The sequence below is a fragment of the Streptomyces sp. NBC_00203 genome, assembly GCF_045206325.1.
Taxonomy (GTDB): domain Bacteria; phylum Actinomycetota; class Actinomycetes; order Streptomycetales; family Streptomycetaceae; genus Streptomyces; species Streptomyces lutosisoli.
Genome location: NZ_CP108126.1, coordinates 2,167,451 through 2,393,912 on the forward strand (window position 1 = coordinate 2,167,451; position 226,462 = coordinate 2,393,912).

The following is a 226,462-nucleotide window of genomic DNA, read 5'->3' on the forward strand; positions in this document are numbered from 1 at the left end:
GACCCGAGGATCCACCCCCATGAACCACTGGCCGAGGTGCTGCGCAGGCTGATCGCCGCGCTGGAGCGGGAGCCGGGCTCGGTCTGCCCGGTGTGCTCCGGGGAGCGCCTCATCTGGAAGTACGACCTGGCCCATGAACCGTCTTCGGGTCCGGTGTGCACGAGCTGCGGAATTGTTGTCCCGCGGCCCGTTCTGACGCCCGAAGCGCTGGCGGAGTCCAGGCGCGGCCGGCTGCTTCTTGCCTCTGCGTGAGCGCTCCGCTGGGTTGAGCGGTGCCGGGTGCTGGGCGGTGCTGGGTGCTGGGTGCTGAGCGGCGCTGAGTGCGGGAACTGCGGGTGAGTCGTCCGCTGCGGGTTGTTCGTGGCTGGGCGCGCAGTTCCCCGCGCCCCTTACGGGGCGCTGTCTGAGGCCGGGTTATTGGTGGCTGGGCGCGCCCACCCGGCGGAGCCGGAAAATGTCACAGCCCCGCGCCCCTTACGGGGCGCTGTCAGTGGCGGCTGGCAGTATCCAGGCATGGTGCAGGTGTGTTTGAACGGGAGCCGGGGAGCCGGTGACGGTGCTGTCGTGCCGATGTCGCCCGGGGCGATGGCGCAGTCCGCGGCCGAGGCTGTCGCGGCCGGGGCCTCGGACATTCATGTCCATCCCAGAACCCCCTGTGGGCAGGACACGTTGTCGCCGAAGGCGGTCGCGGCGACGCTCGAAGCGATACGGGCACGGGTCGGCGTTCCGATCGGCGTGACCACCGGCGCGTGGGCCGAGCCGGACCCCGCCGCCCGGGTCGCGTACGTCCGTTCCTGGACCGTCCTGCCCGATCACGCCTCGGTCAACTGGCATGAGCCGGGAGCGGAAGAGGTCGCCACCGCGCTCCTCGACCGCGGGATCGGCGTGGAGGCGGGTATCTGGTCCGGCACGGACGGCGCCGCCCGGTTCGCGGCATCGCCGCTCGGGCCGCGGGTGCTGCGGGTCCTGGCGGAGGTCACGGACACCTCCCCCGAGACGGCCGAGCAGTCGGCCCGCGCCCTGCTCACCGACCTCGGCACCACCTACGGCCGCCCTGTTCTGCTGCACGGCGAAGAGGGCGGCGCCTGGCCGGTGTTGAGACTCGCGGGACGGCTGGGGCTCGCCATACGTATCGGCCTGGAGGACACGCTCGTACTCCCGGACGGGGAACGGGCACTGTCCAACGGTCAACTGGTGGCGGAGGGGTTGGTCCAGTACGGGTGGGCCCAGCGCTCGTCGTAGGGGAGGGCGAGAAGTTCGGCGCGAAAGGCGAGGTCGGGCTCGCCCTGGGCGCGGAGGCGGTCGGCGGCATGGCGGGACAGCCAGTCCTTGAGCTCGGCGACGGCCTCGTCCTCTCCGTCGGGCCCCCACCAGGAGAAGGGTGAGCAGTCGCTGATCAGGTCGTAGATCCAGTCGTCCGCGCACTGCACAAGGTGGGTCTCGGCCGACGGCTGCCGGTGCCATGCGGCGAGGAAGGGGGTCACGGTCCCGGCGATCGCGATGCAGGTCTCGAAGACGTTCTTGACGGGGTACGGCGGTCGCGGCATCGAGAGGACGTCCTGCCACCAGGCATGGAGGAAAGTGTCGATGGCCCGGGCCTGATCGGCGGGCCAGGAGCGCCAGTTCACCCAGATGAGCCCGTGGGCTCCGCGGGAGGGTCCGCCGAGACTCCCGTCGGCCATCGCCCGCGCCGCCTGCGGCAGGAGCCGGCGCATTGCCGCGGCGTGGTCGTCGAAGTGGTCGGAGACCTTGTACACGAACCGGTCCAGCACGTCCAACGGCATGCGTATGTCCGGAGTGCGCAGGAACGCGGTCTCCTCGGGCAGGTGACAGCGCTCGCAACCGACCTCGTCCGGGCTGGCGAAGCCGTGGAAGACCGTGTCGATGTCCGCGAGGGCGGCCTCAAGGGCGGCTGAGGTCATGGGAGTCGGTCCCGTCAGGACTCCGTGCCGCGCGTCGTCGCCGCGGGCCGAAGATCCCGACGCTACCAGCCACTAATCCGCTCGCTCCACCCCATTCCCGTCAGGACAGTTGGGGGCGATGAAACCCAGCTGAGGAACCCGAGGAGTGCCGATGTCGACGCTGCGCGTCACCGCCGAAGTGCTGACCGTCCACGAGCATCCGAACGCCGACGCGCTCGAACTGGCCCAGGTGGGCCTGTACCGGGCCGTCGTCGCCAAGGGCGCCTACCGCACCGGCGAGCGGGCCGTCTACATCCCGGAGCAGTCCGTGCTCCCGGCCGGGCTGATCGAGGAGCTGGGTCTGACCGGGCGGCTCGCGGGTAGCAAGTCGGACCGGGTCAGGGCCGTACGGCTGCGCGGTGAGCTGTCTCAGGGGATCGTGTGCCGCCCGAAGGCTCTGGCGGACGTCGATCTGGCGCAGGCCGCCGAGGACGGCACGGACTTCGCCGAAGTGCTCGGCATCGTCAAGTGGGTGCCGCCGATCCCGCCCACGATGAGCGGCGAGGTCGAGTCCGCCCCCGATCTGCTGCCCTGGGTCGACATCGAGAACATCCAGCGCTACCCGGACATCTTCACCCCCGGCGAGCCCGTCGTCCTGACCGAGAAGCTGCACGGCTCGGCCTGTCTGCTGACGTACGTCGCCGGCGAGGGCGGCCGCGTACACGTCTCGTCGAAGGGCTTCGGCGCCAAGTCCCTCGCGCTGAAGGAGGACCCGCGCAATCTGTACTGGCGGGCCGTCCACGGCCACGGGGTCGCGAAGGCCGCGGCGCGGATCGCCGAGCGGCTGGGCGCCCGCCGGGTCGGGATCTTCGGCGAGGTGTACGGAGCGGGCGTGCAGGACCTGTCGTACGGCGCCGACGGCCGCCGCCAGACGCTCGGTTACGCCGTGTTCGACGTGTCCGCGGAGATCGACGGCGAGGTCCGATGGCTGGACCCGGCAGCATTGCTGGAGGGCGAACTCCCGCTGGTGCCACGGCTGTACGAGGGCCCGTACGACATCGAGCGCGTCCTGGAGGTCGCCTCGGGCCGGGAGACCGTCTCCGGCCGCGAGCTGCATCTGCGCGAGGGCGTCGTCATCCGCCCGGCAACCGAGCGGTACAGCCCGGTGACGGGCGGCCGGGCGATAGCCAAGGCGGTCAGCCCGGCCTATCTGACGCGGAAGGGCGGCACGGAGTTCGAGTAGTGGGGCATACGGAGCCCGGGGCGCCGTTCAGCGGCAGTCCTCGGGCTCCTTCTGGCCGGCGGCGGGAGCGGCGGTGTCGCTCCTGGCCGCGCTGCCGGTGGCGCGCGCGCGTTCCACCATGAGCCGGGAGCCGGTCAGGCGTTCGCCGAAGGCGTCGTCCGGGTTGGACAGGACACAGTTCTCCAGGGACAGACACCCGCAGCCGATGCAGTCGGTCAGGTGATCCCGCAGCCTGCCCAACTGCTTGATGCGCTCGTCGAGTTCGGAACGCCAGGCCTCCGAGAGTCGGGCCCAGTCCTCGCGCGTCGGGGTGCGCTCCTCGGGAAGCTCGGCGAGGGCCTCGCGGATGGTCGCGAGCGGGATGCCGACGCGTTGCGCGGCACGGACGAAGGCGACCCGGCGCAGTGCGTCGCGGTGGTAGCGGCGCTGGTTTCCCGTGGTGCGGCGGCTGCTGATGAGGCCCTTGGACTCGTAGAAGTGCAGGGCGGAGACGGCGGCGCCGCTGCGGGCCGACAGCTGGCCGACGGTCAGCTCGTGGATCTTCTCAGGGATCTGGGGCACCCCTCCAACCCTACCTACTTCGTCACACGCCCGGTCCGTTGACATGCGCTCCGCGTCCGACCATGCTAAGCAGTCGCTTAGGCATGGAGATATGGGAGGCCAGGACATGGCAGAGCCGAGGACGTTCGCGACGGTCGACGAGCTGCGCAGCGCCGTGGGCGAGCAGTTGGGGTACACCGACTGGGTCGAGATCGAGCAGAAGCGGATCGACCTCTTCGCCGAGGCGACCGGCGATCACCAGTGGATCCACGTGGACCCCGAGAAGGCCGCGGCGGGCCCCTTCGGCACGACGATCGCGCACGGCTATCTCACCCTGTCGCTGCTCCCGCTCTTCGGCCCGCAGCTGATCAAGGTCGAGGGCGTGAAGATGGGCGTCAACTACGGGACGAACAAGGTCCGCTTCCCCGCCCCCGTGCCGGTCGGCTCGCGGCTGCGCGCCACCGCGCAGATCACGGGCGTCGACGACGTTCCCGGTGGCGTACAGGTGTCCGTGGCCTTCAGCGTGGAGCGCGAGGGCGGCGACAAGCCGGTGTGCGTCGCGGAGTCGGTGTCGCGGTACTACCTCTGATCGAGGCCCGGCCCGGGCCCCCGCTCGGACCCGGTCGGGACTACTGCTTGGCCCCGACCATCCGCAACACGAGGTCGGCGTAGAGCGCGCCGACCTCGTCGGGGGTGCGAGGGCCCTCGACGTTGAACCAGCGGGCCACGTCGATGCACAGCGACAGCACGGCGAGGGTGGTGCCCGGTACGTCCGGCACGTCGAAGTCGCCCGCCGCCACGCCGTCCTGGATGATCCCGCGTACCTCGGCGTCGACCTGGCGGCGCAGGGCGAGGATCTCGGCGCGGGCGTCCGGGCCGAGCGAGTCCAGTTCGTACTGCACGACCCGTGCGGTGGTGCGCCCGCCGGCGTGCCAGCGGACGAAGGAGCTCACGGCGTCGGCAAGGCGTTCGGTCGGGCTGCCGTCCCTCTGGGCGGCCGTCTGCAGGATTTCCAGTGCCTTTTCGTGGCCGATCCTGCTGATCCGGTGAAGCAGCTCTTCCTTGGTCTTGTAGTGGATGTAGAGCGCGGCCGGGCTCATGCCCGCCCGGCCTGCGATGTCCCGGGTCGTCGTCGCGTGGTATCCGCGCTCGGCGAAGGCCTCCACGGCGGCGACGAGCAGCCGCCGGGCCGCGTCCGGGGTGACCTCGGCCCACGGCTGCATATCGCCGCCGGCCGTCTCCTCCGCCGTACTCATCGCTGTTCGCCCCTTCTCCACTGCCAGGGTGAACACCATACCCCCGAACCTGAGCGGGCGCTTAGAGTGCCCGCTCAGCACGGCTCGAAACTCGCTCAGAGCTTCTCGAAGGGGTCGTACACCCGCCCGCCGGGCCGGCCCGCGTCCTGACGGTCGCGGATCACCTTGGCCAGCGTGAAGGACGAGGTCACCAAGTAGAGGACGGCGATGGCCAGAAAGGCTCGTACCCAGGCGTCCGCCTGAAGTTTGAAGATGCCGAGGGCGGTCGCGGCCATGGCGACCGAGAAAGAGGCCACGGCCTGACCGTAGAAGGCGGCCGTGTTCTGCTGCTTGACCGGTGTCTCACTCATGGGACAAGGATCGGCGGATGTGGCAGCGGCCACATCCGCCGAAATACTCAGGCACGTACTCAGTCACCGAGCCACCCAGTCACCCAGTCACCCAGCGACTCGGCACGAGGTCCCTCAGAACGCCGAAACCCCCGTCAGCGCCCGCCCTATGACCAGCTTCTGGATCTGGCTGGTGCCCTCGTAGAGGGTCATCACGCGGGCGTCGCGCAGCAGCTTCCCCGCCGGGTACTCGTCGATGTAGCCGTAGCCGCCGAAGACCTGGAGGGCGTTGTTCGCGGCGCGCACGGCGGCCTCGGAGGCGAAGAGCTTGGCCTTCGAGGACTCCGTGGTGAACGGCAGCCCCCGGTCGATGAGATCGGCGACCCGCCAGGTCAGCAGCCGCGCCGCGTCCACATCGACGGCGATGTCGCTGATCAGCTCCTGTACGAGCTGGTGGTGCGCGATGGTCTTCCCGAACTGCTCGCGCTGGGTCGCGTACGCCACCGCCGCGTCCAGTGCCGCCTGGGCGATGCCGACACAGCCCGCGGCCACGGACATCCGCCCCTTGGCGAGCGCGGACATGGCCACGGCGAACCCCTTGCCCTCGGGCGCCATCATGGCGCTCGCGGGCACCCGTACGTCCTCGAAGACCAGCTCGGCGGTGGCCTGTCCGCGCAGACCGAGCTTGCCGTGGATGGTGCGGCGGGACAGCCCCGGGGTGTCCGTCGGAACGAGGAAGGCGGAGACGCCCTTGTGGCCCGGCGCGTCGGTCGACCGGGCAAAGAGCAGCACGACATCGGCCCAGGTGCCGTTCGTGATGAACATCTTGGTGCCGTTGATGACGTAGTCGTCGTCGTCGCGCACGGCCTTGGTCGACAGTTGGCCCGCGTCCGAGCCGGTGCCGGGTTCGGTGAGCCCGAAGCAGCCGACGTGCTCGCCGGAGGTCAGCCCCGGCAGCCACCGGCGCTTCTGCTCCTCGCTCCCCCAGTACGCGATCGACTTGGCGACCAGCCCCAGCGAGACGGAGACGATCCCGCGTACGGAGGAGTCGCCACGGCCCAGTTCCTCCGTGACCAGGCAGTAGGCGAGGTGGTCGCCGCCACTGCCGCCGTACTCCTCGTCGACGGTGAGCCCGAGGAAGCCGACCTCTCCGAGCTTCTTCACGATGGACCGGTCGACTTCCTCGGCGCGGTCCCACTCGATGACGTGGGGGGCGATCTCGCGGGCCACGAAGTCCTTGGCGAGCTGCCGGACGGCGGTCTGCTCCTCGCTGAGCTCCAGGTTCATGCCGAGTCACCCCACAGATAGACGGACTGTGGCTTTCGAAGCCGTACAGGGAAGGGCCGTACAGGGAAAGCCGTACAAGGAAAGCTGTACATTTAAATTAGCACTGCTAGTTTCTGTATGCAGCCCTACTATGTGCGCCATGGCCCGACCGCGCAAGCCCCTCCTCAGCACCGACCGCATCGTCGAGGCAGCACGGGCGCTGGTGGACGCCGAGGGCCTGCCGGCCGTCTCGACGCGTCGGCTCGCGGCCGAGCTGGGGGTGAGCGGGCCGTCCCTCTACAACCACTTCCGCACCAAGGACCAGATCCTGGAGGCGGTGGCGGACTCGGTCAGCGCGCAGGTCGATCTGTCGATGTTCGAGGACGGCCGGGAGTGGCGTACCGCCCTGCACGACTGGGCCGTCTCCTACCGGGCGGCCCTGCGCGACCACCCGAACATCGTCCCCGTCCTCGCCCGCGGGCCCGGGCGGCGGCCGGCCGGGCTCCGGCTCGCCGACGCGGTGTTCGGGGCGATGGTCGATGCGGGGTGGCCGGCGGCCCAGGCCACGTCGATCGGTGCGCTGATGCGGTACTTCATCATGGGCTCGGCGCTCGGTTCGTTCGCCGGGGGGTTCGTGGACGACGAGAGCGCGTACGATCCGGCCGACTATCCCCACCTCGGGCAGGCCCATCTCCTTGCCGAGCAGCAGGAGAAGATCGACGAGCGGGCGTTTGAGACGGGGCTCAGTGCGTTGCTGGACGGGTTGGCCGTGCAGTACGCGCAGGTGACTCGGGGGGACTGAGGGCTTCTTTCGCCCCCGCCGCCCCTACCCGTCCCATCCCGTTTCTGGGGGCTGCGCCCCCAGACCCCCGCTAAAAGATTGCGCAGTTCCCCGCGCCCCTAAAAGGGGCGCGGGGAACTGCGCAATCTTTTAGGCGCGCCCCCACCCACCCGCAGCCGAAACACAACCGAACGGGGTCGAAGGGGCGGAGCCCCTGGGGATGGGACGGGTAGGGGCGGCGGGGGCGAGAACCGTTCGGTGTGTGCCGAAGCGTTCGTGTCGCATGCTGAGGACATGACGAGGCCGAAGGATCCGGTGGGACCAGGACTGGCGGCATTGGCCGGGCTGATGGCGGACGAGACGCGGGCCGGGTTTCTGCTGGTTTTGCTCGACGGGCGGGCCTGGACCGCCGGGGAACTCGCCCGGCACGCCGGAGTCGCACCGTCCACCACAAGCGAACACCTCGGCAAACTCGTCGCAGGCGGACTGCTCAGCGAGGAACGGCAAGGACGCCACCGCTACGTACGCCTCGCGAACGCCCGCGTCGCCCAGCTCGTCGAAGACCTCGCCGCCCACGTCGGACCGAACACGACCGAACCCCCGCGCACCCTCCGGGAGTCCAGCGCCGGATCCGCGATGGCCCGTGGCCGCACCTGTTACGACCACCTCGCCGGACGCCTCGGCATCGCCCTCACCGACGCCCTGACCGACCGGGGCCTGCTCCGCCAGGACACCGGATTCGCCCTCACGGACGCCGGACTGAGGTGGTTCGACACCGCGGGAATCGGCCTCGACCGTACCGGCCGCCGCCCCCTCACCCGCGCCTGCCTCGACTGGACCGAACGCCGCCCCCACCTCGCGGGCACCGCCGGCGCGGCGCTGTGCCGGCACGCCCTGGACGCGCACTGGTGCGTACGCATCGGCTCGGAGCGGGCGGTCAAGGTCACCCCCGAGGGCGAACGCGCCTTCGCGGAACTGCTCGGCATCGAGGCGACGGCACTGCGCTGATCGCCTGACCGTCTGATCGACCCGGACTTCGGCTCCCCGCCCACCACCACCACCACCACCACGGCGTCCGAAATCCGCTAGTGCCTGCCCCCGCGCCCCACCTAGCCTCAGGAGCATGATGAACACGCCCCGCCCCACGTCACCCACCCGTCGAGCGCAGCTGCTCGCCGCGGGCGCGGCGACCGTCACCGTCGTGCTGTGGGCCTCCGCCTTCGTATCGATCCGGAGCGCGGGTGCCGCGTACTCGCCGGGTGCGCTGGCACTGGGGCGGCTGCTGGCGGGAGCCGTAGCGCTCGGGGCCGTGTGCCTCGTACGGAGAGAGGGGTGGCCGCCGCGCGCGGCCTGGCGCGGGATCGCCATATCCGGGCTGCTGTGGTTCGGCTTCTACATGGTCGTCCTCAACTGGGGCGAGCAGCAGGTGGACGCCGGCACGGCGGCGCTGGTGGTGAACACCGGTCCGATCCTCATCGCCCTGCTCGGCTCCCGACTGCTCGGTGACGCGATGCCGCCGCGGCTACTGGCGGGCATGGCGGTGTCGTTCGCCGGGGCCGTCGCCGTGGGTCTTTCGATGTCCGGCGACGGCGGCTCCTCGGTCCTCGGGGTCGTGCTGTGCCTGCTCGCCGCCGTGGGCTACGCGGCCGGAGTCGTCGCGCAGAAGCCGGCGCTCGGCCGGGCGAGCGCGCTCCAGGTGACGACGTTCGGCTGTCTGGTCGGGGCGGTCGTGTGTCTGCCCTTCGCCGGGCATCTCGTCCAGGACGCGGCCGACGCGCCCGTCTCCGCCACCCTCAACATGCTCTACCTCGGTGTCTTCCCGACCGCGCTGGCGTTCACGACCTGGGCCTACGCCCTGGCCCGCACCACCGCGAGCCGCATGGGCGCGACCACGTACGCGGTGCCCGCCCTGGTGGTGCTGATGTCCTGGCTGTTCCTCGACGAGGTGCCGGGGCTGCTCACCCTGGCGGGCGGGGTGCTGTGCCTGGCGGGTGTGGCGGTGTCCCGCTCGCGTCCCCGCGCCGGCACGGGTTCCGGCAACGGGAAGGCTGCGGCCCCGGAGCGCACTCCGGAGCCGCGGCCCGAGCCCGAGCGCGAACAGGCCTGACGCGGACTAGAAGACGACCAGGGCGCGCCCGCCCTTGCCCGCGATCATGTTCTCGAAGGCCGCCGGGATGCCGTCGAGGGCGATCCGGTCGGTGACCAGGCCGCCGAGGTCGAGGCGGCCGGCGCGGATGTGCTCGGCCAGCACCGGAAGGTCCCGCGCCGGGTCGGAGTTGCCGTACACGCAGCCCGAGAGCGTCCGCCCCCAGTGGAAGATCTCCAGCGCGTTGAAGGTGACCTGCTGGTCCTTGCCGCCGATGCCGACGACCGTGGTGCGGCCGCCGCGCCGGGTGGAGTCCCAGGCGGTGCGGATGGTCACGGCGCGGCCCACGCACTCGACGGCGACGTCGACGCCCTGCTTGCCGGTGAGGGCGCGGATCTCGCGTGCGGTGGTGTCGGAGGCGACGACGTAGTCGGTCGCGCCGGCGCCGCGCGCGAGCGATTCCTTCTCGGGTGAGACGTCGACCGCGACGATCTTCGACGCACCCGCGATCCGGGCGGCCTGGAGGGCGGCGAGTCCGACCCCGCCGACTCCGAACACCGCTACGGTCTCGCCGGGTTGGAGCTTCGCCGAGTGATGGACCGCGCCGTATCCGGTCAGGACCGCGCAGCCGAGCAGCGCGGCGTCGGCGAGGGGTACGCCGTCCGGTACGGGGAGGACGCATCCGGCGGCCACGACGGTCTCCTCGGCGAACGCGGCGACGTTCAGGCCGGGGTGGAGGTCGCTCCCGTCGGAGGCGCGGTGTGCGTACACGTTCGCCGCGCCGGTCAGCGCGTTGGCGCACAGCCAGACCTCGCCTAGCGAGCAGGCATGGCAACTGCCACATGAGGGCGCCCAGTTGAGGATGACTCCGTCGCCGGACGCGACATGCGTGACGCCCTCGCCGACGGCGACGACGGTGCCGGCGCCCTCGTGTCCCAGGACGGCGGGAACGGGCACCCGCATGGTGCCGTCGGAGAGGGAAAGGTCGGAGTGGCAGACGCCCGCGGCGGCCAGTCGGACCCGGACCTGGCCGGGGCCGGGCTCCGGCAGGTCGATCTCGGCGATCTCCAACGGAGCGCCCACGGCGGGAAGTACTGCGGCGCGAACCACGTGCATGCTCCTAGGCTCTAGAACTGGAGGGACTTGGTCTGGAGGTACTCGGACAGCCCGTGCGAACCCAGCTCGCGCCCCACACCCGACTGCTTGTAACCCCCGAACGGGGCAAGGGGGTTGAAGCGTCCGCCGTTGATGTCGACCTGCCCGGTGTCGAGCCGCCGCGCGAAGGCGACCGCCTCGGCCTCGTCGCCCGCCCACACGGCGCCCGCGAGCCCGTACACCGTGCCGTTGGCGATCCGCAGGGCGTCCGCCTCGTCCTCGTACCGGATGATCGACAGCACCGGCCCGAAGATCTCCTCCTGAGCGATCGTCATCTCCGGCGTGACGTCGGCGAAGACGGTCGGGCTGACGAAGTACCCCTGCTCGCGCGGTGATTCGGGGCCGCCGGCGACGAGCCGGGCGCCCTCCGTGACGCCCTTGTCGATATAACTCCGCACCCGGGCCTGCTGCTTGGCGCTGACGACCGGGCCGATGCGATCGCCGTACTTCTCCGCGGCGGCCGCGGCCAGCTCGACCGCCTCGTCGTACCGCGCGCTGTGCACCAGCATGCGTGTCCAGGCGCTGCACGTCTGGCCGGAGTTGGACATCACGTTGGCGACGCCGACGCCCACGGCCTTGGCGAGGTCGGCGCTCGGCAGGATGACGTTGGCGGACTTGCCGCCGAGTTCCAGGGCGACCCGCTTGACCGCGGCGCCCGCGGTCGCGCCGATGCGCTTGCCCACCGCCGTGGAGCCGGTGAAGGAGACCAGGTCCACGTCCGGGTGTTCGGCGAGGGCCTGGCCGGCGACCGGGCCGAGGCCGGTGACGAGGTTGAAGACACCGGCCGGAATGCCCGCCTCGGCCACCGTCTCGGCGAAGAGCTGGGCGGTGAGCGGGGTGTCCTCGGCGGGCTTCAGCACCACCGTGCAGCCCGCCGCGAGCGCCGGGGCGACCTTGGCGACGATCTGGTGCAGCGGGTAGTTCCAGGGCGTGATCGCGCCGACAACCCCGACGGGCTCCTGGTAGACGGTCGAGTTGCCGACCCTCTCCTCGAAGGCGTACGTCGCCGCCAGTTCGGCGTACGAGCCGGCGACCGCGATCGGCACGCCCGCGTGCACCGCCTGCGAGAACGGCAGCGGGGAGCCGAGTTCGGCGGTGACGGTCTCTGCGATCTCGTCCTTGCGGGCCACGAGGATGTCCCGGAGGGCGGCCAGGCGCGCGGCCCGTTCGGCCGGCGTGGTCGCGGCCCAGGCCGGGAAGGCGGCACGTGCGGCCCGTACGGCGGCGTCGACGTCCTCCGCGGTGCCGGCCGGAACCCGGCCGATCACCTGCTCGTCGACCGGGTTCACGACCTCGATCGTGTCCGTGCCGGCGGCGGGGCGCCAGGCTCCGTCGATGTACATGCCGTCATGTGCCTTCATCGTGTTCCTCCCGGGCGGGGCCGCGTCGTCCGCACCCTAAACTAGCGATGATAGTTTTCAGGCGCCAGAGGGACCCGGCCGGATCGGACCGGATCGGATCAGACCGGACCGAGCCGGAACAGGCCGGGCTCGGCCCCCAGGGCATCCTCGGCCCGTGCGGCTCAGAAGTCGACCCTCGTCCGGTCGTCCACCCTGGCCACGGACTCCTGGGCGAACTCCTTCTCGAAAGCGGTCCGGATCTCCTCGATCTTCCGGTCGCTCGCGCCCGCCCGGGCCACCGGATACAGCAGGATCAGCTCGTACGACCGCTCGCGCTCGATCGCGCCGTGCGCGTCCCGCCACTGCCCGCGCCCGTTCTGCACGGTGAGCCCGTCGGGGAAGTCCGGCGTCACCTCCTTGTCGATGAACGCCATGAACTGCCGGTCGGTGACGGCCGGGCCACCGTCGGGCCGTTCGGTGCCGAAGAAGAGCCGGCTCTCGATGTACGGCTCGCCGCGGAGCGCCGTCCGCGGCTTGGAGTCGTGCTGGGGATCGTGCTGGGGGCCGTCGAACAGGGCGTACGCGGTCGGGGCGCCGGCGGCGAGCAGGGCCGTGGCGGTGGCGGCGAGCAGACGGACGCGGGTGCTGCTGTGCAGGGTCATGAGCGCCTGCCTAGCGGAACTCACTCCTCCAGATCCGGCAGCCGCGCCGGAGCCGGGCAGATGCGTTCACCGTGCTGGTCGAAGACGAACAGATGGGCGAGGTCCACGAGGAGGGGGACCTGCATGCCGTGGCGGAGTTCGATGTCGGGGGTGGTGCGGACGACGAGGTCACCGGGCAGGCGGCCCTCCGGCGGCGCCGGTTCGGGGTGGTCGGGTTCCGCGTCCGCCGGGTGTTCCAGGACCACGACCGGCCCGGCCCGCAGAGCTCCGGTGCGCTCCCGCAGCCGGTCCAGGACGTTGCCCTCGCGGCGCCGTCGCCGGGTCGGACGCGTCGGGCGCGGGGCCTCCAGATCCGGTACGACGGCGGGCTGCGAACCCGTGTTGAAGTGGACGAGGACCTCGTGCCCCTGGAACTCCACATGCTCGACGAGGCCGCTGATCGCCACCTCGCCCGGCCGGGCGGCGGACGGCTTGGCGAGCCGGACGGCCTCCGAGCGCAGCCCGACGATGACCTCGCGGCCCTGCTGGACCCGCAGCAACTGGTGGTCCAGGGAAAGGGGTTCGGGCAGCCGCAGATACTGCCTGCCGAGGCTGATCGACATGGCTCCGTCGAGCGGCGCCCGGACCAGGCCGCGCAGCAGGTTGATCCGCGGGGTACCGATGAAGGCGGCGACGAAGACGTTCGCGGGCAGCGCGTAGACCGTGCGGGGCGTGCCCAGTTGCTGGAGGACTCCGCCGCGCAGGACCGCGACGCGGTCGCCGAGCGACATCGCCTCGGCCTGGTCGTGCGTGACGTACACCGTTGTCGCGCCCAACTCCCTGGTGAGCCGGGATATTTCGGCGCGCAGATGGTTGCGGAGCTTGGCGTCGAGGTTGGACAGCGGCTCGTCCATCAGGAAGGCCGAGGGGTGGCGCGCGATCGCCCGGCCCATGGCGACCCGCTGGCGTTCACCGCCGGAGAGCTGGTGGGGGAAGCGGCCGAGGAGATCCTGGATGCCGAGCATGCGGGCGGTGGCGTCCACGCGCGGGCGGGGGTCCTCGCGGGGCGTCTCGATGCGCAGCGGGAAGCCGATGTTGTCGCGGCTGGTCATGCTCGGATAGAGGGCGAAGTTCTGGAAGACCATCGCCATGTCCCGCCCGGACGGCGGCAGATCGTTGGCGTACTCGCCGTCGAGGCGCACCTCGCCCTCGGTGACCTCTTCGAGCCCGGCGATCATTCTCAGCACGGTCGACTTGCCGCAGCCGGAGGGCCCGAGCAGCACGAGGAACTCGCCGGGCCGGATGTCGAGCGACAGCCGCTCCACCACGCGGACGCCACGGGTGTACGACTTGCTGACCTGGTGAAGAGAGATGGCGCGTGTCATGAGGGGTGCCCCCAGGGGCCTTCCGGGCGCTGGTGCTCCGCGGTCGAACGTCCCGTGCGGGTCGTACGGGACCTATGAGTCACGGAAGTTAACGGACCGCGCACGCCCTGGGGAAGACATGCGGCGGGATCGGACGGTCCGGTTCGACACGGGAGAAAAGCGGACTCTCGCGTTCAGTGCGACAGGAATCCCGATTCTGTCGCCCTTGCGCCCGCTCACGTCGCGCGGGGCCGCCCCCGGGTCTGCGTGAGGTGGGCGAAGACGACGACGTTTCCGGCGTAGCCCGTCTTCGGGTCGTACGCGCCGCCGCACGTGATCAGACGCAGCTCGGGGCGCCCTCTGTCGCCGTACACCTCCTTGTTGGGGAAGTGCGCCTTCTGGTACATCCTCACGGCGTCCACGGTGTAGACGGCGGTCATGCCGTCGGCGCGCAGGACCTCGACGAGCCTGCCGGGCCGGAGTTGGCTGAGTGGGGCGAAGACGGCGGGTCCCGTGGTGGTGTCGAGGTGGCCGACGGCGACAGCCGTGCCGGACTCGCCCGGCGTCGGCCCGTCCGCGTACCAGCCGACCAGCTTGGGATCGTCGACGGGAGGGGTGGTGAGCCGCTGCTCACGGTCGAGCTTGAGGCCGACGACCGGTGCTTCCAGGCTGAAGTACGGGATGCGGAGCGAGGTCGCCGGGGAGCGCGGGAGCGGCTTGGGCGGGGGCGTGGGCCGGGGCGGCCGTGCGGGCGCGACGCGGTGGGGCTTCGGACCCCGCGCGTCACCGCCCGCGCGGTGGGGCTTCGCGTCGCGCCCGCCGCCGTCCGCACGGTGGGGCTTCGCGTCGGGCCCGCCGCCGTCCGCCCCGGCGGGGCCGGAGGACGCCGTGGCGCCTCCGTGCCCCGCGGCCTCGGCGGCGAGCGGCCCGGCGGGCTCGTCGCTGCCCGCGCACCGGACGCCGCCCACCACCAGCGTCACCGCGATGACGAAGGTCCGCGTCAGGCGGTAGGAGCGCGTCCGGTGCCAGGGCCTGCCGGAGGGGCTACGCAGCACCGTCGGGGCGGCGGCGCAGCCGCAGGTAAACGACTCCCCCGGCCATCACGACGCCCGCGGCCGCCGCGCCGAGGACCGGCGAGAAGTCCTGGATGCGGGCGAGACCACCGCCGCCCGCGTGGGGCCCGCCGTGCGGCCCGCCCGGACCACCACCCGGGCCGCCTGGGCCACCCCCGGGCACGCTGGGCGTCGTTGTCGGCGTCGACGACGGCGACGACGTCGGGCCCCCGGGCGGGCAGTCGACCTTGAAGACCTTCTGCTTGCCCGCGCCGTTCTCGCCCTCGAAGTTCCAGATGAGCTTGTACTGACCGTTGGGCAGCGAGTAGAGGCCCTCGGTCCGGCCATCGCCGGACGCGGGGATGACGAGGCCACCCGCGAGCGTGGCACCGCCGTCCACATGCGGCTGGGTCTCGATGGACCAGGTGATGTCCTGCGCCCCGTCGAAGTTGAACCCGGCGAGGTAGAACCGGCAGACCTTCGGATCGTTTCTCTGATCGTCGTCCGGCGTGGCCGAGTCATGGATCTTCACGTCGCCGTTGTCGCCGGGAGCAGCGACGGCGGCAGGGGCCCCGAGCAGGGTGGTCCCCGCGACGGCGAGGGCTACGAGGGCGGTAGCGCCCCGGCGGGTGCCGGGCCGGCACGGAAGGGACGAGGTGGACATGAGGATTCCTCCGAATCAGATGATTTTCATACAAATCACACTTTCATCTGACTCTCTTTCACATCCGCCCCGGCAAAGGCGGCAACAGCGCCCCGCGCCCCCTCAGATATCGCTCTTCCGGCGCAACCGCACCCGAGGCCGCACGTCCTCCTCCGGCACCCGGGCAGGCCTCCCCGGAGAGCGCAGCGCCGTCGCCGACGAGACCAGCAGCAGCGCGCCGAGCATCACGAACGGCGCCGCCACACCGGCGACTCCGGCGACCAGACCCGCGGTGGCGGGGGCGGCGACCTGGCCGAGCCGGTTGCCGGTCAGACGCAGGGCGAGGGCCGTGGAGCGGGCGCCGTCGGGAGCTGCCTGGACGACCGTCGTCATGGACAGCGGCTGACCGACCCCGAGACAGAAGCCAAGGACGAGGAGCATCAGGGCCAGCGCCCACACCGGTACCGGCAGTGCGATACACGCACACAGCACCGCCCCCACCAGGCACGTCACGGTGAGCAGCGCGGTCCGGCCGAGCCGGCGCAGCAGGGGCGTCAGCACCAGCCGGCAGGCGATGCTCGCCGCCGCGCGCGCACTGAGCAGCAGACCGACCACCGACGGCGCGATGTCCCGGTGTTCGCCGACCACCGGCAGATACGCGGTGAGAACGTCCGTCGCGGACAGCACGGCGAGACTGATGAAGATGCCCGCGGGCACGCCCCGGGCGCGCAGGATCCGCCCGACGGGAACGCGTTCGCCTTGTGCGGTACGGGACTTCACGGCCGTACGGTCCTCGATGCGCCACAGCGAGGTGAACGAGACCGCGGCGACCGCGCTCGCCACCAGCAGCGCGAGCGCGCTGCTGCCCGCCATGTCGGGACCGCCGATCAGGAGGCCCGCGGCGATCGGGCCGATCAGCTGACCGAGCGAGACGCCGATGGTGAAGTGGCCGAAATTACGGTCCTGTTCGTGCGGGGCGGACTGGCGGGCGACGAGCGACTGCCCGCCGATCACGAAGCAGAGGTGGCCGAGCCCCATCACTCCGCTCCAGGCGGCCATCGCCGCCAACGAGTCCGCCCTGCCGCTCATCGCGCAGCCGCCGGCGATGAGCACGACACCGGCGGGCAGCAGGGGCGCGCAGCGGCCGTGGTCGGTGCGGCGGCCCAGCGGCACGGCGGCGAACAGGGGCAGCAGCGCGTACGCCGCCGCGATCACACCGACCGCGCGCTCGTCCGCGCCCAGCGCGAGGGCCCGGTAGGAGACGGCGGGCCGGGCCATCGACACCGCCCCCTGCGTGAAGGTGAAGGCGATGACGAGGCGCAGCAGCCAGCCGCGGTTCCTACCGGGCCCCACAGTGACAACCCCCATGCGATGACGGACTACGGATGGCGGATGACAGCGACCGGTATCGGAAGCTGTCATCCGACAGCGGCTCTCAGATGATGCCGAACAGGATCCCGGCCCCGAGCACCACCAGCGAAGTCAGCGCCGCCCACTTCACCACGAACCTGGTGTGGTCGCCGAACTCCACCTTGGCCATGCCGACCAGGACGTATACGGCCGGGACGAGCGGGCTCGACATGTGCAGCGGCTGGCCGATGAGCGAGGCGCGGGCGATCTCCAGGGACGAGACGCCGTGCGCCTGGCCTGCCTCGGCGAGGACGGGGAGGATGCCGAAGTAGAAGCCGTCGTTCGACATGAAGTACGTGAGCGGGATGCTCAGCACGCCGGTGACGAAGGCCATGTGCGGGCCCATGCCGTCGGGGATGTTGGAGACCAGCCACTTGGCCATGTGGTCGACCATGCCGGTGCCCGTCAGGACGCCGGTGAAGACGGCGGCGGCGAAGACCATGCCGGAGACGTTGAGGACGTTCTCGGCGTGGGCGCCGAGGCGGGCCTTCTGGTCGGGCATGTGCGGGAAGTTGACGGTGAGCGCGAGCGCGGCGCCGAGCAGGAAGAGGACCGGGATCGGCAGCCACTCCATGATCATCGCGGTGAGCAGGGTGACCGTGAGGAGCGCGTTGAACCAGTAGAGCTTGGGACGCAGGGTGGCGCGGTTCGGGTCGAGGCCCTGGAACCCGTCGTCCTCGGGGGCGTCCGCGTCCGTGCCGGAGCCCGAACCGCCCATGCGCGGGGCCTTCTTGTCCGAACCGCTCCCCGAGCCGCCCGCGCCGACCAGGACCGTCTCCGCCTCCTGCGGCTCCAGCACCTCGTCCAGCGTCAGCACGCCGAGCCGCTTGCGCTCGCGGCGGCCGAGGACGTACGCGAGGGCGAACACACCGAGCAGACCGACGGCGAGGGCCGGGATCATCGGCACGAAGATGTCGCTGGCGTCGAGCTTCAGCGCGGTCGCGGCGCGGGCGGTCGGGCCGCCCCACGGCAGGGTGTTCATCACGCCGTTGGCCATCGCGGCGACACCGGTCATGACGACCAGGCTCATCTTCAGGCGCTTGTACAGCGGGTACATCGCCGAGACCGTGATCATGAAGGTGGTCGAGCCGTCGCCGTCGAGGGAGACGATCGCGGCGAGGACCGCCGTGCCGACCACGATCCGCAGCGGATCGGCCTTGCAGAACTTGAGGATCCCACGGACGATCGGGTCGAAGAGACCGACGTCGATCATCACACCGAAGTAGACGATCGCGAACATCAGCATCGCCGCTGTGGGCGCGAGACTGGTGACGCCGTCGATGACGTAGTCACCGAGCTTGGCGCCCTTTCCGACGAAGACACAGAAGAGTGCCGGAATCAGCACGAGCGCCGCGATCGGCGACATCTTCTTCAGCATGATCAGGACCAGGAAGGTCGCGATCATGGTGAAGCCGAGGATGGTCAGCATGAGTGGATTGCCTAACGTTCGCCCTTGAACTGCCACCAGGGCCGGTGGTGCGATGACGTTAGGTCGGGCTCGCAAGCGTTAACAAGATGTTGACACGAGAGCAATAAGCGCAAAACTCCAGGTCACAGCCTTGTCTCGGTGAGCGATAGCCCTCTAGGGGCATGCCGCCAGCTCCACGGGCACGCCATTGAGGACCGCCGTGCCCGACAGCGGATCGAGCAGCGAGCCGTCCAGGAGCTGGTTGACGTTGACCCCCGGATCCAGGGCGGCGTGGCTCATGCGGGTGCCGGGGCGGTTGTGTCCCCAGCCGTGCGGGAGGCTCACCACCCCACTGCGTACGGCGTCCGTGACCTCCACGGGGGCGGTCACCTCTCCCCCGGCTCCCTTGACGCGTACGGCGGCCCCGTCGGTGAGGCCGAGGCGTGCGGCGTCGTCGGGGTGGATGTGCAGGGTGCAGCGGTTGGTGCCGCCGGTGAGCGCGGGCACGTTGTGCATCCAGCTGTTGTTGGAGCGCAGATGGCGGCGGCCGACGAGGACGAGTGCCGCCGGGCGCTCGCGCAGCGCGTCCCGCAGACGCGGCAGATCGTCGACAATCGGTGCCGGCAGCAGCTCGATCCTCCCGCTGGGCGTCTTCAGCGGCTGCGGCAGGCGGGGCCGCAGCGGTCCGAGGTCGATGCCGTGCGGATGGGTGAGCAGCTTCGCCAGGCTCAGCCCGTCGGGCCGGGCGCCGAAGCCGTCGCCGTACGGGCCGAGGCGCAGCATCATGTCGAGTCGCCGCTCGGCGCCGTTCTCGCCGGTGAGGAGGCCGGCGAGTTCCTTGGGGTCGCGGCCGTGCACCGGTGAGTGTGCGTCGGTGACGGACTTGCCCAGGGTGGTGTCGATGACCATGGCGTCCACGGCGGACGGGTCGGCACCGTGCATGCCGGTCGCGGCGAGGACGAGCCGGGCGAGGATCTCGGTCTCCGCCATGCGGCCCGGCTCCAGCGGGACCGCCGGGCGGTTGTAGCGGACCTGGTTGCGTACGGCGAGGGTGTTGAAGGCGAAGTCGTGGTGGGCGCTCTGCGAGGGCGGGGGCGGCGGCAGGACGACGTCCGCGTGGCGGGAGGTCTCGTTCAGGTAGGGGTCGACGCTGACCATGAAGTCCAGCGAGTCGAGCGCCTTGTCGAGGCGGTCGCCGTCGGGGGCGGAGAGTACGGGGTTGGCTGCGACGGCGATGAGGGCGCGGACCGGGCTGCCCTCCGGCGTGGCGGTGTCGATCTCCTCCGCGAGGGCGGACAGGGGCAGTTCGCCCTTGGCCTCGGGGTGGCGGCTCACCCTGCTGTGCCAGCGGCCGAGCGCGAAGCCGTGGCCGGGGCCGGCGGGGCGGGGTGTCCTGTCGGTGGCCGCCAGGGGGAAGAGGGCGCCGCCGGGCCGGTCGAGGTTGCCGGTGAGGATGTTGAGGGCGTCGACGAGCCAGCTGGCGAGGGTGCCGTGCGGGACGGTGCAGCTGCCGATACGGCCGTAGACGGCGGCGGTGGGCGCGGCGGCGAGTTCGCGGGCCAGCGCCCGGATGATATCGGCGTCCACGTCGCAGGCCTCGCTCGCGGCCTCGGGTGTGAAGTCCCGTACGGCGTCGGCGAGTTCCTCGACGCCTTGGACGTGCGGGGTGAGGGCGCCGAGGTCGACGAGCTTCTCCTCGAAGAGGACGTACGTCATCGCCGCGAGGAGCAGGGCGTCGGTGCCGGGGCGGATCGCGACGTGGCGGTCGGCGAGCTTGGCCGTGCGGGTGCGGCGCGGGTCGATGACCGTCAGGGTGCCGCCGCGCGCCCGCAGGGCCTTGAGCTTGCCGGGGAAGTCGGGGGCGGTGCACAGACTCCCGTTGGATTCCAGGGGGTTGGCGCCGATGAGCAGGAGGTGGTCGGTGTGGTCGAGGTCCGGTACCGGGATCGCGTTGGCGTCGCCGTAGAGCAGTCCGCTCGACACGTGCTTGGGCATCTGGTCGACCGTGGAGGCGGTGAAGAGGCTGTGGGTGCGCAGGGCGGTGAGCAGGACGGGCGGGTAGAGGGCGCCGGCCATGGTGTGCACGTTCGGGTTGCCGAGGACGATGCCGACGGCGTGCGGCCCGTACTGCTCGACGACCGGCCGCAGGCCCGCGGCCACCGCGTCGAAGGCCTCTTCCCAGGTGGCTTCGCGCAGCTCGCCGGCTTCGCGTATGAGGGGTGTGCGCAGCCGGTCGGGGTCGCCGTCGACGGCCCCGAAGGAGGCGCCCTTCGGGCAGATGAACCCCTTGCTGAACACATCGTCGCGGTCGCCGCGGGCGCCGGTCACCCGGGTGCCCTCGATGGTGAGCGTGAGCCCGCAGGTCGCCTCGCAGAGGGGGCAGACGCGCAGGGCGGTGCGGGACTCGGGGGTGGTGCCGGAGGTGCGGGACACGGGTCCTCCCGGAGGGCGGTGGCGGCGGTGGCACACGGACTGGGGCCGAGCATACCGACCGGTAGGCATGGCGGGGAGGGCCTTCCGGGGGTGAGGTCGGAAATTCGCGAGGGGTTCATTCCCCGCGCAATCGGCCCGTGCGGCTCACCCCCGCTCGGACGGTTCAGTCGAGAACCCTGGCCAGATAGGCGCGCAGCAGTTCGCGCGTCTCCCCGATGATCCGCTCGTCTCCTTCCGGGGCGACCCGGAAGGCCAGGTGGACCAGGGTGTCGGCGGTTTCCACGGCGATCAGGAAGGTACGGCGGAGATCCTCGTCGGGGGTGCGGTCGAGGTAGCCGGAGAGCAGTTCGGTGAGGCGGTCGGCGACGCGGGTGTTGGGCTCGGAATAGCGGGAGCCGACCGGGATCTGGTTGCCGAAGTCGACGAGGGAGAAGCCGGGCGCGGTGCGTTTCATCGCGAGGTATTCGTCGAGCACGGCGTCCATGGCCGCGCGCCAGCCACCGCCCTCCGTCTCCTGGAGGCGCTGGGTGACGCGCTCGGCATAGCGCTCCAGGTTGCGCTGGGCGAGCGCGTCGGCCATCGCGCGCTTGTTGCCGAAGAAGCGGTAGACGGAGCCGATGGGCACGCCGGCCCGCTGGGCCACGGCACGGGTGCTCAGGTCGTCGTAGCCGACCTCGTCGAGGAGGTCGGCGCAGGCGTCGAGGATTCTGGTCAGTCGTTCGGCACTGCGCCGTTGTACGGGCGCTCTGCGCAGCGAGGTCGCATGGGGCACGGGCTTCATGATGCCTTTCCGCCGGGGTCCGGTGAACCTCCCGTATCAGTACGGGCCCCATTGACGGTCGCACTCATCGTCACCGTCGGTGTCGCCGACGGCGTCGCGCTCACCCCGGCCCGTGACGCGGTGATGTCCGCGGTGCTCTCGACGGGCTTGCCGTGGACGGCCCACACGGTGCCGTCGTCCGCGTACAGCCGCGCGGTGACGTGGTGGGTGCCGCGCGGGACGAGGTCGCCCGCGAGGTGGTACTCGGCGGTGCGGAGCCGGGCGATGGTCCGGCCGTCCAGATAGAGGTGGGCGATGCCCCGTCCGGCCGTCGGCACGGATCGCGTGCCGGCGGGCGAGAAGCGGAAGTGGTGGACGGTCAGCGTGACGTCCCAGCTGTCGTCGGAGTCGGGCTGAATCTCGATCGCGACCTCCGGCGCACCCTTCTTGTCCACCTCACGGTAAAGCCGCCCTTCCTCGTCCATCTCGTCCAGCAGCTTGCCCACGGGCGAGGCCGACGCTGCGTCCCTCCGCTCGTGCGCATCACTGGTGCCGCAGCCCACCGATCCGCCGAGCAGGGCGCAGACCGCGAGGGCGGCGAGCAGTCCACGCGTCCACCACATGCCGGGGAGCGTAGAACAAACGCTCTGACAGCCGGATCCCCCTGAAGTCGGGTTCTTGGGCCGTACAGCGGTCCTTGGGTAGTAGTACGCCGGGTACGTCGGGTACGCCGGGTACGTCGTACCCGCCGGGCGGCGTTTTCGGCCCGTCCCTGGTGGTGGGCCGTGGCCGATCCCGTGCGGTGTCCTCGGCCGACCCCTTGCGCGGGGAAAAGCTGAATCCTACGGTGATGCATAGGAATCAGGCGCGAGGGAGCGATCATGAGCGGGGACGCGAGGAAGACGGCCGAGGGGCTGACCTACCTCTCCGGTTTCGGCAACGAACACAGCTCGGAGGCGGTCCCGGGGGCGCTGCCGCACGGCCGCAACTCGCCGCAGCGCGCGCCGCTCGGGCTGTACGCGGAGCAGCTGAGCGGTACGGCGTTCACCGAGCCGAGGGCGCACAACCGGCGTTCGTGGCTGTACCGGATCCGCCCGTCGGCCGCGCACCCCGCGTTCACCCGCATCGAGAACGGCGCCCTGCGTACGGCCCCCTTCACGGAGACCGTGCCCGACCCGAACCGGCTGCGCTGGAACCCGCTGCCCGAGCCCCCGGCGGGGACGGACTTCCTCGGCGGTCTGTGGACCCTCGGCGGCAACGGGGACGCGACCCAGCGCACCGGTATGGCGGTGCACCTGTATCACGCCAATTCCTCCATGGACCGTGTGTTCAGCGACGCCGACGGCGAGCTGCTGATCGTGCCGGAGCGCGGCGGGCTGCTGCTGCGCACCGAGTTCGGGCTGCTGCATGTGGAGCCCGGCCAGGTCGCGCTGATTCCTCGTGGTGTCCGCTTCCGTGTGGAGCTCCTCGACACCGTGTCCGATCGCGGGCAGAGCCCGGCCGCGCGCGGCTATGTGTGCGAGAACTATGGGGCGCCCTTCCAGCTGCCCGACCTCGGTCCGATCGGCGCCAACGGCCTCGCCAACGCCCGCGACTTCCTCGCGCCGGTCGCCGCGTACGAGGACGTCGAGGGCCCGGTCGAGGTGGTGAACAAGTTCTGCGGCAACCTCTGGCGGGCGACGTACGGCCATTCGCCGCTGGACGTGGTCGCCTGGCACGGCAACCATGTGCCGTACGTCTATGACCTGCGCCGTTTCAATGTGATCGGCACCATCAGCTACGACCACCCGGACCCGTCGATCTTCACGGTGCTGACGTCCCCGTCGGACACCCCGGGCCTGGCCGGCGTCGACTTCGTCGTCTTCGCTCCGCGCTGGCTGGTGGGTGAGGACACGTTCCGGCCGCCGTATTTCCACCGGAATGTGATGAGCGAGTACATGGGTCTCATCGAGGGCGCGTACGACGCGAAGGCGGAGGGCTTCGTTCCGGGCGGTGGTTCGCTGCACAACATGATGTCGGCGCACGGTCCGGACCGGGAGACCTTCGACCGGGCGAGCGCCGCGGAGCTGCGTCCGCAGAAGATCGACGACGGGCTCGCCTTCATGTTCGAGACGCGCTGGCCGGTGACCGCGACGGCTCAGGCGGCCCGGGCGGAGCATCTGCAGCAGGCGTACGACGACGTGTGGCAGGGCCTCCAGCGGCACTTCCGCCCGCTGGACTGAGATTCACTGCCCGTTGCATTCAAGGCCCGCGACCGGTACGGATACCCTCGTGACCTCCTTCGCCCCGGATTCGATCGTCCTGAACCGCAAGCTGCCGCTCTGGTATCAGGTCTCGCAGTCCCTGCGTGCCTCGATACTCGGCCGCTCGCCCCAGGACCCGCTGCGCCTGCCCACCGAGGAGCAGCTCGCCGGGCACTACGGGGTGAGTGTGCTGACCATGCGGCAGGCGCTCAAGGAGCTGGAGGACGAGGGGCTCATCACGCGCCATCGCCGGCGGGGCACGTTCATCGAGCCGAGCGCGCAGCGCGGCGCTCCCGTGCGGCTGCTCGGCTCGGTGGACGCGATCGTGGCCCAGCAGTCGGGTATGACGACCGAGCTGCTGGACCACGGCACGGTTCCGGTGTCCGCGGAACTCGCCGAGTTCTTCCCGGATCTGGCCGAGGTGGGGACGTACCACCGGCTGCGCAGCGACGAGAAGACGGGCGAGCCGACGAACCACGCGCGCAACTACGTGCGTCCCGAACTGGCGGCGCTGATCGACCCGGAGGACCTGGTGCGCTGGCCCATGACCAAGGTGCTGCGGGATGTGGTGGGCGTCCGCATCAGCCGGATCACCGACACGGTGGAGGCCCGGCTCGCGGACCCGGAGACCGCGCGGCTGCTCCAAGTCCCGCTGCTCAGCCCGATCCTGCACTACACGGGCATCGTGCACGGCGAGGACGGCCGCGCCCTGGACGTGGCCCGCATCCACTACCGCGGTGACCGCTTCTCCTTCACGGTCACCCTCGACGCCCACTGACGATGCCGCACGAGGACAGCGGTCACCCGACGATGCCGTACGAGGACGGCGGGCACCGCCCTCGTCGTACGATGCCGAGCGTGACGCACGACGACGCTCCGCTGCTCGCGGACCTCATGCCGTGGTCCGTCGCACCGCCGAGGCTGGGCCGGGGGTGGCCGACGGCTCCCGACGCCGCGTCCCTGAAGGCGCGCTGGGACGCCCTGGTCAAGGCCGAAGGGCCGGACCGCGAGGCGCTGTTCGGCCCGACGCGCTCGCGCACTACCCACTCGGCCGTCGGCCAACTGCCGGGGCAGTCCAGCGGAACGGCCCGTCTGGCGCGCGAGTCGGGTCACTGTCCGGAGCCGGTACGCGTCCTGCACGGCCCCTTCGACGAGCAGTGGCTGATTCCCGACCACCGGCTGATCGACGCGGCGCGCCCCGAGTTGTGGCGGGTGGCCGACGAGCGTCAGGTGTTCGCGGTCGAGCAGACGGTGGTGCCCGACGCGTCGGGGCCGGTGCTGCTGGTCGCCTCCGCCCTGCCGCTGAGCGCCGGTCGCGGCGGCCGGATCCGCCCCCTCTACCGGCGCCCCGGCGGCCTCGAACCGAACCTGGCGCCCGGCCTGCTGGACCACCTCGGCACGCGCCTCGGGCACTCCCCCGAACCGGTCGACGTCCTCGCCTGGACGGTGGCCGCAGCGCGGCCGGGACGGGACGGATGCACCGTGCCGCTCACCGCCGACCCCGACGTGTGGGCGTACGGCGTCGAGTTGGGCCGCCGGATGCTGTGGCTGATGCGCCGCGACGGCGAGCGCCCCAAGCTCCCCGGCGGCCGCCGCCCCTACGTCCGCGCCCCGCTGCCCGCCCGGCCCCTCGCCCCGCACTACGACCGCGACGAGGAGGCCCTCCACCTCGACGAGGGCCGCATCTCGCCGGTACCGCCCCAGGCCTGGGACTTCGAGGTGGGCGGAGTGCGCGTACTGGAGCAGTGGTTCGCGGCCAGGACGGAACTGCCGCCCGAGGCGGGCACCCTGGAGACGATCCGGCCCGCGACCTGGCCGCAGGCGTGGACGTCCGAGCTACTGGAACTCGTCACCGTGCTGACGCTGCTCGCAGAACTGCGGCCCCAACAGGCCGAGTTGACGATCGGGTCTCCGATCACACGGGGCGAGCTGCACAAGACGGGCGTACTCCCGGTACCTGATGCGGCACGTCGCCCGGCCTCCGTTCTCGACCACCATGAAGAGGGTCCCGAAGGCCAGTTCGCGCTCCTCTAGCCCCTGCCTAGCCCCTCGGTTCGAACCCGTCGAGGACCCGCCCCAGGGCCCGCTCGAACACCGCCTCCAGATCGATCGGCCCGGCGTTCTCCATGAAGGCCGCCGCCATGCGCGGATACGCGCCGGTCGCCACCTGGCCGCCGAGGTAGGCGATCCGCATCGCGTTCTCCTGCTCCTCCGACCAGGGCAGGGAGCGGACGCGTTCGGCGGTGGCCAGCTCGTTGCCGACGTACGTCGTGACGACCCCGTTGAGCATCGCGATGAGCTCGAACTTCGTGCCGTACGGCGCGTCGAGCGGGTCGAGGCAGGTCAGGCAGTGCTCCAGGTAGCGCAGGGCATTGGGGCTGAAGCCGTAGACCGGGGACATCAGGCGCGGCAGCCAGGGGTGGCGGTGCATGAGGGCGCGGGTCTGCTGGGCGACCCGGAGCATGTCGGCGCGCCAGTCGCCCGAGGGCTCCCAGGGTTCATGCTCGCCGCTGATGGCGTCGACCATCAGCTCGGACAGGTCCTCCTTGCGCGGCACGTAGTTGTAGAGCGACATCGTGCCGCAGCCCAGCTCGGCGGCCACGCGCCGCATCGAGGCCGCGTCGAGTCCCTCCGCGTCCGCGATCCGCACGGCGGCGGCCGCGATGTCCGCGCGGCTGTAGGCCGGCCGCGGACCACGGCCCGCGCGTTCGGGACGGGCCCAGATCACTTCGGGTACGGCGTTGCGCCCTGCCATTGGTCGATCACCTCGCGACCATCCTAGTTACGTACAGCGTACGTAATGCGCTATGGTCACCCCATGACTACTACGTACGCTGTACTTAGTGAGGGTCTGGAGAAACACTTCGGGGATGTCCATGCCCTGCGCGGCCTCGACCTGGCCGTGGCGCAGGGCACGGTCTGCGGGTTGCTCGGGCCGAATGGCGCGGGCAAGACCACGGCCGTACGGCTGCTCACCACCCTGCTGCGGCCCGACGCGGGGTCCGCGCGTGTCGCCGGGCACGATCTCGTGCGGGAGGCGGCAGCGGTCCGTCGGAGCATCGGGGTCGCCGGGCAGTACGCCTCGGTCGACGGCGATCTGACCGGGCGCGAGAACCTGCGACTGTTCGCAAGGCTGCACCGGATGCGGGACGCCGGCGCACGGGCCGCCGAGCTCCTCGACCGCTTCGGGCTGACCGAGGCCGGCGACCGGCCGGCGTCAAGCTACTCGGGCGGTATGCGGCGCCGCCTCGACCTGGCGGCGAGTCTGATCCGCCGCCCCGCCGTGCTCTTCCTGGACGAGCCCACCGCTGGGCTCGACCCGGCGAGCCGCAACCAGATCTGGGAGGCCGTGCGCGCGCTCAAGGACGAGGGCACGACCGTGCTGCTGACCACGCAGTACCTGGAGGAGGCCGACCAGCTGGCCGACGACATCGCGCTCATGGACCGCGGCAGGGTCGCCCACACCGGCTCGCCCGCCGAACTCAAGTCGCTCATCGGTTCGTACGCGGAGGTGGTCGTCGCCCACGCGGACGCGCTGCCCGGCGCGGCCGCCGTCCTGGACCAACTCACCGGCAGCGAGCCCACGTTCGACCGTGAACGGCACGCGGTGGGCGCCGTCACCGCCGATCCGACACTGACGCTCCCCCGGCTCGTGCGTGAACTCGACGCCGCGGGCGTGCCGTTGCTCGACGCGAGCCTGCGTCCGCCGACCCTCGACGACGTCTTCCTGCGCCTGACCGAGAACCGCACCGACCACAAGGAGCTGGTGACATGAGCACGTTGGCGTACGACGGCGGGGCGATGCTGGGCCGTCAGCTGCGGCGGATCCGGCACAACCCGGGCCTGCTGATCCTCACCCAGACCATGCCGGTCACCATGCTGCTGTTCTTCGGCTATGTGTTCGGCAGCGCGCTGGCGATGCCCGGCGAGGAGTACCGGGCCTTCCTCGTACCGGGGCTGCTGGTGGCGACCGCCGCCAACGGGATCATGACCGGGATGTTCCAGGCCGCCCAGGACTCGCACCGGGGCGTGATGGACCGCTTCCGTACGCTGCCGATGAGCCGGGCGGCCGTGCCGCTGGGGCAGGCGGTCGCGGATCTGGTCGTCACGGCGGCGGGGACGGTTCCGTTCCTGCTCGTCGGACTCGCGGTGGGATGGCGGATCGAGGGGTCGGCGCCGCGGGCGGCGGCAGCGGTCGGGCTGTTGTTGCTGTTCCGGTTCGCGACCACCTGGGTCGGGATCTTCCTCGGCCTCCTCTCCCGGAGCGAGGAGGCGGCCGGACAGCTGGGCAGTGCGACGTTCATGCTGCCGCTGCTGTCCAACGCCTACATCCCCACCGGCAATCTGCCCGGCTGGCTGCGCACGATCGCCGAGTGGAACCCGATCAGCGCGGTGACCACGGCCCTGCGGGACCTGTTCGGGAACGCACCCGTGCCCCAGGGAGCCGCCTGGCCGGTGGCACACCCCGTCGCCGGATCCCTGGCGTGGTGCGCCGCGCTGATCGCGGTCTTCCTGCCGCTCGCGGTCCGCCGCTACGCGACGGGCGGACGGTGACCGGCCTGTCCAACGCCGGAATCCGACTCCCTCAAGATCGCCCCGTCAACATCCATGCATGACAAACGTGTTATGCACAGGCCATGATCCACGGCATGCAGCCACGCCCGCGGACCCAGCCGCTGCCCCTGGAGGGCATCACCGTCGTCGCCGTCGAACAGGCCGTCGCCGCGCCCTTCGCCACCCGGCAGCTCGCCGATCTCGGCGCCCGGGTCATCAAGGTCGAGCGGATCGACGGCGGGGACTTCGCCCGCGGCTACGACACCGCGGCCGCCGGACTGGCCTCGCACTTCGTGTGGTGCAACCGGGGCAAGGAGTCCATCGCCCTCGACCTGAAGGACCCGCGCGGGCTCGACGTCGTGCGCCGTCTCGTCGCGGACGCGGACGTGTTCGTGCAGAACCTCGCCCAGGGTGCCGCGGCCCGGCTGGGGCTGGACGCGGCGACGCTGTGCGGCGACCATCCGCGGCTGATCGCCGTGGACATCTCGGGGTACGGGGCGTCGGGACCGTACGCCGCCAAACGCGCGTACGACATGCTCGTGCAGTGCGAGGCGGGGCTGGTGTCGGTGACGGGGACGCCGGAACAGCCGGTGAAGGCGGGGATTCCGGCGGCGGACATCGCGGCGGCCATGTACGCCTTCTCCGGGGTGCTCGCGGCGCTGGTGCGGCGCGGTACGACCGGGCGCGGGGGCCCGGTGGAGGTGTCGATGCTGGACGCGCTCGCCGAGTGGATGGGGCATCCCCTGCACCATGCGATGCACGGCGGAACACCCCCGGCGCGCACGGCTCTCGCGCACGCCGTCATCGTGCCGTACGACGCCTATCCGACGGCGGACGGCGGGCGGGTACTGCTGTCGGTGCAGAACGACCGGGAGTGGCGCCGGCTCGCCCAACAGGTGCTGGGTCAGCCGGAGTTGGCGGACGATCCGGCGTACGCGACGAACGCGGCGCGGGTCGGGAACCGGGAGCGCGTCGATGCCGTGGTGGCGAAGACCCTTGCCGCGCTCGGCGCCGACGAGGCAGTGGCCCGACTGGAGGGGGCGGGCATCGCGTGCGCGCGGCTGAGGGACGTACGGGAGGTGGCGGAGCATCCGCAGCTGGCGGCCAGGGACCGGTGGCGGGAGGTGGGGTCACCGGTGGGGCCACTGCGGGCGCTGCTGCCGCCGATCACGCTGCCGGGTGGGGAGGAGGCGCGGATGGGGGCTGTCCCGAGGCTCGGGGAGCACACCGGGGTGGTGTTGCGGGCGCTGGGGATGACGGACGCGGAGATCGCGGGGTTGCTGCGGGACGGGGTGGCCCGCTGAGCACGGGGTGGACCGTTGGGCGCGGTGGGGACCACCAGGCGTGAGGGGTGACCGCCGAGCGTGCACGGACCGTGAGCCGTGATGGGGAGCATGACGACCCGCGCTCCGGCGGGGGCCCGCCGGGCACCGCTGCCTGCCGTGGGGGATGACGGACGCGGAAGTGCAGCGCTGCGCCGGATCGGTGGGGCCGCCGGAGCGCGGGTCGTGGAAAGCCGGTGCCGACCGCTGCTCAGCGGCCGCCGAACAGCGAGCGGCGCAGCCGCTTCAGCGGTGCGAAGAGCGAGACCCGCCTCACCCGTGCGCCCCTGCCGCTGCTCTCGTGCGCGGTGTCACGCGCGGTGAGCTCACGCATCAGCGACGTCGCCTCGGCCGTTTCGCGCTGCGGGATGGCAGGGCCGCCCAGCACCGCGAGATGGCGGTCGAGGCGCGAACTGGTCGCGCTGCTCCCGCAAGTGATCGCAGGGACACGTGCCCTGCTGCGCACCGTTATCTGTTCCATGTCACTCCCCACCCGTACGAGTCCACCCGGCCCGGGCAGGCTAACCCTATCGCTCCCTCGTGGCACTCGTGTATCGCGGGCGCAGGATTCACCTTCCCTGTAAGGGTGTTGACGATTACTCTCCGAATCCAACCGATTCCAGGGCGAGTTGGACAACTGGCGTGGTGGTGGGCTGTACTGAGCCACCGTGAGGCTCGACGGTGACAGCGAGTGACGTCGCGTTCGTATTCAGTCCGCTCGCGACCAAGGGCGTGTCGCCGTCGAAGAGACCCAGGGAACGCGGATTCTCGTTGGGGCGCATGAGCCACAGCTGATGCACGCGCCCTCCGGAGGGGGTGCCGAGTCCGCTCACCGTCACGACGGCGCGCCGCTCCGATGCGGAGGCGACAACTCCGATTCCACGGCCCTGCGCGTCCCGTTCACCGGTGGCGCGCGCGTCGGGCGCCGCGAGAACGTGGGCGATCTCACGTGCCTGGGCGCGCTCCTGGTCCAGCTTGTCCTGTGTGTGCGTCGCCTGTACGGCGAACAGGGAGGCGACGACGAGGGCCGCGGCGGCCGTGGTGGTGGCCAGCGGCGCGAGAAGGGGGCGGAAACGGGGGGCACGCGCGCGTGAGGGCTGCCGGTCTCCCCGCGCACGTACAGGCGGGTGGCCCGCGTGCGCCCGGGGCGCCTCCTGCGCGGGCGTCTCCTGCGGAGTTGTCCGTACGGCGCTCAGCACCCGGTCGCGCAGCGCGGCCGGCGCCGGAGCCGCCGTCGACCACGCGAGGCGCAGGGCGTCCTCGGCGAGAGCGCGCACCTCGGCGGTGCAGCGCGGGCAGCCCCGCAGATGCCGTTCGAAGCGGCGGCGCTCGTCGGGTTCGAGGGCGTCGAGCGCGTAAGGGGCGGCGAGCGAGTGCAGATCGCGGCGGAGCAGGCGGTCGAGGGCGCTCATGCGGCACCTCCCAGGCACTCGCGCAGGCGGGTCAGGCCGTCGCGCATACGGGTTTTGACGGTGCCGAGGGGCAGGGAGAGCCGTTCGGCGACTTCACGGTACGTGTAGCCGTCGTAGTAGGCGAGGGTGACGGACTGGCGTTGCAGGGCGGTGAGCCGGTCGAGACAGCGGCGCACCCACTCGCGTTCGAGTCCGGCCTCGACCTCCTCGGCGACCTGGTCGAAGGCGGGGTGATGGGCCCGCCGCCCCTCGCGCTGCTCGCGTTCGGTGGCCGCGCGGGCGCTGCGGACCCGGTCGACGGCGCGGCGGTGCGCGAGGGTGAGGACCCAGGACAGGGCGCTGCCGCGCCCGGGGTCGAACCGCGCCGCGGAACGCCAGAGTTCGAGCAGCACTTCCTGGGCCACCTCCTCCGTCTGTGCCGGGTCCCGGACCACACGGCGCACCAGTCCGAACACCGGCCCGGACACCAGTCCGTACAGCTCCTCGAATGCCTTCTGGTCGCCTCCGGCCACGAGCACCAGAAGTTCGTCCGCCTCCACCCGTCCCCCTCTCCGGCCGCGCACGGCCCGTCCTTTCACTGACGTGTTCGCAGCGAGCGTGCCCACGGATGGGGTTACGGATCAGCGAACCGAAAACGCGGGTCCGGCACCGACGAAACGTGAGGCCGTCGTCGAACAAACGCGCTCGTCGATGAAACAAGCGGGGCGGCCCGCCGTAAAGACGTTTGGGATTCGACCAATCCACCCCGGCGACCGCTCCGAATGGCGTGCGTCAGGCAATTGGACGTGAGGACGGACGGCATGACACCTATCTCCAGGAGTGGCGCGGGACGCAGGAGTCTCGCGACCCTCGTCTGTGGTGCGCTGGCCGCCGGGGGGCTCGCAGCCGCCGGCGTGACCGCGCTGGAACCGGGGGCGGCCTCCGCCTCCAGCCACCGGGAAGCCCCGCTCATCTCGGGGCAGCCCCAGTACGACAACACGGACGTGTACGCGTTCGTGAGCCCCGACAAGCCCAACACGACGACGATCGTGGCGAACTGGATCCCCTTCGAGGAACCCGCCGGCGGCCCGAACTTCTACACGTTCGCCGACGACGCCCAGTACGACATCCACATCGACAACAACGGTGACGCGCAAGGCGAGTTGGTCTACCGCTACACCTTCAAGACGCACCGCAAGAACGGCGACACCTTCCTCTACAACACGGGTGCGGTCACCAGCCTCGACGACCCCGACCTGAACATCACGCAGACGTACGACATCGATCTGCTGCGGCTGCACAACCAGAAGCTGGTGTCGCGGACCAAGGTCGCGGACGACATCCCGGTGGCCCCGTCCAACGTCGGCAAGGCGTCGATGCCGGACTACGGCAAGCTGCGCGACCAGGCCGTGTACAAGCTCGCGGGCGGCTCGACCACGTTCGCGGGGCAGGCTGACGACCCGTTCTTCCTGGACCTGCGCGTCTTCGACCTGCTGTACGGCGGGAACCTGACCGAGGTCGGGCGGGACACCCTCAAGGGCTACAACGTCAACTCGATAGCCCTCCAGGTACCCAACGACATGATCCGTGAGTCGGCCGGACAGCCGGTCGTCGGCATCTGGTCCACCACCCAGCGCAAGGACGCGCACGGCGACTGGACCCAGGTCTCCCGGCTCGGCATGCCGCTGGTCAACGAGGTCGTCAACCCGCAGAAGGACAAGGACAAGTTCAACGCGTCCGCGCCCTGGAACGACGCCCAGTTCCTGAAGAACGTGACCAACCCGGAGCTGCCGAAGCTCATCGAGGCGATCTACAAGATCAAGGCGCCGGCGGAGCCCCGGAACGACCTGGTCGACGTGTTCCTCAAGGGCGTCAAGGGCCTCAACCAGCCGCCCAACGTCCGCCCGGCCGAGGAGCTGCGGCTCAACACCTCGATCAAGCCCAGCATGCATCCCAAGCGGCTCGGTGTGCTCGACGGCGACAACGCGGGCTTCCCGAACGGACGTCGGCTCACCGATGACGTGATCGACGCCTCGCTCCAGGTCGTCGAGGGTGAACTGGTCGGTTCCAAGAACGACTTGGGCGACGCGGTCGACAAGAACGACAAGAAGTTCGAGAAGTACTTCCCGTACGTGGCCGAGCCGACCTCGGGTTCGCGCGGAGCGCTCGCCAAGGGCACGACCAGCGGGACCGACGTGCGCAACCAGCTCGGTGACGCGCTGAAGCCCGCGGGTTCCACCGGCGGCGGCACCGACACCACGCTGATCGCGGCCTCCGCGGCGGCGGGCGCGGCCGGGTTCCTGCTGATCTCCACCGGCCTGCTGTGGTGGCGCCGGCGGATGCACAACCGGGCCTACTGACCCGGCTCATGACTGGCGCGGCCCGCACTTATCCATCCCCCACGGCGCGGGCCGCGCCGCCCCACCCCCCACAACGACCGTTTCCGCCAAGGACTTTGAGGAGAGGGCATGTCCCCGCGTACGAACGAGAGCGCGCCGGAGAGTGAACGCGGCGAGCCGTCGGTCGCCACGCCCGAGGCGGACGCCGTGGACACCACGAGCGCACCCGGCGACTCCGAGGGGGCCATGGCGGTGCCCGGCGAATCCACGGAAGCCACGGAGGTGCCGGGCGATTCCGCGGAAGCCACGGAGGTGCCCGGCGACTCGGCGCGAGTCACGGAGGTGTCCGACGACGAGCGCGTCGCCGCCGTCCGCCGGCTGTCCACGTCCGGGCGTCGTTGGCACAGCGTTCAACTCGTCCTCTGCGCCGCCGCGTTGGCGGTCGCCATGACGGCGGGTGCCGTCGTGCTCGGGGCCGCCCGGGACGGCGGCAACGGCGGTACCTCCACCGTCGCCTCCGCTTCCAGCGGCATATCGCCGCAGTTGCTCGCCAGTGGGGATCTGGACGCGAGCATCACCGCCTTGCAGGCGCATCTGCGGGCCCAGCCCAAGGACTTCGGCGGCTGGGCGACGCTTGGACTCGCCTACGTGGAGCAGGCCCGCACGAAGGGCGACCCCTCCCGCTATCCGCAGGCGCAGCAGGCGCTCGACCGTTCCCTGGAGCTGCGCCCCGGCAACGAATCCGCGCTCGCGGGACGCGCCGCCCTCGCCGCGGCGCGGCACGACTTCACCGGCGCCCTCAAATACGCGGACCAGGTCCTCAAGGAAAACCCCTACAGCGAGCGCGCCCTCTCCTCGCGCATCGACGCACTCGTCGAACTCGGGCGCTACGACGACGCGTCGAAGGCCGCCGACGTGGCCGACTCGCGCCGCCCGGGCGTGCCCGTCTTCACGCGGTACGCCTATGTGCACGAACTGCGCGGCGATGTGAAGACCGCCCGCCGGGTCCTTCAGCTGGCGCTCAGCACGGCGAGCACGCGCGGCGACGTCTCGTACGTGGCGACCGCGCTCGGCCAGCTCGCCTGGAACCAGGGCGACTACGACACCGCCCTCACGTACTACGCGCGCGCCCTCGGCGCCGACGACACCTATCTTCCCGCGCTCGAAGGCCGCGCCCGCGCCCAGGCGGCACAGGGCGACCGCGCGGCGGCGATCCGCGGCATGGAGCAGATCGTGGACCGCTATCCGCTGCCCCAGCCCCTCGTCGAACTGGGCGAGTTGTACGAGGCGCGCGGCAAGGCAGGCGACGCCCAGAAGGCCCGCGAGCAGTACTCCCTGGTCAACGCCTGGGTCTCGATCGCCCGCGCCAACGGTGTCAACGCCGATCTCGACACCGCCCTGGCCGCCGCCGACCACGGTGACCGCAAGGCCGCGCTCAAGGCGGCCCGCGCCGAGTGGGCCCGCCGCCACACCGTGCACACCGCGGACGCCCTCGCCTGGGCGCTGCACGTGAACGGCCGCGACGCGCAGGCCCTGCCGTACGCCCGTAAGGCCACGGCCACCGGCTACCGCAACGCGTCCTTCCTCTACCACCGCGGCGTGATCGAGCGCGCCACCGGCCACACGAAGGAGGCCCGCGCCTCACTGAAGTCGGCCCTCGACCTCAACCCGGGCTTCTCACCGCTGGGCGCCCGTGAGGCCCGTAAGGCTCTGGAGGCCGTCAAGTGACCCGTAGCACTGGAGGCCGCGCGGTGCGGGCCCGTCGGCTGTTCGCCTCGTGCGCGGCCGTCTTCTCCGCCGCCTGCGCGCTCGTGCTCGTCCCCACCGGGCACGCGAGCGCGCATCCGCTGGGGAACTTCACCGTCAACCGGTACGACGGGCTCGTCGCCGCCCCCGGGCAGCTGCGGGTCGACCATGTCGAGGACCTCGCGGAGATCCCGGCCACGCAGGCCAAGCCCGGCATCGAGAAGCTCGGTATGACCGAGTGGGCCCGGCAGCGCTGCGCGTCGGCCGCGAACGGCAGCAAGGTCACTGTCGGAGGACGCGAGGTGCCGCTCACGGTCGGCGCGAGCCATGCGCGCGTGCGGCCCGGGCAGGCGGGGCTCAACACCCTGCGCGTGGAGTGCCGGTTGACGGCGTCGCTGCCGAAGAAGGGCACCCTTGCCGTGGGCTTCCACAGCGCCGGGGCGGACCGGGGGCCCGGCTGGCGCGAGATCACCGCGCGCGGCGACCGGATGACGCTCACCTCGTCGAACGTACCGAAGAAGTCGGTGTCCCAGGAGCTGACCACCTACCCGAAGGCGCTGCTCTCCTCACCGGCCGACACCGCGACCGCGTCCCTGCGGATCCGCCCCGGCGGCCCCGCCCTCGTCGAGGAGCGGCGGGAAGCGCCGGCCGCCTCCGTACTGCCGCGCGGCGCCGACCGCTGGACCGAGGCCCTGAACAACCTGGTGGCCCGCCACGACCTCACCTTCGGCTTCGCCGCGCTGGCCCTGGTCATCGCTGTCGCCCTGGGCGCGCTGCACGCGCTCGCGCCGGGCCACGGCAAGACCCTGATGGCCGCGACCGCCGCGGCCCGGGGCGGCCGGGCAGGCCTGCGCGACGTCCTGCCGCTGGCCGCGTCGGTGACGGTCACCCACACCCTGGGCGTGGTCGCGCTCGGCCTCCTGGTCACGGCCGGTTCGGCCGCGGCGCCCTCCGTGATCGCCTGGCTCGGGATGGCGAGCGGCGTCCTGGTGACGATCGCGGGCGCGACGCTGGTACGCCGGGTCTGGCGCAACCGTACGCACGGGCACAGCCACGGGCCGGACCACACGCACGCGCACGGCGAAGGCCACGACCACGGACACGATCACGGCCACACGCACGACCACGGACACGATCACGGCCACACACACGAGCACGACCACGCGCACGACCACGAGCACGGGGACCAGTCGCACCAGCACGCCGAACAGCACGAACGCCCCCTGGTGCTGGCGCACGCCCACGCCTCCACGGAGACGACTGTTCACAGCACTCCCCACACCCCCACCCCCCACACCCACTCCCCCACCCTCGAACACACCCACGGCGGCTTCACCCACACCCACGACATAGCCCCCACCCTCCGCGGCACGATCCTCCTCGGCTTCGCCGGTGGACTCGTGCCCAGCCCGTCGGCCGTCGTCGTGCTCGTCGGCGCGGCGGCGCTGGGACAGGCCTGGTTCGGATTCCTGCTCGTCCTCGCGTACGGCGTCGGGCTCGCCCTCACGCTCACGGCGGCCGGCTTCGCCGTCGTCAAGCTGGGGGGCGGGATGACCCGGGCCCTAGCCAAGCGCCCTCAGTGGGCCAACGGGCCGGTCGCGGCGCTCATGCGCCGGACCGCACCGCTGGGTTCAGCATGCGTCGTCGTGGCCCTTGGTGCCGGATTGGTACTCAAGGGGGCGACATCCGCGCTCGGCTGAGCTACTTTTTTGACATCCTCCCTCACCCTGGGGACGAGGGATTCCAGCCCTTCGGGCTGAGGTTCACGGGCACTCGACCGCTGGCGCGGTGTCGCCCCTCCGGCGTGTCCCGCCGCGACATGGGCAGTATACGAGTCGGCTGCGAATGGGGGCCCCGTGTCCGAAGATCCGGGCAGTGAACGTGTGATCGCGGGGCGCTACCGCCTTCTGTCGCCCTTGGGCGAGGGTGGCATGGGCACGGTGTGGCGCGCCCGCGACGAGGTGTTGCAGCGCGAGGTCGCGGTGAAGGAGGTCCGCGCCCCGGCCGGGCTTCCGGCGTACGAGGTCGAGCGGATGTACGCGCGGCTGGAGCGGGAGGCGTGGGCGGCCGCCCGGATCTCGAACCGCAATGTGGTGACGGTGTACGACGTGGCCGCCGAGGACGGCCGCCCGTGGATCGTGATGGAGCTGGTCCGCGGGCTCGCCCTCTCCGATCTGCTGGACGCCGAGGGCCCGTTGCCGCCGCGGCGTGCCGCGCACATCGGTGCCGAGGTGCTCGCCGCGCTGCGTTCCGCGCACGAGGCGGGTGTCCTGCACCGCGATGTGAAACCGGGCAATGTCCTGATCGCGAACGACGGGCGGATCGTCCTCACGGACTTCGGTATCGCGATGGTCGAGGGCAGTTCCGCGCTGACCATGACCGGCGAGGTCATCGGTTCGCCCGAATTCCTCGCTCCCGAGCGGGCGTTGGGCCGCACACCAGGACCCGAGTCGGACCTGTGGTCCCTCGGAGTGCTCCTTTACGCGGCGGTCGAGGGCAACTCGCCCTTCCGTCAGAACACTCCGCTGAGCACGCTGCGGGCCATCGTCGACGAGCCGCTGCCGACACCGCGCCGTGCGGGGCCTCTCGCCCCGGTCATCGAGGGGCTGCTCGCCAAGGATCCGGCCGAGCGGACGAGTGCCGAGCAGGCTGAGCGCGATCTGCGGCTCGTGGCCGCGGGCGGCACCACACCGACCACGCCCCTGGGCCCGGTGCCCCCGACCCCCGACGCACCGACGCTCGCCGCGTTCGGCCAGCCTCGGACGGGACCATCGGGACCGCCGGTGCCCACGGGTCCCCACGGACCGTACGATCCGACGGCCAGGACTCCGTCGTCGGCCACGCCGCCCGAGCCCGCCCGCAACCGCCGCGCCGCCGGCGTCCTGATCGCGGGCCTGGTCGCGCTCGCGCTCGCCCTCGCCGGGCTGACGTACGCGCTGCTGAACCGCGACAACGGAGACGGCGGTCAGGGCAACAACACGAGCAGCAGCAGCGGCTCCAACAACGGTGCGGTCGGCGGGGGTTCGAGCACGGGACACAGCGACAGCGGGACCGGCAGCGCCGGCGCGAGCGGCGGAAGTCCGTCCACCAGCGCTCCCGGTGGCGGCCAGACGACCACCACTCCGCCCGCGCAGTCGGTGAGCGTGACGGTCACGGGTCAGCGCACCGACTACTCCGGTGCCTGCCCGCCGCCCGCCGCCCAGGCGCCTTCCTTCACCGCGACGTTCACGGTGGGCCGCGTGCCGGTGGACGTCGAGTACCGCTGGGTGACGAAGACGGGTGACGTGACCGATCCGGGCTGGAAGACGCTCTCGTTCCCGGCGAACGGCGGCAAGACGCAGCAGAAGACGGTCGTGGCGACGACGTACGACACGAGTGGGACCTTCCAGAACGAGATCAGTGTCGAGGTCCGGTCCCCGGTGCACTCGACGTCCAACTCCGTGCCGTTCTCGATCACTTGCGCGACGGAGACCCCGACGGACGGGGCCTCCGCTTCCACATCACCGTAGAGAGGTGATCAGGCCACGCCGGTGAAGACGGGCAGATAGCCGCCGGAGTGGCCGGACGCGGTCGGGTGGTACGACTCGCCGATGTTCAGCCAGTTGAGGCTGTGCAGCCAGGCGTCGCCCGAGCAGATCTCGTGACCGGTGAAGGTGCCCCTCACGTCGCCGAAGGTGAATCCGTGGTCGGCGGCGCGCTTGGCGATCGCGCTGTCCAGGTAGTCGGCCGCGCCGTTGATCGCGGCCCGCTTGGTGTCGGAGAGGCCTGCCACGCAGGAGCCGCTCAGCTTGTAGAACAAGGGGTAGCCCAGCACGACCACATGGGCGGCCGGGGCCTTCGCGCTGATCGCCGAGTAGACGGTGTCGAGTTGGCCGGGGAGCGTCGAGTCGACGTATGCCTTCGCGGTGGCGATCCGTGCGAGGCAGGTGCTCTCGGACTGGAGCACACACGTCGTCATGACGTCGGAGAAGCCCGCGTCGTTGCCGCCGATGCTGATGGACACCAGGCCGGTGGAGGAGCTGAGCGGGCCCAGTTGGTTCGCCGTGACATCACCCGTACGAGCGCCCGAGCATGCGGTGAAGTTGAACGACGAGGGTGAATGCGCGGCCGCCCAGAGGTAGGGGTAGGCCTTTGCGCTGCGCTTGCAGTCGCCGCTGGAGCTGATGTAACTGCCCGCGCCGACACCGGAGGAGTAGGAGTCGCCGAGGGCCACATAGCCGGTGGCCGCGGCGGCCCCGGACGCCTGCGCCGTCGCTGCCCCGGTGAGGGCGAAGCCGACGGCGAGGAGGAGTGAGGTCACGTATGCCGTAATTCGGGAACGTCTCATGGAACCTCCCTTTAGCAGGATCTCTGCCACAACTGTCGTAGCAGCTACGCGTGTTGACTGGAAGTGTCCATGCCAAGACTTTTCGGCACTTACCGGAGTCGACCCTGTGGGTTACCCGTGGGTTTGATTGCGTGTCCATGACAGGTCTGTGACAAGGCGTCAACTCCCTTGAGCAACACCCGTTCATGACCGACTCTTTACTCGGCCCTGGGGGGAACGCAACGCTCCGGGGCCGTGCGCACGACCCTTCGCGCACCCCCACAGCGCGCGCCACTCACGCGTGCGCCGCCTTGAGGAGGACTCCCTCGTAATGGCACAGCTGCGTAGCAAGAAGATCCGGATCGCCGCGATCACCTCCGTGGCGACCGCCGCCCTTCTGGGCGGATTCACCGCACTTCCCGCCCAGGCCGCCCCGGCCGAGGGCAAGGTGCTCGCCGCCAACTCCCCCACAGCGATCAAGGGCAGCTACATCGTCACGCTCAAGAAGGGCGCCGGCTTCAAGGCCGCGTCGAGCGCGGGCAAGGGCCTGATCAACGAGTACGGCGGCACGGTGAAGAAGACGTTCGGTACCGCGCTGAACGGCTACACGGCCAACCTCTCGGCCACCGAGGCCAAGAGACTCGCCGCCGACCCGGCGGTGGCCTCCGTCGAGCAGAACCAGACGGTGCACCTGACCGACACCACACAGTCCAGCGCCCCCTGGGGCCTGGACCGCATCGACCAGGCGGCGCTGCCGCTGTCCGGCACGTACACCTACCCGGACACGGCGGGCAGCGGTGTGACGGCGTACGTCATCGACACCGGCGTCCGCATCACGCACTCGCAGATCAGCGGCCGGGCCTCGTACGGCTATGACGCCGTGGACGGCGACACCACCGCCTCGGACGGCAACGGTCACGGCACCCATGTGGCCACCACCATCGCGGGCACGACCTACGGTGTCGCCAAGAAGGCGAGCATCGTGGCCGTGCGGGTGCTCGACAACAGCGGCTCCGGCACCACCGCGGGCGTCATCGCCGGAATCGACTGGGTGACCGCGAACCACACCACCCCGGCGGTCGCCAACATGTCACTCGGCGGCTCCGCCTCCACCTCGCTGGACACCGCCGTGGCGAACTCCATCGCCAGCGGCGTCACCTACGCGATCGCGGCGGGCAACAGCGGGGCCAACGCCTCCTCGTACTCCCCCGCCCGGGTCTCCACCGCGATCACGGTCGGCGCCACCAGCAGCACGGACGCGAAGGCGAGCTGGTCCAACTACGGCTCGGTGCTCGACATCTTCGCCCCGGGCGTCTCGATCCTGGCGGGCTACAACACCAGCGACACCGCCACCGCGACGCTCTCCGGTACGTCGATGGCCACCCCGCACGTCGCGGGCGCGGCCGCCGTCTACCTCGCGGGCCACACCTCGGCCACCCCGGCCCAGGTCGCCACGGCCCTGGTGAACGGCGCGACCTCGGGCGTGGTCACCAGCGCGGGTACCGGTTCGCCGAACAAGCTCCTCAAGATCGTCTCGTAACACGTCAACCCGCTCGATCTGAACAGCAGTTCCCCGGAGGCAGCCGGCGCCTCCGGGGAACGCGTGTTTGAAGTCCCCCAAGAGCTGTTATGACCGGCTTCCGCGTCTTGACGGCCCCCGGCCCGCTGCGCGACATTGAGGCCCGGCATCCGGCGCGCTGGGGGGCAAAGTCGCCAATGCGGACCATACATATCAAGACACCTTCATCAGACAGCCCGGAGCGGCCAGGACAGGAGCCCGGGAGGGATCTGCTGCCGCTGCTCGCGGGTGCCGCGACCGTGGTCGCGGTGGTCGGCGCGATCCTCGCGCTCGCCGACGTGGACTCACCGCTGCGCGGCCCGTTCACGTTGTTCTTCCTGCTCGCGGCGCCGTCGGCCGCCATCGCGGCCGCGCTGCGCGGGCTGGAACCCTTCGGCCGTGTCCTGGCGTCGGTCGCGGGCGCGGTCGCGGTCGACATGCTGGTGGCCCAGGGCATGCTCGCCGTGCACAGGTGGTCGGTCGGCGGCGGCGTCACGGCCGTGACCGTGATCAGTTGCCTCATTCTGCTGCTGGTGGGGGGACGGCGGCTGCGCGGCCGGAACGCTTCGAGTCCGCCGGCAAATTCCTCAAACGGATGAGGATAATCCGTTCGAGTCATTAGGTAACGGCCAAACCAACAAAAACGTGAGGGCTCGTTCCAGGTCTTGCCATACAGTCTCATTCATCAATACCGTCGTACATCTCACCCGCATCGGTCCATCATGCAAATGCGATCTAGGGGAGGGCTCAAGATCGCGATGGAGGCCCGGCGCGGGGCGCGGTAGGGGGGTGCCGTGCTCGGTGACCACAACTGTGCCGAGTCGTGCCGCGCGACCGGTTTCCGCTTTTCCGAAAGCCGGCCAGATTTGCCAGCTCACCCGGCAGGCACGGAGATCTATTTCGTCATGCCGTAAGTGAGAACCCCCCTTTCGAACCGGACAAAGATCCGGACTGCCCAGGGGCGGGCGGTCCACCGGACGAGAGGGACCAGACTCATGAGTTCCGTCCTGCGCCCAGCCGTTTCGGGCGAAGATCCGTTAATGGCCGGCAAGTACCGGCCGATCTCCTCTCACTTGGCCATTGCACCGCCGGTGAGCGTCGTGATTCCCGCCATGAATGAGGCCGAGAATCTTCCGTACGTCTTCAAGACCCTTCCCGGCTGGATACACGAAGTGGTTCTTGTGGACGGCAATTCCACCGACAACACCGTCGAAGTCGCCCGCGAACTGTGGCCCGACGTCAAGGTCGTCAAGCAGCGCGGAAAGGGCAAAGGCGATGCCCTGATCACCGGATTCGAAGCGTGCACCGGCGACATCATCGTGATGGTCGACGCGGACGGCTCGGCCGACGGGCACGAGATCGTGTCGTATGTCTCCGCACTGGTGTCCGGGGCGGACTTCGCCAAGGGCTCCCGCTTCGCCAACGGTGGCGGCACGTCCGACATGACGCCGATCCGCAAGCTCGGCAACCGGGTGCTGTGCGCGGCAGTCAACGCCAAGTTCGGCGCCCGCTACACCGACCTCTGCTACGGATACAACGCGTTCTGGCGGCACTGCCTCGACAAGATCGACCTCGACTGCACCGGCTTCGAGGTCGAGACCCTGATGAACATCCGGGTCGTCAAGGCAGGCCTCAAGGTGCAGGAGATACCCAGCCACGAGTATCTCCGCATCCACGGCACGAGCAATCTGCGCGCCGTCCGGGACGGGTTCCGGGTGCTCAAGGTGATCCTCAAGGAGCGCTCCAACCGGCGCGCGCTGCGCCGCAGGCCGCACGCCGCCCAGCTCAACTCGGGCCAGGGAGAGGTGTCTTGAGCGAGCCGGACATCGCGAGCATCTCGGTGGTCGTCTGCGTCTACACCGAGGACCGCTGGGAGGACATCCTCGCGGCGGTCTCCTCGGTGCGGACGCAGTCCCTGCCCGCTCTGGAGACGCTCCTGGTCGTGGACCACAACGCCACGCTCCTGGAGCGGCTGACCAGGGAGTACAAGGAGACCGACGCGGTGCGGGTGCTCGCCAACGCGGGCCCCCGCGGTCTGTCCGCGGGCCGCAACACCGGGATCGCCGTCTCGCGCGGCGAGATCATCGCGTTCCTCGACGACGACGCCGTGGCCGAGCGGGACTGGCTGCGGCACTTCGCCGCGGGGTACGCGGACCCGCGGGTCATGGCCGTCGGCGGCCGTACGATGCCGATCTGGGCGTCGGGCCGGCGCCCGGCCTGGTTCCCCGAGGAGTTCGACTGGGTGGTGGGCTGCACGTACAAAGGGCTGCCGCCGGGCCGGGTCCAGGTCCGCAACGTCCTCGGCGGAAACGCCTCTTTCCGTCGTACGGCGTTCGACGCGGCGGGCGGCTTCGCGACCGGCATCGGCCGCGACGGCGACAAGCGCCCGCTGGGCTGCGAGGAGACGGAGCTGTGCATCCGCCTCACCCGCGCCCGGCCGGACGCGATCCTGCTGATCGACGACCGGGCGGTCATCCACCACCGGGTGCCCGAGGCGCGCGAGCACTTCGGGTACTTCCGCACGCGCGCGTACGCCGAGGGTCTGTCCAAGGCGCTCGTCGCCCGAAGCGTCGGCTCCGACAAGGGACTCGAGTCGGAGCGCCGCTACACGACCCGTGTCCTGCCCGCCGGGATCCTGCGCGGACTGCGGGACGCGGCACTGGCCCGCCCGGGCGGCGCGGGCCGTGCGGGCGCCATCGTCGCCGGGGTTCTGACGGCGGCGGGCGGGTACGTACTCGGGAGCGTCCGGGCACGCGGGGGTGGGGCCACATTCTCCGTGGTGGAGATCGAGGGGGTCCGGGGCGACGAGGGGGCGGCAGCATGAGCGAACCCGTGCCGATCTTGATGTACCACTCGATCGCACGCTCGCCCAATGACGCGACGAGGGCACTGTCCGTCGCGCCGGAGGCGTTCGCCGAGCAGATGGCGCTGCTGGACGACCGGGGGTTCACCCCGGTCGACACGGCGCGGCTGGCGACGAGTTGGCGCTCGGGCGGCCCGCTGCCCGCCCGCCCCGTCCTCATCACCTTCGACGACGGCTACGAGGGAGTGCACCGGCACGGGCTGTCCGCGCTCGCCAAGCACGGCTTCGCCTCCACGCTGTTCGTCTCGACAGGGTGGATCAAGGGCGCGTACGACACCGGGGCCGGCCTCGACACGATGCTGGACTGGGACCAGGTGCGCGAGCTCGCCGAGGCCCAGGTGGAGATCGGCGGGCACAGCCACACCCACCCGCAGCTGGATCAGCTCTCCGACGACACGCTCTGGTTCGAGCTGCTGCGCTGCAAGGAGATCATCGCCGCCGAACTGGGCGCCCGCCCCGTGTCGTTCGCGTACCCGTACGGCTACTCCAGCCGCCGGGTGCGCCGTACGGTGCGCGAGGCGGGGTTCGCCCAGTCGCTCGCCGTCGGCAACGGCCTGGCACGGCGCCGGCAGGGACCGTACGCCCTGCAACGCGTCACCGTGCGCCGCAGCACCGGTATCGAGGAGTTCGAGCGGCTGGTCGAAGGCCGCGCGATCGCCCGCAACTTCGCCCGGGACCGCGCCCTCACCAAGGGCTATGCCATGGTCCGAAGAGCACGACAGGTCCGCCGGAAGGCCATCCGTTCCCGTGTCTGACACGACGACCACAACGCAGGCTTCCACGCCCACGACCGAGGCACCCGGGCAGCAGCCGGGCCGCCGTCTCCGGCTGCCCGGCAGGGGCCGCAAGGGGGCCGGAGGGGGCAACCAGCTGTTCCGCAACGCCTACGCCCTGATGCTCAACACCGGGATCTCCGCGGTGCTCGGGCTCGGGTACTGGCTGATCGCCGCCCGCTACTACTCCGAGTCCGCGGTCGGTCAGGGCTCCGCCGCGATCGCCGCGATGAAGCTCCTCGCGGGTCTCACCGCGGTGACACTGACGGGCGCCCTGGCCCGCTTCATCCCCGTCGCCGGGCGCGCCACCGGACGCCTCATCTTCCGTACGTACGCGGGCAGTTCGGTGATCGTGGCGTGCGCCGCCGTGCTGTTCCTGCTCACCCTGAACCTGTGGGGACCCTCGTACCGCTTCCTGCACGGACCGCTCAACGGCCTCGGGTTCATCCTCGCGGTCGTCGCCTGGTCGGTGCTGACGCTCCAGGACGGGGTGCTGACCGGGCTGCGCAGCGCGCTGTGGGTGCCGGTGGGCAACACGGTGTTCTCCGCGGTGAAGCTGGTGCTGCTGATCAGCCTCGCCGCCGCGATCCCCACGACGGGCGTCTTCGTCTCCTGGATCGCCGCGATCGCCCTGTCGGTGGTGCCGCTCGGACTGCTGGTCTTCCGGCGCCTGGTCCCCCGGCACATCAAGGCGACCGAGGGCCACGCGAAACCGCCCTCGCTCAAGGAGATCGGACGCTTCCTCGCCGGCGACTACACCGGGTCCCTCTTCTCGCTCGCCGTGGTCTACCTCGTCCCGGTGATCGTCGCCTCGCAGGTCAGCTCCACCGACAACGCGTACTTCTACATCACCACCACCATCGGCGGCACGGTCAACCTGCTCGCCATCAACATGGGCGCCTCGCTGACCGTCGAGGGCTCGCACGACCCGGCACGCCTGGCCGCCAACACGCGGGCCGCGCTCAAGCGGATGGCGCGGATCATGCTGCCGGTGTGCGGGCTGCTGTTCCTCGGCGCCCCGTTCATCCTGCACGTCTTCGGCGACGGCTACGCGCACGCGGCGACCCCGCTGCTGCGCTGGTTCGCCGTCGGCGCGCTGCTGCGGGTCGTCATGGAGACGTACTTCGCGGTGCTGCGCGCCCAGAGCCGCACCTCCGGACTCGCCTATCTGCAAGGCCTGTTGTGCGTCCTCGTACTCGGCCTGACGGTGATCCTGCTGCCCCGCATGGGCCTGACCGGCGCGGGCGTCGCCGAGATCTCCAGCCTCGCGGTGATCGTGACGATCGCCGCGCCCAGGCTGTACAAGATCGTGCGCACCGCACCGCCCGCCGAGGTCCCCGAGGACGCGGCACCGGACGGCGACCTCGCCGACCTGGGAGCACGCGAGAAGCCCACGGCGAAGACCGGCCCCACCTGGGCGAAGAAGCTCGACGCCGACACCCTCGCGCTCGGCATCCACGTCGACTTCGACCACCTGGAACGCAGGCCGGACGTCCGCCCGGGCCCGGGCACACCCCCGGCGGGAACCCCGGCGGTACGACGCCCGACCTGGGCACAGAAGCAACCGCCAGTGGGCCTCCCGGTAGAGGCACGGGAACCGGGCTCAGAAGCATCACTGGGCCCGTCGGAGGCCCCGGAGGTAGACGCCCCCTTTGAAACAGGCGTCCAGGAGAGCGCCCCTCCAGGGGCGCGGGGCGTGACATCAGGCGGCTCCGCCGCCGGGGCGCGCCCAGCCACAACGGACCCGCAGCCGACACACAACCCATCGCTCCGAGACCGTCTCCGTCACCCCTCCAAACCAGGCGTGGTCCTCGCCTGCCTCCTGATCTCGGCGCTACTCCTCTACTGGGTCCCAGCCATGGGCCTCAACGACGGCTCCCTCGCCCGCATGGGCGGACTAGGACTCATCTCCATACTCCCGCTGCCCACCCTGCTCGGCGCAGCCCTACTCGTCACGGTCTTCGCCTCACTCCTCTGGATGAACAGCGAGCACAAGGGCCTCCTGCTCTTCACCCTGCTCGCCACCGTGGTCTCCCTGCACGCACTCCCCGCGGTGATCGAAACAGAGCCACGGTTCGCCACGGCCTGGCAGCACCTCGGCTTCCTGGACTACATCGACCGCACAGGATCCGCGGTCCCCGACCTCGACGCCCGCTGGAGCTGGCCCGGCTTCTTCGCCGCCGCCGCCTTCGTCGCGAAGGCCTGCGGAGTCACCGACCTCAGCGAGGTCATCCGCTGGTGGCCGCTGACGATCCAGCTCCTCTACCTGGCACCGATGTTCCTCCTGGTCCGCTCGATGCGGGCGAGCTGGCGGGCCAAGTGGACCGGCATCTGGATCTTCACGCTGAGCGGCTGGGTCGGCCAGGACTACTTCTCGCCGCAGGGCTTCACGTATCTGCTCTATCTGGCCTTCGTGGCGATCCTGCTCGTGTGGTTCCGGGCGCCGCGCGTGCTGTGGGCGAAGGCGCGCCCCGGCGAGGCGGAGGTCGAGCCGACGGACCGCCGCCAGCGGGCCGTACTCCTCGTGATCCTGATAGGGCTGTTCGCGGCCACCGTCCCGGCACACCAGCTCACGCCGTTCGTGATGCTGGGCGTCCTCGCGGTCCTCGTCCTCATCGGCCGCTCCGAACTGCGCGGCCTGCCCATCCTGTTCGCCGTGCTGGTCTCCGTCTGGATCAGCTTCATGGCGGAGCCGTACTGGTCAGGGCATTTCAACGAACTGTTCGGCGGGGTCGGCGGCGTGGGCAGCAATGTGTCGACGTCCGTCTCCGGCCGTATCCAGGGCGGCAGTTCCACGCACAAGCTCGTGCTCTACACGCGCGTGCTGCTCGCCGGCGGCATCATGGCCTTCGCCTGCTGGGGCTGGTGGCGGCGGCGCGACCACAAGTACCGCGAGCGCTCGCTGCTCGTCCTCACCTTCGTGCCGTTCCTGGGCTTCGGCATGCAGTCGTACGGCGGCGAAATGGCCCTGCGGGTCTTCATGTTCGCCCTCCCGGGCGCGGCCCTGCTGGCCGGACTCGCCCTGTTCCCGCGCACCGGCGTCACCGCGAAGGAACGTGAGAAGGACCGGGTGAGCCTCGCCCCGCTCGCGGCTCTCATGGCGGGCCTGCTCCTCATGGGCGGCTTCCTGGTGGCCCGTTGGGGCAACGAGGCCTTCGAGCGGATCAGGCCGGGCGAGGTCGCGGCCATGAACTACGTGTACGAGCACGACGATCCGACCGTACGGCTGCTGTGGATGAGCAACGACACGGTGAACAACGTCACGCCCGCGATGCCGTGGGGCGCCAAGGACATGGAGAAGGTGCAGTACGTGCCCACGCTGGCGCCCGCCGACCCGGTCCTGGTGTCCGGGCTCGTCAAGGCGCTCAAGGACGCGGGCCCGAACTCGTATCTGATGATCAACCGCAGTCAGGTCGTCTATCTGGAGATGGACGTGGGTTATTCGGCGACCTGGGAGTCGAGGCTGATCACCAACCTCGACGACCGGCCGGAGCTGAAGAAGGTCCTCGTCAACGACGACGCGACGATGTACGTGCTGCGCAAGCAGCCCGCGGGCAAGGTCCCGAAGGCCGAACCCGGCCCGATCGGGCCCCAGGTCACCTGGACGCCGTGGTCGGTGGTCGGCGGTCTGGCGGCGATCGCGCTGATCCTGCTGCTGACGGCACGGGAGGTCGTACGGGTCGCGGTACGGCCGAGCGTGCGTCAACTGCGCTGGTTGCAGAGCAGCTTCTGGTTCTCGCTGCCGCTGCTGGCGGTGCTGCTGGCCTCGATCGTGCAGCGGTTCCTGACCATGAAGTAGCGCGGGCGATTCAGTGCGAGCGGTGTGGTTCGGGTAGTTCGGATGGTTCGGGTGAAGTGGCTTGCGCGGTCTATCGCGTGAGCCACTTCACCTCGTACGCCCCCATCTCGAACCGCTTCCCGTCCACCTTCGCGCTGATCGACCGGTCGAGGGTGTTGATCACGAGGACGGTCTTGTCGGTGGCCAGGACGCGGACGTTGGGCACGTCGTCCGCGGCGACCGACACCGTCCGGTACGTGGTGCCGGGCGGGAACTCCTTGCTGAACCGGGAGACCAGCCCGTACATGGGGAGTTCCTTCCCCCCGCCGGCGCTGTCGGTCGGTGTCCACAGGCAGCCCGCGCAGTCGGTGCCCTTCTCCTCCTCCGGGTTCCAGTAGAAGCCGGAGGAGGCGCCGCCCTTGACCATCGCGATCATTCCGGCGGCCTGGACGGCGGCGCGGTGGGTCTCGGACCAGCCCTTGCGGTCGTCGTTGCCGTCGGCCGGCTCCACGTAGTACTCGGCCCACCACAGCGGCAGGTCGTGCGTCTGCTCGCGCACCCACTTGCCGACGGCCGTGAGCTTGTCGGTGGCCGCGAACTCATTGGGCAGCATGTCGTCGTCGTTCGTGTAGCTGGAGCCGTCCACGACGACGAAGTCGGCGCCCGCCTTGTTCTTGTTCCAGTAGTCGAAGGCGTCGAGGACACGCTGGTCCATGGCGCCCCAGGTGCCCTTCAGGGTCGTGGACGCGTTCTCCGTCTGTCGCGGGTCGAAGCTGTCCATGACCAGGTAGGGACCGCCCACCATGATGTCCTTGTCGACCTTCTTCAGCGCCTTGTACACCAGGTTGTAGAACTCGGTGTAGCCCTCGTAGTCCCAGCGGGCCTCGCTGTCGTTCCAGAAGCCCTTGAACTCGTTCCAGACGATGAAGTGCCGTACGTCCGGATAGCGTTTGGCGACGGTCGCGGCAAGCGCGGCGAAGTCCTTGTAGTGGGCGCGGTCCGGGGCGGTCTCCAGGGCGGACTGACTCCAGTCGGTGTTGCCGGACTTGCCGCCCTTCATCCAGTCCGGGGAGCAGCACAGGGTGACGACCGGGGTGCCGCCGGACTTGCGGATGAAGTCGATACGGCGGTCCATCTCGGAGAAGTCGTAACGCCCCTTGGACGGCTCGGGGTTGCCGGCACCCCAGCCCATGATGTGCTGGTTCTGCGGCAGCGACTGCTTCTCCAGCAGCCCCTCGGCGCGCTCGACGGCGGCGTCGCTGCCCTCGTCGGCGCTGAACTGGGTGTGTGTGAAGCCCCAGCCCACCGCCGGCTGCGGCGTGTCGGGCGGGGTGACCGGTGTGCCGTGCACCTTGTCCCCGTCGCGGGTCGTGCCCGCGGTGCTCCCACCGTCGCCCGGCAGAGTGTTGAGCAGGGTCACCACCAGGGCCAGAGCGGCCGCACCGACTCCGAGCAGCGCGGTGAGCCGCCACCGCCGTGCCCCCGAATTCCACCCATGACGTCCCATCATGGGCAACAGTAACGGCGGGCATCGGCCGTGGGACAGGTCTCGTCACACCACAGCCCTGTAACAGGACGGAGGGGATACACCGGAAGCGTCGGACGACGGCCGACACACAGGACGCACTGCGGAAACCGGGTGCACGGGGCGCCCGCGTGACGGATCATGGCGACATGTCTGCGAACCCACACGACGCTCTGCCGATCCGGCTCAACGTCGACGACAGCGACTCACCGTCGGACGTCGTCGACGCGCTGTTCCTCGGCCGCTTCGCGACGGGCGAGCAGCCGCACTCGCACGCGGCGAACATCGACCGCGTCCGGTCCGGGGCGACGCTGCTCCCGCCGGGCGCCCGCGTGCTGCGCTCCGCGCGCGACGACGACCGCAGCGCGACGCTCGCCGAGGGCGACGGCTGGACCCTCCTGGTGTCCCGCTGGAACCGCGGCGCCGATGTCACGGTGACCGCGACCAGCGAGGAGCTGGCCGAGAAGGTGCTGAACCAGGCGACGGACGGCGCGGCCGACGAGCCCGAGCCGCAGCCGGAGAACGTGACGATGGGGTTCTGGTACGTGTCCCCGCGCCGGGGCCCGCACCGTACGACACGCCAGATCTCGGCGGGTACGTGGGAGGAGGTCCGCCCCAACTACACGGCGCCGGTGGCGGACGCGATGGACCACCTGATGAAGACGACGCCGGAGGGCATCGCCGGCCGGCTGCTGCTGTTGCACGGACCGCCGGGCACGGGCAAGACATCGGCCCTGCGCACTCTGGCCCGTTCCTGGCGCGACTGGTGCCAGGTCGACTGCGTCCTGGATCCGGAGCGGCTCTTCTCGGACGTCGGCTATCTGATGGACATCGCGATCGGCGAGGAGGACGGCACGGGCAAGGGGCGTTGGCGGCTGCTCCTCCTTGAGGACTGCGACGAGCTGATCCGCGGCGAGGCCAAGCACACGGCGGGCCAGGCGCTCTCCCGGCTGCTCAACCTCACGGACGGACTGCTGGGCCAGGGCCGCAACGTCCTCGTGGGCGTCACCACGAACGAGGACCTGGAGCGTCTCCACCCCGCCGTCGTCCGCCCCGGCCGCTGTCTCGCCCGTATCGAGGTCGGCCCGCTGACCCGCCCCGAGGCGGTCAACTGGCTCGGCACGGAGGAAGGCGTCTCCCGCGAGGGCGCGACCCTGGCGGAGCTGTACGCGCTGCGCCGGGGGACGACTCCGACGTCCGTACCGGACCAGCGGGAGGGCGCGGACGCGGGGCTGTATCTGTAGGTCCCCGGGCACGCGAGATCTGTAGCTCCTCAGCTCCTCGGGCACGCGCGAGCGGTGCTTTGATGGAGGTATGACCCTGTACGTCGGCACGTCGGGGTGGCAGTACAAGGACTGGCGCGGGGTCCTGTACCCCGACGGGCTGCCCCTGCGGCTCTGGCTGGAGGAGTACGCGGCGCGGTTCGCCACGGTCGAGATCAACAACGCCTTCTACCGGCTGCCGTCGCGGGAGACCTTCGCGGCCTGGCGGGGGCGCACTCCGCCGGACTTCGTCGTCGCCGTCAAGGCGAGCCGCTATCTGACCCACATCAAGCGGCTGCGGGACCCGGCGGAGCCGGTGCACCGCCTGATGACGCACGCCGCGGGCCTGGGCGACCGTCTGGGCCCGGTCCTGCTCCAGCTCCCGCCCACCCTGCACGGCGACCCCGGTCTCCTCGACGACTGCCTCGCCCGGTTCCCCTCCGGCACACGGATCGCGGTCGAACCGCGCCACGACTCCTGGTGGACGCCGGAGGTGCGCACCGTGCTGGAGTCACGGGGCGCCGCCCTCTGCTGGGCCGACGTGCTGGCCCGCCCGGTCACCCCACTGTGGCGGACCACCGACTGGGGCTACCTCCGCTTCCACGAGGGTCGCGCCCGGCAATGGCCGCGCTACGGCCGGCAGTCCCTGACGACCTGGGCCCACCGCATCGCCGACACCTGGCCCGACGACGACGAGGTGTACGCGTACTTCAACAACGACGTGTACGCGGCAGCGGTCCACGACGCGATGGCCTTCGCCCGTGCGGCAACGGCAACGGGCCTGACGGTGACGCGCACGCCGGGCCGCGTGCCGACGTCTTGAGCGCCCCCCTTGTCCCCTAGTCCCCGTAAGCCGCCCGCAGGGCATCCCGTACGGCGTCGAGCGCGGCCTTCTCGGTGAGGCCGAGGCGGTGCGCCCTGTCGGCATAGGCCTGCGCGGCACTCGCGGCCTCGCGCTCGGCGGCCGAGCCCGCGGCAGCCACGAACGTTCCGTTGCGACCCCGTGTCTCGATCACCCCGTCCGTCTCCAGGGCCCGGTACGCCTTGGCGACGGTGTTGGCCGCGAGGCCGAGCGACTCGGCGAGGCCGCGCACCGTGGGCAGCTTGTATCCGACCGGCAGCGCGCCGGACCGGGCCTGCTCGGAAATCTGGGCGCGCACCTGCTCGTACGGCGCGGCCCCCTCATCGATGTGGATCTTCAGGGTCACGCAGCGATTGTCCCGTACCCACCGGAAAATGAGAGGCATCCGCACACAACCCACGCGTAGCGTGCGACTCCATGACAGTGATCGTTCGCGAGCTGCGCCGCGGAAGCCAGGCAGACGCCGAGGGCTTCGCCCGCATCCGTCACTTGGCCCTCCCCTTCATGCTCCACACCCCCGAGTCCATCGCCTACGACGTGGAGCACGCCCACCCCGACTCCCACTACCAGCCGCTGCTGGCCGAGGAGGACGGCGAGTTCATCGGCACGGCACAGGTGGGCGTCATCTACGACAGCCCGGAGCCCGGCCAGGCGTACGTCAACGTCTATGTGCACCCGAAGCGGACGGGACGCGGCGCGGGCGCGCTGCTGGTGCGCGCCGCCGAGGAGCGCCTTGCCGCCCTCGGCGCGACCAGGCTGCACGCCTGGGTCCTGGACGAGCCCGGGAACCGGGCCTTCGCGGAGAGGCACGGCTACCGCGCCAGCCGCTCCGCGCACTTCCTCCGCCTCGACCTGGCGAACGGCACCCTGCCGCCGCTCCAGTCCCCGCCGCCCGGTGTGGAGCTGCGCACCGCCGCGGACTTCGCCGACGATCCGCGCCCGCTGTTCCGCCTGGACGCGGAGACGCTGCTAGACGAACCGAGCGACGTCGACCGCGAGTTCACGGACTACGACGCCTGGCTGACGGAAACCTGGCACCACCCCCTCTTCAGCGCCGAGCTGACCTCGGTCGCCGTGGTCGACGGCCACCCCGCCGCGTTCAGCGCTGCCCGCACCGACGGCGGCACCCGCTACGGCACCGTGATGACGGGCACCGCCCGCGCCTTCCGGGGCCGCGGCCTCGCCAAGCTCGCCAAGAACGACTCGCTGCACCGCGCCCGCGCCGCCGGCTTCACGGAGGCGTTCACGGGCAACGATTCCGGCAACGGGCCGATGCTGGCGATCAACAAGTGGTTCGGTTACGAGATCTGCGCCACGGAGGTGAAGTATGTCCGCGAACTCGGCTGACGCCCCGGGCATGTTGGAGGTCGTCCTCGTCAAGGCGGGCCGCACGAAGATCCGTTACCCCGCCGAGCTGCTCGACGACGACGGCACCCGTGTCACCGTGCGCGCGCCATGGGCGGGCGAGGGCGTCCGGGACTTCGGCTTCGTACGGTTCGAGCAGGGCGATGTCTTCACCGAGTACTACTGGCGGGACCGCTGGTACGCGGTGAAGGAGGTCCGTGACGCCGAGGGCGTACTGAAGGGCTGGTACTGCGACATCACCCGTCCGGCCACCGTCTCCGGCGGCGAGCTGGTCGTCGAGGATCTGGACCTGGACCTGTGGCGCTCTGCCGACGGCAGGACCGTACTGCGGCTGGACGAGGACGAGTTCGCGGAGAGCGGCCTGGCGACCACCGATCCGCGTGCCGCGACCGCCGCCGAGAACGCCCTGGACGAACTCGAACGCCTGGCCCGCGAGGGCGACTTCGAGGCGTTGCTTGCCTAGGGGTGTCGTGCGGGACTTTCACGCCATCCCTGGATCCCCGTCATGTCACTTCAGGGTGGCCACCACCGCGTACCGCTCGTCCTCGACCTCCCGACCCCACAGCCGCGCGTCGCCCGACAGCGGCTCCACGTGGATGCCGGCCGTGTCCGTCACGAGGGGCTTCAGCAGGGCGGTCAGCCGGCCGGCGGACATGCCGACCGGGCTCACGGTCCCCCACACGCCCTCGACGAGGACGATCCGACCTCCCGGGCGCAGCAGGCCGCGCCAGTTCCGAAGGACGCGCTCGGGGTCGGGCAGCGCCCACAGCACATGGCGGCAGAGCAGCACGTCGAACCGCTGCTCACCGACGGGTGGTGCCGCCGCGTCACCGATGAGGAACACCGCGTCACGGCCCGCCAGCTTCGCGCGGGCGAGGTCGACCATGCGCGGCGAGCGGTCGACCCCGGTGACACGATGCCCCCACTCGGACGCGAGCAGTGACAGGCTGCCGGTGCCGCAGCCCAGGTCGAGGATGTCGGCAGCGCGCTCCGGCAGCCACGTCCGCAGCCGGGCCGCCCAGGCCTCCCTTACGAGAGGGTCACGCAGGCCGTGATCGGGCTCGTCGTCGAAGGTGACGGACTCCGCGTCCCAGTCGACGTCCGTCCCCGGATTCATGCCACTGTTACTCGTCATGCGCCCCAGGGTGACACCCACCACTGACAGTCGATTCGTGACAGCCGCCACAGACAGATCCCGACCGATGAGGAACTCTCCCGGAAAGGGTCTACCTCCGTACCCCAGCGGAACCCGGTAGACACAAGGAGGCAGCCATGCGCCGTGTGACCGTGCAGAAGCCCCTGAGGAAGTCGGACTCCCGCCGCGTGCGGGAAGAGGCCGACGAGCGTCCGGCCGAGCGCCCGGAGGTCCGAAAGGACATCGCACGAACGTGGTGGCCGGACGGCTGAGCCGCCACGACCACCGCCAGGACCCACAACCGTCAGACCAGCCGCTTGCGGTAGTACACGCGGTCGTACGGGCCGTCCGCACGACGCTCCACGACCTCGTAGCCGTACCGCGGGTAAATCTTCTGGTTCTCCCACATCAGCGCGTTCGTGAGAAGCCTGACCTCGGGCAGTCCGAGCGCACGCGCGTGTGCGTCCACGAAATGCAGCAGCCGTCGCCCGATGCCCTTGCCGTGGGCATCGGGCCGGACGGCGATGGTGTCGAGGTACAGATGGTCCTCGCGCTCCTCGACCACCACGAGCCCTGCCACCGGCTCCCCGGTGACGAACACCCGCCCCGCGGCCACGTTCGCCGCGTGGTCCGCCTCCATGGGCACGGGAACCAGCCCGATGCGCTCGATGTACGGGTGGAACGCCGCGTCGATGACGGCCTTCACCGCGGGCACGTCGGAAGCGACGGCCTGCCGGATCCCGCACTCTTCAGGCGTGTCTGTCATGCCGCGCACGCTACCTACCTGAGCGCAGTCTCAGCACTCCCTTAACGGCGCCATAAGGATCTCCATCACCCGCCTCCAGCAGGCGATTCCACGGTTTCTTGGGGCTAGTTTGCTGATCGCCCCCACGGGTTCCGCCCAAGCCTGATGGACCGTTTCGAGGAGTTCCCCCATGCCTGCTCGCCCGAGCGCTCGCCGCAAGGCCGCCGCGATCGCCGTCGTCGGTGCCGCCCCGCTCGCCCTGACCGCGCTCGCCGCCGCGCCGGCGGCCGCGCACGGCACGATGGGTGACCCGGTCAGCCGGGTGTCCCAGTGCTACGCGGAGAATCCCGAGAGCCCCACGTCGGACGCCTGCAAGGCGGCCGTCGCGGCGGGTGGCACCCAGGCGCTCTACGACTGGAACGGCATCCGGATCGGCGACGCGAACGGGCAGCACCAGGCGCTGATACCGGACGGCAAGCTGTGCAGCGCGAACAACGACGAGTTCAAGGGGCTCGACCTGGCGCGCGCCGACTGGCCCGCGACCGGCGTGAGCAGCGGCTCGTACACCTTCAAGTACCGTGTGACCGCCCCGCACAAGGGCACCTTCAAGGTGTACATCACGAAGGCGGGATACGACCCGTCCCAGCCGCTCGCCTGGGACGACCTGGATCTTGAGCACCCGGTCGCGACGGCCACCGACCCGGTCGCCTCGGGCGGCTTCTACACGTTCTCCGGCACTCTCCCGGAGCGCTCCGGCAAGCAGCTCTTGTATGCGATCTGGCAGCGCTCGGACAGCCCGGAGGCGTTCTACTCCTGCTCGGACGTGGCCTTCGGCGGAAGCGCGAGCGGCAGCGGCAGCGGAAACGGCAGCACCGGAAGCGGCAGTGGGGGTGCGGGGAGCAGCTCCTCGCCCGCCCCTACCGCCTCCGCGCCCTCCGAGGAGCAGATCGAGGACGGTGCCGACAAGTCGACCGTCGAGCACCACGGTCACGGTGACGACGACGCCAGTACGTCGGCGGAGCCCAGCACAGCCGCCCCGGCCTCGGACACCGACGCCGACACCGGCGCCAACCAGCCGGACGCCGCCGGTTCCTCGGAGAACCTCGCCGAGACCGGTGGCGACGGCAGCACCCCGTACATCGCGGTCGGTGGTGCCGCCGCCCTGGCACTCGGCGCGGCGGCCCTGTTCGCCTCGGTCCGCCGCCGCGCGGTGAACGGCGGTCGGCACGGCCGCTAGAACGAAAAACTCCGGGGTCTGTCCGGCGGCTCAGGTCGGACAGACCCCGGCGGGGTGCTCAGCCGAAGCAGCCGAATCGGCTGGATCGGCTGGATCGGCTGGATCAGTGGGACCAGTTGGATCAGCTGAACACGGACGCGCAGGTGGTGGCGGTGGCGTGCGCCGGATCAAGGGCGTTCGCCACCTCGTGGTACGCGATCCGGTCGAAGAGGCCGATCGCCACATGCTCGGAGAGGTCGACCGGACACAGGTCCTGGAGCAGGACGTTGTGGACGTCGGAGCCGGTGAGGAACCCCGAGGTGTACGGCGTGACCACCTCGTCGTGCTCGGTGGCGATGACCGTGTAGTGGACGCCCGCGACGGTGTCGCCGCCGGCGTTGAGCTTGGTCATGAAAGCGGACCCGGCCATCTGGTCCGCGAGCCCCGGGGTGGACGCCTTCAGCAGGTCCTCGGCACCCGGGAAGTACGGCAGCAGGTTGGTGAGACCGCTGAGGGTGGTGCCGTGGTTGTCGGGCGCGATACCGACGAGCGCGTTCACCTTGGCGGCTCCGCCGAGGAACTTGAGGTAGTAGCGGGGCATCATGCCGCCCTGCGAGTGGCCGACGAGGTCGGCCTTGGCGGCGCCGGTCGCGGCGAGCACCTTGTCGACGTACACCTGGAGCTGTTCGGCCGACTTGTCGATGGGGCCAAGGCCGTTGAAGAGCGGGACGCCGGGCAGTTGCCCGTAGTCGAGGGAGTAGACGCAGTACCCGCGGTCCACCAGGTAGGGCGCGAGGGCCAGCCAGTTGTCGACGGAGTTCCCGAAGGTGCCGTGGACGAGGACGACGGGGCGGGGGTGGGCGGCGGACGGCTTGCAGGAGTAGTTGTTCCAACCTCCCCCACTCTCGGCTTCGCTCGAGCGGGGGGACCCCCAGCTGGGGGCGGAATCGGCTCGGGCGGCGGCAGCGGGGACGACCGTGACCGCGGCGGTCAGGAGCAGCGCGGTCAGGGGTCTGAGCACTCGCTTCCAGGGCAGCATCGTGTGATCTCCTTGCGGCTCAAGGGAGTTGCGACGGCGTACGCCCTGTGATCCGGATCACGAGGATGCTGTTCACTCGTCAAGTTACGGGTGAGTAGCCCAGGTGTGAAGTTACGCGTCAGTAAAAACTTCCAGTGGTAACCAGAGGCGGTGGTTGCAGCCGATGAACCGTCACCAGGCGGGCCTGATGGGGCCGTAGGGCGCGATGCGCACCAAACGGTCGCACAACGCGCGCATTTCACCCTCGCCGAGCAGTTCGCCCCACGCCCGCACGGCATCGGCGGCCGCCTCCTCCGCCGCGCGAGTGCAGGCCCAGCCGAGCTCGGTCAGCACGATCAGCCGGGCGCGCGCGTCGTCGGGATACGGGCGCCGCTCGACGTATCCCTTGCGGACGAGTTCCTCGACGAGCTGGCTGGCGGCCTGCTTGGTGACCCCCAGATGACCGGCGAGGTCGGTGACCGTCGCCCCGTCCGGGGCCAGCCGCGTGAAGGCGAAGCCGTGCGCGGGCCGCACCCCCTCGAACCCCCGGGCGACCACGCCGTCATGGATACGTTGCGTCAGCTCACCGGCGACGGCGAGCAGGGCGGCGGACAGGGCCATGGCCTCGGAGTTCTGCACGGAAGCATTGAAACACCCTGGGCATGTTGGTCAAGCAGCTTGACGTATCGGTCAAGCTCCTTGACCATATTGAGGTGCGGTCAAGCAGCTTGACCATTCCCACTTCCCGAACGTCCACGTCCATGGAGGTCCGCCGTGCCCGTAGTCCGTTCATCCGAAGCCGTCACCCACGAGATCCACGGCGCCCGTTTCATTTCGTACGCCACTCCCCTGAGCGGCAGCAAGGAGCTGTGCGCCTGGCGCGGCGAGATACCCGCGGGGACCAAGGCCCCGCTGCACACCGTCAACCGCGAGGAGATCTTCCACCTCCTCGCCGGCGAACTGCTGATCACCCTCGACGGCCGCACCGAGCGGATCACCGCGGGCGACACGGTGATCATCAACCCGGGCGCGACGCTCGGCGTCGAGAACCCGACCCAGGAGACCGCGGTGTCGTGGGTCACCACGTCCATCGGCCTTCAGGCGAAGCTCGCCGACGGCTCCGTGATCACTCCGCCGTGGGCCAACTGACCCTGAACGTCAGCGGAGTTGGGCTTCGTCCAGTTCGGAACGCCAGTGGCCCCGAGCCTGGTCGTAGTGCAGCGGGCCGAGGCGGTACTGGGTGAGGTCGATGGTCAGCAGTTGCCGGTAGCCCTCGTCGGGCAGGTCGTGTTCCAGGATGACGCGCAGGCCGGTGGCCGGGTCCTGGAGTACGACCGGCGGGGGCGCGGTCGCGGGCGTCGGCACGGGTGTGGGTGCCAGGGCCGGGGCCGGGCGCCGGATGGCGCGGATGGCCTTCTGGAGCAGGCCGTAGCCGTCCTCGGCGGCCTTCTCGCCCAACGTCGTGAGGAATGCCTGTAGGGGAAGGGCGATCAGGATGAGCCAGGTCAGCGGCTCGACCGCACGACGCGGCGGCAGGACACGGACGCTCGGCGAGTAACCGAGCGCGGTGAGGGCGTCGGTCAGCGGTTGTTCCTGCTCGGGGGTGACATGACGGTCGAGGAGGAGATCCGCGACAAGGGGTTCAGGGTCAGTCATCGTCGCCTCCGGTCAGGCTCCACAGTTTTACGGTCTTGTCCTTGCCGGCGGTGGCCAGACGGCGGCCGTCCGAACTGAACGCCACGTCATTCACCGCTTTGGTGTGGGTGATCTTGAGCAGTTCGGCACCGGTGCCGGCGTCCCACACCCGCGCGGTGTTGTCCTCACTGGCGGTGGCCAAGCACAGGCCGTCCGGACTGAACGCCACCCTGCGCACAGTGTCGTCGTGGGTGACTTTGAGAAGTTCCGCGCCAGTGTTGGCGTCCCACACCCGCGCGGTCTTGTCCCCACTGGCGGTGGCCAAACGCAGGCCGTCCGAACTGAACGCCACGCCATACACAATTTTGGTGTGGTCGATTTTGAGTAGTTCGGCACCGGTGCCGGCGTCCCACAGCCGGGCGGTGTGGTCGCCACTGGCGGTGGCCAAGCGCAGGCCGTCTGGACTGAACGCTGCCCCCCATGCAACTCCCGTGTGGGCGATCTTGAGCAGTTGGGCACCCGTGGCAATGTCCCACACCCGCACGGCGCTGTCGTTACAGGCGGTGGCCAAGCGCGCGCCGTCGGGATGCAGTGCCACCTCGTATACAGGGACTCGCGGGGCGACGCTGAACAGTTCGGCGCCGGTGTCGGCGTCCCATGTCTGCACCGTGCCGATACCGGCGGTGGTGAAGCGAAACCCGTCGGAGCTGAAAGCCACACTCCACGCGACGTCGAACATGCCGTGCCGGAGACGGACGAGTTCCGTACCTCGTTCGTCAATGACCAGTGTCGTCCGCTTGCTGCAACCGACTGCCAGGCGGGTGCCGTCGGGGCTCAAGGCGACCGCGTGGACACTACCCGGTGCCCGGAAGCTGAGGAGAAGGACCGCCTCGGAGATCCCCGCGGAGGTACGGCCGATCTCCTGGCGGGCGCGGGCCGCAAGCTGGGTGGCGTCACGATAGTCGGGGTCGACGGCTCTGACGTGCGCCAGCGATTCCACAGCACTCTGCCAGCGCCCTGCATCGAGATGCTCCAGAGCCTCGCGATAGTGGCCCGCAAGAGTTTGGTCACGCGCGGCGGTCTCCAGCGCTTCCCGGGCGCCGTCCACCATCGCCACCAACTCCGCGACGGCGTCAACATCCTGCGGACGCTGCCCCAGGCGTTCGGCGACGACCAGCACGGCCTCCCAATGGCCGGCTCGGTACAAGGTGACCGTCTCGTCGCGCAGTTGAGCGGTCACCTGTTCGCGGCGCGCCTGCTCCAGGAGCTGCTGGGCGTCGCGGTGGCTTGGATCTGCCGTGACGATCGTCTCGAGGTTCTCGACCGCCTGCTCCCAGTCGCGCGCGGCCACGGCGTCGGTGGCTGCGGCGTACAACGCGGCAAGGCGCTGGCCGTGGCGCGCCTTGGTGAGTTTGGCCTGGCTGTCGCGGTAGTCGCGGTCGTGGGCGATGACCGTACGGAACGCCTCGACCGCCTGGTCCCACCGGTCGGTGTACAGGGCGCCGAGCCCTTCGGCGTACAGCTCGTCCAGGTCGGCCCGCTGCTTTGCCGAGGGACTCTTCCGAAGGCCGAAGCCGGGGCCGGGGCCGGGGCCGAGGTCGAGGTCAGGGGCGGGGGGGAGGTCAGGAGCAAGGCCGGGACCTGCATCATCGGCAAGGTCGAAAAGATGCCCGTTGCCGTCGAGGGAGCGCATGTACAGCACCGGCGTGCCCCATTCCAGGGTCTGCGGCCGGGAGATGGACATGGCCTGGCGGGCCTCCATGACCGCCACGTCGATCGGGAGCTGTCGGGCGAGGGCCTCGTAGAAGGTGCGCGCGCACTCCAGGGCGGCCTCGTCGCTCACCTCGTACTGCATGGCGAGCACGGCGGGCATGCCCTTGCGCATCAGCGCGCCCGCCACGCTGGAGAACGGGTTGAGCGCGTCCGCGCGCCCGCTCTCGCAGGCGTTGAGCACCGCAAGGCGCAGTGAGGGATGGCCGGCCAGCAGCATCGCCAGCTCCCCGGCGCCCAGGAAGTGCGTGCCGCCCTGCTCGCCGGCCAGTGCCAGGGTGCCCTCCTGTGCCCGGGCGTCGAACCCGCCGTGCCCGATGAAGTGCAGCACGTGCCAGCCGCCCTGGCCCGGCTGCTGTCCGCCCGGAGCGGGGGTACGGGCGTCACGGCGGACGGCGTCGCGCAGGTCACGCCAGGTCTGCCCGGCCACCCAGCCCAGCTCCACCCGGCCCTCGGCCACCAGATCGGCCAGCGCCTCGCGCAGCCGCTGCTGCTCGGCGTGTGCCGCCAACGGTTCCTGGTCGTCGGGACGGGCGACCATCCCCAGGATCCGCAGCGGTGGCACCACCCGTAACGCGGCCACCGGCCGTGCGACCTGCGGATGGCGCACCAGCGGGAGATCCAGTCCCAGGTAGCCGTCCTCGCCGGTGTCGTACATGAACTCCCACGGCAGCCTGGCCAGTTCGGGGGGCTGGACACGCAGCACCAGCCGCACCTGTCCGCCCTGCTGGGCGGCACGGTTGCGCGCGGCCATCAGCAGGGCCGACCCGGTCCCGGCGAGCAGGGCGTCGAACAGGATCCGCCCCAGCTCCCGGACCGGCGCCTCGTCCCCGACCGCGGCACGGCGTACCCGGGCCGAGGACGCCACCACCGCGTCCGGCACCCGCGCCGCCAGTGCTTCCAGGTCCCGCAGGGGCGGCAGCCGCATCACCCCGGGCGCCTCCTCGCCGCCGGCCGCGCGGAACACCACGGGGTAGCCGCCCTCGCCACGAGGTCCCACTTCCACCTGGAAATCGACATCCACCCGCAAGTCCCCCCGCACCGTGCCCGACTGGCATCAGACAGTGTGGCGCAGCCACCCCGGGCGATTCCACGGAATGTGCCCGATCGCGGCCTGAACTCCGGCCTCCCGGCATACGGACACGGAGGACTCGCGCACCGTCCTGCACCCGGCGGAGCCAGGAGTCGGAAGTTGGGAGCCGGGAGCCGGGAGCCGGGAGCCGGGCCACGTTCGCACGAACGTCACGCGGCCAGCGTCCCCGGCCCGATCACATGCGGCCCGAACTTCGCCCGCGCTCTGTCCGCGACCTCCTCGATACGGCGGACCTTCTCGTCCACCGGGTCGAAGGTCAGCTGGTGGGAGGCCTGTTCGGCGGGGGTGAGGCCCTCGGCGCGGAGGGCGATCGCACGGACTCGGGCACGCTGGAGACCGAGCGCCTCGTACATGCGGTACGCCGTGTCCGTGAGCGTCGACGAGTGGGCGGTCGGCTCCTTGAGCGTGCGGCTGCGGGTGGTCGTGGAGCGGTCGGCGTAGCGGACGGTGAGGGTCAGCGTGCGGCAGACCTTCTCCAGGGCGCGCAGCCGGGTGCCCAGTTCCTCGGTGGCGGAGAGCAGGGCGCGGCGGTGCCGGGACGGGTCCAACTCGTCGCGGGAGAAGGGGCGTTCGGTGGCGAGGGAGCGGGAGGTGGCGTTCGGGACGACCCGGCCGCGGTCGATGCCGGACGCCTTCTCGTGCAGCTCGCGGCCGGTGCGGGCGCTGGTGAGGCGTTGCAGCGTGGACAGGGGTGCGGCGGCGACCTTGCCGATGGTGTCGAGGCCGTACTCGCACAGGGTGCGGGCGGTGGCGCCGCCGACTCCGGGCAGCGCGGCGACCGGCCGCCCGGCGAGGAACTCCGCGACGGCGTCCGGGTCTTCGGGCACCACGCGGGTCGCTCCGGGCGCGGCGTCCCGCAGGGCCATGCGGGCGAGCATCGGCCCGGGCCCGGCGCCGATCACACAGTCGATCCCGTACAGGGCGAGCGCCCGCACCCGGATCAGTGAGGCGAACTCCACGGCACCGCGCCCGAAGTACCGTTCGGCGCCCCGCAGATCCAACAGCGCGCCGTCGGGCGGCAACGCCTCGATGACGGGGGTGAACTCCTCCAGCAACCCGAGGAGTCGGGGCAGGGCGGCCTCGTACATCGGAGGCAGCTGGAAACGTACGCAGAGGATGGTCATCCCGCACTCCCCGGACTCTGGTGCCACAACTTCTTTCCCCCCGCGGGCCCTTCGCCCGCGGGACGCAGATCGGCCCAGGGGTGCATCTCGTACCCCGTGGACATGCGGATCGTCCGGCTCTTCTTCGCGCCCTCCCCCTCCGGGAGGGGCTCCGGTACGGGTTCCGGTACGGGCTCCGCCAGCCGCGCCGCCACCACGTCGAGGCCGCCCTCGGCGCGCAGTTCGGTCAGTTCGGCGAGGTTCCAGGCCGCCGCGCCCACCACGCTGAGGCTGCGCGGACCCCGGCGCTGCACCACCCCGCGCACCAGCAGCAGCCAGGAGTGGAAGACCGTGTGGGCGCAGGCGTCGTGGGAGTCGTCGAAGAAGGCGAGGTCGACCAGGCCCGTGCCGTCGTCCAGGGTGGTGAAGATGACGCGCTTGCCGGAGCGGATCGGCGGGGTCTGGGTGGCCGCCTTGGCACCCGCGACCAGAACCGTCTCGCCGTGTCGCGCCTCCCGCAGACGGCGCGCCGTGACCACGCCCAGCTCCCCCAGGAACTCCCGGTGGTCGTCCATCAGATTGCGCGAGGCGTCCATCGACAACACGCCCAGCTCAGCGCTGAGCCTCTCGGCCGAGGAGAGGTCGGGCAGCCCGGCGGAGGCAGTCTTCCGTCCGCCGGACAGCGGGAGTTGCCCGCCGCCCGCGCCGCGCGCGCCCCGGTGGAGCTCGGTCAGGTGCAGTTGCAGATCACGCCGGTTGGCGCCGAAGGCGTCCAGTGCGCCGACCTGCGCGAGCCGCTGCGCCAGTGGCCGGCTCGGCCGGGCCCGCTCCCAGAAGTCGAGCAGCGAGGCGTACGGCTGCCCGTCCGCGATCCGCGCGGCCTCGGCCTCGCTGATGCCGTGCACGTCGGAGAGGGCCAGCCGAACACCCCAGCGACCGGCGGAGCCAGCTGATTCAGACACCAGTTCGATACGGTGGGCGACCGCAGACCGGTTCACGTCCAACGGCAGGATCGGCACCCCCCGCCGCCGCGCGTCCGCCAGCAGCAGCCGCTTCGGATACATCCCGGGGTCATGGGTGAGCAACCCGGCGTAGAACGCGGCCGGGTGATGGGCCTTCAGCCACGCCGACTGATACGTCGGCACGGCGAAGGCGACCGCGTGCGCCTTGCAGAAGCCGTACGACCCGAAGGCCTCGACGATCTCCCAGGTCCGCGCGATGGTCTCGGCGTCGTACCCCTTGGCCGCCGCGTTCTGCGCGAACCAGAACCGGATCCGCCCCTGCGATTCGGGGTCGGAGAGTCCGCGCCGCACCCGGTCCGCCTCGTCGCGCCCGCAGCCGGTCATGATGTCGACGATGTCGATGATCTGCTCATGGAAGACGACGACTCCGTACGTCTCCTTCAGCGGCCCTTCCAGGTCGGGGTGCGGATAGCGGATCGGCGCCCGCCCGTGCCGCGCCTCGATGAACGGCCGCACCATGTCGGCGGCGACCGGGCCGGGCCGGAAGAGCGAGATGTCGACGACGAGGTCGTGGAAGGTCGCGGGCTGCAGGCGTCCGACCAGGTCGCGCTGGCCCGGCGACTCGATCTGGAAGCAGCCCAACGTCTCGGTGGACTGGACGAGTCGGTACGTCGCCGGGTCTCCCGGCGGTACCGCGTCGATGTCCAGCCGGTCCCCCGTCGCCCGCTCCACCTCGGCCACCGCGTGCGCCATCGCGGACTGCATCCGCACGCCCAGCACATCGAGTTTGAGCAGCCCGAGATCCTCGACGTCCTCCTTGTCGAACTGCGACATGGGGAAGCCTTCGCCGCTGGTCGGCATGACCGGCGTACGAGCGAGGAGGGAAGCGTCGGAGAGAAGGACACCGCACGGGTGCATGGCGATGCCGCGCGGAAGGGCGTCGAGGGACTCGACCAGCTCCCACAGCCTGCCGTATTTCTCTCCTTCCCGCCGAAACTCCCCCGCCAGTTCGCGCAGTTCGGGCAGTTCGTCCATGGCCGCGCGGGCGTCGCGGGCGCGGATGTGCGGGAAGGACTTGGCGATCCGGTCGATGTCGGCGGGGTCCATGGAGAGGGCGGCGCCCACATCGCGGATGGCGTGCCGGACCCGGTAGGTCTCGGGCATCGAGACGGTCGCGACCCGCTCGGTGCCGAACCGGCCGATGATCGTGCGGTAGACCTCCAGGCGGCGCGCGGACTCCACGTCGATGTCGATGTCGGGCAGCACGGAGCGGCGCTTGGACAGGAAGCGTTCCATCAGCAGACCGTGCTCGACGGGGTCGGCGTGGGCGATGCCGAGGAGATGGTTGACGAGGGAGCCCGCGCCGGAGCCGCGCGCGGCGACCCGGATACCCATCTTCCGTACGTCGTCCACGACTTGAGCGACCGTCAGGAAGTAGGAGGCGAAGCCGTGGTGGGCGATGATGTCCAGCTCACGGTGCATCCGCTCCCAGTAGGTCCGCTTGCGGTCATAGCCGCGCAGCACCATGCCCGCCGCCGCCCGGGAGGCCAGGACGCGCTGGGCGGTGCGGCGGCCCGCGCCGACGAGGTGCGGTTCGGGGAAGTGGACGGTGCCGATGCCGAGGTCGTCCTCGGGGTCGACGAGGCACTCGGCGGCCGTGGCCCGGGTCTGTTCGAGCAGGCGGTACGCGGTGTCGCGGCGGTAGCCCGCGGACTCGACGATCCGTTCGGCGGCGCTCAGCATGGCGGCCTCGTCCTTGAGCCAGGCCTCACCGGAGTCCAGCTCGCGCCGCGGGTCGACGGGGACGAGCCGGCGGGCGGCGTCCAGCACGTCGGCGACCGGGCCGAGGCCTGGGTCGGCGTACCGGACGGCGTTGCTCAGCACCGGCCGCACCCGTTGCTCGGCGGCGAAGCCGACGGTACGGGCGGCAAGGCGCAGCGAGCCGGGGCCTGTGCCCTTGCGGCCGTGCCAGACGGCTTCGAGGCGCAGGGCGTCGCCGTAGATCTCCCGCCAGGGCGCGAGCAGCTTCGCGGCCCGGTCGGGGCGCCCGGCGGCGAGCGCGCGGCCGACGTCGGAGGCGGGGCCGAGCAGCACGGTCAGGCCTTCGGCGTGGTTGTCCGTCCAGGGCAGCAGGGGCTGGCCCGCGCCGGCGCCGGGACCGCCGTCCGCATGCACCGCCGTAACGATTCTGCAGAGGTCGGCCCAGCCGGCCGCGCCGTCCCGGGCGAGGAAGGTCACGCGTGGTGTCGACTCGTCGATGAAGGCACCGCCACGGACCGGCGCGCGACGCCGCTCCCCCCGTACGGGCTCTCCGACCGCGAGCTCCGCGCCGAACAGCGGACGGATGCCCGCCTTCGCACAGGCCTTGGCGAACCGGACCGTGCCCGCGAGGGTGTCCCGGTCGGTGAGGGCGAGGGCGTCCATGCCCCGCTCGGAGGCGCGCTCGGCCAGCCGCTCCGGGTGCGAGGCCCCGTACCTCTGGGAGAACCCGGAAACGGTGTGCAGATGCGTGAACCCTGGCACACGCACCTCCCGCACTCGTGAGCCCTATCCGGGCTCTCGAACATTAGTTCCCAACCACCTCACCCCCACCATAGACCAATTTCCGAACAACTGTGCGACATGAGCTCAGGCCCGTCCCACCTGCGCAAACACCGGACGGCCCGGACCGCGGGGACATGACACAGACAGCCGACGACGACGCCCCGCGCACGTCCTGCGACGCCCCCCAGGGGCAGACCCCCAGGGGGCAGAACGCCACGCGAAAGCCCCGCCCCCGCACAAGCGGCGGGAACGGGGCTCCAGCACATGCCTCGGCTGTCAGCCGATCTCGGCACCGAACGTCGAGAGCGCCTCGGTGACCGGCTGGAAGAAGGTCTCGCCGCCCGAGGTGCAGTCGCCACTGCCGCCGGAGGTGAGGCCGATCGCGGTGTCGCCGTCGAACAGCGAGCCGCCGCTGTCACCGGGCTCGGCGCAGACGTCGGTCTGGATGAGCCCGTTGACGATGTCGCCGTTTCCGTAGTTCACGGTGGCGTCCAGGCCGGTGACCGTGCCGCTGTGCACCTGGGTCGTCGAACCGCTGCGGGTCACCTTCTCACCGACGGTCGCGTCGCCCGCCTTGGTGATGGGCTGCGAGGAGCCGTTGTAGAGGTCGACCTCGCTCGGGTGGTCGACGTTCGCGGTGTACTTGACCAGGCCGAAGTCGTTGTCCGGGAAGCTGGACTGCTCGTTCGTGCCGATCTGGCTGCCGCTGGAGTCCGACCAGGTGGAGATCGCCTCGGTGCAGTGCCCGGCGGTGATGAAGTACGGCTGCCCGTCCTTGACCACGTTGAAGCCGAGCGAGCAGCGCCCGCCGGAGCCGGTGATGGCGTCGCCGCCCGCGACGAAGGGCTTGAACTCCCCCTTCGTACGCTGGAGTTCGGCCGTGGAGCCGAGCGCGTCGACGACCTTGGTCAGCTTGGCCCACTCGGCCGGGGAGACCGTACGGTCGGCGGTGACGACGACCTTGTTGGTCCCCGGGTCGGTCGCCCAGGACGTGCCGGGGATGGTCGCGTCCTTCTTGAGCGTCGTACGGGCGCTCTTCAGCTCGGCGAGGGAGTTCTCGACGATTCTGGCCCTGGCGCCGGCCGCCGCGACGGTCTTGGCCGCGGCCTCGTCGAGCACGTTGACCACGAGGTTCCGGGTCTTCGCGTCGTAATACGTTCCCGCCGCGTCGGCGCCGAGGTCCTCGCCGAGGGTCGAGGCGAGCTTTCCGGCCGCCGCGATCGAGAGCGTGTGGGGCGCCGGGGTCTTCGGGGCCTCGCTCGCGTTCGCAGTCTGGAAGGTGACTCCGGCGGCGACGAGTGCGGCGATGCCCGCACCCGCCATCACGGCACGCCGCTTGGGTATGCGTCGGTGCTTCAACTCACGTCCTCCTGTGGGGGGTCGGTCGGGGTGGCAATGGGGACCTCCCCGACCGGAAGGCGTACGGACATGAACCCGGCGCACGACAAAAAGCGGCGTCAGACCGCGCCAAAGGCAGCATCAGAGCGCACCAAAAGCGGCTTCGGACCGCGTCGTGCCGCGTCCATGCCAGTTGTTCGCGGCCCACTATTCCGAGGCGCACAGGGGGCACACAAGGTCGACTTCTGGACGCCCGTGCGCCAACAGGCGTGCGCCCCCGGCGCCTTGACCGTGCGTGGTCACACCACGTGGGTTCCCTGTGCAAACACTCCGCGCGTGTGGTCGCTATGCAGCCTGTGAGGACTAGTCCTGTCTGGTTTTCGACCCTTCGGCGCCCTGATCCAAGGGGGCTTCCATGGGCGGCAGTTGCTCCTGCACCGGTTGCTGGACCGCCGGCGGTGACTGCTCGGGTGCCGGAGGGGCCGACGGTTGCGCCCGCTCCAGGAACCGCAGCAGCTCCACCGGGAAGGGCAGTACGAGCGTCGAGTTCTTCTCGGCCGCGACCGCCACCACGGTTTGCAGCAGTCGCAGTTGGAGCGCGGCGGGCTGCTCCGACATCACTTCGGCGGCCTGTGCGAGCTTCTTCGACGCCTGGAGCTCCGCGTCCGCGTTGATGACCCGGGCCCGCCGCTCACGGTCGGCCTCGGCCTGCCGGGCCATCGACCGCTTCATCGTCTCGGGCAGGGATACGTCCTTGATCTCGACGCGGTCGATCTGCACACCCCAGCCGATCGCCGGGCTGTCGATCATCAGCTCCAGCCCCTGGTTGAGCTTCTCGCGATTGGACAGGAGGTCGTCGAGGTCGCTCTTGCCGATGATGGACCGCAGCGAGGTCTGCGCCATCTGCGAGACCGCGAAACGGTAGTCCTCGACCTGGATGACCGCGTCCGGGGCGTTGACCACCTTGAAGTAGACGACCGCGTCGACCCGGACGGTGACGTTGTCCCGCGTGATGCCCTCCTGGGCCGGCACGGGCATCGTCACGATCTGCATGTTGACCTTACGAAGCCGGTCGACGAAGGGCACGACCATCGTGAACCCGGGACCGCGCACTTCCGAGCGCAGCCTGCCGAGCCGCAGCACCACGCCCCGTTCGTACTGTTTGACCACACGGGCCCCGGCCATCACATAGACCAGCCCCACGGATGCGACGGAGACTCCCGCCGCCACCAGTTCACCGACCATTACGGCCCCCCAGGGTCCGAAGTGGCGCATCAGGCGTGTACAGCGTGCATGGATCAGACGTGTACAGCGTGTACTTCGACGGTAACTCCGTCACCTGACCAAGGGCGAGCCCCCGCACGTCAGTTGCGTGCGGGGGCTCGCCTGCTGCCGGCTGCAGGTCTGGCCGTGCGGAAGCCGTATGTGGGGGGTGGCGGCCAGTCAGCCGGCCTGTCGGTCAGTCGACCGGTCGGTCAGCCGACGCTCACGCCGTAGTAGCTCAGCGCCTCGGTGACCGGCTGGAAGAAGGTCGTACCGCCGGAGGTGCAGTTGCCGCTGCCGCCGGAGGTCAGACCGTAGGCGACGGTACCCGCGTAGAGCGGACCGCCACTGTCGCCGCCCTCGGCGCACACAGTGGTCTGGATCATCTGGTAGACCACGTCGCCGCTGCCGTAGTTGACCGTGGCGTTCAGGGCGGTGACCCGGCCGCTGTGCGTGCCGGTGGTCGAGCCACGACGGTAGACGGTGGTGCCCACGCTGGGCGTGGCCGCGCTGCTGATGGTCTGGCTGCCGACCGCGCTCGGGTGGGCGATCGAGGTGTTGGTGTACCTCACCAGCGCGAAGTCGTTGGTCGGGAAGCTGTAGCTGACGTTCGTGCCCAGCGTCGTGGTGTGACCGGAGTTGGAGTACCAGGTGGAGGCGACCTCACCGCAGTGGCCGGCGGTCAGGAAGTAGTAGGTGCTCCCGCTGTGCACGTTGAAGCCGAGCGAACAGCGGTAGGCACCGCCGTAGATGGCGTCGCCGCCGGTGATCAGCTTCTTGAACTTGCCCGGGGTGTGCTTGATGGTGAGGGCGGCGGCGTTGCCGCCCGCGTCCTTCTTGATCTTCGCGATCTCCGCCTTCGAGACCGTGCTGTCGACGGTGACGACGACGCGGTTCGTCTTGCTGTCGACGGCCCAGGCCGTGCCGGCGATGTCGGACTTGAGCACCGACTTGTTCACCGAACTCAGCTGGGTGGCGCTGAAGGTGTGCACGTCGGCCGCGTTCGCGCTGGGGATCGCGAACGATGCGGCGGCCACGAGGCCAGTGGTGACGGCGATCAGCCGGGTCCGTCTCGCTATGCCGCTGCGGGGGGTGGTGCGCTTGATCCTCACGTTTCGTTCCTCCGAAGGGAAGTCGGGGGCCCCTCGTGTCGTGGGGTGGGGGGCCCGTGAGGCGCAGCCGGGGGCCGCCCATCCGGATTCCGGACAAGCCGTGCCCCTGACAAGCGCTGTGGGGGAGTATTCGGCGGCACGGCCGACCGGCGCAAGGGCGCCTTTCGGCCGTGCAGCGTTCAACTTGCGTATGCCCCACGGAGGTTGATCGCCAGCCCTCGACAACACCTCGGAGTCTCACAAGCCTTCGGAAGTCCCGGAAGCCTCAGCGCAGGTGGCGCTCCCCCGCCGCGACGGCCGCGCCCAGCGTATTCCCGGGCGGCGGGAAGGGGCAGATGAAGTGGTCGGCGAATGCGCACGGCGGGAGCACGGCCCGGTTGAAGTCCACCGTCGTACGCCCCTCGGCATCGGGCGCGGCGGGGCGCAGGAACCGGAAGCGGTAACTGCTGTCCCCGCTGGTGGCGTCGGCGAAGACGGCCCACAGCGAGCCGTCGTTCTCGACCGACACCTGGAGCGTGAGGTCCTGTCCGTCCAAGGTGAAGGCGAGAACACCGCCGAGCCCGAGGCCGCGCGCGACTCCGTCCGCGTTCTCGACGCGTACGGTGCGGTCCTCGCCGTATGGCGTGAAGTGCCCCGGCACCGACCAAAGCGGATCGTACGAGGTAGCCTCGATGCCCTGGAAGGCCCCCCGCGCGGGGGCGGCGGGATCGTAGTCGCGTACGCCCCAGATCCCTTCGCGCACGAGGACGACGAACCGTCGCTCGCCGCGTGCGACGCGGGCCCCGGCCGCCGGTCCGAGGTCGGCGTCGAGGACGACCTCGCCGGTGAAGGGCTCCCCGTCGACGGTGAGCCCGTCCTCGGCCGTCGCCGTCAGGACGACCGCGTCGTCCTTGACGGCCCACAGCCCGGGGATGTCCGGAAGTCGCCCGTCCGGATAGCCCTCGATCCAGTGCGTGCCCGTGAGCGCCAGCGGTCCGTAGGGCGCGGACACCGTCTCGGTGCGGTGCTCGTGCCAGTGCTTCCAGTCCTCGGATGCATCCGTCGTCATGTGATCAACCCTTCCATACGGACTCCGCCAACCCGAGGTGTGAGCGCAGCGTCGTGCCCGTGTATTCCGTGCGGAACGCGCCGCGCTCCTGGAGCAGCGGCACCACCCGGTCCACGAACTCGTCGAGTCCGCCGGGTGTCAGATGCGGTACGAGGATGAAGCCGTCGGCGGCGTCGCCGCGCACGAACTCGTCGAGCTCGGCCGCGACCGCGTCCGGGGTGCCGATGAACGACTGCCGCCCGGAGACCTCGATGACGGTCTGCCGGATGGACAGGCCCTTCTCGCGCGACAGGGTCCGCCACTGCTCGGCGACCGCACAGCGATCGGCGACGCGCACCCGGCCCTGTGCCAGGGTCGACTCCGGTTCCGGGTCGATGTCGGGAAGGGGGCCGTCGGGGTCGTACGAGGAGAGGTCGACGCCCCAGATCTGCTCCAGGGTGAGGATCGCGTTCTGCGGCGAGATCTGCTGCCGCCTGATCTCGGCGGCCCGCTCCTGCGCCTCGGCGGCCGTGTCGCCGAGCGCGAAGGTGACCCCGGGCATGATCTTCAGGTCCTCGGGCGCCCGTCCGTACCGTGCGAGCCGCCCCTTCACATCGGCGTAGAACGCGCGGCCCGTCTCCAGCGTGCCGTGCCGCGTGAAGACGACATCGGCGGCGGACGCGGCGAACTCGCGGCCCTCCGCCGAGTCCCCGGCCTGGATGACGACGGGGTGCCCCTGCGGCGGGCGCGGCACGGTGAACTCACCCGCGACATCGAAGTGCCGGCCCCGGTGCGCGAAGGGCCGGGGCAGACCGTCGGGCGTCCAGGAGTCCCACAACTGCCTTGCGGTCTCGACGAATTCAGCGGCGCGGGTGTACCGGTCGGCCGGGTCCAGATAGCCCCCGCGCCGGAAGTTCTCCCCGGTGAACGCGTCCGACGACGTCACCACGTTCCAGGCAGCCCGGCCCCCGCTGAGATGGTCCAGCGTGGCGAGTCTGCGGGCGAGTTCGTACGGCTCGTTGAAGGTCGCGTTGACCGTGGCGGCGAGCCCGAGCCGCTCGGTCACGGCGGCCAGCGCATTCAGCACGGTGAGCGACTCCGGCCGTCCCACGACATCGAGATCGTGGATACGTCCCTTGTGCTCGCGCAGCCGCAGCCCCTCGGCGAGGAAGAAGAAGTCGAAGAGGCCGCGTTCGGCGGTGCGCGCGAGGTGCTCGAACGAGGCGAACTCGATCTGAGACTTCGAGCGCGGATCGGTCCAGACGGTGGTGTTGTTGACGCCGGGGATGGGGGTCCCCCCGCTCGAGCGAAGCCGAGAGTGGGGGAAGGCGGCGAGGTGGACCTGTTTCCGTACGGTCATGACGTTCCCCCTGCCACGGCGTACCGGTTGGCGGGCCGGGCGAGGCCCAGGTGCTCCCTGAGCGTGCTGCCCGGATAGAAGGTGCGGAACAGACCGCGGTGCTGGAGCAGCGCGACCGTTCCGTTGACGAGCCGCTCCAGGTCACGGTGCGGCTCGACGGGCGTGAGGTGGAAGCCGTCGGCGGCGTCGGCCTGGTGCCAGGCGGCGATCAGCTCGGCGAGGTCGACGGGGCCGCCGCGGTACAGCGGGCCCTGCGCGGTCTGCCGGGGACCGCCGCCGCCGTGGCCCGGCTCGGCCGCGCGCTCGCCGTCACCGAGGTCGACGGTGAGCCCGGCGAGGACACGCAGGTCGTCGGGGTTCCTTCCGAACTCGGCAGCGCTGTCCCGTAGTTCGGCCCGTACGGCACGCGCCTGTGCCGGGCCGGCGACCCGCACGAGCGCCACGTCCGCGTACCGGGCCGCCGTCCGCCGGGCGGGCCCCTCGGTCGCGTCGACGACCCGTACGGGGTGGCCCTGCGGGGGCCGCGGCACGATCGAGGGGCCCTTCACGGAGAAGCCGGCGCCCTCGAAGTCGACGTGGTGCAGCTTGTCCCGGTCGATGAAACGGCCCGTGGCCTCGTCGCGTATCTCGGCGTGGTCCTCCCAGCTGTCCCAGAGCCGGGCGGCCACGTCGGCGACCTCCCCGGCCTCCTGCCACAGCGCGTCGGCTGGCGCGGCATGGCGCCGGCCGAACAGCCGGGCCTCGCCCTCGGTCGTCGACACGTCGATGCGCCAGCCGGCGCGGCCCCGGCTGACCCAGTCGAGGGTCGCGACGGCCGCCTGGACGTGAAAAGGCTCGGTGTGCGTGGTGGTGACGGTCGGCACCAGACCGATCCGGCCGGTGACGGGCGCGAGGCGGGAAAGCACCGAGAGCGCGTCGAGTCCGGGCCGCGCGAAGGTGTCGCCGAGCGTCACGAAGTCGAGCGCGCCACGCTCCGCGAGCCGCGCCAGCTCGACATGGGAACCGGCGTCGTACGCCGACTCCTGATCGACGGCAGCGGCCAGGTGCAGCAGCCCCCGGCCGGGCGATGACGTCATACGGATGAACCCTCCTGTAAACACTGGTCACTTGAGCCGAAGCGCTCGGTCATGCCTCACAGCACCTTCGACAGAAACGCCCGCGTCCGTTCGTGCCGCGGCTGTTCGAGTACGTCGCCGGGGGCGCCCCGCTCGACGATGCGGCCGTCGTCCATGAAGACCACGGTGTCGGCGACCTCGCGGGCGAACCCGATCTCGTGGGTGACGACGATCATCGTGGTGCCCTGGTGGGCCAAGTCCTTGATGACGTCGAGGACTTCACCGACCAGCTCGGGGTCGAGCGCCGAGGTCGGCTCGTCGAAGAGCAGCAGCCTCGGTTCCAGGGCGAGCGCGCGGGCGATGGCGACCCGCTGCTGCTGGCCGCCCGACAGCTGCTTCGGGTAGGCGTCGGCCTTGTCGGCGAGCCCGACCCGGTCGAGCAGCCTCCGCGCGGTCTCGACGACGTCCTTGCGGGGCCGCTTCAGGGCGGAGACCGGTGCCTCGACGATGTTCTCCAGCACCGTGAGGTGCGGGAAGAGGTTGAAGTTCTGGAAGACGAAGCCGATCCGGGTGCGCTGCTTGAGGATCTCGCGCTCGGGCAGCTCGTACAGCTTGTCGCCGGAGCGCCGGTAGCCGACGAGCGTGCCGTCGACGCTGATCCAGCCCCGGTCGGCCTTCTCCAGGTGGTTGATGGTGCGCAGCAGGGTCGACTTGCCGGAGCCGGAGGGGCCGAGGATCACGGTGACCTCGCCGGCCCGCACTTCGAGGTCGACGCCCTTGAGCACCTCCAGCGAGCCGAAGCGCTTGTGGACGGACCTGATGTCGACCATGGCGGTGGAGACCGGCTGGTCCTTGGCGAGCGGCGGGCTCATCGGGGGTCCCTTCAGGGAGTGTCGTTCACGTCGGATTCAAGTGGGCGGCGGACGCGGAGCGTTCAGGCGGCGGCGCGACAGGACAGGTCGCGCAGGAACGCCAGCGCGGCACGCGCGGTCGCGTCGTTCTGCCGGAAGGCCGGGCCACCGGTACGCGGCCGGGTGAACGCGCCGGATCCCCGGGCATCGGTGTGCGGACCGAGCGCGAAGCGCCGGGGGTGCGGGGTGCCGGAACGGTCCAGGACCCGCCCGTCGGAGGGGTCGACGGCGAGCAGACCCTCGGGGGTCGCGGCGGCCCCGTCGGCGTACAGCTCCCGCAGCAGCGCGTCCCGGGTGCGCGCGACCGTGGGGTGCGGCAGCCGTGCCTCGACGAGCGCGCGGGCCTCGGTCGTCACGCCGGGCACGGTGGCGCTGCCCGCCCGGAAGACCCCGTCCTCGGCGGTGACGGTCATGTCGGCGCCGGCGAACTTCAGGATCCCGGCCCGCGACAGCGCGAGCATCTGCCGCAGCCGCGGTCCGGGCGGCCCGGATGCCAGAGAGCTGAAGAAGCCGTGCCACCACGAACCGATGTCACCGAGCCGGACCAGCTGGCCGTAGACAGAGAGCAGTCCGAGGAAGACGGCCAAGTCCGGGCTGAATGAGGACTGGTGACGCCGACTCAGATCATTCTCGATGTACGCGCGCAACCCGGTCTGGAGTTCCTCGTACGAGGTGTGCCGCACCCCGTCCAGCGGGCGGTCGAGGGCGGCCAGGTCGAGCCGGTCGGCGAGGTCGGGCACGGCGGACGCCACCAGCGCGTGGATCTCGGCGCCGTCGCCGGCCGCGTACTTCTCCTCGAAGTCCGTCCAGGCGGTCCGGGTGCGCTCGGGGTGCGCGGTGAACAGCCGGTGGTAGTGCGCGAACCCCAGCTCCTTCTCGACCAGCGGCCACACGTCCCGCCGGAAGTCGAAGCCTCCGGGACGCGCGAGGAGTTCGTCGATCTCGGCGGGCCCGAAGAACCGTGGCAGCGGGGGACGTTCGCCCTCCCAGCCGTAGCCGATCTTGGAGTGGTAGGGGACGCCTCGCCGGGAGCCGACATGCAGGATCGGCTCCCGCCCGGACGGGTGGTAGACCCCGTCCTCGTACCGCCCGCCGCGCCCCTCCGTGAGCAGCACCATCAGATCGACGAAGGCGAGCCCGAAGCCGCGGACGAGGACGGGTTCGCCCGGTTTCAGGGCGGACAGGTCGCTGTCGGCGGTGAAGTCCGGCGGCAGATGGACGAGCCCGTGCTCGCGCGCGTACGCGGCCAACTCGCGCTGCTCGTCGTCGAGTTCGGCGTCGAGGTGGCCGAGGGTCAGGACGACGAGATCGGCGAGCAGCGGTCGCGGCAGGCCTTCCAGCCACACCTGCTGGCGCCCCTCGCGGGGCCCGCCCACGCGCAGGGCGCGGCGAGGGTGGTGATGGACCCGGACGCCCGGCGGCAGGGCGGCCACGGCGCGCTCGTACACCCAGCGCATGTACGCGCCCTGCCGCGGCCGGTCCGCGAAGGTGCGCCCGTCGAGGCGCGCCCATTCGTGCAGGGTGGGTCCTTCGAACACCGGCCCGGCCATGTCCACCGTCTCGTCGGTGAACATCGTGACGTCCTGGGCCTCGGAGTTCATCCACAGCAGCGGTGACTGCTGTTCGCGCCAGACGCGTCCGGCGCCCGGCGGATAGGGGTCGACGAGATGGATGTCGAACCCTTCCAGGCCTTGTGTGCCCCAATCGCCGTACAGGTCGGGCGCGTTGGCGGCGATCCGCTCCAGGAGACCGGTCCCCCGCGGTCCGGCCCCCACGATCACCAGCGAGGGTCGTCCTGTGCTCATCGGCCGCGCCCCGAACCGCGCGCGTAGTGCCGCTCGACGTAGTACTGCCCGACGCTCAGCACCGAGGTGATGACGACGTACCAGAGTGTGGCCACCATCAGGAGTGGCATGACCTGGTAGGTGCGGTGGTACACGAGCTGCACGGAGTACAGCAGGTCCTGCACGGCGATGACGCTGACGATGGAGGTGCCCTTGAGGGTGCCGATCAGCATGTTCCCGGCGGGCGGCACGATGGAGCGCATCGCCTGCGGCAGCACGATCCTCCACCAGCGGCGCCACCGGCTCAGGCCCAGCGCCTGCGCGGCCTCGATCTGGCCGCGGTCGACGGAGAGGATGCCGCCGCGCACCACCTCGGCGGCGTACGCGGCCTCGTGCAGGGTGAGTCCGACGACGGCGACGGTGACCGGGCCGAGCAGGTTCACCGTCTTCACGCCGAGGATCTGCGGGTACAGCACCCCGATGTTGAACCAGAACAACAGCTGCACCAGGATCGGCATCGACCGGAACAGCCAGACGTATCCCCAACTCACCGCCCTCAGAACGGGGTTGGTGGACAGCCGGAACGCGGCGAGCAGCGTGCCGAGGGCGAAGCCGAGCGCCATCACGACCGCGGTCAGCCAGAGGGTGAGCCAGAGGCCGCGCAGTACGGAGGCCGAGGTGAAGTAGTCGCCGACGACGTCCCACTGGAACGCGTCATTGCGCACGACGGAGTTGAGGGCCAGCCCGAGCAGCACCAGCACGACGACGGCGGTGGTCCACAGGCCGGGACGGCGGCGCGGGACGATGCGCAGGGGCGCGGCGTCTTCCGGGTCTTCAGGTTCGGCCGAGGCGGCCTTGGTCAGGGTGTCGGAGGACATGCGAAGGCTCCGTGATGCGTCAGGGATTGAACGCGGCTGATGCCTTCACACGGAGCGCCAGGGGGCGCATACGGCCGAGCCCCTCAGCAGGACCGTCCACCGAGAGTACGGGGGCGTTTCCCCTCACTGTCAAGGCTGTCCATACTGTGAGCGTTACGTCTCAGCGCAGTTGACGCGGAAACGGATGCCTGTTCCACTTGGGCCATGAATCGGCAGCAGTGGCTGGTCACGCGCTCCCACATCGACTTCGGTCGAGTGTGGTCCTCGTCCTGTTGAGCTGACCCCCTGCGCGCCCGCTCCTGACGGGCGCCTTCGCGTTCTCCCCCGCCTTCACACGCGCACCCCTCCCCTCGCGCTTTCCCTCCCGCCTTCTGCTTCCAGGAGACGCACACCATGCGTACGCCCACGCGTGCCCGCAATCGATATTTTGCGCCCTTTGCCCTGATTACTTCGGCTACCCTGCTGCTCACCGCGTGCGGTTCCGGCTCGGACGACTCCACCGGTGGCACCGCACAGGCCGCGGCCAAGACGGACAAGATCCCCACCACGGACGTCGTCTCCGCCGTCAAGAAGGACGAGGCCGCCGCCCAGCTGCTGCCCTCCGGAGTACACAGCCTCACCCTCGCGGTCAGCGTCGGCGGTACGCCGCCCGGCACCACGTATCTGAACGACGGCAAGACCCTGACCGGCCAGGACGTCGACTTCGCGAACGCCGTCGCCAAGGCGCTCGGCATCGAACTCAAGACGGAGCAGGCCTCGTTCGAGGCGATCCTGCCTGCCCTCGACAGCGGCAAGTACGACGTCGGGGCCAGCAACTTCGGCGTGACCGACGAGCGCCGCAAGGTGATCGACTTCGTCACCTACATCAACGACGGCCAGGGCTTCGCCACCCGCACGGACAGCAAGCTGACGAAGATCACCGACCTGAAGCAGCTGTGCGGCCTGAACGTCGCGACGGGCGCGGGCACCACCTTCGAAGCGACACTGGAGGAGAACAAGAAGGTCTGCACCGACGCCGGCAAGAAGGCGTACAAGGTGCAGACCTACAGCGAGCAGGGCGCGATCTGGTCCTCGCTCCAACAGGGCCGCAGCGACATCCTGATGAGCACCATCAACGGCCTCCGCTACGCCGTCGCCCACCAGCAGGGCGTCAAGTTCCTCAACGAGTTCCACCGCCTCGACGTCGGCTTCGCCTTCAAGAAGGGCACCGAGCTGGCACCCGCCTTCCAGGCCGCGGTGAACGACCTGATCGCGAACGGAACGTACGAGAAGATCCTGAAGAAGTGGGGCACGACGGGTTCGGCGATAGCGAAGTCCGAGATCTCACCGCCGGAACTGAAGGGCTGAGGCATACGGTGCTTTCCCCGCGCCCTTGACTGGAGCGCCCCTGTAAGGGGCGCGGGGAACTGCGCGACCAGCCCCCACCGTCCCGCAGCTAACGAACAACCAAGGCAGCCGCACGCCGCCGAGGAGCCGTACGACTCCCGATCACCCGGTCCATCAACGCGGCCAACACATCCCGCACCGACCCCCGATCCCGCGCATCACACTCCAACACCGGCACGTCGTCCCCGAGTTCAAGAGCCTCCCGCACCTCATCAATCGCAAACCGCTGCGATCCGTCGAACCGGTTGACCGCCAGCACGAACGGAGCCCGATGCGCCTCGAAGTAGTCGAGCGCCGGGAAACAGTCCTCGATCCGCCGGGTGTCGACCAGCACGACCGTCCCGAGGGCACCCTCCACCAGGTCGTCCCACAGGAAGGAGAACCGGTCCTGCCCGGGCGTCCCGAACAGATACAACGCGATGGACGGATCGAGAGTGATCCGTCCGAAGTCGAGCGCGACGGTCGTGGTCGTCTTGGACTCGACCCCCTCCAAAGAGTCGACCCCGAGCGACACCTGAGTGATCGCCGCCTCCGTGTCGAGCGGTTCGATCTCCGAGATGGCACCGATGAAGGTCGTCTTGCCGACCCCGAGCCCGCCGCTGACCACGATCTTCACGGCCAACGGCACGATCTTGTCAGAGCGCGCGGACATGGTCCCTGATCCTTTCGAGCGTGTGGAGCGGCAGCTCCGCGGGTTGTTGACAGGCAAGCCGCCCGGCCACGACGAGGTCGGAGATCAGCACCTTGGCGACCCCCAACGGCACCCCCACGGCGTCGGCGATCTCGGCGACGGTCGTGGGCCGCTCGCACAGCGCGACGATCTGCTGCCGTTCGAGGGCCAGCGGTTCGCCGGACACGCCGATGGCGACGACGAGCGTCTCCAGGCGAAGATCGGCCTGCGCGGGCTCGGACCGGCCGCCGGTGATGATGAACGGCCGTACGAACGTCGCGTCCTCCGCGCCCTCTTCGGGATGTCCGCCGCTCACCGTGGCAACACCTGGCGCAGATCGGCGATGAGCGCCGGGGTGAGCAGATCACCCGCCCGCTCCGCGAGCACCGCCATCTCGTAGCCGACCAGGCCGAGTTCACCGCTGCTGTCGGCGAGGACGCCGAGGCAACTCCCGTCCCGGATCGCCGAGACGAGCAGAAAGCCGCGCCCCATCTCGATCATGATCAGCTTGACCCCGTCGAAGCTGTACCGCTTGGACGCGCTGCGCGCCAGGCTGCTCAGCCCGGACACGATCGCCGCGAGATGGTCGGCCTCGGTCCGCCCGAGCCCGTCCGACACCGCGATCAGCAGCCCGTCCGACGAGACCGCGACGGCATCGCGCACCCCGTCGGTGTTCCGGACGAAGTTCGCGAGCAGCCAGTTGAAGGTCTGCGAGTCGTTGTGCGTGTCGAGGGTGGTCACTTGCCCTCACCCTTCTCGATGGACTTCGCGACGGACTTCTCGCCGGACTTTTCGCCGGACTTCTCGGCCGCTTCCGGCGCGGTCGTCTCCTTGTCGCGCTGCCTCCCCTGCTCCTTCTCCCGCTCCCTCTCCTTTTCCTTCTCCACGCTGATCCCGCCCCGCATGTGCGCGCTGCGCAGGTTCGCGAGCATCCCGGAGATCTCCTCGGGGCTGCGGTCGGGGGTCGGATCGACGGGTGCCGGACGGCTGGGGCGGTCGGTCTCGCTGACGGCCTCCGAGATCGCGCTGCGGCGGGGGCGTTTGACGAGTCCGTTGCGGGTACGGGCGGCGGAGGCGCCGCGTGCGGGCTCCCCCCGCTGAGCGTGCGGGTCCGCCGTACGGTGGACGGGACCGTCGGGCGTACGTGCGGCGGAGCCGTCGTGCGCCTCCTTGTCCGCGCCGACGGGCTGCCCCGCCACCGAGACGAGCTGTCCGGCACGCGCCTCGGGCACCGCGGAGGACGCGTCGGACGCGCGGCGCGGCGCCGGGAGCTGTGCCTTCTCCTTCGGCGCCGCCACCGCCGGGGCGGCCTCCGTGAGCAGCGCGGTGGGGATCAGGACACGTGCGACGACACCCGCGGCGGGCGCCTCGCCCAGCCGCACCTCGATCCCGCACTTGCGGGCCAGCGCGCCGACCACGAAGTGGCCCAGGAAACGGGTGGGTTCGGCCATGAAGCTGGCGGTGCCGGAGAGCCGTACGTTCGCCTCGGCGAGCGCCTGGGTGTCCATGCCGAGCCCGTGGTCGACGATCGCGACCAGATAGCCGGCGCTGGTGCGCCGCCCCTCGATCTCCACGTCGGAGTCCGGCGGCGAGAAGCTCAGCGCGTTCTCCACCAACTCGGCGAGCAGATGGGCGATTTCGGCGACGACGGAGCCGTTGACGTGCGCGGGCTCGATCCGGCGCAGTGTGACGCGCCGGTACTCCTCCACCTCGGAGAGCGAGGCGCGCAGCACATCGGTGATGGACAGCGGCGTGGACCAGGGGCGGGGGCTGGACTCCCCCGCGAGCACGAGGAGGCTCTCGGCGTTGCGGCGCATACGGGTGGCGAGGTGGTCGAGTTCGAAGAGGTTGGCGAGGGTGGCCGGGTCGGCGTCCTCGTGCTCCAGCTTGTTGATGAAGCTGATCTGACGGCGTACCAGGTTCTGATTGCGGCGGCCGAGGCTGACCAGCGAGTCGGTGGCGTTGCGGCGCAGCACGGCCTGCTCGGTGGCGAGGTCGAAGGCGGCGCGCTGCACCCGGTCGAAGGCCTCGGCGACCTCCCGCACCTCGGCCCCGGCCTTGTCCGTCAGGGCGAGCGGAGCGGGCGGCTCGGGGCTCTCCCCCGAGGAGGCGGCCTGCACCCGGGCCACGGCCTTCGGCAGCCGCTTGCCCGCGACCTCGCGGGCCTGCTGGGCGAGGTCGGTGAGGGGTGTGGACACGGACCGTACACAGTCCAGCGCAAGGCCGCCGAGCGCGACGATCGTGCCGAACGCCAGCAGCACGAACAGCAGCAGATCGCGCTGGGCGGCGCTCTCCAGCCCGGCGGCCCGGTTCTCGACATCCGCGCCGAGCGAGATCTGCACGTCCCGCAGCCCGTTGATGGTCGAGGTCATGCTGTCCCACCAGGCCATCGGCGGGATACCGCGCCAACTGAGCTGCCCGCCGCCCCGCACGGCGACGCTCTCGTACGACAGCGCGCGCTCGGCGTCCGGTGTGGTCATCGCCGCGTCCAGACGCCGCACCTGCGCGTCGGAGGCGGCGTGCGGGAACGCGTCGAGCGCGGCGAGCCGTCCGGCGCGGATCTCCATGAACCGGCTGTAGTCGTCACCGCGGAACCGCCCGGCACGCACCGAGCCGAGCACGATGGCGCGTTCCTCGCCGGTGAACTCCTTGGCGTTGCCGAGGATCTGGAGCGTCTGGTAGGCGTCGCGCAGCGTGCTGTCGTGGACGTCGTCGAGGCCGAGCCCGAGCCGGTCGAGGACGGTGATCGTGGTGGTGAAGTAGTCGAAGGTGTCCTTCACCACGCCGGTGCCGTCGTCGGCGTGCGCGCGGATCCCGGCCAGGCCCTTCAGCCGGCCGAGGGACTCGCGTACGGAGTCGGCGGCGGCGTCACCGCGGCCGGCGAGCACCCGGTCGAGCTCCGCCCGAGCCGTGTCCGTGGCCTTGCGCTGCGCGGGCAGCTTGGCGCTGAACTGCCCTACGCCGCCCACGAATCCAGTGGTGAGGCCGCGCTCCTTCTGCAACTCGTGGACAAGGCCCTGGAGGGTGATCTCCAGGCGCGCGTTGTCGGCGGTGGCGGAGGCGTTGCGGTAGGCCATGATCTGCTCGACCGCCGAGGTGCCGAGCAGCGCGAGCAGCACGGCGAGGGCGAGGATCAGGATTCTGAGGAGCCGGGTGCGGATGGTGCGGGGAGCCGTACGGCCCGTCCCGCCGCGGGGGCCGGGCACGCGCCCGGTCGTCGCTTTCGGTGTGACGTCCACTGAAGTGCCTTATGGGGAGGACGGGTTGCTGGCAGGGCAGAAATGGTTCTGCGCCGGACCAACGACCCTCACGGGACCCCGGTCACCCGATCATGTTTTTGTTTTACCCTCCCGAAACACAGCCCCTGCCGACCCGCAGGTCAGCCCCGCGCGACGGCACGGCGGCGTCCGCACTCGTATACGCCGACCGCTACGACCGTCACAGTCCGCAGTCGCAGCACGAGCAGCACTCACAGCATTCGCAGCACTCACAGGCCTCGCAGCAGTTGCAGTCACAGTCGCAGTTGCTGAGACACCCCTCGCGCTTCTTGCGTGACCACGGCCCCTCGAATTCGTCGGCGCAGCACACTTTGCAGGTGCAGCACAGCCCGATCGCGGCCGCGCACCCGGCCCAGAAGCCCCGCTTGCCCGGCCCCGGCGGCTGGAAGGAGGGCCCGCCGCCGAAGGGGTTGCCACCGCCGGCGTACGGATTCCGCGGATCGTACGGGCCCTGGGGGCTCTGCGGGCTGTACGGTCCGCCCTGCTGCGGCGGACCGAAGGAGCCCTCGGGTGAGCCTTCGGACGAGCCCCCGGGTGAGCTTTCATGGGAGTGACCGCATCCCGACGTCCCGAACGCCCGGTCCACCGACCGCCCCAGCTCATGCGCGAGCAGCAGATGCGCGAGCTTGCCATCCGTGAACTCGACCTCGCGGAGCGCGAGCCGTATCCCGTGCAAGGCGTCATCGGCGAGCCGCCGGGCCTCGGCCGGCGGCGTCCCCGTGGCCGTCAGCGGGTTCCAGGCCCCCGACGCGGCGTCAGTTTCCTTGTCCTCCACGGCGTCCAGGAGATGCGCGAGCCGTCCGAAGAGCCGTCCGGCCTCGGCGAGCGGCTCGGCGTTGCCCGGGCGCCCGGCCAGTACGGCGGTGTGCGCGAAGGCCGCGGCGGTGGCGGTCTCGGTCGGTTCGGTGACCGTCAGCAGCGGGGTGCCGATCCCTGCCAGCGCCTCGATGCCGAGCTGCCGGTCCACGGCGTCGACGAGTACGGCGGTGTCGAAGCCGACGTCGGAGCCGGTCCGCGCACCCGCCTTGCCCCAGCTCGCGGCGACCCGACGCGCGGCGAGCGCCACGGGCTTGCGAGCCAACAGCCCGTCCCCGTCGGCGACGTGGTCGCGCACCTTCGCCGAGGCGAGCACCAGCGAGACCGCAGCGGCGAGCCGTGCGCCCTCGCCTTGAGCGACGGACGCGGTCCGCATGCCGCGCAACGGGCACGGTCCCGCCGTACGCCGCCACCCGGTGGCGCGCTCGGCCTGAGCCTCCGTCAAAACCGATATCAGCAGCCCGTCATAGTTGGTGACAATCCGAGCGAACTGACCGTGATCCCCGCGCAGCGCGAGGCACAGCCCGCACAAATGCGCCATCCACTGCGTCTTGAGCCCTTCACCGAGGCGGTGACTGCATGGCCTGACGATCCCGAACACGACACTCCCCCGTGATGCGTACGACGTTGAGCTGCGGCATCGTATCGACCACCCCGTTCACCCGTACGCCCCACCCATCACCCGAACGCCGTCGAGAATCATATTTCACTCTCAGTCAGCAGCCGTACACAGCAACACCCTTGGGGCACGCGGGCTCTCGACGTATTCGCTGTGCACCAGTACCGTCACGAAACCCCCGCGCGGCGTCTATCCACTTGGCGCGACATCCGCATCATGGACGACCATGGGGATGCGGAAAGCAAGAAAGACCGCTGTGAGAGGAGGCGTCCATGGGATCGGTGCGCAAGGCGAGTGCCTGGCTTGGCCTCGTCGACGACAACGATGACGAGCGTTACTACGACGACGACTACGCCGAGGGTCAGGAATCCGGCGATGCCTGGGTCACCGACCCGCGCGTGAAGGTCGCGTCCGAGACGGCGGAGGAAAAGGGCCGCCGGATCGGCACGGTCACCCCGGACAGTTTCCGGGACGCACGCGGTATCGGCGAACTCTTCCGGGACGGTGTCCCGGTCATCATCAACCTCACGTCCATGGAGGCCGCCGACGCCAAGCGCGTGGTGGACTTCGCGGCCGGCCTGACCTTCGGTCTGCGCGGCACGATCGAGCGGGTCGCCACCCGTGTCTTCCTGCTGACCCCTGCCAACACGGAGATCGTCAGCGGCGAGGCCGCGGGCCGTCAGACGGACGGTTTCTTCAACCAGAGCTGAGGCAGGGCCGCTCACCGGCCCTGCCCCGCCGGGCCTTCGACCGGGTCTAGCGGAAGGCATCCAGTCCGGTGAGCGCCTTGCCCAGCACGAGTTGATGCATTTCGACGGTGCCCTCGTACGTGAGCACCGACTCCAGGTTCGTGGCGTGCCGCATCACGGGGTATTCGAGGGAAATCCCGTTGGCGCCGAGGATGGTACGGGCGGTCCGGCAGATCTCGATCGCCTCTCGTACGTTGTTGAGCTTGCCGAAGCTGACCTGTTCGGGACGGAGCCGTCCCGCGTCCATGCGCCGCCCCAGGTGATGGGCGAGCAGAATCCCCTTGTGCAGCTCGACCGCCATGTCGGCGAGCTTGGCCTGGGTGAGCTGGAAACCGCCGATGGGCCGCCCGAACTGCTCGCGCGTCTTCGCGTACTCCACGGCGGTCTCGAAGCTGGACCGCGCGGCACCCATGGCACCCCATACGATCCCGTACCGCGCGTGCGAGAGACAGCTGAGCGGCCCCTTCAACCCGGTCACGTCCGGCAGCACGGCGTCGGCGGGCAGCCGTACGTCATCGAGGACGAGCTCGCTGGTGACGCTGGCGCGCAGGGACCACTTGTGCTTGATCTCGGGGGCGGAGAACCCGGGCAGGTCGGTGGGCACGACGAACCCGCGGATCCCGTCGTCGGTCTGAGCCCAGACGACGGCGACACCGGCCACGGACCCATTGGTGATCCACATCTTCCGCCCGTTGAGGACCCAGTCACCGCCGTCGCGCTTGGCGTACGTCCGCATGGCGCCGGGGTCGGAACCGTGGTCGGGTTCGGTGAGCCCGAAGCACCCGATGACATCGCCGGAGGCCATGGAGGGCAGCCACCGCTGCTTCTGCTCTTCGCTGCCGAACCGGTGAATGGCGTACATGGCGAGCGAGCCCTGCACTGAGACGAGCGAGCGAATCCCGGAGTCGGCGGCCTCGAGCTCCAGACAGGCCAGCCCGTACTGCACCGCGCTCGCTCCCGCGCACCCATAGCCCTGGAGCGACATCCCGAGCGCCCCGATCCCGCCCAGCTCCCGCGCCAGCTCCCGGATCCCGGGCAGTTCGCCCTTCTCGTACCACTCGGCGACGTAGGGCAGTACCCGGTCCGCGGCCCACGTCCGCACGGTGTCGCGGATGGCCAGGTCCTCCGCGTCCAGAAGATCGTCGATACCCAGCGGATCAGCGGGGTCGAAGGGCGGGAGCTTCGATGACGCGGACATACGACAACCTCCGGCACACTAAAAACTAGCACCGCTAGTTACGGTTTCGCCCCGACGTTACGACGCAGTGTCCCGCACGTCCAGTACCCCTTCCCGCAGGGGTGACCCGCCGTCTCCCACCCACGCACCACCCGATCGGCCCGCTCGAAGGGTGCGGGTCTCCTGTGGGGGTGGCCCACCGTCGGCGCCCGCGCGCCCGCCGTCGCGGCCGGCAGAAGCCCCACACACCACCCCCCACCCGAACCGGCAGCCGCCTATGGCGGGCCACCCCCACGGGAGACCCGCACGTCTCAGCGGGCTGGAAACGGGTGGTGCGTGGGTGGGAGAGCGGTGACGCGCGGACGCCGACGGTGGGCCACCCCCACAGGAGGGGCCCACCCTTCAAGCAGGCCGATCGGGCGGTGCGTGGGTGGGAGAGGACTACGCCGACACGCGGGACTCTGCGACATCCCTGGGCGCAGGAATGGCCGGGCCCGCCGCAGGCGCCCCGCACTCCATGACCCGGGGCAACCGCAACGCCATCACCGCGCCCAGCAGCAACAACCCCGCACTGACCAGCAGCGTCACATGCAGCCCGTGCACAAAGGAGTCCCGAGCCGCATGCCGCAGGGCATCCCCACGAGACCCGCCAAGCCGCGCAGCGACGTCGTACGCCTCCCCCAGCGAGTGCCCCGCGGCAGCGGAATCCCCCGCCGAGACCCCGGGTACGGACGTCAGCCCGGGCGCGTACGCCCTGTTCATCACGCTCCCCAGCAGCGCGATACCGATCCCCGCCCCCAGCTGGTACGAGGTCTCACCGATCGCCGCGGCCCCACCCGCCTGAGCCGGCGGCGCCTCGCTCAGCATCGACTCGTACGCCCCGAAGAGCGTCGTCTCCAGCCCGAACCCCAGCAGGATGAACCCGAAGAGCAGCAGCCCGGTGTTGTCGTCCCCGCCCATCGCCGTGAGCGTCACCACCGCGGCCGCGGTGAGACAGAACCCGAAGCAGACCATCGCCCGCGGCCCGAACCGCCGCAGCATCTTCGCCCCGGCGAGCCCGGAGGCCATCGCCGCGACGGTGAGCGGCAGCAACCGCAGCCCGGTCTCCAGCGGCGACAGTCCGAGCACGAGCTGCAAGTACTGCGCGGCGATCAGCTCCAGCCCGACCAGGGCGAGCATGGCGAGGACGATGCACCCCACCGACGTACTGAACGCGGGCCGCGAGAACATCCGCAGATCGACCAGCGGCTGCGCACGCCGCCGCTGCCGCCGTACGAACCCGGCCATCAGCGCACCGCCCACGAGCAGCGGCACCAGCGTGAAGGGGCCGAACGGCGCCTCACCGCCACCGAGCCGCTTCACGCCGAGGACGATTCCGAAGAGTCCGGCGGCGGCCATCAGGGCACCCACCACATCCCAGGGACCGTTGCGGTCGCCCCGCGACTCGGGCAGCAGCAGCCGCCCGATCGGCAGGCTGATCAGCATCAGCGGAATGTTGATGAGGAAGACCGACCCCCACCAGAAGTGCTCCAGGAGGAAGCCTCCGAGCAGCGGCCCCACGGCCGCGCCCACCGCGGCGACCGCGCTCCAGATGCCGATCGCGAGCGCCCGCTCCCGCCGGTCGGGAAAGACCTGGCGCAGGATGGACAGCGTCGCGGGCATGATCATGGCGCCGCCGACACCGAGCAGGGCGCGGGCGCCGATGAGGACCTGGGCGTTGTCGGCGAGCGCGGCGATCCCCGAAGCGACGCCGAAAAGCCCGTATCCGAGAAGAAGAACCCGTCTGCGGCCGACGCGGTCACCCAGCGTGCCGAAGAGGATCAGCAGCGAGGCGCAGACGAGCGGGTAGACGTCGACGATCCAGAGCAGTTCTATCGCGCCGGGCTTGAGGTCCTCGGTGACGGCGGGCACCGCCACATGCAGCACGGTGGCGTCGAGGGCGACCAGCAACAGGCTGACGCACAGAACGACGAGGACGACCCAGCGGTTGGCACCGGCCCCGGTCTCCCGACGGCATCGCGCAGCGGCCGTGGTCGTCCCGGACATGTACGTACCTCCAGAGGTTCCCTCGCGTTCGGCGGACCGCAGGGTGGGGACTCCCTGGGGCTGCGGCCTGGAGAGCGGAATCCCGGGCCCACGCAACAAAGGCGAGTGAGCCGTCAGCGTACGCGAGTTCCCGCCAATGACGCGTGGCAGACCTCTCATGTTCTCCTGGCCGAACGTGTGGTGTGCGCCACGCTCCCCCTGGTGCACCACGCCCCGCGGGGCCTGTCGGTTCCGGTTCCCATCGATGCCGGCTCCGGGTGCCATCGATGGCGACTTCGGGTGCCGTCGATAATCGAGCCCGTGACCGATCTTGAGACGCCTGTCGCGACACCGCCCCGCACGGGCGCCCTGCGCCGGGCCGCGCCCGCCCTGCTGGGGTACGCGGCCGTCCGCGCCCTGGGCCTCGTCGCGCTCGCTCTGTGGAGCGCGGCGAACGGCAAGAGCGCCCACACGCTGCTGACGGCCCGCTGGGACGCGCTCTGGTACACCCGCGTCGCCGAGCTCGGCTATGGCTACGAGGTGCGTCTCCCGAACGGCGACGTCCACTCGAACCTCGCGTTCTTCCCGCTGCTGCCGTGGCTGGAGCGGCTCGTCGCGGCGGTCACACCGTTGTCGTACGCGGACGCGGGCCTGCTGGTCAGCACGCTCGCCTCGGTGGCGGCGGCCTGGGGGATCTTCGCGGTCGCGGACCATGTGTACGGGCGCCGGGCCGGGATCTGCGCCGTACTCGTGTGGGCGGTGCTGCCCGTCGGCATCGTGCAGTCGATGGCGTACAGCGAGTCCCTCTTCACCGCGCTCGCCGCCTGGTCGCTCTACGCGGTGCTGACCGGCCGCTGGCTGACCGCGGGCCTGCTCGCCTCGCTCGCCGGGCTGACCCGCCCGGTGGGCATCGCGGTGGTCGCGGCCCTGTGGGTGGCGGCGATTACCTCGTTCGCGGGAGATTCCGTACGGGACCGGAGCGCGCCCCGGCCGTGGGGCGCACCGGTATGGCGGCGCGCCCTCGGCGTGCTCCTCGCGCCCCTTGGCGCCGCCGGCTACGTGCTGTGGGTCGGCCACCGCACGGGCAAGGGCCCGCTCGGCTATCTCGACGTCCAGGCGGGCTGGCGCAACGGCTTCGACGGCGGTTACGCCTTCGCCCGCTTCGTCGGCGACAAGTTCACGTCGTTCCCGTCGGCCCTGGCCGGTGTGGGGCTGATCGTCGGGGTCGCGCTGATCGTCTGGCTGTACGTGACGTGCGTACGGCAAGGTCAACCCCTGCCGCTGCTGGTGTACGCGGGGGTCGTCACCGCGCTCGCCCTGTGCGCGTCGAGCTACTTCGGCTCGAAGCCGCGCCTCCTGCTGCCCGCCTTCCCCCTGCTGCTCCCCCTCGCCCTGTCCCTGGCCCGGCTGCGTACGTCCAGGTCAGCGCTGGTGCTCGGCGGGGTGGCGGTGGCCTCGGCGGTCTACGGGGCCTTCTGGCTGAACGGCTCCGGTCCCCCGTGAGAATTCCGTCCCAGGATTCGGTGAACGAATATATAAGCGCCATAAAGCCACGCTGTGCGCGATCAATGGAATTGAAGAGTCCGCTCACTGATGATTAAGGGATTCATTGGAAATAAACATGGTTCTGAGAGGAATCCCACATCACATCGTCATCACAAAGCGAGTGAACCGACCTGGAACACAGCTCACTCGCTGTAACGTCGATTGAGTGCGTACCGAACGAAACCTCACCCGTCTGGACCGGGTCTTCGCCCGGCTGGACCGTGAGCCGGAACGACCGGCCAACATCGATGTGCCGAAGATGAGCCGGCACAGGGTTGTGCTCTTCGGAGCCACCCTGGCCTTCTACGTGGCCATTGTGTGGGCCGTGGCGATCACGTCGTGGCTGGTCCGGTTCGACTGGCAGGTCATGTTCTTCCGGCCCTATCAGCAGTGGCCGGAGATCCACGCGTTCCTCGACTACTACGTGGTGCTCGGCCAGCGCGGCCCCACCGCCGTGATGGTCGCCGCCTGGCTGGGCTGGCGCTCCTGGCGGCAGCACACCCTGCGCCCGCTGCTCACCCTGGGCGCCTCGCTGCTGCTGCTCAACATCACGGTCGGCGCCGCCAAGCTCGGCATGGGCCGTCTCGGCCCGCACTACGCCATCACGATCGGCTCGAACGAGATGGGACTCGGCGGCGATATATTCCCGTCGGGCCACACCGCCAATGCCGTCGTGACCTGGGGAATCCTGGCCTATCTGGCCTCGACCCCGAGGGCCAGACGCTGGCTGTCCGCGCTATCCGCCGTGACCTCGCTCGGCGTCGGCCTCACCACCGTGTACCTCGGTACGCACTGGCTGAGCGATGTGCTCCTGGGCTGGGCCGCGGGTCTGCTGATCCTGCTGGCACTGCCGTGGGTCGAGCCGCTGATCGCCCGCGCCGAAGCCGGGCTCTTCGCGCTCCGGGACACCTGGCGCTCCCGTCGCGGCCGTACGGCGCCTGCTCCGGCCCCCTCGCCGGTCGGCGCGCCCGTCATGGTCACGCAGCCCACCGGCGCGGACGAGGAGATGCCGGCCCGCGAGACGGTCGGCACCTCCCGCCCGCCCCGGGCGCCCGTCTACCTGGCCCCCGGGCCGCACCTGGCCCGCTCCGAGCGCACCCCGGTGACCCCGGTCGGCAGCCGCCGCCCGCCGCACGCGGACCGCGTGCCGCGCGCGACCACGACGACCCCGGCCCGCCCCCTGGCCGGCGGCTGAGGGCGACAACTCCACAGGCCGATCAAGACCGCGGGGCCGGTACGCACAACCTCTCCCCGCACCACGAAGGCCCCGGGCTCCTCATGAGCCGGGGGCCTTCGCGCATTCCGGGGTGGTGCCACTTCCGTGGGCTTCCGTGGGCTTCCGCGGGCTTCCGCGGGCTTCCGCGGGCTTCCGTGGGCTTCCCTGAGCGGTGCCGTCTCCGTGAGCGGCGCCGTCAGCCCTTCCAGCAGCGGGTCACCCTGCCGTCGGTGACCTCGAAGTTCAGTCGGCCGAAGCGGTATTCCATGGTGATGATCGCGCCGGGCGGCAGCGAGCGCACCGAGGACCAGCCGTGCTCCCGGGCACGGTGTTCGGCGCTCCTCGCCTCCAGCCCGACATAGCTCTCCGGACTGTCCTGGGGCTCCGCGGGAGGGGTTATGGGTGCCATGACCGCCACGTTAGGCGGCGCACCCCGGCCGGGGAAGCCCGGGCCCACGACGAAGCGTCACCTATCCCCCTCCGGTCACGCTTCTGTCACAGGATCACGACACGCGTTTCGGCCGAACTCCGTCACACGTACGAGGGGTTCCGTACGTGTTCCGCACGCCTTCGAACGTAATTCGGAGCTACCGTGACGCAGTCCCGAATAGCCCAATGGAATGTGCGGATCCAGTCGTACGGCGAAGCCTTTCCATTCCGCTTCCGGGGCGTGTCCGGGAAGCTGACGCCGCATAAGAAATACACGGTTCCAGCACACAACCCCCGCACGCCCTCTGTCGGAGCACAGGGCGACGCGAGCATCATGGCGTGAGCTTCAGCAGGCCCAGTACGCGCGACGGCGAAGGGGCGAGCGATGGGGACGGACACCGCGCAGGCGGCGGCGCGACCCGTACCGCAGAAGCGGCGGCCGGGGCGGCTGGTCGTGGACTGGCTGACCACCACGGACCACAAGAAGATCGGCCACCTCTACCTGATCACGTCGTTCGCCTTCTTCCTGATCGGCGGCCTGATGGCGCTGGCCATGCGCGCCGAACTCGCCCGGCCAGGCCTGCAGATCATGGACAACAACCAGTTCAACCAGCTGTTCACCCTGCACGGCACGATCATGCTGCTGCTCTTCGCCACCCCGACCTTCGCCGGGTTCGCCAACGAGATCATGCCGCTGCAGATCGGCTCCCCCGACGTCGCGTTCCCGCGGCTGAACATGCTGTCGTACTGGTTCTTCCTCTTCGGCGCCCTGATCGTGCTCGGCTCGCTCGCGGTGCCCGACGGACCCGCCGCCTTCGGCTGGTTCGCCTACGCCCCGCTCAACAGCCTGGAGCGCTCGCCGGGCATCGGCGCCGACATGTGGATCATGGGGCTCGCGCTGGCCGGCTTCGGCACGATCCTCGGCGCGGTGAACTTCATTACGACCATCGTCGGGATGCGCGCCCCCGGCATGACGATGTTCCGGCTGCCGATCTTCACCTGGAACACCCTCTTCACCTCGATCCTCATCCTCTTCGCGTTCCCGGTGCTCGCGGCGGCGCTGCTGGTCCTGGAGGCGGACCGGCGGTTCGGATCGGTGGTGTTCGACGCGGCCAACGGCGGCGCGCTGCTGTGGCAGCACCTGTTCTGGTTCTTCGGGCATCCCGAGGTCTACATCATCGCGCTGCCGTTCTTCGGGATCATCACGGAGATCCTGCCGGTCTTCAGCCGCAAGCCGATCTTCGGCTATCTGACCCTCGTGGCCGCGACGATGGCGATCACGGGTCTCTCGATCGTCGTATGGGCGCACCACATGTTCGCCACCGGCGCGGTGTTGCTGCCGTACTTCTCCTTCATGTCGTTCCTGATCGCCGTTCCGACGGGTGTGAAGTTCTTCAACTGGACCGGCACGATGCTCAAGGGGTCCCTGTCCTTCGAGACACCCATGCTGTGGGCGACGGGCTTCCTGGTGACGTTCCTGTTCGGCGGCCTGACCGGGGTGATCCTGGCATCGCCGCCATTGGACTTCCACGTCACCGACTCGTACTTCGTGGTCGCCCACTTCCACTACGTCGTCTTCGGAACGGTCGTCTTCGCGACGTTCGGCGGCTTCTACTTCTGGTGGCCCAAGTTCACCGGCAAGATGCTCGACGAACGGCTCGGCAAGATCCAGTTCTGGACGCTGTTCGTCGGCTTCCAGACCACGTTCCTGGTGCAGCACTGGCTGGGCGCCGAGGGCATGCCCCGCCGGTACGCGGACTATCTGGCCGCCGACGGCTTCACGACACTCAACACCATCTCGACGATCGGCGCCTTCCTGCTGGGCTTCTCGACGCTGCCGTTCCTCTACAACGTCTGGAAGACCGCCAAGTACGGCACGAAGGTCGAGGTCGACGACCCGTGGGGCTTCGGCCGCTCCCTGGAGTGGGCCACCTCGTGTCCGCCGCCCCGGCACAACTTCGTCACGCTGCCCCGGATCCGCTCCGAGTCCCCGGCGTTCGACCTGCACCATCCGGAGTACGCGGCGCTGGAGCCGAAGCCCGCTCCAGCGCCCGGGACAGCCGGTCCCGCGCCGTCCTGACCGCCTCGGTGAACTCGGCGGGTTCGATGATCTCGAACTCGAAGCCCATCAGCATCACGTGAATGACCATCACGTCGAGGCTCGTGGCTCCGGTGCGCAGTACGCAGCTGTCCTTCCCCTCGGCCTCCAGCGTCCCGTCGGAAGGCGAGATCCGCTCGGCCGCCTCCTCCAAGGGCACGAACAGCCGGACGACCGCGTGTGAGGCGTACGCGCGCGTGGAGACGCCTTTGGAGACGTACGCCGCCAGGTCCTCGGCCGGTGGCGTACGGGGCTGGAAGCGCGGTCCGTGCGGCGGCTTGGGCGTGATGCGGTCCACCCGGAACGTACGCCAGTCGTCGCGGTCGACATCCCAGGCGACCAGGTACCAGCGGCGCTCGGTGCACACCAGGCGGTGCGGTTCGACGGTGCGGCGGGTGGCGGCACCCCCGTGGTCGCGGTACTCGAAGCGCAGCCGCTCAAAGTCGCGGCAGGCGTTGGCCAGCTCGGTGAGAACGCCCGGGTCGACGGCCGACGGCCGCGGGCCGCGCAGCATCGGCACGGTGAACGCGTTCAGGGCGCCCACGCGGCGGCGCAGCCGGTGCGGCAGCACCTGTTCGAGCTTGGCGAGGGCGCGTACGGAGGTCTCGCCGATGCCCTCGATGCCCTGCCCGGCAGCCGTGCGCAGCCCGACCGCCACGGCCACCGCCTCGTCGTCGTCCAGCAGCAACGGCGGCAACTCCGCACCCGCGCCCAGCTGGTAGCCACCGCCGGTGCCGGGGCTGGCGTTGACGGGATACCCCAGCTCGCGCAACCGGTCCACATCCCTGCGGACGGTCCTGGGCGTGACCCCGAGCCGGTCCGCCAGGTCGGCCCCGGACCATTCACGGTGGGCCTGCAACAGCGAGAGCAGCCGCAGCAGTCGTGCCGATGTCTCCAACATGGCCCAAAGTCTGCCAGCCATTGCGGACAGGGCTTGTCCGCAAGAGTCCGTGGGTGTGCGGGACATTGGGTGTTCGTTTGCCTGCGGGTGGGTGGGGGCTGGTCCAAAAGATTGCGCAGTTCCCCGCGCCCCTTTTAGGGGCGCGGGGAACTGCGCAATCTTTTAGGGGGGTCTGGGGGCGCAGCCCCCAGGGATGGGACGGGTAGGGGCGGCGGGGGCGAAAGAACCCACCGTCACGGCCGATACGACAGCTGTGGCACGTCGAAGCAGTTGGTGTTCATGTTGCCTTGCGAGACCCAGCCCCGGCCGTCCTGCCAGCGGGCCACCGACAGACAGGCCCGGCGGCTCTTCGGCGGCTCGGCCAGTCGCTCGTAGGGAACGGGAATCAGCAACCCGCCGGCGGCATACGGCTCGCCATGGTTCATGAAGCCGTCGACGCACGCCCGCGTGACCCCCGCGCGCCCACACGACTTGGCAGCGTCGGAGAACCACATCGCAGCCGCCCACCCCTCCAACTGCCACTGGGAGTGCTCCTTCAGCCCCTTGGTCCCGTCACGGAACTCCCGTACAGCCGCATCGGACGTGTCCTCGTAGTTACGACTGGCCCCGGTAGCCCACAGGACGTTCCGGCACCGCGGCGAGTCCTTGTAGTCGGTGGGAACGGTGGACGTCCAGTTCTGCACATTGGTCACCTTGGCGATGACCTTGGCACCGACGTCGTCCATGGCCTTGCACAGTTGCGCGTTCCCATGCGTGTCGATGGCATCGAACACAAGATCGGCACCCTGCTCCTTCAAGTCGGCCGCCGCGGCACGGAAGTTGGGCAGCGCGAAGTCGACCTGTTCGGTGACCACCTTGTAGCCCTCGGCCTTCAGCCCCTGGGTGACGAGCCGGGCGTAGGCGGCCGACGCGGACTGGTTGTAGGAGACGACGGCGGCGGTACGGGCGCCCTGCTCACGCTTGAAGTAGCGGTAGACCTCGGTACCGCCGTACAACTTCCCGCCCCAGCCCACCTCGCCGTCGCGGGGCGCGAGGCTGCCGTAGATCCCGTAGAGGTGCGGATACGTGTCGTACGCCGGACCGATGGGCTGCCCCCCGATGTCGGGCACGCGCGCGTGGGACACTCGGGAGGCGCCCGCGTAGTCGAGGGCGGTGGTGGCGACGAGGGCGACGACCTGGTCCTCGTCGACGAGTTTGTGCACGCACTCGTTGTTGCCGACCCCGCTGCCGCCGTCGTCACACAGCCGCAACTCGACCCGCCGCCCGTCGATCCCACCACGGGAGTTGAGCCGGTCGAAGTAGGCCTTCGCCCCGTCACGCGGCCCGGTGAACGTCGAACCGCCGATGGGACTGGTGGCGCTGGTGATGATGCCGACGCGGATCGGGGCGGTGCCTCCTTGTCCCGTGGGAGTGGAGCGGTTCTCGAAGTCGCTCTCGGGGAGGCGGCTGCCGCAGGCCGTGCCGAGAAGGAGCAGCACGGCCAGGGCGGCCGACTCAACAGCCGGGGCCGGGCGACTCATTGCCGCTCAGCTGGACCAGCGCGCAGAGCGTCTTGACGGAGACCTTCCAGGTGCCGCCCTGCTCGACGGCCGTCCCGGAGGCGCCCGGCAGGGCGGTCGCGCCCTTGAGGGTCAGCGAGTAGGTGACGTTCGCGTCGGTCGGCGAGGTGAACTCGACCTTCTCGACCTTCGCCTGCACCTGCTGGCCGCGCTTGTCGCCGTTGAAGCCCTGGAGGACCTTCGTCATCTGGTCGCCGTTCTCCAGGACGGCCTGCTTGTCCTTCTGGGAGACGGCCGGGTCGAAGAACTTCTCCCAGTTCTGCTTGACCTCCTTCTCGGCCGCCGCCGGATCGGACGGTGCCGTGGGGCTGGGCTCGGCGCTGCTGGACTGCCGCACGGAGGGCGTGGGCGGAGGGGCGCTGCTGCCGCCTCCGCTGTCGTCGCTGCACGCCGTGAGGGCGGCGAGGACGAGCACCGCCACCGCTGCCACGCCCCGGCTGTTGCCCCGCCTGAGGTCGCTCCCGAGAACCATCTGGCTCACCACCGGGTGTCGGTCCGGGCCAAGTGCGCCCGGAGCTTTCAGGGTCAGCTTCCAGAGGGCATAGTGCAAGCCATTGGCTGACATGGACAGTCAATGGACAAACACACGACGTGTGGGAGCCCCGGATGCGGACAGCTCGACTGCGGACTGTGCACCCCGTCCTGTGGGCCGGCTGGGCCGCGCTCGCCGCGGGAGCGGTGTTGTGCGTCATCGGCTGGTACGGGATATCCGGCGAGCGCTACGCAGAGCGCCAACTGCCGTACCTCGCCTCCTGCACGGTCCCCGGAGCCGCGCTGATCATCGCGGGCGCGGTCCTGCTCACGCACGGCCGGAACGCCCTGGCGGCGGCACGCGTCGAGGAGTTGTACAGGCTGTTGGTGGCGGCCGAGCCCGCCGACGCCGACGAGTCCGGGCAGATGGCGGCCGCGCCCCTGGCCACCAGCGGCGAGCTGCTGATGGTGCCCGGCGGCACGCTGTGGCACCGCGCGGACTGCCCGCTGGTCGCCGGGAAGCCGCAGGCCGTACCGGTGGACTCGCGGGTCATGATGATCGGGGACCTGGGGCCGTGCCCGATCTGTGAACCGTCCGCCGACAACAGACCGTCAGCCTCCTACAAACCGTCAGCCGCCAGCAACCCGTGCGCCACCGATGGACCGTCCGCGACCGATGAATCATCCGCCGCCGATCCGGGTGACTGATGTCGTCGCTGACGTACGACCTCACCCTCGCCGGTCTCTCGGTGGGCAGCGCCGCCGCGCTCACCGGGATCGGACTGATCGTCACCCACCGGGCGACCGGCGTGCTCAACTTCGCGCACGGCGCGATCGCGATGGTGTGCGTGTATCTGCTGCGCCAGTTCACGGTCGAGTGGGGCTGGCCGCTCCCGCTCGGCGCCGCGGTGACGCTGCTGCTGGTGGCTCCGGCGATCGGCATGGCCCTGGAACGCTTCGTCTTCCGCCCGCTGTCCGTCCTGGGCAGTGACCCGGCGCAGACCCTCGTCGCGTCCATCGGCGTCTTCGTGCTGCTGGTCGGCGGGGCCGCGCTGGTGTGGGGCACGGGGGCGCGCGCGGACGCGCCGACACTGGTGTCGGCGGATCCGTGGGGGCAGCTGGCGGTGGCCGTCGCGCTGGCCGTCGGTGTGGGGGCCGTGACGCACTGGACCCGTTTCGGCACGGAGCTGCGAGCCGTCGTCGACGACCGCTCGCTGGCGGTGCTGGGTGGCATCGACGCGGACCGGGTGGCCGCGGCGGGCTGGGCCTTCGGCTCGTTCACGGCGGGCCTCACTGGCGTGCTCCTCGCCCCTTACGTGCGCCTCGACCCGTACGGCATGCCACTGCTCGTCATGGAGGTGATGGCGGTGGCGGTGGCCGCCCGGATGCGCAGCCTCCCGGTCGCCGTCGTGGTGGCCCTCGGCATCGGGGTCGCGCAGAGCCAGCTGACGCGGCTGCACCCCTCGGGCTGGGCGGAACCGCTGCTCCAGGCGGTCGGCGCGAACCTGTTCGTGGTCGCGCTGCTGATCGCGGCGCTCGTCCTGCCCGGCATCGGCACCCGCGACGCGCTCCCGCGCACGGCAACGGCCCGTATGGCGACGCCACCGGGGGCCTGGATCGTGGCGGTCGTCCTGTTCCTGCTGCCCTTGGGGTTCGCGGGCTCCGACCTGCATACGTCGGTGCAGGTGCCCGCGCTCGGTGTCGTCCTTCTGTCCCTGGTCGTCGTGACGGGCCGCGGCGGCCAGATCTCGCTCGGGCAGGCGGCGTACGCGGGTCTGGGTGCCCTCTTCACGGCCCTGCTGGCGGCGGGCCGCTTCCCCGGCCTGCCGCGCCTGCCCGAACTGGCAGCGCTCGCGGTGGCCGTGCTCCTGGTCGCCCCGCTCGGTGTCCTGACCGGCTGGCCTGCCATCAGCCGCCACGGCCTGGCCCTCGCGCTGGCCACCTTCGCGGTCGGCGTGGGCGTCAGCCGCTTCGTCTTCGCCCAGCCGTACGCCACATCGGGGCTGGCCCTCGACCGCCCGACGGGCTTCGACGGGGACCGCGCGTACTACGTACTCGAACTCGCCCTCCTCGCCGCCGCGTTGCTGGCCGCGAACGCCCTGCGCCGAGGCCGTACCGGCCGGTCCCTGGCCGCGATGCGCGACCACGAGCCGGGCGCCTCGGCGGCGGGCGTCCGCGTCCCGGCCCTGAAACTCACCGCGTTCGTCGCGGGCGCCGCCCTGGCCGCGCTCGGCGGCGGCATGCTCGGCATGGGGCTGCGCGCCTTCGACGCCACGGCGTACGACCCCGTGCGCGGGCTGCTCTGGTTCGCGGCCGTCGTCGTCCTCGGCGCCGACAGCGTCCTCGGCGCGCTGGCCGCCGCCGCCCTCCTCGTGGGCCTCGATGCGGGCGCGCGCGGCGGGGTGGCGGCGGCCCTGATCGGCGTACTGGCCGTCCTCGTCGGCCGCTTCCCCGGAGGCCCGTACGAAGCACTCCGTACGGCGGCCTCCCGACTGCGACTGCGCCGCCGGGCGGCACTGACCCCGTTGGGGGCACGCGTACGACGGCGACTGCGACCGGCGGAGCCAAGAAGTACGCCGAGCCGCACCGTTCCCGCCCAGCGGTCGGGCGAGCCGCCGAGCCGACCGGACGACACCGCGCCACCAGGCCGCACCACGCCCCGCCCCTCAGGCCCCCGGCTGGAGTCCACCACCCCCCAGTCCCTGAGCGCCCGCCAACTCCATGTCACCTACGGCGGCTTCACCGCCCTCGACGGAGTCTCCCTCGACATCCGGCCCGGACGCGTGACCGCCGTCGTGGGACCCAACGGCGCCGGGAAGAGCACCCTCTTCCACTGTCTCGCCGGGACGCTGCGTCCTTCGCGCGGGAAGGTGCTGCTTGGGGGGCACGACATCACCCGGACGGCCGCGCACGCACGGACCCGGTCGGGTGTCGCGCGGACCTTTCAGCAGCTGGCGGTTTTCCCCTCGTTGACCGTGGCCGAAAATGTCCAAGTGGGCGCCGAGCAGGGACGGATCGCCGATCCGGGGGCCGTGGAGCGGGCGTTGCGGCTGCTCGGGCTCGACGGGCCGGTGCGGGCGCTGCCCGCGGCGGGGCTGCCGACCGGGACCCTCCGGCGGGTCGAGCTGGCGCGGGCGCTCGCCGGGAGTCCACGGGTGCTGCTGCTCGACGAACCGGCGGCCGGACTCGACACCGCCGAAGTGACCGCGCTGACCCGCGTGTTGCGGGCCCTCGCCGCGGACGGCATGGCTCTCCTCGTCGTGGAGCACGACCTCGACCTGGTCGCCGACCTGGCCCATACGGTCCATGTCATGGCGGCGGGGCGGATCGTCACCTCCGGTCCCGCCGACCGCGTACTGGAGACGAGGTCCGGCGGATGAGCATCGCCCTGCGCCACGCGCGCGTGCGCTACGGCCCCCTGGAGGCCCTGCACGGCGTGACCCTCGTCGCCCCGGGCCCCGGCCTCACCGTGCTGCTGGGCCGCAACGGCTCCGGCCGTACGACCGCGCTGCGCGCCCTCGCGGGAACCGTGCCGCTGTCCGGCGGCGCCGTCGTCTGGGACGGCGCCGACGTGACCCGCATGCCCGCGTACGAACGCGCCCGGCGCGGACTGTGCCTCGTCCCGGAGCGCAGGGCCGTCTTCGGCTCGCTCACGGTCCGCGAGAACCTGGAGCTCGCCGCGGCCGGCTTCGCCGCCGCCCTCGACGCCTACCCGCAGCTGGAACCTCTCCTCCCCCGCCGCGCCGGCACCCTCTCCGGCGGCGAACAGCGCATGCTCGCCCTCTCCCGCGCCCTGCTGGCACGCGCGCGCGTGGTGCTCGTCGACGAGCCCGCGCAGGGCATGTCGCCGACGGTCGCGGCACGGACGTACGAGCTGCTCGGCGGCCTCGACGCATGCGTGGTGGTCGCGGAACAGCGGCTGCCGCCCGGCCTGCGCGAGAGGTCCGGGCGGACGACGTACGTCCATGAACTGCGCCGCGGCGCGGTCGTGTTCAGCGGAGAGGCGGCCGAGGTCGCCCGGGCGACGACGGGAGCGACGGGGCCAGGGGCGGGCCGAACAGGACGAGGTCCGAGTGGCGGGCGCCGGCCGAACCCTTCGGGATGACGAGCAGTGTGCCCACGTTCAGCCTGTCCGGGCGGCTGCCGATGATCTGCTTGTTGGCCTCGTACAGCGCCTGCCAGCCGCCCTTGACCTGATACTTGCGGGAGATCGAGTAGAGCGTCTCGCCGGCCTTCACCACATGCATACGGCCCTGCAGTTTGTACCTCTTGGAACAGACGGGCCAGGCCTCCCATCCCTGGGCGGCCAGCACCTCCTCGGCGACCGCGATCTGCTCCTCGCGCGTTGCGAGATCGGCGCGCGGGGCGTACCCGAGCCCGCCGAACTCCTCCCAGGTGGGCTGCCAGAACTGGAGCCCTCCGTAGAAGCCGTTCCCGGTGTTCGCGTCCCAGCGGCCGCTGCTCTCGCACTCGGCGATGCAGGCCCAGGGCCACTGGTCCTTCGCGCAGTCGTACGGCACCCGTACCGACTGGGGGCCGGGGAGCGGGGGCGGGGGCGCGGCGGTGGCCGCCCCCGGTGGAACGAGGACGGCCAGGACGGCGGCGACCACGGCCGCGTACCGAACGCGCTTGATCGACGGGGTCGGCATGGTCCGTGTGATCCGCGTGGTCCGCATGAGGTACATCGGTCCACGCTATGCAGCGCGCCCCGCCCGCCCGTTGAGCCGCGCCCGGGGCGGCCATGGCCCCACCCGGTCGGAGGACCGGGCGGGGCCCCGTGCCAGGACGGGGGGAGCGGGACTCAGAGGTCGAGCCGCTGCCCGGGCACGATCAGGTCGGGATCACCGCCGATGACGGCCCGGTTGGCGGCGTAGATCTTCCGCCAGGTGGTCCCGTGCCGCGCTGCGATACCGCTCAGCGTGTCGCCGCCGCGGACGGTGTAGTCGCCGCGGGAGGCGTCACGGTTGGTGTGGCCCGACGGTCGTGCCGGCGCCTTCGGCGGCTTCGACTTCGACGGGGCCGACTTGGGCGTCGACTTCGTGACGGCCGTTCCTCCGGCCGTCGCGGCGCCCGAGGACGCGGGCGCGTTTCCGTACGCTCCGGCGCGCGCCGAACAGGTGGGCCACGCGCCCCATCCCTGTGCGCGCTGGACCTTGGTGGCGACGGCGATCTGCGCGGCCCTGGAGGCCTTGTCGGCGGTCGACGCGTAGGAGGTGCCGCCGTACGCGCGCCAGGTGCCGGCGGAGAACTGGAGTCCTCCGTAGTAGCCGTTGCCGGTGTTGATGTGCCAGTTCCCGCCGCTCTCGCACTTCGCGATGCGGTCCCACACTCCACTGTCGGCCGCGGCGGCGTCGCCGGTCGCGGCGAGCAGTCCGAGCGGGGCGAGCAGTGCCGCCCCGGCGAGGACCGCCGTCGTACGAGCCTTGGTCGTCGTACGAGCCTTATGCGTGTTCTGAGTGTTCTCGGCACATGCGGACATGTAGTTCCCTCTCGGAACACCCGGGGTCCCCCAAGGCGGGGCGCGCTTCCCTGCGTGTAGGACGCGGTCGTCGCGCTCCGCCCCGTCCGCCGGAGGCTGTGCTGCGAGCTGGCTTGGTTCGGCCGGCGGACGTACCCGAGCGGTGCTCGTTGCACACGGTCGAGGAATCTAGGGACCTTGTCGCCCCGATATCAACCAACTCCTTGTCATTCGAGGCCAGTTCGCCGTTACCGCGAGTATCGTCGATTTTCGGCCACCCACTTCATTGGGTGATTTCCGGATTTGTCGACCTGTCACCCTGGTGATCTGTGACTCACCTCACCGACTCAACTTCCTTGGAATTCCTAGAAGTTGACTTGGAGTGACAGATTCCGCAGGTTGCCTCACCCTGCGCGTCGGATGGTTCGATTCCGTTCGCTCCCGGGCGTGACTCCGGCCACAGATCGCCCGTTGTCATCTTCATGAGCCGGGGACCCCCGGTTCATGGGCCGGGAGCCACCCGGCCTCACCCCGCACCGCATCCCGAGGAGCCACCGTGCCGCGCATGCTCGACGTCAGCGACGACGTACGCGCCGAGATCGGCAACGAAGAAGCCGACCGCCTGCTCGCCGGAGAGAACGCCCCGGGCAGTTACGACTGCACGTCCTGCCGCACCCCGGGCGACTCGGAACAGGAGCGCACCAGCACCGTCCTGTTCATCGGCGACGAGACCGCCGTCCTCGCCTTCGCCCACGCCACCTGTCTGCCCTCACAGGTCGTGCAGGTCACCGAGGAGCAACTGCAGGGCGCCGTCCGCTCGATCAACCCCGACGGCGGCGTACCCGCCCAGGCCGCGCCCGAACAGGCCGTGCTCGGCGTCACCAGCGGACTCGTCCTGATCAGCGGCGAGTTGCACCCGGCGCTCGTCGTCGAGCCGACCGGGCCGATCGTGCGCCCCGGCTCGACCGACATCGGCGACGACTTCCTGCCCCTCCTCATCGAGCAGGGCTTCATGCCGGTGACCGAGCTGAGCTCGGTGCCGCCCGTGCTGCACGGCTGGTCCGTGCTGCTCGCCGCGGGACAGCTGCACGCCGTGCTCCAGCCGGGCACCGGGGGCGGCTCGCCCGTCGCCTGGTGGCAGGCGCACCAGGCGCTCCAGGTCGCCGAGAGCTGGCGGGCCGCCGCCAACAAGCATCAGCAGGTGCTGCTGTTCGCGGCGCCGGTCGGGTCGATCGGCCGCCAGCCCCGCGAGGACCTGCTGCGCGACGCGCTGGACAAGGCGGCGGCCAACGGGAAGCTGGTGGCCAGCGCGATGCCGCTCGCCGGCACGTGATCGCTCCGCTGGGTTGGGCGGGGAACTGCGGGTGCGTTGTCGGGTGCGGGTGAGTCGTGGCTGGTCGCGCAGTTCCTCGCGCCCCTGTCGGGGCACTGCGCGTGCGTTGTCGGCTGCAGGACGTCTGTGGCTGGTCGCGCAGTTCCCCGCGCCCCTTTAGGGCGCTGCGCGCTCCCGGTGACCTGCGAAAGCGTTCTGCTGGCCGCATCCGTTGGGCGGCGGGGTCGTTGGCACGTACGTGCACACCTATGACGTCCCCCGCCGCCGGCCCTTCCAGCCGGTCCCTCCCGCCAGCTCTCCACTCCGTTCGAGCAGGGAAGTACCCACGTCGCGGCCGGCTCAGGATCCTCCGGGCGGCCCGTCGGCCACGCCGATCTACGACGCGCTCTATGCCGAGTGGGTCAGATCCTTCAGGGCCCTGCCCGGCGACCGGCACGGCGAAGAGGATCTGGGCTTCACGGCGTTCGGGAGCCTGCCGCACGGGACGAGTTCCTTCGGCTCGTACAACTCGTTCAACTCGTACAGCGCGGGTGCGCACTCCGCCCGCCAGAGCGCCGCGCAGCAGGGGCACACCGCGACGACGACCGCCGTCTGGCAGCCGAGCGGGCGGCAGCACAGCACGGGAATGCACCACATCCCGGCCGCGCTGCCGCCCGCACCGCGCAGGGGACTCTGAAACAAGAAACAACAACGGGTAAGGGGCGGCTCCCCCAGGAGCCGCCCCTTACCCGTTGCCGCTACTGCCTACTTCTTCTTGGCGCCGCGCTTCTCGCGCACCCGCACCGAGATGTGGATCGGCGTGCCCTCGAAGCTGAACTCCTCACGCAGCCGGCGCTCGATGAAGCGGCGGTAGCCGTGCTCGATGAAGCCGGAGGCGAAGAGGACGAAGCGCGGGGGCTTGGTGCCCGCCTGCGTACCGAAGAGGATGCGGGGCTGCTTGCCGCCGCGGACCGGGTGCGGGTGGGCGGCGACCAGCTCGCCGAGGAACGCGTTCAGCCGGCCGGTCGGGACGCGGGTCTCCCAGCCGTCCAAGGCCGCCTCGATCGCCGGGACGAGCTTCTCCATGTGCCGGCCGGTGCGCGCCGAGACATTGACGCGGGGCGCCCACGCCACCTGGAGGAGCTCGGTCTCGATCTCCCGCTCCAGGTAGTAGCGGCGCTCCTCGTCGAGGGTGTCCCACTTGTTGAAGGCGAGGACGATCGCGCGGCCCGCCTCGACGGCCATCGTGACGATGCGCTGGTCCTGGACCGAGATGTTCTCGGAGGCGTCGATCAGGATGACCGCGACCTCCGCCTTCTCGACGGCGGCGGCGGTACGCAGCGAGGCGTAGTAGTCGGCGCCCTGCTGGAGGTGGACGCGCTTGCGGATGCCCGCCGTGTCGACGAACTTCCAGGTGATCCCGCCGAGTTCGATGAGCTCGTCGACCGGGTCACGGGTGGTGCCCGCGATCTCGTTGACGACCACACGCTCCTCGTTGGCCACCTTGTTCAGCAGCGAGGACTTGCCGACGTTCGGGCGACCGATGAGGGCGATACGGCGGGGGCCGCCCACCGCGGTGCCGAAGGTCTGCGCCGGGGCCTCGGGCAGCGCCTCCAGGACGGCGTCCAGCATGTCTCCGGTGCCACGGCCGTGCAGCGCGGAGACGGGGTGCGGCTCGCCGAGACCGAGGGACCAGAGGTACGAGGCGTCGGCCTCGCCGCTCGGGCCGTCGACCTTGTTGGCGCACAGGACGACGGGCTTGCCGGCCTTGCGCAGGAGCCGTACGACCGCCTCGTCGGTGTCGGTCGCGCCGACCTTGGCGTCCACGACGAAGACGACCGCGTCGGCCGCCTCGATCGCGTACTCGGCCTGCGCGGCCACGGACGCGTCGATGCCGAGGACGTCCTGCTCCCAGCCGCCGGTGTCGACGAGCTTGAAGCGGCGGCCCGCCCACTCGGCCTCGTAGGTGACGCGGTCACGGGTGACGCCGGGCTTGTCCTCGACGACGGCCTCGCGGCGGCCGATGATGCGGTTCACCAGGGTCGACTTGCCGACGTTCGGACGGCCGACGACGGCGAGGACGGGCAGCGGGCCGTGGCCCGCCTCCTCGATCGCGCCCTCGACGTCCTCGATGTCGAAGCCCTCTTCCGCGGCGAGCTCCATGAACTCCGCGTACTCGGCATCGCCAAGCGCCCCGTGCTCGTGCTCGGCCGGGCCGGCCGAGCCGTCGGGCTGGATGTGGTCGTTCATGAAGTCCGTACCTCGTCGTTTTCGTGGTGATCGGTGGACCGCCCGTATATCGGGTGATCCACTACACAAGTGTCGCCTAGTGCCCGGCGGGGCGCCCGGCGTTTTCCGGGCGTCCGGTCAGACGCCTGGCGTGGTCCAGGTGGGCGCTCAGCTGCTTCTGGATGCGGACGGTCGCCTCGTCCAGCGCCTTGCGCGTACGCCGTCCGCTGCCGTCGCCCGCCTCGAAGGGGTCGCCGAAGACGACGTCGACCCGGCTGCGCAGCGGGGGCAGCCCCTTTATCAACCGGCTGCTCTTCTCGGAACTTCCCATGACCGCCACCGGGACGATCGGGGCCCCGCTGCGTACGGCGAAGTAGGCGAGCCCGGCACGCAGTGAGGCGAAGTCGCCCTCGCCCCGGGTGCCCTCCGGGAAGATCCCGAGGACGCCGCCGCCCGACAGGACACCGAGCGCCTGGGTGATCGCCGTACGGTCGGTGGTCTCGCGGTCCACCTTCACCTGGCCGATGCCGAGCAGGAAGGGGTCGAGTGGGCCGATGAACGCTTCCTTCTTGATCAGGAAGTGCGTGGGCCGGGGCGCCACGCCCATGACCATCGGACCGTCGATGGCGTGCGAGTGGTTCACGGCCAGGATCGCCGGGCCGGTCGCGGGGACCTTCCAGGCGCCGAGCACGCGCGGCTTCCACAGCCCGTACATCAGGCCGACGCCGATGCGGCGCCCGACCTCGGCGCCCCGCTCCGAGGGTGCGGTCACTTGGCGGCCCGCTTCTCCTCGACGAGGGTGACGACGCACTCGATGACCTGCTGGAGCGTGAGGTCGGAGGTGTCCACCTCGACCGCGTCGTCCGCCTTGGCGAGGGGGGAGGTCTTGCGGCTGGAGTCGGCCGCGTCGCGCTTGAGCAGGGCCTCGCGGGTGGTGTGTATGTCCGCGCCCTTCAGCTCACCGCTGCGGCGGGCGGCGCGGGCCTCCGGAGAGGCGGTGAGGAAGACCTTCAGGTCGGCGTCCGGCAGCACGGTGGTGCCGATGTCGCGCCCCTCGACGACGATCCCGTTCTCCGTGGACGCGGCGAGCGAGCGCTGCAGCTCCGTGATCCGGGCGCGCACCTCGGGCACCGCGCTGACCGCACTCACCTTGGAGGTGACCTCCTGCGTGCGGATCGGGCCCGCGACGTCGGTCCCGTCGACCGTGATGGTCGGCTCGGCCGGGTCGGTCCCGGAGATGATCTCCGGCTTGCCGGCCACGGCGGCGATCGCGGTCGGGTCCGTGATGTCGATGCCGTTGCTGACCATCCACCACGTGATCGCCCGGTACTGGGCCCCCGTGTCCAGGTAGCTCAGCCCGAGCTGCGCGGCGACGGCCTTCGAGGTGCTCGACTTGCCCGTGCCGGAGGGGCCGTCGATGGCGACAATCACAGCCGGGGCGGTCCGGGCGGCGCCGTTTTCCACGGTGGGAACACCTTCCTGGTGCGGGGTGGAGGTCTGTACGGGACACGATGGCGCCCCGCACAAGGTTACTGGCTCCCTGGACCCCGTATTACTGGCCCTTCCCGGGCCCCACGGCAAGGGCCCGCCGCCGCGGCCGGCGAGCGGCCCTCTGCCGCAGTCGGCCAGTGGTCTACTGCCGCAGTGCCCAGCCCCGCTCCCGCAGCGCCGCGCTCAGCACCGGCACCGTCTTCGGTTCCACCATCAGCTGGACCAGGCCGGCCTGCTGGCCGGTCGCGTGCTCGATGCGTACGTCCTCGATGTTGACCCCGGCCACCCCCGCGTCGGCGAAGATGCGGGCCAGCTGGCCCGGCTGGTCGTCGATGAGGACGGCCACGACCTCGTACGCCCGCGGAGCGGAACCGTGCTTGCCGGGGACGCGGACCTGGCCGGCGTTGCCGCGCCGCAGGACGTCCTCGATGCCGCCGGCGCCCACGCGGCGCTTGGCCTCGTCGGAGGACTGGAGGGCGCGCAGGGCCTGCACCGTCTCGTCGAGGTCGGCGGAGACGTCCGCGAGGAGGTCGGCGACCGGCCCCGGGTTCGCGGAGAGGATGTCGATCCACATCCGGGGGTCGGAGGCCGCGATGCGGGTCACGTCACGGATGCCCTGGCCACAGAGTCGTACCGCCGCCTCCTCCGCGTGCTCCAGGCGCGCGGCGACCATGCTGGACACCAGGTGCGGCATGTGCGAGACGAGCGCGACGGCCCGGTCATGGGCGTCCGCGTCCATGACGACGGGCACGGCACGGCAGTGCGACACCAGCTCCAGGGCGAGGTTCAGGACCTCGGTGTCCGTGTCACGGGTGGGGGTGAGCACCCAGGGACGGCCCTCGAAGAGGTCGCCGGTCGCGGCCAGCGGGCCGGACTTCTCGCGGCCCGACATGGGGTGCGAGCCGATGTACGAGGAGAGGTCGAGGCCGAGCGCCTCCAGCTCGCGGCGCGGACCGCCCTTGACGCTGGCGACATCGAGGTAGCCGCGGGCGACCCCGCGCCGCATGGCGTCGGCGAGCGTCGCGGCCACGTGCGCGGGCGGCGCCGCCACGATCGCGAGGTCGACGGGCCCCTCGGGCGCCTCGTCCGTGCCGGCGCCGAGCGCGGCGGCCGTACGGGCCTGCTCCGGGTCGTGGTCGGCGAGGTGGACGACGACACCGCGCGCGGCCAGCGCGAGGGCCGCCGACGTACCGATCAGGCCGGTTCCGATGACGAGTGCGGTCCTCACTGGGCGATGTCCTTGCGGAGTGCGCCCGCGGCACCCAGGTAGACGTGCACGATGTCGGCGCGCGGCTTGTCCGACTCGATGTGCGCGAGGACCCGTACGACACGGGGCATCGCACCCTCGATGTCCAGCTCCTGCGCGCAGATCAGCGGTACGTCGACGATGCCGAGCTTGCGGGCCGCGGCCGCCGGGAAATCGCTGTGCAGATCGGGCGTCGCCGTGAACCAGATGCTGATCAGGTCGTCCGTGGTGAGCGCGTTCCGCTCCAGGATGGCGGTGAGCAGCTCGCTGACCTGCTCGTCCATGTGCCCGGCCTCGTCCCGCTCCAGTTGGACGGCGCCCCGGACCGCTCGTACCGCCACGGTGATACTCCTCGCTGATCTACGTACTCGTCTTGTCACACCAGCGTAGTCAGCCCGCAAAGCGCGGGTGCGCGGCGCCCGCCTGACGAGACGGCCGCCGCGCACCGGGCACGGCTCAGAGCGACTGCTGCTTGATGAGGTCCTCCAGCGAGGTACCGGCCTGCGGGAGCTGGCCGGCCGGCGTCAGCTTGTCGACCGCCTGGGGCAGGCTCTGCGCGATCTGGTCCGCGGCCTCCTGGGGGCTGACGCCGGCCTGGTCGGCGACCTTCTGGAGCGTCTCGCCGGGCAGCGCCTGGGTGATCTGGTCGCCGCTCACGGGCTTGTTCTCGCCGGTGCCGACCCATGACTGCGCCTGGTCCACCAGGCCGGACTTGGTGAGCATCTCCAGCAGCCCGCCCAGAGGGTTGCCGCCGTTGCCGCTCGAACCGCCACCGCCCAGGGCGCCGAGCAGCGCGCCCAGGATGTTGCCCGCGCCGGCACCGCCCGAGGTACTGCCCTGGCCGCCTCCGCCGAGGAGACTGCCCAGCAAGCTGCCGAGATCGTTACCCGCCATGGTCACGCCTTTCGAGAGTGCGGCCGGGGGTAGGTGACCGCCCGGCCTCAGACCCTGTCAATGTCACTCGAATTGCCCTATCCCGCCACTTGTAGTGAGAACACACCCGTGCGCCTCTGGACGCGGGGGCGCGGGTCCGCTCTCATGGCAGGAGACTCGCCTCGGGGGAGGCCCGCATGAAGCGTCCAGGACCCCTTCTCACCCTTCTCGCGGGGCTGCTGCTCGGCGTGTTCATGTTGTCGCTCAACGCGACGACAGGGACGAAGAGCGCGTCGTCGTACCGGGAGGAGTCGCCCAGCCCCAAGGCGTCGGCGAGCCCGGCGCCCAGTTCGTCGCCCACGACGGCCGCCCCGTCCCCCAGCCCTTCGAAGAGCGCGATTCCCAACGCCGACTACGCGGGCCGTACCGACGACGACTCCTCGGCGGTCGCGGTCTCCCTGCGCGACGGCAAGGCGATCGCGTACTTCTGCGACGGGCGGGACAAGGAGTCGTGGCTGAAGGGCGACGTCAAGGACGACGGCACCATGAAGCTCACCGGCAAGAACGGCGCCGAGCTGAACGGCACGCTCAAGGACGGCAAGAGCATCCGCGGCACCGTCGACCTGGGCGGGCAGCGCTATGGCTTCACCGCCGACAAGGCGGTCAGGCCGTCCGGGCTGTACCGGGCGACGGCCACCGTGCGGGGCGCGAAGATCGACGGCGGCTGGATCGTGCTGCCCGGCGGCAAACAGGTCGGCATCCTCGACCGCGACGGCAAGCCCTCGGCGGCACCCGAGATCGACCCGGAGACCGGTGCCGTGACGATCGACGGCCAGACCCTGACCGCACGCCCCGTCACTCCCTGACGCCGCATGCCTCACCGCCGGGCCCGCACCCCGACCCGGCCTCCTCGTCCGACCCCCTCCTCCGCAGGGAGCCGATCATGACCGTGGACCCGAACGCCGCCACCCAGGGCTTCCCGTCTCCCCAGCCCGCCCACCGCCGCCCCGGCGCGGCCCGCTATCTCGTCCCGGCCCTGGTCGCCGCGGCGGTCGCGGTCGGGCTCGGCGCGTACGGCAAGGTGCACGACCCGACGGGGACCGCCTTCAACCTCGCCGGCTTCAGCAGCACGGGCGCCGTGAAGTCATGGCTGGCGACGACGGCGTTCTTCTTCGCGCTCGTCCAGCTCGTCTCGGCGTTCATGGTGTACGGGAAGCTGCCGGGGCCCAGCTGGGCGCCGGTGCTGCACCGCTGGTCGGGGCGGATCGCGTTCCTGGTGGCGGTACCGGTCGCGGTGCACTGTCTGTACGCGTTGGGCTATCAGACGTACGAACCGCGCGTTTTGTGGCACTCGGTCCTAGGTTGCTTCTTCTTCGGCGCTTTCAGTGCCAAGATGCTGCTGCTCCGCTCGGAGCGACTTCCCGGCTGGCTGCTGCCGATCGTCGGCGGTCTCGTCTTCGCCGTCCTGACGGCCATCTGGCTGACGTCCGCCCTCTGGTTCTTCCGTACGTTCGGAGTGACGACATGACCAACCGTTCGACGCGACGCACGGTTCTTCTCGCGACAGGGACTTCCGCGCTGCTCGCGGGGTGCAGCAACTACGGCGACAGCAACGACTCGTCGACATCGTCGCCGTCCGCGGCGGCCGCCCCCAGCGGTCAGGAGCTGGCCGCGACGAGCGACATCCCGGTCGGCGGGGGCAAGATCTTCAAGGAACAGAAGGTCGTGGTCACCCAGCCGACGAAGGACGAGTTCAAGGCCTTCTCGGCGATCTGCACACACCTGGGCTGCACGGTGACCTCCGTCTCGGGCGGCACCATCAACTGCCCCTGCCACGGCAGCAAGTACAGCATCGAGAACGCGGCGGTGGAGGCGGGTCCGGCGCCGCGTCCGCTGCCCGCGGCGAAGATCACGGTGGACGGAAATTCGATCCGCCTGGCGTGAGGCGGCACGTACGCTCCGGGACATGCATTCCGAGTCCCCGGGGCCCCTGGTGTCCCCGACGCCCATAGTGTCCACGGTGTCCCTGGTGCGCGACCACACGATCTACTCCTGCGTGATGGGGTCGCGCGCCTTCGGGCTGGCCACGGATGACAGCGACACGGACCGTCGGGGCGTGTTCCTCGCCCCGACGCCGCTCTTCTGGCGCTTCGAGAAGCCGCCGACGCATGTCGAGGGTCCGGCGGAGGAGCAGTTCAGCTGGGAGCTGGAGCGCTTCTGCGCCCTCGCGCTGCGCGCCAACCCGAACATCCTGGAGTGCCTGCACTCCCCTCTCGTCGAGTACGCCGACGACACGGGCCGCGAACTCCTCGCCCTCCGCGAGGCGTTCCTCTCCCGCCAGGCGCACGACACGTTCGCCCGCTATGCGCTGGGCCAGCACAAGAAGCTGGAAGCGGACGTACGCCGGCACGGCGCGCCCCGCTGGAAGCACGCCATGCACCTCCTGCGCCTCCTGCTGAGCTCCCGCGACCTGCTGCGCACCGGCGCCCTGACGATCGACGTCGGCGACCAGCGCGAGCCGCTGCTCGCGGTGAAGCGGGGCGAAATCCCCTGGCCGGAGTTCGAGACCCGGATGTCCCGCCTGGCGGCGGAGGCGGACGAGGCGGCTTCGAAAAGCCCCCTGCCACCCGAGCCCGACCAGGCCCGCGTCGAGGACTTCCTGATCCGCGTGCGCCGGGCCTCAGCCCTCCAGACCGCCCCGGAAGCCCTCCAGGCGGACCCTGACGACGAACGCGTGCAGGGCGTCGTACGCGGAGGGGGCGTCCGGCAGCGCTGAGGCGTCCTGCGCCTCGTCCAGCAGGGTGTGCAGCCGCTCCACGTCGTCCTGCACGCGCGCGTGGGCGACGTCCGCGGCCCCGTGCTCCTGCTCGGCCTTCGCGGCGATCAGGTCGGGCAGATACGCGGGAGCGTCGATCTGCCTGAGCAGCGTGGGCAGATCGGCCTGCACCTCGCCGCTGCGCATCAGGTGAATGCCCGTGAGCAGCACACGGAACGTGTAGAGCAGCGGCTTGAGTTCGCCGGTCTTCTCGAAGAGCCGCCACTGCGTCGTCGCGAACCCCCGGTAGTGGTGGGCGTGGTGGCTGGTGAGGACACCGGGGGCGAGGCCGGCCAGCTCGCGGTGCTCGTCGGTGGTGTGCACGACGAGCGGCGACAGCAGCTGCTCCAGCACATAGCCGTTGCGCCGAAGCATCAGCCGTACGAACTTGCGCAGGTCGTGGGTGACGAGGTCCATCTCGACGCCGTCCCGGTCCCACATCCGCGACCGGGTCTCCTCGGGCTCGCGCAGCCCGACCAGTTCGGCCGTCGGCAACAGGTGGACGCCCCGCAGGTCGACGTCGGAGTCACGCGAGGGGAAGCCGTAGAGGTGCGCCCCGGAGACGGTGGCGAACAGCACCGGGTCGGGCTGTTCGGCCACCACGGCCGCGAGGTCGATGTCCAGGACGTCGTCAGTCATCCCTCAAGCGTCCCAGAGCGCCCCCAGCGACATGAGATCGCCCTGGTACTCGATGCGGTCGGCCCACTCCGTCGGCCAGGCGTCCGAGCCGTGGTGGGCGCCCGCGAAGGCGCCGGTCAGGCAGGCGATCGAGTCGGAGTCGCCGGAGGTGCAGGCGGCCCGGCGCAGCGCGGTGAGGGGTTCGTCGACGAAGAGCAGGAAGCAGAGGAGGCCGGTGGCGAGCGCCTCCTCCGCGATCCAGCCCCCGCCGGTGGCGAGACAGGGGTCGGTCTCGGGCGAGACGGTGCGCACGGCGTGCCGGAGGTCGTCCAGCGCGGTCAGGCACTCGTCCCAGCCGTGCGCGATATAGCTCTCGGCCGTGGGGTGTTCGCTGAAGGTCCACAGGTCGCCGAGCCAGCGCGCGTGGTACCGGTGGCGGTTCTCGTACGCGTACGACCGCAGCATCCCGACGAGTCCCATCGGTTCGGCGCCCTGACTGAGGAGCCAGATCGCGTGCGCGGTGAGGTCGGAGGCGGCGAGCGCCGTGGGGTGTCCATGGGTGAGCGCGGCCTGGAACTGCGCGGCGCCCGCCCGCTGTTCGTCGCTCAGCCCTCGTACGAGCCCGACGGGTGCCACACGCATGTTGGCGCCGCAGCCCTTGGAGCCGATCTGGCTGGCCTCCTGCCAGCGGCGCTGCTCGTTCTTGAGGAGGTTGCAGGCGACCAGGCAGGTGCGGCCGGGCGCGCGGTTGTTGTCGGGCGACTGGTACCAGTCCACGAACTCCTCGCGCACCGGCCGTTCCATCCGCAGCGGGCCGAGCAGGCCGCGGTCCATGGCCGTGCGCAGCCCCCGCGCCAGCGCCAGCGTCATCTGGGTGTCGTCGGTGACCGTGGCGGGCTTGGGCAGCCGCATCTGCCGCCAGGGCCCGCACTTGGCGAGGATCGCCGGCACGGAGTTGAACTCGGTGGGGAACCCGAGCGCGTCGCCCAGCGCGAGTCCGAGCAGAGAGCCGGTGGCGGCGCGCTTGGCGAGCGTCGTGGTGGTCATGAGGGCCGTCCTTCCGAGGTGGGACGCAGCAGGGGTGGGTACAGGGCCTTGGCGCCGCCCGCCCGGTAGAGCGCGGCGGGTTTGCCGCGGCCTCCGGTGAGGCGCGCGGCACCGGGGACCTGTTCGACGAAGCCCGGCGTGGCGAGGACCTTGCGCCGGAAGTTGGGCCGGTCGAGGGCGGTGCCCCACACGGTCTCGTAGACCTGCTGCAGCTCTCCGAGGGTGAACTCGGGCGGACAGAAGGACGTGGCGAGACAGGTGTACTCGAGCTTGGCGCCGACGCGTTCGTGGGCGTCGGCGAGGATCCGGTCGTGGTCGAAGGCGAGCGGACCGAGAGCGTTGTACCGCAGCCACTGGGCCTGTGCCGCGTCACCGCCGCCGCGCGGCTCGGGAGGGTCCGGGAGCAGCGCGGCGTACGCGACGGAGACGACCCGCATCCTGGGGTCGCGCTCGGGTTCCGTATACGTCCGCAGCTGTTCCAGGTGGAGTCCGGAGGTGTCCGACAGGCCTGTCTCCTCGGCGAGTTCGCGCCGGGCCGCGGTCTCCGCGGACTCGTCCGGCAGCACGAAACCGCCGGGCAGTGCCCAGCGGCCCGCGTACGGCTCCTGCCCGCGCTCGACGAGCAGCACCTGGAGCGCGCCCGCCCGGACCGTGAGGACGGCCAGGTCGACGGTGACGGCGAAGGGCTCGAACGCGTACTTGTCGTAGCCCTCGGGTGCGTTGCCCCCGGGTGCGCGGCCTTCCCGTGCGAGCACGCCCACCCACCCCCTATTAATAGTCAGATCGACTAATAGTCATTACGACTATAAAGAGGTGAGCGGGCGTCTACAAGCCCCTGTGAGCGGGTATTTGACGGTCTTCGAGCACCGAGGAGCGAGAATTGTCGGCCTCTGAGGCCGGGGCGACAGAAGGTGTCAACTTCCAGGCCGACAGGGTCTAGGCCCGGACGCGGGAAACCTCCTGCTGCTGAGCCGGGGCGTACGACGCGTCCGGCTTCCGGGCCTCAGCGCGCGACGGCGCGAACGCCGCCACCAGTGCGCCCACCGCCGCCGCCCCCGCCGAGACCCACAGCGCGGGCCCGCAGCCGTCGACGAAGCTCGCGGCCGAGCCGTAGCCCCCGTACCGCGTGAACACGGCCGCGGCGACCGCGACTCCGAAGACCCCGCCCAGCTCGCGCAGCGCGTTGTTGACGCCGGCCGCGACTCCCGCGTCGCCCGGCGGCACCGACGAGGTCACGGCGTTCGCGACCGTGGGGAAGACCATCGAGATGCCGATGCCGGCGACGATCAGCGGCAGGACCAGACTCCCGTAACTGACACCCGGCTCGATCTGCCGGGCCAGCAGCCCGAGTCCGACCGCCTGGAGGACCAGGCCGCCCAGCATGAAGGGCCGGTTCCCGAACCGGTCGGCGAGCGCGCCCGCGACCGGCGCGACGGCCAGCGGCATGCCGGTCCACACGAGGATCCGGACGCCCGCCTCCAACGGGGAGTTGCCCAGGCCGAGTTGGAAGAGCTGCGAGATCATGAACAGGGAGCCGAGCAGCGACATGAACATCAGGAAGACCGCGCCGTTGGCGGTGGAGAAGCCGCGCCTCCTGAAGTACGCGAGGGGCAGCATCGGGTAGCGCGCCCGCGACCGCTCCCAGCCGAGGAAGGCCGCCACGAAGACGATGCCGACAGCCAGCGCGCCCAGCACTTCGGCGCTCCCCCAGCCCGCCTCCGGCGCCCGCACCGGCGCCCAGGCGAGACCGGTCAGACCCACGGCCGCGAGGACAAGTCCCACGACGTCGAGCTGGGGACGGGGACCGTGGCTCTCCCGGAGCTTGAGGGCCGCCAGCGGCAGCATCGCGAGCCCCGTCGGCACGTTCAGCCAGAAGATCCACTGCCAGGACAGGCCCTCGGTGACGGCGCCGCCGAGCACCGGCCCGGCGGCCACACCGAGCCCGGTCACCCCGCCCCACAGGCCGATCGCGACGCCCCGCTTCTCGGCCGGGAACGCCTCGCTGATCAGGGTCAGCGTGAGCGGCAGCAGGACGGCCGCGCCGGCGCCCTGGACCACCCGCGCGGCGATGAGCTGCCCCGGACCGCCCGCGAGCGCCGCCAGCGCCGACGCCAGCGTGAAGACGGCGAGCCCGACGACGTACATGCGGCGCCGCCCGAAGCGGTCGCCGAGCGCGGCGCCGGTCAGGGTGAGGCAGGCGAAGACCAAGTTGTACGCGTTGATCGTCCACTCCAGGTCGGACAGGCTCGCCCCGAAGTCGGCCTGCAGGGCGGGCAGCGCGGTGGAGACGACGACCACGTCGAGGGAGCAGAGCAGCGCCCCGAGTCCGGCCAGTACGACGGTCCACGCGCGGCGTGGCGGCGCGGCACCGGCGACTGGTTCACGGCCCGGGGCACGCAGGGTGTCAGCCATGACAGTTCCTTTCGTGAGGTCAAGGGATCACTCACGGAAGGCAGACCGGGCCGGGTCCGAAAAGGAATCGCGACGCCCCAGGAAGGCGAGGAGCCGGTCGCCGGGCCGCGCGCACGCGGGCACGTCGAAGGGCGCCGCGAAGCGCACGCCCCGGTCGGCGTCCGCGACGACACAGCGCGCCACGGGGAGCAGTTCGGCGGCGAGCGCGGCCGGGATCGGACCCGGCCTCCCGCAGGCCTGTGCCACGTCCCACCCGTGCACGGCGATCTCCACGGCCCCGACGGCGGTCATCACCCTGACGTCCAGCGGCTTGTCGCCGATCACGACGGAGTCCACGGGACCCGCGGCCCAGGCACCGAGCACCGCACACGCCCGCCCGCGGAAGCCGCAGGCGGGATCGGAATCCCCCGTCGGGACGAGACCGATCCGCCCTCCGGTCAGCCCCTCGTACAGCGCGTCGAGCGAGTCGTTGAGGTGGTCGAGCAGCGCCCCCAGGTCCCACTGGGCACACGGTGTGGCCCGCTCCAGGCTCCCCGGCCGCACGCTCGTGACGCGTCCCAGGGTGTACGCGAGCGAGCGTTCCAACAGCTCACCGGAGTTCACGAGAGCACCTGGGGCAGACCGAAGCGCCCGAACAACTCCGGATCGAGGAAGGCGGTGATCCGCGCGATGCGCACCTCATGCACGCCGGGCGTGTGCGAGGAGTGCACGCCGCGTACGCCGAGCGCGTGTGGGGCGTTCGCGAGATGCGCGCGCGGGGCGTGCACGTCGTGCGCGCGCGGGGCGTGCAGGAGGCGCACATGGAGCACCTGAAGCGAGTGCGCCCGGTGCACGCCGTCCGCGCCCCGCTCGTACGCCCCCACCGCGCGCTGCCCGTTGGCCCGCGTGGGCACCATCCGCACGCGCCCCGGTTCGCCGACGCGCGCCCCCAGGAAGCGCAGCACGTCCTTCGTGCCGGTGAACCACTCCAAGTAGGGAGGCATCTCCAGCTCGACACCGTCCTGGAGGAGCCCCAGCAGCGCGTCCATGTCGGCGTGTTCGAAGGCCGCCATGTAGCGGTCGAGCAGCTCGCGGTCCTCGGGGCCGTCCGGCTCGGTCACCAGGTCCTCGTCGGGCGCCACCTCGTCGAGCCGGGCACGCGCGCGCTGGAGGGTGCTTTTGACGGCCGCCGTGGAGGTGCCGAGCAGGGCGGCGACCTCGGGCGCCCGCCAGGCCAGCACGTCGCGCAGGATGAGCACGGCCCGCTGCCGGGCCGGCAGATTCTGAAGCGCGGCGACGAGCGCGAGCCGCAGGCTGCCCCGCGCCGCCACGACGGTCGCCGGGTCGACGAGCGCGTCGGGCAGCGGCTGCAGCCACGGGACGTCCGTCGCACGGGCCCTCAGAGGCTCCTCAGGCGCGTCTGAGGGCTCCCCGAGCCCCGAGGGCAGCGGACGCCGCACCCGGCCCTCCAGAGCCGTCAGACACGTATTCGTGGCGATCCGGTGCAGCCAGGTCCGCAAGGACGCCCGGCCCTCGTAGCCGTCGTACGACCGCCAGGCCCGCAGATACGTCTCCTGGACCAGGTCCTCGGCGTCGTCGACCGACCCGAGCATGCGGTAGCAGTGGGCGAGCAGCTCCCGCCGGTACGGATCGGTCAGCCGTACGAATTCGTCGCGGTCCGTCGTCGCAGCCATCCCCGCTCCCTTCGTTCGCCGGCACAGACCGGCGGATCGTTCACCGGTACAGACCGGCGGAGCGGCGAAAACGAATCGGCCGGCCCCGGAGAAGTTCCGGGACCGGCCGTCGTACGTACGAAACCGTGGGGCCTAGAGGCCGACCTCGGCCATGAGCATGCCGACCTCGGTGTTCGACAGGCGGCGCAGCCAGCCCGACTTCTGGTCGCCCAGGGTGATCGGCCCGAAGGAGACGCGCACGAGCTTGTCGACCGGGAAGCCGGCCTCGGCGAGCATGCGGCGCACGATGTGCTTGCGGCCCTCGTGGAGGGTCACCTCGACCAGGTAGTTCTTGCCGGTCTGCTCGACGACCCGGAAGTGGTCCGCCTTCGCGTACCCGTCCTCCAGCTGGATGCCGTCCTTGAGCCGCTTGCCCAGGTCGCGCGGGATCGGGCCCACGATGTGCGCGAGGTAGACCTTCTTCACGCCGTACTTGGGGTGGGTCAGCCGGTGCGCCAGCTCACCGTGGTTGGTGAGCAGGATGACGCCCTCGGTCTCGGTGTCGAGCCGCCCGACGTGGAAGAGCCGCGTCTCGCGGTTCGTCACGTAGTCGCCGAGGCACTGACGGCCCTCGTTGTCCTCCATGGTGGAGACGACACCGGCGGGCTTGTTCAGCGAGAAGAACTGGTACGACTGCGTCGCGACCGTCAGTCCGTCGACCTTGATCTCGTCGTTCTCCGGGTCGACGCGCAGACCCTGCTCCAGGACGATCTCGCCGTTGACCTCGACCCGGGCCTGCTCGACCAGCTCCTCGCAGGCACGCCGCGAACCGTAGCCAGCGCGCGCGAGCACCTTCTGCAGCCGCTCGCCCTCCTGCTCGGCGCCCGGGAAGGTCTTGGGCGTCTTGATCTCCGGCTTGCCCGCGTACCGGTCCCGGTTGCGCTCCTCGGCCCGCGTCTCGTACTCGCGGGAGCGCGAGGGCTCCGTACGGCCGCCGCGCTGCTGGCCCTGCCTGGGGCCGCCCTTCGCGCCGCCGCGCGCGGACGCGCCGCGCCCGGACTTCGGGCCGTCCTTGGAGGCGCCGGGGCCCACGTCGTAGCGGCGCTCCTCGGGGCGGGGCTTGCTCTCGCGCTTCGGCTTGTCGTCGCGCCCTGCCTCACTCCTCGGCTGGGAGCCGCGTCCGCCCCCGCTCCTCGGCTGGGAGCCGCGTCCACCGGTCCCTCGGGCGCCGCCGCCCCCACCGGTCCCCCGGGGGTTGCCGCGCCCGCTGTTCCTGCCACTGCCACTGCTTCGCATCAAAGTTCCGTCGTCGTCGTGTCGTCTGCATCTGCATCCGGTGCATCCGGATCGAACGACGGGACCCCTTCCAGCGTCTCTGCCTCGATCGCGTCCGCCTCCGGAAGGAAGGGCGCGAGCTCCGGGAGCTCGTCCAGGCCGCGCAGGCCCATTCGCTCCAGGAAGTAGTTCGTCGTCGTGTACAGGATCGCACCTGTTTCGGGTTCCGTGCCCGCCTCCTCGACCAGACCCCGCTGCAACAGGGTGCGCATCACACCGTCACAGTTCACTCCGCGGACCGCCGAGACCCTGGATCGGCTGACCGGCTGGCGGTACGCGACGACCGCCAGCGTCTCCAGGGCCGCCTGGGTGAGGCGGGCCTGCTGCCCGTCCAGGACGAAGCGTTCGACGGCCGCCGCGTACTCGGGCCGGCTGTAGAAACGCCACCCGCCCGCGATGAGCCGCAGCTCGAAGCCACGGTCCTGGACCGTGTACTCGTCGGCCAGCTCACGCAGCGCGTCCGCGACCTGCCTCCTGGGCCGCTCCAGGATCTTCGCGAGGTGCTCCTCGGTCGCGGGCTCGTCCACGACCATGAGAACGGCCTCCAGGGCAGGCTTGAGATCGAGGTCGGCGACGGTGCGCAGCCCTGTCGGGATCTCGGTGGTGTCCTCGCTCACGCCTTCTCCTTCTTGGCGTCTTTCTTGGCCTCGTCCTTGGCTTCCTCGGGCGGCCGGTCGAACTCGTCCGTCACCGTCGGCTGCTCGTCCCCGTCCCCGCCCGTCCAGCGCACCATCAGGTCCCCCAGCGCCTCTTCCTGGTCGAGCGCGACGGCCTTCTCCCGGTAGAGCTCCAGAAGGGCCAGGAACCGGGCCACGACGGTGAGGGTGTCGTCGGTGTCCTCGACGAGCGCGCGGAAACTGGCCTCCCCGAGCTCCCGCAGCCGCGCCACCACGATCCCGGCCTGCTCCTGCACGCTGACCAGCGGCGCGTGGATGTGATCGACGTACACCTGCGGCTTGGGCCTGGGCTGCATCGCCTTCACGGCGAGCTTCGCGAACCCCTCCGCCCCGATGCTGATGACCACCTCGGGCAGCAGCTCGGCGTGATGGGCTTCGAGCCCGACGGTACGGGGGTAGCGGCGGGCCTCTTCCTCCAGCCGCGCGTTGAAGATGTCCGCGATCTGCTTGTACGCGCGGTACTGGAGCAGCCGCGCGAAGAGCAGGTCCCGCGCTTCGAGGAGGGCCAGGTCACCTTCGTCCTCCACCTCGGCGGAGGGCAGCAGCCGGGCGGCCTTGAGGTCGAGCAGCGTGGCCGCGACGACCAGGAACTCGGTCGTCTGGTCGAGGTCCCAGTCCGGTCCCATGGCCCTGATGTGCGCCATGAACTCGTCGGTGACCTTGGACAGCGCCACTTCGGTGACATCCAGCTTGTGCTTCGAGATCAGCTGAAGCAGCAGGTCGAAGGGCCCCTCGAAGTTCGAGAGCCGCACCTTGAAGACACCGTCACCGGCTTCGGCGGAAGCTTCGGGTTCCACAGAAGCTTTGGGCCCGGCGGGACCTTCGGGTTCCACGAAGGCTTTTGGCTCGTCGGAAGCTTCTGGCTCGGCAGGAGCGCTGGGCTCGGCGGAAGCTTCTGGCTCGGCAGGAGCGCCGGTCTCGGCAGGAGCTTCGGTCCTAGCAGCGGCAGGCGCTTCCTCGACAGCTCCGCCGGCGTTGTGGGCAGTCGTCCCGCTGGGCGGGACGGGTGGGCGCAACGCCCCACGGTCCGCAGACGAAGTGCCGTCCTCGACCACAGGCTCGCCCTCAGCCGCAGGCGGCTCGGGCTCCGCCGAAGGCGGCAGAACCTCGGCCGGAGCCTCAGCCGGGGGCGCCGCCCCGGGCCCCCGCCCCAGCGCACGCCGACGACCGGCGGAGCCACCGGCGGGGACAGGCACGTCGTTCGAGGTCATAGCCGTCGCAGGCTACCGCTACCGCCCGCGGAGCCGTCGTACGAGGATGCTCGCGTCCCCGCGGGATTCCAGATCGGCGAGCACCACGGCGACCGCCTCGCGGACGATCCGTCCACGGTCGACCGCGAGCCCGTGCTCCCCGCGGAGCACCAGGCGGGCGTGCTCGAGGTCCATGAGCTCCTCGGCCGACACGTACACCGTGATCTTCTCGTCGTGCCGCTCCCGCCCGCTGGGCCGGCGGTTGGCGGCACGAGAACGCTTACCGCGGGACGAGGACGACTGCCCGGCGGCAGAACCTTCCTGCGCCGTCTGACGTCGCCCGGAGCGCTCCGGAGCCGCGCCCCGGCTGCGGGACTCTCCGTCGGACTCGGAGTCGGCGGCGACATGTTCGTCGCCCTCGCCGTCACCGCCCTGGACGGGCACCGACTGCGGCGCGTCCTCCCCGGCGGCGGCCGCGTCGCTCTCACCGGCCGGAGCCGGTACCCGGGCCTCGCCGTTGGTCCGGCGTGAGGGTGTGGACGCCTGGAGCGCCATTCCCCCGGTGGTACGGAACAGTTCGTCGGCCCCCGGCAGACTCACTCGGCGTGACACCGGGCGAGCACCTCCCTGGCGAGCTGGCGATAAGCGGCGGCCCCGACGGAGTTGGAGGCGTACGTGGTGATCGGCTCACCGGCGACGGTGGTCTCCGGGAAGCGGACGGTCCGGCCGATCACCGTGTGGTAGACGTGATCGTCGAAGGCCTCCACCACGCGCGCGAGCACCTCACGGCTGTGCACCGTGCGGGAGTCGTACATCGTGGCGAGGATGCCGTCGAGCTCCAGCTCCGGGTTGAGCCGCTCCTGGACCTTCTCGATGGTCTCGGTGAGCAGTGCGACACCGCGGAGGGCGAAGAACTCGCATTCCAGGGGCACGATCACCTTGTGAGCCGCCGTCAGGGCGTTGACGGTGAGCAGGCCGAGCGAGGGCTGACAGTCGATCACGATGTAGTCGTAGTCGGCCATCAGCGGCTTCAGGGCGCGCTGCAGCGTGGACTCGCGGGCGACCTCGCTCACCAACTGCACTTCGGCGGCGGACAGGTCGATGTTGCTGGGCAGCAGGTCCATGTTCGGGACCGCCGTCTTCAGGAGCACCTCGTCGGCCGCCATGCCCCGCTCCATGAGCAGGTTGTAGACGGTGAGGTCGAGCTCCATGGGGTTGACGCCGAGGCCGACCGAGAGCGCGCCCTGCGGGTCGAAGTCGACGAGCAGGACCCGGCGTCCGTACTCCGCGAGCGCGGCACCCAGGTTGATGGTCGACGTCGTCTTGCCGACGCCGCCCTTCTGGTTGCACATCGCGATGATCTTCGCGGGGCCGTGGTCGGTCAGCGGGCCCGGGATCGGGAAGTACGGCAGCGGGCGGCCGGTCGGACCGACGCGCTCACGGCGCTGACGGGCAGCGTCGGGCGCGAGCGTGGCCGCGTACTCGGGATCGGGCTCGTACTCGGCGTCGGGGTCGTAGAAGTGCCCCTCGGGCAGGTCGTCGTAGTCGGCGAAGTGGGTGCGGTTCTCGCCACTTCCGTTGCCGGCCATGGCGTTCACGTGATGGCCATCCATGCTCTGGTGTGCTGTCTGAGTCATCCGGGGACTCTTTTGGGCTGCGAAGGTGCGGACAGCGACGGAGCCGACAGCCTCGAGCCCCGTGGGGCTCTGGCCCCGCGCCGGCATTCCTGGTTGACCACCCCCGGGAGTAAATGTCGACTCATTCACAAGTCGTCTTACCTCCTTGGTGACCAGGAAACTTCTAGATAGGTCAGCGTGGCACCATGCCGACGGTTGGCGACTCTATGGCGTGTCACCGGTCCGCAGCAACACAATCCGCCGGACCCGACCCGATGTGTCGGCAACCGAACACCCCTCTGTCAAGGGCGTAAGGCCGTCGCACAGCAGGTTTCACCGGTGTGCGAATCGGTTAAAGAGTTACCTTCGTGGCGAGTTGAACGAGTGTCGCAAAGTGACCCGAGACACATCCGGCCGGACCTTGTCGGGCAAGGTCCGGCCGGGTGCGCGGTGTTGACGATCTATGTTGACGTATCGCCTTTTACCCGTTGATGACTTAACCGAGCAGGCTCTCCAGCTCGACGTGCTCCAGGCCGAGCGCCTCGGCGACCTCGCGGTAAACCACCTTGCCGTCATGGGTGTTGAGACCCTTGGCGAGCGCGGCGTCACGGCGCAGCGCCTCGACCCAGCCGTTGTCGGCCAGCGACACGATGTAGGGAAGCGTGGCGTTGGTGAGGGCGTTGGTGGAGGTGTTCGGCACGGCGCCCGGCATGTTGGCGACGCAGTAGAAGACCGAGTTGTGCACCTTGAAGGTCGGCTCGGCGTGGGTGGTGGGACGCGAGTCCTCGAAGCAGCCGCCCTGGTCGATCGCGATGTCGACAAGGACACTTCCCGGCTTCATGCGGGACACAAGCTCGTTGGTGACCAGCTTCGGAGCCTTGGCACCGGGGATGAGCACGGCACCGATGACGAGGTCGGCCTCCAGGCAGGCCTTCTCCAGCTCGAAGGAGTTGGACATGACCGCCTTGATCTTGGTGCCGAAGATCTTGTCGGCCTCACGCAGCTTGTTGATGTCGCGGTCGAGCAGGGTCACATCGAAGCCCATGCCGATGGCGATCTGCGCGGCGTTCCAGCCGGAGACTCCACCGCCGATGACGACGGCCTTCGCCGGGGTCACACCCGGGACACCGCCCGGCAGGACGCCACGGCCGCCGGCCGCGCGCATCAGGTGGTAGGCGCCGACCTGCGGGGCGAGGCGGCCCGCGACCTCGGACATCGGGGCGAGCAGCGGCAGCGCGCGGCTGGGCAGCTCGACGGTCTCGTACGCGATCGCCGTGGTGCCGGACTCCAGGAGCGCGTCCGTGCACTCCTTGGAAGCGGCCAGGTGCAGGTAGGTGAAGAGCGTCTGGTCCTTGCGGAGGCGGTGGTACTCCTCCGCGATGGGCTCCTTGACCTTCAGCAGCAGGTCGGCGGTGGCCCAGACCTCGTCGGCGGTGCCGAGGATCTGCGCGCCGGCGGACACGTACTCGCCGTCCGTGATCGAGGAGCCGACACCGGCGTTCTGCTCGATGAAGACCTGGTGGCCGTGGCGCACCAGCTCGTGCACGCCGGCGGGGGTGATGGCCACCCGGAACTCGTTGTTCTTGACCTCGCGGGGGATGCCGACCTTCACGTCGATCACGGTCCTTGACTCAGAGGGTTCTGGGGCTATGCATGGCCGGGGCGATGCAAGCCGGGGCAATGCATGTCATACCCGGATACACGGGGGCGCACCGGGAGACACCACGAAAGAACGCAGCGGAGCCAGTTTAATGAAGGGATTCCCTCTGTCTAGCCTTTCAATGCATCAATCTTCGGCGGATGCACTACGGATTTCGTAGGCGTTAGCGCCCTGTTCCATGGCCATCACGCCCTCCGGGAGCTCGTCACCGAGCATTCGCTCGGCCGCCCCGCGGTGCAGCCGGGCGGCGGCGGGGTCCCCGAGCCGGTCCAGGGTGTCGGCCAGCCGGAGCTGCAGCGCGGCCTGCAGCCGGACGTCGTCGGCGCGGCGCGCCCACTCGACCGCCTCCTGGCAGGTGCGCAGTGACTCCTCGGGGCGCCCGGCGTACTCCTGGACGCGCGCCAGCTCGCTCAACGCCCGCGCCTGGGCAGCCACATCGTCGTTCCTGCGGTGCCCGGTGACGGCGGCGCGCCAGTTGCGCAACGCCTCGCCGTAGCGGCCCGCGTAGGTGTGCGCGGTGGCGATACGGCCGTACAGCCGGGCCGCGTCCACGCGCTCGTCGCGCGCCAGCCGCTCGGCGAGCGCCCTGCCGTACCAGTCGGCGGCCCGGTCGTAGTCCCCCAGCTCCTGATGGGCGCCGCCTACGGATTCCATCGCGCGGCCGGTCGCGTACGGGTCATTTGCTTCGCGTCCGGCGTCCAGCGCGGCCCGGTAGCGGGCGAGGGCCTCGGCCGTCCGGCCGGTCTGCGCGTCCAGGTCGGCCAGGTTCAGCAGGGCCGCGGCCTTCTCGCGGGGCAGGTTCCGGCGCTCGGCGACGTCCAGGACGAGCCGGTGGATGCCGTACAGCTCGGGCGCGGCCGCCCGCGTACCGACGTGCGCGACCATCGCCCTCACCAGCGCGGCCATGAGGCGGCGGGCCAGCGTGTCCAGCTCGCCGTCGGCGACCGCCAGCCGAGCCGAGGCGAGCAGCGCGGGCTGCCGGATGCGCAGCCAGTCGGCGGCCGCCCGGGGGTTCGGGAAGCGCAGGGCGCGGGGCATCCCGGCGAGCTTCTCGCGGGCGGGCGAGCTGTCGGTCTCGGTGATCGCGCGGCAGGACACCAGCAGCCGTACGGTCCGCTCCAGCATCCTGGCGCGGGCCAGCTGCAGCTCGGCCGGGCGGTCGTGGGTGTCGGTGAGGGCGCGCAGCAGCGGCAGCAGACAGCCGGGCACCTCGTACTGCGGCAGCGGCGACTCGACAGGCCGCACGAGCCCGAGGCCGGCGAAGTCGTCCAGGGTGGCGCGGGCGGCGCCCACCGAGCAGCCGGCGAGCGCGGACGCGGTGTGCGGGTCGACGAGGCCCGCGGGGGCCAGGGAGAGCAGTCGCAGTATCCGCGCGGCGGTGGTCGGCAGCGAGGCGTAGGTGAGCCGGAAGACGCGGGCCAGCGGCGAGCCCTCCTCGCCGTCGGTGCGCAGCTGCTTGGCGAGGTCGGCGACGGCCGACTGCGGGCGGGCCGCGAGCCAGCCGCCGGCGAGCACCAGGGCGGCGGGCTGGCCCGCGCACAGTTCGACCAGCCCCTCGGCGGCGAGCGGGTCGACGGTGATGCGCACCGAGCCGGTGAAGCGGTCGAGGAGTTCCAGGGCGGACTTGGTGTCCAGGCCGCCCAGAGTGCAGGGGCGGACGTCCGCGATGCCGGTCAGCGGCCCGCCGGAGACGGCGACGACCAGGCACTCCGGGGTGTCCGGCAGCAGCGCGTCGACCTGTCCGGCGTCGGCCGCGTCGTCGAGCAGGAGCAGCGCGCGGCGGGTGGCGAGGGCCTCGCGCACCGCCTCGCTCAGGTCGTCGGCGGCGGCCCCGGGCGGCGTGGGCCGGTCCAGGGCGGTGAGCAGTTCCCGCGCGGTGCGTTCGGTGGGTACCGGAGTGCCGTCGGGCTCGGTGAGCCGGGCGCGCAGCACCCCGTCGGGGTAACTCTCGGCGACCTGCCCTGCGAGCTCTTCGGCGAGCGCGGTGCGGCCCGATCCGGGCTTGCCCGCGATGAGCAGCACGCGCGCGCGTGGCGCCTTGCGACCGGAGAGGGTGTCGAGGCCCGCGCGCGCGATGTCGGCCCGGAGTTCCTTCAACTCTCTTGTACGGCCCAGGAACTGACCCTCCGTGGGAGCGGACCCGGCAGCCGGGCGCTGCCCCTTGGCCGACACTTTCGTGCCGCCGATGTCCACCGCCTGATCCGTCACGGGCCACACTCCCGTCCCACTGCACGCTGGGGCCCGCCGGGACTCCGGTTCGGGCGTTTCCAGAGCCTAGTTCACGCTCTGCGACGATCTGGGAGGAGCGCGGCGGACACGTCCCCCGATCGGATCAGGCGATCGTAGGACTGACGGCATCGGGGTGACGTCAGAGGTGGATCAGACCTCGAAGGGACGCGCGGGCCACGGCGCCTCCGCCGGGCGCAGCGCTTCGAGGCCGTCGCCATGACGCGCGGCCACCAGCGCAAGGACGCCGACGACCAGGCAGTTGTTGTGCAGATCACCGGCGAGCACCCCGCGCACGAGCTCGTCGACGGAGACCCTGGCCAGCTCCATGTCGGCCTCTTCGTCCTCGACCTCGAAGCGCCGGCCCTCGGCCTCGGAGATATTGCGGGCGAGGAAGATGCGGACGGCCTCGTCGCAGCCGCCGGGCGTGGTGAAGACGTCGGTCAGCACGCGCCAGTCCTCGGCCTTGACGTGCGCCTCTTCGTACAGCTCGCGCTGGGCGGCGTGCAGCGGGTTCTCGCCCGGGATGTCGAGCAGGCCCGCCGGGATCTCCCAGAGCTTGTGGCGCACGGGGTGGCGGTACTGGCGGATGACGAGTACGCGGTCCTCGTCGTCGAGGGCGAGGACGGCCACGGAGCCGGGGTGTACCTGGTAGTCGCGGCGGGCGACCGATCCGTCGGGCATGACCACGTCGTCGGTGCGCACCGAGGTCTTGTTGCCCTTGAAGGGGGTCTCGGTCGCCCGGACCTCCCACTCCTCGGTGGTGTCCTTGATCGTCATGGCCTGCCCTTCCCACACGTACAAAAGGAAACCGGTCACGGCCGAAAGGAATCGGCCACAGCGAGGCTGCAACGGAAACCGGGGCGCGCACCTCGAAAGACGCGCACCCCGGCCACCGTACAACCCTTGTGCTACTTACCCGTCTTGCGCTCCACGGCGGCCTTGACCAGGCCGGCGAAGAGCGGGTGCGGGCGGGTCGGACGGGAGCGCAGCTCGGGGTGCGCCTGCGTCCCGACCAGGTACGGGTGGACGTCGCGCGGGTACTCGACGTACTCGACCAGCTTGCCGTCCGGGGAGGTGCCGGAGAACTGCAGACCGGCCTTCTTCTCCAGCTCGGCGCGGTAGGCGTTGTTCACCTCGTAGCGGTGGCGGTGGCGCTCCTCGACGTACTCCTTGCCGTCGTACACCTCGCGCACGATGGAGCCCTCGGCGAGCTTGGCCGGATACATACCCAGGCGCATCGTGCCGCCCATGTCGCCCTCGCCCGCCACGATGTCGAGCTGCTCGGCCATGGTGGAGATCACCGGGTGGGCGGTCGCGGAGTCGAACTCGGTGGAGTTGGCGTCCGCGATGTCGGCCAGGTTGCGCGCGGCCTCGATCACGATGCACTGCAGGCCCAGACACAGGCCGAGCAGCGGGATCTTGTTCTCGCGGGCGTACTGGATGGCGCCGACCTTGCCGGAGACACCGCGGTCGCCGAAGCCGCCGGGAATGCAGATCGCGTCGACGTCGCCGAGCTGCTGCGCGGCGCCCGCCGGGGTCCTGCAGTCGTCCGAGGTGACCCACTTGATCTTCACGCGGGCCTTGTTGGCGAAGCCGCCCGCGCGCAGGGCCTCGGTGACCGAGAGGTAGGCGTCGGGCAGGTCGATGTACTTGCCGACGAGCGCCAGGTTGATCTCGTGGAGCGGGTTGTGGACGCGGTCGAGCAGGTCGTCCCAGGTCGTCCAGTCCACGTCGCGGAAGGGCAGGTCGAGCTTGCGTACGACGTACGCGTCCAGGCCCTCGGTGTGCAGGACCTTCGGGATGTCGTAGATCGACTTGGCGTCGATGGCCGCGACGACGGCCGCCTCGTCGACGTCGCACATCAGCGAGATCTTGCGCTTGATCGCGGTCGGCACGTCGCGGTCGGCGCGCAGCACGATCGCGTCCGGCTGAATACCGATGTTGCGCAGCGCCGCAACCGAGTGCTGCGTCGGCTTCGTCTTCAGCTCCCCGGACGGGCCGATGTACGGGAGGAGCGAGATGTGCACGACGAACACGTTGTCGCGGCCGACCTCGTGACGGACCTGGCGGACCGTCTCCAGGAACGGCAGGGACTCGATGTCGCCGACCGTGCCGCCGACCTCCGTGATGACGACGTCGACGTCGTCGGTGGCCATGCGGCGGATGCGGTGCTTGATCTCGTTGGTGATGTGCGGAATGACCTGAACCGTGTCGCCCAGGTACTCGCCGCGCCGCTCCTTGGCGATGACCGTCGAGTACACCTGGCCGGTGGTGACGTTGGCCGAGCCGTCCAGGTCCACGTCGAGGAAGCGCTCGTAGTGACCGATGTCCAGGTCGGTCTCGGCGCCGTCGTTGGTGACGAACACCTCGCCGTGCTGGAACGGGTTCATGGTGCCCGGGTCGACGTTCAGGTACGGGTCGAGCTTCTGCATCGTGACCCGCAGACCCCGCGCCTTGAGCAGCGCGCCCAGGCTGGAGGCGGTCAGACCCTTGCCGAGGGAGGAGGCGACACCCCCGGTGACGAAGATGTGCTTGGTCGTCGAGGCTGTGCTGTTTCGAAAAGCAGCGGGCGGCATGGCCAAGAGGGGGCTCCCGTGGTCTCGGTCTGGGGTGCGTGCGGCGTGGGGTCCGGAGATTTCCGGAGGTGCCGTCGCTGCGGTTCGGGGGTTTCTTGCCCACCGGTCCACGGGCTACCAGGGTATCAGCGACAGAACGAGACCGCTTCCGGCCACGCTCCGCGCACACGTCGGCACAGACCCCGCACAGCACCCACTCGACACTCGCTCGCCGCTCACTCGATCGGACGAGTCGGGTTACCGGGAGCGGCACGCGGATCTTCCAGGTGCGTCGTATCCTGCTCGGACACTCGCTGCCGAGCCCGGCCCGACACACGGCACCATCCCCGCCCGTATCCCGGAACAACGAGAGCTCGTCAGTGCGTTTCGAAACGACAATCGCACCGCCCACCGCACCGACAATTGACGTTTCGCAGCGACGCATGATCAACGTTCCGCACACTACTGACGTTCCTTAGTACCGACGTTTCGCATTACCAACGTTCCCTGACCGCAGAGCGACCGCCCCTCGGGGGGCGACGTGGCCGTTCGACTGGAGATGCACGTGGCCGGGCGCATCGAGGACTACGCACTCATCGGAGACATGCAGACAGCGGCGCTGGTCTGCAGGGACGGCACAGTCGACTGGCTGTGCCTGCCCCGCTTCGACTCCCATGCCGTCTTCGCAGGACTGCTCGGCACGGAGGAACACGGATTCTGGCGGCTGGGCCCGGCGCACGCGGCCGACGCCGAACCCCCGACGGCGGCGCGCCGCAGATACCGCGGCGACTCGCTGATCCTCGAATCCGAGTGGGACACCCCGCGCGGCACGGTCCGCGTGACCGATTTCATGCCCCCGCGCGACGGCGCGCCGCAGCTGATCCGGATCGTCGAGGGCGTCACGGGCCGGGTGCCGATGCGCTCCGCGCTGCGGATGCGTTTCAGCTACGGCCGCGTGGTGCCCTGGGTGCACAAGCACGAGGGGCGCACGGTCGCCGTCGCCGGGCCCGACTCGGTGTGGTTCGACACCGCCTGCGAGACCTACGGCAAGGCACTGACCACCTACGCGGACTTCACGGTGGCGCCCGGCGACCGGATCGCGTTCACCATCTCGTGGGAACCCTCGCACAAGCAGCCCCCCGCGCTGCCCGAGCCCGAGCAGTCGCTGGAGGCCACCGAGGACTTCTGGCGCGACTGGGTCGAGCAGTGCACGTACCACGGCCCCTACCGTGAGGCCGTCGTCCGCTCGCTGATCACGCTGAAGGCCCTGACCTACGCGCCCACGGGCGGCATCGTCGCCGCGCCCACCACCTCCCTCCCGGAGGAGATCGGCGGCGTACGCAACTGGGACTACCGCTACACCTGGCTCCGCGACGCCGCCATCACCCTCTCCTCGCTGCTGCGCACCGGCTATCGCGAGGAAGCCCGCGCCTGGCGCGAGTGGCTGCTGCGCGCCGTCGCCGGCGACCCGGAGAACCTGCAGATCATGTACGGCATCGCGGGCGAACGGGAGTTGGGCGAGGCGGAGCTCGACTGGCTTCCCGGATACGAGAATTCGACGCCCGTACGGGTCGGGAACGGCGCCGCGCACCAGCTCCAGCTCGATGTGTACGGCGAGGTCACCGAGGCCCTGCACCTGGCCCACATGACGGGCCTGTCCCGCAACGACTACGCCTCGCTGCTCCAGCTGAAGCTGATCCGCTACCTGGAGAACCACTGGGACCAGCCGGACGAGGGCATCTGGGAAGTCCGAGGTCCACGACGGCACTTCGTTCACTCCAAGGTGATGGCCTGGGTCGCCGTCGACCGCACCATCAAGCTCATCGAGTCCGGCGACGCGGACGGCCCGCTGGAGAAGTGGCGCGAACTGCGCGACGACATCCACCGGGACGTGTGCGAGAAGGGCTACGACAAGGAGCGCAACACGTTCACGCAGTCGTACGGCTCCAAGGAGCTGGACGCCTCGCTGCTTCTCATCCCGCAGATGGGCTTCCTGCCCCCGGACGACAAGCGCGTGATCGGCACCATCGAGGCGATCCAGCGCGAGCTGTCCACCCCGGACGGCTTCATCCTGCGCTACCCGACCACCGGTGAGGACGCCGGCGTGGACGGCCTGGAGGGAGACGAGGGCGCCTTCCTCGCCTGCTCGTTCTGGATGGCGGACGACCTGGCGATGATCGGCCGCGTCGACGAGGCCCGCAAGCTCTTCGAGAGGCTGCTGGCGCTCAGGAACGACCTCGGTCTGCTCGCCGAGGAGTGGGACCCGCGGCTCCAGCGGCAGGTGGGCAACTTCCCGCAGGCGTTCAGTCACGTTCCGCTGATCGACACGGCGCTAAGGCTGACGGCCTCGGGGGCGTACGGCGGCTGAACAGGACCGATCCGCCGTGCCCGCCTAGCCTGGACATAGTCCTGTCCCCTGCTGGAAGGGGGCGGCTGCCATGGCTCCCCTCGGGAAGGCGGGCGCGGCGCTCGCCGCGCTCCGCGCGGACCTGACCGGTGAGGTGTTCGCCCCGGACGACCCCGGGTACGACGACGCCCGGACGATCTTCAACGCGATGATCGACAAACGCCCCGCCGTGATCGCGCGATGCGAGAGCGAGGCCGAGGTAGCCCGTTCGGTGCGCTTCGCGCGGGACCTGGACCTGCCGATCGCGGTGCGCGGCGGCGGCCACAGCGTGTCGGGCATGTCGCTCAACGACGGCGGCCTGGTCATCGACCTGCGCCGGATGCGGACGGTGACGGTCCATCCGGGTTCCGAGACGGTACGGGTGGAGGGCGGCGCCATCATGAGCGACCTCGACCTGGCCACCCAGCCGTACGGCCTGGCGACGACCGGCGGCCGCGTCTCGACCACCGGCGTCGGCGGCTTCGTACTCGGCGGCGGGAACGGCTGGCTCGACCGGTCGTTCGGCCTCGCCGCCGACAATCTGCTCGGCATAGAACTGGTGACGGCCGACGGGACGTCGGTCCGGGCCACCGACCACGAGAACGCGGAACTCTTCTGGGCCCTGCACGGCGGCGGCGGGAACTTCGGCGTCGCCACCGCGCTCACCCTGAAGCTGCACCCGCTGCCGGAATTGTCCATCGCCCTGCTGATGTCCCAGCCGGACGCCGGCCCGGACCTGATCCGCGTCTACCGCGAGGTCATCGAGAACGGCCCGTCGGAAGCGGGCGGCGCCGTCATGTATACGACGGGCCCGCCCGAGGAGTTCGTCCCCGAGCACATGGTCGGCAAGCTGCTGTGCGCCGTTCTCCTCACGTACGTCGGCGGCGAGGAAGATCTGCGCAAGCTCGCCCAGCCGCTGCTGGCGCTGCCGCACGAGGCCGAGATGCTCACCGCCATCCCCTACCCCGACCTCCAGTGCATGCTCGACGACCCGCCCGGCCTGCGGAACTACTGGTCGGCGGAGTATCTGACAGGTCTGCCCGACGAACTCGTGGACGTGTTCTGCGCCCTCGGCGAGTCCGTGCCCGTGCCCACGGGAACCCAGCATGTGCTGTTCCCGCAGGGCGGCGCCATCGCCTCGGGCCCGGCCCGCTTCCCGGTCCCCTACCGGGACGCACCCTGGGGCGTGCACCCCTTCGGAATCTGGGAGGACCCGGCCGACGACGAGCGCTGCGTCCAGTGGGTCGGGGAGGTCCGCGCGGGCGTCCGGCCGTGGAGCACCGGCGCGGTCTACCTCAACTTCATCGGGAACGAGGGCGCGGACCGGGTCGTGGCCGGCCTCGGCACCGGGAACCTCCGGCGGCTGGCCGCGGTGAAAGCGGAATACGACCCCGACAACGTCTTCCGCTTCAACCACAACATCGCGCCGGTGCCTAGCTGACGGCGGCGATCACCTCCTGGGCGGCACGCTCGCCTTCGGTCGCGCCGCCCTCCATGAAGCCTTGGAAGTCGTACGAACAGTGCTCGCCGCCGATGTGGATGTTGCCCTGGGCGACCCCCTCGTAGCCCGCGTACCGGTGGAGATAGCCCACGGGCCAGTACGAGTAGGCGCCCAGGGAGTACGGGTTGAGGTGCCAGGCGGAGAGCTGGGCCTTGCCGGTCCAGGCCGCCGACGTACCGGGGAAGAAGGCGTCGATGCCGGCGAGGTACTTCTTCGCGAGGCCGGTGACGTACGGATCGTTCTCGTACGAGAACGGGCTCGCGGGCGCCAGCGACTTGGCGAGGCTGCCGCCGCCGTACTGGATGAGGATGCCGCCCGTGCCCGGCTGGACCTTGGTGGCGTCCCAGGTCTGCTGGACCTCGGTGTCGGTGAAGCACTCGCCGGCGGACACGCCGGGCCAGGCGCCCGTGCCGCGCCAGGGACGGCTGGAGAACTGCATATTGAGCTTGGTGCAGTAGCCCATGCGGGCGTCGCGCAGCAGGTTCGTCATCCGGGTGTCGAAGGCGGCCTGGGTGAGGTCGAGCCGCTGGAGGACCGGCAGCGGCACGCACAGGACGGTGTGGTCGGCGGTGACGGTGCGGGTGGCACCGGACTCGGTGAACGTCAGCGTCTGCGTGCCGTCGCTGTTGGCCTTCACCGCGTCGAGAGACCAGCCCTGGAGGATCGTGTCGTCGGGCAGGTAGTCGGCGATGGCGTGCGGGAGTTGGTCGTTGCCGCCGGTGATGTGGTAGCGCTCGTTGGACAGGCCCCAGATGTTGAAGTTGCCGGGATTGGTCTGGTAGCCCATCAGCAGGACGAGGGCGAGCGCGGACTGGTCGGTGGTGTCGGCGCCGTACTCGACGTTGTACGCGACGTCGAAGAGACGTCCGAGGGGCGAGTCGTGACCGCCCGGCACACGGGACTCGATCCAGTCGTACAGCGACATGTTGTCGAGGGCGGTGCCCGCCGCCGTGGTCTGGTTCCAGAAGACCTCGCCGGAGTTCTGCAGGTCCTGGTGGAGGGCCTGGTAGACGGCCTTGAAGTCCTCGTCGGCCTGGTCACGCGAGTAGTACCCGCCGTCGAACCAGAGGACTTCCTCGGCTCCGTTGGGCCCGCCGCCGAGGAAGTCCTCGGTCGGCAGCCCGAAGCGGCGGCACAGCTCCAGCATCTTCTTGTGGCTGGTGTCGATCAGCTCGCCGCCGATCTCGGAGGTCTGGCCGTACGCCCAGTGGTCGCGCTGCGAGTACATGCGGCCGCCTACGCGGTCCGGGTTGGCCTCGTAGAGCGTGCAGGCGAGGCCCGCGTCGTTCAGGGTGAGGGCGGCGGTGAGCCCGGCGATTCCGGCGCCCACGACGGCGATACGGGGAGCGGACGCGGCCGCGGTGGTCTGGGCGGCGGTGGCTCCGGGTGCCGCCGCGAGACCCGTCGCGGTGGCGAGTCCGACGGCTCCGGCTCCCTTCAGGACGGCGCGGCGGCTCAGCCGCTGCCCCCGCAACTCGGCGACGGGGATGCCCAGTCGGCGTGCGGCGGCGTGGTCGGCGGCCAGGCTGCGCAGGACGTGCATCGTGTTCGTACGGGACACAGTGCTGCTCCTCAGACGGTGGCAGAGGCTTGCTGGACGTCGTCCGTGCGCTCGGCCGCGTCCTCCAGGACGATCCGGCCGATGACGGCGTAGCGCTCGGGCTGTCTGACCTTGAGGTAGAACCCGAGGCCGAGGCCGCCGAAGAAGACCAGGCCGACGATCCACGGGATGGCCTTGAAGAAGAGCGAGTCCGCCGCCGTACCCGCGGCGGTGTCCAGGTTCAGCACCAGCAGCACGACCACGGCGATCATGCCGATCCCGCCGATCAGGGGCGCGGTGAAGGTCCTGAACCAGTGCCGGTCCTCGGGGTGGTTCGTTCGGAAGTAGCCGATGACCGCGAACGAGCACAGCGTCTGCACGATGAGGATCGCCATCGTGCCGAGGATCGCGAGCAGCGTGTAGAGGTGGATGTACGGGTCCTGCCCGGTCAGCCAGAAGGCGGCCACGAGCGCGACGGCGATGACGGACTGGACGAACGAGGCGATGTACGGGGAGCCGTGCCGCGCGTGCGTACGGCCCAGGGCCGGGTGCAGGAAGCCCTCGCGCCCGATCGCGTACAAGTAGCGTGCCGCGCACTGGTGGAAGGCCATGCCGCAGGCGAACGAGCCGGTGATCAGCAGCCACTGGAAGGCGTCGACCGCCCAGGCGCCGATGAAGGCGTGCGCCGGGTCGAAGAACAGGTCGAGGGGGCTCGTGCCGGAGGAGATCTTGACCGAGCCCTTCAGGCCGTTGCCGGCGATCGTCATCCAGGAGACGTAGATGTAGAACAGTCCGACGCCGACGACCGAGATCAGCGTGGCGCGCGGGATGACCCGCTTCGGGTCGCGGGACTCCTCGCCGTACATCGCCGTCGACTCGAACCCGACCCACGACCAGAAGGCGAAGAACAGACCGAGCCCGGCCGAGGTCCCGGTGAAGGCGTTCTTCGGATTGATGGGCTCTACAGGGATGCCGTCCGGGCCGCCGCCGTGGACGAGCACAGCGGTGGCCACCGCGAACAGCACGGCGATCTCGGCGATCAGCATCACGCCGAGGGCCTTCGCGGTGAGGTTGATGTCGAAGTACGACAGGACGGCTGTGACGGCGAGCATGGCGGCCGCGTAGAGGATCCACGGCAGGTCGACACCCAGCTGGTCGTCGACCGTGGTCTTCGCGAAGTACGAGAAGACGCCGACGATGGACGCCTCGAAGACGATGTACGCCATCACGGCGAGCATTCCGGAGGCCATCCCGGCGATCCGGCCCAGACCGTGCGAGATGTAGCCGTAGAAGGCTCCCGCGGCAGTGATCCGCTTGGCCATGGCGACGTATCCGACGGAGAAGACCGTCAGCACGACCGTGGCGAAGAGATAGCCCGCGGGCGCGCCCGTGCCGTTGCCGAACCCGACCGCGATGGGGAGGTTGCCCGTCATCGCGGTGATCGGCGCGGCGGTGGCGACCGCCATGAACACGACGCCCACCAGACCTACGGAATTCGCTTTGAGGCGATGCACCTCTCGCGTGGGTGTTTCTACCATTCCCGCCCCTCCCAGTATGTCAGCTCAACGAAATCCGAAGATCATTCGTCGATTTCTTGCGGATGCGACAGTTTGGCGACATGGTGACGCACGCCACAACAGACACGAGGTCGCGTATTTCCGGCAGGGGAGCGACGCATTGTCGCGCACATGACCTCCGCGACGTCGCCCGTAACGGGTCGGAGATGTGCCCGGAACGTCTGCGCAGGTAGCGTCCGCTGCATGGACAGCCGTTACGACACGCAAGGCGCCGGAATCACCGTGCAGCGGGCACTGGAACTGCCCGGGCTGCGCAGCGGGCTGCCGGAGATCCTCGCGGGGGCCGACCGGCTGCAGCGCACCGTGCGCTGGGTGCACGCGGGCGAGGTCCCGAACATCGCCTCGCTCCTCAAGGGCGGCGAACTGCTCCTGACCACGGGCTACGGCCTCGGCACCCGCCCGGCCGACCAGCGCGCCTTCGTCCGCACCCTCGCCGAACGCGGCATCGCGGCGCTCGTCGTGGAGCTCGGACCGCGCTTCACCCGGCTGCCCGCGGCCCTCGTGGAGACGGCGCGCACCGCCGGACTCCCCCTGGTCCAGCTGCACCGTGAGGTGCCGTTCGTGACGGTCACGGAGGAGATCCACACCGAGATCGTCAACGGCCACTACGCACTGCTCCAGCAGGCCGAGGAGGTGCACCGGCGATGTACCGAGGCGCTCCTCGGCGGCGGCGGTGTCCCCCAAGTCCTCTCCATCCTGGCCGACTTCAGCGGCAATCCCGTCTTCCTGGAGACGGCCGACGGCCAGCTCCTGTACGCCGCCGGGGCCGGGACCGGGTCTTCGGGCGCCGATCCGCTCCAGGTGTGGGAGGGGCTGCGCGGCCAGCACAAAGAGGAGCCGCCCGCCGGGACGATCCTCGTGGACGTGCCGGGCGGCGGCCCCGGCACCGGCTCGGTACGGGCCCGGCTGGTCCTCCTGCCCGTCAGCTCCCCTGTCGCCCCGGTGCACCGGATCGCAGCGGAGCGTGCCGCGGGCATCCTGGCCGTCGTCCTGATGCAGGCCCGCCAGGAGGAGGAGCTCGCCGCGCGCGGTCGCGGCGACTTCCTCACCGACCTCGCGGAGGGCCGCATCGCGGCCGAGGACGCGCCCGCGCAGGCCCGCGTGCTCGGATTCAAGCCCGGCGCGAGCCCGCTCCTGCCCGTCGTGATGCGACTCGCCGACGGCCTGTCGCCCGGCGGCGGCTGGGCCGTCCTGGCCCGCGCGGTCGCCGAGGAGCTGGCCTCCGTGGGCGTCCCGGTCCTGCTGGGCGTACGCCCGGTCGAGGGCCGCGTCCCGCTCCTGCTGGGCCTGCGCTCGGAGTCCGAACGCGCGGCCGTGGCGGACCGGGTCGCGGCGGCGCTGCGGGCAGGCGTGGAGCGCGCGGGCATGCAGCGCCCCGGGGCGCAGCCACCGGTGGTGGTCGTCGGCGTCGCGGGCGGCTGGGCGGCGGCCTCGGCGGGCCTGCGGCACGCGGCGGAGACGGCGACGGCGGCGCAGGGCCTGTCGGACCGCCCCTGGTACGACGCCCGCCGCCTGGACATCGACCTGCTCCTGTGGCGGCTGCGCGACCACCCGGACCTGGCGGCCTTCGTGGACCGCGCGATCGGCCCCCTCCGCGACCACGACAACCGCTCCAAGCCACCGCTCCTGCCCACCCTGGAGACGTACTTGGCCCACGCGGGCCGCAAGGCGGAGACGGCCCGCGAACTGCACCTCAACCGGCAGACCCTCTACAACCGGCTCGCCCGGATCGGTGAGTTGCTGGGCACGGACCTGGACGACCCGCAGACGGTACTGGCGTTGAGCCTGGCGCTGCGGGCCCGGAGGCATGTGCCGTAGCCGGCCCAGACACCGGTACCGCGTCACGCGGTCAGCCCAAAGGCCGGTGCTGCGTCAACTCGTCGTAGACGCTCAGCACTTGGGCGACCGTCTCGTCCTCGGTCGGCCAGGTGGCGGCCTGTCGGGCGCCCTTCTCCTGGAGAACCTCTCGGCGAGCGGGATCACCGAGCAGGCGTACGACGGCTTCGGCGAGCGCCTCCGCATCGCCGTACGGAACGAGTTCGGCCGCGTCGCCGACCAGTTCGGGGACGCCCCCGACCGCGGTCGCGACGAGCGGCACGCGCGCGTGGAGGGCCTCTTGCGCGAGGACGGAGCGGGATTCCCAACTGCTGGGCAGCAGCGCGATCTCGGCGGCCGCGAGGAGCTCCGTGATGTCGTCACGCCGCCCGATCAGCCGGACGGGCAGTCCTTCGTCCTCGATACGGCGCTGCAGAACAGTCCGGAGCGGCCCCTCCCCCGCGATCACGAGCAGCGGCGCGGGATCGAGGTGACGCCAGGCTCGCGCGGCGTCCAGCAGGGTGTCGTAACCGCGATGCCGGTCGAGGGAGCCGACCGCCATGAGCAACGGGCGGTCGATGGCGCCGAGTTCGGCCCGCGCCTTGTGCCGCAGCCGGTCGGGGTCACCCAGCTCGACCGGGGTGCGCGGCACCGGGAAGGCGACGGCGGCGAGCCGCGCGTCCCGCGCTCCCCTGCTGCGCGCCCGGTCCACGAGGTCGGAGGAGGTACCGAGGACGACAGCGGCGGCCTTCGCCACCCGCCGCTCAAGGAGCCGCAGCAGATGGGCCCGTGCCCCCTCCGCGTGCGAGCGCGTGTGCCAGGTGACGACGAGCGGCACGCGCCGCCCACTGAGCGCGAGCGCGGCCCTGAGCGCCGCGTGCAGCCCGTGCGCGTGCACGAGGTCGGCGTCCGCGCAGGCCGTCCGCAGCGCGGCCACGGAGGCGGGGTCACTGCTGCGCGGCACGGGAACGTGCTGTGCGCCCACGCCGGTGAACCCGTACGCGTGATCGGCCTCGGCGGGGGCGCACACGGTGACCCGCACGCCCCGGGCGACGAGCCCCGAAGCCAGCGACCGCACATGCGCACTGCTGCCCGCGCTCCCGCCGCCGAGCACCTGCACGGTGCGCAGCGGCGACTGGCCGTGCGGTGAGTGGCTGCTCACGTGGCTCACGTGGCCGGGGCTCCTGGTTCGGCGTCGGACGGTCACGAAGAAACGTACAGAAGGATCGTGCAGAGGGGGGGTGTACCGCACGTCGTGCTCCGCGTACTACGCCAAGGATGCCAGGCCGCACGGGCGTTCCGGGACCACCACCGGACGACGGTCGCGACGGCATGGGCAACTCGCCGGGCGCGCGGTCACTCACACGAGTGAGAAGTAGCGGGGTTTTGGGCGGGCTTGGGGGCGGGACGGGGAGCAGGGGTCCAGTTCTTGCGCTCGCGCTCCCCGTGGGCGGTGACACCGGGCGCGTTGGAGCGCAGGGTGGTGAGGGCGGCGCGGGGTGAGGTCCAGGGCGGTACCGAATCCAACACCCGAGGGGCCCGCGGAGCGGGCCTGATACGGGGAACGCGGAGCGGTCGAAAACAGGCGGGCGGTTGGGAAACCGCCGCGGAGCGGCGAAGCTTGGACCGCGGAGCGGTCAAGGCGACGCCGCGGAGCGGCGGGGAAGCCCCCGCTACCCGTCGGCGCGCGCCGTCGCCAGCAACTCCTCCGCATGCGCCCGAGCCGTCTCCGAGTCCTCCTGCCCCGCAAGCATCCGGGACAGCTCCCGAATCCGCTCCTCGCCCTCCAGGACCTTCACCCCGGACCGAGTCACCGACCCGTCGTTCGTCTTCTCGACCAGCAACTGCCGATCGGCGAAGGCGGCCACCTGCGGCAGATGCGTCACCACGACCACCTGCGCGGTCTTGGCGAGCCGGGCCAGCCGTCGCCCGATCTCGACCGCGGCCTTGCCGCCCACACCGGCGTCGACCTCGTCGAACAGATACGTCGGCACAGGATCCGTACCCGCGAAGACGACCTCGACCGCGAGCATCACCCGCGACAGCTCACCGCCCGACGCCCCCTTGGCGATGGGCCGCGGCGGCGCCCCGGGGTGCGGGGCGAGCAACAGCTCGACCTCGTCGACGCCCGCGGGACCGTACGCGACCGTGCGCCCGCCGAGTTCCACGCCCTCCGGGTCGTCGGTCTGCCGGATCTCGAAGGACACGCGCGCGTGCGGCATGGCGAGCGAGGCCAGCTCGGCGGTCACCGCGGCGGCGAACCGCTCGGCGGCCTCCGTACGGGCGTCCGTCAGCGCCTGGGCGAGCCCGCCCAGTTCGGTCCGCAGGGCGTCCCGTTCGCCGGTCAGCTCGTCGATCCGCTCGTCGTCGCCTTCGAGTTCGAGGAGGCGCGCGGAACCCTGCTCGGACCACGCGAGCACGGCGTCGATGTCCTCGCCGTACTTCCGGGTCAGCTGGGTGAGCGCGGCCCGCCGCTCCTCGACCGCCGCGAGCCGCAGCGGGTCGGCGTCGAGGTCATCGGCGTACCCGGCAAGGTCGCCCGCCACATCGCGCAGCAGGATCCCGACCTCCCCGATCCGCCCGGACAGCGCGGCGAGGGCGGAGTCGTGGGACCGTACGGCCTCCAGAGCCCGGTGCGCGCCCGCGACGAGCGTGGCGGCGTCGATGCCCTCCGGGTCCTCGGGATTGCCCGCGAGCGCGGCGTGGGCGGCCGTGGCGGCCGATGCGAGCGCCTCCGCGTGGCCGAGCCGCTCGGCCTCGGCGGCCAGCTCGACGTCCTCGCCGGCGCGCGGCTCGACCGCTTCGATCTCGTCGAGCCCGAAGCGCAGCATGTCGGCTTCCTGGGCCCGTTCCCGCGCGCGCGTGGTGATCTCGTCCACCTCGGCCGAGATCGCCCGCAGCCGTCGGTACGCGCCCGCGTACTTGGCGAGCGGCACGGCGACGGCGTCGCCCGCGTACCGGTCGAGCGCCTGCCGCTGCCGGGACAGCTTGAGCAGCCCCTGCTGGTCGGTCTGCCCGTGCACGGCGACGAGCTCGTCCGCGAGCTCGGCGAGCACTCCCACCGGCACGGAGCGCCCGCCCAGGTGGGCCCGCGAGCGCCCCTCGGCCGAAACGGTACGGCTGATCAGCAGCGCCCCGTCGTCGAGTTCGGCCCCGGCCTCCTCGGCCCGTACGACGGCCGTCCCGCCCGGAGGTACGGCGATGCGCCCCTCCACGACGGCGTTCTTGGCGCCGATCCGCACAAGGGCGGGATCAGCGCGCCCGCCCAGCAGCAGCCCGAGGCTGGTGACCACCATCGTCTTGCCCGCACCGGTTTCACCCGTCACGGCGGTGAAGCCGGGCGACAGCTCGACGACAGCGTCGTCGATGACTCCGAGCGACCGTATCCGCATCTCCTCCAACACGGACACGACCTTACGAGGTCGGGGCCCGGCTGTGCGACGCCCCCCGCCCCGCTGCCACGAAGCCCCAGGTGACAAGCACCTACAAACGGCACCTTGTCACCCCGGGGAGTGGACGCGCCCCATAGGGGCGCGGGGAACTGCGCGACCAGCCACAGACGGCCCGCAGCCGCGCATACGCCCCCAGCCCCTCCCCCGGAGCGTCAGTGCGGCGCCCCCCGCCACCCAGAAACCGGCAACGCGAACTTGGCCACCAGCCGATCAGTGAACGAAGCATGGTGCAGCCGAGCCAACCGCACCGGCACAGCCCCCCGCCGAACCTCCACCCGAGCCCCCGGAGGCAACTCCACCGTCCGCCGCCCGTCACACCACAAAACCCCCGGCGGGATGTGCGGCAACACCTCCACCGCGAGCACCGAGTCCGGCGAGGTCACCAACGGCTTCGCGAACAGCGCATGCGCACTGATCGGCACCATCAGCAGCGCCTCGACCTCCGGCCACACCACAGGCCCGCCCGCGGAGAAGGCATACGCGGTCGACCCGGTAGGCGTCGCGCACACGATCCCGTCGCAGCCGAACCCCGTCACCGGCCGCCCGTCGATCTCCAGCACCACCTCAAGGAGCTTCTCGGCGCCGGCCTTCTGCACGGCCGCCTCGTTCAGCGCCCAGTCGGTGTGCACGATGTCGCCGTTGCTGTGCACGACGACATCGACGGTCATCCGCTCCTCGACCTCGTACGCCTTGGTGACGACCCGGTCGACCACCTTGTCGAGGTCGTCGCGCTCGGCCTCCGCGAGGAAGCCGACGCGCCCGAGGTTGACGCCGAGCATCGGCACCCCGGAGGCGCGGGCGAACTCGGCGCCGCGCAGCAGCGTGCCGTCACCGCCGAGCACGATCAGCAGCTCGGCGCCGTCGAGGCACTGCGGAGTCGCCTCCTTGACCAGCTCCACCTCGTCCGGCAGCGGCAGATCGGCCGCCTCCGCCTCCAGGACCCGTACGCCGATCCCGGAGCGCAACAGCCCCTGGACGACCAACTCGGCGCTGCGGATGGCTGCCGGCCGCCCGGTGTGGGCCAGCAGGAAAACAGTACGAGCTCGGGTCTGAGTCAACGCGGCCCCTCCGCCACTGCACGGTCAACGTCGGCCGGGTCGAGTTCGGGTGCCCCGGCCCGCAGCCACAGAAAGTACTCGACATTGCCCGAGGGTCCGGGCAATGGGCTTGCGGTCACACCCTTCACTCCGAGCCCCAGTTGACGGGCTCGCTCGGCCACTCCGCGCACGGCCTCCGCGCGCAGTTCGGGGCTGCGTACGACACCGCCGCTCCCCAGCCGTTCCTTCCCCACTTCGAACTGCGGTTTCACCATCATCACCAGGTCGGCATCCGGCGCCGCGCACCCCACCAGGGCGGGCAGCACCAGTCCGAGCGGGATGAAGGACAGATCCCCGACGACAAGATCCACGGGCTCCCCATCGATCGCCTCCAACGTCAACTCGCGTACGTTCGTACGGTCCTTGACGGTGACGCGTTCATCGCTCTGAAGAGACCAGGCGAGTTGTCCGTAACCGACGTCGACGGCGACGACATGGGCGGCGCCCGCGCGCAGCAGTACGTCGGTGAAGCCACCGGTGGACGCTCCGGCGTCCAGCGCCCGCCGGCCCTCGACCTTCAGCCCCTGCGGTACGAAGGCCGCCAGGGCGCCCGCGAGCTTGTGTCCGCCGCGCGAGACGTAGTCGGGGTCGCTGTCGTCCTGGGTGACCACGATCGCGGCCGCGGTCTCCACCTGTGTGGCGGGCTTGGTCGCGAGGGTCTTGCCGACGCTGACCCGCCCCGCGGCGATCAGCTGGCTGGCGTGCTCGCGCGAGCGCGCCAGTTTCCGGCGGACCAGCTCGGCGTCGAGACGGCGGCGTGCCACTCCTGCCACGTTCGGTTCAGCTCCTGCGGTCGTACGGTGCGGGGGGCGCCGGAGGTCCCGGGCGTGCGTCGAGCGCGGTGAGCGCGTCGCGCAGCCCCCCGTGTACATCCTCGTACACCTCAAGGTGTCCGTCCGTGGCGAGGTGGTCGGCGTCGGCCAGCCGGTCGAGCTGGGCGTCGACCTCGGCGTTGCCGGTGGGGACGCGGGGCACCCCCACCGGGGCCGGGGCGGGGGGATCGTACGCGGGTTCGACCGCGGGCTCGGCATCCCGCTCACCGTCCGGCTCGGGTCCGACCGCGAGCCCGGCGCCCGGCTCGACGCCCGGTCCGACGGCTGTCCCGGGCTCCGGTGCCCTCGCATCCTGCCGGACCTCGGTCTCCGGCCATGAGTCGCTCATGCCCCGACGCTACCGCGAAGCGCTGCGGTACCGTCGATCACGATGGCGACGATTGAGGAGTGCCGCACCGCACTCGACAAGCTCTCGGACAACATGGCGGGCGCGGAAGGCGACGTACGCAGCGCGGCGGCGCTCGACCGCTCGCTGAGCTGCCGTATCACCGACCTCGACATCACCTTCGTGGGCCGTCTCAAGGACGGCCGGATCGAGGTGCTCGACACGCTCCAGGGCCCGCCCCCCGACAGGGCGCAGATCCGGCTCACCATGAAGGGCGACGACCTGGTCTCCATGGTGAACGGCGACCTGAACTTCGCGAAGGCCTGGGGCTCGGGCAGAGTGAAGCTGGAGGCGGGCCTGCGCGACCTGTTCCGGCTCAGGACCCTTCTGTAGCCGCCGCCACGACCGCCTGCCCGGACGTGGCCGTACGCGCCTTGCGCGCCGCCGGCACCACCAGCGGCGTACCCGTCTCCGGATCGTCGATGACCTGGCAGCGCAGCCCGAAGACCCGCTCGACCAGCTCGGCCGTGACGATGTCGCTCGGCGCGCCCTCGGCGATGACCTGGCCGTCGCGCAGGGCGATGAGGTGGGTGGCGTACCGGGCCGCGTGGTTGAGGTCGTGCAGCACGGCGACCAGCGTGCGGCCCTGCTCCTCGTGGAGCTCCGCGCACAGGTCGAGCACGTCGATCTGGTGCTGGATGTCGAGGTAGGTGGTCGGCTCGTCGAGGAGCAGCAGCGGGGTCTGCTGCGCGAGCGCCATCGCGATCCACACGCGCTGCCGCTGGCCACCCGACAATTCGTCGACATAGCGATCGGCCAGCTCGGCGACCCCGGTCGAGGCCATCGACTCCTGCACGACCCGCTCGTCCTCCACCGACCACTGGCGCAGCAGCCCCTGGTGCGGATAGCGGCCCCGGCCGACCAGGTCACCGACGGTGATCCCGTCCGGCGCGATCGACGACTGCGGCAGCAGCCCCAGCGTCCTGGCCACCTTCTTCGCCGGCATCGACTGGATGACCTGCCCGTCGAGGAGCACCCGGCCCTCGGAGGGCTTGAGCATCCGCGAAAGGGCGCGCAGCAGCGTGGACTTGCCGCAGGCGTTCGGGCCGACGATCACGGTGAAGGAGTTGTCGGGGATCTCCACCGACAGCTTCTCCGCGATGACGCGCTGGTCGTAGCCGAGGGTGACGTTGTCGGCGGACAGGCGGTTCACAGTGCTCCTTTGATTGTTCGGCCCGCTGTTGTCGGCGTTGTCGGCGCTCATATCCGGCCCGCCTTGCGCTCGGTGACGAGCAGCCACAGCAGATAGACGCCGCCGAGGACACCGGTCACAACGCCGACGGGCAGCTGATCGGCGCCGAAGGCCCGCTGCGAGGCCCAGTCCGCGACGATCAGCAGGGTCGCGCCCATGCACATCGACGGCACCAGGTTCGGTCCGGGCGACCGGGTCAGCCGCCGGGCGAGCTGCGGCGCGGTGAGCGCCACGAAACCGACCGGGCCCGCGGCCGCGGTGGCGCCCGCGGTCAGCAGTACGGCGGACAGCATCAGCAGCAGTCGTACGCGCTCGACGCGCACCCCTAGGGCGTACGAGACGTCGTCGCCCATCTCCAGCATGCGCAGCCCTCGCGCGTTGCCCAGGACGAGCGGCACGAGGACGGCGCACATGATGAGCAGCGGCCAGACCTGGGCCCAGTCACGGCCGTTGAGCGAGCCGGTCATCCAGACGATCGCGCGGGCCGCGTCGACGATGTCGGCCTTGGTGAGCAGATAGCCGTTGACCGCCGTGACGATCGCGGAGACACCGATGCCGACCAGGACCAGTCGATACCCGTGCACCCCTTGCTTCCACGCGAGCAGATAGATGGCGAGCCCGGTCACGAGTCCGCCGACGAGCGCCCCGAGGGCGACCTGGGTCGCGGTCCCGGAGAACAGCACGATCATGATGAGCGCGCCGGCCGTCGAGCCCTGCCCGAGGCCGAGCACGTCCGGACTGCCCAGCGGATTGCGGGAGATGGACTGGAAGAGCGCCCCGCCGAGCCCGAGCGAGGCCCCGACGAGCAGGCCGACGAGGACCCGCGGCAGCCGCAGTTCGTTGACGATGAACTCCTGGCCGGCGTTTCCGTTGCCGACCAGCGTCTTGAGGACGTCGACGGCCGGGATCGGGAAGTCGCCGGTTCCGATCAGCACCACGCTCGCGGTGAGCGCGGCCACCAGCAGCAGCACGACGACGGTGAACGCCCGGACGTCGAGCCGGACGGAGAGACCGCCGCGCGTACGGACCGCCCTGATGGCAGGGATCGGCTTACGTGTGGTCGTCACAGCTGCGCCGTCCTCCGTCGCCGTACGAGAAAGATGAAGACCGGGCCGCCGAGAACCGCGGTGACGATACCGACCTGAAGCTCCGCGGGCCGGGCGACCAGCCGCCCGAGCACATCGGCACCGAGCAGCAGCACCGGCGACAGGACGGTGGCGTACGGCAGGATCCAGCGCAGGTCGGGCCCCGTGAAGGACCGGACGACGTGCGGGACCATCAGTCCGACGAACACGATCGGTCCGCAGGCGGCGGTCGCGGCACCGCACAGCACGGTGGCGGCGGCCATGGACAGCGCGCGGGTGCGGTTCAGATGGGCGCCGAGCGCGCGGGCGGTGTCGTCGCCCATGGCCACCGCGTTCAGCGGCCGGGCGAGGGCCAGCGCGACGATCGTGCCGACCGCCAGGAACGGCAGCACCTGCTTGATGGTCGTGTCGGTGGCCGAGGCCAGCGAACCGACCGTCCAGAAGCGCATCTTGCCGAGCGCCGCATCGTCCGTGATCATCACGGCCTGGAGGTAGCCGTAGAGGGCGGCGGAGATCGCGGTGCCCGCGAGCGCGAGCCGCACCGGGGTCGCGCCCCGGCTGCCGCCCAGGAACCAGACCAGCGCCCCGACCGCGGCCGCTCCGAAGAAGGCGAACCAGACGTAGCCGCTCAGACTCGTGACGCCGAAGTACGTGATGGCGGTGACCACGGCGGCGGACGCGCCCGCGTTGATGCCGAGCAGCCCGGGATCCGCCAGCGGATTGCGGGTGAGCGCCTGGAGGACCGCGCCGGACAACCCGAGCGCGGCGCCGACCAGCAGCCCCAGGACGGTACGGGAGATCCGGTCGGCGACCACGACGTCGGCGTACGTCCCCGAGTCGTGGAACAGGCCGTGCCAGACCTGGTCCAGTGGCAGCGCTTTCGCACCGATCGCGACGCTCGCCAGCGCGACGAGCACCAGGACGCCCACGGACGCGAGGAGCCCAAAGACACGTATCGCCCGGCGGGTTGGGGGCGCGGGGGCGGTCTCCGCGCGCTGTTCAGGAGGACTGTCGACCAACACGAGGTTAGGTTAGCCTACCCTCGCATGGCGGCTCGATCCCCTGTCACCGCTGATGAGCAACGCGAGCCGCCGCCAATGTGCAACGCGAGCCACCGCTGATGAGCGACACGAGCCGCCCGCGCGTTCACCACCCGAGCCGCGCCGGCGCCGCCCCCTCCGCGCTCAAAGCCCCAGCCGCGCCAGTGCCTTCCCCCCGTCCAGCTCGCACGCCCCGTCCCCGGCCGCCGTCCACGCCGCCGCGCACAGCGCCCGCAGCCCGTCGAGGGCCTCGCCGTCGCCCTCCAGCTCCAGCCGCTCCCGCCCTGCCATCGCCGTCCAGCCCCCGCAGCGGAACCCGTCGCCCGCCTCGACGACATCCGGCTGCCCGGTGAGCAGACCGCGCAGATCCGCGTCGACATACGTCGGCCGGTGCTGCGGCGGGGCGGCCAGGAGCTGCGCGCCGTCCGTCACCCCGGTGAGCACGAGCAGCGAGTCCACCTCGCCGTTGAACGCGCCCTCGATGTCCGTGTCCAGCCGGTCACCGACCACCAGCGGCCGCTTCGCCCCGGTCCGCAGGATCGTCTCGCGGTGCATCGGGGGCAGCGGCTTGCCCGCCACCTGCGGCTCGGCGCCCGTGGCGATCCGTACGACCTCCACCGCCGCACCGTTCCCCGGGGCGATTCCGCGCGCGCTGGGGATCGTCAGATCGGTGTTGGAGGCGAACCACGGCACCCCGCGCGCGATGGCGTAGCTCGCTTCGGCGAAGCGTCCCCAGGGAAGATCCGCACCGCCGAACCCCTGGACGACCGCCGCCGGATCGTCGTCCGCCGACTCGACCGGCTCAAGGCCGCGCTCGCGCAGCGCGACACGCAGCCCCTCTCCGCCGATGACCAGCACGCGCGCGCCGGCGGGCACCTGCTCGCTGATGAGCCGGGCCGCGGCTTGCGCCGAGGTGATGACGTCCGAGGCCCCCGTCGGTATCCCCAGCTCCGTCAGGTGGGCGGCCACCGCGTCCGGCGTCCGCAGCGCGTTGTTCGTGACGTACGCGAGGTGCATCCCGCCCGAGCGGGCCGTGCCGAGGGACTCCACGGCGTACGCGATCGCGTTACCGCCCGCGTACACCACCCCGTCCAGGTCGAGCAGCGCCGTGTCGTACGCCTCGCTCAGGGCCTGGCCACTGCCGTCGGGCCGCGTCCTGACGGTCTGGCTCATTACACATCGCTCCTCGTTCGATCTCTTTCCCCCGATCATCGCGCATGCCACTGACACACTTACGATGCCTCAATGAACTATGCAGGTCCCGCGGAGGCAACACCGGCGCGCAGCGGCCTCGAACTGACCCCGTTCCGGGGCCTGCGCTACGACCCCGACCGGGTCGGCAGCCTGGCCGCCGTGACATCCCCGCCGTACGACGTCGTCGTACGGCCCGACGGCCTGCTCGAACTCGAATCCGCCGACCCGCACAACATCGTCCGGCTGATCCTCCCCCAGGACGGCACCCCCACCGCCCGCAACCAGCAGGCGGCCGAAACCCTGCGGCTCTGGCTCTCGGAAGGCGTCCTGACCACCGACCCCGAGCCGGGCCTGTACGTGTACGAGCAGCGCGACGGCGACATGCTGCAACGCGGCATCATCGGCGCCCTGCGCCTGTCGGAACCGTCGGACTGCGTCGTCCTCCCGCACGAGGACGTGATGCCGCACGTCATCGCCGACCGCGCGGCCCTGATGCGCGCCACCTCCGCCAACCTCGAACCCCTGCTGCTGACCTACCGCGGCAACGGTTCCCAGGTCGGCACGGCCGCCGTCATCGAGCGTACCGCCGAACGCCCGCCGCTGCTGTCGACCACCACGGAGGACGGCTTCAGCCACCGTCTGTGGGCGGTCACCGATCCGGCCGAGCTGGCCGAGATCCAGACAGATCTCCACCACCACCAGGCACTCATCGCCGACGGCCACCACCGCTGGGCGACATATCTGCGTCTACGCGCGGAGCACCCGTCCCCCAGCCCCTGGGACTACGGCCTGGTCCTCCTGGTGGACACCGTGCGCTATCCGCTGCGCGTCCGCGCCATCCACCGCCTGCTGCACCGCCTGCCGGTCGCCGACGCGCTCAACGCCCTCACGGGCTCCTTCCGGGTACGCCACCTGGACGTCCCCCTCGCCGAAGCCCTGGAGGCCCTCGCCGCGGCGGCCTCCGAGGGCAACGCCTTCCTCCTCGCGGGCGACGGCGCGTTCCACCTGGTCGACCGCCCGGACCCCGGCCTCCTCGCCCGTACGATCCCGGCCGACCGCCCCGAGGCCTGGCGCACCCTGGACGCGACGGTCCTGCACGCCACGCTCCTCGACCACGTCTGGGAGATCCCGGAGGACTCGCCCGCGGACATCGCGTACATCCACGACACGACCGCCACGGTCGAGAAGGCGGAGCGCGACGGCGGCACGGCCGTCCTCATGCACCCGGTCCACGAGGAGGTCGTACGCGACCTCGCCCGCCAGGGCGTCACGATGCCCCGCAAGTCGACGTCGTTCGGCCCCAAGCCGGCGTCGGGGCTGGTGCTGCGGGCGCTGTCGCTCTGACCCCCTGAAACGCAAACGGGCGGCGGGACTCCTTCCGGAATCCCGCCGCCCGTGTGTATCTACGTACGCCTGCTTCTGCTGTTTTACGTACGCCCGGCGTCAGCTCTGAGGAGCGTCGTCCTCGTCGTCCTCGTCGTCTTCAACGTCGCCGTCGCCGTCGACCGGGGCCTGCGCGGCCTGAGGAGTCTCTTCCTCGGCGTCGGCCTCGTCTTCTTCGTCGCCGTCTTCTTCGTCGTCGATTTCGACCTCGTCGTCGTCCTCGTCCTCGTCGTCGAACTCGTCCTTGGTCTCGGACTCGATCTCCGGCTCGGACTTGGCCTCCGGCTCCGCCTCGTCCTCATCCTCGACGAGCACATCGACGAACTCCACGCCGTCCAGCTCGGCAAGACGGTCGGACGCGTCCGTGCTGCCGTCCTTGTCGGACTCGACAGCCTTCGCGAACCACTCGCGTGCCTCGCCCTCACGACCGGCGGCGAGCAGCGCGTCGGCGTACGCGTAACGCAGTCGCGCGGTCCACGGCTGTACGGAGTTCGAGGCGAGCTCCGGGCTCTGGAGGGTCACGATGGCGGCATCCAGCTGCCCCATGTCCCGCCGCGCACCGGCGGCCACGAGCCGCATCTCGACCTGACCGGCCTTGTCCAGCTTCTGCACCTCGGGCGCGCCGGCCATGTCCAGCGCCTTCTCGGGCCGGCCCAGACCGCGCTCACAGTCCGCCATGACGGGCCACAGCTCCACGCTGCCGGTCATCCGCCGCGCGGCCCGGAACTCGGCGAGCGCCTCGCTGTACTTCTGGCTCGCGTACGCGGCGAAACCGGCCGCCTCGCGTACGGCGGCGACACGCGACGCCAGGCGCAGGGCGATCTTCGAGTACGCGTACGCACCCTCGGGGTCCTCGTCGATGAGCCGGGCAACCATCACCAGGTTCCGTGCGACATCCTCGGCAAGCCCCTTGGGCAGGCTCTGGAGCTCCTGCCGTACATCCTTGTCGATCTCCTCACCCGTGACGTCGTCAGGGATCGGCAGCCGCTTGATCGGCTCGCGGTCACGGTCCCGCTCGTCGCGGCCACGGAAGCCGCCGCCGCGCCGGTCGTCGCCCCCGCGGTCGTCACGACCACGGAAGCCGCCGGGGCGCCCGCCCCGGTCGTCACGACGCGGGCCACCGCGTCCACGGTCGTCACGTCCGCGGTCGTCGCGGCCACGGTCGTCGCGGCCACGGTCGTCGCGGCCACGGAAACCGCCGCCACCACGGTTGTCGTCACGACGGTCGTCACGGCGGTCGTCACGGCGGAAGGCCGGGCGGTCACCGCTGTCCCTGCGGTCGTCACGCCGGAAGTCGCTGCGGTCGTCGCGGCGGAAGCCACCACGGTCACCGCCACCACGGTTGTCATCACGGCGATCATCGCGACGGAAGCCACCACGGTCGCCGCTGTCACGACGATCGTCACGCCGGTCATCTCGACGGAAGCCGCCACCGCCACGGTTGTCATCGCGACGGAAACCACCACGGTCATCATCTCGGCGCGGCCCGCTGGGACGGTCGTCACGCCGGAAGTCACCGCGGTCGTCACGCCGGAAGCCACCACGATCGCCGCCACCACGGTTGTCATCGCGACGGAAGGCCGGACGGTCGCCACTGTCACGACGATCATCGCGGCGGTCATCACGCCTGTCGTCACGGCGGAAGGCCGGGCGGTCACCGCTGTCCCTGCGGTCGTCACGCCGGAAGTCGCTGCGGTCGTCGCGGCGGAAGCCGCCACGGTCACCGCCGCCACCACGGTTGTCATCGCGGCGATCATCGCGACGGAAGCCACCACGGTCGCCGCTGTCACGACGATCGTCACGCCGGTCATCACGACGGTCGTCCCGACGGAAGCCGCCACCGCCACGGTTGTCATCGCGGCGCGGGCCGCTGGGGCGGTCATCACGGCGCGGGCCGCTGGGGCGGTCATCACGACGCGGGCCGCTGGGGCGGTCGTCCCGGCGGAAGCCGCCGCGGTCGTCGTCACGACGGACGGCAGGACGGTCTCCGTCCCGGCGGAAGCCGCCGCGGTCGCGATCATCGCGACTGGGTCCGCTGGGGCGGTCGTCGCGCCGGAACGGCGGGCGCCCACCGCGATCGCCACCGCCACGGTTGTCATCGCGACGGTTGTCATCGCGGCGGAAGCCGCCACCGCCGCGGTTGTCATCACGGCGCGGGCCGCTGGGACGGTCGTCCCGGCGGAAGCCGCCGCGGTCACCGCCGCCACCACGGTTGTCATCACGGCGATCATCGCGGCGGAAGCCACCACGGTCGGACCCGCCGCGATCGGACCCACCCCGGTCGTTGTCGCGGCGCGGGCCCCCGCGGTAGCCGCCGCGGTCACCACTGTCCCGGCGGCGCTGGTCGCGCTCCGGTCGCTCATCGGGAGAGTTGGTGGACATGGGTGACTCCTGTCTTCGGTACCGCAAGTCATTCTCGCGCAGCCAGGTACTCGGCGCGCTTCGGAAAAACAAAAAAGGACCTCTGGTCCCAGCGAGTCGCTGGGACCAGAGGTCCTCCAAATATTGTTCGGCGGCGTCCTACTCTCCCACAGGGTCCCCCCTGCAGTACCATCGGCGCTGTGAGGCTTAGCTTCCGGGTTCGGAATGTAACCGGGCGTTTCCCTCACGCTATGACCACCGAAACCCTAATGGTTTCGAGCGAACAAGCACACTTTTCAGTTGAATGTTCTGCTCTGGCCGACAACGGTTCGTTGTCTCAGAACTAACACAGTGGACGCGAGCAACTGAGGACAAGCCCTCGGCCTATTAGTACCAGTCACCTCCACCCGTTACCGGGCTTCCAGATCTGGCCTATCAACCCAGTCGTCTACTGGGAGCCTTACCCTCTCAAGGAGGTGGGAATACTCATCTCGAAGCAGGCTTCCCGCTTAGATGCTTTCAGCGGTTATCCCTCCCGAACGTAGCCAACCAGCCATGCCCTTGGCAGGACAACTGGCACACCAGAGGTTCGTCCGTCCCGGTCCTCTCGTACTAGGGACAGCCCTTCTCAATATTCCTACGCGCACAGCGGATAGGGACCGAACTGTCTCACGACGTTCTAAACCCAGCTCGCGTACCGCTTTAATGGGCGAACAGCCCAACCCTTGGGACCGACTCCAGCCCCAGGATGCGACGAGCCGACATCGAGGTGCCAAACCATCCCGTCGATATGGACTCTTGGGGAAGATCAGCCTGTTATCCCCGGGGTACCTTTTATCCGTTGAGCGACGGCGCTTCCACAAGCCACCGCCGGATCACTAGTCCCGACTTTCGTCCCTGCTCGACCCGTCGGTCTCACAGTCAAGCTCCCTTGTGCACTTACACTCAACACCTGATTACCAACCAGGCTGAGGGAACCTTTGGGCGCCTCCGTTACTCTTTAGGAGGCAACCGCCCCAGTTAAACTACCCATCAGACACTGTCCCTGATCCGGATCACGGACCCAGGTTAGACATCCAGCACGACCAGACTGGTATTTCAACGACGACTCCACAAACACTGGCGTGCCTGCTTCAAAGTCTCCCAGCTATCCTACACAAGCCGAACCGAACACCAATATCAAACTGTAGTAAAGGTCCCGGGGTCTTTCCGTCCTGCTGCGCGAAACGAGCATCTTTACTCGTAGTGCAATTTCACCGGGCCTATGGTTGAGACAGTCGAGAAGTCGTTACGCCATTCGTGCAGGTCGGAACTTACCCGACAAGGAATTTCGCTACCTTAGGATGGTTATAGTTACCACCGCCGTTTACTGGCGCTTAAGTTCTCAGCTTCGCCACCCCGAAGAGTGACTAACCGGTCCCCTTAACGTTCCAGCACCGGGCAGGCGTCAGTCCGTATACATCGCCTTACGGCTTCGCACGGACCTGTGTTTTTAGTAAACAGTCGCTTCTCGCTGGTCTCTGCGGCCACCCCCAGCTCATGAAGTAAATTCAATCACCGGTGATGGCCCCCCTTCTCCCGAAGTTACGGGGGCATTTTGCCGAGTTCCTTAACCATAGTTCACCCGAACGCCTCGGTATTCTCTACCTGACCACCTGAGTCGGTTTAGGGTACGGGCCGCCATGAAACTCGCTAGAGGCTTTTCTCGACAGCATAGGATCATCCACTTCACCACAATCGGCTCGGCATCAGGTCTCAGCCTTAATGTGCGACGGATTTGCCTATCGCACGGCCTACACCCTTACCCCGGGACAACCACCGCCCGGGATGGACTACCTTCCTGCGTCACCCCATCACTCACCTACTGCAGGTCTGGTCCGTCGGCTCCACCACTCCCCTTTGCCCGAAGGCTCCGGGGCGGCTTCACGGACTTAGCATCGCCTGGTTCAATGTTTGACGCTTCACAGCGGGTACCGGAATATCAACCGGTTATCCATCGACTACGCCTGTCGGCCTCGCCTTAGGTCCCGACTTACCCTGGGCAGATCAGCTTGACCCAGGAACCCTTAGTCAATCGGCGCACACGTTTCTCACGTGTGTATCGCTACTCATGCCTGCATTCTCACTCGTGAACCGTCCACCACTGCCTTCCGGCGCGGCTTCACCCGGCACACGACGCTCCCCTACCCATCACAGCGGGCGTTGGCCCTATTGCTGCAATGACACGACTTCGGCGGTACGCTTGAGCCCCGCTACATTGTCGGCGCGGAATCACTAGACCAGTGAGCTATTACGCACTCTTTCAAGGGTGGCTGCTTCTAAGCCAACCTCCTGGTTGTCTCTGCGACTCCACATCCTTTCCCACTTAGCGTACGCTTAGGGGCCTTAGTCGATGCTCTGGGCTGTTTCCCTCTCGACCATGGAGCTTATCCCCCACAGTCTCACTGCCGCGCTCTCACTTACCGGCATTCGGAGTTTGGCTAAGGTCAGTAACCCGGTAGGGCCCATCGCCTATCCAGTGCTCTACCTCCGGCAAGAAACACACGACGCTGCACCTAAATGCATTTCGGGGAGAACCAGCTATCACGGAGTTTGATTGGCCTTTCACCCCTAACCACAGGTCATCCCCCAGGTTTTCAACCCTGGTGGGTTCGGTCCTCCACGACCTCTTACAGCCGCTTCAACCTGCCCATGGCTAGATCACTCCGCTTCGGGTCTTGAGCGCGCTACTGAATCGCCCTATTCGGACTCGCTTTCGCTACGGCTTCCCCACACGGGTTAACCTCGCAACACACCGCAAACTCGCAGGCTCATTCTTCAAAAGGCACGCAGTCACGAGAGTGCATGCAAGCATGCACTCCGACGCTCCCACGGCTTGTAGGCACACGGTTTCAGGTACTATTTCACTCCGCTCCCGCGGTACTTTTCACCATTCCCTCACGGTACTATCCGCTATCGGTCACCAGGGAATATTTAGGCTTAGCGGGTGGTCCCGCCAGATTCACACGGGATTTCTCGGGCCCCGTGCTACTTGGGTGTCTCTCAAACGAGCCGTTGATGTTTCGACTACGGGGGTCTTACCCTCTACGCCGGACCTTTCGCATGTCCTTCGCCTACATCAACGGTTTCTGACTCGCCTCACAGCCGGCAGACTGTGAAAGAGAGATCCCACAACCCCACATGCGCAACCCCTGCCGGGTCTCACACGCATATGGTTTGGCCTCATCCAGTTTCGCTCGCCACTACTCCCGGAATCACGGTTGTTTTCTCTTCCTGCGGGTACTGAGATGTTTCACTTCCCCGCGTTCCCTCCACATACCCTATGTGTTCAGGTATGGGTGACAGCCCATGACGACTGCCGGGTTTCCCCATTCGGAAACCCCCGGATCAAAGCCTGGTTGACGGCTCCCCGGGGACTATCGTGGCCTCCCACGTCCTTCATCGGTTCCTGGTGCCAAGGCATCCACCGTGCGCCCTTAAAAACTTGGCCACAGATGCTCGCGTCCACTGTGCAGTTCTCAAACAACGACCAACCACCCATCACCCTGCCCTACTGGGCAAGTTCACTGGGGCCGGCACTGAAGGCAGCCGTAATCGGCCGTACCTTCAGACACCCAACAGCGTGCCCGACACCCTCGCCACTCATGATCAGCTTTCCACGCCCCGAAGGACAGTACTCACAGCCCGAGATGACTGACGGTGCCGAATAATCAACGTTCCACCCATGAGCAACCAGCACCGGACATTCGCCGATGTACTGGCCTCTGACCTCACCCCGAAGGGATCGGTAAGAAGTGCTCCTTAGAAAGGAGGTGATCCAGCCGCACCTTCCGGTACGGCTACCTTGTTACGACTTCGTCCCAATCGCCAGTCCCACCTTCGACAGCTCCCTCCCACAAGGGGTTGGGCCACCGGCTTCGGGTGTTACCGACTTTCGTGACGTGACGGGCGGTGTGTACAAGGCCCGGGAACGTATTCACCGCAGCAATGCTGATCTGCGATTACTAGCAACTCCGACTTCATGGGGTCGAGTTGCAGACCCCAATCCGAACTGAGACAGGCTTTTTGAGATTCGCTCCGCCTCGCGGCTTCGCAGCTCTTTGTACCTGCCATTGTAGCACGTGTGCAGCCCAAGACATAAGGGGCATGATGACTTGACGTCGTCCCCACCTTCCTCCGAGTTGACCCCGGCAGTCTCCTGTGAGTCCCCATCACCCCGAAGGGCATGCTGGCAACACAGAACAAGGGTTGCGCTCGTTGCGGGACTTAACCCAACATCTCACGACACGAGCTGACGACAGCCATGCACCACCTGTACACCGACCACAAGGGGGCGACCATCTCTGGCCGTTTCCGGTGTATGTCAAGCCTTGGTAAGGTTCTTCGCGTTGCGTCGAATTAAGCCACATGCTCCGCTGCTTGTGCGGGCCCCCGTCAATTCCTTTGAGTTTTAGCCTTGCGGCCGTACTCCCCAGGCGGGGAACTTAATGCGTTAGCTGCGGCACCGACGACGTGGAATGTCGCCAACACCTAGTTCCCACCGTTTACGGCGTGGACTACCAGGGTATCTAATCCTGTTCGCTCCCCACGCTTTCGCTCCTCAGCGTCAGTAATGGCCCAGAGATCCGCCTTCGCCACCGGTGTTCCTCCTGATATCTGCGCATTTCACCGCTACACCAGGAATTCCGATCTCCCCTACCACACTCTAGCTAGCCCGTATCGAATGCAGACCCGGGGTTAAGCCCCGGGCTTTCACACCCGACGTGACAAGCCGCCTACGAGCTCTTTACGCCCAATAATTCCGGACAACGCTTGCGCCCTACGTATTACCGCGGCTGCTGGCACGTAGTTAGCCGGCGCTTCTTCTGCAGGTACCGTCACTTTCGCTTCTTCCCTGCTGAAAGAGGTTTACAACCCGAAGGCCGTCATCCCTCACGCGGCGTCGCTGCATCAGGCTTTCGCCCATTGTGCAATATTCCCCACTGCTGCCTCCCGTAGGAGTCTGGGCCGTGTCTCAGTCCCAGTGTGGCCGGTCGCCCTCTCAGGCCGGCTACCCGTCGTCGCCTTGGTGAGCCACTACCTCACCAACAAGCTGATAGGCCGCGGGCTCATCCTTCACCGCCGGAGCTTTTAACCCCCACCCATGCGGGCAGAAGTATTATCCGGTATTAGACCCCGTTTCCAGGGCTTGTCCCAGAGTGAAGGGCAGATTGCCCACGTGTTACTCACCCGTTCGCCACTAATCCACCCCGAAGGGCTTCATCGTTCGACTTGCATGTGTTAAGCACGCCGCCAGCGTTCGTCCTGAGCCAGGATCAAACTCTCCGTGAATGTTTACCCGTAATCGGGTGGACACCACGAGAGCGGAACCTCCCGAGGAATAATCGGAAGGTTCACAGCGTCCTCGCTGTGCGCCTACCAGGCAGTGCCCGGCAGGACTTTTTCAAAGGAACCTCGTCCCAGCCGATCGGCCGGAGACGGGGTATCAACATATCTGGCGTTGATTTTTGGCACGCTGTTGAGTTCTCAAGGAACGGACGCTTCCTTTGTACTCACCCTCTCGGGCTTTCCTCCGGGCGCTTCCCTTCGGTCTTGCGTTTCCGACTCTATCAGACTCTTTCGTGTCCGATTCCCGGTCGGCGGGAGTTTGTCTTCCGGCTTTGAGCGCTTTCGCCTCGCGGCCTTTCGACATTCACTACGTTAGCCGATTCCCTCTGCAACTCATAATCGAGTTCCGCGAGTTTGAATTCAGGCATGCAGGCACGCCGAATTCGCCCCCGCTGAGGGGAAGACGTAGGTAGTGGGTTGGCCACTTCCGGCTGCAGGCTGAACGCCGTACCCGGTTCAAGCGGCTCGGGCTACATTACGGATCCCCCAGAGACGCGTCAAGTTGAGCGGCGGCGCGGCGTATGGGCTCGATAAGGGCTCACCGTCGGGTCGTTGGCGATCCAGAAGCGCCATGGGTGGACGCCTCCGTCGCCGGCCACTCCGGTGCGCGGACCGCTGCGTACCTGGTCGGAGTGGACGGGGGTGCCCGTCAGGAGGGTCAGTGGGGAGCCCTCGGGGGCGCAGGCATCCGTGCCGTCCAGCGACCGGTCCACCCCAAGGGCCGTGGCGAGTCGTGCGGGCCCTTTGGCCAGTTCCTTGTCATTTCGGGCCGAGAGTCGACGTTTACGGGCGAGCTCGGCGCCTTCGGTGACCTCGCCGGCCCGGAGCAGGACTGCGCTGGCCGAGCCGCCCGGACCGCAGACCAGGTTCATGCAGTGCCACATGCCGTAGGTGAAGTAGACGTACACATGCCCAGGGGGACCGAACATCACGTCATTGCGGGCCGTGCGGCCGCGATAGGCGTGGGAGCCGGGGTCGTTCGGGCCGTCGTACGCCTCTACCTCTGTGAGGCGGAGTTCGATCGGACCGTCGGGGGTGGTGCGTACGAGGATGCGCCCCAGGAGGTCGGGGGCGACGTCCAGTACGGGGCGGTCGAAGAAGTCGCGCGTGAGGGGCGTACGGTCAGGGGCCGCGATCATGGCGTCCGAGCGTAGTCCAGACGGGTGCGTGTCGATGGGGTGGTCAGGGAGCGTCCCCCTTGGAAGGGTGAGGGCGCGGAACCGGCCGCGGTCGGATCGCGTTTGTAGGGATCAAGGAATACAGACGGACACGGCAGATGGAACAGGCGTTGCCTGGGGAGGAAGTGACATGGGGTTCAAGCGGCTGCTTGCGAGCCTGGGGGCCGGTGGGGCTTCGGTCGAGACGGTGCTGACGGAGGTCAACACCGTTCCGGGCGGCGTCGTCCAGGGTGAGGTGCGGATCCAGGGCGGGTCGGTGGCCCAGGCGATCGAGGGTCTGTCGGTCGGTCTGCAGGCCAAGGTCGAGGTCGAGGGTCACGACGACCAGGAGTACAAGCAGGACATCGAGTTCACGAAGCTGCGGCTCGGCGGGGCTTTCGAGCTCCAGGCGGGCGCGGTGCACGCGGTGCCGTTCGGGCTGGAGATCCCGTGGGAGACGCCGATCACCACGATCGACGGTCAGGCGCTGCGGGGCATGCACATCGGTGTGACCACGGAGCTGGAGATCGCGCGAGCCGTCGACTCGGGTGACCTGGACCCGATCAATGTGCACCCGATGCCCGCGCAGCAGGCGATCCTGAACGCCTTCATCCAGCTGGGCTTCCGCTTCAAGAACGCGGACATGGAGCGCGGCCACATCCGGGGTACGCGGCAGAAGCTGCCGTTCTACCAGGAGATCGAGTTCTTCCCGCCGTCGCAGTACCGCGGGCTGAACCAGGTGGAGCTGAGCTTCGTCGCGGACGACCGCGAGATGGACGTCATCCTGGAGATGGACAAGAAGCCGGGCCTCTTCACCGAGGGCAGCGACTCGTACCGCTCCTTCAAGGTGGGTCTGCACGACTACCAGGGCACGGACTGGGCGGCGTACCTGAACCAGTGGCTGTCGGAGGTCGGCAGCAAGCGCAGCTGGTTCTAGGCTCGGGTCGGGCGATTTGCGCGTTCCGGAACCGCCCGGCAACCATCCAGGAACCGATCAGGAGGTACCGAGGTGACCGACCTCAAGCGGCCGCCCCTCCCCCACGACTTCCATCCGACTGTGCCGTCCTTCACGGTCACGAGCGCGGACGTCGAGCCGGGCGCGACCCTGAAGGATTCTCAGGTCTACGCGGCCGGGAACACCTCGCCTCAGCTGCGCTGGGAGGGCTTCCCGCCGGAGACCAAGAGTTTCGCCGTGACGTGCTTCGATCCGGACGCCCCGACTGGGAGCGGATTCTGGCACTGGGTGGTGTTCGACATCCCGGCGTCGGTCACCGAGCTGCCCACGGGCGCGGGTAGCGGGAAGTTCGAGGGACTGCCCGAGGGCGTGGTGCAGGTGCGCAACGACTACGGGTCGAAGGACTTCGGTGGTGCCGCGCCGCCGCCCGGGGACCCTGCCCACCGGTATGTGTTCACGGTGTACGCGGTCGATCAGGAGAAGCTCGGTCCGGACTCGGACGTGTCGCCTGCCGTGGTGGGCTTCAATCTGCGGTTCCACACGCTGGCGCGCGCCCAGCTGATCGGTGAGTACGCGTCCGGCGCGTAAGGCACCCTCGCGAGACAGACGTTCATTGAACGTTTGCCCGCCTCTGGTCTTGGAAGTGATCAGAGGCGGGCATTTTTTATTGCGTTGTCCATCTCGGCGCGCCCGGCCAGAGTTGATCCAAGCCTGCCAGGGGGTGGGCCGGTGCACACAGGAGGTGGGCTGGATGCGGGACACGCTGGTACTGAACGCGAGCTTTGAGCCGCTGTCGACGGTGACGTTGAACCGAGCCGTCGTTCTGGTGCTGCAGGACAAGGCTGTCGTGGAGCAGGCCCACCCCGAACTCCGTATGCGCGGAGCCGCGCTCGACATACCCGTGCCCCGGGTGATCAGGCTCTGCCGCTATGTCAGGGTGCCGTTCCGAAGACAAGCGCCGTGGTCGAGGCGCGGTGTTCTGGTACGGGACAGGCACCGGTGCGCGTACTGCGGAAGGCGGGCGACGACGGTCGACCACGTGGTGCCGCGCGCGCAGGGTGGTCAGGACGCCTGGCTGAATACGGTCGCGTCCTGTGCGGAGGACAATCACCGCAAGGCGGCCCGTACGCCGGACCAGGCGGGGATGCCGCTGCTGTGGCAGCCGTTCGAGCCGACACCCGCCGACGCGATGTTGCTGGCGCTCGGCCAGGACGACTTCGACGCGCTGCCGGAGTGGCTGGCTCAGCCCGCGTAGGCGCTCCGCTGGGAGAGTCGGAAAACCCCCGGTGATCGGTCGGCTGCGGGTCGTTTGTTGCTGGTCGCGCAGTTCCCCGCGCCCCTTACGGGGCGCGGGACAACACCGGAGTCCGTGCAGTGCCGTCAGTCGGTGACGGACGGCTTTTCGCGGCGCTCTGTGCCGCCGTTGCCCGAACCGCCGCCCATGGGGCCGAAGTTGCCCATGGCGCCGCTGAGTCCCTTGAGGGCGTCGCCGATTTCGCTGGGGACGATCCAGAGCTTGTTGGCGTCGCCCTCGGCGATCTTGGGGAGCATCTGGAGGTACTGGTAGGCGAGGAGCTTCTGGTCGGCGTCGCCGGCGTGGATGGACTCGAAGACCGTACGGATGGCCTGGGCCTCGCCCTCGGCGCGCAGTGCGGCGGCCTTGGCCTCGCCTTCGGCGCGCAGGATCGCGGACTGCTTCTCACCTTCGGCGGTGAGGATCTGCGACTGGCGGATACCTTCGGCGGTGAGGATCGCGGCGCGCTTGTCACGGTCGGCGCGCATCTGCTTCTCCATCGAGTCCTGGATGGAGGTGGGCGGCTCGATCGCCTTGAGCTCGACGCGGTTGACGCGGATGCCCCACTTGCCGGTGGCCTCGTCGAGGACGCCGCGCAGGGCCGCGTTGATCTCCTCGCGGGAGGTCAGGGTCCGCTCCAGGTCCATGCCGCCGATGATGTTGCGCAGGGTGGTGACGGTGAGCTGCTCGATCGCCTGGATGTAGCTGGCGACTTCGTACGTGGCCGCGCGGGCGTCGGTGACCTGGTAGTAGATGACCGTGTCGATGTTGACCACCAGGTTGTCCTGGGTGATCACCGGCTGCGGTGGGAACGGCACGACCTGTTCACGCAGGTCGATGCGGTTGCGGATCGAGTCGATGAACGGAACGACGATGTTCAGTCCGGCGTTCAGCGTCCGCGTATAGCGGCCGAAGCGCTCGACGATCGCGGCGCTGGCCTGTGGGATGACCTGGATGGTCTTGATCAGGGCGATGAAGACCAACACCACCAGAATGACCAGGACGATGATGATCGGTTCCATCGTTGCTCCCCGTACCCTTCTCCGCTCGGTAATTCCTGAAGATCTTATGGTTGTTGAAGATCTTGCTGGACGAGTCTGACAGACCGTCGTCTGCCGCGTGGGGCGTTCGGTTCACTTGCGTCGTGCGAGGTCACATGACAATCGCCGTGGCTCCGTCGATGTCCACGACGTCTACTTCCTGGCCTGCCTCGTAGACCTGTCCGGCGTCGAGGGCGCGCGCCGACCAGATCTCTCCGCCGAGCTTGATCCGGCCGCCGCCCGAACCGTCGACGCGTTCGAGGACGACGGCCTGTCTGCCCTTCAACGCCTCGATGCCGGTGGCGAGTTGGGGGCGCTGGGCGCGGTGCCGGGCCGCGATGGGGCGTACGACGGCGATGAGTGCGACCGAGACGGCGGAGAAGACGAGGACTTGGAGGACGACATCGCCGCCGAGCCCCGCGACGACCGCGGCGGCGACGGCGCCCACGGCGAGCATGCCGAACTCGGGCATCGCGGTCACGACGAGCGGGATGCCGAGCCCGGCCGCGCCGACCAGCCACCACACCCATGCGTTGATGTCGTTCACATGGTCATGGTAGGACCGCGCTCCCCTGGCGGACAGGGCGCGCGATCCACGGGGACACGCCCGGTCCGTTGCGAGGGTCCGGGCGTCCCGGTGTTCAGGCCATCGGCAGGCCCTGCGCGGTCCAGCGCTCGCCGTTCTGTGCGACGACGAGGGGGAGGCCGAAGCAGAGCGAGAGGTTGCGCGAGGTGAGTTCGAGCTCCAGGGGGCCCGCGGCGAGCACCTTGCCCTGACGGATCATCAGGACGTGGGTGAAGCCGGGGGCGATCTCCTCGACGTGGTGCGTGACCATGATCATGGAGGGGGCGATCGGGTCGCGGGCGAGACGGCCGAGGCGGCGTACGAGGTCCTCGCGGCCGCCGAGGTCGAGGCCGGCGGCGGGCTCGTCGAGCAGCAGCAGCTCAGGGTCGGTCATCAGGGCGCGGGCGATCAGGGTGCGCTTGCGCTCGCCCTCGGAGAGCGTGCCGAACTTGCGGTCCAGGTAGTCGCTCATGCCGAGGCGGTCGAGGAAGGCGCGGGCGCGCTGCTCGTCGATGTCCTCGTAGTCCTCGTGCCAGCCGGCGGTCATGCCGTACGCGGCGGTGAGCACGGTCTGCAGGACGGTCTGGCGCTTGGGGAGCTTCTCGGCCATGGCGATACCGGCCATACCGATGCGCGGGCGCAGCTCGAAGACGTCGACCTTGCCGAGGGTCTCGCCGAGGATGGTGGCAGTGCCCTGGCTGGGGAAGAGGTAGCTGGAGGCGACGTTCAGAAGGGTCGTTTTTCCGGCGCCGTTCGGGCCGAGGATGACCCAGCGCTCCCCTTCCTTGACCGACCAGGAGACCTGGTCCACCAGAGCCCGGCCCTCGCGGACCACGGATACGTCCTCCAGCTCCAGTACATCGCTCATGAGCGCGTTGTCTCCCATTGCAGTCTCGGCCGTCGCTTACGTCTGTGGACGCAGCCCCCAGGGAAAACCTACGCCACCGGTCGGCTGCTCCATTCCATCGGTCGGTCCTTAGGGTGGGGGCATGCTCTCGGAACCACGCTCAGGACGGTTGGCCGCATGGGGAAATGCCCTTTTGGCCGGACTTATTTCGCCGGATGACGCGGTGCTCGCCATCGTTGGTGAGGACGCGGTGCACCGGGTCGAGGGGCTGCCGGGCGAGTCGGGGCCTGTCGGGCTCACGCTCGCCCTCGGCCGGCTGCGCGCGCTCGGGGTGACCGGGCTGCGGGTCGCGCTGCCCGCGCCGGGGCATCCGCTCGGGCTGAGTGGACCGCCGGACTTCAACGCGCGCGCCCTCGACGCCGAGGAGGCCGTCGTCTGCCATGGTGCCGCGCTCGGGCTCGTGCCGGAGGTGTACGAGGCCGGGCCCGACGGTGATGTGCACGTCGAGGTGGTGTGGCACTGCCTTGCCGTGCGGGAGGCGCCGCCCGCCGACGTGCCGTCGCTCGGGGAGGCCGAGCGGGAGCTGGCGGAGGCGCTGCGTGAGGCGACCGAGGTGTTGTCGCGGCTCGATGTCGCCGGGTCGGGGCCGGTCGCGGAGGCGGCGGTCGACGCGTACCGGGCGCGGGCCGAGCGGGGGCGTGAGGTGCTGGCTCCCGGGTATCCGCCGCGTGCGGTGCGGGTGTTGGAGCTTGCCCAGCGGGTGGGGTTGCTGGTCTCCGTGGCGTACGAGAACGGGCATGGCGGGGCGGTGAGTGCCTCGGAGATCGCGGCGCGGTCGCATGCGCTGCGGCCGGTGGAGCGGACGGCTCGGCGAGCTCAGGTGGCGGCTTACAACGCGTTTGTGGAGGAGCGGGAGCGGGGGGTTCGCTGAGAGCAAGAAGCCCCGCGAACCGTATATGAGCCCACAAACTGACCGGCCTCCCAGGGAGTCCCTGGGAGGCCGGTGGTCATGATGGTTCCGGTACGGGACTCAGCGGTTGATGCCGAGGTTGCCGAAGGCCGGGTTCAGAGCGCCGATGACGTTCACGCTGTTGCCGACCGCGTTCACGGGGACGTGAACCGGGGCCTGGATGACGTTGCCCGAGGCGACGCCCGGGGAGCCCTCGGCACTGCCGCCCGCCCATGAGCCGTCCGTCGCGGAGGCCATACCGGCACCGGCGGCAACCAGGCCACCGGCCACCATCGCGACAGCAGTGACCTTCTTCAGGTTCTTCACTTCTAAAACCCCTCCTAGCGATCACTGCGGCAATCGCCGCAGCACGCATGGGAGAACGGCTGAGATCCACGGAGGATGCGCCATCTGGGGGACATACACACGACGGTATGAATCTCATCCCGGAGCGGAACCCTCCGAATTGCCGCCCTCCCGAGCGCCCCCGACCGCGTCCGAGGAGTGCGCCGGAGTGCGAATCCGCTGGTGATCAGCCTGCCACTCCATGTCGTACGGCCCAGAGCGCGGCCTGGGTCCGGTCCGCCAGGTCGAGTTTCATCAGGATGTTCGAGACATGCGTCTTGACGGTCTTCTCGGAGAGGACGAGCGCGCGGGCGATCTCGCGGTTGGAGCGGCCGTCCGCGATCAGGGTGAGCACCTCACGCTCCCGCTCGGTGAGTGAACCGCCTCTCCCCTGGCCCGAGTTGGCCTCCTCCTGGGACAGCAGCGCGCCCGCGACCTCGGGCTGCAGCAGGATGTGTCCGGCGTGCACGGAGCGAATGGCGCCGGCGAGGGCGTCGGGGTCCACGTCCTTGTACACATATCCGGCGGCGCCCGCGCGCAGGGCGGGGACGACCGTGCGCTGCTCGGTGAAGCTGGTGACGATCAGCACGCGCGCGGGGTTGGCGAGTTCGCGGAGCTTGCGCAGCGCCTCGATACCGTCCATGCCCGGCATCTTGACGTCCATGAGGACGACGTCGGGCTTCAACTCCTCGGCGCGGGCGATCCCTTCGGCGCCGTCGGACGCCTCTCCCACGACCTCGATGTCGTCCTGTACTTCGAGGAAGGTGCGCAGACCCCGGCGGACCACTTGGTGGTCGTCGACGAGCAGCACCTTGATTGCGTCAGCCACCAGGGACCTCCATCTCGATCGTGGTGCCCTTTCCGGGCGCCGATTCCACGGTGAGTGTGCCGCCGACTCCGCTCGCCCGGTCGCGCATCGACACGAGCCCGAGGTGGCGGCCCGCGCTGCGTATCGCGGTGGGTTCGAAGCCGCTGCCGTCGTCGGTTATGCGCAGAACGGCGCCCGGCCCGCGCTTCTCCAGGGTGACGTCGACGCCGGCGGCCCCGGAGTGCCGCAGTGCGTTGTGCAGGGCCTCCTGGGCGACACGCAGCATGGCCTCCTCCTGGGCGGCGGGCAGCGCCCGCACTCCGCGGCTGGAGAAGGTGACGCGCGCGGAGTGGGCGCGGTCGAGGACCTGGATGTGGGTGCGCAGGGTGGCGACCAGGCCGTCCTCGTCAAGGGCGGTGGGGCGCAGTTCGACCACGGCGGCGCGCAGTTCGTCGGCGGCCTCCGCGGCGAGCGCGGCCACCTGCTGGAGTTCGCCCTTGGCGCGCGCCGGGTCGCGGTCGACGAGGGTGGCGGCTGCCTGTGCGGTGAGGCGCAGGGAGAACAGCTTCTGGCTGACCGCGTCGTGGAGTTCATGGGCGAGCCGGGAGCGCTCCTCGGCGATGGTGAGTTCGCGGCTACGCTCGTAGAGGCGGGCGTTGGTCAGGGCGATCGCGGCGTGCTGGGCGAGGATGGTGAGGAGTTCCTCGTCGTCCTCGGTGAAGCCGCACCCGCCGTCCGGCTTGGCGCTGTTCTTGTTCTTGTTCGCCAGGAACAGCGCGCCGATGACCTCGTCGCCGTCGCGGATGGGCAGGCCCAGGAAGTCGGACATGTCGGGGTGAGCCGAGGGCCAGCCCTCGAAGCGGGGGTCCGTGCGCACGTCGGCGAGGCGCTCGGGGCGGGCCTCGTGCAGCATCGCGGCGAGGATGCCGTGCTGGCGCGGGAGCGGGCCGATGGCCTTCCACTGCGCGTCGCTGACGCCGTCGACGACGAACTGGGCGAAGCCGCCGTGGTCGTCGGGCACGCCCAGCGCCGCGTACTGCGCGTCCAGCAGTTCGCGGGCCGAGGCGACGATCGTCTTGAGGACGTCGCGCACTTCGAGGTGCCTGCTCATGGCCAGTAGCGCGGAACTCACCGCGTACAGGCCCGACCGGGGTCCTTGACTCATGACCCCAAAGTACCGGCGGGGTGTGACAACGCGTATCAGACCTGTGATGGCCGTCGCCTAGGCCTGTCGGCCTAGGACGAAGGACCCCGGATCATTGCGGCCCGCGCACGAGGCGCCGGGGCGGCCGGGTTCCTACCTTGAAGACACCCGCCAGGTACGGCGGTCAAGGGACGAGGGGACGGTTGTCATGCCGGTAGCGATCATCACGGGGGCTTCGAAGGGGCTGGGGCGGGCGCTCGGTGCGGCTCTGGCGGAGCGCGGCTGGGATCTGGTGCTCGACGCCAGAACGGCCGGGGTGCTGGAGGAGACGGCGGTGGCACTGTCCGGGTACGGGACGCGCGTGGAGGCGCTGCCCGGGGACGTCACGGACGCCGGGCATCGCGCCGAGCTGGTGGCCGCCGCCCGGAAGCTCGGCGGCGTCGACCTGCTGGTGAACAACGCGAGCGCGCTGGGCGCCGAACCGCTGGTGCGCCTGGAGGACCTGACCCTGGACGGGCTCCGGCAGGCCCTGGAGGTCAATGTGGTCGCCGCGCTGGGCCTGATCCAGGAGGCGCTGCCGCTGCTGCGGGCCGCGGAGGCGGGCGCGGTCATCGACATCAGTTCGGACGCTGCGGCCGAGGCGTACGAGACGTGGGGCGGCTACGGCGCGTCGAAGGCGGCGCTGGACCACCTCTCCGCGGTCCTCGGCGAGGAGGAGCCCGGCCTGCGGGTCTGGGCCGTCGACCCCGGGGACATGGGCACGGACCTGTACGCGGCGGCCGTACCGGACGACGCCGATCCGCGGCCGACGCCGGACAGTGTGGTTCCGGCCTTTCTTCGCCTGCTCGACGAGCGGCCGGCCAGCGGTCGCTATGGGGCGCCGGCACTTCTGGAGGAGCGATGACGACCGCGGTGAGGGTTCCGGAGGAGTTGTCGGCGCGGGTGCCGGCCGAGCAGCGGGGGCCCGGGCTGGACCGGGATTCCGTACGGCTGCTCGTCTCGCGCGGTACGGAGGTGTCGCATCACGAGTTCGTGGAGCTGCCCCGGCAGCTGAAGGCGGGTGACCTGCTCGTCGTCAACACCTCCGCCACCCTGGCGGCCGCCCTGGACGGACGCGTCGGGCACGCGCGCGTGGTGGTGCATTTCTCCACGCTGGGCGATGACGGGCGGTGGGCGGTCGAGCTGCGGGATCCCGACGGCACGGGCACCACGCGTGCGCGTGCGGGCGGGCCCGCGGGGACGGAGGTGCGCCTGCCCGGGGACGTACGACTCGTCCTGGAGGAGCCGCTGACCTCGCGGAGCCCGCGGCTGTGGTGGGGGCGGGTGTCGGACGCGGACGTCCTGGGGCTGCTGCGGCGGCACGGGCGGCCCATTCGCTACTCCTATACAAAGAGGGACCAGCCGCTGTCCGTGTATCAGACGGTGTTCGCGCTGCCGTCCGCCGACGGCGCGGGCAGCGCGGAGATGCCGAGCGCGGCGCGCCCCTTCACCGCCCGCCTGGTGGCGGAACTGGTGAGCCGGGGTGTGCAGTTCGCGCCGATCACCCTGCACACCGGGGTCGCGTCGGCGGAGGCCCATGAGCCGCCCTATCCGGAGCGGTACGAGGTGTCGGAGGCGTCCGCGCGGCTGATCAACGCGGCGAAGGCCGGAGGCGGCCGGATCATCGCGGTCGGTACGACGGCTGTGCGCGCCGTCGAGTCCGCTACGGGCCCCGACGGGGTGGTCCGGGCGGCGAAGGGCTGGACCGACCTCGTGGTGACCCCTGAGCGCGGTGTACGGGTCATCGACGGGCTGCTGACCGGGCTGCACGAGCCGGAGGCCTCGCATCTGCTGATGCTGGAGGCGATCGCGGGCGGGGCGGCGATAGACCGCAGCTACGACGAGGCGCTGCGTGAGCTCTACCTCTGGCATGAGTTCGGGGACGTGCACCTCATCCTTCCGGACGAGAACCCTCACTCTGAGCATTGCTCCAGCAACTGTAGGTGAGACTGATACACGACCGATGTGAGCCCGCACATAGGGCGCAGATCACGTACGAAGGTGCATAGGAGATAAAGAGAGCCCGGGTGAGCGGGGCAGACGTGACAGTCTGCCCCGATTTGCCCTTTCCGGGTCCACTACCCGGCTTCGTAGGTCACACCTTTGCCACACGATTTTGCGGCCGCTAAGAATGGCCTCCGTCGCTCAACGCCGCGGGTTTCGCCCCGCGGCGTTTGTTCCGGAAACAGTCAGTCCCCTGCCGGACCGAGAGCGACCTCCGCGCTATTCGAAGAGGTCCATCAGTCATGTCCAAGAACATCAACACTCCTGGTCATAGTCCCAAGCTGACCAAGACCCACAAGCTTTCGATCGCCGGTGTCGCAGCCCTCGGTGCCGCCGCCCTCGCGTTCTCCGTGGTTCCGGGCAACTCCCAGACCACGACGACCGACGCCGCCTCCTCGGCGCAGGTCGCCTACAGCGAGCAGCCGATCAAGGACGTCAAGGCCAGCGTCACCGACCAGCTGGCCGGCGCCGCCCTGAAGGACCAGGCCATCGCGGCGAAGAAGGCCGCCGAAGCGGCCGCCAAGAAGAAGGCGGCTGACGAAGTCGCGAAGAAGAAGGCCGCCGCCGAGGCCGCCGCGAAGAAGAAGGCCGCCGCGGAGCGCGCGAAGGCGCAGGCCGCGAGCCGCTCCGCGCAGCGCGTCACGGTCCAGACCGTCGCCGTGAAGACGTACGCCAACAACCTCGACGGCTGGATCCACCAGTCCCTCGACATCATGGCGAAGAAGGGCATCCCGGGTACGTACAACGGTCTGTACCGCAACATCATGCGGGAGTCCACGGGCAACCCGAACGCCATCAACGGCTGGGACATCAACGCCCAGAACGGCACCCCGTCGATCGGTCTGCTCCAGGTCATCCAGCCGACGTTCAACGCGTACCACGTCTCCGGTACCTCGATGAACATCTACGACCCGGTCGCCAACATCACGGCCGCCGCCAACTACGCGGCCGACAAGTACGGCTCGATCGACAACGTCAACAGCGCGTACTGAGGGCTGAGCGCGGAGCTCCCACACAGACGCCGAAGGGCGGCACCCCACCTGGGGTGCCGCCCTTCAGTCATGTCCGGCGTGCGCGAGCGACTACTTGCGCATGACCTCGGGCTCGTGGCGGCGCAGCAGGCGCGCGACCGCGAAGCCGCAGATCACGCCGATGCCGATCAGCACACCCATGTCGACGAACCACTGGCTCAGCTCGTGGTCCCACAGCGGGTCCCCCGGCTTGCCGGGCTGCCAGGGCAGCAGGACGTTCAGCTGTGCCGTCGTACCCGCCGCGGCGACCGCCCAGCGCGAGGGCATCAGCCAGGCCAGCTGCTCGACGCCGACCTTGTCGTAGAGCTGGAAGAGGCAGCCGGTGAACACGACCTGGACGATCGCGAACATCACCAGCAGCGGCATCGTCTTCTCGGCCGTCTTCACCAGGGACGAGATGACCAGGCCGAACATCATCGAGGTGAAGCCCAGCGCCATGACCGGCAGGGTGAGTTCGAGGGCGGGCGCGCTCTTCAGCAGCAGGCCCTCGTCCGGCAGCTTCTCGGCGCCGAGCGAGAACAGGCCGATGGCGCCGATGATGCCGCCCTGAAGGATCGTGATCACGCCGAGCACGATGACCTTGGACATCAGGTAGGCCGAGCGGGACAGTCCGGTCGCCCGCTCCCGTTCGTAGATCACCCGTTCCTTGATCAGCTCACGCACCGAGTTGGCCGCGCCGGCGAAACAGGCACCCACCGCGAGGATCAGCAGGATCGTGCTGCCGTCCCGGTTCGAGAACGGCGGCTTGCCGTTCTGCGGGCCGAGCGCGAGGCCGAAGTCGGCGGGGATCAGCACGCTCACGACACCGAGGACGGCGGGCAGGATCACCATCAGGCCGAGGAAGCCCCGGTCGGACACGATCACTGACGTATAGCGGCTGATCAGAGTGAGCAGCTGCGAACCCCAGCCCTGCGGCTTGCGCGGCTTCATCGCCTGCTGCGACGGCACGTTCGCCGACTGCGGGGCCACCGCGTCGATGTCCGCGGCGTACATCTGGTAGTGCTGCGAGCCCTTCCAGCGGCCCGCCCAGTCGTAGTCGCGGTAGTTCTCGAAGGCGGAGAAGACGTCGGCCCAGGTCTCGTAGCCGAAGAAGTTCAGCGCCTCCTCCGGCGGACCGAAGTAGGCGACGGAGCCGCCGGGCGCCATCACGAGGAGCTTGTCGCAGATCGCCAGCTCGGCGACGGAGTGCGTGACGACGAGGACCGTACGGCCGTCGTCGGCGAGGCCGCGCAGCAGCTGCATGACGTCGCGGTCCATGCCCGGGTCGAGGCCGGAGGTCGGCTCGTCCAGGAAGATCAGCGACGGCTTGGTGAGCAGCTCCAGGGCCACGGAGACGCGCTTGCGCTGGCCACCGGAGAGGGAGGTGACCTTCTTCTCCTTGTGGATGTCCAGCTTCAGCTCGCGCAGCACCTCATCTATGCGGGCCTCGCGCTCCTCACCCGTGGTGTCCGCGGGGAAGCGCAGCTTGGCCGCGTACTTGAGGGCCTTCTTGACGGTCAGTTCCTTGTGCAGGATGTCGTCCTGCGGGACCAGACCGATGCGCTGACGCAGCTCGGCGAACTGCTTGTACAGGTTCCGGTTGTCGTAGAGGACGTCACCCTGGTTGGCGGGGCGGTAGCCCGTGAGCGCCTTCAGGAGCGTCGACTTGCCGGAGCCGGACGGGCCGATGACCGCGACGAGCGACTTCTCGGGTACGCCGAAGGAGACGTCCTTGAGGATCTGCTTGCCGCCGTCGACCGTGACCGTCAGATGGCGGGCCGAGAAGGAGACCTCACCGGTGTCGACGAACTCCTCGAGGCGGTCGCCGACGAGGCGGAACGTCGAGTGGCCGACGCCGACGATGTCGTTCGGGCCGAGCAGCGCGGAGCCGCCCTTGGCGATCGGCATACCGTTGACGTACGTGCCGTTGTGCGAGCCGAGGTCGCGGATCTCGAAGCGGCCGTCGGGCGTCGCGTGGAACTCGGCGTGGTGGCGCGAGACCTGGAGGTCGGAGACCACCAGCTCGTTCTCCAGCGCACGACCGATACGCATCACGCGGCCGAGCGAGAACTGGTGGAACGTGGTGGGGCTGCGGTCGCCGTAGACCGGCGGCGCCCCCGCGCCACCACCGGGTCCCTGCTGCTGCGGGATCTGCGCGGCCTGTTGCGGCTGCTGCCACCCCTGCTCCGGTGCCTGCTGCTGCGGCGTCGGCTGCTGAGCCCAGCCGGGGCTCGCGCCCTGGGCCGCGAACGGCTGCTGCTGGGGCTGCGCGACCGCGGCCGCGGCGCCGGACAGGTTCAGGCGCGGTCCGTCGGTCGCGTTGCCCAGATGCACAGCCGAGCCGGGGCCGATCTCCATCTGATGGATCCGCTGCCCCTGCACGAACGTGCCGTTGGTGCTGCCGTGGTCCTCGATGACCCAACTGCGGCCGCCCCAGCTGATCGTGGCGTGACGCCAGGACACCCTGGCGTCGTCGAGCACGATGTCGCCCTGCGGATCACGTCCGAGGGTGTATGGCCTGGACGCATCGAGCGTCCAGGTCCGTCCATTCAATTCCAGTACGAGTTCCGGCACTCCATGCCCCACTGAGTAGTCCCCCGAGTTACCCCCATCACAGGGAGTCTAGGGATGTCGAACATCGTCGGGAACTATTTCAGTAGGAGCCCCCTGACCGAAAGTCGGGCCTTGTGAAGGATGGGTACGGGCGGGTTGCCCGTTTCCGTTGACGGGGTTGAAACCGGCCCGGAGAGTGGTAATCCCACGCGAGGGGGACATCCGCGGTGGATCGCCGCGGCGCGGATCGGGGGGTCTGACGATGAGCATCGAGACCGCGGACCACGGCGGGAGTGTCAGGAGTGTGCCCTGGGGTGATGTGCTGCTGTCCGCGATCGCCTCGGTGAGCTGGGCGTTGATCGGGATGGCGGGCACGGCCGCGCTCGGCCTGCATCTGCTCGGGGCGGACACGGCGGGCTCGCTGGGGCCAATGACCGCGGCGGTGGTGGCACTTGGGGCCAATGGTGCGGTGAAGCCGTCCGGCGATGTTTCGGCCTTCGGCCTGAAAGGAGCGGAGGTGAGCACCGCGATCCAGATCACGCCACTGGGAGTGGGGCTGGTCGGCGCGTTGCTGATGTCGTGGTTCTTCTTACGGTCCTTGCGCGGGGCCGGAGTTGAGATCGCGGTGTCCGAACTCCTCGCGCGCGCAAGCGCGGTGGTGGTTCTCTTCGTGGCCACGCTCGGCGGGCTCGCCTGGGCCGGTCACGACATCATCACGATCGACGGGAGCAAGCTCGGGCTCGACAAGGTCGCGGGCGGCGGCGGGCTCGGTGACATCACGGACAAGCTTCCCGGTGGGCTGGGAGACCTCGGGGGGCTGCTGCCCGACAAGATCGGCGACCTCGTGAACGCGAAGGCCGCCGTGGGGTTCACCGTCGACACCGTGCCCACGCTGCTCGGCGGCGCGGCCTGGGCCGCCGGGATCCTGGTGATCGCCCTGCTGGCCTCCCGGCGTACGCCGCTGCCGCGCGGGTGGGAAGCCGTGCACCGGGTGGTACGGCCGGCCGCCTCCGCGCTCGTCACGGTGTTGCTGGTGGCGGTCCTGGCCGGGCTCGCGGCGGCGGCGTACGCGGCGATCGGAGACGCCCATCCCAAACGGATCGCGGGCGCGGCGCTGCTGGGGGCGCCGAACGGGGTGTGGCTCGGTGTCCCGATCGGTCTGTTCGTGCCCTGGGACGGCAAGGCCACGGGTGAGCTCGCCAAGCTGCTGCCCGACCCCATGGACAAGTTACTGAGCGTCAATTCCGACCAGCCCGTCACGCTGGGGCGGCTCGCCGAACTCGACGGGCGTGTGTGGCTGTTGGGGGTCGCGACCGCGGTCATGATGCTGTTCGCGGGCGTGCTGGCCGCCGCGCGTACGCCATTTGTACGGGGGGCGGGTGCGGGTCTGGTGGGAGCGCCGGGTGCCCCAGATGTACGGGGTGGGGGTGCCCTCGGCTTCGCAGGGCGCTGCGCTCTTCGGCTCGGGGTCGTGACGGCGCTGGCACTGCCTCTGCTGGCGTGGTTGACGGAGGTGTCCGCGGACGCCTCGCTGTCGGTGCTCGGGTTCGACGCGTTCGGGGCGGGGATCAAGCTGCATGGGCATCTGGGGGTGGCGTTGCTGCTGGGCGCGCTGTGGGGGGCCGGGGCGGGGGGCGGGGGCGCGCTGCTGGCGTACGCGAGTGGGGCCGCGGGGCGGCGGGCGGTGCCGCTGGCACTGGCACTGGCACTGGGTGACTCGGGTGGGGTGGCTCCTGGCGCCGAGTATCCGGTGGCTGCCGGGGAGGCTGGGCCTTACAGCCCTCACGGCTCGTACCGGCCGCCCAACCCCGACACCAATCCGTATCTGCGGCTGCCCGATGAGCTGCGGGAGCCGCAGCGTGGGCGACCGCCGGGGGCATCGCGGCCGCCTCGCGATGTGTACGGCGCGCCGACGGTGGCTGGGCCGATTGGGCCACCGACGCCACCTCCACCTCCACCTCCACCGGACGAGGGGCCTCCGCCTCCGCCGCGGGGGCCTCGGGGCCGATGAGTGGGTGGGGCGGGGCCGCGCCGGTACGTCCAGCCCGTCGCCGGTGGGCATTGCTGCCAGCTTCCACAGCATGAACTTGCCCATAACCACGTAAGCGACGGGCTGGACGTACCGGCACGGCCCCTTTGGTGCGTCGCCGGCTGCGGGTGCGCCGTTGTACCGGGTGGGGGTGGGTGGGGCCCTGTGCGTCGCCGGGTGCGGGGTCGTGTTTTTAGGGGCGCGGGGAACTGCGCGACCAGCCCCCACCGGCCCGCAGACGTCTGCAAGGGGCGCGGGGAACGGCGCAATCTTTTAGGGGGGTCTGGGGGCGCAGCCCCCAGGGATGGGACGGGTAGGGGCGGCGGGGGCGAGGAGGGTGTTGCCCTGTGGTCATGCTTGGGCCACTTTGGTGACGTCCAGTGTTCCCTGTCCGCTAGGCGGACCGCGTGGGCGGAAGGCACTGGGTGCCGGATACGGTGGGAGCACCATGAGCGCTACGCAGACCTCTGACGTCCCCACCCTCCTCGTCAAGATCTTCGGCAAGGACCGGCCCGGCATCACGGCCGGACTCTTCGACACCCTCGCCGCCTACTCCGTCGACGTGGTCGACATCGAGCAGGTCGTCACCCGTGGCCGGATGGTGCTGTGCGCGCTCGTGACCGAGCCGCCCGCCGGGCTCGAGGGTGATCTGCGGGCCACTGTCCACAGCTGGGCGGAGTCGATGAAGATGCAGGCCGAGATCATCTCCGGCCTCGGCGACAACCGGCCGCGCGGCGTCGGGCGTTCGCTCGTCACCGTGCTCGGGCATCCGCTCACCGCGGAGTCGACGGCCGCGATCGCCGCGCGGATCACGAAGTCCGGCGGCAACATCGACCGTATCTTCCGGCTCGCCAAGTACCCGGTGACGGCCGTCGAGTTCGCCGTGTCCGGTACGGAGACCGAGACGCTGCGCACCGCGCTCGTGACCGAGGCCGCGGCACTCGGTGTCGACATCGCGGTGGTGGCGGCGGGGCTGCATCGGCGGGCCCAGCGTCTCGTGGTGATGGATGTGGACTCGACGCTCATCCAGGACGAGGTGATCGAGCTCTTCGCCGCGCACGCCGGGTGCGAGGCCGAGGTCGCCGAGGTGACGGCGGCCGCGATGCGCGGGGAGCTGGACTTCGAGCAGTCGCTGCACGCGCGCGTGGCGCTCCTCGAGGGGCTGGACGCGTCGGTGGTGAACAAGGTGCGGGAGGAAGTGCGGCTTACGCCGGGGGCGCGCACGCTGATTCGTACGCTGAAGCGGCTCGGCTTCCAAGTCGGTGTCGTCTCGGGTGGGTTCACTCAGGTCACCGATGACCTCAAGGAACGGCTCGGGCTCGACTTCGCTCAGGCCAATACGCTGGAGATCGTCGACGGGAAGCTGACCGGCCGGGTCACTGGGGAGATCGTGGACCGCGCGGGCAAGGCGCGGCTGCTGCGCCGGTTCGCCGCCGAGGCGGGGGTGCCGCTCGCCCAGACCGTGGCGATCGGCGACGGTGCCAATGACCTCGACATGCTCAACGCGGCGGGTCTCGGTGTCGCGTTCAACGCCAAGCCGGTGGTGCGGGAGGCCGCGCATACGGCGGTGAACTTCCCGTTCCTGGACACCGTGCTTTATCTGCTGGGCGTCACGCGTGAAGAGGTCGAGGCGGCGGACATGCACCTGGACGACCACTGAGCTCGCGTTCATGGACGGGGCCCGGCACCATCTCGGTGCCGGGCCCCGTCCCTGTAGAGGTGGGTTACTCGGTCGGCGCCCAGTAGTCGACCAGGGTGGCCACTCCGGGCTCCAGGGATTTCCAGGAGCCCTCGAAGGAGAGCACCGCGAAGGCGGCGGCGGGGAAATCGCGGCTGTTCATCCGAGTGCGGGTGTCGCCCTCGGCCTGGCCCGCCAGGATCTCCGCGAGGCCGTGCACGCCCGGGTTGTGGCCGATCAGCACCACGTTCTGCGCGTCGTCGGGGGTTTCGTTGAGCACGGCGATCAGCTCGCCGGGCGAGGCCTCGTAGAGCCGCTCCTCATAGACCGTTTTCGGCCGGTGCGCGAGCTCGTGGACAGCGAGCTTCCAGGTCTCGCGGGTCCGGGCCGCGGTGGAGCAGAGGGCCAGATCGAAGGGGATGCCGGTGTCGGCCAGCCTGCGTGCGGCGACGGCGGCGTCCTTGCGGCCCCGGTCGGCGAGCGGCCGCTCGTGATCGGGCACCTGTGGCCAGTCGGCTTTCGCATGCCGGAAGAGGACAATCCTGCGGGGTTCTGCGACGCTCATGCGTCCCAGCTTCGCATGAAACACGCCATCGGGCGCAGGGAGTTGACGTGCTCCCCCGGGAGGGGTGACGGGGGTTCCACCTCGGGTACCAGCCGGTTTACGGCGCCTGGTGCAGCACCGTGTGCTGGACGTGCTCGAAGACCTGGGTGATCGCGGCTCCGCCGCCCGCGGCGTGCGCGTCCACCGGATTGAGTATCAGGAGCAGCAGGGTGACGAAGGCGAGCGTGGGCAGGGCGAGGGCCCACCAGGGCAGCCGGATGTCGACGCGGCCCGAGGTCGCCGGGTGGGGCCGGGTGTGCGTACGGGCCGACATGCCGCCTCCGTGGGGCTTCGAGTGCTCCGTGGTCCGCGTCCTCGCGGCCACATCTCGAAGTTACGGAATCCGGGGCCCTCAACCCATCCGGCGATCCACCCACTTGACCCTGACACTCGCCCCCTAGGGGATGGGGGGTTAGCCCCACCACCAGGCGGTGACGAGCGGAGCCACGTTCACGGCGGAGCCAGGGTCACGGCGAAGCGATGGTCGCGATGATGGCGATGATCACGGTGATGGCGAAGAACGTGCCGAAGACGAGCAGCATCTTCTTCTGGCCGTTCGGGGGGTTCGGTTCGAGCACTGGCATACGGCCAGTCTCGCACCCTTCGTCCGTCTCCTCAGGAGGGGGGTGGGCGCGTCAGGGGTGAGGCCGGCGCGCCGCCTCGTCCTCCACCGTGCGGTTGCGGCCCGCCAGGATGCCCACCGCGATCTGCGGGACCATCAGCCCTGCCATGAGGGCGAGCGGCAGGCCCCAGCCGCCGCTGTGCTGGTAGAGGACGCCCACCAGCAGCGGGCCCGGGATCGAGAGCAGATAGCCGGCGCTCTGGGCGAACGCCGAGAGCTTGGCGACGCCCGCGCCGGTCCTGGCCCGCATGCCGACCATGGTGAGGGCCAGCGGGAAGGCGCAGTTGGAGACACCGAGCAGCAGGGCCCAGGCCCAGGCGCCGCCCGCGGGGGCGAAGTAGAGGCCGGCGTATCCGGCGAGTCCGCAGGCGCCGAGTGCGACCACGATCGGCCCCTGGTGGGGCAGCCGGGTGGCCAGGCGCGGGATGACGAAGGCCAGCGGCACACCCATCACCATCGTGACGGCGAGGAGCAGTCCCGCGGTGCCGGCCGAGACGCCCGCGTCGCGGAAGATCTGCGCCATCCAGCCCATCGTGATGTACGCGGCGGTGGCCTGGAGTCCGAAGAAGACGGCGAGTGCCCAGGCGGTACGGCTGCGGGTGATGCGGAACTCGTCGGGCTCGTGCCGGGCGGGCGTACGGGTCCCGGCGTCGGTACGCCGGGCGGTGGCGCCGCTCGCGGATTCGGCGCCCCGCGCGCGTACGAGCGCGATCCACGGCACTATGGCCGCCGCCGCGAGCCCCGCCCACACCGCGAGCCCGGACTGCCAGCTGCCGCCCAGGCCGTCGGTCATGGGCACGGTCACCGCGGCCGCGGTCGAGGTGCCGAGCGCGAGGGCCATCGAGTACAGGCCGGTCATGGAACCGACCCGGTCCGGGAACCAGCGCTTGACGATCACCGGCATCAGGACGTTGCTGACGGCGATGCCCATGAGGGCGAGCGCGCTGGCGGCAAGGAAACCGGCCGTGTTCCCGGCGTACGGCCGGATCGCCAGGCCCGCCGTGATGGCGACCATGCCCGCGCAGACGACCGCGCCGGGTCCGAAGCGGCGGGCGAGCCGCGGTGCCATGACGCCGAAGACGGCGAAGCAGAGCGGCGGTACGGAGGTGAGCAGTCCGGCGACGCTGCCGCTCATGCCGAGCCCGCCGCGCACCTCTTCGAGGAGGGCGCCGAGGCTGGTGATCGCGGGGCGCAGGTTGAGGGCGGTGAGGACGATGCCGACGATCACAAGACGCGTCGTCCACGCGCGCGTGGCGGGTGTCTCGTTCTCGGACTCCGTGCCCGCGGAGGTGCGTATCGGCGTGGACGTCATCGTCCCGGTCTTCTCGCCAGTCATGACGCCCATCATAGAATCATGGGATGATTGGCTGTCCAATCCCGTTGCGTTAATCTCCGGAATCTCTGGCCCCGCGCGACCGACCACCCCGGGCCCGTATGAAGGACCGCCATGCCGCTGAGCCACCCCCGCCGTTCGGCGCTGTCCGAGCAGGTCATCGCCGAGCTGCGGAACCAGATCACCTCGGGCGAGTGGCCGGTGGGCTCCCGCATCCCCACCGAGCCGGAGCTGGTCGGGCAACTCGGCGTCGCCCGCAACACGGTCCGCGAGGCGGTGCGTGCGCTGGCCCACAACGGCCTGCTCGACATCCGCCAGGGCTCCGGCACCTATGTCGTGGCGACCAGTGAGCTGGCGGGTGTGATGCACCGCCGCTTCGCGGACGCCGACCCGCGGCACATCGCCGAGCTGCGCTCCACGCTGGAGTCGAGCGCCGCCGAGCTGGCCGCCGAGCGCCGCACCGAGCGCGATCTCAAGCAGCTGGACGCGCTCCTCGTACGCCGTGAGGAGGCGTGGGAGTCGGGCGACGCGGAGGCCTTCGTGACCGCCGACGCGACCTTTCATCTGGCGGTGGTGGCCGCGTCCCACAACGACGTCATGACGGCGATGTACGCGGATCTGGGCGAGGTGCTGCGCGACTGGCTGCGCGAGGACGTCGGCGAGAAGCTGACGCCGGAGACGTACATGGACCACGCCCGGCTCGTCGATGCGATCCGCTCGGGCGACGCGGAGGCGGCCGCCACGGAGGCCGCGGGCTATCCGTTCCTGTGCCGTCCGGGACGGCTCGGCCCGAAGGACCCGGACGGCACCTCTGGCTGATCAGCTGATCCAGTGCGTCACTTCTGGTGGCTGAGCCCGGACGTCACTTCTGGTGGCTGACCCAGACCGAGCGGATCTCCTTCCAGCATCGTCCGGTGAGCCGCACCGTCATGGCGGGTTCCGCGTCGACCGGCGGGCCGTCGCTGTCGATGTCCCACCAGCGGTCGCACTCGACGTGCAGGCTGACGCGGTCGGTCTCCGGGTACGGGTTGTGGCAGTACGCGACCACGTGGGAGCCGGTGACGGTGGTGCGGCACTCGGCTCCGAAAAGCTGCGGAACAGCGGGGTTTTCGGCCTCCACGCGCGCGTGCGGCGTGGCGTCGTACGGCAGGGCCATCACGAGAGCGACGGCGGCCAGCACCGGGGCGAAGCGGGGGAACAGGCGCACAAGGGAGACCTCCTCGGCCGTGCTGGGGAGGGAACGCGTACGGAACGCGTAATTCAGAGTGCGCAGTTACCCACCTCCTCCGCCCGGCCGGTGGGCCCAATGGGTGACGCCCCGCTCCCCGCACACTGCGGGAAACGGGGCGTCATCGACGTACGAGAACCGGAGGGCCCGCGTACGTAAACGCTCGCGTAAGCGTTTACGCGCCGATCGCGTGCAGACCGCCGTCCACGTGGATGATCTCGCCCGTGGTCTTCGGGAACCAGTCGCTCAGCAGGGCGACGACACCGCGGCCGGCCGGCTCCGGGTCCTTGAGGTCCCACTCCAGGGGTGCGCGGGAGTCCCACACGGCGGCGAGCTCGCCGAAGCCCGGGATGGACTTGGCGGCCATGGAGCCGATGGGGCCGGCGGAGATGAGGTTGCAGCGGATGTTCTGCTTGCCCAGGTCGCGGGCCATGTAGCGGCTGGTGGCCTCCAGGGCGGCCTTGGCCGGGCCCATCCAGTCGTACTGCGGCCAGGCGTACTGGGCGTCGAAGGTGAGGCCGACGACCGAGCCGCCGTTCTGCATCAGCGGCAGGCAGGCCATGGTGAGGGACTTCAGGGAGTACGCCGACACGTGCATGGCGGTGGCGACGGACTCGAACGGGGTGTTGAGGAAGTTGCCGCCGAGGGCGTCCTGCGGGGCGAAGCCGATGGAGTGCACGACGCCGTCGAGGCCGCCGAGCTCCTCGGCGACGAGGTCGGCCAGGCGCCCGAGGTGCTCCTCATTGGTCACGTCGAGCTCAAGGACCTTGGTGGGCTTGGGGAGCTTCTTGGCGATGCGCTCGGTCAGCGTGGGCCGCGGGAACGCGGTCAGGATGATCTCGGCGCCCTGCTCCTGGGCCAGCTTGGCGGTGTGGAAGGCGATGGAGGACTCCATCAGCACACCGGTGATCAGGACGCGCTTGCCCTCGAGAATTCCGCTCATGGTGATCAGTGACCCATTCCCAGTCCGCCGTCAACGGGGATGACGGCTCCAGTGATGTACGAGGCGTCGTCCGAGGCGAGGAACCGCACCGTCGCGGCGATCTCCTCCGGCTGCGCGTACCGGCCCAGCGGCACCTGCGACACGATGTTCGCACGCTGCTCGTCGGTGAGCGCCTGGGTCATGTCCGTGTCGACGAAGCCGGGCGCGACGACGTTGAAGGTGATGTTGCGCGAGCCGAGCTCCCGGGCGAGCGAGCGCGCGAAGCCGACCAGGCCGGCCTTGGAGGCGGCGTAGTTCGCCTGCCCCGCCGAGCCGAGCAGCCCGACGACCGACGAGATGAGGACGACGCGGCCCTTCTTGGCGCGCAGCATGCCGCGGTTGGCGCGCTTGACGACGCGGAAGGCGCCGGTGAGGTTGGTGTCGATGACCGAGGTGAAGTCCTCCTCGGACATACGCATCAGGAGCTGGTCCTTGGTGACGCCGGCGTTGGCGACGAGGACCTCGACGGGGCCGTGCTCGGCCTCGATCTCCTTGTAGGCCTGCTCCACCTGCTCGGTGTCGGTGATGTCGCACTTGACGGCCAGGAAGCCGGCCGGCGGCTCACCGGAGCGGTATGTGATGGCGACCTTGTCGCCGGCGTCGGCGAACGCGCGGGCGATGGCGAGGCCGATGCCCCGGTTGCCTCCGGTGACGAGAACCGAGCGGCTCAACGGATCACCCTTTCGATAGCGGACGGAACCCCTGCAAGACAGGCGCCTTCATCGAAAACCTATCGGTCCGGTCGGCCGCTCGGAGAATCGGGCACCGACAGTGGGACCGGGGACTCGCTGTCGGATTCCTACAGAAAGTGCTGGCCGCGCGGCCGAAAGATGCGGTCGGCGACGGAAAGACGTGGCCGCCGGGCCCGCCCGCGCGACATGATCGGACCCGACAGGCCACGACAGCAGGGAGACCTCGGTGCCTCATTCCATCGACGAAGCGTTCACGGCGCTACCGCTGCGCGCCCTGGCCGACGCCGCGCTCGCACGCGCGCGTGCGCTGGGCGCCGACCACGCGGACTTCCGGTTCGAGCGGGTGCGCAGTGCGGCCTTGCGGCTGCGGGACGCCAAGCCCGCCGGGTCGTCGGACACCACGGACCTGGGGTACGCGGTGCGGGTGGTGCACGGCGGGACCTGGGGGTTCGCATCGGGTGTGGATCTGACGATGGACGCCGCCGCGAAGGTGGCGTCGCAGGCCGTGGCGATGGCGAAGCTGTCGGCCCAGGTGATCAAGGCGGCCGGGTCGGACGAGCGCGTGGAGCTGGCGCACGAGCCGGTGCACGCCGAGAAGACGTGGATCTCGTCGTACGACATCGATCCCTTCTCCGTGCCGGCCGAGGAGAAGGCCGGGCTGCTCGCGGACTGGAGCGCGCTGCTGCTGGCGGCCGACGGTGTCAATCACGTCGACGCCTCGCTGCTGACGGTGCACGAGAACAAGTTCTATGCCGACACCGCCGGGACCGTGACCACACAGCAGCGCGTGCGGCTGCACCCGCAGCTCACCGCCGTCGCCGTCGACGAGTCCAGCGGCGAGTTCGACTCCATGCGGACGATCGCGCCGCCGGTGGGGCGCGGCTGGGAGTACCTGACGGGCACCGGCTGGGACTGGGAGTCCGAGCTGGAGCGGATCCCGGAGCTGCTCGCCGAGAAGATGCGGGCGCCGAGCGTCGAGGCGGGGGTGTACGACCTCGTCGTCGACCCGTCCAACCTGTGGCTGACCATCCACGAGTCCATCGGCCACGCCACCGAGCTGGACCGCGCGCTGGGCTACGAGGCCGCGTACGCCGGCACCTCCTTCGCCACCTTCGACCAGCTGGGCAAGCTGCGGTACGGCTCCGAGCTGATGAACGTCACCGGCGACCGCACCGCCGAGCACGGCCTCGCGACGATCGGATTCGACGACGAGGGGGTGGCCGGGCAGTCCTGGGACCTCGTCAAGGACGGGACGCTCGTCGGGTACCAGCTGGACCGGCGCATCGCGAAGCTCACCGGCTTCGAGCGGTCCAACGGATGCGCGTACGCCGACTCCCCCGGCCATGTGCCCGTGCAGCGCATGGCCAATGTGTCCCTGCAGCCGGATCCGGCCGGGATGTCGACGGAGGATCTCATCGGGAGCGTCGACCGCGGCATCTATGTCGTCGGTGACCGGTCCTGGTCCATCGACATGCAGCGCTACAACTTCCAGTTCACCGGGCAGCGGTTCTTCAAGATCGAGAACGGCCGGATCACCGGCCAGCTGCGCGATGTCGCGTACCAGGCGACGACCACCGACTTCTGGGGTTCGATGGCCGCGGTGGGCGGCCCGCAGACGTATGTCCTGGGCGGTGCCTTCAACTGCGGCAAGGCCCAGCCGGGCCAGGTCGCGGCGGTCTCGCACGGCTGCCCGTCGGCCCTCTTCAAGGGCGTCAACATTCTGAACACCACGCAGGAGGCCGGTCGATGAGCGCGCGTACGAACAAGCCGCACGAGGTCGTGGAGCGCGCCCTCGAACTGTCCCGCGCCGATGGTTGTGTGGTGATCGCCGACGAGGAGTCGACCGCCAACCTGCGCTGGGCGGGCAACGCGCTGACCACGAACGGGGTCACGCGCGGGCGCACGCTGACCGTAATCGCCACCGTCGACGGCCGTGAGGGCACCGCGTCCGGGGTCGTCTCGCGCTCGGCCGTGACCGCCGACGAGCTGGAGCCGCTGGTGCGGGCCGCGGAGGCGGCGGCCCGCGGCGCGGGTCCGGCCGAGGATGCCCAGCCGCTCGTCTCGGGCGTACCGGAGTCCCCCGGCTTCACGGACGCGCCCGCCGAGACCTCGTCCGCCGTCTTCGCGGACTTCGCGCCGGCGCTCGGCGAATCGTTCGCACGCGCGCGTGCGGGCGGCCGCGAGCTGTACGGGTTCGCCAACCACGAACTCGTCTCCAGCTATCTCGGTACGTCGACGGGGCTGCGTCTGCGCCACGACCAGCCCAAGGGCACGCTGGAGCTCAACGCCAAGTCGCCGGACCGTACGCGGTCGGCGTGGGCGGGGCGGTCGACACGGGACTTCAAGGACGTCGATCCGGCGGCGCTGGACGCCGAGCTGGCCGTACGGCTCGGCTGGGCCGAGCGGCGCATCGACCTGCCCGCGGGGCGCTACGAGACGCTGCTGCCGCCGACCGCCGTCGCGGACCTGCTGATCTACCAGATGTGGTCGGCGGCCGCCCGGGACGCGGCCGAGGGCCGGACGGTCTTCAGCAAGCCCGGTGGCGGCACCCGCGTCGGCGAGAAGCTCACCGAGCTGCCGCTGACGCTGCGCAGCGACCCGAACGAGCCGGGCCTGGAGACCGCCCCCTTCGTTCTCGCGCACTCCTCGGGCGACGACGCGTCCGTGTTCGACAACGGGCTGTCGCTGTCCGCGACGGACTGGGTCCGTGAGGGCACGCTGACCCATCTGTCCACCACCCGGCACAGCGCGGGCCTCACCGGGCTGCCCGTCGCCCCGACCATCGGGAACCTGATCCTGGACGGCGGCGAGGACCGCTCCCTGGAGGAGATGGTCGCCGCCACCGAGCGCGGTCTGCTGCTGACCTGCCTCTGGTACATCCGCGAGGTCGACCCGGCGACGCTGCTGCTGACAGGGCTGACCCGGGACGGCGTCTACCTCGTCGAGAACGGCCAGGTCGTCGGCGAGGTGAACAACTTCCGGTTCAACGAGTCGCCGGTGGACCTGCTGGGGCGGGCGACGGAGGCGGGGCGGACGGAAAAGACGCTGCCCAGGGAGTGGAGCGACTGGTTCACTAGGGCTGCGATGCCCGCGCTGCGGGTGCCGGACTTCAATATGAGCTCTGTCAGTCAGGGCGTATAACCTCGTACCTGATTCACGAGACCACCCAAGGAGATACGAGAACCGTGACGGACATCGTCGACGAGCTGAAGTGGCGGGGCCTGTTCGCCCTGTCCACTGACGAAGATGCTTTGCGCAAGGCGCTCGCGGACGGTCCCGTCACGTTCTATTGCGGCTTCGACCCGACCGCGGCCAGCCTGCACGTCGGCCACCTGGTGCAGGTCCTGACCATGCGCCGCCTCCAGCAGGCGGGCCTACGCCCGCTCGCCCTGGTCGGCGGCGCGACGGGCCAGATCGGCGACCCGCGCCCGACGGCCGAGCGCACGCTGAACGACCCGGAGACGGTCGCGAACTGGGTGACCCGGCTGCGCGCGCAGATCGAGCCGTTCCTGTCCTTCGAGGGCGAGAACGCCGCGGTCATGGTGAACAACCTGGACTGGACGGCCGGCCTGTCGGCCATCGAGTTCCTGCGGGACATCGGCAAGCACTTCCGCGTCAACAAGATGCTGACGAAGGACTCCGTGGCCCGGCGCCTGGAGTCCGAGGAAGGCATCAGCTACACGGAGTTCAGCTACCAGCTGCTGCAGGGCATGGACTTCCTGGAGCTGTACCGACGCCACGGCTGCACGCTCCAGCAGGGCGGCAGCGACCAGTGGGGCAACCTCACCGCGGGCCTCGATCTGATCCACCGCTTGGAGCCGCACGCCAACGTGCACGCGCTGGCGACGCCGCTGATGACCAAGGCGGACGGCACCAAGTTCGGTAAGACCGAGGGCGGCGCCATCTGGCTCGACCCCGAGATGACGACGCCGTACGCGTTCTACCAGTTCTGGCTGAACGTGGACGACCGGGATGTCTCGACGTACCTGCGCATCCTGTCCTTCAGGTCCCGCGAGGAACTCGAAGAGCTGGAGAAGCAGACCGAGGAGCGCCCCCAGGCCCGCGCCGCCCAGCGCGCGCTGGCCGAGGAGCTGACCACGCTGGTGCACGGCGCCGATCAGACGGCCGCCGTGATCGCCGCGTCCAAGGCCCTCTTCGGTCAGGGCGAGCTGGCTGAGCTCGACGACAAGACGCTGGCCGCGGCCCTCTCCGAGGTGCCGCACATCCAGGTCGCCGAGCTCGGTCCCGTCGTGGACCTCTTCGCGGAGGTCGGCCTGGTGGCGAGCAAGTCGGCCGCGCGCCGCACGGTCAAGGAGGGCGGGGCGTACGTGAACAACGTGAAGGTCGCCGCCGAGGACGCAGTCCCCGCCAAGGAGGACCTGCTGCACGGGCGCTGGCTGGTGCTGCGCCGGGGCAAGAAGAACCTGGCGGCGGTCGAGGTCAAGGCCGGCTGAGCGCACGTACGCACACTGAAGGGGGCGGCTTCCCGCGTGGGAGGTCCGCCCCCTTCGTCGTACCTGCCGTCAGGCTTTCTGTTTGCTGCCCCGCAGTGCCACGTACGCCATGTCGCCGAGGAAGACGATGATGAGCGCGGCCACGAGCTGGAAGAGGTGCCGACTCCAGTCGATGCCTCGGGTCGCGTCGACGCCGACCGCACGGGCGATCGCGTTGCCCACGATGGCGCCGATCATGCCGAAGATGGTCGTCAGCCAGAGCGGGCTGTGCTGCTTGCCCGGAAGGATCGCCTTGGCGATCAGGCCCAGCACGAACCCGACGATGATCGCCCACAACCAGCCCATGTCTGCCTCCTAGTACGGCTCTACGTGAGCAGTACGGCCAGTTTCGGGCTGTCCGCCATACGGCGCATGTCGGGCGGAGCCATACGCGGTACGACGCATCATGTCCGCCCCGTCAGGACATGCCCCGGTCTCGAACGCGACGCAGCCGCGGCGTAACGTGGAGGGTGTTCGGGCCTGCTTCCTTGACGGGGTTCGGACCGGTACGGACCGGGGAGCGTCCGACACAGGCGGGTGGTGGAACGTGATGCGGAAGCAGAGCAACAGTCAGGTCTTCCGGATCACCGGGGCCAGGCAGGGGCTCGACGAGGACGTACGGGGCAGGCAGCGCCGCTATGTCATCTCGATGTCCGTCCGCACGGTCTCAGTGATCCTGGCGGCCACCCTGTGGAACGTCGAGCGGCACGTCGCGCTCGTCGCACTGGTACTCGGGATACTCCTCCCCTACATCGCCGTGGTCATCGCCAACGCGGGCCGGGAGAACACGCCGTCGCTTCCCTCGACGTTCGTCGCCGCCCCCAGTCGTCCGATGATCGCTCCGACGCGGGAGGACGGATCCGCGGAATCCGTCCCGGAAGACGTCGCGGCCGACCCCGGGGCGCGGCTGCGGGGCGAGCCGCACGACATGAGCTGACCCCCGATCCGGCCCCTGGCTGACCTCGGAGGATCCTCCGAAAACGGAATCCGGCCGCGCACCAAGCTCAAGAAAAGCTCAGATCAATCATGTTGTTCCAGTGCCGGGCGGCGGGTCTCCCGTGACATACTTCGTACGCGCTCCGCATCCCCCGTCGGAGCGACGGACCGACGCCGGGCAGCTCCCCCCGTGGCTGCTCGGCGTCGCCTTTTCGGAGCCGTTCAGGGCGTGCCGCAGAGCCGCTTAGGGTTGAGGCGTGAACTTGCCGCTCTCCGACCTGTCCCCCGCTCCCACCACTCCGCAGTGTTCGGCCAAGGGCTGCCGCGCGGACGCCGTGTGGGTGCTCGCCTGGAACAACCCGAAGCTGCACACGCCGGAGCGCCGCAAGACATGGCTCGCGTGCGAGGAGCATCGCGAGCATCTGTCCCAGTTCCTCGGTGTGCGCGGGTTCCTGAAGGACGTCGTGAAGCTCGACGAGTGGGAGGACCCGGAGGGGTAGGGCTGGCCTCCCCGGGGAGGCCAGCCGCCGGAGTCCGGCGAAGCCCAGCGAAGTCAGCCGGAGTCCGGCGAAGCCCGGATCAGCCTCCGATCGCCGACATCGGCCTTTCCGGCTGCACGAACGACGGGTCGTCCAGGCCGGCCCCCGCCTTCTTGCCCCACATCGCGAGGCGCCATATGCGGGCTATCTCCTCGTCGGGGGCGTCCGAGCGGAGGGCGGCGCGCAGGTCGGTCTCCTCGGTGGCGAAGAGGCAGGTGCGGACCTGGCCGTCGGCCGTCAGGCGCGTTCGGTCGCAGGCCGAGCAGAACGGGCGGGTGACCGAGGCGATCACGCCGACGCGGTGCGGGCCGCCGTTCACCAGCCAGCGTTCGGCGGGAGCCGAGCCGCGCTCGTCCGCACCCTCCTCGGTGAGGTCGAAGCGCGTACGCAGTGAGGTGAGGATGTCGCCCGCGGTGACCATGCCCTCGCGCTTCCAGCCGTGCTGGGCGTCCAGGGGCATCTGCTCGATGAAGCGCAGCTCGTAGTCGCGCTCCACCGCCCAGGCGAGGAGGTCCGGGGCCTCGTCCTGGTTCAGCCCCGGCATCAGGACCGAGTTGACCTTGACGGGGGTCAGGCCGGCGTCGCGGGCGGCTTCGAGGCCCTCGATGACGTCCTTGTGGCGGTCACGGCGGGTGAGGGTCTTGAAGACGTCGGGGCGCAGGGTGTCCAGCGAGACGTTCACCCGGTCCAGGCCTGCGGCCTTCAGGGCGGTCGCGGTGCGCTTGAGGCCGATGCCGTTGGTCGTCAGGGACATCTGGGGGCGGGGAGCAAGCGCGGCGACCCGCTCGACGATGCCCACCAGGCCGGGGCGCAGCAGGGGCTCGCCACCGGTGAAGCGGACCTCGGTGATGCCGAGGCTGGTGACGGCGATCTCTATCAGGCGGACGATCTCGTCGTCGGTGAGCAGATCGGGCTTGGCCAGCCATTGCAGGCCCTCTTCAGGCATGCAGTACGTACACCGGAGATTGCACCGGTCCGTCAGCGAGACGCGCAGGTCGGTGGCCACTCGGCCGAAGGTGTCGATGAGCACGTGGGCCCCCTCCCTCGATGCGGATCACTTCTACTCGACACGATCGAGCCTACGTGACGCGACTGACATCAACACCGGCCGGATCCCACGAGACGCGGCGCGGCCGCGTCGTAGATCTCTACGACGCGGCCGTCGGCGGGGCGAATCAGTGTGCCCCGGTGCCGGTGAGCGAGCGGACCTCCAGCTCGGCGTACTTGCCGGCGTCCGGCTCCTCCTTGGACAGGATCGTGCCGAGCCAGCCCAGAAGGAAGCCGACCGGAATCGAGATGATGCCCGGGTTCTCCAGCGCGAACCAGTGGAAGTCGGCGTCGGGGAACATCGACGTGGGCTTGCCCGAGACGACTGGCGAGAAGAGCACCAGGCCGACCGCGGTCACCAGACCGCCGTAGATCGACCAGAGGGCGCCGGGCGTGGTGAACCGCTTCCAGAAGAGGCTGTAGAGGATCGTCGGCAGGTTCGCGGACGCGGCTACGGCGAAGGCGAGCGCGACCAGACCGGCGACGTTCAGGTCGCGGGCGAGGGCGCCCAGGAGGATGGACACGGCACCGATGCCGACCGTCGCGTACCGGGCAGCCTTCATCTCCTGCTTCTCGGTGGCCTGCCCCTTCTTGATGACGTTCGCGTAGATGTCGTGCGCGAACGAGGAGGACGAGGCCAGTGTCAGCCCGGCGACGACCGCGAGGATCGTGGCGAAGGCGACGGCCGAGATGGAGGCGAGCAGGATGGCGCCCCAGTTGGAGTCGACGCCTCCCAGATGCAGTGCCAGAAGTGGCGCGGCCGTGTTGCCCGCCTTGTTGGAGGCGATGATCTCGTCCGGTTTGATCAGCGCGGCGGCGCCGAAGCCGAGGGCGAGGGTCATCAGGTAGAAACAGCCGATGAGGCCGATCGCCCAGTTCACGGACTTCCGCGCGGTCTTGGCCGTGGGCACCGTGTAGAAGCGGATCAGGATGTGCGGCAGACCCGCGGTGCCCAGGACCAGCGCCATGCCCAGGGAGATGAAGTCCAGCTTGGTCGTGGACGTGGCGCCGTACTTGAGGCCGGGCTCCAGGAAGGGCGAGCCCTTGCCGCTGTTGTCGGCCGCCTTGCCGAGCAGGTCGGAGATGTTGAAGTTGAACTTCAGCAGGACCAGGAAGGTGAGCAGCAGGGCGCCGATGATCAGCAGCACTGCCTTGACCATCTGCACCCAGGTGGTGCCCTTCATGCCGCCGATGGTGACGTACACGATCATCAGGACGCCGACGAGGGCGACGATGCCGATCTTGCCGCCGTCACTGGTGATGCCGAGGAGCAGCGACACCAGGACGCCGGCGCCCGCCATCTGGGCCAGCAGGTAGAAGATCGACACGACGATCGTGGAGGTGCCCGCGGCCGTACGGACCGGGCACTGGCGCATGCGGTACGCGAGGACGTCGCCCATCGTGTAGCGGCCGGAATTGCGCAGCGGCTCGGCGACCAGGAGCAGGGCCACCAGCCAGGCGACCAGGAAGCCGATGGAGTACAGGAAGCCGTCGTATCCGAAGAGGGCGATCGCGCCCGCGATGCCGAGGAAGGACGCGGCGGACATGTAGTCGCCGGAGACGGCGAGGCCGTTCTGGAAGCCGGTGAACTGGCGGCCGCCCGCGTAGAAGTCGGCGGCGTCCTTGGTCTGGCGGCCCGCCCAGACGGTGATGACGAGGGTCGCGGCGACGAACACCGCGAAGAGGGTGATGATCAGCGGCCGGTGCTGGCTGGCCTCACCGGCGGCCAGGGTGATCGCGGGGCTCATGCGCCGCCCTCCATCCGGGACTTGATGGCCTCGGCCTTGGGGTCGAGCTGGGTGGCGGCGTGCCGCGAGTACCACCAGGCGATGAGGAAGGTGGTGAGGAACTGACCGAGGCCGAGCACCAGGGCGACATTGATGTTGCCGAACAGCTTGGTGCCCATGAAGTCGCCCGCGTAGTTCGAGAGCAGGACGTACAGCAGGTACCAGACGATGAAGCCGACGGTCAGCGGGAAGGCGAAGGAGCGGTGGGAGCGGCGCAGTTCAGCGAACTCGGCGCTCTCCTGCACCGCGGTGAACTCCTCCGTGGAGGGGAGTGGGGATCCGGTTTTCGGTGGCGGTGCGTCGGTTGCCACGGTGTCTCCTCGCGATGCGGGTGCGGTTGCGACGGTGGACGGGGGCGAGTCGGGGCTCGCGGACGGGGACGGCTTGGGTACGGACATGCGGTTCTGACCTCACAGTGATATGGATCACGTAACCGGATGCAATGGATTGGCTCCCGTGCGTGATCCGACAGGGGGCTCGATCGTCCTCGGGCTCCCTGCTCAAGGTCACGGCGCCACGCGTGGACCGGTTCAACTCCCCCGACTTCTTTCGGAAGTCATCCCCGGAAGTCATTGCTGGCCAGGTCGGGCGGGGGATAGCTTCGGCCTGCACCACTCCGTCATGTACCTGCCCGAGCACCACCTGTGTTCGGGCAGCTCCGTCTTCCGGATGATGTGGAGATCCCATGGCTCATCTGCGATCCAGACGCCGCCTCGCCCTTGCCGTGCCGGTCGTTCTGTCGCTCACCGCCTCGCTCGGCTTCCTGCCGGGCGCCGCGTCGGCCGCGCCGCAGACCGCGTCCGCCGCTGCCAGCGCGGATGGTCCGACCCTGCCGTACCTGGTCAACACCAAGACGGACCACCGCACGATCGAGTCGGTGAAGAAGGCGATCGAGGCGGCCGGCGGGACCGTCGTCATCGCGTACGAGAAGATCGGTGTGATCGTCGTCCATTCCGCCAACCCGGACTTCGGGAAGCAGATCCGGGCCGTACGCGGAGTGGAGTCGGCCGGTGCGTCGCGGACGGCGCCGCTGACCGCCGCGGGCACGACGGACGAGGGCGCGGCGCAGGTGCTGTCGGCCGCCGAGGCCGCCAAGGTCGCGCAGAGCGCCACCGCGGGCGAGGAGCCCCTGGAGGCCGACCAGTGGGACCTGCGCGCGATAGGGGCCGACAAGGCCGCGAAGATCAATCCGGGCAGCAAGGACGTGACGGTCGCCGTGATCGACGTCGGCGTCGACGACACCCACCCGGACATCGCCCCGAACTTCTCGGCCTCGCAGTCCGCGAACTGTGTGGGCGGCAAGGCGGACACCACGTACGGCGCCTGGCGTCCGGTGGACGCCGACCACTACCACGGCACGCATGTCGCGGGTGAGATAGCCGCGGCCCGCAACGGCATCGGTGTCGCGGGTGTCGCGCCCGGCGTGAAGGTCGCGGGCATCACGGTGGCCGAGCCGGACGCGAACCAGCTCTTCTTCCCGGAGAGCGTCGTCTGCGCCTTCGTGTTCGCCGCCGACCACGGCGTCGAGATCACCAACAACAGCTACTACGTGGACCCGTGGCTGTACAACTGCATGGACGACCCCGACCAGAAGGCCATCGTCGACGCGGTGAACCGGGCCCAGCTGTACGCCCAGAAGAAGGGCACCCTGAACGTCGCGGCGGCGGGCAACTCCAACGACGACCTCGACTCGGACGCGCTCGTCGACGACTCCAGCCCCGACGACTCGACCGCGGTCACCCGCACCGTCGACCCGCACAAGTGCTTCGACGTGCCGACCCAGCTGCCGGGTGTCGTCACCGTGAGCTCGACCGGCGTCAAGGGCGCCAAGTCGTACTTCTCCAGCTACGGGGACGGCGTGATCGACGTCGCGGCCCCGGGCGGCGACCGGTACCAGATCCCGGACACGCCGTCGCAGAACGGCCGCATCCTCTCCACCCTGCCGAACAACACGTACGGCTACCTCCAGGGCACCTCGATGGCGACGCCGCACGTCGCCGCTGTCGCGGCGCTGCTGAAGTCCAAGTACCCCTGGGCCACTCCGGCCCAGCTCCAGGCGCTGCTCAAGGCCCAGGCGGACAACCCGGGTTGCCCGACCGACCCGTACGACGGGAACGGCGACGGCGTCGTGGACGCCACCTGTGTGGGCGGCAAGCGCGTGAACGGCTTCTACGGATTCGGGATCGTCAACGCGCTGCGAGCGGTCAAGTAACCGTTGCCGACCATCAGGTCAAGTAACGGTCACTGACCGTCGGTTGAGCTTCCGCACGGCTCGTACAGCTCGTCCCGCGAATGTGAACTGGAGATTCCATGACCGCGCGCTCCCAGCGCTCCCGTCGTGCCATAGCCATCCCGCTGGGGATGGCCACGGCCACGGCCCTCGCCTTCCTGCCGAACGTCACCGCGTCGGCAGCGGAGGCGACCACCGGCAGCATCCAGCAGCTCACCGCCGCTGACGCGACCGGCCTCAGCTATGTCGTCAACGTCCGTCCCGGGCACGGCACTTCCTCCACCGTGAAGAAGGCCATCGCCGAGGCGGGCGGCACGATCGTGACGTCGTACGACCAGATCGGCGTGATCGTCGTCCACTCGTCGAACGCCGACTTCGCCAAGACGATGCGTGGCGTCCGTGGTGTGGAGTCGGCCGGCAACACGCGCAACGCGCCGCTGCCCGCACAGTCGACCACCGACGTGGGCACCCCGAAGGCTCTCACCGCGCGCCAGGTGAAGGCCGCGACTGCCGAAACCGCCGACGGGCAGGACCCGTTGGAACCGTTGCAGTGGGACCTGTCCGCCATCAAGGCGGACAAGGCGCACGAGAAGACACTCGGCAGCAGCAAGGTCACGGTCGCCGTGATCGACACCGGCGTCGACGACACGCACCCCGACATCGCGCCGAACTTCGACCGCGACGCGTCGGTCAACTGCGTGACGGGCAAGCCGGACACGACCGACGGCGCCTGGCGGCCCACCACCGGGGAGAGCCCGCACGGCACGCACGTGGCGGGTGAGATCGCGGCCGCCAAGAACGGCGTCGGCATGACCGGTGTCGCACCGGGCGTGAAGGTCGCCGGCATCAAGGTGGCCACGACGGCCGGCTACTTCTACACGGAGGCCGTGGTCTGCGGCTTCGTGTGGGCGGCCGAGCACGGCGTCGACGTCACCAACAACAGCTATTACACCGACCCCTGGTACTTCAACTGCACGGACGACCCGGACCAGAAGGCCCTCGTCGACGCGATCACCCGCGCCTCGCGGTACGCGGAGAAGAAGGGCACGGTCAACGTCGCGGCGGCGGGCAACGAGAGCTACGACCTGGCGGCCGACACGATCACCGACCCGGTCTCGCCGAACGACGGGACCCCGTCGGACCGGGTGATCGACCCGTCCAAGTGCTATGACATCCCGACCCAGTTGCCGGGTGTGGTCACGGTCGCGGCGACCGGTGCGAAGGGCATCAAGTCGTCCTTCTCCAACTACGGCCTGGGCGTCATCGACGTCGCCGCGCCCGGCGGCGACGCGACGAGCTACCAGACCCCGGCCCCGCCCGCCACGAGCGGTCTGATCCTGGGCACGCTGCCGGGTGGCAAGTGGGGCTACATGGCCGGTACGTCGATGGCGTCCCCGCATGTCGCGGCTGTCGCCGCCCTCATCAAGTCGACGCACCCGCACGCCTCCGCCGCCCTGGTGAAGGCGCTGCTGTACGCCGAGGCCGACGCCACACCGTGCACCGACCCGTACGACATCGACAGCGACGGCAAGGTCGACGCGGTGTGCGAGGGCACGAAGAACCGCAACGGCTTCTATGGATGGGGCACCGTGGACGCGCTGGACGCGGTGACGAAGTAGGGCTTGTGTGCAGATGGTTCGGGCCGGGCGGACGATCCGCCCGGCCCGGCCGTTTCGTACGGCAGGATCTTCGACATGCATGTGTACGAAGATCCCGCGACCTGGACTCCTGAACCGGTCCGGCCCAAGTGGCAGTTGGTGCTGCGTTTCATTGCGACCGTGGTCTACGTCCCGGTGCTGTGCGTGGTGTGGGTGGCGACGGTGCTCGTCTTCTTCGCCGTCGGTGTCCTGGTGGAGGTGGTCGCCGCGTTCAGTGAGCGCGCCGAGCACGACTTCGGAGAGTTCATGGAACGGACGCTGGACCGGCTCGGCAACCTGGCCTCCTGGTGCGTGTGGTGGCCCGAGGTGCGGCACGAGGGCGACAGCGAGTACTACAGGGCGAGGGTCGACAAGGCGGTCGCCCGCTGGACCGCTGCGGCCTCGGCGCCGCGCAGGCCGAAGAAGGCGAAGCCTCCGGTCGAGTGCGCGATACCGCTGAACATCTACCGGGGCGTGGGCGGGAGTTACGTCGCCGAAGTCGCCCTCGCGCAGGGGTGGGAGCTGCGGCCGACGGACGTGCGCAAGGAGGTGCGTCTGTGGTGGGCGGCCGCCTCACATGTTGATTGAGTCCACCCTGCATAGTGCCTGTATGACGCATTCACCGATGGCTGCTGTGTGGGAGGGGCTGGGCGGAGACCCCGCGCTGCTCTCCCGGGTTTCGACCGTGGTGCGGGAGGGCGCGCTGGAAGCCCGGCTGCCCGTACGGGAGTTGGCGCGGGCCTGTGTGGGCGCGTGCGCGCTGGCCGCCGCCGAGCTGGGGGCGCGGCGGGCCGGGCTCGCGGGCGTGCCCGAGGTGCGGGTGGACGACGGGGCCGTGGCCACCGCGTTCGTCAGCGAGCGGCAGCTGCTGATCGACGGGCGCGCGCCGGTCAACTTCGCCCCGGTGTCGCGGTTCTGGCGGACGGCGGACGGGTGGGTGCGGACGCACGCGAACTATCCGCACCACCGGACGCGGCTGCTGAACGCACTGGAGCTGCCCGACGACGCGTCGGTGGACACCGTCGCCGCGCACCTCGCCGAGCGCTCCGCCGTGGACGTGGAGGACGCGGTGTACGCGGCCGGGGGCCTGGCCGTCGCGTTGCGTACGGCGAAGGAGTGGGCGGCGCACGAACAGGGGGCGGCGGTGGCGCGCCGACCACTGCTGAGCCGGGAGCGGATCGGCGAGGCGCCCCCGCGCACGCTCGCGCCGCTCACCGGTGATCCGCTGCTGCCCGCGGCGGGCGTGCGCGTCCTGGATCTCACCAGGGTCCTCGCGGGCCCGGTCGCGACCCGCACACTCGCCCTGCTGGGCGCGGACGTCCTGCGCGTGGACTCGCCGGGGCTGCCCGAACTCGCCGACGCGCACGCCGACACGGGCTTCGGCAAGCGGTCCACCACCCTGGACCTCGCGACCGACCGGCGTGCCTTCGAGGAGCTGCTCGCCGCCGCGGACGTCGTCGTCACCGGATACCGTCCGGGCGCCCTGGACCGGTTCGGGCTGTCGCCCGAGGCGCTGGCCGAGCGCCGGCCCGGACTCGTGGTCGCGCGGGTGTCGGCGTGGGGCGACTACGGGCCCTGGGCGGGGCGGCGGGGCTTCGACAGCCTGGTGCAGGTCGCCACCGGCATCGCGACGATCGAGGGGGCGCCGGAACAGCCGGGTGCGCTGCCCGCGCAGGCGCTCGACCACGGGACGGGATATCTGCTCGCGGCGGCGGTCCTGCGGTCGCTGACGGAGCAACTCGACGACGGCGGCGGCCGGTCCGTACGGTTCGCGCTCGCGCAGACCGCGGCCTGGCTGACGGACGGTATCGAACCGGGTGACGGGGGCGAAGCCTCGTACGACGGGCCGGACAGCCGGCTCGCCGAGACCGACAGCGCGCTGGGGCGGCTCAGGTACGCGCTGCCGCCCGTCTCCTTCGCCGGCGGACCGGCCGACTGGGCGCGCCCGCCGGGGCCTTGGGGAACGGATTCCGCGCGATGGGTCTGAGTCACGGCCCGACAGGAAACGTACCTATGTACGGAATGCCGTTCCGCCAGTTGTTTCCCTGCACTTGCCCGGATCTGTCACGCCTGGTGAAGATCGTGAGGTGACGTTGACGAGACCGACAGCCGAGGTGGCGGGTGCGGGCGGGCCGGCGCGGCGCCGCGCCACCGGCCGGGCCGCCGCCGTACTCGCCCTGGTGGCCGTCGCGGCCCTGATCCCGTTGCTCGGCCCGCGCACCGCGCTGGAGGGCACGGGCGAGGCCGCGGCCCCCGGCATCGCCGGTATCGCCCTGCTGCGTACGGTCCTGTTCGTGGCGCTGTGCGTGCCCGCGGGCGAGCTGTTCGCGTCCTGGCTGGCCCGCCGGGTGCCGGGCGCGCCCCTGGCGGACGCGCCGCGCAGCTGGGCCCCGTACACGGCCGCCGCCGGTCTCCTCGCCGCGCTGGGCCTCGCCTCGGTCGTGGCCACCGGCAATCTGCTGCCGCACCACCTCTCCGACATCGACGTCGGCGGGCTCTACGAGACCCGGGAGGGCAAGCTGGCGCTCCTGGAGGTCAACGCGTTCCTGGCGGCCGGGCTGTGCGCCCTCTCGCGTCGGCCGGGCACCCAAGTGTGGCCGCTGGCCGCGGTGGTGGTCGCGGAGGCGCTGCGCGCCCACCCCGCCACGGAGCACGGTCCTGTGGTCGGCTCCGCTCTGACACTCGTTCACGTGACCTGCGCGGCACTGTGGGCGGGCGGACTGCTGCACGTCCTGCGGATGCTGCGGAGATGGCGCGCCGAGGAGGCCGGTGCAGCGTTGCTCGGGCTCTACGCGCGCGTGGCGGCCATCCTGTTCGCGGCGATCACCGCGACGGGCATCTGGAGCGCTCTGCGCCGGATGCCGTCCGGCACGATCCTGGACCAGCTGACGACGACGGCGTACGGGCGCACCCTGCTCGCCAAGGTGCTCGTGGTGGCCGTCGTCGCCGTCCTGGCCCTCTGGGCGCGCCTCCGTCTGCGCCGCGCGGCGGACCCGCTCAGCGCCTACGCCCCCGCGCGCGCGGAGGTCGTGGCACTGGGCGTGGTCGTCGCGGTCTCGGGCGCACTGACGGCGCTGCCGCTGCCGATCAGATGGTGAGCCTCAGTTGGCGACCATGACCTTGAGGGCGGTGCGCTCGTCCATCGCCTTGTAGCCCTCGGGCACGCCCTCCAGGCCGACGGTCATGTCGAAGACGGGCGACGGGTCGATGGTCCCGTCGAGGACGTCGGGCAGCAGCTCCGGGATGTACGCGCGGACCGGCGCGACACCGCCGCGCAGGGCGACGTTCCGGTCGAACATCACGCCCAGGTCCAGGCCCGTACCGCTGCCGTGCGGCACCCCGACGAAGCCGATGGCGCCGCCGTCGCGGGTGATGTTCACGGCCGTCTTCATGGACTGCTCGGTGCCGACGGCCTCCACGACACAGTGCGCGCCCTGGCCACGGGTCAGCTCCCGCACGGCCTCGACGGCCGCGTCGCCGCGCTCGGCGACGACGTCCGTGGCGCCGAAGAGGCGCGCAATGTCCGTACGCACCTGGTGGCGTCCGAGCGCGATGATCCGCTCGGCGCCGAGCCGCTTGGCGGCCAGCACGGCGCACAGGCCGACGGCCCCGTCCCCGACGACGGCGACGGTGGCGCCCTTGTGGACACCCGCGCCGAGGGCCGCGTGATGGCCGGTGCCCATGACGTCGGACAGCGTCAGCAGGGCCGACAGCAGGTGGTCGTCGGAGGCCGCGTCCTTGGGCAGCTGTACGAGGGTGCCGTCGGCGAACGGAACGCGTACGGCCTCGCCCTGTCCGCCGTCGTACCCGACGGCACCCCAGAAGCCGCCGTGCTCGCACGACGTGGTGAGCCCCTCGCGGCAGTAGTCGCACACGCCGTCGGACCACATGAAGGGCGCGACGACCAGGTCACCGCGCCGGACGCCGGTCACCTCGGAGCCCGTCTCCTCGACGATGCCGAGGAACTCGTGCCCGATCCGCTGCCCCGGCTGCCGGGCGGCCTCGCCGCGGTACGCCCACAGGTCGCTGCCGCAGATACAGGAGCGCAGCACCCGTACGACCGCGTCGGTGGGCAGCTGCACCACGGGCTCGGGCACGTCCTCCACGCGCATGTCGTACGGGGCGTGGATGGTGGTGGCGCGCATGGCGAGGGTCCTTCTCGTGCGGGGCGTCGGTGGATGCGCTCAGGGGGTGGTTGAGCGCATCTCACCGTACGCCGCCGCGGGCGCGGGCCGCGCGCCGAGGGTGCCCAGCACACCGCGGACCAGCAGATACTGGGCAGCGGCGTACGTGAGCATGATCCAGAAGTCCGGGCTCGGGAGCTGCGGCCACTCGGCGACCCCGGTGGCGATGAGCGTGTCCGAGACCATGAAGAGGGCGCCGCCCAGCCCCGCCACGAGCCCCAGCCGGGTGGCCCCGTACGCCATCGCGGTCAGAAGCAGGCTGTAGCCCGCGACGGGGACGCGGAGACCGGCGGGCAGGTCGGGCCACAGGAGGACGACGGTGGCGACGAGGGCGACGGCGTACCCACCTGCGAGCCAGGCTCCACGCGCGCGTGCCGTTCGCCGGAAAAGGACGAGGTAACACACGTGCCCCGCCGCGAAGGACGCCATCCCCACGAGGAAGGCCGGGTCGGCGTCGGACAGGAGCAGCACGTCGCCGCCCCAGCCGCAGAGCAGCGCGGCGACCAGGAGCCGCGGGCCGCCGCGTATGCCCGCGTGGGCGGCGAGCAGGGGCATCAGGAGCGGCTTGGCGATCCGGTGCCCGAGGTCGAACCCGGCACCCAGGGACACGAGGTCGACGACCACCGCGAGGGCGAAGGAGACGAGCAGCACGCGCGCGAGGCGTGGGTTCACGCGACGGGCTCCGTGACCGGCGTCTTCGCCGCGGCCGGGGGCGCGGGCTGCCAGCCGGGGCCGCGGAAGATCCGCCCCGCCCGTTCGCGCCAACTCGCGGCCGCCTTCAGGTCCCTGGCGATGGCGGCGTACTCATGGGTGGCCACGCGCAGGGGGTTGTACGTGGCGATGTTCTTGGTGAGCCCGTAGACGGGCCGCTCGGTCTCCGCGACCCATGATCCGAAGAGCCGGTCCCAGACGATGAGGATGCCCCCGAAGTTGCGGTCCAGATAGCCGCCCTGGGACGCGTGGTGGACGCGGTGATGGGAGGGCGTGTTGAAGACGAACTCGAAGGGGCGGGGCAGCTTGTCGATGCGCTCGGTGTGGATCCAAAACTGGTAGACGAGGTTCACCGACGAGCAGAAGGCGAGCGCGGCCGGGTGCACGCCGAGGGCGATGAGGGGGACGTAGAAGGGCCAGACGGTCCAGGTCGTCCAGGGCTGGCGCAGCGCGGTGGTGAGGTTGAACTTCCGGCTGGAGTGGTGGACCACGTGGCAGGCCCACAGGACGCGGATGACGTGGTGCCCGCGGTGCGACCAGTAGTAGAAGAAGTCCTGGCCGAGCAGCATCAGCGGAACCGTCCACCACAGGACGGGCACGTGCAGCGGTGTCAGCTCGTAGACCGCCGAGTAGATCGCGACGATCGGGATCTTCCACAGGAAGTCGAAGGCGAGACTGCCGAGGCCCATGCCGACGCTCGTCGCGGCGTCCTTCGCCTCGTAGCCCGCCTCGTCCTCGTCGGGATGGAGACGGACACTCACGATCTCGATCACCGTGAGCAGCACAAAGGCGGGTATCGACCACAGCACGACATCGGGCAGGTTCGGCATGAGTGCACCGTAGAACCGCTGGTCGGCTGCGGCTAGGGGTTGTTACCGACAAGTATTACCGGCGGTACGCGCTTGCTTCTTGGTGATCTCCTCCAACGGCTCCCGGTGAACTCCGCGCACGGCCGGGGCGGATCACCGGTTCACACGCCCGCCGCTCCCAGCAGCGCTCCCACCGCGTACGTCACCGCCATCGCCAGCGCGCCGCCCGCCACGTTCCGCACAACGGCCCGGCCGACGTTCGCCCCTCCCAGGCGGGCGCTGCTCCAGCCGGTGAGGACGAGGGCGGCCAGTACCGATACGACGGTGACTCCGAGGCGCCAGTCCGCCGGGGGCAGCACCATGGCCAGCAGCGGCAGCAGCGCCCCCGCGGTGAACGCGAGGAAGCTCGCCCATGCCGCGTGCCAGGGGTTGGTGAGGTCGTCGGGGTCGATACCGAGCTCCACGCGCGCGTGGGCGCGCAGGGCGTCCCGCTCGGTGAGCTGTTCCGCCGCCTCGCGGGCCACGTCCCGGGTCAGGCCGCGCTGCTCCAGCAGCTCGGTCAGCTCCTCCAGTTCGGCCTCCGGCTGCTCCTTCAGCTCGCGCTTCTCCAGGGCCAGGGCGGCCAGCTCCGAGTCCCGCTGGGTGGAGACGGACACGTACTCGCCCGCCGCCATCGACATCGACCCGGCCAGCAGTCCGGCGAGCCCCGCCGTGAGCAGTGCGGAGCGGTCGTCCGTGGCGCCCGCCACGCCGACGACGAGGCCGGCGGTGGAGATGATGCCGTCGTTGGCGCCCAGGACGGCGGCCCGCAGCCAGTTCAGCCGCGAGCCGAGCGCTCCTCCGTGGGCCTCGTCGTGCGTCGGTTGCGTCACACCGGGAGGATCGCACCCCGGGCGCCGTCAGCCCCGTACCGACTCGTCACCGCCCCCATGGCGGCTCGGCACGCACCGGACGGTCCGTCACCACACCCGTACCGACCCTCCCCTCGCGAACACCGGGCTCGTCGCGTCCGCCGGCGGATCGCCGAGCGGCTCGGCGATCTCCTCCACCGTCGGGCCCACCTTCGCGGCGATCTCGTCCAGGTACGCCAGGTCGAAGCCGTACACGCGGGCCGCGTTGCCACCGACCATCGCGGCGACCTCCTCGCGCGGCAGGCCCGCGTAGGCGATGCGCAGGCCTTCCCGGGAGTAGGGGTGGGTGCCCTCGTCGTGCGGGTAGTCGCTGCCCCACATGATCTTGTCGAGGCCGATGCGGTCCCGGAGCGGTACCTCGTGCGGGCGCATGAAGCTGGCGCCGACGAAGCAGTTGTCCCGCCAGACTTCCGACGGGCCCTTGCCCATGGCCTCGGCCAGTCCCGCGCCGAATTTCGACTCGGCCGTCGACGCCTTCGTGGCGGCCGCCACCAACCGCCCGTGGTAGTAGTCCAGCATGTCGAGCACCCCGGGGATCCAGCCCGAGCCCTGCTCGGTCAGCACCAGCCTCAGGTCCGGGTGACGACGGAACGCGCCGCCGAAGATCAGGTGCCACAGCGCGCGGTGCGAGAACCAGGTCGTCTCCACCATGAAGACCGCCCGGGCGGCCGGTTCGTCGCCCAGGGGCGGCGACGCCGAGCCCGCGTGGTGGTTCACCGGCACGCCCAGCTCCGCGCAGACCGCCCAGATCGGGTCGTACGCCGACGAGTACAGCTCGGGCAGGCCCGAACCCGGCGGTGTGCCGGGCAGCAGGAGGCCGCCGCTGAGGCCCGCGGCGGCGGCCCAGCGGATCTCCTTCACCGCCTCGTCCACATCGTTCAGGAGGATCTGGAAGACGCCCGCGCGGCGGCCGGGAGCTGCCGCGCAGAAGTCCGCGAGCCAGCGGTTGTGGGCCCGCAGCCCGGCCCACCGCTGCGCGAACTCCTCCGCCGTCGGGGCCGGCGCCATCAGGGAGGCCGACGGGAAGAACGGGGGGATGGTGTTCGGGAAGACGACCTCCGCGACGATCCCGTCGTCCTCCAGCTCCGCGAGGCGCCGCCCGGAGTTCCAGTTCTTGTCGGCCGTGTCGGCGAGCAGATCCTCGTACGGATTGACGTACGTGGCCGCCCACGCGTCGAAGGCCTCGTGGTGCCGCTTCGCCAAGTACGGCTTGTAGTCCAGGAGATCGGCGCCCGCGTGGCAGTCGGCGGAGATCACCGTGTACCGGTCGTCGCTCATGAGGTCACCCCCAGGGTCGGGAAGTCGTGGTCCGTCAGCCAGTGGCGGCCCACCTCGCGCGAGCGGGCCCATGACGCCTCCACGGCCGTCTGGTCGTCGCTCTGGCCGAGGTCGGCGGGGGTCGGACCGATGCGCCGGGCGAGCGGGGTCAGCTTCTCGACGTCGAACCCGAAGACCTCCGCCGCCGCCAGGCCCAGCATGCGGCGCGTCTCCTCGACGGGGATGTCATGGAAGGTTTTCGCCAGCCACGCGCGCGTGTCGGGCCAGGTGCCCTCAGGGTGCGGGAAGTCGCTGCCCCAGAGGATGTTGTCGACGCCGATCTCGTACCGCTGGGCCAGCTCGCGGCGCTTGGTGTTCGTCGCGCAGATGAAGAGCTGCCGGTCCAGGTACTCGTGCGGGGGCCGCTTCAGCTCCGCGAAGGGCGACAGCTTCTTGCCGCCGTGCGCTCCCAGGTAGAGCCGGTCCATGAACCAGAGGAGGTTCGGCAGCCACCAGCAACCCGACTCCGCGACACCGAACTTGAGACCCGGGTGCCGTTCGAAGACACCCGACCACAGCAGGAACCAGAGGGGACGGGCGGGCCACCAGGTGACTTCGGAGACGTAGATACCCAAGTGGTCGCCGTATTCGTGGCGCGGTGCCGCGCCCGAGTGGGTGACCACGGGCATCCCGCACTCGGCGGCCGCCGCCCACACGGGGTCGTAACGGCGGTCGTGGTACGGCTCCTTGTCGACCCACATGGAGGGGATCATCAGCGCGCCCAGGCCCGACTCCTTGGCGCGGTACACCTCCGCCACCACGCGCGACACCTCCGCCGTGATGGGCAACAGGGCCACCCCGCAGTGCCGTTCGGGGTTCTCGGAGACGAAGTCGGCCAGCCAGCGGTTGTGCGCCTGCGCGCCGGCCATGCCGAGCTCCGGGTCCTGGTCCCCCGAGAGGCCGAGGCCCACACCGAAGGGGGCGGCGGTCTGGCTGTCCACGGCGTCCGCGTCCGGGAAGACGACCTCGGCCGCCACACCGTCGCCGTCCAGCTCCTTGAGACGCTGCGCGGTGTCCCAGCCGCCGCGCAGGCCTTCCTCGTTGTCCTGGAACCACTTGTTCGCGAACGCCTCGTTGCGGATACCGAGCCGTGTCATCTCCTCGCGGCGCCGGTCGCGGCCCGCGAGGAACTCGTCGAAGTCCCGGTGGAAACGAGGGTCAAGATAGGGCCGGTACTCCTCGGTGGGGAGACCGGCGTGGCAGTCGGAGGAGATGATGAGGTAGGGGTCCTGGTCGGTCATCGCACGCCCCTCAGTCCAGGATGAAGTTCTCTAGGTACGACGGGTCGGCGCGGTCGAGCATCGACTGCGAACGCGCCCGGATCTGCCGGTCGCTGTGCTCGCTCTCGGGCAGCAGCCAGAAGCGGCCCTGGCGGATCCCCTCGGCGACGAGGTCGGCGACCTCCTCGACGGGGGTGAACCGCACCTCGTGGCCCGCCACCTTCATCGCGGCCTCCCACTGGTCGAGGCTGCGGTAGGGGGTCTTCCTGGGCTTCTGTTTCGCGTAGCGCGGTGGCCGGTTGCGGTGCGACTCCCACAGGCCCGTACGGAGCATGTGGGGCCCCGGGAAGAGCACGGACGCACCCACGCGCGCGTGCTCCGCCTTCAGGTGGGCGTACAGCGACTCGGTCATCGTCACGACGGCCGCCTTGGTGACGGCGTAGACGGAGGCGGTGGGCAGCGGGGCGATCCCGCCGTCGCCGGACGAGGTGTTGACGACGTGGCCCGGCTCTCCCTGGGCGATCATCCGCGGGACGAACGCCTGGATGCCGTGGAAGACGCCCCAGACGTTGACGGCGAAGGCCCACTTCCAGTCGTTCGGATCGTGTTCCCACATGCGGCCCTCGGCACCGGAGCCGACACCGGCGTTGTTGCACAGGACGTGCACGGCGCCGTACTTCTCGTACGCCTCCGAAGCCAGCGCGAAGACCGCCTCGCGGTCGCCGACGTCCACCACGCGCGCGTGCACGTCGGCGCCGTCCTCCCGCAGCTCGGCGGCGGCCTTCTCCAGGGCGCCCTGCTCGACGTCCGCGAGGACCACCTTCAGACCGTCGGCCGCGAACCGCCGCGCCATCGCGAGCCCGATCCCGCTCGCCGCGCCGGTGACGACGGCGACCTGCCCCGCGCGGAGATCCATCAGAGGCTCCCCTCGGGCGGCCCGTCGAGGATCTGCTGCGGGTCGTCGTAGCGTTGGTGGATGTACGGCAACAGTGCCTGGGCGCTGACCCGTTCGACGACCTTGCCCTTCTGGTCGGTGGTCTTCTCACCGATGGTGATCTCGACGAGCCGGCGTACGGGGAGGTCGGCGACCGGGTCGTACATCGACTCGCGCAGGATGACGTCCCCGGTGACCCGCTCCAGTTTGCGCACCTTCTCGTTGCGCAGACAGTGCACGAGGACGGGGTCGGCGTCGAACCCCGAACCGTCCACCGCGGGAAGGAACTTGAAGTAGAAGTCGGTCTTCTGGACGGGCTCCGGAAGCGGCAATCCGCCGCTCACCGCGCCGCGCACCTCGACGAACGCGATGCCGTGCCGGGCGAGCGCGGCCCGTACGACGAGACCGTCGCGCTCGACCGTCACCTCGCCGAGCTTCTTGGGTTCCCCGAAGACCTCGCGGCCGCCGATGAGGGCCCGTTCGTGGGTCATCGGCATGACGAGCGGATACCAGCCCTCGACGCCGTCGTGCGCGGCTGCGACGGCGAACGAGCCCGCGCCCAGCGGGTATCCGGGCAGTTCGACCTTGCTGATGTTCACCCGCACCAGGGGCCTCCCGGTGGGTTTCAGCGGGGGCGGCAGGACCGCCGCGACCGCGTCCGGATCGCTCTCCCAGACGGCCACCACTCCGGTGGACCAGATGTCGGGGAGTTTGGAGCTCGCGGTGCGCGCGGCGGCGATCTCCGCCTCCGTCCGTGCGCCGTACCTCACTCGTGCCATGTCGTACCGCCCTTCACCGAAGGTTTCCTGATGGTCCGTCACTGGCGCCTGTAACACAGTTACAGCAGACTGCGTTGCGGGTAAATACGCGTGCACGACGGAGACCTGGAAACGTGGGGGCGCCATGACGAGGACGGCACTCACCCGCGACGCGATCCTCGACAGCGCCGCACACCTGGTGAAGCAGCACGGCCCGGACGCCCTGACAATGCGCAAGCTCGCCGCCGAGCTGGGCACCGCGGTCACCTCGATCTACTGGCACGTCGGCAACCGGGAGTCGCTCCTCGACGCGCTCGTCGAGCGCACGGTCGCCGACCTCGGCGTGATCCGCCCCACCGGGCGCACGCCGGCCCAGCGCATCGCTTCGGTGGCCCGCGCCCTGCGCCGGCAGCTGCGCGAGCATCCGCACCTCGTCGCGATGGTGCACGAACGCGGACTGACCGAGCGGATGTTCCTGCCCGCACAGCAGGCCCTGGTGCACGAGGTGCACGCGGCGGGACTGCGCGGCACCCATGCGGCCGAGGTCGTCCGGGCCGTGCAGTTCCAGGTCGTCGGCTTCGTCCTCGTCGAGCGCAACCGCGAGCGCGCGCCCGTGCAGCAGCCCGCCGAGGAGGAGCTGTGGGACACCGAGACCGCGGAGGACGACCCGGGCCTGGCCCGGGCGCTGGCCGGCCCTGTCGACCAGGAGAAGCTGTTCGCCCTCTCCGTACGGGCCCTCGTGGAGGCCCTGCTCGCACGCTGACCCGGGCCGCCCGCGCCCCGGCCTCGCCCTTTTCGTCACGCGCTGGGCTGACGGCTCGCGGCGGTGCTGCCGGGCCGTCACCTGGGGCCCGCGCCACACTGGCGGGCGGCGCGGCGTCAACTCAGGGGCGGTCCGGCCCGATTGTGCGGCACGCGCGCGCGTGGCCATGTCGTGGGCCTTTGGAGGACCGCGTTCCGGGAAGGCGGGGCCCGGACTGTCAGTCGTGGCCCGTATCCTCAGTGACCATGCTCGAAGACCTGACGACCGCAGCGTCCCCAGCCTCCTGGCCGGCCGCGTATCCGCAGGGGTACGCGGTCGTCGACGTGGAGACCACAGGCCTGGCCCGCGACGACCGGATAATCTCGGCCGCCGTCTACCGGCTGGACGCGCGCGGCGAGGTCGAGGACCACTGGTACACGATGGTCAACCCGGAGCGGGACCCGGGCCCGGTGTGGATCCACGGCCTGACGAGCGACATGCTCGAAGGCGCCCCGCTCTTCCAGGACATCGCCGAGGAGTTCGCCGCCCGGCTCGACGGCCGCGTGCTCGTCGCGCACAACGCGGTCTTCGACTGGTCGATGATCGCGCGCGAGTACGCGCGCGCGGAGCGCGAGGCGCCGGTGCGGCAGCGGCTGTGCACCATCGCGCTCTCCAAGGAGCTGGGGCTTCCGCTGCCCAACCACAAGCTGGAGTCGCTGGCCGCGCACTTCGGGGTCGTGCAGCAGCGGGCGCACCACGCGCTGGACGACGCGCGCGTGCTGGCCGAGGCGTTCCGGCCGAGCCTGCGGGCCGCCGCGCGCGACGGGGTGCGACTGCCGCTCCTTGAGTGCCGGCCGCTCAAGGAGTGGTCCGACAGCGCCGCGGCGCCTCGCATCGGGCGGCAGTCCGGCGGTTACTCGTCAGGTGGCTACCCGTCCGGGAGTTGGCGGCCCTCACGCAAACGCCCCGCTTGCCCCTATCCCAACCCAGGGCGTTACGAAGAGGGCAGACCGCTCAAGCAGGGCATGCGCATCGCCTTCTCCGGCGACACGTCCGTCGACCGCGAGCTGCTGGAGGACCGTGCCGTCGAGGCCGGGCTGCATGTCGCGACCAGCCTGTCCCGGCTCACCAGCCTGCTCGTCACCAACGACCCGGACTCCAGCACGTCGAAGGTGGTCAAGGCCAAGCAGTTCGGGACGCCGGTGATCGACGAGGCGGCGTTCGGGCAGCTGCTGCGGGACGTGGAGCCGGCGTCGGCGAAGTGACCCGGCGGCCACCGACGGACGTACGAATGCCCCTGACGGGCGTACGGATGCCCTGCCGGACGTACCGGCAAGGGGTGGACGCACGGGTGATTTGGCGGACGTACGGGTGATTGCCGGGCGACTCGCCCGGCGCCCGCTCGCCCGCGCCGCGTCGGCGCCCCACCCTGTGGCGCATGGCGAGATGTGAAGTATGTGGCAATGACTACGGCATGTCGTTCGAGGTGCACGCGCAGGGCGCGGTGCACGTCTTCGACTGCTTCTCCTGCGCGATCCACCGGATGGCCCCCCTCTGCGAGCACTGTCGCGTCCAGATCATCGGCCAAGGGGTCGAGGTCGAGGGCCACTGGTTCTGCGGCGGCCACTGCGCCCGCGCGGAGGGGAAGGTGGGGATCATCGACAAGGTCTGAGCCTCGCTCCCCGGCACGGCGGGGGCATCGCTGCGGCCCTCGGCGGGACCCTCCCGTCGAGGGCCGATTCGTGCCGAGTACCGTCAATGGGGTGTACCGCTTCCTGTTGTCCCGGCAGTGGGTGATTCTCACCCTCGTGACCCTCGCGCTCATCCCGACGATGATCAAGCTGGGCTTCTGGCAGCTGCATCGCCATGAGCACAAGGTCGCGCTGAACACGGTGATCTCCGAGTCGCTGGCCGCGAAGCCGGTGCCCGCCGAGTCGCTGACATCGCCGGGGCAGCACATCAGACACGAGGACCTGTTCCGCCGGGTGACCGCGAAGGGCCACTTCGACACCGCGCACGAAGAGGTCGTACGCCGCCGCACCAACACCGACGGCGAGGTCGGCTACCACGTCCTGACCCCGTTCGTCCTGGACGACGGCCGCGTCCTCGTCGTCAACCGTGGCTGGATCCCGGCGGACGGCGCGCAGACCGCGTTCCCGAAGATCCCGGCGCCCGCGAAGGGCGAGATCACCGTCACCGGCCGGCTCATGGCCGACGAGACAACCGCCGACAGCGGCATCAAGAACGTGCAGGGCCTCCCCGACCGCCAGGTCATGCTCATCAGCAGCGAGCAGCAGGCGCAGCGGCTCGGCAAGCAGGTCCTCGGCGGCTACATCGAGCAGACCGCGCCGGAGCCCAAGGGCGACTCCCCCGAGCTGATCCCCAACCCCGAGCACAGCGACATCGGTCCGCACATGGCGTACGCGATCCAGTGGTGGCTGTTCTCGGCGGGCGTCCCGGTCGGCTGGGTCGTCCTGGCCCGCCGCGAGCGCCGTGACCGCGCGGAGGCGGCCGCGAAGGAGACCGTGCCGGAGCCGGCCGCGGCAACCGTCTAGCCCCTGGCCGACCGCTTCGGAACGCGCCCGACCGCCCGTCCGCGTGCGACCCGCGCCGTGGGCGGGCGGCTCGTGCCACTCTGGCGGCCCGATTGGCCGCCGCCCCTGTCGGGAACCCGTCCACCGTGCAACGACGCATCGAGGACTACGCGCTCATCGGGGACGAACAGACCGCCGCTCTGGTGGGCCGCGACGGCTCCGTCGACTGGTTGTGTCTGCCCCGGTTCGACTCGGCGGCCTGCTTCGCCGCGCTGCTGGGTGACGAGGACCACGGCCACTGGCGCATCGCGCCCAAGGGAGGGGGCCTCTGCACCCGGCGCGCCTACCGCCCGGACACGCTCGTGCTCGACACCGAGTGGGACACCGACGAGGGCTCGGTCCGGGTGACCGACCTGATGCCCCAGCGCGACCGCGCCCCCGATCTCGTACGCGTCGTCGAAGGACTGAGCGGCCGGGTGACGATGCGCGGCCTGCTCCGGTTGCGCTTCGACTACGGCCTGGTCGTGCCCTGGATGCGCCGCGTGGACGGCGAACGCGTGGCGGTCGCGGGGCCGGACTCGGTGTGGCTGCGCAGTGAGCCGCCGGTGCGCACGTGGGGCAAGGATTTCCGTACGCACTCGGAGTTCACGGTCGAAAAGGGCGAGAAGGTCGCTTTCGTTCTGACCTGGCATCCCTCGCACGAGCCGCGTCCCTCCCTCGTCGACCCGTTCGAGGCACTGCGCGTCAGCGTCGAGGACTGGCAGGCGTGGGCGGCGCGCTGCCGGTACGACGGCCCGCACCGGGACATCGTCGTACGCTCCCTGATCACCCTCAAGGCCCTCACCTACGCGCCGACCGGCGGCATCGTGGCCGCCCCCACCACCTCGCTGCCCGAGGAGCTGGGCGGCGTCCGCAACTGGGACTACCGCTACTGCTGGCTGCGCGACTCCACGCTCACGCTCGGCGCGCTCCTGGCGGCCGGCTACCACGAGGAGGCCGAGGCCTGGCGCGACTGGCTGCTGCGCGCGGTCGCGGGCGACCCGGCGGACCTGCAGATCATGTACGGCATCGCCGGCGAGCGCCGCCTGTCCGAGTACGAGCTGCCGTGGCTGCCCGGCTTCGCCGGCTCGTACCCGGTCCGGGTCGGCAACGAAGCCGTGCAGCAGTTGCAGCTCGACGTGTACGGCGAGGTCATCGACTCGCTGTCGCTGGCCCGGAGTTCGGGCCTGCCCTTCAAGCCGCACATGTGGCGGGTGCAGGCCGCCCTGATGGAGTTCCTGCGGACCGCGTGGCGGCAGCCGGACGAGGGGATCTGGGAGGTGCGCGGCCCGCGTCGGGACTTCGTGTACTCGAAGGTGATGGCGTGGGTGGCCGCCGACCGCACCGTACGCGCCCTGGAGAACTATCCGGAGCTCGGCGGCGATCCGGATATCTGGCGCGCGATGCGCGACGAGGTGCTCCAGGAGGTGTGCGAGCGCGGCTACGACGCCGAGCGGAACACCTTCACGCAGTCCTACGGTTCACGCGAGCTGGACGCCTCGCTGCTGCTCATCCCGCGCGTCGGCTTCCTGCCGCCCGACGATCCACGGGTGATCGGCACGATCGACGCGATCCGCGAGGAGCTCGGCGGCAACGGCTTCGTGCGCCGCTACACCGCCGAGGGCACCGGCGTCGACGGGCTGCCGAGCGGCGAGGGCACCTTCCTGGTCTGCTCGTTCTGGCTCGCGGAGGCCCTGCATCTGACGGGTCGTACGCAGGAGGCCCGCGAGCTGTTCGAACGGCTGGTGGGGCTGGCCAACGACGTGGGCCTGCTGTCCGAGGAGTACGACCCCGTCGCCGGCCGCCAGCTCGGCAACTTCCCGCAGGCGTTCAGCCATATCGGCCTGGTGGGTACAGCCTTCGCCCTGTTCGGAGGCGAGAAGGCGGGATAGGGGAGGATAGGGGCCATGGATCTTGGACTGAAAGACCGTGTGTACGTCGTCACGGGAGCCACCCGTGGCCTGGGCAGCGCCGCCGCGCGTGAACTCGTCGCCGACGGCGCGAAGGTGATCGTGACGGGGCGCGACGAGAAGAGCGTCGCCGATGCCGCGTCCGCGCTCGGCCCGAACGCGGTCGGGGTCGCCGCCGACAACGCCGACCCCGGGACCGCGGCCCGGCTGATCGCGGCCGCCCATGAGCACTTCGGCGGCTTCGACGGCATCCTGATCAGCGTCGGCGGCCCGCCGCCCGGGTTCGTCGCCGACAACACGGACGAGCAGTGGACGGCCGCGTTCGAGTCGGTCTTCCTGGGCGCGGTGCGGCTGGCCCGCACGGCCGCCGCGGAGCTCGGCGAGGGCGGTGTCATCGGCTTCGTGCTCTCCGCCTCGGTGTACGAGCCGATCCCGGGGCTGACCATCTCCAACGGTCTGCGCCCCGGCCTCGCGGGCTTCGCCAAGTCCCTCGCGGACGAGCTGGGCCCGCGCGGCATCCGCGTCGTCGGCCTGCTCCCGTCCCGTATCGACACGGACCGCGTCCGCGAGCTGGACGGCCTCTCCGCCGACCCGGAGGCCACCCGCGCGGCCAACGAGGCCAGCATTCCGCTGCGCCGCTACGGCACCCCGGAGGAGTTCGGCCGCACGGCCGCGTTCCTGCTCTCGCCCGCGGCGTCCTACCTCACGGGCATCATGCTGCCGGTGGACGGCGGGATGCGGCACGGGTTCTGAATCCTTGCCGCGCGGCGGTCCCGGGACCCCTTGTGGTGCTCAACTGACCCGTTCGGCACGGTGCTTGACCCCGCGGAGGCGTACCTCCGCGGGGAGCGCCGCGAGCCCCGCCGAGTCCCGCGCGTGCGCGAGCGCCTCCGCCGTCAGCAGGTGCAGCGCGTGGCCGGGGTCCACATGCGGTTCCAGCAGGAGCTGCACCCGCGCCTCGGGGGTGCCGCGCCGCCCGGTCAGCAGGACCTGCGCGTGGTCGACGCCGTCCAACTGGCCTGCCTCGGCGGCCAGTACGCCCTCCAGGGCCCGCCCGCGCAGCAGCGCGCCCTGACCGTCGCCGGTGTCGACGAGCACCTCGGCCAGCCGGCGCCGCCGCAGCACGGCCGCCAGCCACCACAGGGCGAGCACCACGAGCACCGCGAGGACGCCGATGACGGTCGGCCACCACCAGCCGTGGTCCCGCCACCGGGTCCGCTCGGCGTCGCTGAGCAGCACGTCGTGCCGGCCGTCATGGATCCACCACGAGGGCGGCCGCACGCCGAGCCCGACAGCGAGCACGGAACCGCCCAGGGCGACCAGCGCGAGACCGATGATCCCGATCAGTACCCGGTTGACGATCCGCAGCACCGGCCTCACCCCTTCCGTCCGGGACGCTTCACATGCACCGACAGCGCGGCCGGCCGGGCGAGCCCGAGCCCCCTGATGCCGTCGGCGAGTGTGGCGTCCAAGTCGGCGCGTACGTCGTCGAGTTCACGGAAGTGCGAGACCGCGCGGACGTCGACCTTCTTGCGTCCCATACGGACCCGGACCGACTGGACCCCGGCGACCTCCATCGCCCGGTCGCGCAGCGCCATCGCGGCGGCGCCCCGGTGCAGCCCGGCCCGGACGTCGGCGTGGGTGCGCCGCATGGGCAGGACGTCACGCAGTCCGGGCGTGGCGGCGAGAACGATCAGCCAGATCCCGAGGGCGGCCGCGACTCCGGCGCCGACGAGCACCCAGGTGTCGTCGAGGGGCTGTTCGGCGAGCTGCCGGGCCAGTTCCCTGCGCCAGTGCATGGCGGGCCGGTGGGCGCGTACGGCCGCGATGTCGTACAGGAAGGCCCCCGCGACGAAGAGGACCAGCACCGCGAGGATGCCCGCGGGCACGCGGCGCACGGACCAGAAGCGGCCCTGGCCGCCGTCCTCGTCGTCGACGCTGTGCAGTGGTTCGTAGTCCGACGCGGAGGCGGACTGCCCGAGCGCGCCGCTCTCGGACCCCTTCTCCATGACGGGCATGACAGGCATGCGCCGGGTGCTCTCGGAGCCCTGGGGCTCGCTCATTGCGTCCTCCCCTGTGCCGCGCCGGGCGCCTGCGCCAGGTGCAGCCGCTCCACCTGGACGGCCACCTCCGGCACTTCCATCCCCGCCAACGCCCTTACCCGCTCAGCGACATGGCGACGCACCGCGTTGCACTGGCCACCGATGTCGGAGGGGTAGTCGAGTTCGACGCTGACGCGGACATGGGCGCTCTCGGTTCTCTCGGCCGGGGTCTCCCCCGCCCTGGCGGAGCCGACAGCCCCGGGACGCACGACGACGCTCGCGTGCGGGGCCGCGGCGTCCGGGGGCAGCGATCCCAGCGCCTCGCGCGCCGCCTGACCGGCGATCTTCGCGACGACCCGGTCGGCGATCCGGGTCGCGCCCCGCTCGGCCGGCGCGACGGTCGTCACGGGCCGCCGCGTCTCGCCGAGCCGGTCGACGTGACCTGGCACGCGTCACCGCCGCCGGTCGTCGCGGGGACGGAAGAAGTCACCGAGATCCAGATCCCCTTCGAGGAACCGCCCGACGACGAATCCGATGGCGCCCAGGGCCGCCACCAGCAGGAAGGCCCCAAAACCTCCGAAGTACCCGGCGAAGCCCAGCGCCATTCCGGCGATCATGCCGATCACGGCCAAGCTCATGGTGCGCTCCTCAGCAGTTCGATGGCCGAGTGATCACTAGCTGTGCGGTGGCCGGGCGGTCGCCGGCGGTTCGGTGACCGGTGGTCACTGGAGCCGCGACTCCGGCTCTTCGTCTTCTTCGTCGGGAAGTTTCACATCACTCACCGCGATATTGACCTCCACGACCTCAAGGCCGGTCATCCGCTCGACGGCCGCGATGACGTTCTCGCGCACGGCGTGGGCCACGTCGGCGATCGACACGCCGTAGTCGACGACGATTTCTAGGTCGAGCGCGGTCTGCAACTCGCCGACCTCGGCCTTCACACCCCGCGAGACGGACTTCGAACCCCCGGGCACACGATCGCGCACGGCTCCGAAGGTCCGGCTCAGTCCGCTGCCCATGGCATGCACGCCGAGCACATCGCGGGCGGCGAGCCCGGCGATCTTCTCCACAACGCCGTCGGCGATCGTGGTCCGTCCCCGGGTGGCCGGATCTCCGCCGCCGCGCCTGGTGGGCTTACGGGTCTGCTGCGGCTCCTTCTCGCCGTCGGAGTTCTCCGTCCGGTTCCGCTCCGTCATGTCGGTCATCGCCGTACGTCCCTTTCGGTCGTCCTCCTTTGCCCACAGTAAGTGGGGTTGCGCGGTCGCGCGCCGGGGATGCGGCAGGCTGGAGCAATGACGGCGGACCGGTGGACGCAGGTTGTACGGCACCAGCTCGGGTTCGGCAGACTGCTGCCGCTCGGCCTTCCGCGCGACGGCGCGTGGATCACGGAGGAAGCGGCCGACCCGGTACTGCGGCGCGCGGCGGATCCCGTGCGCGGGGTACGCCTCGGCGCGCTCCGTATCGCTCTCGCCGATCCCGACCAGGCGTACGACCCCGCCGTGCCGCCCCCGCCGAGCGCGCTGCCGCCCGGCCCCCTGCGCATCAGCGCGGAGTTCACGGCCTCGGCGGACCCCACGGCCCCGGGCATCGACCCGCTCCCCACCACGGCGGCCCGCCTCCGCCTGGCCCTGGCCACAGCGGCAACGGAACGCCTCGGCCTCAAGGTCACGGAGGTGGATCTACGGGTGACGGGCTTGCTGGAGGAGGAAGAGGCCGCCGCCGCGGTACGCCCCACCGAGGCACGCCCGGCCGCCGAGCCGACGGACCCGGACGAGGCACGGGCGGCCACGGCAGCCCTGTCCGTCCCGGGCGTGACCCACCTGACGGACGTACTGGGCCGCCCCGTACACATCACCGACACGCCGGGCGGGGAGCCCGCACTGCCCCGCCGCCACGTCCGTATCGAACTGGCGGTCGCGGCGGAGGAACGGGCGGTGGACGTGGCGAGGTCGGTCAGGGCAGCGATCACGAAGGCCCTGAAGGACAAGCCCTCAGTGGCAGTACTGGTAACTGACGTGCACGAGTAACCGCCGCGCACTGAAGCGCCCTTTGAGGGGCGCTGACGCGCACGAATAGCCGCCCCACGCCGGAGCGCCCCTTAGGGGGCGCGGGGAACTGCGCGACAAGCCCCCACCCACCCGCAGCCCCGAAACAACCCAAGCCACCCACCCCGAGGGGCGTCAGTCACCCACCCCGGCAAGATCCCGCAGCCGCCGAGCCTGAGCGCCCCGCTCAGCAACGCGCTGCTCCTCGTACGTACGGTCCTGCGCCCCCCGCAACAACGCCTTGGTCTCGATCACCGCATCCCGCGGAGCGGAAAGCAGCACGGCGGCAAGATCCCGCACCGCACCGTCGACCTGGTCGACAGGCACGGCAAGATTGGCGAGCCCGGTCCGCTCGGCCTCCTCGGCCAGCACAAACCGCCCCGTCGCGCAGATCTCCAGCGCACGGGCGTAGCCCACGAGGCTCACCAGCGGATGCGTCCCCGTGAGGTCGGGCACGAGCCCCAGACTGGTCTCGCGCATGGCGAACTGCACGTCGTCCGCGACGACGCGCAGGTCACAGGCGAGCGCGAGCTGGAACCCCGCACCGATGGCATGCCCCTGAACGGCGGCGATGGACACGATGTCGCTGCGCCGCCACCAGGTGAACGCCTCCTGGTACTCGGCGATGGTCGCGTCGAGCTCGGCATCGGAGCCGCGCGCGAGGTCGATGAACGACGGTTCCCCGTCGAAGCCCTCGGGCGTGAACGCCTGCCGGTCGAGCCCCGCGGAGAAGGACTTGCCTTCGGCGCGCAGGACGACCACCCGGACGGAGCCCGGCAGTGACCGTCCGGCCTGCGTCAACGCCCGCCACAGAGCAGGACTTTGGGCGTTGCGCTTGTCCGGGTTGGTCAGCGTCACCGTGGCGATCGCGTCGTCGACGGTGAGCCGTACGCCGTCCTTGTCGAATACCGGGTCGAGCGAAGCCATGGGGCGCCTCCGATGGGTGCGGTCGGATCAGATGCGTACCCCATGCGGAACACGAGGGCACACCTAAGTGACTGCACAGTAACCACCCGGTCGATCACACGACCGACCGGGTGGCCACCACCGAAGCCGATGGGGACGCCCGGCCTCAGGCCGAAGCGGCCTTCTTGCCCCGCGTCGCGCCGCCACGCCCTCGGAGCGTGACGCCCGACTCGCTGAGCATCCGGTGCACGAAGCCATACGAGCGGCCGGTCTCTTCGGCCAGCGCTCGGATGCTCGCACCGGAGTCGTACTTCTTCTTCAGGTCTGCCGCGAGCTTGTCGCGCGCGGCGCCGGTTACCCGGCTGCCCTTCTTCAGAGTCTCGGCCACCCGTGCCTCCTCATGGGAAGTGCGCTCTGGACTCTCATGATCACCCCTCCTGGGCCTCATGGCCACCCATTCGGCAAGGTCCGTAAGACAAGGTTTTGACGACAGGAGCCCGTCCCCACGAGTGGAATCCGAGGTTCCGGCTGCCACCGTCCTTGCGGCCGAACGGGTTCTTCCACGAAGTACCTGGTCAGCGACGCAAGACGGCCGAGCCCTTGGGAATAAAGGGCTCGGCCGCGAAATCGATGTAGGACACACCTCGGTACGAGGAGATCTCACACAGATGATGGATCACGGATCGGCCGAATGATCCATACGCAGTGGATCAGTCATTCGATCACGCCCCGCTGACAGCGCGAGGCAGGTGGGGATTTATGCCAGCGCGACCAGATCCGCGTAGTCGGCGCCCCACAGGTCCTCGACGCCGTCCGGCAGGAGAATGATCCGCTCGGGCTCGAGCGCCTCGACGGCGCCCTCGTCGTGGGTGACGAGGACGACGGCGCCCTTGTAGGTGTGCAGCGCGCCGAGGATCTCCTCGCGGGAGGCCGGGTCGAGGTTGTTCGTCGGCTCGTCGAGGAGGAGGACGTTCGCGGAGGAGACCACGAGGGTCGCGAGCGCGAGACGGGTCTTCTCACCGCCGGAGAGGACCCCGGCCGGCTTGTCGACGTCGTCACCGGAGAACAGGAACGAGCCGAGCGTCTTGCGGACCTCGACCAGGTCGAGGTCCGGGGCGGCGGAGCGCATGTTCTCCAGGACCGTGCGCTCGGGGTCGAGGGTCTCGTGCTCCTGCGCGTAGTAGCCGAGCTTGAGGCCGTGGCCCTCGACGACCTCGCCGGTGTCGGGCGTCTCGACGCCGCCGAGGAGCCTGAGGAGGGTCGTCTTGCCGGCACCGTTCAAGCCCAGGATCACGACGCGTGAGCCCTTGTCGATGGCCAGGTCGACGTCGGTGAAGATCTCCAGGGAGCCGTACGACTTCGACAGGCCCTCGGCCATGAGCGGGGTCTTGCCGCAGGGCGCGGGCTCCGGGAAACGCAGCTTGGCGACCTTGTCCGAGGCCCGTACCGCGTCGAGTCCGGCGAGCAGCCGGTCGGCTCGCTTGGCCATGTTCTGCGCGGCGACCGTCTTGGTGGCCTTGGCGCGCATCTTGTCGGCCTGCGAGTGCAGGGCGGCGGCCTTCTTCTCGGCGTTCTGCCGCTCGCGCTTGCGGCGCTTCTCGTCGGCCTCGCGCTGCTGCTGGTAGAGCTTCCAGCCCATGTTGTAGACGTCGATCTGGGCGCGGTTGGCGTCCAGGTAGAACACCTTGTTCACGACCGTCTCGACGAGGTCGACATCGTGGGAGATCACGATGAAGCCGCCGCGGTACGTCTTCAGGTAGTCGCGCAGCCAGACGATCGAGTCGGCGTCGAGGTGGTTCGTCGGCTCGTCGAGCAGCAGGGTGTCCGCATCCGAGAACAGGATGCGGGCCAGCTCGATACGGCGGCGCTGACCACCGGAGAGCGTGTGCAGGGGCTGGCCGAGCACGCGGTCGGGCAGGTTGAGCGCGGCGGCGATGGTGGCGGCCTCGGCCTCGGCGGAGTACCCGCCCTTGGTGAGGAACTCGGTCTCCTGGCGCTCGTACTGCCGCATGGCCTTCTCGCGGGTGGCGCCCGAGCCGTTGGCGATGCGCTGCTCGTTCTCGCGCATCTTGCGGATCAGGGTGTCCAGGCCGCGCGCGGAAAGGATGCGGTCACCGGCGAGTATGTCGAGGTCGCCGGTGCGCGGGTCCTGCGGCAGGTAGCCGACCTCGCCGGAGCGGGCGACATTGCCGGCGGCAGGGACGCCCTCACCTGCGAGGACCTTGGTGAGCGTCGTCTTGCCCGCGCCATTGCGGCCGACCAGACCGATGCGGTCGCCCTTGGCGATACGGAAGGTGGCGGACTCGATGAGGAGACGGGCGCCGGCGCGCAGCTCGATACCGGAGGCGGAGATCACGGACAGACTCCAGGGCGGGGTGGGTGGCGGGGTGGACGGCTGAGGACGTTCCCGCCGTCTAATGCGCGAGGAGAATGGCCATGGGCCAAGTCTAACGGGGCCGTGCAACCACTTTTCCGGTGTGCGCGTGTTCGAGACTGTGACGCTCGCCCCGTCGATCACTGCCCAGCGGCGTGCGGTCCGGGGTGATCCTGCCCAGGTCGTCCACGGCGATGATCTCGCCGGTCCAGCTGTCGGTGGCGGCGCAGGGCTGCGCGATCAGCAGCGCCGCGCGGTCACGCACCGCGCGCGCGGGCACGAAGGCGCAGCCGCGGCGGGCGGGCAGCAGCCAGCGCAGATCGCCGTCGGCGATGCGGTACGCGGCGATGCGCCGCGGGGTGACGACGGCGAGCATGCGGGGGCCGAGGGCCCGCAGCACGCCCGCTCCCCCGTGGGCGGCGAGCCAGGGCGCGGCCCCGGGAAGGGCCCGGTGCCAGCGCACCGCGCTGCCGTCGCCGCGCACGGTGGCGGTGACCAGTCCGTCGTCCCAGAGCGCGATCGCGTCCCCGCGCGCGGGGAGCACGCCGAGCGGACGCCGGCCCTCCCGCGTGTACGTCCACCGGGGGCGCCCGGTCTGTGCGTCGTACGCCTCGACGGTGGCCCCCGCCGTACGCAGCGGGGGGCGCGTCGCGTGCTCCACGCGCGCGTGGGGGATGTGGACGGTGACGCGGTCTCCGTAGGGGGCGGTGCGGGCCTGGTGGGCCGCCGCGAGGAGGGGGGCTGCCAGGAGGAGGGCGAGGGCGGCGGGCAGGAGGCCGCCACGAGGGGGGCGGCGCCGGGCGAGGGAGGGTGGGAACTCCACGGGCGCGGTCGCCACGGGCGCGGTCTTCGTGGACGCGGTCTCCGTGGACGCGGTCTCCGTGGACGCGGTCTTCGTGGACGCGGTCTTCGTGGACGCGGTCTTCGTGGACGCGGTGTTCGTGGACGCGGTGTTCGTGGACGCGGTCTTCGTGGCAGCGCTCTTCGTGGCAGCCGGGACGGTCGGGAGCGCCTCGGTCACCTCGGTCACCTCGGTCGACAGCACGGCCATCTCGCCCCCCTTGCCACCACAGCCCACGGATCAGGCGCAGAGCGTAGGGGCGGGCAGCCGGGACCGGCGTCGGGACACGGCGGACGGGACAGGCACGTCCCCCGTTCGGACCTCCGCCCGGGGCCGGGGACCTGAGGCCGTACGAGGATGGCGCCACAGAGCGACGTACGGCAGAGGGTGGTGTGCCCATGCAGTTCGACGACGACGCCGACCTGGACACTTCCGAGGTCCAGGATGTGCGCGGCAGTCGAATCCCCGGCGGCCGAGCGACCGTCGGTGGCGGCATCGCCGGCCTGATCGCGCTGCTCATCGGGCTGTTCTTCGGAGTCGGTCCCGACCAGCTCGGCCTCTCCTCCGGCAACGACCAGCCCGCGGCGACCTCCTCGTCCCTCGCGCAGATCCAGCAGACCTGCCGCAAGGGAAGCGACGCGAACGCCCAGGAGGACTGCCGCATGGTGGCGGTGGTCAACAGTGTGCAGGCCTTCTGGACGCAGGAGTTCGCACGCCGCAGCGGCACGTACACACGCTCTCCCACGGTCTTCTTCAGCAACCAGGTCGGCACCGGGTGCGGCGCGGCGACGTCCGCCGTCGGGCCCTTCTACTGCCCCGGCGACCGCAAGGTCTATCTCGACCTGGGCTTCTTCGACGATCTGCGCACCAAGTTCGGCTCCAGTGGCGGGCCGTTCGCGCAGGCATACGTGGTGGCGCACGAGTACGGGCACCATGTGCAGGACCTGATGGGAACGCTGGGCAGGTCGCAGGACGGCGTGACCGGCGCGAACAGCAACTCGGTGAAGGTGGAACTGCAGGCCGACTGCTACGCCGGGGTGTGGGCGCACCACGCGACGACGACGAAGGACCCGTCGACGGGCAGGCCCCTGATCACCAGCCTCACGGACGCCGACATCCGCGACGGCCTGGATGCCGCGGCGGCCGTCGGCGACGACCGGATCCAGGAGAAGTTCCAGGGCCGGGTGACCCCGGAGACCTGGACGCACGGCTCGGCCCAGCAGCGGCAGCAGTGGTTCTACCAGGGCTACAGCAGCGGCGACATGGCACGGTGCAACACCTTCCGCTGAGACCGGACGCTGGGCGGGTTCCGCACGGCGGGGCGTTGTCAGTGGCCGGTGCAAGACTGGGCAACAGGTTGAATTCCGGCGGCTGGACGAGTGGGAGTGATCGGCATGGCAGGCATGGACGGCGGGCGCCCCAGCATCTACCCGACACTGTTGTACGCGGACGCGAAGGCGGCGATCAGGCAGCTCACGGAAGCCTTCGGCTTCACCGAGGCGTCGGTGTACGAGAGCGACGAGAACGGGGTCGGCACGGTGCTGCACGCCGAGCTGGTCCAGGGCAATGGCGCGGTCATGCTCGGCTCCAAGGGCCGCGGCGGCGTCTTCGACAGCGCGATGAAGGACGCCGGTCCGACGGGGGTGTACGTGGTGGTGGACGACGTGGACACACACCACCAGCGCGCGGTGGACCACGGCGCCGAGATCCTGATGCCCCCGACGGACCAGGACTACGGCTCGCGGGACTACATGGCCCGCGACCTCGAGGGCAACATCTGGAGCTTCGGCACCTACGCCCCGGAGATACGGGCGTAGGACCCCGCGCGCGCTCCCCTGTCGGTTCCCCGAGCCGACTCCCCCCGCCGACTCCCCGTCAGCTTCCCCCGGTGTGCACCTGGAAGGCGGCGCGGCGTACGGCCTTGGCGAGCGCCGGGTCCGGGTGGGCGGCGGCGAGGGCGACCAGGACCTGCACGGTGCGAGGGTGCCCGACCGCGCGCACCTCGTCGAGGAGCGCGGGCACGGTGGGCTGCACGGCGGACTCCAAGTGCCGTACGAGGAGCGGGGCTTCACCGTGGTCGGCGACGGCTGCCGCGGTGTCGACCCACAGCCAGGTGGCCTCCTCGCGGGTGAGCACCTCGTGGGCGTCCTCGGGGTCGTGGCCGTCGTGCTCGGCGAGCCACAGCAGGGCGTAGGGGCGCAGCGAGGTCTCCTCGGCCACGGCGCGTACGTCGGGTTCGGCGGGGGCACCGACCACGCGCAGCGCCTCGAAGGCGAGGCCGCGGGTGAGGGCGTCGTCACCGCGGGCGGCGTCGAGGAGCTCGGTGACGGCGCTGCCGACGGGACGGGCGGCGAGCCAGGCTCGGTACTCGGCGCGGGCCGCGTTGGGGCGGAGCTGGGCGCAGCCGCGGAGCATGCCCTCGGCGTTCTGCTCGATGTTCCCCGCGGGGCTCTGCGCGGCGACGCAGATCTGCTCCAGCTTGACCCAGACCGCCCAGCTGCCGAGCGGGGTGAGGGTGGCCTGGCCGTCGGCGCAGGTGAGCGCGCCCACGGACGCGAGGGCATGCAGGGCCCAGTCGAGGAGGGGCGCGAGGGGGGCGTCCGCGACCGCGGCGGCGTCCGGGCCGACCTCCGGGGCGGCCTCCGACTGGGGGCCGTAGGGGATTTCGCAGCGCTCGGTGCGCAGTTCCGTGACGCGCTGTTCGAGCAGGTCGAGGAGTTGCTCCATGGGGACGGGTCCCGCGGAGAGCTGGAGGAAGGAGAGCACCTGAGGCATCGCGGAGACGACTTCGGCGACGGCGGCGGGTTCGCGGTCCACGGGCTCCGGGTACGCGAGCGACCAGGCGTCGAAGAGGGCGACCCAGCCGCGCAGCACGGCGCTGTCGTCGCGGTTCCAGGCGCGCAGCCGCCAGCCCGGGCGGGCGCTGTCGCCATGCACCTCGATGAGGCCCGCCAGACGTGCGGTGTCCCAGTGGGCGCGGACCTGAGACGGGGTCAGCCCCAGGTCGGCGGCGGCCCGTTCGGCGGTGGCATCGGAGAGGGTGCCCTTGCCGTCGGGGTTCGCGCCGTCGCGCCCCGGGCGCAGGGCGGCGTCGGCCCAGCGGGCGACACGGGCCGCGTCGGCCAGGCCGGTGCGCGCCATTCGGGCCAGTTCCGCGGGCGGCGGTGTGCCCTCGGGCGGCCGCGGTGCGGGGCGGCGCGTGCGGCGCTGGGTCACCGCTCGGGGGGCGGCGGCCAGGGGCCGCGGGCTGACGAGTCGGAGCCTGGAGTCGCGCGGGTTACGGGACGTCACGGGTGCAGTCTTCCGGTTGACAGTCCGAAAACCCAAACGGAATGCCACGGCGGGCGACGGGGGTGGTGGGCGCACGGGGTTCTCAGAGCGCTCGACACGCGGGAAAGAGCCCCCATGAGACGGGAAAGAGCCCCCACGAGAGTTGTCCGGGGTCGAACCGGAAGGGCGCACCTGGGTTCGCCGGGGTGCCTCGTCGGGGCCGGCGGTCCGGTCGGTGCGGGCCCGCACCAGGGGCTGGGCCCGGGGGTCTGCGCCGAGGGGGTTCCGGCTGGCTACATCAAGGGGCTAGATCAAGTGACTACATCAAGGGAGTGAGGAAGCGGCGGAGGGCCTCTTCGTAGCCTGCCGGGTCGGCGTTCCACATGGCGCCGTGCGGGGCGTGCGGGACCGTGTAGAGGGTGACCAGGTTGGGGCGGCGCTCGGCGAGGCGGCGTGAGGGGCCCCAGGGGGCGATGGTGTCGTCCGGGCCGTGCAGCACCAGGGTCGGCACCTTGAGGTGGTCGGGGTGCGCGGCGTTCTCGATGCGGTCGCCGTGCAGGCCCGTGCGGCCCTGGGCGGCGCGGACGGCGAGGGGCAGAAGGGCGCTGGGGGTGCGGCGGGCCGTGGCGAGGGCGCGCAGCGTGGTCTCCCAGTTGAGCACGGGCGAGTCCAGGATGAGCCCGGAGATCCGCTCGCGCAGCGCCGAGTGCGCGGCGGCGCGCAGGGCCATGGTGGCGCCGGTGGACCAGCCGTACAGGACGACCTGCTCGGCGCCGTACCGCACGGCGTACCGGATGGCGGCGTCGAGGTCGCGCCACTCGGTCTCGCCGAGGTGGTTGAGGCCGTCCTGGGAGCGGGGTGCGCCGAGGTCGCCGCGGTAGGCGAGGTCGAGTACGGAGAAGTGGTGGCGGTTCAGGAACTTCATCACGTTCATCGGATGTTCGCGGGTGGTGCCCAGGCCGTGCACGGTGATCACCCAGGTTTCGCGGACACCGGGCACGAACCAGGCGGGCAGGGCGCCGAGTTCGCCGGGGACGTCGACGTCGGCGTGTTCGAGGCCGAGGGCGGCGCTCGGATTGCCGATGTACAGGTTCGGGGTGAGCCACACCTTGTCGCCGGATTTCAGGGTTCCGTGAGTGACGCGTTCCAGGCGGCGTACGACCGTGTCGACGGGGTGGGGGGTGGCGTTCATGACCGGGCCGACGACCGCGTGGGAGCCGTCGCCGGCGAGGCCGTACGTGCCCGGGCGCTGGGAGGCCAGGTCCCGGGTGAGCGTGATCCCGCCCGCCGTCGTGCCGTGCACGGTGAGCCGGGGCTCGGTGGGCAGGGGTCTGCCGGGCGGCGCCTTCAGCGCGGCGTCGCTGGCGAACCGGCCCGCCGCCACGGAGGCTATGCCCGCGGCTATGGCTACGGTGACGGCCGCGGCCGTCGCTTTGACAGTGCGCACGGGTTCAGTCTCCCGGGGGAGCCCGCTATCGGCCAGCGGGGGCGGGGGGCGGGGTGACGTCTTTCGCCGGGGGTGGGGCGGGTGTTTTCCAGCGGTACGGATGGTTCGACACGGTCGGGTCGGCACTGCCGGGGTCGGCACGTCTCGGCTGAGCACCGTCGCGGTGGCAGGACACCCTCGTCGGCACAGCGGCACGAGACCTCCGGGGCGCCGGATCGTTCGGCACCGCCGGTTCTCTACGTCTCGGCTGAGCGCCGTCGCGGCGGGATAGAGATGTTCGCCCCGGTGGAGAACAGACAAGGGGAAGGCCTGCTGCACGAGCAGGCCGGGCCAAGTGGGCGGAGCACCGCGGGCCGGAGCGGGAGCCGAAGGCCGGGGCAGGGCCGGACCAGGCCAGGTCGGCCCAGAGGCGGTGTAGCGGGCTAGTTCTTCTGGCCGTAGTCCCCTAGGCGCAGGCCCGCCTCCTGCACCTGGGTCGGGGACAGCAGCGTGGGGGTCAGGCCCGGGAGGGAGGAGGACAGGAGCCAGACTCGGCACATCCACTCCAGCTGGGCCGTGCGGTCGTAGGCCTGGTTCAGGGAGGCTCCGTAGGCGATGGTGCCGTGGTTCTGGAGGAGGCAGGCGGTGCGGTGGGTGAGGGCCTGGAGCATGTTCTCGGCCAACTCCGGGGTGCCGTATGTCGCATAGGGGGCAACACGGACCGGTCCACCGAGGGCGCCCGCCATGTAGTGGATCAGCGGGAGCTCGGGGACGAGCGTCGAGACGGCCGTCGCGTGCGCCGCGTGGGTGTGGACGACGGCGCGCGCGTCCGTCGCGCGGTAGATCGCCAGATGCATCGGCAGTTCGCTCGTCGGGAGGAGCGAACCGAGCACCTGCCGGCCGTCGAGATCCACACCGACGGCGTCATCCGGCGTCAGCCGGTCGTACGGCACTCCCGTCGGCGTGACCAGGACGGTGTCGTCGACGCGTACCGACACATTGCCTGACGTACCGACGACCAGCCCGTCGGCCACCGTCCGGCGGGCCGTCGCGACGAGCTCGTCCCACGCCCGCTCCACCGCGTCCCGCACGCCCCTCCCGTCCAACTCGCCCCGCCCGAGCGCAACCTGTGCGTCCCCCCGCATGTCCCGTGCGTCCCGCCGCTGCTCAGCCATGGCGCGATCCTGCCAGGCAGTGTCGTCAACGCGCCGCAGGCGAGGGCACTTTAGGGCGGAACCCGGGCGTCCGTAAGGTCGCATATGGGCATACATCCCCCTCTATTGGCGATTGGCTGGCGATCGACGGGCATTCGATGATCTTCCAGTAACCTCTGGGGGATTTGTCGTGCACGTCGCCATTCCGGGGGGAAATATGGCCCGTGATCACAAACCGTTAAGTCGTCGCGCCCGGGGCTTCGCGGCCGCGGGCGTCGTGGCGGCACTCACCGCCGGGGGAACCGCTCTCGCCGCGCTCCCGGCCGACGCAGCGAGCAGACCCAAGGGGCACGACGTCTCCTCGCACCAGAAGAACGTCGACTGGTCGAGCGCGAAAGCGAAGGGCGCCCGGTTCGTCTACGTCAAGGCGACCGAGTCCCACACGTACCACAATCCGTACTTCAGCCAGCAGTACAACGGCGCACGCAACGCGGGCATCCTCCGCGGCGCCTACCACTTCGCGGTGCCGAACAAGTCGTCCGGCGCCACCCAGGCCGCGTACTTCGTGCGCAACGGCGGCGCCTGGAGCGCGGACGGCTGGACGCTGCCGCCCGCGCTGGACATCGAGTACAACCCGTACAGCTCGCACAAGTGCTACGGCCTGAGCAAGGCCAAGATGGTGAGCTGGATCAAGGCGTTCAGCGACGAGATCAAGCGGGAGACCGGCCGCCGTCCGGTGATCTACACGACCACGCACTGGTGGAACACCTGCACCGGCAACAGTCGCGCCTTCGCCGCGAACCACGCCCTGTGGCTCGCCCGCTACGACTCGGCGGACGCGGGCGCACTGCCCGCCGGCTGGTCGTACTGGACCTTCTGGCAGTACGACAACAGCGGCAGCCTGCCGGGTGACCAAAATCTCTTCAACGGATCCATGACTCAGCTCAAGAAGCTCGCGCGGGGCTAGAAACGGCCCTCGGAGCCCGATATTCCGCCTTCGTTCGAGCCGGCCGACCGCCCCTTCGACACAAACGGAGGGGCGGTCCACCCTTTGAGACACCCCATCGCCCGCCCCAGTTCATCTTCCGTTCACCCAGGTTGCCTACGGTCCACATGCCACTGACGTCAAACAGAAGCCTGGGTAAATGGAACACATCACGCTCCTCCTCGGAATCGTGATCGTCACCGCTCTCGTGTTCGATTTCACGAACGGTTTCCACGACACCGCCAACGCGATGGCCACCACCATCTCGACCGGCGCGCTCAAGCCCAAGGTCGCGGTGGCCATGTCCGCCGTGCTCAACCTTGTCGGCGCCTTCCTCTCGGTGGAGGTCGCCAACACGATCTCCAAAGGCCTCGTCGACGAATCCGGCATCCAGCCCGAAGTGATCTTCGCGGCGCTTGTCGGTGCCATCCTCTGGAATCTGCTGACGTGGCTCGTCGGCCTCCCGTCCAGCTCCTCGCACGCCCTCATGGGCGGCCTGGTCGGCGCCACCATCGCCTCCGCCGGCACCGGCGCGGTGCACGGGGACGTCCTGGTCGGCAAGGTGCTGCTGCCCGCCGTCGCGGCCCCCATAGTCGCGGGCATAGCCGCGATGCTCGCCACGCGGCTGTCGTACAGGCTCAGCAAGAACGCCGACACCAAGGCCACCGCGAAGGGCTACCGCGCCGGCCAGATCGCCTCCGCCGGCCTGGTCTCGCTGGCCCACGGCACCAACGACGCCCAGAAGACGATGGGCATCATCACCCTGGCCCTGATCGCCGGTGGCGCCATCGCCCCCGACGCCGATCCGCCGGTCTGGGTGATCCTCTCCGCCGGTCTCGCCATCGCGCTCGGCACCTACCTGGGCGGCTGGCGCATCATCCGCACGATGGGCAAGGGCCTGACCGACCTCCAGCCGCAGCAGGGCTTCGCCGCCCAGACCAGCGCGGCCACGGTCATCCTGGCCTCCTCCCACATCGGCTTCTCCCTCTCCACCACGCACTCGGTCTCCGGTTCCGTGATGGGCGCCGGCCTCGGCCGCAAGGGCGGCGTGGTCCGCTGGTCCACCGCCACCCGGATGTTCATCGCCTGGGGTCTGACGCTGCCGGCCGCCGCGCTGGTCGGCGCGGGCGCCGAGTGGGTCACCGGCCTCGGCGACTGGGGCACCGCGCTCGTCGCCGTCTTCCTGGTCGCCTCCAGCGCCGCGATCTGGCGGATCTCGCGCCGCGAGGTGGTCGACGCCACCAACGTCAACGAGACCGAGGAGCCCGCCGGTGTGGTGACCACGGCCATCGCCGCCGTGACCCCGCCGCCGGCCGGCAGCCTCACCGATGACCTCACGGCCACCATTCCGGCTCCCGCCGAGACCGCGGCGAACCCGTCGGCTCCGTCGGCCATGGCCTGAGACCCAAAGGAAGAAACAGCATGAACATCGACTGGGCAGCCCTCGGGTCCGTCATCGGAGTGAGCCTCGGAGTGACCGTGGCCCTCGTCGGCCTCTTCACCCTCGGCGTCGTCGGCCTCTCCAAGAAGGAGTCGGCCCAGGGCGGTTCGGCCGCCGCGGCGGCCACGGGCGCGTACGTCTGCTTCGCGGCCTGCGCCGCGGCGGTGGCGTACGGCATCTCCCTGATCATCGCCTGAAGCATCCGGCCGATCGTGGTCCGAGCACCGCACGTTCCTCTCTGAGGACCGCACGACCCTTGCCGCCCTGCTCATCGGTCACCTTTCCTGGTGACGGTGAGCGGGGCGGTTCTTTTTCCGCGTCGGCGGACATTTCGG

205 protein-coding genes, 3 rRNA genes and 2 pseudogenes (1 of these 210 only partly in view) are annotated in these 226,462 nt (G+C 70.4%); 81 read left to right on the forward strand and 129 right to left on the reverse strand.

The window, feature by feature from the left end; all coding sequences use genetic code 11:
- Both OG975_RS10015 and OG975_RS10020 read left to right on the forward strand, forming a co-directional pair.
- Positions 1 to 252 carry the 3' end of a hypothetical protein gene (locus OG975_RS10015; RefSeq protein WP_381264698.1) on the forward strand. 354 nt of this gene lie to the left of the window's left edge, so 252 of the gene's 606 nt are visible here — the last part of the coding sequence; its start codon lies beyond the left edge, outside the window; the stop codon is at positions 250 to 252.
- A 261-nt stretch (positions 253 to 513) separates the two neighbouring features.
- Positions 514 to 1,242 (forward strand): 3-keto-5-aminohexanoate cleavage protein, encoded by a 729-nt coding sequence (locus OG975_RS10020; RefSeq protein WP_406328786.1) that lies wholly within the window; start codon positions 514 to 516, stop codon positions 1,240 to 1,242.
- Here the strand turns inward: OG975_RS10020 and OG975_RS10025 are convergent.
- A complete protein-coding gene (locus tag OG975_RS10025) occupies positions 1,188 to 1,922 on the reverse strand; it encodes a hypothetical protein (RefSeq protein ID WP_406328787.1) in 735 nt (244 codons plus the stop codon). The two genes, OG975_RS10020 and OG975_RS10025, sit on opposite strands and share 55 nt — an antisense overlap.
- Before the next feature lie 151 nt (positions 1,923 to 2,073).
- On the opposite strand from OG975_RS10025, the gene OG975_RS10030 reads away from it, so the two are divergent.
- Positions 2,074 to 3,144 carry an RNA ligase (ATP) gene (locus tag OG975_RS10030; protein WP_406328788.1) on the forward strand — a complete coding sequence of 357 codons (1,071 nt, stop codon included), beginning with the start codon at positions 2,074 to 2,076 and terminating at the stop codon, positions 3,142 to 3,144.
- A 27-nt stretch (positions 3,145 to 3,171) separates the two neighbouring features.
- Here OG975_RS10030 and soxR read toward each other — a convergent pair whose 3' ends face one another.
- A complete protein-coding gene (gene soxR / locus OG975_RS10035; protein WP_406328789.1) occupies positions 3,172 to 3,705 on the reverse strand; it encodes a redox-sensitive transcriptional activator SoxR in 534 nt (177 codons plus the stop codon).
- Positions 3,706 to 3,811: 106 nt separating this feature from the next.
- Here soxR and OG975_RS10040 point away from each other — a divergent pair, with 106 nt between their 5' ends.
- Positions 3,812 to 4,273, forward strand: a complete 462-nt coding sequence (locus OG975_RS10040; RefSeq protein WP_406328790.1) for a MaoC family dehydratase — start codon at positions 3,812 to 3,814, stop codon at positions 4,271 to 4,273.
- A 40-nt stretch (positions 4,274 to 4,313) separates the two neighbouring features.
- Here OG975_RS10040 and OG975_RS10045 read toward each other — a convergent pair whose 3' ends face one another.
- The 3 genes from OG975_RS10045 to OG975_RS10055 all read right to left on the reverse strand — a co-directional run bounded on the left by OG975_RS10045 (position 4,314) and on the right by OG975_RS10055 (position 6,556).
- Positions 4,314 to 4,940 (reverse strand): TetR/AcrR family transcriptional regulator, encoded by a 627-nt coding sequence (locus OG975_RS10045; RefSeq protein WP_406328791.1) that lies wholly within the window; start codon positions 4,938 to 4,940, stop codon positions 4,314 to 4,316.
- Between the two features lie 95 nt (positions 4,941 to 5,035).
- Positions 5,036 to 5,290, reverse strand: coding sequence for a YiaA/YiaB family inner membrane protein (locus tag OG975_RS10050; protein ID WP_327427551.1), 255 nt, complete (start codon positions 5,288 to 5,290; stop codon positions 5,036 to 5,038).
- Between the two features lie 114 nt (positions 5,291 to 5,404).
- A complete protein-coding gene (locus OG975_RS10055; protein ID WP_406328792.1) occupies positions 5,405 to 6,556 on the reverse strand; it encodes an acyl-CoA dehydrogenase family protein in 1,152 nt (383 codons plus the stop codon).
- 139 nt (positions 6,557 to 6,695) lie between these two features.
- Between OG975_RS10055 and OG975_RS10060 the strand changes: the two genes are divergently transcribed.
- The 3 genes from OG975_RS10060 (at position 6,696) to OG975_RS10070 (ending at position 9,423) form a co-directional block, all read left to right on the forward strand.
- Positions 6,696 to 7,337: a TetR/AcrR family transcriptional regulator gene (locus OG975_RS10060; protein ID WP_406328793.1), complete on the forward strand. Its 642-nt coding sequence runs from the start codon at positions 6,696 to 6,698 to the stop codon at positions 7,335 to 7,337.
- Positions 7,338 to 7,610: 273 nt separating this feature from the next.
- Positions 7,611 to 8,324 carry an ArsR/SmtB family transcription factor gene (locus OG975_RS10065; protein WP_406328794.1) on the forward strand — a complete coding sequence of 238 codons (714 nt, stop codon included), beginning with the start codon at positions 7,611 to 7,613 and terminating at the stop codon, positions 8,322 to 8,324.
- Positions 8,325 to 8,442: 118 nt separating this feature from the next.
- Complete coding sequence (locus OG975_RS10070) at positions 8,443 to 9,423, forward strand: DMT family transporter (RefSeq protein ID WP_406336225.1); 981 nt, start codon at positions 8,443 to 8,445, stop codon at positions 9,421 to 9,423.
- A gap of 6 nt (positions 9,424 to 9,429) precedes the next feature.
- On the opposite strand, the gene OG975_RS10075 is transcribed toward OG975_RS10070, so the two are convergent.
- The 11 genes from OG975_RS10075 to OG975_RS10125 form a co-directional block, all read right to left on the reverse strand.
- Positions 9,430 to 10,518 carry a Zn-dependent alcohol dehydrogenase gene (locus OG975_RS10075; RefSeq protein ID WP_406328795.1) on the reverse strand — a complete coding sequence of 363 codons (1,089 nt, stop codon included), beginning with the start codon at positions 10,516 to 10,518 and terminating at the stop codon, positions 9,430 to 9,432.
- A gap of 11 nt (positions 10,519 to 10,529) precedes the next feature.
- Positions 10,530 to 11,918 carry an aldehyde dehydrogenase family protein gene (locus tag OG975_RS10080; RefSeq protein WP_406328796.1) on the reverse strand — a complete coding sequence of 463 codons (1,389 nt, stop codon included), beginning with the start codon at positions 11,916 to 11,918 and terminating at the stop codon, positions 10,530 to 10,532.
- A 161-nt stretch (positions 11,919 to 12,079) separates the two neighbouring features.
- Positions 12,080 to 12,559, reverse strand: a complete 480-nt coding sequence (locus OG975_RS10085) for a DUF3574 domain-containing protein (RefSeq protein WP_406328797.1) — start codon at positions 12,557 to 12,559, stop codon at positions 12,080 to 12,082.
- Positions 12,560 to 12,579: 20 nt separating this feature from the next.
- Positions 12,580 to 13,923 carry an ABC transporter ATP-binding protein gene (locus tag OG975_RS10090; RefSeq protein ID WP_406328798.1) on the reverse strand — a complete coding sequence of 448 codons (1,344 nt, stop codon included), beginning with the start codon at positions 13,921 to 13,923 and terminating at the stop codon, positions 12,580 to 12,582.
- Positions 13,924 to 14,138: 215 nt separating this feature from the next.
- Positions 14,139 to 14,957 carry a class F sortase gene (locus OG975_RS10095; protein WP_406328799.1) on the reverse strand — a complete coding sequence of 273 codons (819 nt, stop codon included), beginning with the start codon at positions 14,955 to 14,957 and terminating at the stop codon, positions 14,139 to 14,141.
- On the reverse strand, positions 14,947 to 15,618 hold the full coding sequence (locus OG975_RS10100; RefSeq protein WP_406328800.1) for a hypothetical protein: 672 nt from the start codon (positions 15,616 to 15,618) through the stop codon (positions 14,947 to 14,949). The genes OG975_RS10095 and OG975_RS10100 overlap by 11 nt, the downstream gene beginning before the upstream one ends.
- Positions 15,619 to 15,720: 102 nt before the next feature.
- Positions 15,721 to 16,950: an MFS transporter gene (locus tag OG975_RS10105; protein ID WP_406336226.1), complete on the reverse strand. Its 1,230-nt coding sequence runs from the start codon at positions 16,948 to 16,950 to the stop codon at positions 15,721 to 15,723.
- A gap of 82 nt (positions 16,951 to 17,032) precedes the next feature.
- Complete coding sequence (locus tag OG975_RS10110; RefSeq protein ID WP_406328801.1) at positions 17,033 to 18,436, reverse strand: CitMHS family transporter; 1,404 nt, start codon at positions 18,434 to 18,436, stop codon at positions 17,033 to 17,035.
- Between the two features lie 153 nt (positions 18,437 to 18,589).
- Positions 18,590 to 20,848, reverse strand: coding sequence for a molybdopterin oxidoreductase family protein (locus tag OG975_RS10115; protein WP_406328802.1), 2,259 nt, complete (start codon positions 20,846 to 20,848; stop codon positions 18,590 to 18,592).
- A 163-nt stretch (positions 20,849 to 21,011) separates the two neighbouring features.
- Positions 21,012 to 21,629, reverse strand: coding sequence for a TetR family transcriptional regulator (locus tag OG975_RS10120; protein WP_406328803.1), 618 nt, complete (start codon positions 21,627 to 21,629; stop codon positions 21,012 to 21,014).
- Complete coding sequence (locus OG975_RS10125; RefSeq protein ID WP_406328804.1) at positions 21,626 to 22,231, reverse strand: nuclear transport factor 2 family protein; 606 nt, start codon at positions 22,229 to 22,231, stop codon at positions 21,626 to 21,628. Before OG975_RS10125 ends, OG975_RS10120 begins: the two co-directional genes overlap by 4 nt.
- A 258-nt stretch (positions 22,232 to 22,489) precedes the next feature.
- On the opposite strand from OG975_RS10125, the gene hmgA reads away from it, so the two are divergent.
- The 3 genes from hmgA (at position 22,490) to OG975_RS10140 (ending at position 25,885) form a co-directional block, all read left to right on the forward strand.
- Positions 22,490 to 23,830 carry a homogentisate 1,2-dioxygenase gene (gene hmgA, locus OG975_RS10130; protein ID WP_406328805.1) on the forward strand — a complete coding sequence of 447 codons (1,341 nt, stop codon included), beginning with the start codon at positions 22,490 to 22,492 and terminating at the stop codon, positions 23,828 to 23,830.
- Positions 23,831 to 23,879: 49 nt separating this feature from the next.
- On the forward strand, positions 23,880 to 24,629 hold the full coding sequence (locus OG975_RS10135; protein WP_406328806.1) for a GntR family transcriptional regulator: 750 nt from the start codon (positions 23,880 to 23,882) through the stop codon (positions 24,627 to 24,629).
- Positions 24,630 to 24,700: 71 nt separating this feature from the next.
- Positions 24,701 to 25,885 (forward strand): type ISP restriction/modification enzyme, encoded by a 1,185-nt coding sequence (locus OG975_RS10140; RefSeq protein ID WP_406336227.1) that lies wholly within the window; start codon positions 24,701 to 24,703, stop codon positions 25,883 to 25,885.
- Between the two features lie 7 nt (positions 25,886 to 25,892).
- Here OG975_RS10140 and OG975_RS10145 read toward each other — a convergent pair whose 3' ends face one another.
- Entirely contained in the window at positions 25,893 to 26,606 is a 714-nt protein-coding gene (locus tag OG975_RS10145; RefSeq protein ID WP_406328807.1) for a TetR/AcrR family transcriptional regulator C-terminal domain-containing protein, read from the reverse strand.
- A 63-nt stretch (positions 26,607 to 26,669) separates the two neighbouring features.
- On the opposite strand from OG975_RS10145, the gene OG975_RS10150 reads away from it, so the two are divergent.
- The 3 genes from OG975_RS10150 (at position 26,670) to OG975_RS10160 (ending at position 29,709) form a co-directional block, all read left to right on the forward strand.
- Positions 26,670 to 27,626, forward strand: coding sequence for an ATP-binding cassette domain-containing protein (locus tag OG975_RS10150; protein WP_406328808.1), 957 nt, complete (start codon positions 26,670 to 26,672; stop codon positions 27,624 to 27,626).
- Positions 27,623 to 28,405, forward strand: a complete 783-nt coding sequence (locus OG975_RS10155; protein WP_406328809.1) for an ABC transporter permease — start codon at positions 27,623 to 27,625, stop codon at positions 28,403 to 28,405. The genes OG975_RS10150 and OG975_RS10155 overlap by 4 nt, the downstream gene beginning before the upstream one ends.
- Before the next feature lie 83 nt (positions 28,406 to 28,488).
- Positions 28,489 to 29,709, forward strand: coding sequence for a CaiB/BaiF CoA transferase family protein (locus tag OG975_RS10160; protein ID WP_406328810.1), 1,221 nt, complete (start codon positions 28,489 to 28,491; stop codon positions 29,707 to 29,709).
- Between the two features lie 229 nt (positions 29,710 to 29,938).
- On the opposite strand, the gene OG975_RS10165 is transcribed toward OG975_RS10160, so the two are convergent.
- From OG975_RS10165 to OG975_RS10175, 3 genes are all read right to left on the reverse strand, one after another.
- Positions 29,939 to 30,208 (reverse strand): hypothetical protein, encoded by a 270-nt coding sequence (locus OG975_RS10165; protein ID WP_327427572.1) that lies wholly within the window; start codon positions 30,206 to 30,208, stop codon positions 29,939 to 29,941.
- A gap of 115 nt (positions 30,209 to 30,323) precedes the next feature.
- Complete coding sequence (locus tag OG975_RS10170; RefSeq protein ID WP_406328811.1) at positions 30,324 to 31,139, reverse strand: anti-sigma factor domain-containing protein; 816 nt, start codon at positions 31,137 to 31,139, stop codon at positions 30,324 to 30,326.
- Positions 31,136 to 31,678, reverse strand: coding sequence for a sigma-70 family RNA polymerase sigma factor (locus OG975_RS10175; RefSeq protein WP_406336228.1), 543 nt, complete (start codon positions 31,676 to 31,678; stop codon positions 31,136 to 31,138). Before OG975_RS10175 ends, OG975_RS10170 begins: the two co-directional genes overlap by 4 nt.
- 261 nt (positions 31,679 to 31,939) lie before the next feature.
- Here OG975_RS10175 and OG975_RS10180 point away from each other — a divergent pair, with 261 nt between their 5' ends.
- From OG975_RS10180 to OG975_RS10195, 4 genes are all read left to right on the forward strand, one after another.
- Positions 31,940 to 33,478 carry a DUF4331 domain-containing protein gene (locus OG975_RS10180; protein ID WP_406328812.1) on the forward strand — a complete coding sequence of 513 codons (1,539 nt, stop codon included), beginning with the start codon at positions 31,940 to 31,942 and terminating at the stop codon, positions 33,476 to 33,478.
- A gap of 108 nt (positions 33,479 to 33,586) precedes the next feature.
- Positions 33,587 to 35,185 carry a tetratricopeptide repeat protein gene (locus OG975_RS10185; protein ID WP_406328813.1) on the forward strand — a complete coding sequence of 533 codons (1,599 nt, stop codon included), beginning with the start codon at positions 33,587 to 33,589 and terminating at the stop codon, positions 35,183 to 35,185.
- 23 nt (positions 35,186 to 35,208) lie between these two features.
- On the forward strand, positions 35,209 to 36,903 hold the full coding sequence (locus tag OG975_RS10190) for a sulfite exporter TauE/SafE family protein (protein ID WP_406336229.1): 1,695 nt from the start codon (positions 35,209 to 35,211) through the stop codon (positions 36,901 to 36,903).
- Between the two features lie 156 nt (positions 36,904 to 37,059).
- A complete protein-coding gene (locus OG975_RS10195; protein ID WP_406328814.1) occupies positions 37,060 to 38,712 on the forward strand; it encodes a protein kinase domain-containing protein in 1,653 nt (550 codons plus the stop codon).
- A gap of 8 nt (positions 38,713 to 38,720) precedes the next feature.
- Here OG975_RS10195 and OG975_RS10200 read toward each other — a convergent pair whose 3' ends face one another.
- A complete protein-coding gene (locus tag OG975_RS10200; RefSeq protein WP_406328815.1) occupies positions 38,721 to 39,530 on the reverse strand; it encodes an SGNH/GDSL hydrolase family protein in 810 nt (269 codons plus the stop codon).
- Between the two features lie 310 nt (positions 39,531 to 39,840).
- On the opposite strand from OG975_RS10200, the gene OG975_RS10205 reads away from it, so the two are divergent.
- The 6 genes from OG975_RS10205 to OG975_RS10230 all read left to right on the forward strand — a co-directional run bounded on the left by OG975_RS10205 (position 39,841) and on the right by OG975_RS10230 (position 48,502).
- The gene (locus OG975_RS10205; protein WP_406328816.1) at positions 39,841 to 41,049 is read left to right on the forward strand and encodes a S8 family peptidase; all 1,209 of its coding nucleotides are present in this window, start codon (positions 39,841 to 39,843) and stop codon (positions 41,047 to 41,049) included.
- A gap of 176 nt (positions 41,050 to 41,225) precedes the next feature.
- Entirely contained in the window at positions 41,226 to 41,666 is a 441-nt protein-coding gene (locus OG975_RS10210) for a hypothetical protein (RefSeq protein WP_406328817.1), read from the forward strand.
- A 396-nt stretch (positions 41,667 to 42,062) separates the two neighbouring features.
- On the forward strand, positions 42,063 to 42,881 hold the full coding sequence (locus OG975_RS10215; protein WP_406328818.1) for a glycosyltransferase family 2 protein: 819 nt from the start codon (positions 42,063 to 42,065) through the stop codon (positions 42,879 to 42,881).
- Positions 42,878 to 43,891: a glycosyltransferase family 2 protein gene (locus OG975_RS10220; RefSeq protein ID WP_406328819.1), complete on the forward strand. Its 1,014-nt coding sequence runs from the start codon at positions 42,878 to 42,880 to the stop codon at positions 43,889 to 43,891. The genes OG975_RS10215 and OG975_RS10220 overlap by 4 nt, the downstream gene beginning before the upstream one ends.
- Positions 43,888 to 44,685 carry a polysaccharide deacetylase family protein gene (locus OG975_RS10225; RefSeq protein WP_406328820.1) on the forward strand — a complete coding sequence of 266 codons (798 nt, stop codon included), beginning with the start codon at positions 43,888 to 43,890 and terminating at the stop codon, positions 44,683 to 44,685. The genes OG975_RS10220 and OG975_RS10225 overlap by 4 nt, the downstream gene beginning before the upstream one ends.
- Positions 44,678 to 48,502 carry a lipopolysaccharide biosynthesis protein gene (locus OG975_RS10230; protein ID WP_406328821.1) on the forward strand — a complete coding sequence of 1,275 codons (3,825 nt, stop codon included), beginning with the start codon at positions 44,678 to 44,680 and terminating at the stop codon, positions 48,500 to 48,502. The genes OG975_RS10225 and OG975_RS10230 overlap by 8 nt, the downstream gene beginning before the upstream one ends.
- 70 nt (positions 48,503 to 48,572) lie before the next feature.
- On the opposite strand, the gene OG975_RS10235 is transcribed toward OG975_RS10230, so the two are convergent.
- Positions 48,573 to 49,988 carry a GH39 family glycosyl hydrolase gene (locus OG975_RS10235; RefSeq protein WP_406328822.1) on the reverse strand — a complete coding sequence of 472 codons (1,416 nt, stop codon included), beginning with the start codon at positions 49,986 to 49,988 and terminating at the stop codon, positions 48,573 to 48,575.
- Positions 49,989 to 50,155: 167 nt separating this feature from the next.
- Between OG975_RS10235 and OG975_RS10240 the strand changes: the two genes are divergently transcribed.
- On the forward strand, positions 50,156 to 51,250 hold the full coding sequence (locus OG975_RS10240) for a DUF5925 domain-containing protein (protein WP_406328823.1): 1,095 nt from the start codon (positions 50,156 to 50,158) through the stop codon (positions 51,248 to 51,250).
- 70 nt (positions 51,251 to 51,320) lie between these two features.
- Positions 51,321 to 52,091, forward strand: a complete 771-nt coding sequence (locus OG975_RS10245; RefSeq protein WP_406328824.1) for a DUF72 domain-containing protein — start codon at positions 51,321 to 51,323, stop codon at positions 52,089 to 52,091.
- A 16-nt stretch (positions 52,092 to 52,107) separates the two neighbouring features.
- Here the strand turns inward: OG975_RS10245 and OG975_RS10250 are convergent, their stop codons facing one another.
- Positions 52,108 to 52,476, reverse strand: a complete 369-nt coding sequence (locus tag OG975_RS10250; protein WP_406328825.1) for a GntR family transcriptional regulator — start codon at positions 52,474 to 52,476, stop codon at positions 52,108 to 52,110.
- A 71-nt stretch (positions 52,477 to 52,547) separates the two neighbouring features.
- On the opposite strand from OG975_RS10250, the gene OG975_RS10255 reads away from it, so the two are divergent.
- Positions 52,548 to 53,477, forward strand: coding sequence for a GNAT family N-acetyltransferase (locus tag OG975_RS10255; RefSeq protein WP_406328826.1), 930 nt, complete (start codon positions 52,548 to 52,550; stop codon positions 53,475 to 53,477).
- The gene (locus OG975_RS10260; protein ID WP_406328827.1) at positions 53,458 to 53,958 is read left to right on the forward strand and encodes a DUF402 domain-containing protein; all 501 of its coding nucleotides are present in this window, start codon (positions 53,458 to 53,460) and stop codon (positions 53,956 to 53,958) included. Before OG975_RS10255 ends, OG975_RS10260 begins: the two co-directional genes overlap by 20 nt.
- A 45-nt stretch (positions 53,959 to 54,003) precedes the next feature.
- On the opposite strand, the gene OG975_RS10265 is transcribed toward OG975_RS10260, so the two are convergent.
- Positions 54,004 to 54,630, reverse strand: coding sequence for a class I SAM-dependent methyltransferase (locus tag OG975_RS10265; protein WP_406328828.1), 627 nt, complete (start codon positions 54,628 to 54,630; stop codon positions 54,004 to 54,006).
- A gap of 137 nt (positions 54,631 to 54,767) precedes the next feature.
- Here OG975_RS10265 and OG975_RS10270 point away from each other — a divergent pair, with 137 nt between their 5' ends.
- Positions 54,768 to 54,902, forward strand: coding sequence for a hypothetical protein (locus tag OG975_RS10270; protein ID WP_330303493.1), 135 nt, complete (start codon positions 54,768 to 54,770; stop codon positions 54,900 to 54,902).
- Positions 54,903 to 54,934: 32 nt separating this feature from the next.
- On the opposite strand, the gene OG975_RS10275 is transcribed toward OG975_RS10270, so the two are convergent.
- Positions 54,935 to 55,396 carry a GNAT family N-acetyltransferase gene (locus OG975_RS10275; protein WP_406328829.1) on the reverse strand — a complete coding sequence of 154 codons (462 nt, stop codon included), beginning with the start codon at positions 55,394 to 55,396 and terminating at the stop codon, positions 54,935 to 54,937.
- A 169-nt stretch (positions 55,397 to 55,565) separates the two neighbouring features.
- Between OG975_RS10275 and OG975_RS10280 the strand changes: the two genes are divergently transcribed.
- The gene (locus tag OG975_RS10280) at positions 55,566 to 56,612 is read left to right on the forward strand and encodes a lytic polysaccharide monooxygenase (RefSeq protein WP_406328830.1); all 1,047 of its coding nucleotides are present in this window, start codon (positions 55,566 to 55,568) and stop codon (positions 56,610 to 56,612) included.
- A 121-nt stretch (positions 56,613 to 56,733) separates the two neighbouring features.
- Here OG975_RS10280 and OG975_RS10285 read toward each other — a convergent pair whose 3' ends face one another.
- Together OG975_RS10285 and OG975_RS10290 are read right to left on the reverse strand one after the other, a co-directional pair.
- Entirely contained in the window at positions 56,734 to 57,630 is an 897-nt protein-coding gene (locus OG975_RS10285; RefSeq protein ID WP_406328831.1) for an esterase/lipase family protein, read from the reverse strand.
- Between the two features lie 171 nt (positions 57,631 to 57,801).
- On the reverse strand, positions 57,802 to 58,248 hold the full coding sequence (locus OG975_RS10290) for a MarR family winged helix-turn-helix transcriptional regulator (protein ID WP_406328832.1): 447 nt from the start codon (positions 58,246 to 58,248) through the stop codon (positions 57,802 to 57,804).
- A gap of 135 nt (positions 58,249 to 58,383) precedes the next feature.
- On the opposite strand from OG975_RS10290, the gene OG975_RS10295 reads away from it, so the two are divergent.
- On the forward strand, positions 58,384 to 58,758 hold the full coding sequence (locus OG975_RS10295) for a cupin domain-containing protein (RefSeq protein WP_406328833.1): 375 nt from the start codon (positions 58,384 to 58,386) through the stop codon (positions 58,756 to 58,758).
- Between the two features lie 9 nt (positions 58,759 to 58,767).
- On the opposite strand, the gene OG975_RS10300 is transcribed toward OG975_RS10295, so the two are convergent.
- The 13 genes from OG975_RS10300 to OG975_RS10360 form a co-directional block, all read right to left on the reverse strand.
- Positions 58,768 to 59,265 carry a hypothetical protein gene (locus OG975_RS10300; RefSeq protein WP_327427598.1) on the reverse strand — a complete coding sequence of 166 codons (498 nt, stop codon included), beginning with the start codon at positions 59,263 to 59,265 and terminating at the stop codon, positions 58,768 to 58,770.
- Complete coding sequence (locus OG975_RS10305; protein ID WP_406328834.1) at positions 59,258 to 62,020, reverse strand: CHAT domain-containing WD40 repeat protein; 2,763 nt, start codon at positions 62,018 to 62,020, stop codon at positions 59,258 to 59,260. Before OG975_RS10305 ends, OG975_RS10300 begins: the two co-directional genes overlap by 8 nt.
- A 236-nt stretch (positions 62,021 to 62,256) precedes the next feature.
- Positions 62,257 to 63,231, reverse strand: coding sequence for a DNA polymerase thumb domain-containing protein (locus OG975_RS10310; RefSeq protein WP_406328835.1), 975 nt, complete (start codon positions 63,229 to 63,231; stop codon positions 62,257 to 62,259).
- On the reverse strand, positions 63,228 to 66,695 hold the full coding sequence (locus tag OG975_RS10315) for a DNA polymerase III subunit alpha (protein WP_406328836.1): 3,468 nt from the start codon (positions 66,693 to 66,695) through the stop codon (positions 63,228 to 63,230). Before OG975_RS10315 ends, OG975_RS10310 begins: the two co-directional genes overlap by 4 nt.
- A gap of 297 nt (positions 66,696 to 66,992) precedes the next feature.
- The gene (locus OG975_RS10320) at positions 66,993 to 68,075 is read right to left on the reverse strand and encodes a S1 family peptidase (protein WP_406328837.1); all 1,083 of its coding nucleotides are present in this window, start codon (positions 68,073 to 68,075) and stop codon (positions 66,993 to 66,995) included.
- A gap of 342 nt (positions 68,076 to 68,417) precedes the next feature.
- On the reverse strand, positions 68,418 to 69,299 hold the full coding sequence (locus tag OG975_RS10325; protein WP_406328838.1) for a slipin family protein: 882 nt from the start codon (positions 69,297 to 69,299) through the stop codon (positions 68,418 to 68,420).
- Between the two features lie 230 nt (positions 69,300 to 69,529).
- Positions 69,530 to 70,429, reverse strand: a complete 900-nt coding sequence (locus tag OG975_RS10330) for a S1 family peptidase (RefSeq protein WP_406328839.1) — start codon at positions 70,427 to 70,429, stop codon at positions 69,530 to 69,532.
- Positions 70,430 to 70,694: 265 nt separating this feature from the next.
- Positions 70,695 to 71,477, reverse strand: coding sequence for a DUF1684 domain-containing protein (locus OG975_RS10335; RefSeq protein ID WP_406328840.1), 783 nt, complete (start codon positions 71,475 to 71,477; stop codon positions 70,695 to 70,697).
- Positions 71,478 to 71,481: 4 nt separating this feature from the next.
- Positions 71,482 to 72,816 (reverse strand): NtaA/DmoA family FMN-dependent monooxygenase, encoded by a 1,335-nt coding sequence (locus OG975_RS10340; protein WP_406328841.1) that lies wholly within the window; start codon positions 72,814 to 72,816, stop codon positions 71,482 to 71,484.
- Entirely contained in the window at positions 72,813 to 73,892 is a 1,080-nt protein-coding gene (locus OG975_RS10345) for an LLM class flavin-dependent oxidoreductase (RefSeq protein ID WP_406328842.1), read from the reverse strand. Before OG975_RS10345 ends, OG975_RS10340 begins: the two co-directional genes overlap by 4 nt.
- A 56-nt stretch (positions 73,893 to 73,948) precedes the next feature.
- Positions 73,949 to 74,743: an amino acid ABC transporter ATP-binding protein gene (locus tag OG975_RS10350; protein WP_406328843.1), complete on the reverse strand. Its 795-nt coding sequence runs from the start codon at positions 74,741 to 74,743 to the stop codon at positions 73,949 to 73,951.
- A gap of 62 nt (positions 74,744 to 74,805) precedes the next feature.
- Positions 74,806 to 76,587: an FAD/NAD(P)-binding protein gene (locus tag OG975_RS10355; protein ID WP_406328844.1), complete on the reverse strand. Its 1,782-nt coding sequence runs from the start codon at positions 76,585 to 76,587 to the stop codon at positions 74,806 to 74,808.
- Positions 76,584 to 77,444, reverse strand: coding sequence for an amino acid ABC transporter permease (locus OG975_RS10360; RefSeq protein WP_406328845.1), 861 nt, complete (start codon positions 77,442 to 77,444; stop codon positions 76,584 to 76,586). Before OG975_RS10360 ends, OG975_RS10355 begins: the two co-directional genes overlap by 4 nt.
- Positions 77,445 to 77,837: 393 nt before the next feature.
- On the opposite strand from OG975_RS10360, the gene OG975_RS10365 reads away from it, so the two are divergent.
- On the forward strand, positions 77,838 to 78,791 hold the full coding sequence (locus OG975_RS10365) for a transporter substrate-binding domain-containing protein (protein ID WP_406328846.1): 954 nt from the start codon (positions 77,838 to 77,840) through the stop codon (positions 78,789 to 78,791).
- 88 nt (positions 78,792 to 78,879) lie between these two features.
- Here OG975_RS10365 and OG975_RS10370 read toward each other — a convergent pair whose 3' ends face one another.
- From OG975_RS10370 to OG975_RS10390, 5 genes are all read right to left on the reverse strand, one after another.
- The gene (locus OG975_RS10370) at positions 78,880 to 79,482 is read right to left on the reverse strand and encodes a GTP-binding protein (RefSeq protein WP_406328847.1); all 603 of its coding nucleotides are present in this window, start codon (positions 79,480 to 79,482) and stop codon (positions 78,880 to 78,882) included.
- Positions 79,466 to 79,816: a DUF742 domain-containing protein gene (locus tag OG975_RS10375; protein ID WP_406328848.1), complete on the reverse strand. Its 351-nt coding sequence runs from the start codon at positions 79,814 to 79,816 to the stop codon at positions 79,466 to 79,468. Before OG975_RS10375 ends, OG975_RS10370 begins: the two co-directional genes overlap by 17 nt.
- Positions 79,813 to 80,241, reverse strand: coding sequence for a roadblock/LC7 domain-containing protein (locus OG975_RS10380; protein ID WP_327427614.1), 429 nt, complete (start codon positions 80,239 to 80,241; stop codon positions 79,813 to 79,815). The genes OG975_RS10375 and OG975_RS10380 overlap by 4 nt, the downstream gene beginning before the upstream one ends.
- Positions 80,238 to 82,706, reverse strand: coding sequence for a nitrate- and nitrite sensing domain-containing protein (locus tag OG975_RS10385; protein ID WP_406328849.1), 2,469 nt, complete (start codon positions 82,704 to 82,706; stop codon positions 80,238 to 80,240). The genes OG975_RS10380 and OG975_RS10385 overlap by 4 nt, the downstream gene beginning before the upstream one ends.
- Positions 82,707 to 82,938: 232 nt before the next feature.
- Entirely contained in the window at positions 82,939 to 84,195 is a 1,257-nt protein-coding gene (locus OG975_RS10390) for a DUF5685 family protein (RefSeq protein WP_406328850.1), read from the reverse strand.
- 290 nt (positions 84,196 to 84,485) lie between these two features.
- Here OG975_RS10390 and OG975_RS10395 point away from each other — a divergent pair, with 290 nt between their 5' ends.
- Positions 84,486 to 84,923 carry a cell division protein SepF gene (locus OG975_RS10395; RefSeq protein ID WP_327427617.1) on the forward strand — a complete coding sequence of 146 codons (438 nt, stop codon included), beginning with the start codon at positions 84,486 to 84,488 and terminating at the stop codon, positions 84,921 to 84,923.
- 46 nt (positions 84,924 to 84,969) lie between these two features.
- Here OG975_RS10395 and OG975_RS10400 read toward each other — a convergent pair whose 3' ends face one another.
- Entirely contained in the window at positions 84,970 to 86,160 is a 1,191-nt protein-coding gene (locus tag OG975_RS10400) for an acyl-CoA dehydrogenase family protein (protein WP_406328851.1), read from the reverse strand.
- A gap of 420 nt (positions 86,161 to 86,580) precedes the next feature.
- Positions 86,581 to 88,185 (reverse strand): MFS transporter, encoded by a 1,605-nt coding sequence (locus OG975_RS10405; RefSeq protein WP_406328852.1) that lies wholly within the window; start codon positions 88,183 to 88,185, stop codon positions 86,581 to 86,583.
- Between the two features lie 300 nt (positions 88,186 to 88,485).
- Between OG975_RS10405 and OG975_RS10410 the strand changes: the two genes are divergently transcribed.
- Together OG975_RS10410 and OG975_RS10415 are read left to right on the forward strand one after the other, a co-directional pair.
- Positions 88,486 to 89,667: a glycosyltransferase family 39 protein gene (locus OG975_RS10410; RefSeq protein WP_406328853.1), complete on the forward strand. Its 1,182-nt coding sequence runs from the start codon at positions 88,486 to 88,488 to the stop codon at positions 89,665 to 89,667.
- A gap of 208 nt (positions 89,668 to 89,875) precedes the next feature.
- Entirely contained in the window at positions 89,876 to 90,904 is a 1,029-nt protein-coding gene (locus OG975_RS10415) for a phosphatase PAP2 family protein (RefSeq protein WP_406328854.1), read from the forward strand.
- 217 nt (positions 90,905 to 91,121) lie between these two features.
- Here the strand turns inward: OG975_RS10415 and OG975_RS10420 are convergent, their stop codons facing one another.
- Positions 91,122 to 91,334 carry an I78 family peptidase inhibitor gene (locus OG975_RS10420; protein ID WP_327427621.1) on the reverse strand — a complete coding sequence of 71 codons (213 nt, stop codon included), beginning with the start codon at positions 91,332 to 91,334 and terminating at the stop codon, positions 91,122 to 91,124.
- A gap of 405 nt (positions 91,335 to 91,739) precedes the next feature.
- On the opposite strand from OG975_RS10420, the gene ctaD reads away from it, so the two are divergent.
- The gene (gene ctaD / locus OG975_RS10425) at positions 91,740 to 93,434 is read left to right on the forward strand and encodes a cytochrome c oxidase subunit I (RefSeq protein WP_406328855.1); all 1,695 of its coding nucleotides are present in this window, start codon (positions 91,740 to 91,742) and stop codon (positions 93,432 to 93,434) included.
- Here the strand turns inward: ctaD and OG975_RS10430 are convergent.
- From OG975_RS10430 to OG975_RS10440, 3 genes are all read right to left on the reverse strand, one after another.
- Positions 93,316 to 94,353 carry a helix-turn-helix transcriptional regulator gene (locus tag OG975_RS10430; protein ID WP_406328856.1) on the reverse strand — a complete coding sequence of 346 codons (1,038 nt, stop codon included), beginning with the start codon at positions 94,351 to 94,353 and terminating at the stop codon, positions 93,316 to 93,318. The genes ctaD and OG975_RS10430 overlap by 119 nt on opposite strands.
- Positions 94,354 to 94,586: 233 nt before the next feature.
- On the reverse strand, positions 94,587 to 95,873 hold the full coding sequence (locus tag OG975_RS10435) for an ABC transporter substrate-binding protein (RefSeq protein ID WP_406328857.1): 1,287 nt from the start codon (positions 95,871 to 95,873) through the stop codon (positions 94,587 to 94,589).
- On the reverse strand, positions 95,848 to 96,384 hold the full coding sequence (locus OG975_RS10440) for a hypothetical protein (RefSeq protein ID WP_406328858.1): 537 nt from the start codon (positions 96,382 to 96,384) through the stop codon (positions 95,848 to 95,850). Before OG975_RS10440 ends, OG975_RS10435 begins: the two co-directional genes overlap by 26 nt.
- Positions 96,385 to 96,518: 134 nt before the next feature.
- Between OG975_RS10440 and OG975_RS10445 the strand changes: the two are divergent.
- The 3 genes and pseudogenes from OG975_RS10445 to OG975_RS10455 form a co-directional block, all read left to right on the forward strand.
- Positions 96,519 to 96,980: pseudogene (locus OG975_RS10445) on the forward strand (hypothetical protein); the annotation flags it as partial.
- A gap of 110 nt (positions 96,981 to 97,090) precedes the next feature.
- Positions 97,091 to 99,763, forward strand: coding sequence for an ABC transporter permease subunit (locus OG975_RS10450; RefSeq protein WP_406328859.1), 2,673 nt, complete (start codon positions 97,091 to 97,093; stop codon positions 99,761 to 99,763).
- On the forward strand, positions 99,760 to 100,488 hold the full coding sequence (locus OG975_RS10455; protein WP_406328860.1) for an ATP-binding cassette domain-containing protein: 729 nt from the start codon (positions 99,760 to 99,762) through the stop codon (positions 100,486 to 100,488). The genes OG975_RS10450 and OG975_RS10455 overlap by 4 nt, the downstream gene beginning before the upstream one ends.
- Here OG975_RS10455 and OG975_RS10460 read toward each other — a convergent pair.
- Both OG975_RS10460 and OG975_RS10465 read right to left on the reverse strand, forming a co-directional pair.
- Positions 100,376 to 101,032 (reverse strand): transglycosylase family protein, encoded by a 657-nt coding sequence (locus OG975_RS10460; RefSeq protein ID WP_406336230.1) that lies wholly within the window; start codon positions 101,030 to 101,032, stop codon positions 100,376 to 100,378. The genes OG975_RS10455 and OG975_RS10460 overlap by 113 nt on opposite strands.
- Positions 101,033 to 101,184: 152 nt before the next feature.
- On the reverse strand, positions 101,185 to 101,862 hold the full coding sequence (locus OG975_RS10465; RefSeq protein WP_406328861.1) for a transglycosylase family protein: 678 nt from the start codon (positions 101,860 to 101,862) through the stop codon (positions 101,185 to 101,187).
- Between the two features lie 535 nt (positions 101,863 to 102,397).
- Here OG975_RS10465 and OG975_RS10470 point away from each other — a divergent pair.
- Both OG975_RS10470 and OG975_RS10475 read left to right on the forward strand, forming a co-directional pair.
- Positions 102,398 to 103,174, forward strand: coding sequence for a hypothetical protein (locus tag OG975_RS10470; RefSeq protein WP_381256901.1), 777 nt, complete (start codon positions 102,398 to 102,400; stop codon positions 103,172 to 103,174).
- A 238-nt stretch (positions 103,175 to 103,412) separates the two neighbouring features.
- A complete protein-coding gene (locus OG975_RS10475; protein ID WP_406328862.1) occupies positions 103,413 to 103,850 on the forward strand; it encodes a hypothetical protein in 438 nt (145 codons plus the stop codon).
- Positions 103,851 to 103,918: 68 nt separating this feature from the next.
- On the opposite strand, the gene der is transcribed toward OG975_RS10475, so the two are convergent.
- From der to OG975_RS10505, 6 genes are all read right to left on the reverse strand, one after another.
- Entirely contained in the window at positions 103,919 to 105,403 is a 1,485-nt protein-coding gene (der, locus tag OG975_RS10480; protein WP_327427632.1) for a ribosome biogenesis GTPase Der, read from the reverse strand.
- Positions 105,404 to 105,479: 76 nt separating this feature from the next.
- A complete protein-coding gene (locus OG975_RS10485; RefSeq protein ID WP_369257281.1) occupies positions 105,480 to 106,193 on the reverse strand; it encodes a lysophospholipid acyltransferase family protein in 714 nt (237 codons plus the stop codon).
- Positions 106,151 to 106,846 carry a (d)CMP kinase gene (gene cmk, locus OG975_RS10490; protein WP_406328863.1) on the reverse strand — a complete coding sequence of 232 codons (696 nt, stop codon included), beginning with the start codon at positions 106,844 to 106,846 and terminating at the stop codon, positions 106,151 to 106,153. Before cmk ends, OG975_RS10485 begins: the two co-directional genes overlap by 43 nt.
- Before the next feature lie 169 nt (positions 106,847 to 107,015).
- Entirely contained in the window at positions 107,016 to 108,101 is a 1,086-nt protein-coding gene (locus tag OG975_RS10495; protein WP_406328864.1) for a prephenate dehydrogenase, read from the reverse strand.
- Complete coding sequence (gene aroH, locus OG975_RS10500; RefSeq protein ID WP_327427636.1) at positions 108,098 to 108,460, reverse strand: chorismate mutase; 363 nt, start codon at positions 108,458 to 108,460, stop codon at positions 108,098 to 108,100. Before aroH ends, OG975_RS10495 begins: the two co-directional genes overlap by 4 nt.
- A gap of 115 nt (positions 108,461 to 108,575) precedes the next feature.
- The gene (locus OG975_RS10505) at positions 108,576 to 109,013 is read right to left on the reverse strand and encodes a YidB family protein (protein ID WP_406328865.1); all 438 of its coding nucleotides are present in this window, start codon (positions 109,011 to 109,013) and stop codon (positions 108,576 to 108,578) included.
- Between the two features lie 176 nt (positions 109,014 to 109,189).
- Here OG975_RS10505 and OG975_RS10510 point away from each other — a divergent pair, with 176 nt between their 5' ends.
- The 4 genes from OG975_RS10510 (at position 109,190) to OG975_RS10525 (ending at position 111,768) form a co-directional block, all read left to right on the forward strand.
- Positions 109,190 to 109,858, forward strand: a complete 669-nt coding sequence (locus OG975_RS10510) for a hypothetical protein (RefSeq protein ID WP_406328866.1) — start codon at positions 109,190 to 109,192, stop codon at positions 109,856 to 109,858.
- A 77-nt stretch (positions 109,859 to 109,935) separates the two neighbouring features.
- A complete protein-coding gene (locus tag OG975_RS10515; protein ID WP_406328867.1) occupies positions 109,936 to 110,520 on the forward strand; it encodes a DUF6529 family protein in 585 nt (194 codons plus the stop codon).
- The gene (locus OG975_RS10520) at positions 110,517 to 110,936 is read left to right on the forward strand and encodes a Rieske (2Fe-2S) protein (protein ID WP_406328868.1); all 420 of its coding nucleotides are present in this window, start codon (positions 110,517 to 110,519) and stop codon (positions 110,934 to 110,936) included. Before OG975_RS10515 ends, OG975_RS10520 begins: the two co-directional genes overlap by 4 nt.
- 22 nt (positions 110,937 to 110,958) lie before the next feature.
- A complete protein-coding gene (locus OG975_RS10525; RefSeq protein WP_406328869.1) occupies positions 110,959 to 111,768 on the forward strand; it encodes a DNA polymerase beta superfamily protein in 810 nt (269 codons plus the stop codon).
- Here the strand turns inward: OG975_RS10525 and OG975_RS10530 are convergent.
- The 15 genes from OG975_RS10530 to OG975_RS10600 all read right to left on the reverse strand — a co-directional run bounded on the left by OG975_RS10530 (position 111,673) and on the right by OG975_RS10600 (position 128,819).
- Positions 111,673 to 112,446, reverse strand: a complete 774-nt coding sequence (locus OG975_RS10530) for a DNA polymerase beta superfamily protein (RefSeq protein WP_406328870.1) — start codon at positions 112,444 to 112,446, stop codon at positions 111,673 to 111,675. The two genes, OG975_RS10525 and OG975_RS10530, sit on opposite strands and share 96 nt — an antisense overlap.
- Positions 112,447 to 112,449: 3 nt before the next feature.
- On the reverse strand, positions 112,450 to 113,472 hold the full coding sequence (locus OG975_RS10535; RefSeq protein ID WP_406328871.1) for an ADP-ribosylglycohydrolase family protein: 1,023 nt from the start codon (positions 113,470 to 113,472) through the stop codon (positions 112,450 to 112,452).
- On the reverse strand, positions 113,469 to 114,227 hold the full coding sequence (locus OG975_RS10540) for an NUDIX hydrolase (RefSeq protein ID WP_406328872.1): 759 nt from the start codon (positions 114,225 to 114,227) through the stop codon (positions 113,469 to 113,471). The genes OG975_RS10535 and OG975_RS10540 overlap by 4 nt, the downstream gene beginning before the upstream one ends.
- Positions 114,228 to 114,408: 181 nt before the next feature.
- The gene (locus OG975_RS10545) at positions 114,409 to 115,884 is read right to left on the reverse strand and encodes a DHA2 family efflux MFS transporter permease subunit (RefSeq protein WP_406328873.1); all 1,476 of its coding nucleotides are present in this window, start codon (positions 115,882 to 115,884) and stop codon (positions 114,409 to 114,411) included.
- 27 nt (positions 115,885 to 115,911) lie between these two features.
- Positions 115,912 to 116,487 (reverse strand): TIGR03086 family metal-binding protein, encoded by a 576-nt coding sequence (locus tag OG975_RS10550; RefSeq protein WP_406328874.1) that lies wholly within the window; start codon positions 116,485 to 116,487, stop codon positions 115,912 to 115,914.
- Positions 116,484 to 117,557 (reverse strand): sigma-70 family RNA polymerase sigma factor, encoded by a 1,074-nt coding sequence (locus OG975_RS10555; RefSeq protein WP_406328875.1) that lies wholly within the window; start codon positions 117,555 to 117,557, stop codon positions 116,484 to 116,486. The genes OG975_RS10550 and OG975_RS10555 overlap by 4 nt, the downstream gene beginning before the upstream one ends.
- A 132-nt stretch (positions 117,558 to 117,689) precedes the next feature.
- Positions 117,690 to 118,832 (reverse strand): pseudouridine synthase, encoded by a 1,143-nt coding sequence (locus OG975_RS10560; protein ID WP_406328876.1) that lies wholly within the window; start codon positions 118,830 to 118,832, stop codon positions 117,690 to 117,692.
- Positions 118,832 to 119,488, reverse strand: a complete 657-nt coding sequence (scpB, locus tag OG975_RS10565; protein WP_406328877.1) for an SMC-Scp complex subunit ScpB — start codon at positions 119,486 to 119,488, stop codon at positions 118,832 to 118,834. Before scpB ends, OG975_RS10560 begins: the two co-directional genes overlap by 1 nt.
- Positions 119,485 to 120,759, reverse strand: a complete 1,275-nt coding sequence (locus OG975_RS10570) for a segregation/condensation protein A (protein WP_406328878.1) — start codon at positions 120,757 to 120,759, stop codon at positions 119,485 to 119,487. The genes scpB and OG975_RS10570 overlap by 4 nt, the downstream gene beginning before the upstream one ends.
- An 18-nt stretch (positions 120,760 to 120,777) precedes the next feature.
- The gene (locus OG975_RS10575) at positions 120,778 to 121,350 is read right to left on the reverse strand and encodes a hypothetical protein (protein WP_406328879.1); all 573 of its coding nucleotides are present in this window, start codon (positions 121,348 to 121,350) and stop codon (positions 120,778 to 120,780) included.
- Positions 121,335 to 122,462, reverse strand: coding sequence for a ParA family protein (locus OG975_RS10580; protein WP_327427651.1), 1,128 nt, complete (start codon positions 122,460 to 122,462; stop codon positions 121,335 to 121,337). The genes OG975_RS10575 and OG975_RS10580 overlap by 16 nt, the downstream gene beginning before the upstream one ends.
- A 388-nt stretch (positions 122,463 to 122,850) precedes the next feature.
- The gene (ald, locus tag OG975_RS10585; RefSeq protein ID WP_406328880.1) at positions 122,851 to 123,975 is read right to left on the reverse strand and encodes an alanine dehydrogenase; all 1,125 of its coding nucleotides are present in this window, start codon (positions 123,973 to 123,975) and stop codon (positions 122,851 to 122,853) included.
- 165 nt (positions 123,976 to 124,140) lie between these two features.
- Complete coding sequence (locus tag OG975_RS10590) at positions 124,141 to 126,222, reverse strand: tetratricopeptide repeat protein (RefSeq protein WP_406328881.1); 2,082 nt, start codon at positions 126,220 to 126,222, stop codon at positions 124,141 to 124,143.
- 171 nt (positions 126,223 to 126,393) lie between these two features.
- Positions 126,394 to 127,020: an NUDIX domain-containing protein gene (locus OG975_RS10595; protein WP_406328882.1), complete on the reverse strand. Its 627-nt coding sequence runs from the start codon at positions 127,018 to 127,020 to the stop codon at positions 126,394 to 126,396.
- Between the two features lie 131 nt (positions 127,021 to 127,151).
- Entirely contained in the window at positions 127,152 to 128,819 is a 1,668-nt protein-coding gene (locus tag OG975_RS10600; RefSeq protein ID WP_406336231.1) for a CTP synthase, read from the reverse strand.
- A 538-nt stretch (positions 128,820 to 129,357) separates the two neighbouring features.
- Between OG975_RS10600 and OG975_RS10605 the strand changes: the two genes are divergently transcribed.
- A complete protein-coding gene (locus OG975_RS10605; protein WP_406336232.1) occupies positions 129,358 to 131,166 on the forward strand; it encodes a glycoside hydrolase family 15 protein in 1,809 nt (602 codons plus the stop codon).
- Positions 131,167 to 131,236: 70 nt separating this feature from the next.
- Positions 131,237 to 132,625: an FAD-binding oxidoreductase gene (locus OG975_RS10610; RefSeq protein WP_406328883.1), complete on the forward strand. Its 1,389-nt coding sequence runs from the start codon at positions 131,237 to 131,239 to the stop codon at positions 132,623 to 132,625.
- Here OG975_RS10610 and OG975_RS10615 read toward each other — a convergent pair.
- Both OG975_RS10615 and OG975_RS10620 read right to left on the reverse strand, forming a co-directional pair.
- Positions 132,618 to 134,246, reverse strand: coding sequence for a flavin monoamine oxidase family protein (locus OG975_RS10615; protein ID WP_406328884.1), 1,629 nt, complete (start codon positions 134,244 to 134,246; stop codon positions 132,618 to 132,620). The two genes, OG975_RS10610 and OG975_RS10615, sit on opposite strands and share 8 nt — an antisense overlap.
- Before the next feature lie 11 nt (positions 134,247 to 134,257).
- A complete protein-coding gene (locus OG975_RS10620) occupies positions 134,258 to 135,763 on the reverse strand; it encodes an APC family permease (protein WP_406328885.1) in 1,506 nt (501 codons plus the stop codon).
- Between the two features lie 222 nt (positions 135,764 to 135,985).
- On the opposite strand from OG975_RS10620, the gene OG975_RS10625 reads away from it, so the two are divergent.
- Positions 135,986 to 137,620 carry a PucR family transcriptional regulator gene (locus tag OG975_RS10625; RefSeq protein ID WP_406328886.1) on the forward strand — a complete coding sequence of 545 codons (1,635 nt, stop codon included), beginning with the start codon at positions 135,986 to 135,988 and terminating at the stop codon, positions 137,618 to 137,620.
- 31 nt (positions 137,621 to 137,651) lie between these two features.
- On the opposite strand, the gene OG975_RS10630 is transcribed toward OG975_RS10625, so the two are convergent.
- From OG975_RS10630 to OG975_RS10650, 5 genes are all read right to left on the reverse strand, one after another.
- The gene (locus OG975_RS10630; protein ID WP_406328887.1) at positions 137,652 to 138,788 is read right to left on the reverse strand and encodes a glycosyltransferase family 4 protein; all 1,137 of its coding nucleotides are present in this window, start codon (positions 138,786 to 138,788) and stop codon (positions 137,652 to 137,654) included.
- 502 nt (positions 138,789 to 139,290) lie between these two features.
- Complete coding sequence (gene recN / locus OG975_RS10635) at positions 139,291 to 141,021, reverse strand: DNA repair protein RecN (RefSeq protein WP_406328888.1); 1,731 nt, start codon at positions 141,019 to 141,021, stop codon at positions 139,291 to 139,293.
- A gap of 200 nt (positions 141,022 to 141,221) precedes the next feature.
- A complete protein-coding gene (locus tag OG975_RS10640; RefSeq protein WP_327427660.1) occupies positions 141,222 to 142,127 on the reverse strand; it encodes an NAD kinase in 906 nt (301 codons plus the stop codon).
- Positions 142,124 to 142,939, reverse strand: a complete 816-nt coding sequence (locus OG975_RS10645) for a TlyA family RNA methyltransferase (RefSeq protein ID WP_406328889.1) — start codon at positions 142,937 to 142,939, stop codon at positions 142,124 to 142,126. The genes OG975_RS10640 and OG975_RS10645 overlap by 4 nt, the downstream gene beginning before the upstream one ends.
- Positions 142,940 to 142,946: 7 nt before the next feature.
- Positions 142,947 to 143,327, reverse strand: coding sequence for a hypothetical protein (locus OG975_RS10650; protein ID WP_406328890.1), 381 nt, complete (start codon positions 143,325 to 143,327; stop codon positions 142,947 to 142,949).
- Positions 143,328 to 143,369: 42 nt separating this feature from the next.
- Here OG975_RS10650 and OG975_RS10655 point away from each other — a divergent pair, with 42 nt between their 5' ends.
- Positions 143,370 to 143,717 (forward strand): SCP2 sterol-binding domain-containing protein, encoded by a 348-nt coding sequence (locus OG975_RS10655; RefSeq protein ID WP_406328891.1) that lies wholly within the window; start codon positions 143,370 to 143,372, stop codon positions 143,715 to 143,717.
- On the opposite strand, the gene OG975_RS10660 is transcribed toward OG975_RS10655, so the two are convergent.
- The 4 genes from OG975_RS10660 to OG975_RS10675 all read right to left on the reverse strand — a co-directional run bounded on the left by OG975_RS10660 (position 143,701) and on the right by OG975_RS10675 (position 147,874).
- Complete coding sequence (locus OG975_RS10660) at positions 143,701 to 144,588, reverse strand: ABC transporter ATP-binding protein (RefSeq protein ID WP_406328892.1); 888 nt, start codon at positions 144,586 to 144,588, stop codon at positions 143,701 to 143,703. The two genes, OG975_RS10655 and OG975_RS10660, sit on opposite strands and share 17 nt — an antisense overlap.
- The gene (locus tag OG975_RS10665; RefSeq protein ID WP_406328893.1) at positions 144,585 to 145,643 is read right to left on the reverse strand and encodes a FecCD family ABC transporter permease; all 1,059 of its coding nucleotides are present in this window, start codon (positions 145,641 to 145,643) and stop codon (positions 144,585 to 144,587) included. The genes OG975_RS10660 and OG975_RS10665 overlap by 4 nt, the downstream gene beginning before the upstream one ends.
- A complete protein-coding gene (locus OG975_RS10670; protein WP_406328894.1) occupies positions 145,640 to 146,683 on the reverse strand; it encodes a FecCD family ABC transporter permease in 1,044 nt (347 codons plus the stop codon). Before OG975_RS10670 ends, OG975_RS10665 begins: the two co-directional genes overlap by 4 nt.
- A gap of 162 nt (positions 146,684 to 146,845) precedes the next feature.
- Positions 146,846 to 147,874 (reverse strand): HAD hydrolase-like protein, encoded by a 1,029-nt coding sequence (locus OG975_RS10675; protein ID WP_406328895.1) that lies wholly within the window; start codon positions 147,872 to 147,874, stop codon positions 146,846 to 146,848.
- Positions 147,875 to 147,946: 72 nt separating this feature from the next.
- Here OG975_RS10675 and OG975_RS10680 point away from each other — a divergent pair, with 72 nt between their 5' ends.
- A complete protein-coding gene (locus tag OG975_RS10680; protein WP_406328896.1) occupies positions 147,947 to 149,239 on the forward strand; it encodes a DUF1015 domain-containing protein in 1,293 nt (430 codons plus the stop codon).
- 99 nt (positions 149,240 to 149,338) lie between these two features.
- Here the strand turns inward: OG975_RS10680 and OG975_RS10685 are convergent, their stop codons facing one another.
- From OG975_RS10685 to OG975_RS10710, 6 genes and pseudogenes are all read right to left on the reverse strand, one after another.
- The gene (locus OG975_RS10685) at positions 149,339 to 150,262 is read right to left on the reverse strand and encodes a hypothetical protein (RefSeq protein ID WP_406336233.1); all 924 of its coding nucleotides are present in this window, start codon (positions 150,260 to 150,262) and stop codon (positions 149,339 to 149,341) included.
- A 513-nt stretch (positions 150,263 to 150,775) separates the two neighbouring features.
- A pseudogene (locus OG975_RS10690) lies at positions 150,776 to 151,687 on the reverse strand (tetratricopeptide repeat protein); the annotation flags it as partial.
- A 98-nt stretch (positions 151,688 to 151,785) separates the two neighbouring features.
- Positions 151,786 to 151,902 (reverse strand): 5S ribosomal RNA (gene rrf, locus OG975_RS10695).
- Between the two features lie 104 nt (positions 151,903 to 152,006).
- Positions 152,007 to 155,129: ribosomal RNA gene (locus OG975_RS10700) — 23S ribosomal RNA — on the reverse strand.
- Between the two features lie 315 nt (positions 155,130 to 155,444).
- Positions 155,445 to 156,970, reverse strand: a 16S ribosomal RNA gene (locus OG975_RS10705).
- Together the 16S, 23S and 5S rRNA genes form the textbook arrangement of a ribosomal RNA operon.
- A gap of 554 nt (positions 156,971 to 157,524) precedes the next feature.
- Complete coding sequence (locus OG975_RS10710; protein ID WP_406328897.1) at positions 157,525 to 158,166, reverse strand: DNA-3-methyladenine glycosylase; 642 nt, start codon at positions 158,164 to 158,166, stop codon at positions 157,525 to 157,527.
- A gap of 169 nt (positions 158,167 to 158,335) precedes the next feature.
- Between OG975_RS10710 and OG975_RS10715 the strand changes: the two genes are divergently transcribed.
- From OG975_RS10715 to OG975_RS10725, 3 genes are all read left to right on the forward strand, one after another.
- Complete coding sequence (locus OG975_RS10715) at positions 158,336 to 159,121, forward strand: sporulation protein (protein ID WP_406328898.1); 786 nt, start codon at positions 158,336 to 158,338, stop codon at positions 159,119 to 159,121.
- Positions 159,122 to 159,193: 72 nt separating this feature from the next.
- Positions 159,194 to 159,727: a YbhB/YbcL family Raf kinase inhibitor-like protein gene (locus OG975_RS10720; RefSeq protein WP_406328899.1), complete on the forward strand. Its 534-nt coding sequence runs from the start codon at positions 159,194 to 159,196 to the stop codon at positions 159,725 to 159,727.
- Positions 159,728 to 159,890: 163 nt separating this feature from the next.
- Positions 159,891 to 160,394 (forward strand): HNH endonuclease, encoded by a 504-nt coding sequence (locus tag OG975_RS10725; protein WP_406328900.1) that lies wholly within the window; start codon positions 159,891 to 159,893, stop codon positions 160,392 to 160,394.
- A gap of 125 nt (positions 160,395 to 160,519) precedes the next feature.
- On the opposite strand, the gene OG975_RS10730 is transcribed toward OG975_RS10725, so the two are convergent.
- The 3 genes from OG975_RS10730 to OG975_RS10740 form a co-directional block, all read right to left on the reverse strand.
- Positions 160,520 to 161,455, reverse strand: coding sequence for an SPFH domain-containing protein (locus tag OG975_RS10730; protein ID WP_327427672.1), 936 nt, complete (start codon positions 161,453 to 161,455; stop codon positions 160,520 to 160,522).
- A 130-nt stretch (positions 161,456 to 161,585) separates the two neighbouring features.
- The gene (locus OG975_RS10735; protein ID WP_406328901.1) at positions 161,586 to 162,020 is read right to left on the reverse strand and encodes an NfeD family protein; all 435 of its coding nucleotides are present in this window, start codon (positions 162,018 to 162,020) and stop codon (positions 161,586 to 161,588) included.
- A gap of 94 nt (positions 162,021 to 162,114) precedes the next feature.
- Entirely contained in the window at positions 162,115 to 162,906 is a 792-nt protein-coding gene (locus tag OG975_RS10740; protein ID WP_406328902.1) for an ABC transporter ATP-binding protein, read from the reverse strand.
- Positions 162,907 to 163,027: 121 nt separating this feature from the next.
- Between OG975_RS10740 and OG975_RS10745 the strand changes: the two genes are divergently transcribed.
- The gene (locus OG975_RS10745; protein ID WP_330303572.1) at positions 163,028 to 163,816 is read left to right on the forward strand and encodes a hypothetical protein; all 789 of its coding nucleotides are present in this window, start codon (positions 163,028 to 163,030) and stop codon (positions 163,814 to 163,816) included.
- 99 nt (positions 163,817 to 163,915) lie between these two features.
- On the opposite strand, the gene OG975_RS10750 is transcribed toward OG975_RS10745, so the two are convergent.
- From OG975_RS10750 to OG975_RS10760, 3 genes are all read right to left on the reverse strand, one after another.
- Positions 163,916 to 164,161: a chaplin gene (locus OG975_RS10750; RefSeq protein ID WP_406328903.1), complete on the reverse strand. Its 246-nt coding sequence runs from the start codon at positions 164,159 to 164,161 to the stop codon at positions 163,916 to 163,918.
- Positions 164,162 to 164,366: 205 nt separating this feature from the next.
- Positions 164,367 to 165,008, reverse strand: a complete 642-nt coding sequence (locus OG975_RS10755; protein ID WP_330303574.1) for a response regulator transcription factor — start codon at positions 165,006 to 165,008, stop codon at positions 164,367 to 164,369.
- Positions 165,001 to 166,152, reverse strand: a complete 1,152-nt coding sequence (locus OG975_RS10760; RefSeq protein ID WP_406328904.1) for a GAF domain-containing sensor histidine kinase — start codon at positions 166,150 to 166,152, stop codon at positions 165,001 to 165,003. Before OG975_RS10760 ends, OG975_RS10755 begins: the two co-directional genes overlap by 8 nt.
- A 187-nt stretch (positions 166,153 to 166,339) precedes the next feature.
- Between OG975_RS10760 and OG975_RS10765 the strand changes: the two genes are divergently transcribed.
- From OG975_RS10765 to OG975_RS10775, 3 genes are all read left to right on the forward strand, one after another.
- Entirely contained in the window at positions 166,340 to 167,035 is a 696-nt protein-coding gene (locus OG975_RS10765) for an SDR family NAD(P)-dependent oxidoreductase (protein ID WP_406328905.1), read from the forward strand.
- On the forward strand, positions 167,032 to 168,117 hold the full coding sequence (locus OG975_RS10770) for an S-adenosylmethionine:tRNA ribosyltransferase-isomerase (RefSeq protein WP_406328906.1): 1,086 nt from the start codon (positions 167,032 to 167,034) through the stop codon (positions 168,115 to 168,117). Before OG975_RS10765 ends, OG975_RS10770 begins: the two co-directional genes overlap by 4 nt.
- 299 nt (positions 168,118 to 168,416) lie before the next feature.
- Positions 168,417 to 169,166: a transglycosylase SLT domain-containing protein gene (locus OG975_RS10775; protein ID WP_406328907.1), complete on the forward strand. Its 750-nt coding sequence runs from the start codon at positions 168,417 to 168,419 to the stop codon at positions 169,164 to 169,166.
- 90 nt (positions 169,167 to 169,256) lie between these two features.
- Here OG975_RS10775 and OG975_RS10780 read toward each other — a convergent pair whose 3' ends face one another.
- The gene (locus OG975_RS10780; RefSeq protein ID WP_406328908.1) at positions 169,257 to 171,758 is read right to left on the reverse strand and encodes an FHA domain-containing protein; all 2,502 of its coding nucleotides are present in this window, start codon (positions 171,756 to 171,758) and stop codon (positions 169,257 to 169,259) included.
- Between the two features lie 241 nt (positions 171,759 to 171,999).
- Between OG975_RS10780 and OG975_RS10785 the strand changes: the two genes are divergently transcribed.
- Together OG975_RS10785 and serB are read left to right on the forward strand one after the other, a co-directional pair.
- Positions 172,000 to 173,748 carry a streptophobe family protein gene (locus tag OG975_RS10785; protein ID WP_406328909.1) on the forward strand — a complete coding sequence of 583 codons (1,749 nt, stop codon included), beginning with the start codon at positions 172,000 to 172,002 and terminating at the stop codon, positions 173,746 to 173,748.
- Between the two features lie 466 nt (positions 173,749 to 174,214).
- On the forward strand, positions 174,215 to 175,426 hold the full coding sequence (gene serB, locus OG975_RS10790) for a phosphoserine phosphatase SerB (RefSeq protein WP_406328910.1): 1,212 nt from the start codon (positions 174,215 to 174,217) through the stop codon (positions 175,424 to 175,426).
- A 64-nt stretch (positions 175,427 to 175,490) separates the two neighbouring features.
- Here the strand turns inward: serB and OG975_RS10795 are convergent, their stop codons facing one another.
- The 4 genes from OG975_RS10795 to OG975_RS10810 form a co-directional block, all read right to left on the reverse strand.
- A complete protein-coding gene (locus tag OG975_RS10795) occupies positions 175,491 to 176,009 on the reverse strand; it encodes a SixA phosphatase family protein (protein ID WP_406328911.1) in 519 nt (172 codons plus the stop codon).
- 97 nt (positions 176,010 to 176,106) lie between these two features.
- Positions 176,107 to 176,322 carry a hypothetical protein gene (locus tag OG975_RS10800; RefSeq protein ID WP_327427687.1) on the reverse strand — a complete coding sequence of 72 codons (216 nt, stop codon included), beginning with the start codon at positions 176,320 to 176,322 and terminating at the stop codon, positions 176,107 to 176,109.
- 193 nt (positions 176,323 to 176,515) lie between these two features.
- Positions 176,516 to 176,632 carry an SGM_5486 family transporter-associated protein gene (locus OG975_RS10805; RefSeq protein WP_330303584.1) on the reverse strand — a complete coding sequence of 39 codons (117 nt, stop codon included), beginning with the start codon at positions 176,630 to 176,632 and terminating at the stop codon, positions 176,516 to 176,518.
- 51 nt (positions 176,633 to 176,683) lie between these two features.
- A complete protein-coding gene (locus OG975_RS10810) occupies positions 176,684 to 178,018 on the reverse strand; it encodes a CynX/NimT family MFS transporter (protein WP_406328912.1) in 1,335 nt (444 codons plus the stop codon).
- Positions 178,019 to 178,117: 99 nt separating this feature from the next.
- Here OG975_RS10810 and OG975_RS10815 point away from each other — a divergent pair, with 99 nt between their 5' ends.
- Positions 178,118 to 178,822: a FadR/GntR family transcriptional regulator gene (locus OG975_RS10815; protein ID WP_406328913.1), complete on the forward strand. Its 705-nt coding sequence runs from the start codon at positions 178,118 to 178,120 to the stop codon at positions 178,820 to 178,822.
- A gap of 43 nt (positions 178,823 to 178,865) precedes the next feature.
- Here the strand turns inward: OG975_RS10815 and OG975_RS10820 are convergent, their stop codons facing one another.
- The 3 genes from OG975_RS10820 to fabG form a co-directional block, all read right to left on the reverse strand.
- Positions 178,866 to 179,159 carry a hypothetical protein gene (locus tag OG975_RS10820; protein WP_406336234.1) on the reverse strand — a complete coding sequence of 98 codons (294 nt, stop codon included), beginning with the start codon at positions 179,157 to 179,159 and terminating at the stop codon, positions 178,866 to 178,868.
- A gap of 247 nt (positions 179,160 to 179,406) precedes the next feature.
- Positions 179,407 to 180,174, reverse strand: coding sequence for an enoyl-ACP reductase FabI (fabI, locus tag OG975_RS10825; protein ID WP_406328914.1), 768 nt, complete (start codon positions 180,172 to 180,174; stop codon positions 179,407 to 179,409).
- Positions 180,175 to 180,179: 5 nt separating this feature from the next.
- Complete coding sequence (gene fabG, locus OG975_RS10830) at positions 180,180 to 180,884, reverse strand: 3-oxoacyl-[acyl-carrier-protein] reductase (protein ID WP_327427692.1); 705 nt, start codon at positions 180,882 to 180,884, stop codon at positions 180,180 to 180,182.
- 247 nt (positions 180,885 to 181,131) lie between these two features.
- Between fabG and OG975_RS10835 the strand changes: the two genes are divergently transcribed.
- The 3 genes from OG975_RS10835 to tyrS are packed head-to-tail and all read left to right on the forward strand — an operon-like array spanning position 181,132 to position 185,359.
- Positions 181,132 to 182,655: a TldD/PmbA family protein gene (locus OG975_RS10835; RefSeq protein ID WP_406328915.1), complete on the forward strand. Its 1,524-nt coding sequence runs from the start codon at positions 181,132 to 181,134 to the stop codon at positions 182,653 to 182,655.
- Positions 182,652 to 184,046, forward strand: coding sequence for a metallopeptidase TldD-related protein (locus OG975_RS10840; protein ID WP_406328916.1), 1,395 nt, complete (start codon positions 182,652 to 182,654; stop codon positions 184,044 to 184,046). The genes OG975_RS10835 and OG975_RS10840 overlap by 4 nt, the downstream gene beginning before the upstream one ends.
- 44 nt (positions 184,047 to 184,090) lie before the next feature.
- Complete coding sequence (tyrS, locus tag OG975_RS10845) at positions 184,091 to 185,359, forward strand: tyrosine--tRNA ligase (protein ID WP_406328917.1); 1,269 nt, start codon at positions 184,091 to 184,093, stop codon at positions 185,357 to 185,359.
- A 69-nt stretch (positions 185,360 to 185,428) separates the two neighbouring features.
- On the opposite strand, the gene OG975_RS10850 is transcribed toward tyrS, so the two are convergent.
- Positions 185,429 to 185,704, reverse strand: coding sequence for a GlsB/YeaQ/YmgE family stress response membrane protein (locus tag OG975_RS10850; protein WP_406328918.1), 276 nt, complete (start codon positions 185,702 to 185,704; stop codon positions 185,429 to 185,431).
- Positions 185,705 to 185,948: 244 nt separating this feature from the next.
- Between OG975_RS10850 and OG975_RS10855 the strand changes: the two genes are divergently transcribed.
- Together OG975_RS10855 and OG975_RS10860 are read left to right on the forward strand one after the other, a co-directional pair.
- A complete protein-coding gene (locus OG975_RS10855; RefSeq protein ID WP_406328919.1) occupies positions 185,949 to 186,335 on the forward strand; it encodes a DUF3099 domain-containing protein in 387 nt (128 codons plus the stop codon).
- Positions 186,336 to 186,597: 262 nt separating this feature from the next.
- A complete protein-coding gene (locus OG975_RS10860) occupies positions 186,598 to 186,834 on the forward strand; it encodes a hypothetical protein (protein WP_406336235.1) in 237 nt (78 codons plus the stop codon).
- Positions 186,835 to 186,913: 79 nt separating this feature from the next.
- On the opposite strand, the gene moaA is transcribed toward OG975_RS10860, so the two are convergent.
- The 3 genes from moaA to OG975_RS10875 form a co-directional block, all read right to left on the reverse strand.
- The gene (moaA, locus tag OG975_RS10865) at positions 186,914 to 187,903 is read right to left on the reverse strand and encodes a GTP 3',8-cyclase MoaA (protein ID WP_406328920.1); all 990 of its coding nucleotides are present in this window, start codon (positions 187,901 to 187,903) and stop codon (positions 186,914 to 186,916) included.
- 145 nt (positions 187,904 to 188,048) lie between these two features.
- A complete protein-coding gene (locus tag OG975_RS10870; RefSeq protein ID WP_406328921.1) occupies positions 188,049 to 189,668 on the reverse strand; it encodes a cation acetate symporter in 1,620 nt (539 codons plus the stop codon).
- On the reverse strand, positions 189,665 to 190,018 hold the full coding sequence (locus OG975_RS10875; protein ID WP_406328922.1) for a DUF485 domain-containing protein: 354 nt from the start codon (positions 190,016 to 190,018) through the stop codon (positions 189,665 to 189,667). Before OG975_RS10875 ends, OG975_RS10870 begins: the two co-directional genes overlap by 4 nt.
- Before the next feature lie 374 nt (positions 190,019 to 190,392).
- Here OG975_RS10875 and OG975_RS10880 point away from each other — a divergent pair, with 374 nt between their 5' ends.
- From OG975_RS10880 to OG975_RS10900, 5 genes are all read left to right on the forward strand, one after another.
- Positions 190,393 to 191,919, forward strand: a complete 1,527-nt coding sequence (locus OG975_RS10880) for a S8 family peptidase (RefSeq protein WP_406328923.1) — start codon at positions 190,393 to 190,395, stop codon at positions 191,917 to 191,919.
- A gap of 98 nt (positions 191,920 to 192,017) precedes the next feature.
- Positions 192,018 to 193,556 (forward strand): S8 family peptidase, encoded by a 1,539-nt coding sequence (locus tag OG975_RS10885; RefSeq protein WP_406328924.1) that lies wholly within the window; start codon positions 192,018 to 192,020, stop codon positions 193,554 to 193,556.
- A gap of 75 nt (positions 193,557 to 193,631) precedes the next feature.
- Positions 193,632 to 194,162 (forward strand): hypothetical protein, encoded by a 531-nt coding sequence (locus tag OG975_RS10890; RefSeq protein WP_406328925.1) that lies wholly within the window; start codon positions 193,632 to 193,634, stop codon positions 194,160 to 194,162.
- Positions 194,163 to 194,184: 22 nt separating this feature from the next.
- Positions 194,185 to 195,561 (forward strand): CoA transferase, encoded by a 1,377-nt coding sequence (locus OG975_RS10895; RefSeq protein WP_406328926.1) that lies wholly within the window; start codon positions 194,185 to 194,187, stop codon positions 195,559 to 195,561.
- Positions 195,562 to 195,661: 100 nt separating this feature from the next.
- Positions 195,662 to 196,672, forward strand: a complete 1,011-nt coding sequence (locus OG975_RS10900) for a CopD family protein (RefSeq protein WP_406328927.1) — start codon at positions 195,662 to 195,664, stop codon at positions 196,670 to 196,672.
- A 3-nt stretch (positions 196,673 to 196,675) separates the two neighbouring features.
- On the opposite strand, the gene OG975_RS10905 is transcribed toward OG975_RS10900, so the two are convergent.
- The 8 genes from OG975_RS10905 to OG975_RS10940 all read right to left on the reverse strand — a co-directional run bounded on the left by OG975_RS10905 (position 196,676) and on the right by OG975_RS10940 (position 204,439).
- Positions 196,676 to 197,719 carry a zinc-dependent alcohol dehydrogenase family protein gene (locus OG975_RS10905; protein ID WP_406328928.1) on the reverse strand — a complete coding sequence of 348 codons (1,044 nt, stop codon included), beginning with the start codon at positions 197,717 to 197,719 and terminating at the stop codon, positions 196,676 to 196,678.
- A 39-nt stretch (positions 197,720 to 197,758) separates the two neighbouring features.
- Positions 197,759 to 198,430, reverse strand: a complete 672-nt coding sequence (locus OG975_RS10910) for a lysoplasmalogenase (RefSeq protein ID WP_406328929.1) — start codon at positions 198,428 to 198,430, stop codon at positions 197,759 to 197,761.
- Positions 198,427 to 199,299 carry a sterol desaturase family protein gene (locus tag OG975_RS10915; RefSeq protein ID WP_406328930.1) on the reverse strand — a complete coding sequence of 291 codons (873 nt, stop codon included), beginning with the start codon at positions 199,297 to 199,299 and terminating at the stop codon, positions 198,427 to 198,429. Before OG975_RS10915 ends, OG975_RS10910 begins: the two co-directional genes overlap by 4 nt.
- A 140-nt stretch (positions 199,300 to 199,439) precedes the next feature.
- On the reverse strand, positions 199,440 to 200,150 hold the full coding sequence (locus OG975_RS10920) for a VIT family protein (RefSeq protein WP_406328931.1): 711 nt from the start codon (positions 200,148 to 200,150) through the stop codon (positions 199,440 to 199,442).
- Positions 200,151 to 200,237: 87 nt separating this feature from the next.
- On the reverse strand, positions 200,238 to 201,467 hold the full coding sequence (locus OG975_RS10925) for an amidohydrolase family protein (RefSeq protein ID WP_406328932.1): 1,230 nt from the start codon (positions 201,465 to 201,467) through the stop codon (positions 200,238 to 200,240).
- Complete coding sequence (locus tag OG975_RS10930; RefSeq protein WP_406328933.1) at positions 201,464 to 202,747, reverse strand: amidohydrolase family protein; 1,284 nt, start codon at positions 202,745 to 202,747, stop codon at positions 201,464 to 201,466. Before OG975_RS10930 ends, OG975_RS10925 begins: the two co-directional genes overlap by 4 nt.
- 10 nt (positions 202,748 to 202,757) lie before the next feature.
- Positions 202,758 to 203,642, reverse strand: a complete 885-nt coding sequence (locus tag OG975_RS10935; protein ID WP_406328934.1) for an SDR family NAD(P)-dependent oxidoreductase — start codon at positions 203,640 to 203,642, stop codon at positions 202,758 to 202,760.
- Complete coding sequence (locus tag OG975_RS10940) at positions 203,642 to 204,439, reverse strand: acetoacetate decarboxylase family protein (RefSeq protein WP_406328935.1); 798 nt, start codon at positions 204,437 to 204,439, stop codon at positions 203,642 to 203,644. Before OG975_RS10940 ends, OG975_RS10935 begins: the two co-directional genes overlap by 1 nt.
- A 124-nt stretch (positions 204,440 to 204,563) precedes the next feature.
- On the opposite strand from OG975_RS10940, the gene OG975_RS10945 reads away from it, so the two are divergent.
- The 6 genes from OG975_RS10945 (at position 204,564) to OG975_RS10970 (ending at position 210,396) form a co-directional block, all read left to right on the forward strand.
- A complete protein-coding gene (locus OG975_RS10945) occupies positions 204,564 to 205,181 on the forward strand; it encodes a TetR/AcrR family transcriptional regulator (RefSeq protein WP_381259611.1) in 618 nt (205 codons plus the stop codon).
- A gap of 245 nt (positions 205,182 to 205,426) precedes the next feature.
- The gene (locus OG975_RS10950; RefSeq protein WP_406328936.1) at positions 205,427 to 206,425 is read left to right on the forward strand and encodes a DEDDh family exonuclease; all 999 of its coding nucleotides are present in this window, start codon (positions 205,427 to 205,429) and stop codon (positions 206,423 to 206,425) included.
- Positions 206,426 to 206,598: 173 nt separating this feature from the next.
- Positions 206,599 to 206,832, forward strand: coding sequence for a hypothetical protein (locus OG975_RS10955; protein WP_330303611.1), 234 nt, complete (start codon positions 206,599 to 206,601; stop codon positions 206,830 to 206,832).
- Positions 206,833 to 206,923: 91 nt separating this feature from the next.
- Positions 206,924 to 207,715 (forward strand): SURF1 family protein, encoded by a 792-nt coding sequence (locus OG975_RS10960; protein WP_406328937.1) that lies wholly within the window; start codon positions 206,924 to 206,926, stop codon positions 207,713 to 207,715.
- Between the two features lie 125 nt (positions 207,716 to 207,840).
- Complete coding sequence (locus OG975_RS10965) at positions 207,841 to 209,625, forward strand: glycoside hydrolase family 15 protein (protein WP_406328938.1); 1,785 nt, start codon at positions 207,841 to 207,843, stop codon at positions 209,623 to 209,625.
- Positions 209,626 to 209,640: 15 nt separating this feature from the next.
- Positions 209,641 to 210,396: an SDR family oxidoreductase gene (locus tag OG975_RS10970; RefSeq protein ID WP_327427717.1), complete on the forward strand. Its 756-nt coding sequence runs from the start codon at positions 209,641 to 209,643 to the stop codon at positions 210,394 to 210,396.
- Positions 210,397 to 210,435: 39 nt separating this feature from the next.
- Here the strand turns inward: OG975_RS10970 and amaP are convergent, their stop codons facing one another.
- From amaP to OG975_RS10995, 5 genes are all read right to left on the reverse strand, one after another.
- Positions 210,436 to 211,014: an alkaline shock response membrane anchor protein AmaP gene (gene amaP, locus OG975_RS10975; RefSeq protein WP_406328939.1), complete on the reverse strand. Its 579-nt coding sequence runs from the start codon at positions 211,012 to 211,014 to the stop codon at positions 210,436 to 210,438.
- Positions 211,015 to 211,019: 5 nt separating this feature from the next.
- Positions 211,020 to 211,706, reverse strand: a complete 687-nt coding sequence (locus OG975_RS10980; protein ID WP_406328940.1) for a DUF6286 domain-containing protein — start codon at positions 211,704 to 211,706, stop codon at positions 211,020 to 211,022.
- On the reverse strand, positions 211,703 to 212,134 hold the full coding sequence (locus OG975_RS10985; RefSeq protein ID WP_406328941.1) for an Asp23/Gls24 family envelope stress response protein: 432 nt from the start codon (positions 212,132 to 212,134) through the stop codon (positions 211,703 to 211,705). Before OG975_RS10985 ends, OG975_RS10980 begins: the two co-directional genes overlap by 4 nt.
- A gap of 3 nt (positions 212,135 to 212,137) precedes the next feature.
- Positions 212,138 to 212,323, reverse strand: coding sequence for a hypothetical protein (locus OG975_RS10990; RefSeq protein ID WP_327427721.1), 186 nt, complete (start codon positions 212,321 to 212,323; stop codon positions 212,138 to 212,140).
- Positions 212,324 to 212,407: 84 nt separating this feature from the next.
- Complete coding sequence (locus OG975_RS10995; RefSeq protein WP_330303617.1) at positions 212,408 to 212,890, reverse strand: Asp23/Gls24 family envelope stress response protein; 483 nt, start codon at positions 212,888 to 212,890, stop codon at positions 212,408 to 212,410.
- A gap of 87 nt (positions 212,891 to 212,977) precedes the next feature.
- Here OG975_RS10995 and OG975_RS11000 point away from each other — a divergent pair, with 87 nt between their 5' ends.
- Positions 212,978 to 213,712, forward strand: a complete 735-nt coding sequence (locus tag OG975_RS11000) for a nucleopolyhedrovirus P10 family protein (protein WP_406328942.1) — start codon at positions 212,978 to 212,980, stop codon at positions 213,710 to 213,712.
- Between the two features lie 153 nt (positions 213,713 to 213,865).
- Here the strand turns inward: OG975_RS11000 and OG975_RS11005 are convergent, their stop codons facing one another.
- The 4 genes from OG975_RS11005 to OG975_RS11020 form a co-directional block, all read right to left on the reverse strand.
- Positions 213,866 to 214,657, reverse strand: a complete 792-nt coding sequence (locus OG975_RS11005; RefSeq protein WP_406328943.1) for an enoyl-CoA hydratase/isomerase family protein — start codon at positions 214,655 to 214,657, stop codon at positions 213,866 to 213,868.
- Positions 214,658 to 214,802: 145 nt separating this feature from the next.
- Positions 214,803 to 215,024 (reverse strand): helix-turn-helix domain-containing protein, encoded by a 222-nt coding sequence (locus tag OG975_RS11010; RefSeq protein ID WP_006123601.1) that lies wholly within the window; start codon positions 215,022 to 215,024, stop codon positions 214,803 to 214,805.
- Between the two features lie 369 nt (positions 215,025 to 215,393).
- Positions 215,394 to 216,992, reverse strand: coding sequence for an ABC-F family ATP-binding cassette domain-containing protein (locus OG975_RS11015; RefSeq protein ID WP_330303620.1), 1,599 nt, complete (start codon positions 216,990 to 216,992; stop codon positions 215,394 to 215,396).
- Positions 216,993 to 217,083: 91 nt separating this feature from the next.
- Positions 217,084 to 218,061: a hypothetical protein gene (locus OG975_RS11020; protein ID WP_406328944.1), complete on the reverse strand. Its 978-nt coding sequence runs from the start codon at positions 218,059 to 218,061 to the stop codon at positions 217,084 to 217,086.
- 188 nt (positions 218,062 to 218,249) lie between these two features.
- Here OG975_RS11020 and OG975_RS11025 point away from each other — a divergent pair, with 188 nt between their 5' ends.
- Entirely contained in the window at positions 218,250 to 219,140 is an 891-nt protein-coding gene (locus OG975_RS11025; protein WP_406328945.1) for a neutral zinc metallopeptidase, read from the forward strand.
- 105 nt (positions 219,141 to 219,245) lie between these two features.
- Positions 219,246 to 219,668 carry a VOC family protein gene (locus OG975_RS11030; protein WP_406328946.1) on the forward strand — a complete coding sequence of 141 codons (423 nt, stop codon included), beginning with the start codon at positions 219,246 to 219,248 and terminating at the stop codon, positions 219,666 to 219,668.
- 58 nt (positions 219,669 to 219,726) lie between these two features.
- Here the strand turns inward: OG975_RS11030 and OG975_RS11035 are convergent, their stop codons facing one another.
- The 3 genes from OG975_RS11035 to OG975_RS11045 all read right to left on the reverse strand — a co-directional run bounded on the left by OG975_RS11035 (position 219,727) and on the right by OG975_RS11045 (position 223,722).
- A complete protein-coding gene (locus OG975_RS11035; protein WP_406328947.1) occupies positions 219,727 to 221,142 on the reverse strand; it encodes a hypothetical protein in 1,416 nt (471 codons plus the stop codon).
- A 298-nt stretch (positions 221,143 to 221,440) separates the two neighbouring features.
- Positions 221,441 to 222,568, reverse strand: coding sequence for an alpha/beta fold hydrolase (locus OG975_RS11040; protein ID WP_327427730.1), 1,128 nt, complete (start codon positions 222,566 to 222,568; stop codon positions 221,441 to 221,443).
- A 422-nt stretch (positions 222,569 to 222,990) separates the two neighbouring features.
- Complete coding sequence (locus OG975_RS11045) at positions 222,991 to 223,722, reverse strand: class II aldolase/adducin family protein (protein ID WP_406328948.1); 732 nt, start codon at positions 223,720 to 223,722, stop codon at positions 222,991 to 222,993.
- Positions 223,723 to 223,918: 196 nt separating this feature from the next.
- Between OG975_RS11045 and OG975_RS11050 the strand changes: the two genes are divergently transcribed.
- From OG975_RS11050 to OG975_RS11060, 3 genes are all read left to right on the forward strand, one after another.
- Positions 223,919 to 224,668: a lysozyme gene (locus OG975_RS11050; protein WP_406328949.1), complete on the forward strand. Its 750-nt coding sequence runs from the start codon at positions 223,919 to 223,921 to the stop codon at positions 224,666 to 224,668.
- A gap of 178 nt (positions 224,669 to 224,846) precedes the next feature.
- Positions 224,847 to 226,088 (forward strand): anion permease, encoded by a 1,242-nt coding sequence (locus OG975_RS11055; RefSeq protein ID WP_406328950.1) that lies wholly within the window; start codon positions 224,847 to 224,849, stop codon positions 226,086 to 226,088.
- 20 nt (positions 226,089 to 226,108) lie between these two features.
- Positions 226,109 to 226,324 (forward strand): hypothetical protein, encoded by a 216-nt coding sequence (locus OG975_RS11060; RefSeq protein ID WP_327427733.1) that lies wholly within the window; start codon positions 226,109 to 226,111, stop codon positions 226,322 to 226,324.
- Positions 226,325 to 226,462 lie beyond the last annotated feature (138 nt).

What these genes read in the sequence shown, in the direction of transcription:
- OG975_RS10020 (WP_406328786.1), top strand. Translation starts at nt 514, where the DNA reads ATGGTGCAGGTGTGTTTGAACGGGAGCCGGGGAGCCGGTGACGGTGCT.
- OG975_RS10025 (WP_406328787.1), bottom strand. Translation starts at nt 1,922, where the DNA reads ATGACCTCAGCCGCCCTTGAGGCCGCCCTCGCGGACATCGACACGGTC.
- OG975_RS10030 (WP_406328788.1), top strand. Translation starts at nt 2,074, where the DNA reads ATGTCGACGCTGCGCGTCACCGCCGAAGTGCTGACCGTCCACGAGCAT.
- OG975_RS10040 (WP_406328790.1), top strand. Translation starts at nt 3,812, where the DNA reads ATGGCAGAGCCGAGGACGTTCGCGACGGTCGACGAGCTGCGCAGCGCC.
- OG975_RS10045 (WP_406328791.1), bottom strand. Translation starts at nt 4,940, where the DNA reads ATGAGTACGGCGGAGGAGACGGCCGGCGGCGATATGCAGCCGTGGGCC.
- OG975_RS10050 (WP_327427551.1), bottom strand. Translation starts at nt 5,290, where the DNA reads ATGAGTGAGACACCGGTCAAGCAGCAGAACACGGCCGCCTTCTACGGT.
- OG975_RS10055 (WP_406328792.1), bottom strand. Translation starts at nt 6,556, where the DNA reads ATGAACCTGGAGCTCAGCGAGGAGCAGACCGCCGTCCGGCAGCTCGCC.
- OG975_RS10060 (WP_406328793.1), top strand. Translation starts at nt 6,696, where the DNA reads ATGGCCCGACCGCGCAAGCCCCTCCTCAGCACCGACCGCATCGTCGAG.
- OG975_RS10065 (WP_406328794.1), top strand. Translation starts at nt 7,611, where the DNA reads ATGACGAGGCCGAAGGATCCGGTGGGACCAGGACTGGCGGCATTGGCC.
- OG975_RS10070 (WP_406336225.1), top strand. Translation starts at nt 8,443, where the DNA reads ATGAACACGCCCCGCCCCACGTCACCCACCCGTCGAGCGCAGCTGCTC.
- OG975_RS10075 (WP_406328795.1), bottom strand. Translation starts at nt 10,518, where the DNA reads ATGCACGTGGTTCGCGCCGCAGTACTTCCCGCCGTGGGCGCTCCGTTG.
- OG975_RS10080 (WP_406328796.1), bottom strand. Translation starts at nt 11,918, where the DNA reads ATGAAGGCACATGACGGCATGTACATCGACGGAGCCTGGCGCCCCGCC.
- OG975_RS10085 (WP_406328797.1), bottom strand. Translation starts at nt 12,559, where the DNA reads ATGACCCTGCACAGCAGCACCCGCGTCCGTCTGCTCGCCGCCACCGCC.
- OG975_RS10090 (WP_406328798.1), bottom strand. Translation starts at nt 13,923, where the DNA reads ATGACACGCGCCATCTCTCTTCACCAGGTCAGCAAGTCGTACACCCGT.
- OG975_RS10100 (WP_406328800.1), bottom strand. Translation starts at nt 15,618, where the DNA reads ATGTCCACCTCGTCCCTTCCGTGCCGGCCCGGCACCCGCCGGGGCGCT.
- OG975_RS10110 (WP_406328801.1), bottom strand. Translation starts at nt 18,436, where the DNA reads ATGCTGACCATCCTCGGCTTCACCATGATCGCGACCTTCCTGGTCCTG.
- OG975_RS10120 (WP_406328803.1), bottom strand. Translation starts at nt 21,629, where the DNA reads ATGAAGCCCGTGCCCCATGCGACCTCGCTGCGCAGAGCGCCCGTACAA.
- OG975_RS10125 (WP_406328804.1), bottom strand. Translation starts at nt 22,231, where the DNA reads ATGTGGTGGACGCGTGGACTGCTCGCCGCCCTCGCGGTCTGCGCCCTG.
- hmgA (WP_406328805.1), top strand. Translation starts at nt 22,490, where the DNA reads ATGAGCGGGGACGCGAGGAAGACGGCCGAGGGGCTGACCTACCTCTCC.
- OG975_RS10140 (WP_406336227.1), top strand. Translation starts at nt 24,701, where the DNA reads ATGCCGAGCGTGACGCACGACGACGCTCCGCTGCTCGCGGACCTCATG.
- OG975_RS10145 (WP_406328807.1), bottom strand. Translation starts at nt 26,606, where the DNA reads ATGGCAGGGCGCAACGCCGTACCCGAAGTGATCTGGGCCCGTCCCGAA.
- OG975_RS10150 (WP_406328808.1), top strand. Translation starts at nt 26,670, where the DNA reads ATGACTACTACGTACGCTGTACTTAGTGAGGGTCTGGAGAAACACTTC.
- OG975_RS10155 (WP_406328809.1), top strand. Translation starts at nt 27,623, where the DNA reads ATGAGCACGTTGGCGTACGACGGCGGGGCGATGCTGGGCCGTCAGCTG.
- OG975_RS10160 (WP_406328810.1), top strand. Translation starts at nt 28,489, where the DNA reads ATGATCCACGGCATGCAGCCACGCCCGCGGACCCAGCCGCTGCCCCTG.
- OG975_RS10165 (WP_327427572.1), bottom strand. Translation starts at nt 30,208, where the DNA reads ATGGAACAGATAACGGTGCGCAGCAGGGCACGTGTCCCTGCGATCACT.
- OG975_RS10170 (WP_406328811.1), bottom strand. Translation starts at nt 31,139, where the DNA reads ATGAGCGCCCTCGACCGCCTGCTCCGCCGCGATCTGCACTCGCTCGCC.
- OG975_RS10180 (WP_406328812.1), top strand. Translation starts at nt 31,940, where the DNA reads ATGACACCTATCTCCAGGAGTGGCGCGGGACGCAGGAGTCTCGCGACC.
- OG975_RS10185 (WP_406328813.1), top strand. Translation starts at nt 33,587, where the DNA reads ATGTCCCCGCGTACGAACGAGAGCGCGCCGGAGAGTGAACGCGGCGAG.
- OG975_RS10200 (WP_406328815.1), bottom strand. Translation starts at nt 39,530, where the DNA reads ATGAGACGTTCCCGAATTACGGCATACGTGACCTCACTCCTCCTCGCC.
- OG975_RS10205 (WP_406328816.1), top strand. Translation starts at nt 39,841, where the DNA reads ATGGCACAGCTGCGTAGCAAGAAGATCCGGATCGCCGCGATCACCTCC.
- OG975_RS10210 (WP_406328817.1), top strand. Translation starts at nt 41,226, where the DNA reads ATGCGGACCATACATATCAAGACACCTTCATCAGACAGCCCGGAGCGG.
- OG975_RS10215 (WP_406328818.1), top strand. Translation starts at nt 42,063, where the DNA reads ATGAGTTCCGTCCTGCGCCCAGCCGTTTCGGGCGAAGATCCGTTAATG.
- OG975_RS10225 (WP_406328820.1), top strand. Translation starts at nt 43,888, where the DNA reads ATGAGCGAACCCGTGCCGATCTTGATGTACCACTCGATCGCACGCTCG.
- OG975_RS10235 (WP_406328822.1), bottom strand. Translation starts at nt 49,988, where the DNA reads ATGGGACGTCATGGGTGGAATTCGGGGGCACGGCGGTGGCGGCTCACC.
- OG975_RS10240 (WP_406328823.1), top strand. Translation starts at nt 50,156, where the DNA reads ATGTCTGCGAACCCACACGACGCTCTGCCGATCCGGCTCAACGTCGAC.
- OG975_RS10245 (WP_406328824.1), top strand. Translation starts at nt 51,321, where the DNA reads ATGACCCTGTACGTCGGCACGTCGGGGTGGCAGTACAAGGACTGGCGC.
- OG975_RS10255 (WP_406328826.1), top strand. Translation starts at nt 52,548, where the DNA reads ATGACAGTGATCGTTCGCGAGCTGCGCCGCGGAAGCCAGGCAGACGCC.
- OG975_RS10260 (WP_406328827.1), top strand. Translation starts at nt 53,458, where the DNA reads ATGTCCGCGAACTCGGCTGACGCCCCGGGCATGTTGGAGGTCGTCCTC.
- OG975_RS10265 (WP_406328828.1), bottom strand. Translation starts at nt 54,630, where the DNA reads ATGACGAGTAACAGTGGCATGAATCCGGGGACGGACGTCGACTGGGAC.
- OG975_RS10270 (WP_330303493.1), top strand. Translation starts at nt 54,768, where the DNA reads ATGCGCCGTGTGACCGTGCAGAAGCCCCTGAGGAAGTCGGACTCCCGC.
- OG975_RS10275 (WP_406328829.1), bottom strand. Translation starts at nt 55,396, where the DNA reads ATGACAGACACGCCTGAAGAGTGCGGGATCCGGCAGGCCGTCGCTTCC.
- OG975_RS10280 (WP_406328830.1), top strand. Translation starts at nt 55,566, where the DNA reads ATGCCTGCTCGCCCGAGCGCTCGCCGCAAGGCCGCCGCGATCGCCGTC.
- OG975_RS10285 (WP_406328831.1), bottom strand. Translation starts at nt 57,630, where the DNA reads ATGCTGCCCTGGAAGCGAGTGCTCAGACCCCTGACCGCGCTGCTCCTG.
- OG975_RS10300 (WP_327427598.1), bottom strand. Translation starts at nt 59,265, where the DNA reads ATGACTGACCCTGAACCCCTTGTCGCGGATCTCCTCCTCGACCGTCAT.
- OG975_RS10310 (WP_406328835.1), bottom strand. Translation starts at nt 63,231, where the DNA reads ATGACCATCCTCTGCGTACGTTTCCAGCTGCCTCCGATGTACGAGGCC.
- OG975_RS10325 (WP_406328838.1), bottom strand. Translation starts at nt 69,299, where the DNA reads ATGGTCGGTGAACTGGTGGCGGCGGGAGTCTCCGTCGCATCCGTGGGG.
- OG975_RS10335 (WP_406328840.1), bottom strand. Translation starts at nt 71,477, where the DNA reads ATGACGACGGATGCATCCGAGGACTGGAAGCACTGGCACGAGCACCGC.
- OG975_RS10340 (WP_406328841.1), bottom strand. Translation starts at nt 72,816, where the DNA reads ATGACCGTACGGAAACAGGTCCACCTCGCCGCCTTCCCCCACTCTCGG.
- OG975_RS10345 (WP_406328842.1), bottom strand. Translation starts at nt 73,892, where the DNA reads ATGACGTCATCGCCCGGCCGGGGGCTGCTGCACCTGGCCGCTGCCGTC.
- OG975_RS10350 (WP_406328843.1), bottom strand. Translation starts at nt 74,743, where the DNA reads ATGAGCCCGCCGCTCGCCAAGGACCAGCCGGTCTCCACCGCCATGGTC.
- OG975_RS10355 (WP_406328844.1), bottom strand. Translation starts at nt 76,587, where the DNA reads ATGAGCACAGGACGACCCTCGCTGGTGATCGTGGGGGCCGGACCGCGG.
- OG975_RS10360 (WP_406328845.1), bottom strand. Translation starts at nt 77,444, where the DNA reads ATGTCCTCCGACACCCTGACCAAGGCCGCCTCGGCCGAACCTGAAGAC.
- OG975_RS10365 (WP_406328846.1), top strand. Translation starts at nt 77,838, where the DNA reads ATGCGTACGCCCACGCGTGCCCGCAATCGATATTTTGCGCCCTTTGCC.
- OG975_RS10370 (WP_406328847.1), bottom strand. Translation starts at nt 79,482, where the DNA reads ATGTCCGCGCGCTCTGACAAGATCGTGCCGTTGGCCGTGAAGATCGTG.
- OG975_RS10395 (WP_327427617.1), top strand. Translation starts at nt 84,486, where the DNA reads ATGGGATCGGTGCGCAAGGCGAGTGCCTGGCTTGGCCTCGTCGACGAC.
- OG975_RS10400 (WP_406328851.1), bottom strand. Translation starts at nt 86,160, where the DNA reads ATGTCCGCGTCATCGAAGCTCCCGCCCTTCGACCCCGCTGATCCGCTG.
- OG975_RS10405 (WP_406328852.1), bottom strand. Translation starts at nt 88,185, where the DNA reads ATGTCCGGGACGACCACGGCCGCTGCGCGATGCCGTCGGGAGACCGGG.
- OG975_RS10420 (WP_327427621.1), bottom strand. Translation starts at nt 91,334, where the DNA reads ATGGCACCCATAACCCCTCCCGCGGAGCCCCAGGACAGTCCGGAGAGC.
- ctaD (WP_406328855.1), top strand. Translation starts at nt 91,740, where the DNA reads ATGGGGACGGACACCGCGCAGGCGGCGGCGCGACCCGTACCGCAGAAG.
- OG975_RS10430 (WP_406328856.1), bottom strand. Translation starts at nt 94,353, where the DNA reads ATGTTGGAGACATCGGCACGACTGCTGCGGCTGCTCTCGCTGTTGCAG.
- OG975_RS10435 (WP_406328857.1), bottom strand. Translation starts at nt 95,873, where the DNA reads ATGAGTCGCCCGGCCCCGGCTGTTGAGTCGGCCGCCCTGGCCGTGCTG.
- OG975_RS10440 (WP_406328858.1), bottom strand. Translation starts at nt 96,384, where the DNA reads ATGGTTCTCGGGAGCGACCTCAGGCGGGGCAACAGCCGGGGCGTGGCA.
- OG975_RS10450 (WP_406328859.1), top strand. Translation starts at nt 97,091, where the DNA reads ATGTCGTCGCTGACGTACGACCTCACCCTCGCCGGTCTCTCGGTGGGC.
- OG975_RS10455 (WP_406328860.1), top strand. Translation starts at nt 99,760, where the DNA reads ATGAGCATCGCCCTGCGCCACGCGCGCGTGCGCTACGGCCCCCTGGAG.
- OG975_RS10460 (WP_406336230.1), bottom strand. Translation starts at nt 101,032, where the DNA reads ATGCCGACCCCGTCGATCAAGCGCGTTCGGTACGCGGCCGTGGTCGCC.
- OG975_RS10465 (WP_406328861.1), bottom strand. Translation starts at nt 101,862, where the DNA reads ATGTCCGCATGTGCCGAGAACACTCAGAACACGCATAAGGCTCGTACG.
- der (WP_327427632.1), bottom strand. Translation starts at nt 105,403, where the DNA reads ATGAACGACCACATCCAGCCCGACGGCTCGGCCGGCCCGGCCGAGCAC.
- OG975_RS10505 (WP_406328865.1), bottom strand. Translation starts at nt 109,013, where the DNA reads ATGGCGGGTAACGATCTCGGCAGCTTGCTGGGCAGTCTCCTCGGCGGA.
- OG975_RS10510 (WP_406328866.1), top strand. Translation starts at nt 109,190, where the DNA reads ATGAAGCGTCCAGGACCCCTTCTCACCCTTCTCGCGGGGCTGCTGCTC.
- OG975_RS10515 (WP_406328867.1), top strand. Translation starts at nt 109,936, where the DNA reads ATGACCGTGGACCCGAACGCCGCCACCCAGGGCTTCCCGTCTCCCCAG.
- OG975_RS10520 (WP_406328868.1), top strand. Translation starts at nt 110,517, where the DNA reads ATGACCAACCGTTCGACGCGACGCACGGTTCTTCTCGCGACAGGGACT.
- OG975_RS10525 (WP_406328869.1), top strand. Translation starts at nt 110,959, where the DNA reads ATGCATTCCGAGTCCCCGGGGCCCCTGGTGTCCCCGACGCCCATAGTG.
- OG975_RS10530 (WP_406328870.1), bottom strand. Translation starts at nt 112,446, where the DNA reads ATGACTGACGACGTCCTGGACATCGACCTCGCGGCCGTGGTGGCCGAA.
- OG975_RS10535 (WP_406328871.1), bottom strand. Translation starts at nt 113,472, where the DNA reads ATGACCACCACGACGCTCGCCAAGCGCGCCGCCACCGGCTCTCTGCTC.
- OG975_RS10545 (WP_406328873.1), bottom strand. Translation starts at nt 115,884, where the DNA reads ATGGCTGACACCCTGCGTGCCCCGGGCCGTGAACCAGTCGCCGGTGCC.
- OG975_RS10555 (WP_406328875.1), bottom strand. Translation starts at nt 117,557, where the DNA reads ATGGCTGCGACGACGGACCGCGACGAATTCGTACGGCTGACCGATCCG.
- OG975_RS10560 (WP_406328876.1), bottom strand. Translation starts at nt 118,832, where the DNA reads ATGCGAAGCAGTGGCAGTGGCAGGAACAGCGGGCGCGGCAACCCCCGG.
- OG975_RS10570 (WP_406328878.1), bottom strand. Translation starts at nt 120,759, where the DNA reads ATGACCTCGAACGACGTGCCTGTCCCCGCCGGTGGCTCCGCCGGTCGT.
- OG975_RS10580 (WP_327427651.1), bottom strand. Translation starts at nt 122,462, where the DNA reads ATGCCGGCGCGGGGCCAGAGCCCCACGGGGCTCGAGGCTGTCGGCTCC.
- OG975_RS10595 (WP_406328882.1), bottom strand. Translation starts at nt 127,020, where the DNA reads ATGACGATCAAGGACACCACCGAGGAGTGGGAGGTCCGGGCGACCGAG.
- OG975_RS10600 (WP_406336231.1), bottom strand. Translation starts at nt 128,819, where the DNA reads ATGCCGCCCGCTGCTTTTCGAAACAGCACAGCCTCGACGACCAAGCAC.
- OG975_RS10605 (WP_406336232.1), top strand. Translation starts at nt 129,358, where the DNA reads ATGCACGTGGCCGGGCGCATCGAGGACTACGCACTCATCGGAGACATG.
- OG975_RS10610 (WP_406328883.1), top strand. Translation starts at nt 131,237, where the DNA reads ATGGCTCCCCTCGGGAAGGCGGGCGCGGCGCTCGCCGCGCTCCGCGCG.
- OG975_RS10620 (WP_406328885.1), bottom strand. Translation starts at nt 135,763, where the DNA reads ATGGTAGAAACACCCACGCGAGAGGTGCATCGCCTCAAAGCGAATTCC.
- OG975_RS10625 (WP_406328886.1), top strand. Translation starts at nt 135,986, where the DNA reads ATGGACAGCCGTTACGACACGCAAGGCGCCGGAATCACCGTGCAGCGG.
- OG975_RS10650 (WP_406328890.1), bottom strand. Translation starts at nt 143,327, where the DNA reads ATGAGCGACTCATGGCCGGAGACCGAGGTCCGGCAGGATGCGAGGGCA.
- OG975_RS10655 (WP_406328891.1), top strand. Translation starts at nt 143,370, where the DNA reads ATGGCGACGATTGAGGAGTGCCGCACCGCACTCGACAAGCTCTCGGAC.
- OG975_RS10660 (WP_406328892.1), bottom strand. Translation starts at nt 144,588, where the DNA reads ATGAGCGCCGACAACGCCGACAACAGCGGGCCGAACAATCAAAGGAGC.
- OG975_RS10675 (WP_406328895.1), bottom strand. Translation starts at nt 147,874, where the DNA reads ATGAGCCAGACCGTCAGGACGCGGCCCGACGGCAGTGGCCAGGCCCTG.
- OG975_RS10680 (WP_406328896.1), top strand. Translation starts at nt 147,947, where the DNA reads ATGAACTATGCAGGTCCCGCGGAGGCAACACCGGCGCGCAGCGGCCTC.
- OG975_RS10710 (WP_406328897.1), bottom strand. Translation starts at nt 158,166, where the DNA reads ATGATCGCGGCCCCTGACCGTACGCCCCTCACGCGCGACTTCTTCGAC.
- OG975_RS10715 (WP_406328898.1), top strand. Translation starts at nt 158,336, where the DNA reads ATGGGGTTCAAGCGGCTGCTTGCGAGCCTGGGGGCCGGTGGGGCTTCG.
- OG975_RS10725 (WP_406328900.1), top strand. Translation starts at nt 159,891, where the DNA reads ATGCGGGACACGCTGGTACTGAACGCGAGCTTTGAGCCGCTGTCGACG.
- OG975_RS10730 (WP_327427672.1), bottom strand. Translation starts at nt 161,455, where the DNA reads ATGGAACCGATCATCATCGTCCTGGTCATTCTGGTGGTGTTGGTCTTC.
- OG975_RS10740 (WP_406328902.1), bottom strand. Translation starts at nt 162,906, where the DNA reads ATGAGCGATGTACTGGAGCTGGAGGACGTATCCGTGGTCCGCGAGGGC.
- OG975_RS10745 (WP_330303572.1), top strand. Translation starts at nt 163,028, where the DNA reads ATGCTCTCGGAACCACGCTCAGGACGGTTGGCCGCATGGGGAAATGCC.
- OG975_RS10760 (WP_406328904.1), bottom strand. Translation starts at nt 166,152, where the DNA reads ATGAGTCAAGGACCCCGGTCGGGCCTGTACGCGGTGAGTTCCGCGCTA.
- OG975_RS10765 (WP_406328905.1), top strand. Translation starts at nt 166,340, where the DNA reads ATGCCGGTAGCGATCATCACGGGGGCTTCGAAGGGGCTGGGGCGGGCG.
- OG975_RS10770 (WP_406328906.1), top strand. Translation starts at nt 167,032, where the DNA reads ATGACGACCGCGGTGAGGGTTCCGGAGGAGTTGTCGGCGCGGGTGCCG.
- OG975_RS10775 (WP_406328907.1), top strand. Translation starts at nt 168,417, where the DNA reads ATGTCCAAGAACATCAACACTCCTGGTCATAGTCCCAAGCTGACCAAG.
- OG975_RS10785 (WP_406328909.1), top strand. Translation starts at nt 172,000, where the DNA reads ATGAGCATCGAGACCGCGGACCACGGCGGGAGTGTCAGGAGTGTGCCC.
- serB (WP_406328910.1), top strand. Translation starts at nt 174,215, where the DNA reads ATGAGCGCTACGCAGACCTCTGACGTCCCCACCCTCCTCGTCAAGATC.
- OG975_RS10795 (WP_406328911.1), bottom strand. Translation starts at nt 176,009, where the DNA reads ATGAGCGTCGCAGAACCCCGCAGGATTGTCCTCTTCCGGCATGCGAAA.
- OG975_RS10800 (WP_327427687.1), bottom strand. Translation starts at nt 176,322, where the DNA reads ATGTCGGCCCGTACGCACACCCGGCCCCACCCGGCGACCTCGGGCCGC.
- OG975_RS10805 (WP_330303584.1), bottom strand. Translation starts at nt 176,632, where the DNA reads ATGCCAGTGCTCGAACCGAACCCCCCGAACGGCCAGAAGAAGATGCTG.
- OG975_RS10810 (WP_406328912.1), bottom strand. Translation starts at nt 178,018, where the DNA reads ATGATGGGCGTCATGACTGGCGAGAAGACCGGGACGATGACGTCCACG.
- OG975_RS10815 (WP_406328913.1), top strand. Translation starts at nt 178,118, where the DNA reads ATGCCGCTGAGCCACCCCCGCCGTTCGGCGCTGTCCGAGCAGGTCATC.
- OG975_RS10820 (WP_406336234.1), bottom strand. Translation starts at nt 179,159, where the DNA reads ATGGCCCTGCCGTACGACGCCACGCCGCACGCGCGCGTGGAGGCCGAA.
- fabI (WP_406328914.1), bottom strand. Translation starts at nt 180,174, where the DNA reads ATGAGCGGAATTCTCGAGGGCAAGCGCGTCCTGATCACCGGTGTGCTG.
- OG975_RS10840 (WP_406328916.1), top strand. Translation starts at nt 182,652, where the DNA reads ATGAGCGCGCGTACGAACAAGCCGCACGAGGTCGTGGAGCGCGCCCTC.
- OG975_RS10850 (WP_406328918.1), bottom strand. Translation starts at nt 185,704, where the DNA reads ATGGGCTGGTTGTGGGCGATCATCGTCGGGTTCGTGCTGGGCCTGATC.
- OG975_RS10855 (WP_406328919.1), top strand. Translation starts at nt 185,949, where the DNA reads ATGCGGAAGCAGAGCAACAGTCAGGTCTTCCGGATCACCGGGGCCAGG.
- OG975_RS10870 (WP_406328921.1), bottom strand. Translation starts at nt 189,668, where the DNA reads ATGAGCCCCGCGATCACCCTGGCCGCCGGTGAGGCCAGCCAGCACCGG.
- OG975_RS10880 (WP_406328923.1), top strand. Translation starts at nt 190,393, where the DNA reads ATGGCTCATCTGCGATCCAGACGCCGCCTCGCCCTTGCCGTGCCGGTC.
- OG975_RS10885 (WP_406328924.1), top strand. Translation starts at nt 192,018, where the DNA reads ATGACCGCGCGCTCCCAGCGCTCCCGTCGTGCCATAGCCATCCCGCTG.
- OG975_RS10890 (WP_406328925.1), top strand. Translation starts at nt 193,632, where the DNA reads ATGCATGTGTACGAAGATCCCGCGACCTGGACTCCTGAACCGGTCCGG.
- OG975_RS10895 (WP_406328926.1), top strand. Translation starts at nt 194,185, where the DNA reads ATGACGCATTCACCGATGGCTGCTGTGTGGGAGGGGCTGGGCGGAGAC.
- OG975_RS10905 (WP_406328928.1), bottom strand. Translation starts at nt 197,719, where the DNA reads ATGCGCGCCACCACCATCCACGCCCCGTACGACATGCGCGTGGAGGAC.
- OG975_RS10915 (WP_406328930.1), bottom strand. Translation starts at nt 199,299, where the DNA reads ATGCCGAACCTGCCCGATGTCGTGCTGTGGTCGATACCCGCCTTTGTG.
- OG975_RS10925 (WP_406328932.1), bottom strand. Translation starts at nt 201,467, where the DNA reads ATGAGCGACGACCGGTACACGGTGATCTCCGCCGACTGCCACGCGGGC.
- OG975_RS10930 (WP_406328933.1), bottom strand. Translation starts at nt 202,747, where the DNA reads ATGACCGACCAGGACCCCTACCTCATCATCTCCTCCGACTGCCACGCC.
- OG975_RS10935 (WP_406328934.1), bottom strand. Translation starts at nt 203,642, where the DNA reads ATGGATCTCCGCGCGGGGCAGGTCGCCGTCGTCACCGGCGCGGCGAGC.
- OG975_RS10940 (WP_406328935.1), bottom strand. Translation starts at nt 204,439, where the DNA reads ATGGCACGAGTGAGGTACGGCGCACGGACGGAGGCGGAGATCGCCGCC.
- OG975_RS10945 (WP_381259611.1), top strand. Translation starts at nt 204,564, where the DNA reads ATGACGAGGACGGCACTCACCCGCGACGCGATCCTCGACAGCGCCGCA.
- OG975_RS10950 (WP_406328936.1), top strand. Translation starts at nt 205,427, where the DNA reads ATGCTCGAAGACCTGACGACCGCAGCGTCCCCAGCCTCCTGGCCGGCC.
- OG975_RS10955 (WP_330303611.1), top strand. Translation starts at nt 206,599, where the DNA reads ATGGCGAGATGTGAAGTATGTGGCAATGACTACGGCATGTCGTTCGAG.
- OG975_RS10970 (WP_327427717.1), top strand. Translation starts at nt 209,641, where the DNA reads ATGGATCTTGGACTGAAAGACCGTGTGTACGTCGTCACGGGAGCCACC.
- OG975_RS10980 (WP_406328940.1), bottom strand. Translation starts at nt 211,706, where the DNA reads ATGAGCGAGCCCCAGGGCTCCGAGAGCACCCGGCGCATGCCTGTCATG.
- OG975_RS10990 (WP_327427721.1), bottom strand. Translation starts at nt 212,323, where the DNA reads ATGAGCTTGGCCGTGATCGGCATGATCGCCGGAATGGCGCTGGGCTTC.
- OG975_RS10995 (WP_330303617.1), bottom strand. Translation starts at nt 212,890, where the DNA reads ATGACCGACATGACGGAGCGGAACCGGACGGAGAACTCCGACGGCGAG.
- OG975_RS11000 (WP_406328942.1), top strand. Translation starts at nt 212,978, where the DNA reads ATGACGGCGGACCGGTGGACGCAGGTTGTACGGCACCAGCTCGGGTTC.
- OG975_RS11005 (WP_406328943.1), bottom strand. Translation starts at nt 214,657, where the DNA reads ATGGCTTCGCTCGACCCGGTATTCGACAAGGACGGCGTACGGCTCACC.
- OG975_RS11020 (WP_406328944.1), bottom strand. Translation starts at nt 218,061, where the DNA reads ATGGCCGTGCTGTCGACCGAGGTGACCGAGGTGACCGAGGCGCTCCCG.
- OG975_RS11025 (WP_406328945.1), top strand. Translation starts at nt 218,250, where the DNA reads ATGCAGTTCGACGACGACGCCGACCTGGACACTTCCGAGGTCCAGGAT.
- OG975_RS11030 (WP_406328946.1), top strand. Translation starts at nt 219,246, where the DNA reads ATGGCAGGCATGGACGGCGGGCGCCCCAGCATCTACCCGACACTGTTG.
- OG975_RS11045 (WP_406328948.1), bottom strand. Translation starts at nt 223,722, where the DNA reads ATGGCTGAGCAGCGGCGGGACGCACGGGACATGCGGGGGGACGCACAG.
- OG975_RS11050 (WP_406328949.1), top strand. Translation starts at nt 223,919, where the DNA reads ATGGCCCGTGATCACAAACCGTTAAGTCGTCGCGCCCGGGGCTTCGCG.
- OG975_RS11055 (WP_406328950.1), top strand. Translation starts at nt 224,847, where the DNA reads ATGGAACACATCACGCTCCTCCTCGGAATCGTGATCGTCACCGCTCTC.
- OG975_RS11060 (WP_327427733.1), top strand. Translation starts at nt 226,109, where the DNA reads ATGAACATCGACTGGGCAGCCCTCGGGTCCGTCATCGGAGTGAGCCTC.